This is a genomic window from Bradyrhizobium huanghuaihaiense (assembly GCF_007830635.1).
Classification (GTDB): Bacteria; Pseudomonadota; Alphaproteobacteria; order Rhizobiales; family Xanthobacteraceae; genus Bradyrhizobium; species Bradyrhizobium huanghuaihaiense.
In genome coordinates this window covers 54,399-234,895 of sequence record NZ_VLLA01000012.1, presented here as the reverse complement: position 1 = coordinate 234,895, position 180,497 = coordinate 54,399, and the positions used below count along the sequence as shown (strand labels likewise).

The window sequence follows — 180,497 nt, the reverse complement described above, 5'->3', positions numbered from 1 at the left end:
CGTCGATCCAGTCCCAATCGACCTTGCCGGCGAGCAGAACCAGCTCGTGCTTCATATTGATGATCTGGTCGAGCCGAGCCCGGAACAGATCGTTCGATCCCGTCGTCTTGTGCTTCTTCGGCCGCATCGTTCCCTCCGATGCAGACAAGGAATCATGCTTCCCGCTTCGAGGGAATCCACGAAAACCAAATCGCAAGGTTCTGACGCCCAAAGCATCAAAACCTTGCAATCTGGAAATGCCCCTTAGCCCAAATCGAGATTCCCGATCAGTGGCTTAGTCCTTCTTCACGGACGACTCCGTCATTGCGAGCGCAGCGAAGCAATCCAGACTGTCTCCGCGGAGGCAGTCTGGATTGCTTCGTCGCAAGTGCTCCTCGCAATGACGGCGTGGATGCATTCCGCCCTCTCCCCCGCATCCGCCTTCGCTGAAGCTTCGGCGGACAAGAGCGGGGAGAGGCGAAGGAATAGGCCCTACAGCGTCTTCAGATACTCGATCAGGTCGTAGCGCTCCTGCTCTTTGAGCACGCGGCCGATGGTGCCGTCCTTGCCGGGGCCCGGCGTGCCGTCGAACGAGTGGCCGGCATTGCTGTTGCCGTACATGTCGGTGCCGTCAGACGCGCGCGTCGAGAAGCGCGACTGCCCGGTCTTGCAGCTCTCGCCGTCGGCGACCGCGAAGCCGACCTGCTTCGGATCGTAGTCGCGGCCGCCACCCATGCAGAACGATTTGGGACGCTCGGCTGCAGGGCTCAGCATCCAGTACAGCGAAGGCACCGATCCGTTGTGCAGGTAAGGTGCGGTGGCCCAGACGCCGTTGAGCGGGCGCGCGCGATACCAGGGCCCCGGCTCCTTCTTGTCGGGCGGCTGCGGACCGGGATTCGGGCAGTTCTTGCGCTTGCCCCACCAGGCCTGCTGGACCTTCGGGTCGATCTTGGCATCGTCCATCGCCTTGCGGGCGACGATGTCGACGAGCACCATCAGGCCGATCGAGTAGGGCATGTCGGTCGACGAAATATCCGGCAGATTGCAGTTCCACCAGGCATTGAGATTCTGCGTGGGATCGAGCTTGAGATAGCCCGGCACCTGAACCGTCCGCGTCGCCAGCACGCTGGCCTGAGCGAGGTCGGTCCCCATGCCCTTGGCGCTTTTCTGGACCTCGTTCAGGAATTTGTCGTCGCCGATGGTTTCCCAGCGTGACGAGGACCAGATGCTCTGGCTCGGAAATTCGGTGTCGAACACGGGATCGTTGACCGGACCGAGATGGCATTCGGTGCAGATCTCCGCATAGAGCTTGCGGCCGCGCTTGACGCGGTCGCCATCGATCTTCCAGGCATCATCGCCGAAGATGTCCGACGGCCATCTCGGCGATGTCAGCCCGGAGAGCTGCTTTTTCGGATAGGGCGCCGATCCCTTCAGCAGATCCTCGATCCAGTTCAGATTCTTGATGTCCATCGACGAGCGGAACAGCGTGTCCTTGGGAGAGTTGTCGGACAAATTGAGCAGCGCGGTCACGCCCAGCGCTTCGCCGGCATTGCGGATCAGCGGCTGTTCGATGGACGCGTCGTATTGCGCGTATTTGAGCCAGGGCACGGTCCAGATCGGCGGGAAGCTGACCGGCGCGTCCTTGGCATGCAGATTCTTCTCGAAGCCGCTGAGGCCGCTGAGCGCCATGTCCTGGGAGAAGACCTGGTTGCCGATGCGGTTGAGCGCGTCGAGGCGGCCATAGCCTTCCTCGGTGTCCTGCTGCGGCTCGTCCCGCTTGGTCTTCTCGTTATACCGCGTCTTGCCCTCGATGGTCTTCGCGTAGGTCTTCTCCCAGTCGACCAGGAAGGTGCCGATCGCGCTCAGCTTCTGCTTCAGCGCATCGCGGTCCGCATCGCTGGCGGAGGGGCCGAGCACGCGATCGGCGAAGCGCGTGAAGCGGCCCGGCACATAGAGCGTGTAGGCGATCGACAGGCCGGTCGTGACCTCGAGCTTTCTGAGGTCGGTCATCGCCGGGCCGCCATCGAAGCGGATGTCGATGCCCTTGTAGTGGATCTGGCCGGTGTGGCAGGCGGCGCAGGTCAGGCCGATCCGGTCCTCGCCGACCTTGCCGGTCGCGGGATCGGGTACGCCGGTCATGCGTGCAAAGCCGACGGGCAGGCCGCCGACGTTCTCAGCCTGGGCACCCCAGTTGACCGGCGGATCCCAGAGCCGCGCCGGCACCGGCTTCGTCTTGTCGTAGACGTTGGCATAGCCGAACCGGCGCAGCGTGGCGTCGTCGGTGTTGATCGTCTGCGGGCTCGGGATGAAGCCGAAGCGCTGCAGATGGTCGCTGTCATGCAGCATCCCGGGCTTTGCGAAGAAATGAAGCCGCGGCTGCTCGAGCGCCATGAACCAGCTATAGGGCACCGGGAAGGTCGCGGTGCCCTGGCTGGTGTGATGAAACCAGTGCCGGTCCTCCAGCGCCCAGTTCTGCTCGAGCCAGTACGCGGCTCGCGGTTCGACCTGCGTAGGCAATGGCGGGGCCACGAGGTCCCCGAGGATGCCGGGCAGCATCGGCTGGAATTGATCGGGAAAGCGCAGCGCCACGACGCCAAAGACGAGGAGCGCGGCGACCAGTCCGCCGGCCGCGCGCAGTATCAGCGAGGGCGGGGTGACCGGCTGGCTGACGACCCGCTGGGTGATCCTGTCAGGGAATTTGCGCTCGTTGAACAACGTCCTCACCTCGGCCACGCTGAGATAGCGGTCATCACCCTGACCCTTGCCCATGATCTTGAGCAGGATCGGCCATTCGAACTTCATCAGGATGGGGTAGTACCAGCGCGCCTGCTTGCCGGCGCGCTTGAGGTTGTCCTTCATGAAGATCTGGATTTGCGAGGCGTTGAGCCCGGTCTCGGCGCCGCCGTCGGGATCGGTATAGGTGCCGCCGAAACTGGCAAGCCGGGCGATCTCGTCCTCGTTGACGCGACCGTCGACGCCAAGGATGCGCGAGCCGGCGCCGAGCTTGTCGAGCGGGCCACCGCGCAAGCCATTGAGCTGCGCGCCCCAGAAGATGCTCTGCAGGATGTGACAGGCGCCGTTGGCGATCAGCGCGACGCCGCGGACCTGGATGCGGGCCGAGGTCTTCTTCAGCCCAGCCTCGCCGCTTGCATTCGCGATGGTCTGCGACAGCGTCCGGAGCGGGACGGTCCCGCCGTCGACGAAGCCTTCGCCGACGAGGCCGCGCAGGAATGGACAGGGATTGTTCGGCGAGACCTGGATCGAGGGGTCGAAGGGCGGCTTCGAAGAGCGGTCATGCATGGCCCAAAATCCTGAAAACAGCGAATCGCAAAAAAGACGCGCCGATCAAGCGCGGAAAGTCCTAACAAACCGACAGCAGACTATACTACCTGAGCGTGTGACGAAACGTGGCTGAATTCACTGTCCTGTCAATAAGGGCAGGCGCGAGATCGCCGAGGGGGTGTGCGAAAGGGGGCGTGGCGGGACCGCGGCCGGCCCGTCAGGACTCGGCGGCGCGTTTGACGTCGCTCTGGATCAGGGTCAGCTTGCCGAGCGGCACGCCGGCCTTCAGCAGTCCCTCGCGGTAATGGGCGAGATTCTCGGGCCGCTTCCAGTGGAAATTGCGCAGGTGACGGTCGACATTCAGGGTCGGGTAGTTCGTCATGAGCACTTTGGTGGCCTCGTCGGCCTCGTCGGTCCGGCCGAGTTGCGCCAGCGCTGCGGCGCGGATCGCCAGCGCCTGCATGTGGTTCGGGTTGATGTAGAGTTGCTCGCGGGCCCACGACAGGGTCGCGTCATATTGTCTTAGGAGATAATGGCTGAAGGCGTTCAGCGCGGCCCATTGGTAGCGCGGGTCGCTGTTGTCGCGCTGCGCCGCCATCGAGAACAGCTCGATCGCCTCGCGATGCTCGCCGATGACGAAATGGCAGATGCCGAGCACGCCGCGTGCGCCGTTGTCATAGGGGTTGAGCGCGACCGCGCGCTTGGCGGCGTCCATCGCGGCCTCGTAATGTCCCTCCATCGCATGGGCCCAGGACAGGATCGAGAACGCGAAGGAGGAGCGCGGGTCGAGCCGGACGCTGGTCTCGGCGAGGTTCATCGCCTCGGCCCACATCTCCCGCGTGCCCTTGACCCAGCCGAACTGGATGCTCTGGATCTGGATCGTGGCAAGATAAGCATGCGCGATCGACAGTTTGGGATCGAGCCCAATGGCCTCCCGGAACAGGTCGACGGCGGCGGCCAGATCTTCCTTGGTCTGCCGGTAGTAATGGGACAGTCCCTTGAGGAAGCGGTCCCAGGCGGTCACGTCGGTCGAGAGCCGCGCCGGCGCCGAGGCTTCCGCCCGAACGATCTCGGTGGCGATGGCGGCGGACAGATTGGTGGTGATCTCGTCCTGCATCGCGAACAAATCGCCGATGTCGCGGTCATAGCGGCCGGTCCAGAGCTGCTCGCCGGTCTCCGGCGCGATCAGCTCGGCGGTGACGCGGATCTTGGCGCCGGCGCGCCGCACCGAGCCCTGGATCAGATAGGTGGCGTCGATCTCGCGCGCGATCAGGCGCGTGCTCAAATTCTTGCCCTTGAAGGCGAAGGTCGAGTTGCGGCTCAGCACGCGATAGAAGGATTGCAGCGAGAGCGCGTGGATCAGATCCTCGGTGAGGCCGTCGGAGAAATATTCGTCCTGGGCGTCGCTGAGATTGGCAAAGGGCAGCACGCCGACGATCGCCGTGCGGTACTGCTGTGAGAGCGCGGATGCTTCCCGCAGCTCGGGCGCGAGCGCCGGCGCGCCCTCGGGCATCCAGGTAAAGACCCCGACCGCATCCTTGATGTTCTTGAAGCGGTGGTTGCCGGCATCGGTCAGCGGCACGGTGAGATGCTTGCACGCCTCCCGGTAGGCCTTGGCCGAGATGGCGAAGCCGCCGGGGCTCGCCACGGATTCGAGGCGGACGGCGATGTTGACATCGTCACCGAAGACTTCGTCCTCATCGGCGATGACGTCGCCCATGTGGATGCCGAGCCGGAATTGCATGGCGCGCTCGGCCGGGAGATGGTGGTTGCGCTCTGCCATCACCGTCTGCATCGCGATCGCCGCCTCGGTGGCGCCGACGATGGAGGCGAACTCCAGCAGGAAGCCGTCGCCGGTGTTCTTCACGACGCGGCCGCCGTGATTGAGGATGATGGGGTGAATCGCGGCGCGATGGGCCTTGAAGGCGGCATGGGTGCCGGCTTCGTCGCTGCCCATCATGCGCGAATAGCCGGCGACATCGGCGCAGACAATGGCGGCCAGACGTCTTTCCATATCCCGGGAGCTCCAAGGGATCGACGACCGGCCACGGCGTGGCAGTCGCCTCGAATCCTGCATTTCAAGAACCCTGCCTTTATAAAGCAGATGGGGCCGAGTGAAAGTATCAACCGCATTGCAAATTCGAAGTAAATCCCACGCAATCCCGGCGGTGGACGGGGCGGAGCGAACCGACTAAGCCCGGCTTTCAGGGCCGCGAGGCGGGTTGGGCGGGGGATTTGAGATGCTGGGCATTCACGAAATCTGGCTGTTCATCCTGTCGGGCATACTGCTCAACATCACGCCGGGGCCCGATAGCGTCTATGTGATCGGCCGCAGCATGCAGATGGGCTGGCGGGGCGGCGCGGCCGCGGCATTTGGCATCAGTTGCGGCTGCTTTTTCCATGTCGCGGGCGCGGCGATCGGCCTTTCGGCTCTGCTGATGGCCTCCTCGACGGCGTTCTCGATCCTGAAGCTGGTTGGCGCGGCCTATCTGGTCGTGACCGGCATTCAGATGCTGTGGTCCCGGCCGGCGCTGGCGTCGGCCATCGACGAGCCGGAGCGGAGCTCGCTGCGGCGGGTGTTCCTGCAAGGCGTCTTCACCAATGCGCTCAATCCCAAGGTTGCGCTGTTCTTCCTGGCCTTCCTGCCGCAATTCGTCGCAGCCGACGCGCCCCACAAGCCGCTCGCTTTCCTGACGCTCGGCCTGATCTTCATCTTTACGGGGACGTTGTGGTGCCTGGTGCTTGCCGCGTTCGCGGCCAAGGCCGCCAACCGGCTGCGGCAATCCGAGGGCGCGATCGCCTGGATCAACCGCGCGCTCGGCGGCCTGTTCGTGTATCTCGGCATCCGCGTCGCGATGCTGGAGAGCCGGTAACTCGTTCGAACGAATGATGACTGCGTAGGGTGGGTTAGCCTTGCGGCTGCGCGAAGCGCAGTCGCCAGGCGTAACCCACCATGCTTCCGCGATCGCTGAGCGACGTGGTGGGTTACGCCTCGCGGTTTGCGCGTCGCGCAATCCGCAAGGCTAACCCACCCTACGATCTGCGTTTACGCGAATTCCTTCAGCAGCGCGCTGCCCGCCAGATAAAGTCCGAGCAGGATCATCGCGATCAAAAACCAGCGGCGGAACGCTGCCGCCGGCATCCGCGCCCGCACGGACTGGCCGATGAACATGCCCGCAAAGGCCATGGCAAGGCCCACGGCGCCGGGCACGGCATTGGCCGGCGTCATCAATCCGCCGGCGGTGAGGTTGAAGGCGAGCGCCAGCGTCGCGGTGGTGAAGAACACGCCGAGCGCCTGCACCAGCTCGTCCTTCTCCATGCCGATCGCCTGCATGAACGGCATCGACGGGATCACCTGCACGCCGGTCGAGGCCGAGATCACGCCGGTGATGACACCGACCACGCCGCCGACCCATTTCTCGTTCTTGGGCGCAACGCGGAAATGGAACTTGTTCAGCCCGATCACGGCGTAGATGACGAGCAGGACGCCGAGCACGATGGTGCCGTAGCGCGCATGGGGGCCGGTCAGCGCGCCGGCATTGAGCCAGCAGCCGATCACGGTGCCGATCATCAGTGGCCACAGCCGCTTGAGGATGTCGCGCAAATAGGGGCCGACAAAAGTCTGCCAGATGTTGGTGACGATGGCCGGCACGATCACGATGGCGATGGCGCGGCTCGGGGCCATGCTCACCGCGAGCAGGCCCATGGACACGGTCGGCAGGCCGAGCCCGATCACGCCCTTGACGAATCCGGCGGCCAGGAACACGGCGGCGATGACAATGAGAAGCGGGTCGATCATGCCGGCACATTGACCGATGCCGCGCCCGGGCACAATCTGAAGGTTACGGAGACAGCCTTCGTGAGCTACGAAGGCTGGAGCACGAGCCGGACCCGCAGGGCCGCGTCAGCGCAAAGTGTGGAGCGGTTTTCCGAGAGATCGTGCTCTGTCAACAAGGTTGGAGAGGCCCGCCATGCGTTTCAATCTCGTCGATCTCCAGCTCTTCATTGCGGTCGCCGACCAGCGCAGCATCACGCGCGGTGCGGAGCGGTCGCATTTGGCGCTGGCCTCGGCCAGCGCGCGCATCAAGGGGCTCGAGGATGCGCTCGGCGTCGCGCTGCTCAAGCGTGGCCGCCGCGGCGTCGAGTTGACCGCGGCCGGCGAGAGCCTGCTCGACCATGCCCGGCTCGTGATCCACCAGATCGACGCCATGCGCGGCGATCTCGCCGGCTTTGCCAGCGGCGTGCGCGCCAGCGTGCATTTCCTCGTCAACACCTCCGGCCTGTCGGAGCACCTGCCGAAGGCGCTGGCCGGATTCCTGCACGAGCACCGCGATGTCGCCGTCGACATCGAGGAGCGCGAGAGCACCGACATCGCCGCCGCGATCACCGCGGGGGCCGCCGATCTCGGCTTCGCCGCCGAGCACGCGCTGCCCGACCATATCGAGCGGTTCGTGTTCAGCGAGGATCACCTGACATTGGTGACCTCGCGGCGCGGCCCGTTCGCCGGCCGCCGCCAGATCGATTTTCAGGAGACGGGCGCTTGCGACTTCGTCGGGCTCACCAGCGCCACTGCGCTCCAGATGCACATTTCGAAGCACGCCGCCCGGCTCGGCATGCGCCCGCATTACCGCGCGCGCCTGCGCGACTTCGACGCGATCTGCCAGATGGTCGCCGCCGATGTCGGCATCGCGCTGGTGCCGATATCCGCCGCGCGCCGCTGCGCCAAGCTGATGCCGCTCGCCATGGTCCGCCTGCGCGATGCCTGGGCCAATCGCCGCCTCGTGATCTGCGCGCGCAGCTTTAAGACGCTGCCGAGGCCGGCGAAGATGCTGGTGGAGCATCTGCGGGCAGAGGCGGTGTGAGCTCTGCGCTTACCCTCCCCTGGAGGGGGAGGGTCGGCACGCGATCGAGCAAAGCGAGATTGCGTGACGGGGTGGGGTGACAGTCTATCCATTGAAGCGGTGTCCGAGTGGAGAGATCACCCCACCCCGCTCCGCATTCCGCTTCGCTGCATGCGAAGCGACCCTCCCCCTCCAGGGGAGGGTAAGAGAGACCTACTTCGCGGTCTCGACGCCGGCGTCCTTGATCACCTTCGCCCACTTCTTCGTCTCATCGGCGATGAAGGCGCGAAAATGCTCCGGCTCGTCGCCGACCAGCGTCGCGCCTTGCTGGCTAAGCTTCTCCTTCACCGCCGGATCCGCCATCGCCTTGGTCGCCAGGGCATGCAGCGCCCTGACGATCTCCTTCGGCGTGCCCTTCGGTGCCACCATGCCGTACCAGTTCTCGATGCGCAGATCAGCAAAGCCCGCTTCCGCCATGGTCGGCACCTCGGGCGCGGTCGGGGCGCGCTCGGCTGAGCCCATCGCGATCGGCCGCAGCGCGCCCGCCTTGACCTGCGGCAGCAGCACCGGGAGATCGAGGAAGGTCATCTGCACCTGCTGACCGAGCAGATCGTTCACCGCAGGCGCGGCGCCGCGATAGGGCACGTGCACGATGTCGATCTTGGCCGTCAGCTTGAACAATTCGCCGGCGAGATGCGGCAGGCTGCCGGGGCCGGAGGAGGCGAAGTTGAGCTTTCCGGGCTGCGCTTTCGCCAGCGCGATCAGCTCGCCGATGTCCTTGGCGGGCACATTGGTGGCGACCACCAGCATTTCCGGCACGGTCGCAACCAGCGTCACCGGCGTGAGGTCGGTTTGGGTGTCGTAGGCGACCCGTTCCATGCTCGGGCTGATCGCGAGCGCGCCGGCCGAGGAGATCGCGATGGTGTAGCCATCGGGCGCGGCCTTTGAGACCGCATCGGTGCCGAGCACGCCGCCCTGGCCGCCGCGATTGTCGATCAGCACCGGCTGGCCTGACAGCTCGGACATGCGCTGGCCGATCACGCGGGCGATGATGTCGTTGGGGCCGCCGGCCGGGAACGGAACGATCAGCTTGATCGGTTTGGCGGGAAAATTCTGCGCCGCCACCGCTGACGGCAGCAACAGGAATAGTCCCAAAAACAATTCAACGAGCAGCCTGCGTGAGATGATCATGCAAGCCTCCCGCTCGCGTTTGTTATTGGTTGAGCAGCTTCAGTGCTTCTTCGTGAACCCTGGCGTCGCCCGCGGCGACGATGCGGCCGCCGCCCTGGGCCGGCTTGCCTTCCCAGGTGGTGACGACGCCGCCGGCGCCGGTCACGATCGGGATCAAGGCTGCGATGTCGTAAGGCTTCAGCTCGGTCTCGACCACGAGATCGACATGGCCGGCCGCCAGCATGCAATAGGAGTAGCAATCGCCGCCATAGCGCGACAGCCGCGCGCCCTGCTCGATGCGGCCGAAGGTGGCGCGGTCGCGCTCGTTCATCAGCAGCGGCGAAGTGGTGTAGGTCGTCGCCTCCGACAGCGAGGCGCAGCGGCGGACCTGGAGCCGGCGCTCGCCGGAGGGGCCCTTGTAATTGGCCGAACCGTTGTCGCCGGAAAAACGCTCGCCGATGAAGGGCTGGTGCATCATGCCGTACACCGGCGTGCCCTTGTGCAGCAGCGCGATCAGCGTGCCCCAGATCGGAAAGCCGCCGATGAAGGATTTGGTGCCGTCGATGGGGTCGAGCACCCAGACATAGTCGGCGTCCTCGCGCTCATTGCCGAATTCCTCGCCAACGATGCCGTGCTGGGGGAAGCTCGCCTTGATCAGCCGCCGCATCACCGCTTCAGCGGCGCGGTCGGCCTCCGTCACGGGGTCGAAATCCTTGGTCTTGCTCTTGTCGTCGATCGACAGCGAGGTGCGGAAGAACGGCAGGATGGTTTCGCCGGAGGCGGTGGCGAGCCGTCCGATGAAGGCGGAGAAGTCGATCACCGTCACGGTGAGTTCCTCAAAACGAAAGTCAGTGTGAAGCTCGCTCCTGCCTAGCTCAATTCGCCTCCCGCGTGCAGCGCTGTCTTGATTTGCACCCTGGTATTTTGAATGCCGAAGGCCGCTGCCTCATTCGAGTCATCTGCTGGCCAAATATCGATCACAGAGTTGAAAACTTAGTTCCGACCATGCCTTGTTCGTATGCAAATGACTATCAACCCATTGAAATTCCTTAAAGAAACTGAATCCAGGTTTCTCTTAAAGCAATTGAGCCATGTGCGTAGTGCATGGGAAACCGCTCAAAAGCCCTTGCACTTTGTGCGCCGCGGCCGCATATTGTTGCGGTGCGGTAGCGCTCTGCGTTACCGCTGCCCTCCTTGGGCGTTTCCTCCCTAGACTTGGGCCGCTTCTTCATTAGAAGCGGCCCTTTTTTCTTTGGGCCTCTGCTTTCATTTCAAAGCGCGCAGCAAGGCGAAGCGCAAATGCGTTCGCGCCCGATGCGCGCGCCGGGCGCGCGCGAAGAAAAAGCTGTCGTCTATTCCGCCGCGGCCTGGAACGGGCCGAGATCTCCGAACGGGATCGTGGTGGCCAGCACGTCGGCGAGCACCGCGAAGTCGGAGGCGACTTGCGCAAAGCGCGGGCTGCGCTCGCGCCGTCGCTCGTCCATGTAGATGGCGCGGTTGAGCTCGAGCTGGACCGCGTGCAGGCCGCTCGCGGGATTGCCGTAATGCTCGGTGATGAAGCCGCCGGCATAGGGCTTGTTGCGGCCGATCGAATAGCCGAGCCCCGTCATGGTCTCCTCGACCCGGTCAGGGAGCAGCGGCGTGCAGCTGGTGCCGTAGCGGTCGCCGATCACGACGTCCGGCCGGCGCGGCTCGTCCCTGCTGACGCCGACCGACGGCATCGAATGGCAGTCGACCAGCACCACGGTGCCGAACATCTGGTGCACCTTGTTGATCAGCCGGCGCAGCGCGCGATGATAGGGCTTGTACAGCGTCTCGATCCGCCCCAGCGCGTCGTCGACCAGGATGCGGTCGCGATAGATCTCCTGGCCGTCGCCGACCACGCGCGGAATTGTGCCGAGGCCGCCGGCGACCCGCATCGAGCGGGTATTGGCAAAGCTCGGCAGGCGCCCGCTGAACATGCGGGGGTCGAGCTCATAGGGCTCGCGGTTCACGTCGACATAGGAGCGGGGAAAGTTGACCCGCACGGTCGGGAAGCCGCGCGCGCTCAGGTGACCGATCAGCTCGTCCATGAACGAGTCTTCCGAGCGCCGCAGCGTCGGCAGGTCGATCCGCGACGCCGCCAGGAATTCGTCCGGATAGGTCGAGCCGGAATGGGGCGAGTTGAAGATGACAGGCGCGCGCCATTCGGCGGGCTCGAAGATCTCGAACGCTGGCGACATCTCGCCGTCAAACCGGGTCATCTTCTCAGGCTTCGTCCCTTACTCAGGCTTCGCCCCCTTGGCGCCGCACGATCCGGCATGGCCCCGGATCGAATGATTCGGCCGGTCGAGCGGCTCTTATGTGTCGTCATTGTCCGGAATCGCAACCATTCTGCCAAGCGAAAAGATGTGATGGACGCTGGAACATGTCTTAACCGTGCGGGCATCGGGGTGGGACTGGCTCATCCGGCTCGATTGATTCGGAGCCCGTTCGGGTCCACAAAGAGCCGGCAGCGCAGCCGGCCCATGGTAAAGATTTTCACCCCAAATTTACCCTCTGTCGGGCTAAGTGACCTCTGCTGATATCCTCTGGGGATTCGACGTTTCCTGCCATGCCAAAGATCCTGCTCGCCGAAGACGACAACGACATGCGCCGTTTCCTGGTCAAGGCGCTGGAAAACGCCGGTTTTCAGGTCTCGTCCCATGACAACGGCATGGCCGCCTATCAGCGGCTGCGGGAAGAGCCGTTCGAGATGCTACTGACCGACATCGTGATGCCGGAAATGGACGGCATCGAGCTCGCCCGCCGGGCCTCGGAACTCGACCCCGACATCAAGATCATGTTCATCACCGGCTTTGCCGCGGTCGCCCTGAACTCGGATTCGGACGCCCCCAAGAACGCCAAGGTGCTGTCCAAGCCCGTGCATCTGCGCGAATTGGTCAGCGAAGTGAACAAGATGCTGGCGGCCTAAATCGGCCCCGTTCCGTCCTTGCGCCGGGTCCCCTGAGCCGTTATAGGGACCCCACCCGACGTAAGTGGACTATTAGGGCACGTAGCTCAGCGGGAGAGCACTACCTTGACATGGTAGGGGTCACAGGTTCGATCCCTGTCGTGCCCACCATCCTTCGCTCGCGATAGCAGAGAGAAGGATGCCACGCCGAAGCCCAAAGGGCGCAGGCGGGCTTGTAGCCGCGAGCTTCGGCTAGGCAAGCCCAATCCCCTCTACTTCAGCGCGTAGCCCGGATGGAGCGAAGCGCAATCCGGGGTCTATCCCCTCGAAAACTGTCCCGGATTACGCTGCGCTCCATCCGGGCTACAAGACGGCTAGCAATCCCCTCTACTTCAGTTCCGTATTCGCGACCGGCATGATCGAGGCGACGTGCCAGCCGGTCGCGTCCCGAACATAGGTCTGGCTGATCAGAAACGTATTCTGCTGCGGCGGCTTGCCCGGAAGCGCGCGCGTGAAAACGATGGGGACGAGGATCTGCATGACCTCGTTGGAGAGCACGGCGACGTGGAATTTCGACATGTCGGGCTCGAGGTGCCAGGTGCCCTCGTAATAGGTCTTGAAGCGCGCGGCGACGTCATCGCGGCCGCGCGTCTCGATGCCTCTGGCGAACAGCAGCGTGCCGGGCGAATTCAGGAGCATGGCCTTCACCGCGTCCGCGTCATGTGCATTCTGCGCCACGATGAATCTTTCGAAGATGGTCCGCGCCTCGGCGTCGTTTGCGGCAGCGCGCGCGCCTCCGGCCGACCAGAACGTTGCGGCGAGAAGCAGCGCCGCGGTCGTCGCCGCAACATGACGGCGTCGTGAAAATCGTGGTGGCCTGATGGTGCTTGGAGACGTTTCGGGCCGGGTCATGTTCACCTCTGGTCGTTTGCAGGCATCATTTGAATGCTGATCGTCATACCATTGATGGCGGCGCCCGCATTTTCAGGATTGCACGATCGGCGGTAGCCCCGAGATCACGGAAGGGTTAGTCGAGCCTTTCGGATGTTGTGGCACGCACGAGGCGAGCTCTCGCCAGCAACACGAAGTTGAGTTATCGTCCGGTGCATCCGCGACCGCGGACGGGTTCGGCCCCGACGTCAGGCTCACGCACACGCAGACCATCATGCAGGGCGCGTCTTATTGCGACTTCCGTTATCGGCGCGACGAAGGTGGATCACAGTGAGGGGAACGATGCGGACCAGCTGTCTTGCCGTGGCGGCGCTGGCGTTGATGGCGTCACGCGCCGACGCCGCGATCATCGACTGGCAGGCCGAGCTCCAGCGCTGCCGCGAGCTGCGCCAGAACGTGGCACCGCTGCTGCAGGCCGGCGAGGGGATATCCGCCGTCGGCCGTTCCAACAGATCCGTCCGCCGCTGCATCTGGATCCAGCGCATGGCAGTGCGGAAGAAGATCCCGGGCGCGGAGGTGTGGTAGCGCTCCGTCATTGCGAGCGCAGCGAAGCAATCCAGAATCTTTCCGCGGGTCAAAGTCTGGATTGCTTCGCTGCGCTCGCAATGACGACGTGGAGGCAGCGCGCGCCAGTCTATAACCGTCACCCTGAGGTGGCCGCTTCTTCAGCGGCCCTCGAAGGGCGACGGCCCCGCTGTATCCGGGCCGTTCATCCTTCGAGGCTCCCGGCGCGATGCATTTGCATCGCGCCACTCGCACCTCAGGATGACGGAGTGGAGAGTTTGCTCGCGAGCAGCAGGCCTTTCAACCCGGTCGGATAGAGGCTCGGCCCGCCATCCACGTCGAGATCGGAGAGATCGAACCAGCGCGCGACGATCTCCTCTCCGTTATCCTCGCGGAAGTCGATGCGGTCCTGGCCGTTGAAGGCGCCCTCCGGAAACGCGACCTCGGCGATGAACATCACCTCGTGCCCGGTCGATCCCTCGTGCACAAAAATGTTCTCCAGCATCAAGGGCTCACCCGTGATGATGACGTCGATGCCGAGCTCTTCGTTGAATTCCCGCACCAGAGCGGCCCGCCAGCTCTCGCCGAACTCGATCGCGCCGCCGAGCGGACGCACGCCCTTGATCCGCCCCGCATCGTCGCGAACCTCGGCCGCCAGCAGCCGTCCGTTCCGCCAGTGCAGGCCGATCGCGACGACGCGGATGTGGGGATGAGGGCGCCAGGTGGTCATGGGGATCGTTATCGCGCGCGCCGCCGCTGTGCAATGCGCGCGGGCGAGGTCTTGTGCGACTGGATCGGCACCGCCTTTGGCATGCAAAGGCCGCGCAGCCTTGATCCGTGACTCGCCGCCTGCCATTGTCCGCTCATCCGCCTCGGCGATGCGCCCGGCGCGATCGAGGTTGCGGCGTTCGGCGCGATGTGTCGCTTTGCCGGACGTGAAAGGAAGACAGGTTGGCGAGATGAGCAGTGTGAACAAGCCCGGCGGCAACTACCTGCCGGTGATCATCCACGGTGGAATTGCGTATGTCAGCGGTCAGCTGCCGCGTCGCGGCGAAGACCTGCTGTATGCAGGCAAGGTCGGCGCGGGTGTCGACATCGCGGCCGCCCAGGAGGCGGCGGCGCTCTGCGCCGATCTCTGTATTGCAGCCATCAACCACGCAACGGGCGGCGAGGACAGGATCGTCCAGGTTCTGCAGGTCGTGGGATACGTCGCTTCGGCGCCTGGATTTACCCAGCAGTCGCAGGTCATGAACGGTGCCTCCGACCGGCTGATCGAACGCCTCGGCGATCGCGGCCGTCACACGCGTACGTCCGTCGGCGTCGCCGAGTTGCCGCGGGGAGCGCCGGTCGAGCTGAACATGATCGCCGCCGTTCGGGCGTAGGAAGCGGCCCTATGTCACGAGATATCTGGCCACCGCCGCTTCGTCCCACGCGATCCCGTTGCCCGGCTCCTCGCTCGGCAGCGCAAAGCCGTCCTTGATCGTCAGCCGGCTCGCCAGCACCGCGTCGGCCCAGTCGACATATTCCAGCCAGTGCGCGGTCGGCGTCACACAGAGCAGATGCGCGCTGACTTCCGAGAACAGGTGCGTCGACATCTCGATGCCGGCGGCGTGCGCGAGCGCAGCGGCACGGAGCCAGCCGGTGACGCCGCCGATGCGCTGGACGTCGGGCATGACGTAGTCGCAGGCCTCCGCCGACAGCGCGGACTGCATCGCAAACGCGCCGTCAAAGTTCTCGCCGATCTGGACCGGCGTGCGCAGCGCATCCGCGATGCGGGCGTTCCCGGCGTAGTCGTCGTGGCGGATCGGCTCCTCGATCCAGCTCAGGCCCTCGTCGTCGAGCATCTCGCCGCGGCGGATCGCTTCGGTGACCGTGAGCGCCTGGTTGTAGTCGCACATCAGCGTCACCTCGTCGCCGACGGCCTTGCGCACCGCGCGGACGACGGCGAGGTCCTCCCGCGCATCGCTCCGTCCGACACGGATCTTTGCGGCGTGAAAACCATCGGCCAGCAGCTTATGCGCCTCCTCCACCGCGGCGCCCGCCGGCATGATGCCGAGGCCCTTCGAATTGTAGGCCTTGACCGGCTTCGGTGCGCCGCCGAGCAGGCGCGCCAGCGGCAGGCCGCGTGTGCGCGCCAGCGCATCCCAGGCCGCCATGTCGATGCCGGATTGCGCCAGCCGCTGCAGGCCGGCGAGGCCCAGCAGGGTGAAGCGCTGGGTCAGCTTGCGCTCGATCTCGAACGGCAGCAGCTCGTCGCCGGCGACGAGCTCCGACATCTCCGTGACCATCGCGGTCAGCGGCTTCAATGCCGACGGCGTGATCGAGAACAGATAGGCGTGCCCCACCGCGCCCTGGTCGGTCTCGCAGTCGATCAGCACCAGCGGTGCTTTTGCGACGGCTCCGGTCGAGGTCTGGAGCGGCAGGTTCATCGGCACGATCACGGGGCGCGCGACAAAGCGCTTGATACGGATGGTCTCAGTCATGGAATCTCCCGGCGGAGTGAATGCAGGTTCATGCCGATCTTAAACGGTTGTGATGAAACGAACAGCCGCCTGCCGCGACCACCATGAAATGGGGTTGCGCCGGCCTGCTTTTATTGGCTCTGTGCCGCCGCATTCCTTGCCGCAAATCCCTCGACTTTGCGACAAAATCGCACACGACGGAGCCACAGAGTGAAACAAGAGATCTCCGAAGAACAGCGCAAGAGCGGCATCCTCATCGGCGCCGTGATCGCCTTCCTGCTGCTTGCCCTGCCGCTCGCGGTGTGGCTGGACCTGACCGAGCTCTCCAAGACCGCGCTGCGCCGGCAGGCCGCCGATCTCAATTCGGTGATCACCAGCGTGCGCAGCTATTACGCGACCAATGTGGTCGGGCGGGTGCTCGCCAATCCCAACGGCACCACCAGGGTCGTTCACAACTACGAATCCGTCCCCGGCGCGATCCCGATCCCGGCGACGCTGTCGCTCGAGCTCGGCCGGGTGATCGGCGCGCAGCAGGAGAACATCACCTACCGCTTCGTCTCGGACTTCCCGTTCCAGAACCGTGCCCCGCACCAGCTCGACAAGTTCGAGAAGGACGCGCTCGATGCGCTGCGCAGGGATCCCGAGCAGAAGATCGTGGAGACCGAGACCTCGCTGTTCTCAGACAAGGTCCGCCTGATCGCGCCTGTTACCATGGGGCCGGCCTGCGTCAGCTGCCACAACAGCCATCCCGAGAGCCCGAAGAAGGACTGGAAGGTCGGCGACGTCAGAGGCATCCAGGAGGTGATCATCGCCCAGCCGATTGCCGCCAACATCTTCTCGTTCAAGTTCCTGCTGGCCTATTTCCTGATCGCGGCCGGCAGCGGCCTGTCGTTCCTGTCGCTGCAGCGCCGCCAGGCGCGCCGCATCAAGACCATGAACAAGGAGCTCGAATCCGCCAACGACTTCCTGGCTTCGCTGTCGATGAAGATCTCGCGCTACATCCCGCCGCAGGTCTACAAGAGCATCTTCTCGGGCCAGAAGGACGTCACCATCCACACCGAGCGCAAGAAGCTCACCATCTTCTTCTCCGACATCCAGAATTTCACTGCGACCGCGGAGCGGCTCCAGCCGGAGCAGCTGACGCAGCTGCTCAACGAATATTTCACCGAGATGTCGGCGATCGCGCTCGAATATGGCGGCACCATCGACAAGTTCATCGGCGATGCCATGTTGATCTTCTTCGGCGACCCCGAGACCAGGGGCGACCGCGCGGACGCAGAGGCCTGTCTGCAGATGGCCTGGCGCATGCAGCAGCGCCTTGCCGAGCTCAACGCGAAATGGCGGGCGTCCGGCATCGAGCAGCCGTTCCGCTCGCGCATGGGCATCAATTCCGGCTATTGCAATGTCGGCAATTTCGGCAGCAGCGACCGCATGGACTACACCATCATCGGTGCCGAAGCGAACCTCGCCGCGCGCCTGCAATCCATCGCCGAGCCCGGCGGCATCGTGCTGAGCTACGAGACCTTCGCCCTCGTCAGCGACATCGTCCGCGCCCACGCGCTGCCGGCGATCACGATGAAGGGCATCAGCCGCGAGGTCATTCCCTATTCGGTCGACGCGCTGAACGACGCCGCGGCGGAAAAGAGCGGCATCATCACCGAGCGCGCGCCCGGTCTCGAGCTCTATCTCGACCCGGCCATGGTGAAATCAGGCGACGCCGCCCGCGTGCGCTCACTGCTGGAGAACGCGCTGGCCTCGCTCAAGCCGGCGTGAGGGTGCTTTCTTACCCTCCCCTGGAGGGGGAGGGTCGGCTCACATGAAGCGTAGCGCAATGTGAGACGGGGTGGGGTGACGGTCTCTCCGCATCGAATGCTGCCCGTGGGGAGAGATCACCCCACCCCGCTCGCGTTGCGCGCGATCGACCCTCCCCCTCCAGGGGAGGGTAAGAGTCCAACTCTCACCGCGCCGCGCCTTCCGTGAACGCCGTCTCGATCACGTCACCAAAAGGCTGCCACGAACGGCCGTCGAACTGCACCAGCCGCATCTGCCTGATCGGCAGATAGCGTTCCGGCGAGGTGTTCATCCTGATGTTGGGCAAGGCGACCGAAGGCTGATAGTCCCTGAGCGAGGCCGCCTGGCGCATGATGTTGTCGCGCGAAAAATCGTCGCCGCATTGCTTCAGCACCTGCGTCAGCGCCTCGGCCGCGGCGTAGCCGTAGATCGCCGCGCTGCTGTTGGTGCTTTCGACCTGATGATACCTGTCCATGAACGTGAACCATTCCTTCATGGCGGGATCGTCTTTCCAGGCGGGATCGCTCGGATCCTTCAGGAACGCCGCCGAGATCACGCCGGCAGAATTCTCCAGGCCCGCCGGCGCCATCGCATTGGCGATCGTGGCCGAGGCATCGTTCACGATGAAGACCGGCCGCCATTTCAGCGACGCCGCCAGCTTGATCACCTTGGACGCGGTCGAGGGCACGCCGAGAAAGACGAAGATGTCGGCGCCGGCGCGCTTGAGGATCGAGACGTGTCCTTCGAGATGCTCGTCGTTGATGTCGAAGGCGATGTCGACGAGGACGTGGCGGTTAAGGTCACCCAGGCCTTCCTGGATGCCCTTGTAGAGCTGGCGCCCGAACTGGTCATTCTGCCAGAGCACGACGATCTTCTTCCTGGGATAATAGGCCTGGATGTAGTTGGCGTAGATGCGCCCCTCCGATCGGAACGACGGCTGCCAGCCCATGGTCCAGGGAAACGCCCTGGCCTGGCTCAGCTCCTCGTCGCCGGAGGCGACGAACAGCTGCGGGATCTTCTTCTCGTTCAGGTACCAGCGCGTGGCGAGATTGCCGGGCGTGCCGAACGAGCCGAACATCACATGCACGTCGTCCTTCTCGACCAGATTGCGCGTCAGCTCCAGCGCGCTTGCCGGATCGGAATTGTCGTCGCGCGTGATGAAGCGAATCCTGCGGCCGTTGATGCCGCCACGCGCATTGATCATGTCGAAATAGGCGGCTTCCGCCTGGCCGATCGCGCCGAACTCCGACAGCGGTCCCGAATACGGCATGAGATTGCCGATGCGGATTTCCTTGTCGCTTGGCAGTTGCTCCGAGTGCTGCTGCTGCTGCGACATCGCGCCGAGCGACGCGGCGGCAATCATGGACACGAACAGCATCCTGCCGATGACGCGCATGTTCGAACCCTTGTCGTTGGCCCCCAACGAGGTCGGCTCACTCCGCACCAAGGCCGCTTGATCTAGGTCAAGCGTTTGTCATTCCTGTGGCCTGTTGGGCGAACGAAACGGCAGGCATGTTGACCGGGCCGCCTGTATCTAACCCGTCATCCTGAGGTGCGAGTGGCGCGATGCAAAGCATCGCGCCGGGAGCCTCGAAGGATGAACGGCCACCGCGGCAACCGCGCGGACGGAGCCGGGCCGTCGTCCTTCGAGGGCCGCTGAAGGAGCGGCCACCTCAGGATGACGGTGATGGACTGTATCGCGTTTGGGATTTGTAGCCCTTGCCCGCCTACGGCAGCCCCCGCGCCTCGAGCTGATGCACAAGCAGCAGCGTCGGTTCAGCGAGGCTGTCGCCGGAGCCGTCGAGGCCGAACGCGGCGGCGATGCCGTCGCGGCTGCGCAGCAGTGCGCTGCGCGGGCAGTGGCCGGCGCCGCAGAGTGTCTTCTTCAGCGTCTCGCCCTGCGCCACGAGGCCGGCGGAATCGTCGGCGGCCCAGGCCAGCACGATGGGGACGTCGACATTGAGGATGCCGGGAAAGACCGATCGCTTGTCATATTGGGTCGCGTCCGTGCCGAGATAGGCCTTCTCGCTGTCGCTGGCCTCCTTGCCGACGCGGTAGATGCCCGAGACCAGCACGACGCCGGCGACGTCGGCGCGGTCGGTCTGCAACTCCGGATGCGCCAGCAGGGTGGCGACGTGAAAGGCGCCGGCGCCATAGCCGACCGCGACGATCTCGCGGGGATCGCCGTTGAAGAGGTCGATATTGCCGTGGATCCAGGACAACGCCGCTGCCACGTCGGTCGCCCCCATCGGCCAGGTCGCCGCCGGCGCCAGGCGATAGTTGACGCGGACCCCGATCATGTCGTTGCGCGCGGCAAAGCACATGGCCTGGTCCTGGATTTCGCGGGCCAGGTCCGGCGCGGCGCGGTCGCCGGTGAAGCTGTCGCCGGTCACGAACAGCAGCACCGGCCGCGGCGTATCCGCCTTGGTCGCGCTGGCGGCGACATCGAGCACCTGGGCCTCGCTGTCGCCGTAGCGCAGGCCGCGCGAGAAGGTGACCTGCTCGCACAGCCGCGCGGTGCCGCCGGCGGTCGTGTCGGAATCGGTGAGGCCTGCCGGGACAAGATCTGACGGCGCCGTCAGCCGAGCCGGCAGCGGGCCATGCGCGGAGGCGGCAGTCACGGTCAAAAGCAGCAAAAATGCGAGGTAATTCTTCATCATAGTGCCGGCCTTGCGCGCCTGTTATTGGCTCGCTCCCTGGGCCTGTCTTCTCAATTCGCCTTATTAGTTGGCTGGTGTTGAGGCGATTTCACGGCACTTGCGGCTCGTGCGTCTTGCCTTGCATCAATTCCCCGGCTGGAAGGTGCAATCCGCGCCGCTGCCGTCCTTGCGCCTGATCGCGTTGGGATCGATCGTGCAGCTCAGCTTGGACAGGCTTTCGAAGTTCGATCCCGCCGCGCCGTCGGGCGGCACGCCCGCCAGCGCTTCGGTGGCGAAGATCTCGTTGGCGGTGGAGCCGTTCACGGTCTTCACCTTCTTGCCGAAGGTCACTTCGCAATTGCGAATGGTGATGTCGACATTGCCGGTGCGGCAGACGATCCGGTCCGCGGTCACCACGATGGCCTTCTTGTAGGGAATGTCGGCATTGGCGGCGAACAGCATCGCCACCGCCTTCCTCTCGGCGCCGGTCAGGTCCGGGGACAGCGGCGCGATCACCCCCGCGAGCGCCAGCGCGGTCGCGCCCGAGACCTTTGCGGGCGTGGCTGCGGCGGCGCCGGCAAGGGGGAATGCGCCGGCAACGAGGGCGCAGGCGAGGATCGCTGGACCGGATCTCATCCCTCTCTCCCGGAACTTCAGGCGGCCTTCTTCCGCTTGACGGTCTTCTTTGCGGTCTTCTTGACGGCTTTCTTGCCCTTCTTCGCCGCCTTCTTGGCCGCAAGGTAGGCCTCGACCTTCTTGGAGGAATGTCCGGCGGCGGCCACGGCGGCCTTCAGCCTGGCCGGGGTGATTTTGAATTTCTTCGACCAGTAGCGGACCTCATAGGCCTCGCCGAGCGCGATCCGGCTCTTGTCGGACGCGCGGTGCTTCTGGAGCTTGATGTAGTCCTCGACCTTCTTGGCGGAGCGGCCGACCTTCTTGACTGCGTATTTCAGCTTGGCCGGGGTCACCTTGAACTTCTTCGACCAGTAGGCCACTTCGTATTTCTCGGTGAGTGCGATCAGGGCGCGATCGGCGCCGCCCCGCTTTGCCTTGTTGTCGGCCATGCTTCCCTCCTGCCGTGGATGGCATCCAGTCTAGCATGCAACCGGATTTGGAAGGCAAGACGCGAGCCTCGCGCCGGTTGCGCGAAGCGGCGGTTTTGCACCGGTGTGTCAAACCGTTGCGTCGCGCGACCCCGCCTCAAGCGGGAAAGCGGTTTCTACTGTGCATGGGGTTGTTTTCGCAGTTTTTGTTTTGGGCGGCCTGCTTACCGCCGCTTCATCGTCCGGAAGGTGATGGAGTAGCGCTGTGCCTCGACCGGGGGAATGCTGTGCTCCCATTGCGAGCGCGCCTCGCCATCCATCAGATAAAGCGAGCGCGGCAGGGCTTCGAGCGTGTGACGTTCCCACTTCTCGCCGCTGCGGCGGCGGAAGCGGAATTTGCAAGGAGCGCCCAGCGATAGGCCGAGCACCTTGTCGAAATGCGGCTTGTCGCGATGCCAGCCGATGCCGACTCCGACGTCATATTCGGTGCACAGCACCTGCTGCACGCTGCCCTCGGTGAGCCCCGCCCATGCCTCGACCTGCCGTGCAATGGGCCGCACCCACACGGGGATCGGCTCGGCCTCGGTGAGCCGCTGCAGCGCGTAGTCATAGCGGTAGCCGAAGGAGGCCACCCGGCGATTGCCCTCGAACGCGCCGAACTGGAAGCGCTGAAGCGGTAATGCTGCGATGCGGCCGATCAGCTCCTGCTCGATGGCGCCATCGATAAAATTGTCCGTATAGCGAAGGCCGACCGGGCCTTCCTGCGGGTCGGCGAACAAACCTAGCTGCGTCATGCCTCGCATTTCCGTGATGGAACCTAATGGCGGCTGGTGCGACTTATCTAATGACGCGGGAAGAAACGTGCGAGGCTGTCATGGCAGAGAAGCATACCGCCGATCCGGCAGAGATCATGCGGGCCACCGGTCATCCTGAGTTGGAATACGCCGCCGGCTGGACCATCGCTGGTCTCGTCACCATCGGCACCATCGTCGCCGCCTGGGTGTTCGCGATCTAGGCCACCGGAAACTGGAGTTCGAAGGCCGCGCCCTCGTCAGTGGGCTTGAGCCTGATCGAGCCGCCATGGCTCGCCATCACCGCACGCGCGATCGCCAGCCCCATTCCGGTCCCGCCCTGGTCGCGCCGGGTGGTGAAGAACGCATCGAAGATCCTGTCGCGGTTGGGTGCCGAAATCGGCTCGCCGTCATTGCTGACCGTCACAAGCAGGGTCGTCCGCGCGTCGACCGCCTCCAGCCTGATTGTCCCGGCCTTGTGCCGCACCGCGTTGTCAGTGAGGTGTGACAGCACGATCAGCGCCTTCTCCGAGGACATGCCGATCGCCCGGTCGAGGCTGCCGCTGGCTTCGATCGCGCTTGCCGGAAACCTGTTCCTGAGGTCGGCGATCACGGGCGCAAGCTCGGTGCGCTCGTTCTGCGGCAGGCTCTCGGCGCGGGCGAGCTCCCGCAGCCGCTGCGCCATCGCTTCGAGTCGCTGCGTGTCGGACAGGATGTTGGCGATGAACGTGGTCTGCTCGGCCGGTGTCAGGCTGCCGGCCTTGCCCTGAACCGAATCCTGCAACAGCTCGGCTGCGCCCTTGATCGAGGTCAGCGGCGATTTCAGCTCGTGGGTGAGGTGGGCCGAGAACGTCGCGATGTAGTCGGAGCGCCGTGCCAGCTGCTCGGCCATGCCGAGGAAGCTGTGCGAGAGCTGCGCGAACTCCCGCGTGCCGTAGTGCCGGAGCGGCCTGAACGCCTCGCGGTCGCCGCGGCCGATTCTGGCGGCGCGGTCGATCAGCTCGCGCATCGGCAGCGTGATGGTGCGCGAGAACACGAGGCCGATCGCGATCGTGCCGAGGATCACGGCCAGCCCCGCCAGCACGAACTTAGCCCGCTCCTGATAGAGATGATCGAAAATGTTGCTCGGCGTCCGCGTGGTGTAGATCACGCCGGCGACGCGGTTGTTGACGATGACGGGCATCGCCGAGAACACGTGCACGCCGAGGCCGCGGCTGAAGGAATAGATCGGCGGCGGCGGCTTGTCCGGCACGCGGTTGCGCAAGGTGGCCCGGTACTGCCCGTGCAGTGCGTCCGCGACCTCCTCGATATGGGCAAGCGACTGCCCGACCTCCTGCCGCCCGGCGATCACCACGCCCTGCGGATCGAGAATGCGAAAGCCGGCCAGCGTCACCTTCTGGGTCTCGCGAATGATCGGCGTCAGTTTGGCGCCGATCTCGACGTAGGCTGCTTGCGCCGGCCGGGGCGCGGGCAGCGCATCCGGCCGCCGCCGCAGCAGGTCGTTGGCGGTGAGGTCGAGCGCGGGCCGGATCGGGGTGACCTGGTCGCCGGGATCGGGCAGCACGTTCGGCGGCACTTCGGGGCCGAGTGCGAGGCCGCTGCCGAGCCTTGCCGTGACCTCCTGCGCATAGATCGTCGCCAGCACGCGGCTCTGCGCAATCAGCTCGGCCTGGGTCTGGCGGATCAGCTGGTTGTCGTAGAGACGGAAGAAGAACAGGCCGACCAGCGGCAGCACGCCGACGGTCGTCAGCACCGCGAAGATCACCAGCCCCAGCGACGGGCGCCATTTGTCAGGCGCCGCGCTCATGCCTCTTTCTCGCAGCGGCCGAGCTTGAAGCCGACGCCGTGGATGGTCTCGATGACGTTGTCGCAGGCGAGCGCCGCGAGCTTGGCGCGGATGTTGCGGATGTGGCTGTCGATGGTGCGGTCGGAGACCTGGATGTTGAGCTGGTAGGCCGCCCGCATCAGCTGCTCGCGGTTGAACACCGAGGTCGGCCGGGTCAGGAAGGCGCGCAGGATGCCGAACTCGATCGCGGTGAGCTTCAGCGGCGTGCCGGCGAAGGTCGCCACGTGCTGCTCGGGATCGATCAGCAGGCCGCCTTGCACCAGCGCAGCCGGACTTGTTTTGGCCTCGCCATTGCGCGGGCTGAGGCGACGCAGGATGACGTTGACCCGCGCCACCAGCTCGCGCGGGCTGAACGGCTTGGTCACGTAATCGTCGCCGCCGATCTCGAGGCCGAGGATGCGGTCGATCTCCTCGTCGCGCGCCGACAGGAACAGGATCGGCACGTCCGAGCCTTTGCGGATCTCGCGGCAGACGTCGAGGCCGTCGAACTCGGGCATCCCGATGTCGAGCACGATGAGATCGGGCCTGTCGGCGGCAAAGCGGCTCAGCGCCTCCTTGCCGTCGCGCGCCTCGATCACGTCCATGCCGGCCTTCTTCAGGGCGACGCGGATGACCTCGCGGATGTGGCCCTCGTCGTCGACGATGAGAATGCGATTCGCCAAGAAACTCTCCGCTCACCCTGCCGGCTGACTGCCGGGCTGGCTTTTGGCCTGAGCATCGAGGCGACGCTGCAGCCGCCAGCTGCGAAAACCCCAGGCCCGCCAGGCCAGATCCTGCCGCTGACTTTCTACAAGCCGATCTCGACGTCCCGCAAGGCAGTAATCGCCGCCGCGAAGCGCGATGACCCTGTCGATCGCAGGCAGCGCCTGCGGGCCCAATGTGAGGAGATAGTCGGCGTCGATCTTCACGCCCTTGCCCCCTGTTTCACTGCTGTGCTTCAGATTGTAGTCGGCAATGAACGCATCGAAGTTCAGCAGCGAAACACTGTACAGCACGATCGTTAACGCGATCAGATTGGCGCAGACGAGCCACCGGTTGGTGCGGTTGAGCGCGATGCGCGCGACGATGAGGATCAGTCCCAGCGCCACCAGTCCCATCCAGATGAAGGCCGCGATCCGCCAATAGGTCAGCATGTAAATGCCGACATAGAGATCGAGCCGAAGGATGGAGGAGGCGACCAGCAGCACGTTCTGCCCGACCCAGAGATAGACCAGCGGGCGGATCACATTCGACTTCTCGGCCGGGCCACCGGGGCTCATCGCGACCAGCACGAAGGCCGCGGCGAGCAGGGCGGTCACGATCAGCGGATAGGCGCCGCGGTGGGCGTAGGCCGCATAAGTCATGTTGTCGGGCAGGGCCACATGGCCCCAGAGATAGATGCCGTCGAGCACGGACTGCGCCGCGAACAGCAGGTTGAACAGGATCAGCGAGCGCAGGATGGAGGAGGGACCCAGAAACTCCGGCGAGACGAAGGGCGCAAGCGGCTCCGGCTCCGTGACATCGGTTTGGGCGGCTGCGGCAATCTTCCTGCGCCGCCAGCGCACGTGGATGAACGGCCAGACCAGCGCCAGCATCAGGACCCAGAACAACACGCGCGGGACGCTGACATAGTCGAGGATGATTTTTGGATTGAGCAGCGAGACCCATTGCTCGATCACGGGATTGGCGGCAGCGAACAGCGCGACGAACACGGTGCCCAGCACCACCGGCATCAGCCACAGCGCGATGCCGCGGGTGAACGCCGACATGTTGAAGACCTGGAGCGCGTCGGGGAAGACTCTGAAGGGGCCGAACAGGACGAAGTTTCGCAGCGCGCGGGCGCGGTCGGCAAGGCCGGTCGTTTCAGGATTGGTTGCCAGCAGCAGGGCGATGACCAGCGCTGCAATGAGGATCAGGAACGAAAGCGTGTTGAGCTCTTCGATGGCAGGCACGAGACCGAGGACGATGACGGCGGCGCCGATTGCCGCGCGGCGGATGTCCAGGGATGCGTGGTTGGCGAGCAGCGAGGCGCAGACGATCGCGACTGCAAAGATCACCAGCGACAGCCCGGCCCGCTGGCCATAGAACAGCCAGTCGGCGAGCGCGGCGAGCACCAGCGCCATCGCGAGCTTGACTGATATTGTCGAAGGCCTGATCGGCTGGATGTCCGTCGTCGGCGTCGTAGCCAGGCTCGTCATGCGCAAATGACCTTTCGTGAATATCGATATCGTGCAGTCTGCACTGCGCTTGCGCAGAAGCCGGGGCCTTCGTCTGCACGGTTTCAGGAGTCTTTTGCAGTTTTCGTGCAGGTGCGCTTTTGCCTCTCGCGCAGCGCAGATCGCCTTGATAGGTGCGAAGCATTCATCACCATCGCATGTGGTGCATCATGCAATTCCTTCGCCGTATCGGTCTCATCCTGCTCTGGCTCGCCGCGCCCGTCGTTGCATTCGCGGCCGCGAACAAGAACGATCCCTATCTGGTCCCGCTGCGTGGCGGCGGAAACATCGCGCTTGTCGCCGCAAGCATCATGATCGTCATCGTCCTGCTGCGCAGAGGGCGATGGCGCAGCATCGCGGGCAAGCTGCTCGTCATACTCTGGTGCCTGCCGCCGCTGCTGATGTCCGCCGCGCATCTGAAGTTCGAGCTGCGCAAGCACGATGTCCTTGCCGTCAGCGCCGCCGAGGCGCGCCAGCTCGGGCCGCACTTCATGGTCGGCTATTCCTCCTTTCCCGACGTCGCGCGTTTGGCCGAGCAAGGTCTGATTGGCGGCGTCTATGTCACCCGGCACAACATCCGCGGCCGGACCATCGAGGCGCTGCGGGCCGAGATCGCGGCGCTTCAGGACAAGCGGCGCGCAGCCGGCCTGCCGCCGCTGGTCGTGGCGGCAGACCAGGAGGGCGGCATCGTCGGGCATCTCGCGCCGCCGCTGACAAAGCTGCCGGCGCTGGCGACGCTCACCGGGCTTGCTCCCGACGAGCAGCAGGCCAAGGCCGAAGAGTTCGGCCGCATCCACGGCCGCGAGCTCGCGGGCCTCGGCGTCAACCTCAATCTTGCACCGGTGCTCGACCTCAAGCCGCTGCAGCGGCGCAACCGTCTCGATTTCCACACCCTGATCGGCCAGCGCGCGATCGCGACCGATCCCGTCGTCGTCAGCACGATCGCGAGCGCTTATGTCCGCGGACTGGAAGGGTCAGGCGTCGGCGCCACGCTCAAGCATTTTCCCGGCATCGGCCGCGTGCGCACCGACACGCATCATTTCAGCGCCAGTCTCAACACGCCGGTGAAGGAGCTGGAGGCGACCGACTGGCTGCCGTTCCGCGAAGTGCTGTCGCATTCGCGTAGCGCGCTGATGGTAGGCCATGTCACGCTCACGGCCGTCGATTCCGATCGCGCCGCCTCGCATTCCAAGCGCGTCGTCGATGGGATCATTCGCGGCAAATGGGGCTACCAGGGCATGGTGATGACCGACGATCTCGTGATGGGCGCGATCTACCAGAACGACGTCTGCAAGGCCGTGGTCGAGGCGATCAATGCCGGCGTCGATCTGCTGCTGGTCGCGTATGATGGCGCGCAGTTCTACCGGGTCTTTGCCTGCGCCCTGGAGGGATCGCGGCAGGGCAGGCTCGATGCGGCGATGCTGCATGCGAGCGCGGCGCGGCTGGAGCGCGGCTTTCCGAACGCGCAGGCGCGAGCAACTCCAGGCGTAATCAGCATTGCACGTCAGAACTAGCCTTTGGCGAACTGGCGGTAGTCCGGTTCGCGATGGAACCAGAATTCGTAGCCGCTGACGCCCTTCTGCATGGCGACGTCGTGGATCGGCTGGTTGAGCGGAATGACGGGAACGTCGCGCATGCAGAGCGCGATGAAATCCTTCACGCATCTGTCGTATTCCGCGGCATCCGTGGTGAAGCGCGCCTTGTCGATCAGCGCGTCCATCTGCTTGTTCTGGTAGGAGGAGATGTTGAAGATCGAGTTGTTGCCGTGGAAATTCCAGTAGAAGTAATATTCGGGATAATCCAGCCAGCCGCTGAAGCGGTTGAGCGCGAGCGGCAGCTCCTTCTTGTTCAGCGTCGTGCGCCAGTTCGCGCCGGGGATCTTTTCGATTCCCGCCTTGATGCCGATCTTGGCGAGGCTCTCCTGGATCAGGATCGCGGTCGGCTCGCCGACGGTGGCCGTGCCCGTGTCCAGCGACAGCGTCGTCTCCAGGCCGGATTCGAAGCCTGCCTCCTTCATCAGCGCTTTGGCCTTGTCGAGATCGGTGACATAGGGAAACGGCTGCGGCCAGACCGGCTTTGAGACGTCAGCCGCGCCGCCGTACATGGGAACGGCGCGGCCGAAAAAGGCGCTGGTCTGGATCTGCTCATAAGGCATCGCCCAGGCGATGGCCTGACGCAGCTTGGCATTATCGAACGGCGGCTTTGCCGTGTTGAGCGCGACGTACCAGAGCGCATTCGGGATCGGCACGCCCGAGACCTTGACCTTGCCCTCTTTGATAATCTGCTCGAAGTCGCGGGGCGCAAAGCCGCTCGAGATGTCAGCATCGCCCCGCTCCAGCATGGCGCGGCGGGTGCCGGCGGAGGGAACGTCGCGCGCGATCACGCGCTTGACCTTCGGCAGCGGCCCGCTCTTCCAGTCGTCGAAGCGCGCCAGCACGGTCTCGCTGCCCGGCTTCCAGCTCTCGATCTTGTAGGCGCCACCGCCGGCTTCGTTGTTCCTGAGCCAAGCCAACGCCCATGGATCTTCTGCCGTCGCGTTCTTCTTCGCCAGCTCGGAATTGATGATGAAGGGCACGACCACGGCGACGTTGAACAGCAGCATCTTGTCCTTGCGGACATAGTCGATGCGGAAGGTGTGGTCGTCGACCATCACGAACTGCTCGGGCTTCTCCAGCGACCCCGCCGACATCTGGAAGGTCGGGAAGCCGCCAACCTTCACGGCGCGGTCGAACGACCATTTGACGTCTTTGGCGGTAACGGGCGTGCCGTCGTGGAATTTGGCGTCCTTGCGAAGCCTAAAGGTGCAGGACATGCCGTCGGCCGCGACCTCCCAGCTCTCGGCAAGTTCAGGCGCGAGCTTCTCGCGGTCGTACGACGTCGTCCCATCGGGCAGCGTCTTCGAGGCATAGGTCAGCAGACGGTCGTAGCAATTCCAGGACAGGCCGTTCACGGTCTGGTTGGAGCCGACGCCCTGCATGTCCAGCGAGTTCGGCCCGAGCTCCTGCACCACCAGCAACGTCTCGGCTCGGCCCTGCGCCCATGCGAGACGTGGAGCAAATGCTGCCATACCGGCGGCGCCGACGCCGCCAAGCACCACGTCGCGCCGGGTCATATGGTGGGGTGCATCGCTCATCGTGGCCTCCGTCAGAGAATGATCCGACATCGAGAGGCAAGGCGTGTGCCATCGGCGCGCTTCAAGGTGTCACATGCCTTGCGCCCGAACGCGCTACGGCGTCACCGCGCCGCGTGCGACCGCGCGCGGGGCGGTCAGCTCCTTCCAGGTGGAATTCGCCACATGCACCGGCGAGAAGGCCGGGCGTTCGATATAGCGGCCGTCGCCGGCTTCGGCGCGCAGATCACCTTCCTTCCAGACGACGCGGCCGCGCGACAGCGTCGCGGCCGGCCCGCCGGTGCAGGCAAAGCCTTCGAACACGTTGTAATCGATCTTGCTCATCTGTCGCTTGGCGCTGATGGTCTTGCTCGCCGTGGGATCCCACACCACGATATCGGCATCCGAGCCGACGGCGACCGCGCCCTTGCGCGGATAGATGTTGAGAATGCGGGCGATGTTCGCCGAGGTCACCGCGACAAACTCTTCCTTGGTCAGCCGTCCGGTGGCGACGCCCGCGGTCCACAATAGCGCGAGACGATCTTCGAGGCCGCCGGTGCCGTTCGGGATTTTTCTGAAATCGCTGAGCCCGAACCGCTTCTGCTCGGTGGTGAAGGCACAATGGTCGGTCGCGACCACCTGGAGCGAACCGGCTTGCAGGCCGGCCCAGAGGCTGTCCTGATGCTGCTTGTCGCGGAACGGCGGCGACATCACGCGCTGCGCGGAATGATCCCAGTCCTTGTTCTGGTATTCACTCTCATCCAGCAGCAGATGCTGGATCAGCGGCTCGCCATAGACGCGCTTGCCGGCGGCCCGCGCGCGGGCGATCGCCTCATGCGCCTCGCGGCAGCTGGTGTGCACGATATAGACCGGTGTGCCCGTCATATCCGCGATCATGATGGCGCGGTTGGTGGCTTCGCCCTCGACCTCCGGCGGCCGTGAATAGGCGTGGCCCTCCGGGCCGGTGACGCCGCGCGCGATCAGCGCCTCCTGCATCAGGGCGACGACGTCGCCGTTCTCCGCATGGACGACGGGCATCGCGCCGAGATGAGCGCAGCGCGCGAACGAGTTGTAGAGCTCGTCGTCGTTCACCATCAGCGCGCCCTTGTAGGCCATGAAATGCTTGAAGGTGTTGATGCCGTAGGTTTTGACCACGGTCTCCATCTCGTCATAGATCTGCTTCGACCACGACGTGACCGCCATGTGGAAGCCGTAGTCGCTGGCCGCTTTCTCGGATTTGTGCCGCCACTCCTGATAGGCTGCCAGCATGGACTGGCCGGGATCGGGCAGGCAGAAATCCACCACCATCGTAGTGCCGCCGGTGAGCGCAGCCTTGGTTCCCGATTCGAAATCGTCGGCGGTCACGGTGCCCATGAACGGCATTTCGAGATGGGTGTGCGGATCGATCCCGCCCGGGATGACGTAGGCGCCGCCGGCATCGACGATCTCGGTACCTGCCGGCGCCTCGATCGATGCGCCCATCGCGACGATGGTCTCGCCGTCGATCAGCACGTCCGCGCGGCGCGAATGATCGTGATTGACGACGGTGCCGCCGCGGATGAGGAGGGGCATGAGGAACTCCGGGGAGAGGTGAGGGACGGCCCGGAGGCTAAGCGCGCTACTGGCGATGCGACAGGCGAAATTTTAGTCAGAAGCCGCCGATCCTTTTTACTTCGCGCGCGCGACCAGCCCGTCGATCATCGCGCGGACGAGGCCTGCGATCTCCTTGCGTAGCGCCGGTAGCGGCACCGCGACCAGCCTTTGCTCCAGTCCCAGCGCCACCATGCCGTGCACGGCCGAGAACAGGCTGCGCGCGGTGATGCCGAGCTCCTCCCGGCCGCGCTCGGGAAGCAGCAGCGCCAGCGGATGATAGATGTGGCGGAACAACTGCAGCTGGTCGTTGACGGACCAGTCGGGGAGGATCTTGTCGGCCGCCATGCGGTGCTCGAACAATGCGCGCCAGAGCTCGAGGTTTTCGGCGGCGAAATCGCAATAGGCAATGGCGATCCGGACCAGGGTCTCCTGGGGCGAGGGATTACCGGTGCTTTCCGCCGCGCTGAGCGCCTCATCGAGGCGATGCAGCGTGCGCGAGCCGACGCGTAGAACCAGCTCGTCCACATCAGCGACGAGATTGTAGACCGCGCCGTTGGCGCAGCCGATCTCGCGGGCCAGATCGCGGGTTTTCAGGCCCGACAAACCCCGCTCAGCGATCATCTGCTCGGCCGCCCGGATCAGGTCGACCCGCAATTTCTCTCGACGTTCCAGGGCCTTAGTCATTCTTAACCAAATTCTTGAGCGCCGCTCAAATATTTATTGAACGTTGTTCAGATTTCCTGCTACAAAGCATTTGTGAGCAACGCTCATAAACAGGGAGCAGACCATGTTCAAGACCGTCGTGACACTTTTCCGCGGCAGCGTGGCCGCCGCGGGCGAGGAGCTGGAGGACCGTACGGCCCTGCTGATCCTCGACCAGCAGATGCGCGATGCCGCCGCCGCCCTCGAACGCAGCAAGCGGACGCTGGCGCTGGCGATTGCGCAGGACCAGCAGGAGGGCCGCAAGCTCGAGGCGACCTGCGCCCGTATCGCCGATCTCGAGACCCGCGCGGTGGCCGCGCTCGATGGCGGCCGCGAGGATCTCGCCAAGGAAGCGGCCGAAGCCATCGCAGGCCTCGAAGCCGATCGTGATGCGGCGATGACAGCACGCGCGCTGTTCGCGACCGAGATCATCAGGCTGAAGCGGCACGTGACCAACGCGCAAGCCCGCATCACCGAGCTCGATCGCGGCCGACGCCTCGCCCGTGCCTCGGAAGCGGTGCGCTCGCTCCGCCGCAGCGGCATCGAGGCGGCGCGTCCTTACGAATCCACGCTGCCGGAAGCCGAGAGCACCTTGAGGCGTCTGCGCGAGCGGCAGATGGAAGCCCAGGCTGCCGACGACGCACTGGTCGAGCTCGATGCGGCCACGGGTCCCCTCGCTACTGCCGAGCGACTTGCCGAGCAGGGTTTTGGCCCCCGGCTCAAGACGACCGCGGACGACGTGCTGGCGCGGTTGAAGTCCAAGCGCACACAGACGGCCTGAACTCAGATTTCATCATCATTTAAACCAATAGGAGATCATCATGAACCAGAACGGCCAGCCCCATAGCAGCGCCTGGGTCACCTTCACCTACGTGTCCTTCGCAGCCTCCGCCTTCCTCGTCGCCATCGGCGTCTTCTTCCTGCCGATCGACCTCTGGATGAAGGGCTATCTCGCCATGGGCATCGTGATGCTGATCCAGACCTGCATCACGCTGACCAAGACCGTGCGCGACAATCACGAGAGCAGCCGGCTGGTGAACCGCATCGAGGATGCCAAGGCCGAGCGGCTGCTGATGGAGGTTTCCAAGGCGGCTTGAGGCGAGAGCACGCCGCGGCCTGCAGTCTGACGCGGTGGGTGCCGGAGCATCCACCGCGTGCCTGATCCGCATATCGCGCCTGCGAAATGCAACCGAGCCATGACGGATCGCGCGGGCGCGCGGCCTTGCGCAGCGGCGCCGGCCGACGCACTCTGTCCGGGCGGCGCGAAGAACGCCGCCAATAAAGACTGTGCGAGGAAACCTCCGAGGAAACCTATATGGCGGCGACGCGGATCGACTGCGACATCCATCCGGCTGTTGGTGGCACGCGCACGACGCTGCTTCCCTATCTCAGTGATCACTGGAAAGAGCAGGTGGTGAGCCGCGCCATCGACGGGCTCGATCTCACCTCCTATCCGCCGAGCATGCCGCTTTCGGGCCGCGCCGACTGGCGGCCGGCCAATGGCGCCAAGCCAGGCTCGGATCTCGCCATGGTGCAGAAGGGCGCGTTCGACCAGCTGGGGGCGAGCCACGCCATCCTCAACGTGCTCTATGGCGCGCAGGCCGTGTTCGACGCCTATATGGCAGCCGACTTCTGCAAGGCCATCAACGACTGGATCGCCGCCGAGTGGCTGTCGCGCGACGAACGCCTGCGCGCCTCCATCGTGGTGCCGATGCAGGCGCCGGATCTCGCGATCGACGAGATCGAGCGCCGCGCCGGCGACAACCGCTTCGTCTCCATCCTGGTGCTGGCGCAGGGCGAGACGCTGCTGGGACGGCGGCATTTCTGGCCGGTCTACCGGCTCGCGGAGAAGTACAAGCTGCCGCTCGCGATCCATGCCGGCACGCAATATCGGCAGGCGCCGAGCTCGGCCGGCTGGCCGTCGCATCGCTACGAATATTACTTCGTCGAGGCCCAGGCGTTTCAGGCGCAGATCCTCAGCCTGATCTACGAGGGCGTGTTCGGCAAATTTCCCGACCTGAAGGTCGTGCTGATGGAGTCGGGCGTCAGCTGGCTGCCCTCCTTCATGTGGCGCGCCAACAAGACCTGGCGCGGCGTCCGCGTCGAGGTGCCCTGGGTCGAGCGCGAGCCCGCATCGATCATTCGCGACAATTTCCGCGTCACCATGCAGCCGTTCGATGCGCCTGATAATGCCAGGAGCGTCGAGGAGATCATCGACCAGATCGGCTCGGAAAAAATGTTCCTGTTCGCGTCCGACTATCCGCACTGGCAGTTCGACGGCGACGATCCGATCCCGCCGAACCTGCCGAAGAGCCTGATCGCGAAGATGTGCGTCGACAATCCGCTGAAGACGTTTCCGCGGCTGTCCCTCGCTAACTAATTCCGGAGGTTTCGCATGAGTGAGGTCATCGACCGTCCGCTGCGCGACGACGAGAAGCCTGCCGCATCAAAGCTGCGCATCGTCGATTGCGACGTGCATCCGAGCCTGCACTCGGTCGACGACCTCAACGAGTTCCTGCCGAAACGCTGGCAGCAGCATTTGAAGGAATATGGCAGCCATCTGCGCACGCCCTATCTCTTCACCACGCCCTATCCGCGCTCCTCGCCGCTGATCGCGCGGCGCGATGCCTGGCCGCCGACCGGCGGGCCGCCCGGCTCCGATCTCGCCTTTATGCAGAAGCAGCATCTCGATCCGCTCGACGTCGAGTTCGGCATCCTGCAGGTGCTCGATCTCTTCATCTTCTCGCAGCAGAATCTGGAGTTCGGCGCCGCGATCCAGCGCGCCATCAACGACTGGCAGCTCGCATTCTGGTCGCACCGCGATTCGCGCCTGAAGGCGTCGATCCTGGTCGGGCAGGACGGGGTGGATCTCGCCATTGCCGAGATCGAGCGCTGCGCGAAAGTCGGCGAGTACATCCAGATCAACGTCTCGCCGCGCGCCAACGAGCCGCTCGGCCGCCGCCGTTACTGGCCGATCTACGAGCGCGCCCAGGAATTGGGCCTGCCGCTCGGCATCCATGTCGGCGGCTATGGCGGACATGCGCCGACCGGCGGCGGCTGGCCGTCCTATTATGTCGAGGAGCATCAGTCCAACGCGCATACCATCGCGGCGCAGCTGGCGAGTCTCGTGATCGAGGGTGTGCCGGAACGTTTCCCAAAGCTGAAGATCGTCTTCATCGAAGGCGGTTTCGGCTGGATTCCGTCGGCGGTGTGGCGCATGGACCAGCACTTTGAACGTTTCCGTAGCGAAGTGCCGCATTTGAAGCGCAAGCCATCGGAATATGTGCGTGAAACCTTCTGGTTCACGACGCAGCCGATCGACGAGCCGGACGAGGCGCGGCATCTGCGCGCGCTGATCGAATGGGTCGGCATCGACCGTCTGTTGTTCTCGTCGGACTATCCGCACTGGGACTTCGATGATCCGCGCTTCGCCTTCAAGACGCCGCTCACGGAGGTCGAGCGGAAGAAGATCTTCAGCACCAATGCGCGTGCGGTCTACAAGTTCTGAGACCCGCATGGCCCGTCACATCGTCGCGACCACTTCGGAGATCCCGCCCGGCGGCAACAAGGTCGTCGAGATCGCCGGCCGCGACATCGTCGTGTTCCACGTCAATGGCGAGTTCTTCGCGCTGCTGAACCGCTGCCCGCACGAGGGCGCGCCGCTGGAGAAGGCCGCCTGCGTGGCGCGGCTGACCTCGCCCGAGCCCGGCGTCTATGAACGATCACGCGTCGGCGAGATGCTGCGCTGTCCCTGGCACGGCTGGGAGTTCGACATGCGCAACGGCCAGTCCTGGTTCGATCCGAAACGCGTCAAGATCCGGTCATATCCGGTCGCGGTGGAGCGCGGCGAGGAATTGCAGAAGGGCCCCTATGTTGCCGAGACGTTTCCGGTGCATGTCGAAGACAGCTACGTGATTGTCGAGGTGTGACACACCCCCGTCATTCCGGGGCGCGCGAAGCGCGAGCTATGGTGCGCGGTTGCGCACCTGAGGTCTGGTCCTGCGGACCATCCCGGAATGACGGATCTCGCATTGTGATTTCAAAGCAGGTGCGATATGGCTCTCGCGCTTTCAGAGGCGGAGATGAGCTTTGTCGAAACAATCCCTGCGTGAGGAGGCCGAGCGCCTGATCCGCGAATCGATGGAAAAGAAGACCATCGTCGTCAAGCAGGGCTCGACCCGCATCGAGGCGGTCTGCGGCAAGTGCGGCGCGCCGAACCGGGTACAGGCGGAAAAAGGCCAGACCCGCGTCAAGTTCGCCTGCAAGAATTGCGGGCACAAGCAAGAGACGCTCTAACTCCTCATCCTGAGGAGCCCGCCGAAAGCGGGCGTCTCGAAGGATCGAGGCCCGAGACGGGCCTGCATGGTTCGAGACGCGCGCAAGGGCGCGCTCCTCACCATGAGGGTCAAATAGTCAGTCGCCCGTCACAAACCTCTTGAACGCATCCGCATAGTCCGGGTGCCAGCGCGACAGCGGCGGGCGGTTCTCGACGATGTCGCCGGCGGCCCAGAGCATGCGCTTTTCGTCCAGCGCGCGCGGCACGTCATTATCGGGACACAGGATGTAGAAGTCGCCGGCCTCCAGCCGTGCCAGCATGAAATCCACGGTCTGCTCCGGCGTCCAGGCGCCGGCCGGCTTTTCGGTGCGGCCCTTCGCGGTCAGGCCGGTGAAGACGAAGCCGGGAATCAGCAAATGCGCGGTGATGTGGCAATCGCTGGTATTGCGCAGCTCGTGCTGGAGCGCTTCCGTGAAGGCCTTCACGCCGGCCTTCGACACATTGTAGGCGGGATCGCCCGGCGGGGTCGTGATGCCCTGCTTGGAGCCGGTGTTGATGATGAGACCGGCCCTGCCGCGCGCGATCATGTTGGGTGCGAAGATGCGGGAGCCGTTGATGATGCCCCACATGTTGACGCCGATGATGCGCTGCCAATGGTCCGGCTCGCCGAACAGCGTGCTGCCGGGCTGGATCCCGGCATTGTTCATGAGGACGTCGGTGCCGCCGTAATGCGCGCCCACGGCGCGTTCCAGTTCCATCAGGCTTTCGGCACGGCTGACATCGACCGCGAACGTCATCACATGTGTGGCAGACGTGACGGATGACAGTTTTGTTGCGGCCTCCGCCAGCCGCGCCTCGTCGACATCAGCGACGCACACCTTCATGCCGGCCCGCGCGAAGGCCATGGCGGCGGCAAATCCGATGCCGGACGCGCCGCCGGTGATGACGGCAACATTGTCTTTGACGATGGCAGGATGTGGCATGGCTCGTCTCCGCGGGAAGGGGCTCGCTCGAGCTATAACATGGCGCTGGCGCGACCCTGCACAAGTCGGCATGGGAGGTCTTCGTTTCACGCCGCCTTTACGCCCCTCCGGCACCGCTGTATTCTTCCCGACCTAACGGTCCCACCGAGATCGAACCAATCAATGACCTGACAGGGAGTGCAGCCATGGCTGTGTCGCAGGCTATTCCGATCACGCGCCACCCGTTCGCCAACGGGTCCTACAAGCAGATGCTGATCGACGGAAAGTGGGTCGACGCCGCCTCCGGCAAGCGCTTCGAGACCCGCAATCCCGCAACCGGCGAGCTGCTGGCAACGGTCGCCGAGGGCGACAAGGAAGACATCGACCGCGCGGTCGCCGCCGCCCGCCGCGCCTTCGAAGGCCCGTGGAGCAAGGTCAAACCGTTCGAGCGGCAGAACCTGCTGCTCAGGCTCGCCGACCTCGTCGAGAAGAACTTTGACGAATTGTCGCAGCTCGACACGCTCGATATGGGTGCGCCGCTCAGCCGCACCCGCGCCTATCGCCTGCGCGCCATCGGCATGCTGCGCTACTATGCCGGTCAGACCACCGCGATCCACGGCGAGACCATCGAGAACTCGCTGCCGGGCGAAATCTTCTCCTATACGCTGAAGGAGCCGATTGGCGTCGTCGGCGCCATCATTCCGTGGAACGGCCCGCTCTCCGCGACGATCTGGAAGATTGGGCCTGCGATCGCGACCGGCTGCACCGTGGTGCTCAAGCCCGCGGAGGAAGCGCCGTTGACCTCGCTGCGCATCGCCGAGCTTGCGATGGAGGCCGGCATTCCGCCCGGCGTCGTCAACGTCGTGCCCGGCTATGGCGAGACCGCGGGCGCCGCGCTTGCTTCACACCACGACGTCGACAAGGTCGCCTTCACCGGCTCGCATGTCACGGGCCAGTCGATCATTCGTGCCTCGGCCGGCAACCTCAAGCGCGTCTCGCTCGAGCTCGGCGGCAAGTCGCCGGACATCGTATTTGCCGATGCCGATCTCGACGCCGCCGTGCCGGGCGCGGCGATGGCGGTTTTCGCCAATTCGGGGCAGATCTGCAGCGCCGGCACGCGGCTGTTCGTCGAGCAGGCGATCTACGAGGAATTCGTCGGCCGCGTTGCCGAGTTCGGCAAGAAGCTGCAGGTCGGCAACGGCCTCGATCCCAACGTGCAGATCGGCCCGCTGGTCTCCGAGCAGCAGCTCGATCGCGTCACCGGTTATCTCGACATCGGCCAGAAGGAAGGTGCACGCGCGCTCGCCGGCGGCGGCCGCGTCACCGAAGGCGCGCTGTCGAAGGGCTTCTTCGTCTCGCCGACGGTGTTCGCGGGCGTCCAGGACAACATGCGCATCGCACAGGAGGAGATCTTCGGTCCCGTGATCTCCGCGATCGCGTTCAAGGACATGGACGAGCTGGTCAAGCGCGCCAACAACACCACCTTCGGCCTCGGTTCCGGCCTGTGGACGCGCGACGTCACCAAGGCTCATGCGGTGGCGAAAAGGCTGCGCGCCGGCTCGGTGTGGGTGAACTGCTACCAGGCGATGGACCCTGCCGTGCCGTTCGGCGGCTACAAGATGAGCGGCTATGGCCGCGAGTCCGGCAAGCAGCACGTCGAGGAATATCTCAACGTGAAGGCCGTCTGGATCAAGACGGCGTAACATCTATTCCTTCCCGCATTCCGCGAGAGGGAATATCTATTTTTGCAGGGGCGGCGCCTTTTCGCGGGGCCGCCCCTCACTATAAGATCCGCATCCTTCCATAGAAAGTCGGTGTCAGCATGAAATTCGAGGCGTTGTTCAAGCCGTTGCAGGTCGGTCCGTACAAGCTCGCGCATCGCGTCGCGATGGCGCCGTTGACGCGCATGCGCGCCGAGCGCGAGAGCTTTTCGCCGCGGCCGCTCAACGCCGAATATTACGGCCAGCGCGCGACGAAGGGTGGCCTGCTGATCGCCGAAGCTTCGCCGGTGCTCTCGCACGGCCGCGGCAACCCGGCGACGCCGGGCATCTATACGGAGGCGCAGATCGCCGGCTGGCGCAAGGTGACGGATGCCGTGCACGCCAAGGGCGGCATCATCTTCCTCCAGCTCTGGCATGTCGGCCGCGTCTCGCATTCCTCCTTTCATGGCGGTGAGCTGCCGGTCTCGGCCTCGGCGATTGCCATCAAGGCCGAGGGCATGAAGGCCATGACCGCCGACGGCAAGATCGCCGATTACGAGACGCCGCGCGCGCTGGAGACGGAGCAGGTCGAGGGCATCGTCGAGGCTTTCAGGCAGGGCGCGAAGAACGCGCTGGCTGCCGGCTTCGACGGCGTCGAGATCCACGGCGCCAATGGCTATCTGCTCGAGCAATTCCTGCAATCGCGCAGCAACCGGCGCACGGATCAATATGGCGGATCGATCGAGAACCGTGCGCGGCTGCTGCTCGAGGTCACGCAGGCCGCGATCGACGTCTGGGGCGCGAACCGCGTCGCCGTGCGGCTGTCTCCGCATGGCATCGCCAATGATTCCGGCGAGCCCGATCCGATGCCGCTCTACACGCACGTGGTGAAGGCGCTCGACAAGCTGGGTCTCGCCTATCTGCATGTCATCGAGCCGCGCTCCAGCGGCGCCGGCCGCGCCGACGTCCACTGGGAGAACGTGCCTTCCGCCATGGTGCTGTTCCGCCCGCTCTACAGCGGCGTGCTGATGACCGCCGGCGGCTTCACCGGCGAGAGCGCGAACGCGGCGATCGTCGACGGCCATGCCGACATCATCGCCTTCGGCCGCATCTTCATCTCCAATCCGGACCTGCCGCGGCGCCTGGAGCATGATTATCCGATCACGCCGTACAACCGCGCCACGTTCTACGGCGGCGAGGAGAAGGGGTATACGGATTATCCGGTGTATGACGAGCTGACGCCGGCGTAGCCGTTCTTCGTAGCCCGGATGGAGCGTAGCGAAATCCGGGTTCGCACCCCGCCGATAGACTTCCCCGGATTGCGCTTCGCTCATCCGGGCTACGGGACTATCGTTCAGGCTCCGACCGCCACCACAAATTCCGTCATTGCGAGCGCAGCGAAGCAATCCAGAATCTTTCCGCGGAGGCAGCCTGGACTGCTTCGCTGCGCTCGCAATGACGATGGAGAAAGCTACCATGGCCAAAGCCGCCGCCGCCGCAGGCATCGCCACCGGCCAATGCCTCTGCGGCAAGGTCGCCTTCGAGATCGACGTCCCCGCGCGCTGGGCCTGGCATGATCACTCCGCCGGTAGCCGGCGTGCCCACGGCGCGGCCTACGCGACCTATGTCGGAAGCTGGAAGAAGCGCTTTCGCATCACCTCCGGCAAGACTGCGCTGACCCGTTACGAGGACAAGGCCACCAAGACCGCCCGCAGCTTCTGCTCGCATTGCGGCACACCGATCGCCTATGAGCGCCCGCGCGGGCCGCACATGGTCAACATCCCCCGCGCCCTGTTTAGGGAGCGTACCGGCCGCCAGCCGCTCTATCACATCGCGATCGAGGAGCTGCAGGAATGGGCCTATACCGGCGAGCCCCTGGTGCCGCTGAAGGGTTTTCCCGGCGTGGTGTGGCAGCGCTCGAAAAAGAAGAAGCGCGCGGGCGGTGAGGACCCGTTCGAACTGGGGCGGGAGGAGATGTAGCCCTTGCTGTTCGCTCCGCTCTCGTGTCCCGGACGCGCAGCAGCGTGAAACGCTGCTGCGCAGAGCCGGGACCCATGCAGCAGCGAGCCCGGCGCGAATCTAGGTCCCGGCTCTGCGCCGCAACGTTGCACGTTGCGTCGCGTCCGGGACACGAGAGCGCGGTTTGCCTCTCCCGCGCAACGCAGCCATGACCGCGCTTTCTTGCGCGGCTCCCGCGATTTCGGCCATCATGCCTCCGTCCTTGCGGCAACGTCCGCTCCTGGAGGAAACATGAAGAACAAGATCACCGGCCGCTCCGCCTTTCTCGCGCTGCTCAAGGACGAGGGCATCACGCACCTGTTCGGCAATCCCGGCACCACCGAGCTGCCGATCATGCATGCGCTGAAGGACCATCCCGATCTCACCTATGTGATGGCGATGCAGGAGAGCCTGGTGGTCGCGATCGCCGACGGCTACAGCCGCGCCTCGGGAAAGCTGGTTGCCTGCAACGTCCATGTCGCGCCCGGGCTCGGGAACGCCATGGGCTCGCTCTACAACGCCCAGTTCACGGGCACGCCGATGATCCTGACCGCGGGGCAGCAGGAGCAGGGCCACGGTCTGATGGAGCCGGTGCTGTATGGTCCGCTGGTGCGCATGGCCGAGCCGCTGGTGAAATGGGCGGTCGAGGTGACGCGGCTGGAGGATCTGCCGCGCATCGTGCGCCGCGCCGCCAAGGTCGCGATGACGCCGCCGACCGGACCGGTGTTCATCTCGCTGCCCGGCGACATCCTGAACAGTGAAGCGGGGATCGACCTCGGCCGCTCCACGCGCATCGACACCCGCGTAAAGCCGTCGGATGAGGCGCTGAAGGCCTTTGCCGCACGGCTGCTGAAGGCCGAGCGCCCGGTGATCGTCACCATGGACGAGGTGGTCAAGAGCGATGCGCTCAAGGAGGCTGCTGAACTGGCCGAGCTGCTCGGCGCGGCCGCCTACCAATCCTCGACGCCCTATGGCGCGCACTTCCTCTCGGAGAGTCCGAGCTTCGTCGGCACGCTCGCGCGCGTGCAGAAGGCGGCGCGCGATACGCTCGCGCCTTACGATCTCCTGATTGCACTGGGTGGCGATCCCTTGCGGATGTCTGTTTATAGCGAGGTCGACGCGCTGCCTGATGGGCTCGGCATCGTGCAGATCGGCCTCGCTGATTGGGAGATCGCCAAAAACTACGGCGCCGAGATCGCGCTGAAGGCGGATCTGAAGGAGACGCTGCGCGCGCTAATCCCGGTGCTGAAGGAGATGGGCGGTGCAACGCTGGCGAGCCGCGCGAAAGACCGCCTCGCCGAGCTCGCGCCGAAGAACTGGAGCGCGCGCCGCGCCGCTTTGGTCGAGCAGATCGGCAAGAGTGCGGGCCGCAACCCGATCGATCCGGACTATCTGGTGCTGCAAATGGTCGAAGCCATGCCCGACCATGCCATCCTCGTCGATGAAGGACTCACCTCCAGCCGTCAGGTCACGGCCCTGCGCCCGCATCGCGACCGCTACGGCTATCACGGCCTTGCTTCCGGCGGCATCGGCTGGGGCCTGCCGGCCTCCGTCGGCGTCAGCATCGCCAATCCGGATCGTCCCGTCGTGTGCTTCTCCGGCGACGGCAGCGCGATGTATTCGATCCAGTCGCTGTGGACGGCGGCGCATCACAAGCTGCCGCTCAACGTCGTCATCGCCAACAATGGCGGCTACCGCATCATCAAGCAGCGCCTGCTCGCCTTCCATGGCGACGACAATTACGTCGGCATGGATTTTGTGAATCCGCCCGTCGATTTCACCGGCCTCGCCAAGGCGCTGGGCTGCGAGGCGATCAAGGTCAGCGATGTCAGCGAGCTGAAGGCGACGCTGGCGTCGGCGTTCAGCCGGCCGGGGACGAAGCTGATCGAGGTGATGGTGGACGGGAAGGTGTAGGCAGCTGTTTCCACCGTCATTGCGAGCGCAGCGAAGCAATCCAGACTGCCGCCGCGGAAGGACTCTGGATTGCTTCGCTTCGCTCGCAATGACGTTGCGGCAGCGTCCTCCCACTCATCTCCGTCACCCTGAGGTGCCGGAGCGAAGCGGAGGCCTCGAAGGGCGACGGCCCGGCTGCATCGGGGCCGCTCATCCTTCGAGGCGCGAAGGGCGCGCACCTCGGGATGACGGAACTTACAGCGTAGGGCGTTAGCCTGCCTTCTTCCCCACCCGATACCCCGCCGCCGGATGCGGCGCATCCAGCCTCGCACGGCCGCCGCCGAACAGCTTCTCCCGCAGTGTGCCCTTGGCGTACTCGCTCTTGTACCGCCCGCGCCGCGTCAGTTCCGGCACCAGCATGTCGGCGATGTCCTCGAAATCGCCGGGCGAGATCGCGAAGGCGACGTTCAGGCCGTCGACGTCGGTCTTCTCGAGCCAGTCCTCGATCTTGTCCGCGACCATCTCCGGCGTGCCGACCACGACCGGACCGGCGCCGCCGATGCCGACATGCTCGATGACGTCGCGCACGGTCCAGATCCGATCGGGGTCGGCGCGGGTGACATTGTCCATCGCGCTGCGGCCGGCATCGTTCTGGACGTGGCGCACCTGCTGGTCGAGATCGTAGCCGGAGAAATCGACGCCGGTCCAACCCGACATCAGCGCCAGCGCCCCTTCGGGGCTGATATGGCGGCGATAGTCGGCGTATTTCTCCTTCGCCTCGGCTTCCGTCCGCCCCAAGATGATCGTCATCATCGAGAACATCAGGATTTCGGCCGGGTTGCGGCCGAGCGCGGCAGCCTCCTGGCGGATCGCGGAGACGCGCGGCGCGATCACCTTGGCCGACGGCCCCGACATGAACACGCATTCGGCGTGACGCGCGGCGAACTGCCGGCCGCGCGGCGAGGTGCCGGCCTGGTACAGCACAGGCGTGCGCTGCGGCGACGGCTCGCTGAGGTGAATGGTGTTGTTGATGCGGTAGTTCGCGCCCTCATGATTGACGCGATGAACTTTTGCGGGATCGGTGAAGATGCCGCGCGCCCGGTCGCGCAGCACGGCGTCGTCTTCCCAGCTGCCTTCCCAGAGCTTGTACACGACGTCCATATATTCGTCGGCAATGTCGTAGCGGTCGTCGTGTCCGGTCTGCTTGTCCTTGCCGGCGCCGCGCGCGGCGCTGTCGAGATAGCCGGTGACGACGTTCCAGCCGATCCGTCCCTCGGTGAGGTGATCCAGCGTCGACATCCGCCGCGCGAACGGGTAGGGCGGCTCGAACGACAGATTGCTGGTGACGCCGAAGCCCAGATTCTTCGTCACGGCCGCCATCGCCGACAGCAGCAGCAGCGGCTCGTTCGACGGCGTCTGCGCTGCATTGCGCAAGGCTGCGTCAGGGCTGTTGCCATAGACGTCATAGACCCCGAGCACGTCGGCCAGGAACAGCCCGTCGAAGCGGCCGCGTTCCAGCGTTTTGGCAAGATCGATCCAATAGGGCAGGCGATTATATTCGGCGGTGCGGTCGCGCGGATGGGTCCACAGGCCCGGTGACTGGTGTGCGACGCAATTCATCGCAAAAGCGTTGAGCCTGATCTCTTTGGCCATGCTGGTCCCTCGGCGCCCTGTACTGAGCGCTCTTCGAATGATAGATGTGCGCCCCAACTTGGCGAAGTTCTTGCATATAACTTGCGCTTGGCAAGGCCAAAATCAGCAGCGCTGCTGCCCTTGGCAAGCCAATCTCAAGAGAGCAAGAACGAAATCGCAAGAGAACTACAAGCGAACTACAAGAACTATCGAAATCCCCGCCACTTTCGAAGGCCTGCCCGTGTCGGGTAAGGTTCTTCGCCTCAAAGCCTCGAAAAAGTCATGACCAGAGCCGACGCCATCGCCCGCGCCCGCGACGATTTCAAATCCGGTGCGTTCCTCGCTGAACTCGACCGCCGCGTCGCCTACAAGACCGAGAGCCAGAATCCGTCGCGTGGCCCAGAGCTGCGCGCCTATCTGGAACAGGAGATGCAGCCGGCTTTCGCCGCGCTCGACTTCACCAGCCGCATCGTCGAATCCCCGAGCGGCAAGGCGCCGTTCCTGTTCGCCGAGCATCACGAGAGCGCCTCGCTGCCGACAGTGCTGGTCTATGGCCATGGCGACGTCGTCGACGGCATGGAAGGCGAGTGGCGCGAGGGCCGCGATCCCTGGCGCACGACGGTTTCGGGCACGCGGCTCTATGGCCGCGGCACCGCCGACAACAAGGGCCAGCACAGCATCAACATGGCGGCGCTGCGCGCGGTGCGCGATGCCCGCGGCGGCAAGCTCGGTTTCAACGCCAAGTTCATCGTCGAGATGGGCGAGGAGATCGGCTCGCCCGATCTCGGCAAGGTTTGCGACCTCAATCGCGACGCGCTCAAGGCCGATCTGTTCATGGCCTCCGACGGCCCGCGCTTGTCCGCCGACCGTCCGACGCTGTTCCTCGGCTGCCGTGGCGGCATCCGCATCCATCTCGACGTGAACTTGCGTGATGGCGGTCATCATTCTGGCAATTGGGGCGGCGTGCTCGCCAACCCCGCGACCATCCTCGTCAACGCGATCTCGACGCTGGTCGACGGCCACGGCCGCCTCCAGCTCGAGGCCCTGAAGCCGCCGCGGCTCACCAACCAGATCCGCAGTTATCTTGCGGACGTCGAGGTGGTGCCGACCGCCGACGAGCCGGCGCTCGCGGAGAACTGGGGCGAGGAGGGGTTGTCGGCGGCCGAGCGGCTCTATGCCTGGAACACGCTGGAAGTGCTGGCGATGTCCTCGGGCAATATCGAGAAGCCGGCCAATGCCATTCCCGGCCACGCCAATGCCGTGCTGCAACTGCGTTTCGTGGTCGGCACCAAGATCGACGGTCTGATCGACGCCATCCGCGCACATCTGGTCGCAAAGGGCTTTCCGATGGTCGAGGTGCGGGCGGCGCAAAGCTTTGCTGCATCGCGCACCGATTTCGACAGCCCCTGGATCAAATGGGCGGCGGATTCGGTGCAGGAGACCACCGGCAAGGCGCCGGCGGTTTTGCCGAATTTCGGCGGCTCGCTGCCCAACGACGTCTTTTCCGAGATCCTGGGCCTGCCGACGATCTGGGTCCCGCACTCCTATCCCGGCTGCTCCCAGCATGCGCCCAATGAGCACATCCTGCTGCCATTGACTGAAGAGGCCTTGACGGTGATGGCCGGGCTGTTCTGGGATCTCGGGGAATTGCCAAAGCCACTCGCCTGAGCCGTTAACCTGAGCCGTCATTCCAGCCGAAAGTCACATTCTAATCCGGCCCGATTTGTGCTTGCATCCGGCCGCATCATCCTGAAAGGGGAAGAAAAAAGTGAAACATTTCCGTCACATCGGGCTCGTGCTCGCCGCGACCTTCGCCGTCAGCCAGGCCGGGGCCCAGGAGCTGACCGGCACGCTGAAGAACATCAAGGACACCGGCGCCATCACGCTGGGCTTCCGCGACTCCTCGATCCCGTTCTCCTATCTGGACGACAACCAGAAGCCGGTCGGGTTCGCGATGGACATCTGCTACAAGATCGTCGACGCCGTGAAGAAGGAGCTCAAGCTCGACAAGCTCGAGGTCAAGCTCAACCCGGTGACGTCCGCGACGCGTATCCCGCTGATGGCCAACGGCACCATCGACCTCGAATGCGGCTCGACCACCAACAATGCCGAGCGCCAGAAGCAGGTCGCCTTCACCAACACCCACTTCCTGACCGCCAGCCGCTACGTCTTCAAGAAGTCGAGCGGCCTGAAGTCGATCGATGACCTCAAGGGCAAGACGGTGGTCTCGACCGCCGGCACCACCAACATCAAGCAGCTCACCGAAGCCAACGTCGCCAAGGGCCTCGGCGCCAACATCATCCCGGCCAAGGACCACGCTGAAGCCTTCCTGATGGTCGAGACCGACCGCGCGGTCGCCTTCGTCATGGACGACATCCTGCTCGCCAGCCTCGTCGCCGGCTCGAAGTCGCCGGATGACTATGCGATCTCCAAGGACGCGTTCTCCAAGCCCGAGCCCTACGGCATCATGCTGCGCAAGGACGACGCGCCGTTCAAGAAGGTGGTCGATGCGGCAACCGCTGCGGTCTATACCTCCGGCGAGGGCGAGAAGATCTACGCCAAGTGGTTCACGACCAAGATCCCGCCGAAGGGGCTGAACCTGAACACGCCGATCTCTTCCGAACTGAAGAATGAGTTCGCCAAGCCGACGGACTCGCCGAACCCGGACGATTACAAGTAAGATGCTGTTTCCCTCTCCCCGCAAGCGGGGAGAGGGAAGAAATTCCAGCCACTCTGGAGGGGGTGGCCGGACATTTGCATAGGCGCCCGGACAACCATGATGGGCGCGTTCGCGCGGGGGACACGTGAACTACCACTGGAACTGGGGAATTTTCTTCGAGCCGAACCCGATGGGGACCGGCACCTATCTCGACATGCTGCTGTCGGGGCTGGTGCTGACCATCAAGACGGCGCTGCTCGCCTGGATCATCGCGCTGATCTTCGGCTCGATCGTCGGCGTCATGCGCACGCTGCCGTCGCGGGGCGCCTACTGGTTCGGCTTCTGCTGGGTCGAGTTCTTCCGCAACATGCCGCTGCTGGTGCAGCTCTTCCTGTGGTTCTTCGTGCTGCCGGAATTGCTGCCGAGGGCTGCCGGCCTGTGGCTGAAGCAATTGCCGAACGCGCCGTTCTGGACGGCGGCGATCGGCGTCGGCTTCTTCATGTCCGCGCGCGTTGCCGTGCAGTTGCAGGCGGGCATCGGTTCGCTGCCGCGAGGACAGAAGATGGCCGCGACCGCGCTCGGGCTCACCACCGTGCAGGGCTACCGTTACGTGCTGCTGCCGATGGCGTTCCGCATCATCCTGCCGCCGTTGACCTCCGAGTTCCTCAACACCATCAAGAACACGGCGGTCGCCATCACCATCGGCCTGATCGAGCTGACCGGACAGGCGCGCTCGATGCAGGAATTCTCGTTCCAGGTATTCGAGGCCTTCACGGCCGCGACCATCCTCTATCTCCTCGTCAACGCCGTCGTCGTGACCGCGATGCGCTTCCTCGAGCGCTACGTCGCGATCCCCGGCTACATCACGGGGAAATAGCGCCATGCTCGGGAGTTTCGATTTCGACGTCATCCGCCGGTCGCTGCCCTACCTGTTCTACGAGGGCATGACCTTCACGCTGACGCTGACCGCGCTCGCCGCGCTCGGCGGCCTGATCTTCGGCACGGCGATCGCCCTGATGCGGCTGTCCGGCTACAAGACCCTCGGGCGCATCGCCGGCCTCTATGTCGACTTCATGCGCTCGCTGCCGCTGGTGCTGGTGATCTTCTGGTTCTACTTCCTGGTGCCCTATATCGGGCAGTGGGTGACCGGCGCCTCGCGCCCGATCAGCGTCGGCGCGTTCGCGTCGTCGCTCATCACCTTCATCATGTTCGAGGCGGCGTATTTCTCCGAGATCATGCGCGCCGGCATCCAGTCGATCTCGCGCGGCCAGCCGGCCGCGGCGAGCGCGCTGGGCCTGAGCTACGCCCAGACCATGCGCTACGTCGTGCTGCCGCAGGCGTTCCGCAACATGCTCCCCGTGCTGCTGACCCAGACCATCGTGTTGTTCCAGGACACCTCGCTGGTCTACGTGCTGTCGATCCCAGACTTCCTGGGCGCGGCCAGCAAGGTCGCGCAGCGCGACGGGCGCCTCGTCGAAATGTATCTGTTCGCTGCCGTCGTCTACTTCACCATTTCCTGTATCGCGTCCTTCGGCGTTCGCCGCCTGCAGTCGCGCATCGCCATCATTCGATAGAGCGCATCGGTCATGATCGAAATCAGCCACGTCAATAAATGGTACAGCCCGACCTTCCAGGTGCTGACCGACTGTACCACCAGCGTCACCAAGGGCGAGGTCGTCGTGGTCTGCGGCCCCTCGGGCTCGGGCAAGTCGACGCTGATCAAGTGCGTCAACGCGCTGGAGCCGTTCCAGAGCGGCGACATCTCGGTCGACGGCACCAAGGTCAACGATCCCAAGACCAATCTGCCGAAGCTGCGCTCGCGCGTCGGCATGGTGTTCCAGCACTTCGAATTGTTCCCGCACCTCAAGATCATCGACAATCTCTGCCTCGCGCAGGAGAAGGTGCTTGGCCGCGGCCACGACAAGTCGGTCACCAAGGGCATGCAGCTCTTGGAGCGCGTCGGCCTGAAGGAGCAGGCGCAGAAATTCCCCGCGCAGCTCTCCGGCGGTCAGCAGCAGCGCGTTGCGATTGCGCGTGCGCTCGCGATGGATCCGATCGTCATGCTGTTCGACGAGCCGACCTCGGCGCTCGACCCTGAAATGGTCAGCGAGGTGCTGGACGTCATGGTCGACCTCGCCCGCGAAGGCATGACCATGATGGTCGTCACGCACGAGATGGGCTTCGCCCGCAAGGTCGCCAACCGCGTGATCTTCATGGACCGCGGCGAGATCGTCGAGGACGCCCCGAAGGATGATTTCTTCGGCAAGCCCCGCAGCGACCGCGCGCAGAAGTTCTTGTCGAAGATTCTGTCGCATTAACCGGTCGTCATCCCGGGGCGCGCGTAGCGCGAGCCCGGGATCCATACTCCCGATGGTGGTTATGGATTCCGGGCTCATTCGCTTTGCGAATGCCCCGGAATGACGAAACGAGGGGTGATCGACGCCCCCAACTGGCGTATAAGCGCGCCGATCCCCCTTCCCCTCCCAGGAGACCTGCCTTGGACCCGCTCGCCTATGTCAACGGCTCATTCGTCCCGCTCTCGGAAGCCAAGATCTCGGTTCTCGACCGCGGCTTCCTGTTCGCCGACGGCATCTACGAGGTCTCGGCCGTGCTGGACGGCAAGCTGGTCGACAATGCCTCGCATCTGGCGCGGCTGGAGCGGTCGGTCGGCGAGATCAGCTTGAGGCTGCCCGAGACGGTCGAGCGCATCACCGAGCTGCAGAAGGAGCTGATCGCGCGCAACAAGGTCACGAGCGGCCTCGTCTACCTCCAGGTCACGCGCGGCGCCGACAAGGGCCGCGACTTCCCCTTCCCGAAGGGTGACGTCAAGTCGAGCCTGGTGATGTTCACCTCGGAGAAGGACATCATCAACGCGCCCGTGGCAAAGACCGGCATCAACGTGATCACGGTGCCCGACATCCGCTGGGAGCGCCGCGACATCAAGAGCGTCGCGCTGCTGGCGCAGGTGCTGGCGAAGCAGGCTGCCGCGGAAGCCGGTGCGGGCGAGGCCTGGATGCTGCAGGACGGCTACGTCACCGAGGGCGGCTCGTCCACGGCGTTCATCCTGACCAGGGACGACGTCATTGTCACCCGCCAGAACTCCAACGCCATCCTGCCGGGCTGCACCCGCAAGGCCGTGATCGCGCTTGCCGAGGAGCGCCAGCTCCGCGTCGAGGAGCGTTCCTTCACCGTCGCCGAGGCGCTCGCCGCCAAGGAGGCGTTCATCACTAGCGCGTCCTCCTTCGTGCAGCCGGTGATCGCAGTCGACGGCAAGAAGATTGGCGATGGCAAGCCCGGCCCGATGGCGACGCGGCTGCGTGAGATCTATGTGGAGTTCGCCAAGGCGACGGCGGTTTAAGCGGCGTACGCAGCTGCCGTAGGGTGGGCAAAGGCGCACTTGCGCCGTGCCCACCATCTTTCCATGAATTAGAGAAGAGGTGGGCACGCTTCGCTTTGCCCACCCTACAAGACCGTCGTTGTGGTTAGCTCACGCCACCGACGCCTTCACCTTCACCGGATGCACGGCGCGGAACGCGATCGCGATCCTGTTCCAGGCATTGATCGCCCCGATCAGCATGGTCAGGTTCACCGTGTCCGCGTCGGAGAACTGCGCGCGAACCTGTTCGTAGACGTCATCAGGCGCGTGCGTCTCTGAGATCAGCGTCACGGCTTCGGTCCAGGCCAGCGCGGCGCGCTCGCGGTCGGAATAAAGCGGGGACTCGCGCCAGGCATTGAGCAGGTAGATGCGCTGCTCGGTCTCGCCGCGCTTGCGGGCGTCCTCGGTGTGCATGTTGATGCAGAAGGCGCAGCCGTTGATTTGCGAGGCCCGGATCTTGACCAGCTCGATCAGCGATTTCTCCAGACCCGTCGACTGGATCTGCTCTTCCAGCGCCAACAGTGCTTTGATCGTATCGGGCGCGGCCTGGTAGTAGTTCATGCGGGGCTTCATGGTCGTTCTCCTTCTCCTTGGTTGGGTCAGTGGGCTCCGCCGGCCGAGACCTGGCCGGGCTTCTTCAGAAAGAATACGGCGATGAGGGCGACGATCAGCGCCATGCCGAGCAGATAGAAGGTGTCGCTGAAGGCGAAGATATAGGCCTGCTTCTGCACGATATGGCCGATCGCAACATAGGCGCGGTGCGAGGCATCCGCACGGTCGAGGATGCCGTGATTGATGAAATATTGCGTCAGCTGTTCCAGCCGCGTGCGGGTGGCCTGCTCGAACACCGAGACCGACTGCATCAGCACGTTGGAGTGATATTGCTCTCGCTTGGTCAGCACTGTCTGGAGCAGCGCGATGCCGACGGCGCCGCCGAGATTGCGCATCATGTTGAACAGGCCGGAGGCGGAACCTGCATTCTCGGCTTCGATGCCGGCGGTTGCCACGGCCGACAACGGTGCCATCACCAGCGCCTGGCCGAAGGCGCGAACGACGTTGGGCCACAACAGCTGGTCGGCGGCGTAGTCGTTGGTCATATAGATGTTCATGAAGTTCGAGGCCGCGAACAGCACGAAGCCGATGCCGATGATGATCCGCGCGTCGAACTTCTGCATCAAGCGCGGCACCAGCGGGATCAGCAGGAGCTGCGGCAGCCCGGTCCAGGCCAGCACCATGCCGATCTGCTCGGCATTGTAGCCCTGAATCCGCGCCAGATATTGCGGCATGATGAACACCGAGCCGTACAGCGCGATGCCCAGCAGGAAGTTTGCCAGCATGCCGAAGCCGAAATTGCGGCGGGCGAGCAGGCGCAGGTTGAGCAGCGGCTTCTTCACGGTGAGCTCGATGACCAGGAAGGCGGCCAGCGCCACGGCTGCGATCACCGACAGCTTGACGATGAAAGGCGAGCCGAACCAGTCGTCCTTGTTGCCTTCTTCCAGCACGGTCTGCAGTGCGGAGAGGCCGATCGCCATGGTGATGATGCCGGCCCAGTCGCCCTCGCGCAGCAGCGCGAGCTTCATCGGCCTGGCCTCGAGCGCGTACCAGAGCATGCCGACCATGACCGCGCCGGGCACGAGGTTGACGTAGAAGATGTACTGCCAGCCGAAATTCTCGGTGAGATAGCCGCCGATGGTGGGTCCGATCGCGGGCGCGAACGTCGCCGACAGCGCGAACAGTGCGAGACCGACCGGCTGCTTGCCGCGCGGCAGCAGCGTGATGATCAGCGTGAAGGCCATCGGGATCAGCACGCCGCCGGTAAAACCCTGCACCGCGCGCAGCACGATCATCTGCGGCAGGTCCTGCGCCAGCGCGCAGGCGGCCGACAGAAGCAGGAACAGGACCGCATTGGTGAGCAGATAGGTGCGGATCGAGAACACCTGCGCCAGCCAGCCCGACAGCGGGATCACCACGATCTCGGCGATCAGATAGGAGGTCGAGATCCAGCCGCCGTCGTCGATGCCGGCGCCGATCGCGCCCTGGATGTCGGCGAGCGAGGCGTTGACGATCTGGATGTTCAGTACGGCCATGAAGGCGCCGAGCGTGGCGCCGATCACCGCGATCCAGGTTTTTGCAGAAACCGCCGGCGTCGTTGGCGCAACAGGGGCGGATTTGGTGGCGGCGGACGCAGCGTTGACGGTCGGTTGGAGCGTGCTCATGGAAGCCTCGTCTCGGGTACGGAGACAGGATGCGTCAGACGGGTGGTTTCGATAATCGAGGAAGTTCTGGAAGGATCATCCGGCAGGATTTGACAATCCCTCCGGCGCCTTCCTGCCTTCAGCTGCCGTTCGGCCGCGTCGCGTTGTCGGCGAGGCGCTTGGCCGTCTCGCGTTCGGCCAGCACCGTCGCCTTCGTGTCGACGGTCGGTACCGCCGACATGCCGGGCCGCAGCAGGCCGGTGAGGCTGTGGTCGTCGAGCACGATCTTTACAGGTACGCGCTGCACGATCTTGGTGAAGTTGCCGGTGGCGTTGTCGGGCGGCAGCAGCGCGAATTCGAGCCCGCTGGCCGGCGAAAGACTATCAACGTGGCCGTGCAGCGTTCGATTACGAAAACTGTCGACGTGCAGCTCGACCGGCTGGCCTGGCCGCACATGCGTCAGCTGCGTCTCCTTGAAGTTCGCGACGACATAAACCGCATCGAGCGGCACCACCGCCATCAATTGCGTGCCGGCCTGCACATATTGGCCGACGCGCAAGCTGCGGGCGCCGACGGTGCCGTCCACCGGCGCGGTGATCTCGGTATAGGACAGGTTCAACACCGCCTGCTGCGCGACCGCGCGGGCGCGTTCGAGCTGGGCGGTGGCCTGGGCGCGCTGGGTGGTGAGCACGTCGACCTTGCGCTGCGCGGCCACGAGGCCGGACTTCGCGTGCTGCAATTGCGCGTTGCTGGCGCGCAGCGCCGCGTCGGTCTGCTGTGCGCGCTGGATCGTGCCGGAGCCCGACTTCATGAGGTCGTCGTAGCGGACGCGCTCTTCTTGCGCGAATTTCAGATTGGCGTCCGCAGCCGCGACGTCGGCGGTGCTCTGTTCGATGACCGGCTGCTGCAGCTCGAGCTGAGCATCGATGTTGCGCACGGAGGCTTCGCCAGCGGCGACGTCGGCTCGGGCCTGGTCGAGCGCCGCCTTGAAGTCGCGGTCGTCGATCTTTGCGAGGAGCTGGCCAGCCTTGACCTTCTCGTTGTCGCCGACCAGCACCTTGGCGATGTAGCCGGAGACTTTTGGCGCGATGATCGTGGAGTCCGCCTTCACATAGGCGTCGTCCGTGGTCTCGAGATAGCGGCCGTAGGTCCAGTAATCGTGTCCGTAGTAGACCATGGTTGCCGTGCCTGCGAGGAGGGCGAGCACCAAGGCCGCGCGCCGGACCATGCTCCGGGCCGGGACAGCCGGCGGCGCCTTGGCGTAATCGCGAGTGATTTCAGTTGCTTGCTGGAAGGTCTCGGTGCGGGGCATCTCGGACATTGCGATCTCCTGTCGGCTCGCTGAGACTATCGGTCTTGCCGGCTCCGCTGATAATTGGGTAAATTCTGGAAGGATTATCCATTAGAGGTGGATAATCGGAGCCGTCGCCTTGGTTCGCATGTCTACCGGGCCAGGGCCGCGACTGCCCCAGAGCGATTGCCGCCTCTGTCGCGCGATTGCTGCTGATGCGTGCGTCCTCTTGCAGGCGAAGCTGCAGGGGGACGAGCTATGTATGCGAACGGATGATCCGGGGCGAATTTCCCGCGATTGTCGATCAGAAGCGGATAATCACGCGGCCATGGATCGATTGACCAGCCTCGAAGTGTTCAGCCGGGTGGTCGAGACCGGCGGCTTCTCCGCAGCAGCCCGCAAGCTCAACATGTCGACCACCATGGTGAGCAATCACGTCCAGGCACTGGAAGACCGGCTCGGGGTGAGGCTGCTTCACCGCACCACGCGCAAGGTCAACCTCACCGAGATCGGCAAGGCCTATTACGACCGCTGCGTCCAGATCCTCGCCGACATCGAACAGGCCGACGACATCGCGGGCGAATTGCAGTCGGTGCCCCGCGGCACGCTGCGCATTCACGTCGCCACCCATATGGTGCCGTTCGTGACGCCGGTGGTCGCAAAGCTCCTGTCGGCCTATCCGGAGCTCAAGATCGATCTGCGCATGGGCGAGGCCGATGTCGATCTCATCGAGGAAGGCTATGACGTTGCCCTGCGCATGACCCCGCCGCCGGATTCGAGCCTGATCGTGCGGAGCCTCGCCACCTGGCGTCACGTGCTGTGCTGTTCCCACGATTACATCGAGAAGCACGGCCGGGTGCAGAAGCTCGACGAGCTCGCCACGCATAATTGCGGTCGTCACCTGAACTATCCGTTTGGCGATGAATGGCGTTTCCTCGATCGCAAGGGTACGCCGGCGTCGGTGCGCGTCTCCGGCAGCTTCGTCACCAACAGCGGAGAAGCGCTGCGGAAGGTCGCGCTGGGGGGCGCTGCCGTCTGCCTGATGGCGGGGTTTCTCATTCAGGATGACCTCGAGGCCGGCCGTCTCGTGCGCCTGTTGCCGGAATATCGGACGGTCGAGCTGTCCATGAACGCGGTCTATCCGCACCGCCACCATCTGTCGGCGAAGGTCAGAACCTTCATCGACCTGCTCGTGCATCACAGCGCCGAGCAGCAGAAGCTGATCAACCCGTATTCGTGAAGTCGTTATGCCGCAGGTGTACGGCCGCCGGAAAGTTATGAGTTGACATCGCCGGGGTATCTGGAAAAATACAACCTAAGATATAGAAATTTGAGGCCGCTGCGGTGCGGCTCAATCCTGTTTGTTCGACGCGACGTTTCATTCGAGCCCGCTTTCCGGTCCTTCCGCTTCCAGTCACATCGAAAGACGGTGCGCCGGCAGCGCTCGATTGCCACAGAGCTCCGCAAGGCATTGGCGGCGACCATTGCGGTGCAAGCTGGATGACCTGACGATATCCGACCGCCGCTGATCCGAAGGAGGCGCCGATGACCATCGCGAGAACGGGGTGGATTGCAGCTTTGCTCCTCGGCCTCGTAGCGGCCGGCATCGCGGAGCCTGGTCGCGGCGCTGCCGACGACGCATGGCCGGTCAAGAACAAGCTGCTCGGCAAGGACGGAGACAAGTCCGAGGATGTCAGTGGCATCGCCTGCACCAAGCCGGACGGCTTCCCCCGTTCGTGCCTGGTCATCGACGACAACATCCAGGATGCCCAATTCGTCCAACTGACCGACGGCAAGCTCATTGCCGGCAGTTCGGTCAATCTGATCAAGAACACATTCAAGGACAAGGCGCTCGAGCTTGATGGGGAAGGCGTGGCCTTCTCCAACGGCTTCTATTACGTCATCGGCTCGCATGGGCATCCGCGGGACAAGGATCACAAGCTGAATCCCACGACAGATGCCGCCAAGATTCAGGCGAAGATTGCCGCAAGCAGCCAGATCGTCCGGTTCCGCACGACCGGCGAAGACGGCAATGCCTCGGACGTTCAGCCTACGCCGAGACTGAGGGACATCATTGCGAGCGAGCCTGCTCTTCTCCCCTTCATGGATCTGCGGCTGGAGACCAACGGCCTGACGATCGAAGGCGTGGCGATCAAGGACGATCGGACGCTGCTCGCGGGATTCCGGGGCCCCGTGCTGAACGGCAACTGCGCCCTCGTTCTGTCGGTCGAGGTGGCTACCCTGTTTGGCAACGGAAAAAGTTCGGACCATCGCCTGCACCGGCTTTCGCTCGGCGACGGGCGTGGCGTGCGCGATCTCGCGCCATTTGGCGAGCGTATTCTCGTCCTGGCAGGTCCGGTTGCGGACGGGCCCGGGGCCTATGCCGTTTTCGCGTGGGACGGCGCATCTGACTCGGTCGAGCTGTTGAAGGAATTGCCGTTTGACCCGAAGCGAAAGCCTGAGGGGCTCCTGCCGCTGGACAAGACGTCAACCGGACTGCGCGTCCTGATCGTGTTCGACGGCGACAAGGAAGGTGCGCCCACGCCGATCGAAATACCGGGATCGGGGCCGCGATCGTCATCCTGTCCCGCCGGCTAGGCGTTCGAAAGCCCACGCCTCACGGTTCCCGACCATGCTTCAGCAGGTCGGCGGCGGCAGCCGACCGAATACGCCGTCGAGCGCCATGCCGATCGCGAGCAGGCGGCGATCGCTTCCGGCCGGGCCGTCGAGCTCAAGTCCGATCGGCAATTTGCTGCTGGCGCCGAGCGCGATCGGGATCTGGATGCCGGGAATGCCCGCGTTGCTGCCGGGATCGGTGTTCTCAATGAACAGCCCGAAATTCTCGAGGGTGCTGGACTCCGGATTGGAGGGAATCGCAACGCGCGGCGTGGTCGGGAAGGCGATGGCGTCGAGCCGGTTGTCGGCAAAAGTCTTGCCGTACAGCGCCTGAAGCGCCGGCCGTGCGGTCTTGATCGCGGCGTCGTAGATCGGCCTGGCGTCAACCAGCGAGCCATCGGGAGCGGGCAGTTTGCGTGGGATCACGAGGCCATCATAGGTGCCCTTGACGTCGGCGCTGGCGATTGCCTCCGCCACTGCCTCGATGCTGAGGCCGGTGCCGGTGTGTGCGAGATAGGCGACCAGATCGTCATAGGCCTCGTACAGCGCGACGGGAAAGCTGACCTGTCCGTTGAGCTCTGCCAGTTTCGGTATCTCGATCTCGACGACCGTGACGCCCTGCACCTTCACTTTCGCGACGGCCGCCTGAAAGGCGGCGTCGGTGTCGGCATCGAGATTGGCCAGCATCGTCTTGGTGATGCCGATGCGGACCTGCGTCAGATCAGCCGGCGCAATCGCGTCGCCGCCCGCGATGACGCGATCGAGCAGCGCGACGTCGGCCATGGTTGCGGCCATCGGGCCTGCGGTATCGCGGGTGTGCGAGATCGGCGCGATGCCAGCTTGCGGATAACGGCCGACGGTCGGGCGCAGCGAGGCACATCCGTTCAGGGCAGCGGGCACCCGCACCGATCCGCCAGTGTCGGTGCCGAGCCCGCCCGCCACGATCCGCGCGCCGATCGCCGCGCCCGTACCCGACGAGGAGCCGCCGGCGATCAGGGCGCGATCATAGGCGTTGCGCACACCGAACTCGGTGCCGGTCTTGAACGCGGTGTTGTAGCCGGAGATGCCGAAGGCGAGCTCGTGCATGCTGGTCTTGCCGATGATGATCGCGCCCGCGGCGCGCAGCTTTGCCACGACAGGCGCATCAGCCTTCGGAATGTAATTCACGAGCGCGGGGGTGCCGGCACTGCAGGGCAGCCCGGCGACCTCGATATTGTCCTTGATCACGATGGGCACGCCGCCGAGCGGTTTTGCCTTATCACCCGTCGCGTCGAACGCCGCGGCGGCTTCCAAGGCACCTGCTTCGTCCAGCGTGACGAAGGCATTGAGCTCGGCGTTGGCCTTGGCGCGGGCCAGGGCCTCCCGGGTGAGCGCGGTGCTCGTGATTGTCCCGGCGCCGAGGGCGGCCGCGGCCTCGGTCAGTGTCAACTGGTCGAAATCCATGATGCGTCACCCGATTGCAGGGGGCCAGCAGGGCGCCCCTCGGGTTCAGAGGCTGAAGCCTCGCCGGTGCCGCGTCAACCGGTGGCGTGCATCCTCGCCGGCGAGGATGTGTCGAGTTCAACGAACCGCCGTTCGATCTCGGCCTTCACCTTCACGATCGCGGCGTCCTTCACCGGTCCGTAGCCGCGGATATCCATCGGGCCTTTGGCGATCGCGACGAGATCGGACAGATGCGTCGCGTCGAGCTTGCCGAGCATGCGTTCGATCAGGCCTTCATACCAGGCGATCAGCTCCCGCTCGGCGCGCCGTTCCGCGGTGTAGCCGAACGGATCGAACGGCGTCCCGCGCAACCCCTTCAAATGCGAAAGCACCGCGAGCGGCGTCTGGATCCACTGGCCGAAGGCACGCTTGCGCGGGCGGCCGCGGGCGTCGCGTTGGGAGGACAGGAACGGAGGGGCGAGGTGATACTGGATGCTAAAACCGTCCTCGAACTCGCGCTTCAGCTCGTCGAGGAATCCGCTTTGCATGTGCAGCCGCGCCACCTCGTACTCGTCCTTGTAGGCCATCAGCTTGAACAGCGCGCGGGCGACCGCCTCGGTCAGCGCCTCGCCGTTCGGGCCGGTTTCGGCATTGCGGACTCTTGCGACGATCGCTTGGTAGCGCGCCGCATAGGCCTCGTTCTGATAGGCCGTGAGGAATTCGGCGCGCCGGGCAATGAGCTGGTCGAGTGTCTCGGCTTTGGGTGCATCGCCTGCCCCCGGCAGAAAGGCCGGATCGGCCGCGGCGATCCGGCCCCAGGCAAAGGCCTGCTTGTTGTGGTCGACCGCGACGCCGTTCAGCTCGATCGCGCGCAGCAGCGCCGGCAGCGAGACGGGGATAAGGCCGTGCTGCCAGGCAAAGCCCAGCATGATGATGTTGGCGTAGACGGCATCGCCGAGCAGCCGTTCGGCCAAAGCGTTGGCGTTGATCGTGTCGAGATTGCCGTCGCCGACGACCTGCCGGATTGCGCGCAGGCGGGCAGGGGAGGCGAGATCGGCGTCGCGGAAGCGGACGACGTCGCCGGTCGGCATCTCCGCGGTGTTGACGGCGACGCGCGTGCCGCGGCGGTAGGTGCCGGATGCCTTTGGCGAGGAGCTGACGACGAGGTCGCAGCCGATCAGCGCGTCGGCCGCGCCCTGGTCGATGCGGACCTGATGCAGCGCTTCCGGTGAGGCGGCGAGGCGGATATAGCTCAGCACCGGGCCGAACTTCTGCGCGAAGCCGGTGAAGTCCAGCACCGAGACGCCGAAGCGTTGGAGATGCGCGGCCATGCCGATCAGCGCGCCGACCGTGATCACGCCGGTGCCGCCGACGCCGGTCACCAGCAGATCGTAGGGCCGGTCAAGCCTGGCGGGCGCGGGCAAAGCAAGCGTGGCGGCGCGGCCGGCCGCGTCGATCTGGCTCGCGCTCTTCTTCCGCCGCGTCGCGCCTTCGACGGTCACAAAACTCGGGCAGAAACCGTTGAGGCAGGAAAAATCCTTGTTGCAGGCCGACAGGTTGATCTGCCGCTTGCGGCCGAATGGCGTCTCCTTCGGCTCGACGCTGAGGCAGTTGGATTCGACCGAGCAGTCGCCGCAGCCTTCGCAGACGAGGTCGTTGATGTAGGCGAAGCGTTTTGGATCGGCCATCTGCCCGCGCTTGCGACGCCGCCGCTTCTCGGTGGCGCAGGTCTGCTGGTAGATCAGCACGGACACGCCGGCGACGTCACGCAGCTCGCGCTGCACGGCGTCCATCTCCTCGCGGGGGTGAATGGTCACGCCGCTGGGCAGGTCCGCCGGGTTGAAATGCCCGGGATCGTCCGACACCAGCGCGATGCGCTCAACGCCTTCGGCGCGGACGCTGTGCGCGATGGCATGCACGCTGACCGGACCGTCGACCGGCTGGCCGCCGGTCATCGCCACCGCGTCGTTGAACAGGATCTTGTAGGTGATGTTGGCCTTGGCGGCGATCGCCTGCCGGATCGCCATCGAGCCCGAATGATAATAGGTGCCTTCGCCGAGATTCTGGAACACGTGCTTGTGGCCGGTGAAGCGTGACGAGGCCGCCCAGTTCACGCCCTCGCCGCCCATCTGGATCAGCGACGAGGTCTCGCGGTCCATCCAGCTCGCCATGAAGTGGCAGCCGATGCCAGCCAACGCCTTCGATCCCTCGGGCACCTTCGTCGACGTGTTGTGCGGGCATCCCGAGCAGAAATAGGGCGTGCGCGTTGCGCCGCTGACGTTGATCGTGCGCGCGGCCTCCGGCATCAAGGCGGCTGCGCGGGCGGCGAGATTGAGGCCCGGAAACATCGGGTCGAGCCGCCGTGCCAGCACGCTCGCGAGCGCGCGCGGCGACAATTCGCCGATCCAGGAGATCAGCCTTGCGCCGGTTTCGTCGTGCTTGCCGACCATGCGCTCGGGCTTGCTGCCGGGATAGTCGTAAAAATATTCCTTGAACTGGCTCTCGATGATGCCGCGCTTTTCCTCGACCACGAGGATCTCGCGCTTGCCCTTCACGAAATCCATGGCGTCATGCAACGCCAGCGGCCAGACCATGCCGACCTTGTAGACGTCGATGCCGATGCTGCGGCAGGCGGCTTCATCGAGGCCCATCAGCCGCAGCGCTTCCATCAGGTCGAGATGCGCCTTGCCTGTCGTGACGATGCCGTAGGTGGCGCCAGGGATGTCATAGATGTGACGATCGATCGGATTGGCTTTTGCAAAGGCATAGACCGCGTGCTTCTTTGCCTCCAGCCGCTCCTCGATCTGCGGGCCCGGCAGGTCGGGCCAGCGATAATGCAGGCCGCCCGGCGGCGGCGTGAAGTCCGGCGTGCGGAAGAGGCGCGGCGGGCGCAGCGCGACGGATGCGCCGGATTCCACGATCTCCGAGATCGCCTTGAAGCCGACCCACATGCCGGAGAAGCGGCTCAGCGCGTAGCCATATTCGCCGAACGCCAGATATTCGCCGACATCGGCCGGGTGCAGCGTCGGCATGAACCAGCTCATGAAGGCGACATCGGACTGGTGCGGCATCGACGACGACACGCAACCATGGTCGTCGCCGGCGACCACCAGCACGCCGCCGTGCGGCGAGGAGCCGTAGGCGTTGCCGTGCTTGAGCGCGTCGCCGGAGCGATCGACGCCGGGGCCCTTGCCGTACCAGAGCCCGAACACGCCATCGACCTCGCGGTCTGCTTGCGTTTCGACCTGCTGCGAGCCGAGCACGGCAGTTGCCGCGAGATCCTCGTTCACGGCCGGGAGGAATTCGATGCGGTCTCGCTTGAGCCGTTCCTGGATGCGCCACAGTTCGAGATCGACGCCGCCGAGCGGCGAGCCGCGATAGCCGGAGATGAAGCCCGCGGTGTTGAGGCCGTTCGCCCGGTCTCGCCTCGCCTGATCGAGCGCGATGCGGACGATGGCCTGCGTGCCCGTGAGGAAGACGCGGCCCTCCTCGCGATCGTAGCGGTCGGAGAGATCGTAACTGTCGAGTGACGGAATGGCGTCCATGGCGGACCTCGCGGCAACCCCCTGATGATGGAAGGTTATGCCTGGACAGCTGGTAGGTCTTTCCTATTTATCCCGCATGGATCACAAATTCGGTAGAATTTTGCGTGGTGTCATCAAATTTGGTAGATGTTCCCGACTTGAGAGGTCGCCATGATCGAAGAACAGGACATACGAATACTCGCCCATCTGCAGAGGGACGGGCGCGCCACCAACCAGCAGCTCGCCGACGAGGTCGGCATGTCCACCTCGGCCTGCTGGCGCCGGGTGCGGGCGCTGGAGGAGAGCGGCGTCATCCAGGGCTATGCGGCGCTGGTCGCGCGCGAGCAGGCGGGCTTTGCGATGTCGGCCATCCTCCACGTCTCGCTGGAGCGGCACGATGCGAAATTCGTGGACGAGTTCGTGGCCAGGGTCACGACGCGCCGCGAGGTGCTGGAATGTTTCGCGACCACGGGCGATGCCGACTACCATCTGCGCGTCGTCGTGCAGGACATGGCGGCCTATAACCGCTTCCTCGACGAGTTCATGTTCCGCATTCCCGGCATCCGCTACGTCCGCAGCAACGTGGTGCTGAAGGAGATCAAGACGAGTGTGGCGCTGCCGTTTTGATACTCGGGAGGTGCCGTAGGGTGGGCAAAGGCGCGCCTGCGCCGTGCCCACCATCTCGCTCCGTCGTCGCGATAGAACTTGTGAATACGATGACGCTTCCCCGTCATTGCGAGCGCAGCGAAGCAATCCAGAGTCTTTCCGCAGAGGCAGTCTGGATTGCTTCGCTGCGCTCGCAATGACGTTGTGGGTGCACCTCATTCATACGGGGCGCATGTGATGGTGGGCACGCTTCGCTTTGCCCACCCTACGGCACCGCTCCGTCGTCGTCCCGGCGAAGGCCGGGACCCATAACCACAGAGAGCTGTTTGGCGAAGCTTGGTCGTTCGGGACTAGCACCAACTGCAATCGATAGATCACGCGGTATGGGTCCCGGCCTTCGCCGGGACGACACCGTGAGTGCGACGTGCGCTACCGCTGCTCCCGCACAAACCTGTTCCGCAACGTCCCCACGCCCGTGATGTCGATCTCCACGACGTCGCCATGCGTGATGTCGGGCGAGGCACCGTCGGTGCCCATCCAGATCACGTCGCCGGGCCATAGCGTGAAATACTTGGTCAGCTCGACCAGGAACGGCACCACGCCGAAGATCATGTCGTTGGTGTAGAAGCGGTTGGTCTCCTTGCCGTTGACCCGGACGATCGTCTGCATCTTCGCAAGGTTGGCATCGGTCTCGATCCACGGGCCCATCGGCTTGAAGGTGTCGGCGTTCTTCGAGCGCCACAGGCTGCGGTCCGCCTTCTGCCAGCTGCGCTCGCTGACGTCGTTGCCGATGGTGTAGCCGAACACGCAGTCCATCGCGTTCTCTTTGGTGAGGTGCTTCACCTTCTTCCCGATGACGACGACGAGCTCGCCTTCATAATGGATCTTGTCCGTCGCCAATGACGGGATCACGACCTCCTCGTCATGCGCGATCAGCGCGTTCTGCGCGCGATAGCCGATCTCGGGACGGTCGGGCACGGCCGGCACCTCGCCGCGCTTGTCGGCGGCTTCCTTCAGGTGTTTGAGGTAACTCAGGCCGACGCAATAGAAGGTGCGCGGGATCAGCGGCAGCTCGATCTTGACCTCGCCAAGCGGATGCGTGCGCGAGCTGCGCTGCCATTCGCCGAATGGATCGCCGTCAACGGCGATCACCTTGTCGCCCTCGACGATTCCCCAGGAGGTCTTGCCCGCGGCGGTGAATTTCAGCCAGCGCATGGTGTGTCCCTTTTTGTTATTCCGCGGCATCGCGCGGCTGCACCTTCCAGGCGCCGGCGGCCGGCCGCTCGAGCCCGAGATTTTCCCGCAGCGTCTTGCCGCGATAGTCCTTCTGGAACAGTCCGCGCCGCTGCAGCTCCGGCACGACATGCTGTACGAAATCGGCGTAGGAGCCTGGCACATAGGTCGCGGCGATGACAAAGCCGTCACAGCCGCGCTCGACGAACATCTCTTCCAGTCTGTCCGCGATCTCCTTGGGGCCGCCGACCATGGCGTCATGCACCTGGCCACGGCCGGAGAAGGTGACGAAGTCGCGCGCGCTCGGATTGCTCTTGCCCGAATTCTTCAGCACGCCGTCGCGAATGCCCAGGATGCCCTGCATGCTCTTCAATTCTTCCGTCGTAAGCGGCTCGTCGAGATCCTTCGACGCAAAATCGTAATTGAGGGCTTCGGCGAGCAGCGACAGTGCGTCGATCTCAAGCGGCAGCTTGTTGATCAGCGCCATCTTGTCCTCGGCTTCGGCCTTGGTCGCGGCGCAGACCGGCGTCGTCAAGTTGCAGAGAAACATCTGGTCGGGATCGCGGCCGGCCTTCGCGGCCTCGTTGCGTACGGCCCCATAGCCTTCCTTGGCGGCGGCGAGGTTGCGCGCGGCGGTGAAGATCACCTCGCCCCAGCGGCCGGCAAAGCGCTGGCCACGGCCGGAGGCGCCGGCCTGGATGATCACGGGATGGCCTTGTTGCGAGCGCGGCACGGTGAACGGCCCGCGGGACTTGAAGGACGCTCCCTTGTGATCGAGCCGCTTCACCTTGCTCGGATCGGCAAAGCGGCCGCTTGTCTTGTCCATGATGATCGCGCCGTCCTCCCACGTATCCCAATGGCCGAGCACGACCTCCATGAACTCGTCGGCCTTGTCGTAGCGGGAATCATGTTCGGGATGGGAATCGCGCCCCATGTTGAGCGCCTCGCCGTCGTTCAGCGACGTCACGACGTTCCAGCCCGCGCGCCCGCCCGACATCAGGTCAAGCGTCGCGAAGCGGCGGGCGACGTCGAACGGCTCGTAATAGGTGGTCGAGCAGGTCGCGCCCAGCCCGAGCTGCTCGGTGACCATGCCCATCGTCGTCAGCACGATCAGCGGATCCATCTTCACGCAGCGGATGCCGTATTCGACGGTGTGGGCGTGGTCGTTGCCGTAGCGGTCCGGCATCGCCAGGCGATCGTCGAAGAAGGCCATGTGGAATTTGCCGGCTTCGAGGATCCTGGCGATCGCCTGATAGTAATCCGCGGACATGGAGTCGTTGCGCGAGTCCGGATGCCGCCACGAGCTCGGCAAGTTCGTGCAGTTCTGCGCCTGGAGGAAGCCGACCAGTACCATCTGCCGATTCATGCTGCTGTTCTCCGAATTGCGTCAGGCAAGGCCAAGGACCGTGTCGAGCCGGTACTCGCGCGCCAGCGTGCGCAGCTTGTCCCAGGTCGCGTCCTCGACCTCGATGCCGTCGCGCAGGCGCTGCTGCTCGCGCAGGCCCTCGATCTCGCCGGGATAGTAGACGCCCTTGCTGCCCTCGGAGGGCGGCGTCGATTTCAGGTACTGCGCGAACTCGGCGACCTCGCGCTTGAATTCCTTCAGCGGCCGGAAGGCGGCGACATTGAACACGGCCATGAAGCAGCCGTCATTGTGCCGCCCCGTCGGCTCGACGCCGAAGCCGAGGCCGGTGAGCAGGCCGCACAGCACCTCGACCATGGCGGCGAGGCCGCTGCCCTTGTAACCCTCGGTGCCGCCGAGCGGCAGCAGCGCGCCGCCCTTGCGATATTGCGTGGGATCGGTGGTGTGCCGTCCCTCGGCATCGATGATCCATCCGGTCGGGATCTCCTCGCCGCGCGCGACCGCGAGCTGGATCTTGCCGGCCGCAACCGCCGAGGTCGCCATGTCCAGATAGAACGGCGCCTCGAGGTCGGACGGCACCGCGATCGAGATCGGGTTGGTGCCGAGCCGCGCTTCCTTGCCGCCGAACGGGGCCACGTGCTTCGGCGAGCGGCCGGAGTCCGCCGTCGCAATCCCGATCATGCCTTCGCGCATCGCCATCAAGGGATAGGCGGCGAGGCGGCCGACATGGCTTTGCCGGAACACGGTGCAGGCGGCGACGTTCGCCGTCTTCGCCTTCTCGATGGTCAGCGCCATCGCCTTGGCGTTGACGTGGAAGCCGAAGCCCCAACGGCCGTCGATCACGGTCGTGGTCGGCGATTCCTGGACGATGGTCCACTTGGCGCCGGGAACGATGTGCCCTGCCTTGATGCGGTCGATATAGGTGGGAATGGCGATCACGCCGTGGGAATCGTGGCCGGCGAGGTTGGCGTTGACGCAGCCGGTCGCGACGGCGTCGGCCTCTTCCTCGGAAGCCCCGGCCGCCTGGAGCAGCGCGGCGCTGATGCGCGTGAGGCGGTCGGCCCTGACGAGCGGCATGGCGTTTCCCCGACGTGGTGCCCTTATCGGGCTTGTTGGGGGCCATCGTCTCAAAGCGCCAGAGCGATATCAATCTCCCGTAAACCAATACAGGGCTGCAAATTCGTAAACGGAACACGCCTTTGGTCGAAGATTTGCCCCGCACGGCGGTATTTTCGAGAGTTTAGCGCCGCTCGTTCGCAGCTCGTTCACTTTGATAGATGGTTTGCGCGGCGGAATAACGACCACTTAGGCGATCGCCGCTCATAAAGGCACCGGGAGAAATAGGCAGAAATGCCCGGGAGCTGAGATCGTGCCGACGACCCTCGCGCGCACCTTTGCGGCGCTGAGCGCCATCAATGAAGCGATCCTCTATGCGAGATCGCCGGACGAGCTGTACCAGAAGGTCTGCGACGCCGGCTTTTCGAGCGGGGACTTTTTGGCCGTGGCCGTGTTCCTGGTGGGCCCCGACGGCCGGCGGCTGCGCTTTGCGGCCGGCTGCGGCGACGATATCCCGCGGCTGAGCTCGCTCGTGATCACGACCGACGCCGGCACGCCGGAAGGATCGGGCGTCGGCGGCGAGGCATTTCGCGATCAGAAGCTGTGCATCAGCAACGACTATCTGAACGACCCGCGCTCGCTGGCGTGGCGTAAGGGTGCCACCAAGGCGCATATCGGTGCGGCGGCGGCGTTGCCGCTGCTCTGCAACGGCAAAAGCGTCGGCGTGCTGTACGTGACGCGACGCGAGGCCAACTCGCTGAACGAGCAGATGGTGTCGCTGTTCGAGCGCATGTCGGCGAACATTTCCTACGCGCTGGACAATTTCGCGCGCGAGACCGCGCAGCAGATCAGCGAACGGGCGACACGGCGGCTCAACCGCATGTTCGGTGCCATCAGCGCCACCAACGAAGCGATCCTGCGGGCCAAGACCGAGCTGGAGCTGTACCAGCTCGTCTGTGACGCCTCCGTGCACAGCGGCAAATCGCTGGCGACCATCGTGCTGCTCCGCGAGCCGGATTCGCACTGGATGAAGCCTGTCGCGGCCACCGGGCAGAACCTCGAGCTCGTCACCCAGTCGCGCTATTCGGTCGACCCGGACAATCCCTATGGCAAGGGCATCTCCGGCGAGGTGTTCCGGACGCAGAAAGCCGTCGTCGAGGACGATCTCGCCAGCCGCACGAAGGGCTCGCCGTGGGAGCAGGCCAACGTCAACACCGGCGTCGCCGCCTGCGTGGTCGCGCCGCTGATCAAGCGTGGCGAAAGCGTCGGCGTGCTGCTGTTCTTCATCAGCCGCTCCTGGGCCAAGGACGAAGAGATCGTCGCGCTGCTGCTGCGCATGGCGGAGAACGTCTCGTTCGCGATCGAGAATTTCGGCCGCGAGGCCGAGAAGGCCAGGATCGCAGCCGAAGAAGAGCGCCTGGCGCGCATGTATGCGGCGCTCAGTGCCACCAACGAGGCGATCCTGCGCGCACGGTCGCGGTCCGAGCTGTTCGACCTCGTCTGCGAGGCGACGGCCAAAGGCGCCAAGTTCACTTCCGCCAGCATCGCGCTGGTCGACCGGCGCGCCGAGCTGCTGCGCGTGGTCGCCAGCTACGGACCGAATGCCGACCAGGTTCGCAACTTCAAGTTCTCGACCTCGGAGCAGGTGGCGGAAGGACGCGGGCTGACCGGCACCGCGTTCCGCACGCGCCAGCCTGCCGTCAGCAACGACGTGCTCGCCGACGACCGCATCGCGCCCTGGCAGGCCAGCGCCCGCCGCAACGGCATCGCGTCCTCCGCGGCGCTGCCGCTGTTCAACGGCGACCGGGTCGAGGGCGTCTTCCTGTTCAACTCGCCGGAGTGCGGCGCCTTCACGCACGAACTCGTCGAGCTGCTGCGCAGGCTCCAGGCCAACGTCTCTTTCGCGCTGGAGAATTTCGACCGTGCCGAGGCGAAGGCCAAGGCCGAGATGCAGCGCAATCGTCTCAGGGGCATGCTTGAGGCGCTGAGCGCGACCAACGAGGCGATCATGCGGGTGAAGACCCGCGCCGAATTGTTCGAGGTGGTCTGCGAGGCGGCGGTGCTCGGTGGCACCTTCTCCTCCGCGACCATCGCCATGGTGGATGCGACGGGGCACTATCTCGACATTGCCATGACCAAGGGTGAGAGCTGCGGCCTGATCAAGGAATGGCGCTTCTCGACTTCGGCCGATGACCCGGAGGGTCGCGGGCTCACCGGCACCTCCTTCCGTACGCGCGCGCCTTGCATCGCCAATGAGATCCTAACCGACATCCGCACCGCGCACTGGCACCAGATCGCGCGCATGCAAGGGACGAAATCAGGCGCCTGCTTCCCGTTGCTCAGCAACGGCGGCGAGGCTGTCGGCGTGTTGCTGTTCCTCTCGCCCGATGAGGGCGCGTTTACGCAGGATCTCATTCAACTGCTGGGGCGGCTTGCCGAGAACGTCTCGTTCGCGCTCGACAATTTCGACCGGGCCGAGGAAAAGGCCCGCACCGAGGCGCAGAAGGAACGTCTGAGGCGCATGTTCGCGGCGCTGAGCGCTACCAACGAGGCGATCATGCGGGCCAAGTCGCGGGCCGAGCTGTTCGACCTCGTCTGCCTCGCCGCGTCGAACGGCGCGAAATTCACCTCGACGACGATCGCGCTGGCGGTGGAAGGCAGCGATCAGCTCGAGATCGTGGCGGCGGCCGGACCGTCCGCGGACACCACCCGCAACATCCGTCTCTCCATCGACCCCGAACGCCCTGAGGGGCGCGGCATGAGCGGCACGGCGTTCCGCACGCGCCAGCCCTGCATCAGCAACGACTACCTCAACGACGATCGCGTCCGTGTCTTCCACGCCATCGTGCGCGGCGACGGCGCGCGGTCGGGCGCGGCGTTCCCGCTGATCGCGCACGACCGTGCCGTTGGCGTCATGATCTACATGTCGACCGAGCCGAATACCTTCACGGAAGAGTTCGTCGAGCTGCTGCAGCGCCTGGCCGACAACGTCTCCTTCGCGATGGAGAATTTCGATCGGGCCGACGAGAAGAACCAGGCGGACGAGCGGATCGAGTATCTCGCCTCGCACGACAGCCTGACCGACTTGCCGAACCGCGAGACCTTCAACGGGCTGCTGCGCGCGGCGATCGACACCGCGCAGCGCCATGATCACCGATTTGCGGTGCTGTTCATCGATCTCGACCGCTTCAAGGTCATCAACGACTCGCTAGGCCACGAAGCGGGCGACCTGCTGCTGCTCGAAGTGGCGAACCGCTTGCGCGGCGCGCTGCGGGCCAGCGACGTGGTGGCGCGGCTCGGCGGCGACGAGTTCGTGGTCATCCTCGACCAGTGCGGCGAGATCGACGACGTCCAGCGCATCGCGACCGGGCTGCTCACGGCGCTCTCCGAGCCCATGGAGCTCGCCGGTCACGAGTGCCATACCACGGCCTCGATCGGCATCGCGATGTACCCGGCCAACGGCTCCGACGCGCAGACGCTGACCAAGAACGCCGACATGGCGATGTATCTCGCCAAGGAAGACGGCAAGAACGGCTACCGCTTCTTCTCCAAGGAAGTGAAGACCCAGTCCATCGAGCGGCTGTCGCTGGAGAGCGCGCTGCGCCGCGCGCTGGAGCGAGAGCAGTTCTCGCTGAACTATCAGCCCAAGGTGGACATGGCGACCGGCCAGATCACCGGCGTGGAGGCGCTGCTGCGCTGGACCCATCCCGATCTCGGCAGCGTCTCGCCCGCACAGTTCATTCCGCTCGCGGAGGAAACCGGGCTGATCGTGCCGATCGGTCGCTGGGTGCTGAACGAGGCGTGCGCGCAGGCGATGGCCTGGCAGCGCCGCGGCCTGCTGCCGCTGTCGATGGCTGTGAATCTGTCGCCGCGGCAGTTCGCCGACGAGCATCTGTTGCAGGACGTCGACGAGGCGTTGGCGGCCTCCGGCATGTCGCCGGTGCTGCTCCAGCTCGAGGTCACCGAGAGCATGATGATGCGCAATGTCGGACGTGCGCTCAAGGTGCTCGACGCGATCCAGAGTCGCGGCATCCGCCTTGCGATCGACGATTTCGGCACCGGCTATTCGTCGATGTCGCTGATGAAGCACTTCCCGATCGACACCATCAAGATCGACCGCTCCTTCGTGCGTGACCTGCCGCAGGATTCGGAGGATCAGGCGATCGCGCAGGCGATCATCAGCATGGGCAAGGCGCTCGGCATGACGGTCGTCGCCGAAGGCGTCGAGAACGCCGAGCAGGAGGCGTTTCTGCGCAGCCACGGCTGCGACGAGATGCAGGGCTTCCTGATTGCGAAGCCGCTGCCGGCGAAACAGATGGCCGAATTGTTGCGGCCGATGGTGCTGCCGGTCGCACCGCCGCTTCAGCCCGAACCGGATCCGGTTGCCACCGCGGCTGCGGCGCTACGGCTGAAACGCGCTGTCGTCTGACGGCTGCGGGTGCAGCTCGCGGACGTCGTGATCGGCGCCCTCGGCGATGCTCGGAAAATCCTGGGGTCCCGTCAGCGACGTCTGCTCGACGAACAGCGCCAGAATTGTGCGCGCGCCGTCGGCGAAGCTCGTGCCCTCGCTCAGGCCGAGCTCGGCGCACCATGCGCTGCTCATCGGCTCCTGATCGTCGACCACCGCCATGGCGGGTCCCCACCACCAGGCAGGCGCGGGCGAGCGCTCGTCCTCGGGCACGACATGCCAGCGGACGAACTCATCCATCACGCGCTCGAACTCCAGGCGTGCAGCCTGATGCATTGGATCGATACTCCTTCGAATCCGCGCCTGATGACAGGCCGTCACGCAGATTCGATTGTGGTCCTGACACCAGGAAAAATCGGCTCGCGCAACCGGCGGGAGCCATGCATCCCGACCTCATCGTCGGTGATGCCCAAGAATGCGGCCGTCGGCGATACGCCAACGGCGGCAGCGAGCCTCCATTTTAGCCGTTTGGAGGCTCGGCAGGCAAGGTGCGGATGTTACGGTTGCTTAACGTGCCCTGAGCGGATGGGCCTTCTGGTGCCACGCCCAGGCGGTGCGGATCACCGTCGGCAGGTCGGAGTGATGCGGCACGAAGTTCAGGACTTTTCGCGCGGCAGAGGGATCGGCGACCAGGTAAGTGGGGTCGCCGGCGCGGCGCGGCTTGACCGTGTGCGGCACCTCGCGCCCGGTCTCCTGCCTGATGGCGTCGAGGATCTGGCGCACCGAGAAGCCCGCGCCGGTGCCGAGGTTGAAGCTGCCGCCGGCATGTCCCGTTTCCAGCAGCTTCAGCGCGGCGACATGCGCGGCGGCGAGGTCCGTGACATGAATGTAGTCGCGGATCGCGGTGCCGTCGGGCGTGTTGTAATCGTCGCCGAACACGGCGAAGTCGACATGGCCCTGCAGTGCCATCATGGCGCGCGGAATGAGATGGGTCTCGTTGTCGCGCAGCTCGCCGATGCCGCCGGCGGGATCGGCCCCGCTGGCATTGAAATAACGCAGGCAGAATGCACCGAAGCCATAGGCTGCGCGATAATCGGCGAGCATGCGCTCGATCATCCATTTCGATGCGCCGTAGGGGTTGATCGGCGCGCAGGGGAAGTCTTCCGGCAGCTCTTTGGAATCGGCATTGCCGTAGACGGCGCCGGTCGAGGAGAACACGATGCGATGGCAGCCGGCGTTGCGCATCGCCTGCAACAGCGACAACGTGCCCTGCACGTTGTTGATGTAATATTTCTGCGGATCGGTCATGGATTCGCCGACGAGGCTGGCGGCCGCGAAATGCATCACGGCGGTGACCTTGTGCTCGGCGAAAGCGCGCGCCAGCGCCGCGCCGTCGAGCAGATCGCCGGTCACGAGGGGACCGGCGACGAAGCTGCGGTGACCTGTCGAGAGATTGTCATAAACGACGGGCTGATAGCCGGCGGCGGTCAGTGCGCGGCAGGCATGCGAGCCAATATAGCCTGCGCCTCCTGTGACGAGGACAGTCGGTCGATCGGTCATGTCGTATGCTACTCTTCTCTCAGCGATTGAAGGGCCGTTTGCGGCTGAAGAGAAGATAGAGCGCGCGGGGGTTGGTGGTCAAATAGCGCCAGAACAGGCGGCGTGGCTCGAGCCATGTGCGCCAGGCCCATTCGAGTCCGAATCTCTGCATCCATTGCGGCGCGCGGGACCGGCTGCCCGACAAAAAGTTGAATAAGCCGCCGGAGGTCTTGATAACGCCAACATTGGTGAGCAGCGGCGTGAATTCCTCGACGAATGCCTGCTCGTTGGGCACGCCGAACGCGACCCAGAGATAATCGGGCGCGAGCGCGTTGATCTCCTCGACTTTCGCGCGCAGCGCTTCGCCGCGCAGATAGCCGTGGCTGTGCCCGACGATCTTCAGGTTCGGATACAGATTGCGGACGTTGGCGACCGCCGCGGCGTTCTCGGCCTCGCTGGCGCCGAACATGTAGAAGGTGCGGCCGACCGCTTCGGCCTTGCGCGCGACGACGTGGAACAGGTCCGTGGTCGCGACGCGCTCGGGCAGCGGAAACCAGGATTGCAGTTTCGAGGCCGCCACCAGCGGCTGGCCGTCGGCATTGATCAAATCGGCCGCGCGGAACAGGCGCTCGGTCTGCGGCTCGGTCGAGCAGCGCGCCAGCACCTCGCCATTGGCCGAGGTCAGGTACAGCGGACGGCCGATGCGATGTTGCGGATCGGTGGCCTCGATCATGAAATCGGCGGTGGCTTCCAGGTCGAGCGCAGCCATGCGGAGGCCGCCGACGGTGATCCGCGGCACGTCGGCGGTTGCGGCCCGCCCGTCCAGATTGACGCGGCGCTCAAGCATATTGTCTGCCTCGCTGGCGCGCTTGGGTTGCGGGAGTGAGCTCGTCGAGCACAACGCCGACGAGCTTGCGCTCGGCGCGGCCGAGCGTGCTCAGGATCTCTTCCAGGCCGTCGTTGATGTCCAGGCTGGTCGGCAGCACCGCCACCAGCGCATCGACCTCGTCGAGCAGCTTGCGGCTGCCGGCGCCGAGCGGCGTCACGGGACCGTCGAGCACCACGAGGTCGTAGCCGCCGGCGGAGCGCGCCTGTGCGATCGCCTTGCGGATGGCTTCAGCTGCCTTGCCGGCATCGCCTTCGGCGGCCGGTAGCACCGAGATGCCGTTGACCGTCTTGATCTCGCGCGCGGCCCTGCTGCCGTTCGAGAGCCAGCCGAGCCTGCTCGGCTCGCTCTTGCCGTTACGGTTGACCTTGTTCGAGAGCGAATGCGCCAGATGGTCGGCATCGATCATCAGCACGCGGGCGCCGTCGCGCGCGGCTGCGAACGCGAAATTCAGCGCGGTCACGCTGCGTCCGGTGGTCTCGCCGGGACCGAGCAATGCGACGACCGGCATCGCCTTGCCGCCCGCGCGCCGGGCCACCGCCGCGCGCATGTCGCGCCAGGCATTGAGCAGGCTCGTCAGCGGGAAGCCGGGACGCAGCGTCGGCCAGCCCAGCCGCGTCAGGTCGACGCCGCCGCCGGTGGCGAGAATGGCGCCGAGCGTGTGGATGACGTCGGCCTCCTGGAGGCGCGCAATCAGCGGCTTTTCGATCAGAGGTCTTTCGACCATTGAAGGTTGCAGCGGTGGCGCAGCAACGTCCGGCGGAGCCTGCGCGACCTCCGGTGCTCGCGAAACCTGCGGCTGCGCAATCTCGCTGGCCCGCGGCGGCTCCGGAGCGCGCGGAGCTTGCGGCGCCGGTGTGCGCTCACGGCGAGCGGGTGCAGGCGCTGGCGCGCCGGCGAACAGCAGCTCGGCCGCGGCGAACCAGCCCGATGCGGCGATGGCGCCGAAGATGAAGCCGATCATGGCGAACAGGCTCATCGCCGGCGGGAACGAACGCCGCTGCGGCACGGTGGCTTCACCGATGACGCGGGCGGCCGACGTGTTCAGGCTCTCCTGCTCCTCGGTCTCGCGCGAGCGCTTGAGGAAGGATTGATAGACGTCGCGGCTGGCATCGGCCTCGCGCTCGAGCTCGCGCAAACGCACGGCGGCTTGGCTGAGCTGCACGCTCTGCCGCTTCTGCGCTTCCAGCGCCCGGTTCAGCGACGCCTCAAAATCGCGGGCGCGCGTCAGATCATTCTTGGCCGACTGGGCGAAGCGATCGATCTCCTCGCTGATGGTGCGCTTGAGATCCTCGACCTGCTTCTCGGTCTGGCGCAGCGCCGGATGGCGCGGGCCGAGTTCGCCGGCCTGCTCCGCATATTTCTTGCGGGCCTCGGCATATTGCGCGCGCAGGTTCGCGATGGTCGGCGATTGCAGCGCTTCGGGAATTGCGCCGGCATCGGCCGCCGTGCGCCGGCTCGCCTCGATCTGGTCGAGCCGCGCCTGCGCATCCATCGTCGCGGCGCGCGCGGCGGAAAGCCGCTGGTTGCTGGCGGAGAGCTGCTGGTCGCTGATCAATGCGTCCTGGGTGCCGACGAAATTGTTCTGCGCCTTGTAGGTCGCAAGCGCGGTCTCGGCATTGCGCAGCCGCTCGCGCAGCTCCTTCAGGCGGCTGGAGAGGTCGCTGGTGGCGCGGCGTGCCGCCGAGGCCTGCGAGTTTCGGGACTCCGTGAGGTAGACGTTGGTCAGCGTGTTGGCGAGCATCGCCGCCTTCGCCGGATCGGTCGACCAGACCTCGATGTCGACGATGAAGCTCTTCTCGGTCTTGCGGATGGTGATGTGCCGGTTCAGCGCGTCGAGCGCCGCGAGCTGCACTTCCTTCGTCTCCGTCGCGGAGGGCGCGCGGGGCTGCAGGCCGATCAGGCCGAGCAGCGACGACATCAGGCTCTTGCCGTCGCCGCCGCCGAATTCGGGATCCTTGTCGAGACCCGCCTGCTGGATCACCTGGAGCAGCACGCTGTTGGAGGTGATCAGGCGCGCCTGGCTCTCCACCACCATGGACATGCCGGAGACGTCCTGCGCGCGGGGCGTGAGCTCGCGATCGACGAGCTGGAGTTCGCGCGGGTCGACATAGAGCTGGGCGGTGGCGGTGTAGCGGGGCGTCAGGCTCTTGCCGACCGTGACCGCGAGCGTCGCGCCGAGCAGGGCGGCGGCCGCAATTGCGATCTTGCGCCGCCAAAGCAGGTTGACCAGCTCCAGCGCGCTGAAGCCGGCCTCAGGCCTCTGCTGCGGGGCCTCTGGTCTCGCCCGATCTATCGGCTGGTCATAGTCCAGCATCGTCCCCAGCTTTCATTCCAACGGCCGCGGGCTGAGGGGTTACTCTTCGCTTTACGCCACGCACCGGGGATATAGGTGCCCAATCAACGCAACAGGGAAAATTAACCATACTCATTGAGGGACTATTCACCGAAATGGCAAACAAAGCGTTTAAGCGCATGCCGCCGTTTGTCGCGTCGTTGCGACGCCGAAGTCCCTCAGAGATTAACGGTTCGTTACCGCGCGCAACGAGGCTGCGAGACTGCGCGTTGCCTGCGATGCACTGCGCGCGCATCGGTCAGCTTTTCCGCAGGATGACGTGATAATCGCCGCGGCGGACGTCGGTGCCGCGCGGGAGCACGGCGTTCAGCACGGCGGCGCCGGCATCGACGAGCGCCGCGAACGGCGGCTTGCGCCGGCGCATCTCGGGATAGCGCGGACTCTCGACCTCACGGCGATAGATCATCTCGAGGCCGTTGGCGGCCGCGAACGCTTCGAGCCGCGGCAGCGTCACCAGTGGATGGAAGAAGGTCGGGAACGGCGGCTCGCCGGGCAGGCCGGCATCCTTGATGCCGCGGATGTGCCGGTAGAACCAGACGTGGAACCAGTGCGGCGAATATTTGGTGACGACGCCGGACAGCGAGCGCGGATTGGGCGCGCCGATCAGGATCATCCCGCCGCGCTTGAGCGCATCACGGAAGTTCAGCAGTGCTGCGTCGACATGGGGCAGATGCTCGATCACGTTGTAACAGATCACGAGGTCGAAGGTTTCGCTCCCGAAGCTGTAGGTCTGCACGTCGCCGAGGATGGCCTCATCCGCGTAGGTGTTGTTGCGAACCTGGTCCTCGTCGATGTCGACGACGGTGACCTTGCTGCGGCTCAGCAATTCCGGCGGCAGAACGCTGCACGAGCCGCCGCCGGCTTCATAGATGGCGAGACGGCCCTGTGGCAGCTCGCGACGTAGCAAATCATGAACAGCAAGAAGGCTGTCGCGGGCTTCGCCGGGGACCAGATCATGCAGCGCCTGGACGTGTGGGGTGGCGGGGGCGTCGATCGCCGTGGCTGTCGCGAAATCGATCGTGGTTGGCTTGTTCATATTTTCTGACCGCGCTTGTTCTATTCAAATTTACAGGAAAAAACTCGCATGCCCGAAGAGCAAATCCGATGCCGCGCCGCCTCACCGGTCGTGGTGCTTACGGACGGGTTAATGTGCATGGGCGTTAACTACGGCATTGTCCGCATCGCGCCGCCCGCGCATGATGGACTGCGAATTGCAGTACCACGTGCGTATGGATTTGCCGGGGAAGCAGGTGAAAACGGTTAAGTGCATGGCGTCGGGTCTGCACTGTCGGACGATCCGCGGCGTGATGCCACCTCGCGCCTCGCGCCGGCTGTCCACTTCGAGACGCAACTGTCCCGCGACGCTGTACCGTCGCGGGACGATAGCCCTGGCGCATGCGACCGGCGCAGGGCTTTTTCAACATATCTCGGGCATTTAGACCGCCATGACATTGATCCCGACAGACCTGTCTGCCAGCCGGATATCGGATGCCGTGCGCGATCCCAATCGGGAGATCGTCGCGAGCTCCCGCGTCATCGACCTGTCGGTCGGCATCGTCGTCTGCATTCCCTGCTTCCGCCGCCCGCAGCATCTGCGGCTGACGCTGGACTCGCTCGCAAGCCAGCGCACCCCGCGTTCCTTTGCCGTCGTCATGGTCGAGAACGACGCGGCGAAGCGCGAGAGCGCGCCGGTCGCCGCGGAGTATCTCGCCGACGGCAGGCTCCAGGGCATCTGCCTCGTCGAGCGGCGGCAGGGCAATTGCCAGGCGATCAACGCCGCGTTCGAGACGGCGCAGGCGCTGTTTCCCGCCGCGACCCGCTTCCTGATGATCGACGACGACGAGATCGCATCACCCGACTGGCTCGAGCTGATGGTCCGCACCGCGGAGGCGACCGGCGCCGAAATCGTCGGCGGCCCGGTGCTGCCGGTCTTCGACGACGACAGCAAGCCGTGGCTCGCGCGTCATCCCGCCTTTTGCCCGGCCTATGATTACAGCGGCGCGGTGCCGCTGATCTATGGCTGCGGCAATTGCCTGATCACCCGCGCGGCGTTCGAGCGGTTCGACAAGCCCGCGTTCGATCTGCGCTTCAACTTTCTCGGCGGCGGCGACTGCGATTTCTTCGTGCGGTGCCGCGACGCCGGCATGCTGTTTCATTGGACGGCTGAGGCGGTCATCACCGAGACCGTGCCGCAGAGCCGCACCAGCTTCGGTTGGATTGCCAAGCGGGGCTTGCGCATCGGCGCGATCAATTATCGCGTGCAGTACAAGGCCGCGCAGAGCGTGGCGGCGCGAGTGCGGGTGTTCGCGCAGATGCTCGGCCGCCTGCCGCTGTCGCTGCTGCGTGCGGCGCGTCTGCTGGCGACCTCGAAGACGGTCGTCGCCATGCATCCCGCGCTGGTCGCGTTCGGCTCCATGCTGGCGGCATTCGGCATCGAGCCGAAGCCCTATGAAGCCTCGAAGATCCTATCCTGACGCCGCAGAGAAGGGTTAGATGCCGAAGCGGGCGAGAGCTGTCCTGGCCGCGGCGCGCGGCAGCGCCTTGAGCGAGCGCCGGCCAACCATCGTGAGATAGCCAAGGGCGTCGCGATATCTGCCGAAGCGGACCGCTTGCATCGCCGAATAGGTGACGAGATGAATCTCCGCGGCGAGGCGCAGCCCGGCGGCCGCGCCCGCGGGCAGTCTCGCCAGGATCAGGCCGTCGTCGAAGACCCGCGCGATCGCGGGAAAGAAATCCTTCGGCGTCCGTACCGCCGCGTTCATGGTGTTGGCGGTGTGCAGGCGGTAGTCGAGCAGCAGCTTCGGTGCGAACTCGAACTCGCCGATCGCGGCAAGGCGGCACCAGCAATGCCAGTCCTCGCAATATCTGAGCGAGGTATCGAAGCCGCCGATGGCGCGGAAGGCCTCGGCACGGGCGAGCGCGATGCCGCCATTGACGATGAAATTGCCGCTGGCGAGCCGTGCCAGCACGTCGCCCGAGGGCTTGCGGCGCCCTTTCAACAGGCCCCGCCGACCGATCTGCCGTCCTTCGCTGTCAATGGTGTTGTAGTCGCCGTAGACGAGAACCGCGCGTGGAGCATCGCGCGCCGTCGCGAGCAGTGCCGCCACCGCGCCGGGGCGCAGGCGGTCGTCGGCGTCGAGGAACAGCAGCCACTCGCCGCCCGCATGCCGCGCGCCGAGATTGCGTGCGGCCGACACGCCGGCGGAGTCGTTGCTCATCAGGTGCAGCCGCGGGTCACGGATGGCGCGAACGATCGCGACGGTCTGGTCGGTCGAGCCGTCGTCGACGACGATCACTTCGCCCACCTCGCCCTGCGACAGCGCGCTGGCGAGGGTTTCGCCGATATAGGCGGCGACGTTCTTGGCGGGAATGACGACGGACACCGCAATGGTCGAGCCGACCTGCAGCGGCGGACGCGCCGGCGTCGCCACGCGAGATGAGGCCGGCAGTTCGAGAATGTCTTCGGCGGTGATCAAGCGGCGGCTCGTTCTTAATGATCCGTTAACCGGGGCGATCTGGGCGCTGGCAGGACCCGCGATCGAAAAACTCGTGCCGGATGATACTCGCATTGCCGGCAAATCATTGCGGGCGAGATCTGCGCGTCGCCGGTTTCGTCAAGTAACGTTAAGTCGACGGCATTGAGCTTGCGGAAATATGGAGGAGTGCGCCAGCGCCGCTCGGCCGCACTGGTTGACGGACGGTTAACGGGGATGAGGTAGGACGTGAGGCTTCCGCCGGCTTCATCATCTGCCTTGAGCCATGGATCGCAGCGCCGCTGACACCACCGACGTCGAGACCCCATCGCTCGGCCACATCCTGCGCGAGAGCCTTGCCGGGCTGAACGCCATGCGGGCGGCGCGCTGTCTCGTCGCGATTGCGGCCCTGCTTCTCATCCTGGTGACGCTCGATCCGTTTCCCGACCTGCGCAGCGAGGACGCGGCCACCGTCGTCGGCGGACGTATGGCGCTGACCTACGTCGCCTGGGGTCTTCTGGCTGCGGTCGCGGTACTGCTCGTCGCGGTCACGGATGCACCCGCGTTGAAGAGCCTGGTGACACCGCTGCATGTGTGTCTGGTCGGCTGGCTGTTGATCAACATCGTCTTCTCCGAGAGTCGCGGCGTCTCGATCCAGCGTTTCGTGCTCGCGGCCAGCGTGACCTCGCTCGCCGTTCTGCTGCCGCTCCTGCCGCCGACGCAGCGCAGCTTCAATTTGTGCCTCGGCGCCGCCGCACTCGCGCTGCTCGCGCTGTGCTATCTCGGCGTTGTCCTCGCCCCGCAATATTCGATCCACACCGCGCTCGACGTCACCGAGCCGCAGCTCGCCGGCGACTGGCGCGGCAGCTTCGGCCACAAGAACGTGGCTTCGCCGGTGATGACCGTGCTGGTCTATGTCGGCATTTACCTGTCCGCCGTCGGATCGTTCGTGATGGGGCCGGCGATCGCCGTGCTCGCCGGCATCTTCCTGATCTTCACCGGCGGCAAGACCTCCTCGGTGCTGTGCCTTGCGATCTACGCGCTGGCCTCGCTTGTCTATGTCACGCGCAGCCTGTGGCTGAAGCGGCTCATCTGCTTCGTGCCGCTGATCGCGATGAACCTGCTGACGGTGGGCAGCGTGCTGAGCCCGGCGCTCGGGGCGATGACGCGGCTGCTTCCGCTCGATCCCACCTTCACCGGCCGTTCCGCCATCTGGGAGTTCGCGCTCGCGGCCGTCGCCGAAAAGCCGCTCATCGGTCACGGCTATGCGGCTTTCTGGGACGACGTCTCCGCGCGGCAGACCGCCCAGGGCGCCGAATGGGCGACGTCAGCCGCGCACAGCCACAACTCCTATCTCGATCTCGCGGTCACCATCGGCCTTCCGGGCTTGCTGCTGGTGATCCTTGTCTTCGTGCTCGCGCCGCTCCGCAATTTCCAGTCCGCCCAGGCTCACAACCGAAGCAGCGCACTGGCAAAGCTGTTCCTGACCGTCTGGCTGTTCGGCCTCTACTACGGCGCCACCGAGACCTTCCTGCTCGAACGGCAGAATCCGATCTGGTTCATGTTCGCCCTCGCGGTGGCGGGCCTGCACTTCCTCGCAAGGTTCCAGTGCGTTGACCAGACGGAACCCCAACGCTGACAGCTTGTCGCACTCGCGGCGCCGTGGTTGCACCGGCTTAACGATAAGCCGCGACGTCGCTTGTGGTGTGCGACAAAACATAATCTATCTCGAAACATTCAGTAATCGTATGTACCGGGGATGACGTTTCTCAGCGTCGAGCAGCCAGATGGTCTTGTGTCCAGCACGCCGGGAATCGCGGTCGACTTCCTGCGTGACTGGCGGCAGGCTGCCGCACGCCTGAGTGCCGGCCATCGCACCGCTTTCCAGCATGGTTACTGGCTCGGCGCCTGGTACGAGGCGTTTGACGACGTTGCGCCGCTGATCGCCGTGATCTCCGATGTCGCGACCGGCAAGGACATCACGGTCGTGCCGATGATCAGCCATGTCAGGCGCGGCATCCGCATCGTCGAATTCGCCGATCTCGGCGTCTGCGACAACAACGCCCCGATCCTGCCGCTCGATGCCGCGCTGGATCCGGCGGCGATGGATGCGATCGGCAAGGCGCTGGTCGAGGCGTTGCGCGCCTTGCCCGACCGCTTCGACCTGTTGCGCCTGAAGAAGATGCCGGCGCAGGTCGGCGGCAGGCCCAACCCGCTGGTGTCGCTCGGCCGTGCCGGATCCTGCTCGGTCAACGGCAACCTCGTCCTGATCGGCGACGATTATGAAGCTTATCAGGCCTCGATCAGGCGCATGCAGATGCCGCGGTGCTGGCGCGTCTTCAGCCGCCTTGGCAATGCAAGGTTCGAGATCGCGACGGATGCCGAGCGCGCGCGCCAGTTTCTCGATGTGATGGACGCCCAGCAAGAGGAGCGGATGAGACAGCTTGGCTCGCCGTTCGTCCTGAACGACGATGTTCACGCCCGATTCTATCGCGAGGTGGCGCGCCAGGGTGTCGCTGAAGGTTATGCCGTCATCTCGGCTCTGGTCTGTGACAAGGGTATCGCGGCGACGACGTTCGGCGTCCGCTACGGTGCGACCTACCTCCTGCTGCGCATCAGTCACACCGGCAGAACCTGGGCAAACTTTTCTCCCGGACTGCTCGCGACCGAACGCACCATGGAGGCGCTGCATGCACAAGGCGTGCGCCGCTTCGATCTCAGCATCGGCAATCAGGACTACAAGCGCCGGCTGGGCGCCGTGCAGGTGCCGCTGACAGATGCCACCGTCGCGCTGTCCTGGCGCGGTGCGCCTTTCGCCTGGCGCGACCACGCCGCGCAGGGCCTGCGCCGTCACCCCAGGCTCGCCGCCTTGGCTGCGCGGGCGATGGGCAAGGTGGCGCGCTGACGGGCGCCCTCTGTTTCGCCGTCATCTCGGAAGGCCTGCGCGAAAGGCGTCGAGCAATGCGCGTCCCTGCGGCCAGTCGCCGAGCCCGCTCGTGGCATTGATGTGGCCGAGTGCGCCCGGCACGATCAGGCCGGACTGCCAGTCCTGCGCCCGCCGCCGTGTCACCTCGATCGCTCCATAGGGATCATTCGTGCTCGCGATGATCAGCGCGGGAAAGCGCAGCGGGCGTTCCGGCACCGGCTTGAACGCCATGGCCTCCGCGGGAAAATTGCCGCCATCCGGATCGGGCACAGCGACCAGAACAGCGCCGGCAATCGCGGACGGGAAGCGCGCGGCCCAGTGCGCCACCAGCAGGCAGGCGAGGCTGTGGGCGACCAGGACGGGCGGCTTGGCGCAGCGCGCGACCGCGCGCTCCAGGGCTTGCTCCCAGTCGTCGAGGTCCGGCTGGTCCCAGCTCGCGGGCCGGAATCGCGTGAAGCGCGCATCAGTGCGCTCCCACAGCGTCTGCCAATGGGTGTCTCCGGAGCCGCCGAGGCCGGGCAATGTGATGATGTCGTGCATGAACGTTCCGTGATATCTGAGATGACGTCGCAGAGTGACCGACCGCGGTCCTGCATCACATGGCAAGTCATCGGCGGAATCGACCATCTGCCGATGATCTCAAGGCGGAAGGGAGAATTTTGTTGGATCGCTTCGGAAGCATCGACGCCAAGGATTTGAAGATCCTCGAGGCGCTGCAAACCAATGCGCGCGTGCCACTGTCCGAGCTGGGCCGCTCCGTCGGATTGTCCCAGCCGGCGATCTCCGAACGCGTCAAGCGGCTCGAGGAAGCCGGCATCATCGAAGGCTACGGCGCCCGCATCAACCCGCGGGCGCTCGGGCTCGGCCTGATGGCGCTGGTGCGCCTGCGCACCTCGCACGAGCACATCAAGACCTGCCTCAAACGGTTCAGCGAAATTCCTCACATCATCGAAGTCCATCGCGTGACCGGCGACGACTGCTTCGTGCTCAAGGTGCTCGTTCCTGCCCCGGAGGACCTCGAGACCATCGTGGATCGCATCGCCGGCTTCGGCACTGTCACGACCTCGCTGGTGCTGCGGAGCGAGCCCGCGCGGCCGATCGGCAAGGATCTCGTCAGGAAGAAAACCGAACGCAGTTGAGGCGCGGCTTGCGTGATCGGCACGTCACCGCGCCGTCACAAAGCCCTCGAAACTTCCGGTTGTCGCACCCGTTGTGTTATCGTCGCCCTCGTTTTCCGGAGGCGACATGGAAGATCGTTCGGCAAAATATCGCGCATTCTATGCGCAGTTGATCTGCTCCGCGGCGAAGTCTGCGGATCCCCGACTTGAGGAGGCCTTTCGGACCGTCAGGCGCGAGCCTTTCGTCGGGCCCGGGCCGTGGTCGATCTGTCTCGGCGGTCATCCCTATGTGGTCACGCCTGACGATGATCCCGCCTTCCTCTATCAGAACGCGCTGCTCGCGCTGGATCCGGCGCGCGGCCTCAACATAGGCATGCCCGGTGCACACGCATATTGGCTCACCGGCTGCGCCGTCAGGGAGGGCGAGACTGTGATCCAGATCGGCGCGGGCAGCGGCTATTACACCGCGATCCTCGCGCATCTCGCCGGCCCGCGTGGCCGCGTTCATGCCTATGAGATCGACGAGCGTCTGGCGGGACTTGCGCGCGACAATCTGAAGGATGTCGCTCATGTCGACGTGCGCGACCGTTCGGGCATCGGATCCAATCTGCCGGCTGCGGACGTGATCTATGTCTGCGCGGGCGCGGCGCAGCCGGCGGCGGAATGGCTCGAGGCGCTGCGGCCCGGCGGACGGCTGGTGTTTCCGCTCGCGCCCGAAAGCACGCTCGGCGGCATGTTGATGATCACCCGCCCGGACGGCGGCGCGATCTGGCCGGCGAAATTTCTCAGCCGTGCCCAGTTCATCGGCTGTGCGGGATTGCAGGATGCGGATGCCGCCCGGCGACTGGCCGAAGCGTTTGCGAGAGGATGGGAGGGTGTGCAGTCGCTGCGGAGAGAGGGCGCTCCCGACGAGACATGCTGGTTTGCCGGTGAGGGCTGGTGGCTGTCGACCGCGCCGGCGCCCATGCCAGTGGTGTCAGTTCAGCCTCATGCCGACATCACGCAGGCCTAGCGGAATTGCCGCCTCACGATCCCGTGCACCCGGCGCAGTGAAAGCGGCCGCGCGAGGCGCGAAACAGGCTGCGGCAGTACCAGCGCCGCGCCAGCGCCTGCGCTGGCTTGCGGATCATCTGCGCGATCAACAAGAGTTCGAAAGCCATTGGTCTCGCTTTGGGTGAAATATCCTGCTCATGCATATGGGGCGGCATTCCCGAAGGAGAATGCCGCCCCATTCGTATCAGCCATGCCGCATCAGCCATGCAGCTTTTTGGCCGTCTCCGCGATCTGCCGGCCCTGATAGCGCGCGCCGGCGAGCTCGTTGGCGCTGGGCTGGCGGCTGCCGTCGCCGCCGGTGATCGTGGTGGCGCCATAGGGCGCACCGCCCGTGACCTCGTCGAGCTTCATCTGGCCGGCAAAGCCGTAGTTCATGCCGACCACGACCATGCCGAAATGCAGCAGGTTGGTGATGATCGAGAACAGCGTCGTCTCCTGGCCGCCATGCTGGGTCGCGCTGGCAGTGAAGGCGCCGCCGACCTTGCCGTGCAGCGCGCCCTTGGCCCAGAGTCCGCCGGCCTGGTCCAAGAAGTTCGCCATCTGCGAGGCCATCCGGCCGAAGCGGGTGCCGGTGCCGACGATGATTGCATCGTAATTGGCGAGATCCTCGATCTTGGCCACCGGTGCGGCCTGGTCGAGCTTGTAATAGGAGGCTTTGGCGACCTCGGCCGGCACCAGCTCCGGCACGCGCTTGATGTCGACGGTGACGCCGGCCTCGCGCGCGCCTTCGGCGACGGCATTGGCCATCGCCTCGATGTGGCCATAGGCGGAATAATAGAGGACGAGAACTTTGGTCACGGTGGTCTCCGTTGGGATTGGTGGGATGATTGGTCGTTTGGATCGTTAGGCGGCGTCGACGAGCACGAGCTCGGAGTCTTCGAGCGCCGTGATCTTCAGCCTGGCCTCGTCGCGGATCGCCGCGCCGTCGCGGGCGTTGACGCGCACGCCGTTGATCTCGACGGCACCCGCCGCAGGCACGAGGTAGAGATGCCGCGACGTCTGCGGCTCGTACTCCGCGCTCTCGCCCGCCTTCAGCGTGGTGGCGAGCACCCGCGCATCGGCGCGGATCGGCAGCGCGTCCGTGTCATTCTCGAAGCCGCTCGCGATGGTGACGAGCTTGCCGGAGCGATCCGCCTTGGGGAAAGGCTTCGAGCCCCAGGTCGGCTGTCCGCCGCGTTGCGTCGGCTCGATCCAGATCTGGAATATGCGCGTCTGGGTCGGTTCGAGATTGTATTCGGAGTGACGGATGCCGCTGCCGGCGCTCATCACCTGCACGTCGCCCGCTTCAGTGCGCCCCTCGTTGCCGAGGCTGTCCTGGTGGGTGATCGCGCCCTCGCGCACATAGGTGATGATTTCCATGTTGGCGTGAGGATGGGCGGGAAAGCCGGTGTTCGGTGCGATCTCGTCGTCGTTCCACACCCGCAAGGCGCCATGTCCCATGTTGTTCGGGTCATAATGGCTTGCGAAGGAGAAATGGTGCTTGGCCTTGAGCCAGCCGTGGTCGGCGCCGCCGAGCTTTGCGAAAGGTCTGAGTTCGATCATGGAAGTGGGTCCTGATTGGAGGGGAGGGGTTTGGCGTTACGCGCCAAACCCGCCGTCGACATTGAGCACCGTGCCGGTGACGAAGGAGGCTTCCGGGCTTGCGAGGAAGACCACGCCGGCGGCGACTTCCTCGGGCCGGCCGAAGCGCTGCAGCGCGTGCTGCTTGCGCTGGGCTTCCGCGAAGTCGCGGTCGTCGTCCGGATTCATGTCGGTGTTGATCGAGCCGGGCTGCACCACGTTGACGGTGATGCCGCGCGGACCCAAGTCGCGCGCCGCGCCCTTGGTGTAGCCGACGACGGCCGCCTTGGTGGCGACGTAGTCGGCAAGGCCCGGGAACGAGGCGCGGTCGGCGAGCATCGAGCCGACGGTGACGATGCGGCCGCCTTCACCCATCAGCTGCGAGGCGGCGCGGATCGCCGCGATCACGCCATGCACGTTGACCTGGTCCTGGCGCGCCAGCGCGTCCGTATCTGCATTGGCATCGTTGACAGCGCCGCCGGCGGCGACGCCGGCATTGTTGACGAGGATGTCGAGACGGCCGAATTCCTTGGCGACGTCGTTGACGAGCTGCGTCACGTCCTTCGCCGAGGCCTGGTCCGCCTTGAAGGCACGCGCCCTGACGCCCTTGGCCTTCAGTTCAGTGACGACGGCTTCCGCCTTGTCGGGCGAGGCGACATAGCTGATGGCGACATCCGCGCCTTGATCGGCGAGTGCGCGGGCGGAGGCCGCGCCGATGCCGCGCGAGCCGCCGGTGACGAGGGCAACCTTGCCTGAGAGCTTCTTGGTCATTGGATTTCTCCATTCCGTGGGTTTGCGATTGACCCTTGGATAAGCCTCCGCCTGTGGTATAGAAATAGAAACTGTCGAAACGCATTGTTTCCTGAAATTCTCCGATTGGACCGAGGCCATGGCAAAACTCCCCGATTTCGAGGCGCTCGCGATTTTCGCAAAAGTCGTGGAATTACGGTCCTTTGCGGGGGCCGCGAGCGAGCTCGCGATGTCCAAGGCGACGGTCTCGAAGGCCGTGACCCGGCTGGAGGAGCGGCTCGGCGCCCGCCTGTTCAACCGCACCTCGCGCCGGCTCGCGCTGACCGATGCCGGCCACAAGCTCGCCGACCGCGCGACGCGTCTGCTCGCCGACGGCGAGGCGGCCGAGAACGAGGCGCTGGCGCAATCGGTGGCGCCGCGCGGCCTGGTGCGGCTCGCGGTGCCCATGACGTTCGGCATCAAGGCGGTGGCGCCGCTGCTGCCGGAGTTCTTCGAGGCCTATCCGGAAGTCTCGGTCGATCTTCACTTAAGCGATGCGACGGTGGATTTGATCGGCGAGGGCTTTGACATGGCGGTGCGGATCGCACGGCTGCCGGACTCCTCGCTGATCGCGCGCCGGCTCTTCACCATGCCGCGCTTCACCGTGGCCGCGCCGTCCTATCTGAGGCGTCACGGCCGCCCGACGCATCCGATGCATCTGGCCGAGCACAGATGCTTCAGCTACGCCTACATGTCGACGCCGAACATCTGGCACTACACCAATTCGGCCGGCGAGCAGGCGAGCGTACGTCCGGGCGGCCCGCTTCGCGTCAACAATGGCGAAGCCGTGATGCCGTCATTGATCGCAGGCCTCGGCATCGCCGAGCTTCCCGAATTCATCGTCGGCGAAGCGATCTCCTCCGGCGCCGTCGAAGTGATCCTGAAGGACTGGAAGCAGGCCGAAGGCGCCGTGCATCTGGTGACCCCGCCCGGCGGCCCGCGTCCCGCACGCGTCGAAGCCCTCGGCGATTTCCTCGCGGCGAAGCTCCCGGGCACCTGCAAGCGGCGGCCGCGCGGGAAGGTGAAGGGAGCGTAGCGCGAGCGTTCCCGACGATCTCGTCATTGCGAGCGCAGCGAAGCAATCCAGAATCCCACCGCGGAGACACTCTGGATTGCTTCGCTGCGCTCGCAATGACGGAGTGTGACTACGACACCTTCGCGCCGTTGATCGCAACGATGCGCAGGTTCGGCTTCAGCGTCCCTTCCAATCGCGTCTTCAATTCGTGAACCCGCGGATCGGTCGAGTGGGCTGCGCACACCGCGTATTGATGGACGGATTTCGCCAGGGCCCGCCGAGCTTCCGGCGTTCGCGTCACATCCGGCTCCGAAAGCCGCAAGACGATCGCGGCGAGATTGACCAGCATCTCGTCCAGAGCGACGTCGATAGTCCCAAGATTGTGCATCACTCCCTCCCGGGAAGGGCAACCCGCAGGTCCGCCGATGCGTTCCGCACCCGGCCGGACATGGTTAACGCTTCGTAAACGGCTTGTTCTTGCCGGCCGCCACGCTAGGCTGGCCGGAGAAACAAAGAAAATCTGGGGGAGGCACCACCATGGATCGACGCGATCTCCTGCGCGCGGCTGCGGCATTGCCGTTGCTGCGGGCTGCCTGGCCGGATCCGGCCTTCGCGCAAGCCTATCCGGCGCGCAACATCACCATGATCGTGCCGTTTCCGGCCGGCGGCCAGGCCGATCTCGCGGCGCGCCCGGTCGCGATGGCGCTGGAACGGGTCCTCGGCAAGCCCGTCATCGTCGACAACCGCGCCGGCGGCGGTGGTGGATCGGTCGGCAATGCCGCCGCGGCGCGCGCCGAGCCCGACGGCTACACGCTGCTGATGACGCTGTCCTCGCTCGCGGTGCTGCCCGAGGCAGACCGGCTGTTCGACCGTCCCGCTGCCTACGAGGTCTCGCAATTCATGCCGATCGCGCGCGTGCTGGCCGACCCCACGCTGCTCGCGGTGCCCGCGTCGGCGCCCTGGAAGACCGCGCAGGACTTCGTCGAGGATGCGAAGAAGCGTCCCGGCCAGATCACCTATGGCTCGTCGGGGCCCTACGGCACGCTGCATGTGGCGATGGAAATGTTTGCGAACAGCGCCGGCATCAAGCTCATGCACGTGCCGTTCCGCGGCGCGGGTCCTGCGCTCACGGCGTTGCTCAGCGGCACCGTGCAGGCGATCGCGGCGGCACCGGGGACGCTGAAGCCGCAGGTCGACGACGGCAAGCTGCGCGTGCTCGGCAATTGCGGCGCGCAGCGCATCGCGAGCTTTCCCGACGTGCCGACCTTCCAGGAGCTCGGTTACAAGGACGTCGAGATGTACATCTGGGCCGGGCTGTTCGCGCAGAGCTCTCTTCCCGCGCCGATCGCCAGCCGCCTGCGTGAGGCGATGGCGCAGGTGATGACGAGCCCTGACGTGCTCAAGGCCTTCGAGACATCAGGCAGTCTCGTCGCCTATCAGGACGCGCCGGCCTTCTCGCAATTCGTGGCGGCTGACAGCGCGCGGCTGATCGCGGCGGTGAAGAAGATCGGCAAGGTGGAGTAGGGGGCCTAGAATTCGCTGCGGACCAGTCCCCGCAATGTGTGCCGGTCGTATCCCGATGCGAACGCGCCTTCCCAGGAGGCCTTGAACGACGTCGCGGTCGTGAGGTCCCAGCGGAGCTCGGCCCCGGTGAGCGCCACCGTGCGTGCGCGCTCAACGCCGGTGATCGCGAACGGAATGCCGGGGGCGCCTTCGAGGGCTGCCGTCGTGGTCGCGGCGCTGCCCGTGAACTCATGGCGCACGGCAATTGTCGCGCCAAGCTGCGCGGCATGGCCGTTCGGCATCGTCACGCGGTGATTGGCGCGCAGGCCCAGCGTGCCATAGCCGACGTCGAAGCTGCCGGCCCGCACCAGCTGATTGACGCCGGGCGCACCGGTTTCGGACAGGCTGCCCTGCCGGGTCGCGTACCAGTCGGCCTTGGCGAACGGCTCGGCTATAAAGCCCCATCCGGCCGCGAACGGACGCGCGATGCCGAGCGAGACGGCGAAAGTGTTCGCCCGCGAGGAGGCGGTCGCAGTTTCTCCGAGGAACGAGATCGTGCGCGAGGAATCGAGTGCCGCGAAGGAATAGCTGATGGCGGATGCGACATTGAATCCGCCGGCTTCGCCGCGCGCGTAGACGCCGGCATGCCCGGCATTGGCCTCGATGCGGTCGGCGCGGCCGGCCATGCGCAACTGGCCGGTCGATGCGCCGACTGCAAGGCCCGCGGTGAAGCCCGGCATGTGCCAGAGATCGGCGCCGAGCGCCGCACCGCCGACGGCCGTGCTCGTCCCGAACGCAATGTTGCTGGCGGCGACCTTGTCCCAATTGCCGTAGCCGCCGAACCAGACACTCTGCAGCGGCGCAGCGCGGCGACGGCTCAGCGCCTTCCCGATCGGGTCCGCCGGCTCCTCCGCATAGGACGAGGCCGACATGCGTACGGCTTCGCCGCGCGACTGCGTGCCGGCGTTCCACATGAAGTTTTGGAACATGTCGGCCTGATCGGCGCTGAAGCGGCGTCCGTCGGCATGGACTTGCCCGGTGAGATCGTCGAGGCCGGCCTTGATACCCGGCGTACTGAGTGCGGCCAGCGTGTTGATCGCGGTGCCAAGGGCTGCCGATGCGCCGCCAGCCTGCGCCTGGTCCAGCGCGCCGGCGACTGCGGCCTGGTTCGGCGTCAGGCCCGACAGCGTGCCGAAGCCGCCGATCTGCTGCAGGATGAAATAGACGTTGTTGGCATCGTAGCTGAGCTGCCCGGAGACCAGCGGGCTGCCCGAGGTCGTGAGCGTCGCGAATGTGCCGCTGACGCCGCCGGTCGCGGTGAGGATCGTATATTGGGTGTTGGCGAGGAAGCCCGCGCCGAGCGGCACGATCTGCACCGTGCCGCCATTGAGCGTGACCGTGCCCGTTGCCGCGATCTTGTCCGACTGGCCGCCGGCGTTGATCTCGACCTGGAAGGTCGAGCCGGCGTTGAAGGTGACGTTGCCGCTGACGTTGAGCGTCCCGATCGAATTGCCGGGAGCGATCGTGCCGCCATTGTTGACGACGATGCCGCCGACCGTGCCGGTGCCGCCGAGATAACCGCCGTTGACGGTGACCACCGACGGCAACGTGCCGTTCACGATCAGGCCGCCGGCATCGACAGTCGTCGCGCCGTTGAACGCCGTGGTGCCGGTCAGCGTCCAGACGGAGGTACCGGTTTTCGCGAGCAACTCGAACTCGTCATACTGCAGGGCGGTGCCGAGGGATCCGAGGTCGAACGTGGCGTTTCCGGCGCCGCCAAAACCCAGCGTGTCGACACCGGTCCCGCCGCGCACGTTTCCGACGATCGTCGAGCCGGGCACGAGCGTGAGCACGTCATCACCGCCCATCAGATCGATGCCGCCGGAGATGGTCCCGGAGTTAATGACGGTATCGACACCGAAGAGCCGAGGATTCCCAGACTGAAGCTGGCGGAGATCGGCCGGCATTGATGAGAGTGTTGCCGCCGGCAAGCCATTCCACGCCAGTGTGGCCGCCGGTGATCGACCCGCCCTGATAGACAGTGACGACGTTCCCGGCTGAGGTTCCGATGAGGCGGAGCCCGATCGTTCCTCCACCGGTGCCGGCTGCCGACCCGCGAATGTTGACGACGTTGCCGTTCGAGTTGTCGATGACGATCGCCGCCTCGGCGAGACCCGTAGCCTCGGCAAGTGCGCCGGCTGCGATCGTCACGGTGTTGCTGTTCGAGCCGTTGGAGAGGAGCACGGCGCTGCTATCATTGGAGACCGTGGCCTGGTTGTTGACGGTCACATTCGAATTCGATGTGCCGTCGAAGACGACCGCGGGAATGCCTGCGCCGGGCATGAGCGACGTCGCCGTGCCATCGCCGACATTCACGGTGACGTTGCTGCCGCCGGTGGCGTTGATGTGATCGGTGTTGCCGAGACCGGTACAGGTGGCAACGTCGCCCGAGTTCAGCGCGCCGATCGTGCCGGTGCCGGTCACCGTGCAGGCTGCGAGCGCCGGCTCGGGGATCAGGACCGGCAATACGGCGAGCACCAGCGGCGCGAGTGCCGTCGTGACGAGCAGCCTGTTGCGCAGGACGGTGGCCGTCACGACGTCTTGCGCGCGGGTCTGTATTCCAATCGGCACCGACAACAATTCCCTCGTGGCAGTCTCTGAACTGCTAGCGGGGACGCCGCGCCGTTTCTTGGAGCCGTGCGAAACGCATGATGGCTAATGGCGCAAGGACGCCGGTTTGCGCCGGCCTGTTGCGGCGACGCCACGCATGGCTGGGCTGGCAGCGCGAGGCGTTGACGTACCAAATGGACAAAGGCGCAAAGCAAGATGGCCTGACGCGCAACCTTGTCTGAGGCGCGTTGCGCGCATCCGCCAAGGCGATATTGGTATTCCGCTACACCAGACCGGAGACGCGCGCCGATGGCGGCCGATGACCAATCGATCCACGGCCCGCCGCGCCTCGGCTATACCGGCGACCCGCGTGGGCCGGCCTATGAGATGTGGCGGGAGGAATTTTGCCGTCGCGTGATGGCAGCTGATCTTGCGCCCTTGTCCGAGGGCTCTTTTCACTGCGACGTCAAAGCATTGATGTTGCCGCAGGCAACCATATCCTTCTGCAACGGCACGCCGATCAGATTCATGACGCTCAACGCCAGCGATAATCTGGCGTTGCTGATTGCGCCGGATTCGCCGTTGCACGCGGTCATGGGCCGTCGCGCGCTCGAAGTCGCGCCGCTGGGCATCAGTCTCATCGACGCCTCCATCAAAGGCGCATTCGTCTCGCAGCTCGAGGAGGGCGGCAACAAGGCGGCTTTGTTCGACCGCAAGACGCTGCTGTCTTATTGCCCCGATGCCGAAGACAGCGTTGCGCGGCCACTCGATCATAACCCGGCGCTCACTGCGCTGCTGCATCGATATTACGACTTCGCGGTTCAACACGCCGAGGGACTAGATGCGCTGGCGCAGCACGCCGTTTCGCAACACCTGATGGATCTGATGGTGCTGGTGCTCGGGGGCAGGCGCGACGCCACCGAATTGGCGAAAGAGCGCGGCCTCCCCGCGGCTCGGCTGGAAGCCATCAAGGCCGACATTCTGGCGCGGCTCGGCGACGGCAGCCTCGCGCTCGCCGACCTCGCGCGGCGCCATCGCGCCAGCCCTCGCACCATTCAATTGCTGTTCGAGCGCAGCGGCGTCACGTTCTCGGAGTTCATGCTGGAACAGCGGCTGCTGCGGGCGGCACGGCTACTGCGCGATCCGATGCACCGGGCGGCCAAGATCAGCGACCTAGCCTATCTCTCCGGCTTCAACGACGTCTCGTATTTTCACCGAGCCTTTCGCCGGCGCTTTGGCATGACGCCTTCCGATGCGAAGGTACGGCAGATGGAAACGGACGGCCGCAGTTAACGAAGGGACGTCGCCGTCGCCCTCGACGCAGGCGCAAAATCACCGGAAAGATCGAGTTCCTGCTTTCACGTTTAGTTGTTGGCCCAGAACCCGCCTCCGCCTCATTGATTGATGAGAATTCGAAGGAATCGAGAAGGATCTGGACATGCGAGCAGAGCGGATTGCGCTGGGTGTGGCGCTCACGATCGGCGGCATCTTCGCCCAGAGCGCAGCATTCGCCCAGGAATATCGCGGAACCATGGAACAGCAGATGGCCTGCACACCAGATGTGTGGCGCCTGTGCAGCGACCAGATTCCGGACAGGAACCGCATCGTGGCTTGCTTGCAGCAGAACACACCGCAGTTGTCGAGCGCCTGCCGTGCGGTTTTCCAGTCCAACAATCAGGTGCAGCCGGTGCCGCGCGGTCGCGCCGTGCCGCCACCGCGCTATAATTCTGCGCCACCGCCGCCCGCCGCTGCGCCGACATTCCCGCGGACTTATGACGATGACGACTAGCGCATGATCCGGACCCGGAGGGCCGCGTTAGCGCAAAGTGGCAGCTGTTTTCCGAAAGATCATGCTCAAACAACAACCTAAAGCGCGATGATGATTCGTCCCAATCTCAACGCGCTTTAGCGCGCCATTCTGAACGGTGTCGAAGTTACGGTATCGTGCGACGTTGGCTGTGCTTCTGACGACGCCGCGATGGCGCCGTTGGTCGAGTGAAACCGCGCGGCGGCCTGAAACCAATCCTGTTGATTCCGAGTGTTGCGAACAGGCCAGGCCTCGCGAGCGAGGCGCGTGGTTCGCATTGATCGTCGTCGCCGTGAAATAACACCGAGGGGCACCGCTTCGTTCAGCGCTCCCCCTTGCTGTCCGACTGAGGTCGATGTCGGAGCGCTGTCCGCAAGACAACTCCGAAGAGCAGTGCTGCGACTGGCCAATGGAACCAGATCTTGTGCATGCCGGTGAAAACATTGATCAGAAGCAGAAAGGCCGACACTGTGAGGGCCGCTGCAACCGGGCGGGGCAGCCTTGCCAGCCCATCCGAGACGACATGCATCCACGAGGATGGCTCGTGCCTGTCGCCAATCCGCAGGGGACCGGCTTCCTCGCGGCGAGTGGGGCTTTCGTCGACCGCGAAGCTCCGTCCCTGATCGGTCCGGCCGCTCATGGTCACCCGATAGCTGGTCATGGGCGCAACGTTCTTCATTGGTCGCTGACCGAGACAGTCGAAGCCAACGGATAATTTGTTGTGCACCTGATCGTAGACGGAGCTCGAGATCACGACGCCGCCGGGGTCGGCGAGTTCTTGCAGTCGTGACGCGATATTGACCCCATCGCCATAGATGTCGGAACCGTCCACCATCACGTCTCCGAGGTTGATGCCGATGCGAAACCGCATCGGGGGTGTGTGAGGTGGATCCGAATCCTGGTTGGAAATTTCCTGCTGAATCTCGACCGCACATTGCACGGCCTCGACGACGCTGGCGAACTCGGCGATGACGGCATCGCCCCAGGTATTCACGATGCGGCCGTCATGACGTTCCACCAATCCCGCAATGGCAGTGCGGTAGCGGCGGAGCGTCTCCAGCGTTCCCGTCTCGTCTGCTTCCATGAGGCGAGAATAGCCGTGCACGTCAGCGCAGAGGACGGTGGTCAGTCGTCGTTTCACCTTGTCGTCGGTCATGGCCCCTATGGTAGCCTCCCTGACCGGCAAATGCATCAGGCAGTCGAGGCTATAGCGGGCGTCAAATGCGCTCGATCTGCGCGCCGCGGTCGATGACTACGCGCCGTAGCCGCCCGACGGCCTGTGCTCGCAGACATCGACCCATTCAGCCGCGGTCAGTTCCACCATCCGCTCTGGCGTGATGCGAACCGCGCTGTGGGTCGAGCCCGCAGCCGGCACCACCACGTCGAACGCCTTCAGCGACACGTCGCAATAGACCGGCAGCGGCGCCCTCAGTCCGAACGGACAGACGCCGCCGACCTCGTGGCCGGTGATCTCGGCGACCTCCTCCAGTCCCAGCATCTTCGGCTTGCCGCCGAACTGCGCCTTCACTTTCTTGTTGTCCATGCGCGAGGTGCCCGCGGCGACGATCAGGATCACGCGCTCGCCGATCCGCAAGGACAGCGTCTTGGCGATCCGTCCCGGCTCGACGCCATAGGCCTCGGCCGCCAGCGTCACGGTGGCGGAGCTGATTGGGGATTCGATGACGGAGATGTCGGGGGCATTCTCGGCGAAGAAGGCGCGAACGGATTGAAGGCTCATTCAATTCTCACGGGCGGGCGACGATGGTGGGCAGCTCCGAGAGCGAACGGACGCGATGATCCGGCGCAAAGCCGAGTTCGTCCATCTGGGTCCGGAGCGCCTTGAACATGGTCAGCGGTGCCACGAGTTCGTTCTCGACGCAAGCCAGCGCCATCGCCTCGGGCGTCACCCGCTCGATCCAGGCCACGTTCAGACCGAAGGATTTTGCGCCCGCGACGTCCCACGGATTGGACGACACGAACAGCACCTCGTCCGGCGCGGTGCCGAGCACCTCGCCGATCAGCTGATAGGCCGCCGGGCTCGGCTTGAAGATCTTCTTCGCATCGACGCTGATGGTGGCATCGAGCAGCCGGTCGAGCCCGGAGTTGCGCACCAGCGCGTTCAGCATGTCCGGACTGCCGTTGGAGAGGATGGCGAGTTGTCGCGGCCTCAAGGCTGCAAGCGCGCTCGTTGCATCCGGATAGAGATCGAGATGCAGATACTTTTCGATCACGCGCTCGAATGCCTCGCTGTCATAGGCGAGCCCGAGCACGCGCAGCGTATAGGCGAGCGCCTCGCGCGTGACCGCGTCAAAATCCTGGTAGCGCTGCATCAGCGAGCGCAGCCAGGTGTATTCGAGCTGCTTGATGCGCCAGACCTGCGTGATGATCTCGCCATAGCCCGGAAACGCATCCTCGGTGACGTCAGCAACAGACTGGATGTCGTAGAGCGTTCCGTAGGCGTCGAAGACGACGGCTTTGATGCTCATTGATCCGCTCCCTTGTGTCGCAAGCGCACGGACTATGCCGACGCAGTCGGCTTACCGTGTTTCGTATTCCAGGTGTCCCGCTCGGCGAAGACCCGGCTGACCTCCGCCATGTGCTCGGTGCCCCACGCGCAGAGCGGCACCAGCGCCTGGGCCAGGCTGAGGCCCAGCGTGGTGAGGCTGTAGTCCACGCGCGGCGGCACCTCCTTGTAGTCGGTCCGCTTCACGAGACCATCGGCCTCGAGCTCCCTAAGCTGCTGGATCAGCACTTTGTCGCTGACATCGCGCACGGATCGCCGGAGCTCGCCGTAGCGGGTCGGCCCGCCCTGCGCGAGGAAGTACAGGATCAGCGGCTTCCACTTGCCGGCGACGACCCGCAAGGTCGCATCTAAGCCGCACGTGAAGCCGGGCAAATTCGGCGTGCAGTTCTGGACAGCGGGTGAAGGCGGCGCCGGAGGAGAGGTCGGGTCTGACATTTTTTGGGCACTTACCAAAAGGTGCATACTTGTCGATAGGTGGGTAGGCCGCCAGCTCAGTGCAACCTCAATGAAGGAGCACATCATGAGCAGACTACAAGGCAAGACGGCGGTGGTGACGGGCGGCGGAACCGGCATCGGACTTGGAGCGGCGAAACGGTTCGTCGACGAAGGCGCGTTCGTCTACCTCTTCGGGCGGCGGCAGGAGCCGCTCGATGCCGCCGTTGCGCAGCTGGGGCCCTCGGCGCGCGCCGTCAGGGGCTCGGTGACCGATCTGTCCGACCTCGACAGACTGTACGCGGCGGTGAAAGCCGAGCGGGGCGGGCTCGATATTCTGTTTGCCAACGCCGGGACCGGATCGTTTGCGCCGCTCGGCGAGATCACGGTCGAGCACTACGATCAGACTTTCGACGTCAATGTGAAGGGGCTCGTGTTCACCGTGCAAAAGGCCCTGCCGATGATGACGAAGGGGGCGTCGATCATTCTCACCGGTTCGAGCACGGGGGTGATGGGGACGCCGCAGTTCAGCATTTACAGCGCGACCAAGGCTGCGATCCGCAATCTGGCCCGCAGCTGGGCGCAGGACCTGCGCGGCACCGGCATTCGCGTCAATGTGCTGTCGCCCGGGCCGACCAAGACGGAGCTGGCGCTGGAGGTCGTCGGCGAGGAAGCGTTCGATGCGCTGGGAAGCGCCACGCCCATCGGGCGTGTGGGCGACCCCTCCGAGACGGGTGCGGTGGCCGCGTTCCTGGCGTCCGCGGACAGCAGCTTCATGACTGGGGGCGAGGTCTTCGTCGATGGAGGCCTGGCGCAAGTCTGACGTCTTCGCCGGAACGTGAGGGCTTCGATCAACGGGATCGAAGCCCTCTGTGCGCAGCGGTCATGGGACCCCGACTAGATCCCCAGCAACTTGCGCGCGTTCGCTTTCAACACCTTCGGCCGGATCTCGTCGCGGATGTCGATCTTGGCGAAGTCCGACAGCCAGCGGTCCGGCGTGATCACCGGCCAGTCCGAGCCGAACAGCATCTTGTCCTGCAGGATCGAGTTGATGTAGCGCACCAGGATCGGCGGGAAGTACTTTGGCGACCAGCCCGAGAGGTCGATGTAGACGTTCGGCTTGTGGGTCGCGACCGACAGCGCCTCTTCCTGCCAGGGGAAGGAGGGATGGGCGAGGATGATCTTGAGGTCGGGGAAATCGGCCGCGACGTCGTCCATGTACATCGGGTTGGAATATTTCAGCCGCATGCCCATGCCGCCGGGCATGCCCGAGCCGACGCCGGTCTGGCCGGTGTGGAACAGCGCGATCGCGCCGCCATTGTTGATCTCTTCGTAGAGCGGATAGGCCATGCGGTCGTTGGCGTAGAAGCCCTGCATGGTCGGATGGAATTTGAAGCCGCGCACGCCGTATTCCTCGATCAGCTTGCGCGCCTCGCGCGCGCCGAGCTTGCCCTTGTGCGGATCGATCGAGACGAACGGGATGAGGACGTCGAGATGATCGGAGGCGGCCTCGATCATCTCGTAATTGTTGTAGCGGCGGAAGCCGGTCTCGCGCTCGGCATCAACAGGGAAGATCACCGCGGCGATGTTCTTGGAGCGATAATAGGCCGCGGTCTCCGGCACCGTCGGCGGATGCTTGTTCGGCGACTTGAAGTACTCCGCCATCTGCGCCTGGAAGTCGTCGTAGCCGTCATCGGGATGGCAGCCGCAGGGCTCCTCGGCATGGGTGTGGATATCGATGGCGACGACATCGTCGATATTGGGCAGCTTCAGCTTCGGCATTGGTTTCCTCCCGACGGGTTGTCAAATTGATTATATGATATAACGAATTTGGCAAGGCGTTGCTGGAAGCAAAACCGCAGCCCGCAAAAGTCGTTGCTGTGCCTGGCCTCTGGTGAGTTAAATCGGGCCGATCCGGCCGCTTCTACTGTGCATGGGGTTGTTTTCGCGAAATTGCCGGTTCGGAACCGGGCAGTTAACATTGACATGACCTCCCGCCATGCCTTAAGAACCGCCCCGTCCCGGGCGGTCGGTCCGCCAGCGGGAAAGATCTCATTTTGCCACATTCGCGCGTGCCGAAACGGTAGTGCCGAACACGGCCTTTCGAACGTTCAGGATTCTGCCATGAAGGTCCGTAACTCGCTGAAATCGCTGCGCGGTCGCCATCGCGCCAACCGCCTGGTCCGCCGCAAGGGCCGGGTCTATGTGATCAACAAGGTGCAGCGCCGCTTCAAGGCTCGCCAGGGCTGAGCTGAGCGGCTGATTGCCCTCGCGGTCGCCTTCGCGCGCCCCGCAAGACCACGGTCTCACACGAGTTTGACGCCGCCTTTGCTTTGCAAGGGCGGCTTTGCGCGTTTAGACTTTCACCATGGCAGTGAGATTCCCTTTCGTGCGCACGCTGTGCCTGGCTCTCGTCCTGGGCGCCACTGGCCTCGCTCCGGCGCTGGCGCAGCAGATTGAGCCGCCGAGCCCGCCCGGCAAGCAGAAGAAGCTGCCGGAGGCGCCGTCCAAGCTGCCGAAGGTCGACCGCAGCAAGAATCTCGATTTCCTGTTCGGCGCGCTGAAGGCGGCGCCCGACGAGGCCAGCGCCAAGCATGTCGAGGCGCGGATCTGGGCGATCTGGCTGCAGACCCCGAGCGACACCGCGGCGCTTCTGATGTCCCGGGCCAAGACCGCGGTCGACGCGCAGAAGATCGAGATCGCGATCAAGCTGCTGGATTCGGTGATCAAGCTCAGGCCCGACTACATCGAGGCGTGGAACCGCCGCGCCACGCTCTATTACATGCAGAACGATTACGGCCGCTCGCTCGCCGACATCCGTGAGGTGCTTATCCGCGAGCCCCGCCATTTCGGCGCGCTCGCAGGCCTCGGGATGATCATGCAGGAGGTCGGCGACGAGAAGCGTGCGCTCGAGGCCTATCGCAAGGCGCTGGCCGTCAATCCGCACCTCGAGAAGATCCCCGACCAGGTCAAGGCGCTGACCGAGAAGGTCGAAGGCCGCGACATCTAGCCTCGAACTCGATCAGTTCTTGAGGGAATGCGGCGCCTGCCGATTAACCACGATCGCAAGCGCGGCGTTTTGAGGGCTATTGCAGCCGCCGCCACAGGCTTACCTGCAGCGCAGGAGCACAGCCATGAAGCGCTTGATCTTTGCGGGTAGCTTGCTGCTCGCGTCGGGAACGATGAGTTTTGCCGACGGACTGTTCTGGGTGGTCGGCAACCGCGCCACCGGCAAATGCGACATCGTGACCAGCAATCCGGTCATCATCGGCGATATCTGGTTCGGCGACGGTCCCTACAAGTCCAGGGCCGATGCCAAGCTTGCCCGCTCTACGATTCGCGCCTGTCCCGCACCCGCCGCCGACGACGAAAAGGCCGAGGACAGTACCAACCAGGACTAATGCAGGACGCTGCCGCCGCGCTCGGCGAGGCCGCGATCTGCGGCCGCGGCGTAGGCCTTGGCAAGCTCCGCCTCGAGATGCTCGTTGATCAGCAGCAGTGCCCGCACGGCACCGCGCAGGTCGCCGTTGCAGCTTGCGACGATTTCATCGATTGCAGTGTCATTCGATCTGAAGCTCATCGAAAATCCTCCGGTTCAAACCAGGACAAATCCTGCCGGCCTTTCCCGCATCCCTGAAGGCTGCAAGGAGGATCGGCGCCCACCCGCGCCTAAATGGCGGAACCGACCGTGGCGATTATATGGAAGCCGCGATGACGGTCGCATGAAGCTGGTCCGAAGCTTGCGTGTCGCAGGGCAACATCATTGATTCCACTTGCTTTTTCTGTTTGGCAATTGTGGACATATCCACAGCCCCCTTAATTTCTGTGGAAGTGCCGAAGGGCCCGGGGCGAAACTGCCACGTGCCACGCTCGTAATTGTGAAGTGCCCTGGATCGCCCGGATTCTCTCCATGATCGTGATGTCAGTCGTGACGGCGCTGGTTCTGCTGGTGCTGGTTACGCAGGCGGGTGTCCTCGCCGTGCAGCGCGCCTTTCCGCCGCAGGGCCGCATGATCGAGGTCGATGGCGCCGTGCTTCACGTCGTCGACATCGGCCCGCGCGAGGCTGCCTTGCCGATCGTGATGCTGCACGGCGCGAGCTCCAACCTCGAAGCGATGCGGCGTCCGCTCGGTGACCGCCTCGCCCAGAACCATCGCGTGATCCTGATCGACCGTCCCGGCCACGGCTGGAGCACGCGCGCGCGGCGGCAGGATTCGACGCCGGAGGTCCAGGCGCGGATGATCGACGAGGCGCTTCAAAAGCTCGGGATCGAGCGCGCGATCTTCGTCGTGCATTCCTGGAGCGGCGCGCTCGGCGCGCGGATCGCGCTCGATCATCCGGCCCGCGTCGCTGGCCTCGTGATGCTGGCCCCCGTCACCCATCCCTGGCGCGGCGGCGTCGGCCGCTACAACGAGCTCATCGCAACGCCCGTCGTCGGCCCGCTGCTCGCCTACACCATCACGCTGCCGCTCGGCTATTTCGTCGCCGAGTCCGGCGCGCGCAACGTGTTCTTGCCGCAAGTTATGCCGGATGGTTTCGTGCAGGACTCCGCGACGCCGCTTTTGCTGCGCCCGCGCGAGTTCATCGCCAATGCCTATGATCTGGTGACGCTGAAAGAGTCGGTGGCCGCGCAGGTCGCGCGCTACGGCGAGATCAAGGCGCCGGTCACGATCATCGCGGGCGAGCCCGACAAGACGGTGAAAACCAGCATCCACGCGCGGCCGTTTGCAGCATTGGTGCCGAATGCGAAGCTGATCGTGCTGCCCGAGCTCGGCCACATGGTGCAGAACGCCGTGCCGGATCTGGTGAAGACGGAGATCGAGACGATGATCGGAAGCATCGTCCCGGCGCAGGCGGCCGCCGACTAAAGCGTTTTCGAGCGGCGGCCGCCGTTCGCGCGCTTACTGCTTGATCTTCCCGTCCTTGTCGTACTGCGAGATGAAGGTCCAGAGATTGTTGATCTCGGTCTCGTTCTTGATGCCGGCGAACGCCATCTTGGTGCCGGGGATCTTGGCCTTGGGGTCCTTGATGTATTCCTTGAAGGTCGCCTCGTCCCAGGTGATGCCGGAATTCTTGTTCGCATCCGAATAGCTGTAGTCCGGCGCAGTTCCCGACTTGCGGCCGTTGAGGCCGTTCAGCTCGGGGCCGACCTTGTTCTTGGCGCCTTCGCCGATCGCGTGGCACGCCAGGCACTTGTTGAACGACGTCTTGCCTGCGGCTGCGTCCTGCGCCATCGCGTTGGACGATATGGCGGTGGACGCTGCGGCGGTCATGGCGAGGGCAACCAGCGCGCCGAAAGTCAGTTTTGTCATAAGGGTGCTCTTCGTCTCTTCCCGGGTCAGATGGAGGGTCGTGGTTTTGGCAGGTCCGATGCAGGTGGACAAGCCGCGAAACTTTGACAGGTTTCCTGATAGCCGACTTGCCCCAGAGAGAACTTGCGCTGCAACAAAGCAATGCGACCTTCGGAGGACCCTACCCAAAGACGGCAAGACATGATTGATTTGCCGGGACAATTTCCTCCGTCGGACGAAGGCTTCGTAATATGGCCATCATGATGCCCGCGAGCGACCAGAAAGTGCTGGCGCGTCGCAGCGAGATCGTCGCCGCCTTGCGCGCGATCGTGCCTGGCGAAGGCGTGATCGACAGCGCCGCCGAGATGCGGGCCTATGAATCCGACGGGCTGACTGCCTATCGGCAGCCGCCGATGGTCGTGGTGCTGCCCGATACGACCGAGCAGGTCTCGCTCGTCCTGAAATATTGTGCCGCGCATGGCATCAAGGTGGTGCCGCGCGGCTCGGGCACGTCGCTGTCCGGCGGCGCGCTGCCGCTGGAAGACGGCGTGCTGCTGGGACTCGGCAAGTTCAAGCGCATCCGCGAGATCGATTTCGACAACCGCGTCGTCGTCACCGAGCCCGGCGTCACCAACCTCGCGATCAGCCAGGCGGTCGCGCATGCCGGCTTCTATTACGCGCCCGATCCGTCCTCCCAGATCGCCTGCTCGATCGGCGGCAATGTCGCGGAGAATTCCGGCGGCGTGCATTGCCTGAAATACGGCATGACCACCAACAACGTGCTCGGTTGCGAGATTGTCCTGATGAGCGGCGAGATCCTGCGCATCGGCGGCAAGGGGTGCGAGAACGCCGGCTATGATTTGATGGGCGTCATCACCGGCTCGGAGGGACTGCTCGGCGTCATCACCGAGATCACGGTGCGCATCCTGCAAAAGCCGGAGACGGCGCGCGCGCTGATGGTTGGATTCGCGCAGGTCGAGGCGGCCGGCGAATGCGTGGCGCGCATCATCGGCGCCGGCATCATTCCCGGCGGGATGGAGATGATGGACAAGCCGGCGATCCACGCCGCGGAAGCCTTCGTTCATGCCGGCTATCCGCTCGATGTCGAGGCGCTGCTGATCATCGAGCTCGACGGGCCCAAGATCGAGGTCGACGAGCTGATCACGCGGGTCGAGAGCATCGCAAGAGGCTGCGGCTCGGTGACGCTGCAGATCTCCAATTCGGAAGCCGAGCGCAACCTGTTCTGGGCCGGCCGCAAGGCCGCGTTCCCGGCCGTCGGCCGCATCTCGCCCGACTATCTCTGCATGGACGGCACGATCCCGCGCGGCGCGCTGCCGAAGGCGCTGGCGCGCATCCGCGAGCTCTCGGAAAAATACCAGCTCGGCTGCGCCAACGTGTTCCACGCCGGCGACGGCAATCTGCACCCGCTGATCCTCTACGATGCCAACAAGCCCGGCGAGATCGAGCGCGCCGAAGCGTTCGGCGCCGACATCCTGCGCGCTTGCGTCGAGTTCGGCGGCGTGCTCACCGGCGAGCACGGCGTCGGCATCGAGAAGCGCGATCTCATGGGCGACATGTTCACCGAGATCGATCTCAACCAGCAGCAGCGCCTGAAATGCGCCTTCGATGCCCAGGGCCTGCTCAATCCCGGAAAAGTGTTTCCCACCCTGCACCGCTGCGCCGAGCTCGGCCGCATGCATGTCCATGCCGGCAAGCTGGCGTTCCCGGATTTGCCGCGGTTCTGACGGCCGCGGTGATGGTGCCCCCTCTCTCCTTGCGGGAGAGGGTGGCTCGCCGCGCAGCGGCGAGACGGGTGAGGGGTATCTCTCCGCACATGAAACTCGCAGAATTTATTCGCTGAGAGAGACCCCTCATCCGGCGCCAGAGCCGAAGCTGCGCTTCGGCGTTCTTAAGAACGGCGGCCGAAGGCCGCCTATGCCACCTTCTCCCACAAGGGGAGAAGGAAGAAGAGCCCTCACAGCAGCCCGTATTGCGCCCGCTCGCGCTTTGCCAGCAATGGCAGTGCTTGGCCGGCGATCCAGGTCTTGAAATGCGCGCTCTCCTGGTGCGCCTTGAAAGCGGCTTCGTCGCGGAACAGCTCGTAGAACAGGAACTGGGCCGGATTGTCCTTAGCCCGCGAGATCAGGAACAGCTTGACGCCGTCCTCGCGTTGCGCCTCCGGCAGGAAGCGGTCGAGGATCCCTGCGACCTTGTCGGCCTCGCCCGGCTTGGCCTCCCATTGCGCGACGACGAGCAGGCCGCCGCCGTCGACGGCGTCGCTGAGAGATTTCTGCGTGGCATAGTGGTTCATGACGAGTGCCTCCATCGGTTGGTCGCGACTGCGATCGGCGCAGATTTGTAGCGACGGCCCGCCGGCTTTGGTTCGCCGATGATCGAAGTGTCGATGTCGTGAATGCATCGATGATGATCGAAGCGTCGATGTGGGCGTTGCGCCGCATCCAATCGCGCCGGCGAGGGCCGCTGACGTCACGCCGCATTTGATTTTGGCGGCGAATTTCGCTACCGCCTTTTCCCGTGGATACGCTCAGGGTCAGAGACGCCAAAGACGTCGAAGAGGTGGTGCGCGCGGCGATTGCCAATGAGCAGCCGCTCGAGATCATCGGCCATGGCTCCAAGCGCAGCATCGGCCATGCCATGGCGACCAACGCCGTGCTCGACATCTCAGCACTCAATGCCGTCACCTCCTACGAGCCCAACGAGCTGATCGTGACGCTCCAGGCCGGCGCGCCGCTTGCCGACGTGCTGTCGCTGATCGATGCCAAGAACCAGCAATTCGCCTTCGAGCCGATGAACACCGCACCGCTGCTCGGCACGCCGGCGCTGGGCACCATCGGCGGCATGATCGCGGCCGGGCTCGCCGGGCCGCGGCGGATCCGGGCGGGCGGGGCGCGCGATCACCTGCTCGGCGCCCATGCCGTCTCCGGTTTCGGCGACAGCTTCAAGACCGGCGGCAAGGTGGTGAAGAACGTCACCGGCTACGACCTCTGCAAGCTGCTCGCGGGGTCCTGGGGCACGCTGTCGGTGATGACCGAGGTCACGCTGAAGGTGATGCCGAAGCCGGAGGCCGAGCGGACGCTGCTGTTGCGCGGGCTCGATGATGCCGTCGCCAACAAGGCGATGACCGCGGCGCTGGGCTCACCCTTTGACGTCTCCGGTGCCGCGCACCTGCCGAAATCGGCGCTCCGGGCCAAGACCGACGGGGTTGGCGACGTTGCAGGCCAGGGCGAGGCGCTGACCGTACTGCGGCTCGAGGGCATCACCGCCTCCGCCGCCCACCGCGCCGGCTCGCTGCGCGAATTGCTGGCGCCGTTCGGAACCGCGACCCTGGTGGAGGATGCCGCATCGTCCGCACTGTGGGCGACGCTGCGCGACGTACTGCCGTTTGCGGCAAGTGGCGCGCTGGGAGCCTGGCCGGTCTGGCGCATCGTCTGCCCGCCGGCATCGGGTGCCGCGCTCGGGACGCAATTGGCGCGCGAAACCGGCGGCGACGTGATCTATGATTGGGGCGGCGGCTTGATCTGGGCCGCATTGCCGCCGAAGGGCGACGCGCATGCTCCGGTCGTGCGTGCGTGCGCGAATGCGGCTGGTGGTCACGCCACGCTGATCCGGGCGGCAGAGGCTGTCAGGCGCGACGTCGACGTGTTCCATCCGCAAGCGCCCGGCATCGCCGCCCTGAGCGAGCGGGTGCGCGCCAGTTTCGATCCGAAGACCATCCTCAACCGGGGACGCCTGAGCCGGGGCGCTGCGGCATGAAGACCGAATTCTCACTCGCTCAGCTCGCCGACCCCGATATCGCGGAAGCCGACAAGATCCTGCGCGCCTGCGTCCATTGCGGCTTCTGCACTGCAACCTGTCCGACCTACGTGCTGCTCGGCGACGAGCTCGATAGCCCGCGTGGCCGCATCTATCTGATCAAGGAGATGCTGGAGAAGGACCAGACCCCGACGGCCGAGGTGGTCAAGCATGTCGACCGCTGCCTGTCGTGCCTCGCCTGCATGACGACCTGCCCCTCGGGTGTGAACTACATGCACCTCGTCGACCAGGCCCGGGTCAGGATCGAGCAGCGCTATCAGCGGCCGCTGGCCGAGCGGCTGCTGCGCCAGGTGCTGGCCTTCGTCCTGCCGGACCCGCAGCGTTTTCGCTTCAGCATGGTGCTGGCGCGGCTGGCCCGTCCGCTCGCCGTGTTCCTGCCGACGCCGCGGCCGTCGGCCACGCCCGGCCTGATCCAGCGTATCAAGGCGATGCTGGCGCTGGCCCCACACCGGCTGCCGTCACCGGGGCCGCTCCCTGGCAGCGTGTTCGCAGCTCTCGGCAAGAAGCGCGGCCGGGTCGCGCTGCTCCAGGGCTGCGCCCAGCAGGTGCTGGCGCCGCGCATCAACCAGGCCGCCATCAGCCTGCTCACCCGCCACGGCATCGAGGTCGTCCTGGTCAGGGACGAGCAGTGCTGCGGCGCGCTGACCCATCACCTCGGCAACGACCACGATGCATTGGCTCGGGCGCGTGCCAACGTCGCGGCATGGACCGCGGAGGCGGCCGGCGAGGGGCTCGATGCCATCCTGGTGACGACCTCCGGCTGCGGCACGGTCATCAAGGACTATGGCTATCTGCTGCGCGAGGACGCTGCGCTTGCCGCCGATGCGGCGAAGGTGTCCGCTCTCGCCAAGGACATCACAGAATACGTCGCCGGCCTCGGATTGGAATCGACTGCACGGCAAGACAACATCGTCGTCGCCTATCACTCCGCATGTTCGTTGCAGCACGGACAGAAAATCACGGGGCTTCCGAAAGAATTGCTTTCCAAGAATGGATTCGTGGTGAAAGATGTACCCGAGAGCCATTTGTGTTGCGGCTCGGCGGGGACCTACAACATTCTCCAGCCCGAGCTTGCGGGTCGGTTGCGCGATCGCAAGGTCGCCAACATCGCAAGCGTCAAGCCGGACATGATTGCCGCGGGCAATATCGGCTGCATGGTGCAGATTGCCAGTGGCACGTCAGTTCCGGTCGTACACACGATTGAGCTTCTCGATTGGGCTACGGGCGGGTCGCGGCCGGCACTGAACGCGCAAGTTTGAGCTTTCAGAGCCTGAACTTTCCTCCCGAGGTGACGACTGAAGACGCCCGATCGACCATTGTTCGGCGGCAACAGGAGGACCACGATGGCGAAAGCGAAGAAGAAGAAAAGCAAGAAGGCCAAAAAGGCCAAGAAGGCTGTAGCGGCGAAGAAGTCCGCGAAGAAGGCGACGAAGAAGAAGGCAGCCAAGAAGTCCGCGAAGAAATCTGCCAGGAAATCTGCAAAGAAGGCCGCCCCGAAGAAGGCTGCCAAGAAGACAGCAAAGAAGGCGGCGGCCAAGACGGCTGCACCGAAGGCCGCCAAGAAGACTGCAAAGAAAGCGGCACCGAAGAAGGCGAAGGCAGCTCCCGCGCCGAAGCCGTCAGCGCCGGCGGCAGCTCCGGCGCCCGAGCCCGTCGCCGAGACGAGCTGGGCGATGCCTTCGTCTTCTGCGGAACCGACGCCGGCCGAGGGACAGGGCTAGGCCGAAAGCCGGGTTCAATCCCCCGGCCCTGATCGACACCGGAAAGGCCGCAGCGGCGACGCTGCGGCCTTTTTGCATCGCCCTGTGAAAGGCGGGTGCTGCCGATTCTTTGGGGAAGGTTGATTCGTTGCGTCGGCACCACGGAGCCAAAGGCATCCGTACTTGCACGGCCCCCTTATGCACTCTGGAGTGCAAATGATGTGGTCGAGAAGTCACACAGACGGACAACCTTTCGTGGAAACGCTAAAACGCCTAAAAAGTCGGCAGATGCCCGCGCTTTTTGCTTCACCGTTCGCATCCCTCGCTCCAGATTGTCGCAGTAACGCAATTTTGCAGACAGGTCGCACGACCCGGGGGGCTTCCGGGGGCCGACCGGTGAGTAAGAACGGGTAGATGGGGATCGAAATGAAAAAAGTGGCTTTGTTGGCAACGGCGCTGGCAATGGTGACGACGGGTTCGGCTTTCGCGGCAGACATGGCGGTGAAGGCCAAGAAGGCCCCGCCGGTGGTGGCTTTCGATCCGTGGGATATCGCCTTCGGCGGCGCGATCATGAGCGACTACATCTTCCGCGGTATCACCCAATCGAACCACAAGCCGTCGGTCGCGGCCTATTTCGAGCCTCGCTACAACGTCACCAAGGACCTCCAGCTCTATGTCGGCGTCGCCGGTGAGAGCATTTCCTTCCCGAACCGCGCTGCAGCCGAGATCGACGTCTACGGCGGTATCCGCCCGACCTTCGGTGCGTTCGCCTTCGACATCGGCGTGTGGGGCTATTTGTATCCGGGCGGCACCTGCTACTTCGGCGGCACCGGCATCGACAACGCCGGCGTCTTCCAGGGCGCCGACTGCGCCGAGAAGGCCTTGCTCAACACCAACGTGATCAAGAAGGACCTGAGCTTCTTCGAAGTCTACGGCAAGTTCACCTACACCGTGAACGACAACTGGTCGTTCGGCGTGAACGAATATTACACCCCGAGCTATCTGAACTCGGGCGCCTGGGGCAACTACACCTCGATCGTCGGCAAGTATATCGCGCCCAGCACGGTGTTCGGCTCGAGCGGCGTCGGCATGTATGTGTCGGGTGAGTTCGGCCGTCAGTGGCTCGGCACCTCCGACAGCTTCTACGGCGTGCCGGCCTTCCCGAACGGCATCAAATATGCCGACTACAACACCTGGAACATCGGCATCGGCTTCACCTACAAGGTCATGACGCTGGATCTGCGCTACTCCGACACCGACCTGTCGAAGGGCGATTGTAACGCCTTCACCAGCGATTTCTCGGCCCGCGGCAACATCACGGCGTCGAGCGGCACCTTCGTGACCCCGATCAATCCGACGGGCGTCGGCTCCAACTGGTGCGGCGCGGCCGGCATCGCCAAGCTGTCGTTCGACCTGACGGCGATGACCAACCTGAAGTAAGTTTCTTCCCGGGACTACTCACGAGGGCGGCAGGGCAACCTGCCGCCCTTTTGCTTTGGGGGAGGCGGGTCGGCCACAAGGCCGAGACCCAGAGCCAGACTACAAAGGCGTGTCTGCGGTCTGAACTGCGAGCGGCTGAAGCAGCGCCGACGCCTCACACCCCGTCATTGCGAGCCACCGGGCCCGCGCGAAGCGCGGCCCGATGACAGGCTCCGCGAAGCAATCCAGGCTGTCTCCGCGGAGAGATTCTGGATTGCTTCGCTACGCTCGCAATGACGAACGGCCGCTGTCGCCTCAGCGCGCCGCAGTCGGCTCCTTCTCGGCCGGCGCGCCGGCGCTGCCGAGGACGTGGATCTCGCCGTCCTGCACCATCGCCACCTTGCGGGTGTGGAAGACATCGAGCGTCGAACGGTGGCCGATCGAGACGATGGTGGCCTGCGGCAGCTTCTCCGCCAGCAACCGGTACAGCCGCGCCTCGGACGGCTCGTCCAGCGACGCCGTGGCCTCGTCCAGGAAGAGATAGTCGGGTGCATGCAGCAGGGCGCGGGCGAGCCCGAGGCGCTGCTGCTCGCCGAGCGACAGCATCCGGTTCCAGTGGCCGTCCTCGTCGAGGCGTCCGGCGAGGTTGGGCAGCCCGACCGCAATCAGCGTGTCCTTCACACGAGCGGGCTCGAACGTGTCGGGCTTTGCCGGATAGACCACGGCGTCGCGCAGCTTGCCGACGGGGAAATAGGGACGCTGCGGCAGCATCATCAGCCTGGCCTTTTCGGGCACGAGGATGGCACCGGTGCCGAACGGCCAGATGCCCGCGATGGCCCGGAACAGCGTCGACTTGCCGGAGCCGGACGGTCCGGTCACCAGCACGCGTTCCGAAGGCTGGATGGCAAAGGCATCGGCGGCAACCAGCGGCGTACCGTTGGGCAGGTTCACGCACAGCTGCTCGAGGGCGATGATGCGGCGGCCGCCCGCGGCCTTGAGGGCGATCGCAGGCTCATGCGCCGGCAGGTTTGTGGAGGAGGCGACCGACATCTCGAAGCCGTCGAGGCGTGCGACGATCGCGCGCCATTCCGCCAGCGACCGGTAAGCCGTGACGAAGAACGACAACGCGCCTTGTACGCTGGAGAAGGCGGATGCGGTCTGCATCATGTCGCCGAGCTGGATCTTCTTGGCGAAGAAGGCGGGTGCCACCAGCACATAGGGAAAGAGCACGGCGGCCTGCTGATAGCTCGCCGTGAACGCGGTGAGCCGCTTGGTCCGGCTCATGATGGCGTACCAGTTGCCGATCACGAAGCCGAAGCGATCCAGCAGCCGGCTGCGTTCGGCGCCTTCGCCCCTCAGCAGCGCGATCTGCTCGGAGTTCTCGCGGACACGGACGAGGTTGAAGCGGAAGTCGGCCTCATAGCGCTGCTGCTCGAAATTGAGGTTGACCAGCGGGCTGCCGATCCAGTGCGTCAGCGCGGTGCCGAAGATCGCGTAGATCAGCGCGCCCCAGCACAGATAGCCCGGGATCATGAGATCGGTGCCGAACAGGTGCAGCGGTGCGGCGTTGGAGAGGCCCCAGAGGATGATCACGAAGGAGAACAGCGTCACGATCGAGGAGAGCAGGCCGAGCCCAATCGTCAAGGTCTGCTCGACGAAGTTCTTGACGTCCTCGGTGATGCGCTGGTCGGGGTTGTCGGCCGCATCGCCCTTGAGCTGCATGCGGTAATGCGTGGCGTTCTCGAGCCATTCGCCGAGATAGTGCCGGGTCAGCCATTGCCGCCAGCGGATCTGCAGCCACTGGTTCAGGTACAGCTTGTAGACCGCAAGCGCGATATAGGTGGAGGCGAGGGCAACGAAGATCCAGATCTGCGTGACGAAGGCGTCCCAGTCGCTCGCCTGCAGAGCGCTGTAGAACCTGTTCTGCCACTGGTTCACCAGGACGTCGATCGCCACCAGCGCCAGCTCCATGGCAATGACGGCGCCGAGCAGGCCGCGGCCGGCCCATTTGTCCTCGGATCGGAAATAGGGCATGGCGATTCGCCAGACGATCGCGAGCGTGGCGCGGATGTTGTTCACAGAGCTCTGTCTCCTCGAGGGGATGTGCACAAATGCCCTGAGCCAAAGACTTGAGGCAATGGCGAAAACGGGCGCGCTTAGACTAAAGTCGCAAGATCTGCAATTTGCGTTGGATTGTCGCAGCCTGCAACCCTAGCATGGGCCCGACGGCGCGGGGCGGGGCGCTCTGGGATTTCGCGAGCTTGTGAGCGGAGGGGAACCGCCGCATCCGCGAGGAATTCGCGTCCGGCTCGGGGGTTATCGCTTCCAGCGAAAAGGCAGGCTCGGCTCTCCACGCGGGCCGTCTGCCGCAAACAAGCGTGGGGAGGAAGACCATGTGGAATCAAATCTATGATCCGCTGAACAGCCCGGTGCTGTCGACGATTGCGGCGGCGGTGCCCGTCGTCACGCTGCTGGTCCTGATCGCGAGCGGCCGCGTCCAGGCGCATATCGCGGCCGTCATCGCCGTGATCGTGACCAACCTGATCACGATCTTCGTCTTCACCATGCCGGCGAACATGTCGATCCGCGCTTCGGTGCTGGGCATCGTGACCGGCTTCTTCCCGATCGGCTGGATCGTCCTCAACGTCATCTTCCTCTATCAGGTGACGGTCTCGACCGGGCGCTTCGAATTGCTCAAGCGTGCGGTCGGCGGCGTCACCGAGGACCGGCGGCTGCAACTGCTGCTGATCGCGTTCTCGTTCGGCGCGTTCTTCGAGGGCGCCTCGGGCTTCGGCACGCCGGTCGCGATCACCGGCGCCGTGCTGATCGGCCTCGGCTTCTCGCCGCTCGCGGCATCAGGCCTGTCCCTGATCGCCAACACCGCGCCGGTCGCCTATGGCGCGCTGGGCACGCCGATCCAGGGCCTCGCCTCGGTCACCGGGCTCGATCCCTACGTTCTCGGCGCGATGGTCGGCCGGCAATTGCCGTTCTTCTCGCTGATCGTGCCGTTCTGGGTGGTGTGGGCGTTCGCGGGCTGGAAGGGCATGAAGGACGTCTGGCCGGCGATCCTCGTCACGGGCGTGTCGTTCGCGATCCCGCAATTCGTGATCTCGAACTTCATCAATCCGTGGATCGTCGACATCGGTGCGTCGCTGATCTCGATGGGCGCGCTGATCCTGTTCCTGAAGGTCTGGCAGCCGAGGCAGCTCTGGCTGTCGCCGGCGCTGCGCGGCAATGATGAATCGGCCGCGACTATGGCGGCGGCAAAACCGCTGGATAAGACGCCGCTGACGCAGAGCGAGATGTGGAGCGCGCTGCTGCCGTGGATCATCGTCTGCATCGTGATGCTGATCTGGGGCAACGGTGCCTTCAAGGCCTGGGCGAACTCGATCTTCGTCTGGAACTATCCGGTGCCCGAGCTGCACCAGATGATCAACAAGATGCCGCCGGTGGCGCCGGCGCCGACCAAGGAAGCCGCGGTGTTCGGCTTCACCTATCTGTCGTTCACCGGCACCGGCATGCTGATCGCGGCGATCATCTCGGGCTTCCTGATGGGCGTCGGTCCCGGACGGCTGCTGACCGAGTACGGCCGCACCATCCGCCTGTGCGCGATCTCGCTGATCACGATCTCGGCGATGCTCGCGATCGGCACGCTGACGCGGCTGTCCGGCGTCGACGCCACGCTCGGTCTCGCCTTCGCCGCAACCGGCGTGCTCTATCCCTTCTTCGGCACGCTGCTCGGCTGGCTCGGTGTGGCGCTGACCGGATCGGATACGTCGTCGAACATTCTGTTCGGCAACCTCCAGAAGATCACGTCCCAGCAGCTAGGTCTGTCGCCGGTGCTGATGGCGGCGGCGAACTCCTCCGGCGGCGTGATGGGCAAGATGATCGATGCGCAGTCGATCGTGGTCGCCTCGACCGCCACCAACTGGTACGGCCACGAGGGCACCATCCTGCGCTTCGTGTTCTGGCACTCGATCGTGCTGGCCTGTCTCGTCGGTGTGCTCGTGACGTTGCAGGCCTATGTCTGGCCGTTCACGGCAATGGTCCTGAAGTAGCAGTCGGCGTCTCGCCTCGACGCAAATCCCCGCGAGGTTCGCCCTCGCGGGGATTTTTGCATCGTGCGCAGGCGAACCTTCTCAATGGCGCTGCCGTCTTATAGAAGGTGCCGCAAATCAGGTCAGTCGAGAGGTTTCATGGTTTCGCTGAAGCAGATGGTGTGTGCTGTGGTTGCAATGCTGGCGATGTCCACGCTCGCGCGTGCCGAGGACGGTTTTCCGTTCGGCACCGAGATGACGCTGGAGGCGCTGCCGCAGGCGGGCTCGAAGCGGATTCCGAACATCGAGATCGGCGACAATGGCGAGGTCGTGCTCGAGCTCTGGTGCAAGGGCGGCAAGGGCCAGTTCTCGGTCGCCGGCAACACCGTGATCTTCGTCCCCGGCCAGATCCAGGACCGCTCCTGCCCGCAGGCCAAGGCCCAGGCCGACGATGAGCTGGTCGCAGCGCTCGGCAGCGTCGAGACCTGGAAGCGCCAGGGCGAGGTGCTGACCCTGATCGGCCCCAGGCCGCTGCGCTTTCGCGTGAACGGGAATTAGGTCTCTCGTGTCCCGGACGCGCTGCAGCGTGCAACGCTGCTGCGCAGAGCCGGGACCCAGACTCTATCCGTGACTTCGCTTGCCGCCTCTGGGCCCCGGCTCAGCGGCGCATCACTGACGTGCTGCGCTGCGTCCGGGGCACGAGAGCCTACTTCCACACCGACTTGTCCGCGTCCCAGCGCTGGCCCTTCAGCTCCTTGACGAGCGCCTCGAGCGAGCCGTTGTCATCGGGCAGATCGCCTTCCTCGTCGGCCGAGGCGTCGTCCGAGAGGTTGAGCTTGGCGCCGCTGCTCTCGTCGCTGGTCGTGGTCGCGGGGCTGCCGATCCAGAGCATCAGCTTGTCGGTGGTGCCGGGCTTGTCGGGCGAGACGAGCCCTGCGACCTCGATCGTGTCGGTGAGCTCGAGCGCCGGGTGATCCTGGTTCGGCCGCTTGAACACCAGCTTGAGCTTGCCGGTCGCAGGGTTGAAGCTTTGCGACACCGGCTTTGCCGCGAGCGTCCTGCCCAGCACGCCTGCAACTGTGGTTGCGAGCTTGTCGCGGTTGATCTTGTCGCCGTCGCGCCAGTCGGCGGCGGGAAAACGGATGGTGCGGTCCATCTCGGTCATCCCCGCGGTCCAGCCTGCCGCGGTGACGCCCGGCATCGTCTTGAATTTTGCCAGCAGCGCGGCTGCGCGCTCCGGGTCGACCGACATGTTGATGGTCTGCTCGCCGGCGCGCAGCGCGTCGCAGCCGACATTGAGGCTCGCCAGCGTCACCTCGACCGCCTGGCCCTTCAGGCTCTTCAGGAACTCGGTCGCCGCATCCAGCTTGACCTTCACCGCGATCGCCTCCGGCGAGACGTCGGTGAAATCCTTCGGCTGCGACGTGATGCCGTCATCGGAGGTCTGGTTGTCCTGAAACTCCTTCTCGCTGAGATCGGAATTGTCGGGCGAGGTGACCTCGGTCACGGCCTGGCCAATGCTGATCTGGCCGCGGAATTCGAAGGTGTCGCCGCTCTGCTTGCGCAGCAGCTTGACGCTGACGGGCGACTTCTCACTGATGCTCTGCGTCGTGCCGGTCAGGTTCTGGCCGGCGACCTGGAGATTGACGACGAAGCGGTCCTTGCGCTCGGAATTCTTCGCGACGGGGTAACAGACGTCGAGCACCGCTGCGGTGACCGTCTTGCCCTGGCGCGTCTCCTTCAGGATCACGTCGGCGTTGCCGTCCATCAGCCCGTCGATCGAGGTGAAATAGCGCGTCTCGGTTCCGCCCGGCGCCGCGGCCTTGGGCGACAATTTCATCTGGGCGGAGGCGACTTCGGGCGAGACGGCGAGCAGAGCCGCCAATAGGGCAGTCGAACAGACCAAGAGCGCGCGCATCGACGAAATCCTCGGGCAACGGGCATGATCCGGAAAAGTGTGACGCGGTTTTCCGAGCGGATCATGCCCAAACAATCAGAATCGGCGCCACCGTAGTGGGTTTTGGCCGCCGGTTGAATCGGAAAGCGGCGGGGCAGGGTCGGCAAAAAAGAAGGCCGCCCGGAGGCGGCCTTCGTTGGTGCTGTAAGATGAGGACGGGCTCAGAAGCCGCCCATGCCGCCGCCGGCGGGCATGGCGGGCGGAGCTTCCTTCTTCGGCAGCTCGGCGACCATGGCTTCGGTGGTCACCAGCAGGCCGGCCACGGAGGAGGCGTCCTGCAGCGCGGTGCGCACCACCTTGGCGGGGTCGATGATGCCCTTCTCGACCATGTCGACATAGTCCTCGTTCTGGGCGTCGAAGCCGAAGGTCTCGGACTTGTTCTCCAGGATCTTGCCGACCACGATCGAGCCTTCCACGCCGGCGTTCTCGGAGATCTGGCGGATCGGGGCTTCCAGCGCCTTCAGCACGATGTTGATGCCGGCCTGGACGTCGTCATTGGCGTTGGACAGACGGCCCACCGCCTTCTTGGCACGCAGCAGCGCGACGCCGCCGCCGGGGACGATGCCTTCCTGCACCGCGGCGCGGGTGGCGTTGAGCGCGTCCTCGACGCGGTCCTTCTTCTCCTTGACCTCGATCTCGGTGGCGCCGCCGACGCGGATCACCGCGACGCCGCCGGCGAGCTTGGCAAGGCGCTCCTGCAGCTTCTCGCGGTCGTAGTCCGAGGTGGTCTCCTCGATCTGCGCCTTGATCTGGCCGACGCGGGCCTCGATGTCGGGCTTCTTGCCGGCGCCGTTCACGATCGTGGTGTTCTCCTTGTCGATCACCACCTTCTTGGCGCGGCCGAGCATCTTCACCGTGACGTTCTCGAGCTTGATGCCGAGCTCCTCGGAGATCAGCTGGCCGCCGGTGAGGATCGCGATGTCCTCGAGCATGGCCTTGCGGCGGTCACCGAAGCCCGGCGCCTTCACGGCGGCAACCTTGAGGCCGCCGCGCAGGCGGTTGACGACCAGGGTGGCCAGCGCCTCGCCCTCGACGTCCTCGGCGATGATGACGAGCGGCTTGCCCGACTGCACCACGGCTTCGAGCACCGGCAGCATGGCCTGCAGGCCCGACAGCTTCTTCTCGTGCAGGAGGATGTAGGCGTCCTCGAGCTCGGCGGTCATCTTCTCGGCGTTGGTGACGAAGTAGGGGCTGAGATAGCCGCGATCGAACTTCATGCCCTCGACGATGTCGACCTCGGTGTCGAGCGACTTGTTCTCCTCGACGGTGATGACGCCCTCGTTGCCGACCTTCTGCATCGCCTGGGCGATCATCTTGCCGATGGCGGCATCGCCGTTGGCCGAGATGGTGCCGACCTGGGCGACCTCGGAGGAGGCGGCGACGGGCTTGGCGCGCTTCTCGATGTCCTTGATGACCGCGGCCACCGCGGTGTCGATGCCGCGCTTGAGGTCCATCGGGTTCATGCCGGCGGCAACCGCCTTGGCGCCTTCGCGCACGATGGCCTGGGCCAGCACGGTCGCGGTGGTGGTGCCGTCGCCGGCGAGGTCGTTGGTCTTGGAGGCGACCTCACGCACCATCTGGGCGCCCATGTTCTCGAACTTGTCCTCGAGCTCGATCTCCTTGGCGACGGTGACGCCGTCCTTGGTGATGCGGGGCGCGCCGAAGCTCTTCTCGATGACGACGTTGCGGCCCTTCGGGCCGAGCGTCACCTTGACGGCGTTGGCGAGAATGTCGACGCCGCGCAGCATGCGGTCGCGCGCCTCTCCGGAAAACTTGACGTCTTTGGCAGCCATGGTCTGCAATCCCTTGTGTTTCGTGTTGTGTCTTGTTTCGTGCTGTGCGGCGGAATGATGGATGCCCGGGTCATCTAGCGCGAAGACGCGCTTCGCGCTTTTGCCCGGGCATGACAGTCGCGCATTCAGCGGCTGTTCAGGCGGATGGCCTTAGGCCAGAACGCCCATGATGTCCGACTCCTTCATGATCAGGAGCTCTTCGTTGTCGATCTTGACCTCGGTGCCCGACCACTTGCCGAACAGCACGCGGTCGCCGACCTTGAGGTCGATCGGGATCAGCTTGCCGGTCTCGTCGCGGCCGCCGGGGCCGATGCCGACAACCTCGCCCTGGGACGGCTTTTCCTTGGCGGTGTCCGGAATGATAATGCCGCCCTTGGACTTTTCCTCGGCGTCGATACGTTTGACCACGACACGGTCATGCAGCGGACGAAATTTGGATTTAGCCATGACGTTTCCCTTTGGAGGCTCGCTTCGGAAGTAGTGGAAGTGGGTGGGGCGGCGCTTCCGTTCCCCCTCGTCCCGAGGATCGAACGGCGCGCTTAGCAATCGGGCTTTCCGAGTGCTAATAGTGCGCCCGGGAATATGGCTTGGCCGCGATCCTGTCAAGCAAAGGTGGTTAAGCGATTGGTGAGGCGGATATAGGATGGTGGCATTGGAAATTTGTTCGGGGCGCCGGCGTGTCAAACGACGTCATTGCTCCGGCGGCGGTTTTGCGCTTGGCTGCGGGAGGGGTGCGGCCATGGTCTTGTTCGGGGGAATGCCATGATCAGTTCAGCTCACGCGCGCACGGTCGCCAACCTGGCGGCTGCCTCTTGCCTGGCGCTGCTGCTCGGCGCCTGCGGCGGCGGCATGAGCCTGCCGTCGTTCTCTTCGTCGTCGCCGCCGCCCGAGGCGGAGCCTGGCACCGGTCCGGAAATGCCGGCGACCATCCGCGCCGACGAGATCGTCGGCCGCTGGGGCCTCGCCTCGTTCCAGAACCCGGCCGACCGCGCCCGCACCGAGGCCGCGGCTCGGTCCCAGTGCAAGAATCCTTACGTGATCACCGCCGGCTCCTCCGGCGGCGTGATCATGCATCTGGCCGACCAGGCGACGCCGCAGGAGCTGCGCCTGAAGGGCTCGCCCAGCGGCAAGAACTATATCGGCCCGGCCGGTCCCACCCCCGGCGATCAGGACCGTGAGATCGTCTCCTTCGACGGCCGCGTCCTGATCACCCGCTTCATCGACAAGGACGCCGCCACCCGCTACGGCAACATGGTCTACGTCCGCTGCGCGCCGAGGGCGTGATCGGGGTTCCGGCCTAACCACTCGTCATTGCGAGCGTAGCGAAGCAATCCAGAGTCTTTCCAGGCTGACGGTCTGGATTGCTTCGCTTCGCTCGCAATGACGGCAAACAAAAACGCCGGCCCCAGGGCCGGCGTTTTGCTTTTCCCTATGTCGCGTCCGCTCAGTCGAACAGCGCGTCGATGTCGTCCTGGGAGGCGTGGCCGACGTCGCCGGCGAGCTTGGGGCCGTTGAGGAGCTTCTCGTCCTCGCTGCGCTGGTCGACCGGCGCCGGCACATGGGCCTTGATCGCGTCGACGCCGCCCCAGATCTCCATCATCGCATTGATGTGCTGCTCGATGAACTTCATCGTGGTCATGACCTTGCTGATGCGCTGGCCGGTCAGGTCCTGGAAGTTGCAGGCTTCGAAAATCGAGATGACGCGTTCCTGGATGTCGTCGGCGAGCCGCTTCTGCTGATCGGCCGAGTCCACCTTGGACATCGCGCTGGCGGCCTGGTCGATCGACTCGGCCGCTTCGAGGATCTGCTGGGTCGCCTGCTCGGTGCCGCCGACCACCGCGCCGAGCTCGCCATTGACCTTGGCCATCTCGCCGCCGTCGAAGCTCTTGCCATGCAGGGTCGCGATCTCGCGCTTGGTGCGGTCGATGGCGTCGTGGATGAGGTCGAGCTCGACCTTCAGCTTCTCGCACTGCTCGATCTGCGCCCGGTAGGTATCGAGCATGGTGCGCGCTTCGGACAGCTCATGCGCCGTCGACGCGTCGATCGCCGCCATCGCGGCGCTGCCGGTCAGCGGGGCAGCCGTGATGCCCTTCGCCATCTGGGCGCGGATCGCGCGCAGCTCGGCCATGATCTCGCTGTGCATCGGCCCTGCCTCTTCAGTTACATCTAGAATGGGCATCTCGCCACCGGCGATATCCTCGACACGAAAACGCTTGCGGTGAACAGCCATCAGGACACTCCCCCCACCTCACTCACGCGTCTTTGTAGGCAGAAGCGATTTAACACGAAGTTCACAGCCGGAACTGTCGTTGCGGCCGCGCGCGACGGCGCGCAAAGAAGCGATTAACCATGCTCGCGCGGCGTTCATCGAAAATAAACGCTGATCGCCAAATTGCAGGCCCGCCCGCGACGTGGTGAATCGAAACGGCTGATACGTTTACCAAACAAAACGGCTTTTGCTTTTTATTGACCACGTCGCGGGCGCGGATCAGCCACCAGACCTGCACGACGCATGTGATCTAGACGAAACAGTACAGAGTACGTCGATGTTCAAGAAAATGTCTGTCGCGCTGCTCGGCAGCGCTTGCTCCTTCATTGCCGGCACCAGCGGCGCCGGCGCCTTCGACAACACGGTGCCGAACGATCCGCCCGCGGTGCTCTATCAGCCGCGCGTGCCGCCGGCGCCGGTGCGCGTCGCCTCCAATGCGAACATGGGCGGCGGCTTCATCGAGTTCCTGTTCGGCGACGGTCCGGGCCGCGGTCCGGCCTATGCGCCCGAGCGGCCGGTGTATCAGCAGCAGCCGGGCTATTACGACCAGCGCCGCCTGCCGCCGATGGGCGAGCCGCAGATGCAGGGTGCGTCTCTGCAGCAGGAGGCGATCGACCCTCGGCAGCGCCCGTTCGATCCGAAATTCGAGAAACAGCTTGTTGACTATAGCGGCAATGAAAGCGCCGGCACGATCGTGGTCGATACACCGAACAAGTTCCTCTATCTCGTCGAGGGCAACGGCCGCGCGATGCGCTACGGCATCGGCGTCGGGCGTCCCGGCTTCACCTGGTCCGGCGTGAAGTCGATCACGGCCAAGCGCGAATGGCCGGACTGGACCCCGCCCGCGGAAATGCTCGCGCGCCGGCCCGACCTGCCCAGGCACATGGAAGGCGGCCCGGAAAATCCGCTCGGCGCCCGCGCGATGTATCTCGGCTCCACGCTCTACCGCATCCACGGCTCCAACGAGCCCTGGACCATCGGCACCAACGTCTCCTCCGGCTGCATCCGCATGCGCAACGAAGACGTCATCGACCTCTACGGCCGCGTCAATGTCGGCACCAAGGTCGTGGTGATGTGATGCTCTCTTTACCCTCTCCCCTTGCGGGAGAAGGGAAGATGCCTGCGCAAGAGTTGGAAAATGAAAACGGCCGCCTTTCGGGCGGCCGTTCTTGTTTGTCACGCTATCGAGCAGTTATGCGTAATCGCTGCCGCCGTCGTCGTCGCCGCCGAAATCGCTGTCGTCGGCCATGTCCACGTTGTCGTCGTGATCGTCGTCGTAGTTCTGGTCGTTGTTGTCGCGATCGTTCGACGCTTGGTCAGCGAAGCCCTGGCGGGAGGCGTCGCCGCGGTCGCGGTTCGATCCGATGTCGTTGAGGCCGGCATCGCGCGCGAGCGAGCCGCCGGACTGGTCACTGCCGCCCCAAGGGCTTCCACCAGCGCTGCGGTCGCCGAGTGCGTTGCTGTCGCCGAAAGCCTGCTGGTGCGAGCCGCCCATCATGCCGCGGATGCTCGAAAGCAGCAGCGAGCCGCCGACGACGCCGGCCGCGGCTGCCGCCGCCGTGCCGAGGAACGAACCGCCGCCACCGCCGACCGGCGGGGCGCCGTAGCCCGGAGCTTGGCCCTGACCCGGGCCTTGGCCGTAAGCCTGTCCATAGGGAGGCGGAGCGCCATAGCCCGGCTGGGACTGCTGCATCGCCTGGCCGCTGTTCCAGACCGGGCGCTGCTCACGCGGCGGCACGTTCGGAACCGAGCCGCGCGACGGGCCACCGCCAAACAGCGTGTCGCGCATGGTGTCCAGGAATCCGCCGGACTGCTGCTGCTGCTCGGGCGCTTGGGCCGCTTCCAGCTCCTGGATGCGGTTATGGGCGCGCCTCAGCGCTTCGTCCTGCAACAACGTGGTCTGCACCAGGGCGTAGACCGCGCCGGGGGCTTTGCGCAGCCCGTCGGAGATCGCGGCGGTCGCGTCGGGATCGCGCGGTGCATTTTCCAGCTTTGAAAGCCGGTCGAAAAGGTCGTCGACGAGCTGGCGTTCCTGCGGCGTCATGATCTGTCTCCTTCGCGCAAAACCAAGCGCGCAGGAGATGTAGGGTTCCAATGTGGCCCCAACAGTGCCGGCCGTATTAAATTTCGGTATGCGACAAGCTGCCCCTTAGCTGCCTTTGGCCCGCTTTTCGCCGGTTTCATGCCAGTGTGACGTTGCTGTCCGCCAGCAGGCGGGCGAAGGCATCGCCCTTGAGATAGGCGTGCTCACGCTCGCGGACGTCGGTCATCGGATCGAGGCTGGTGAGGACGTCGTCGACGAAGCCGGGGTGGCACATCACGAGGCCGCCGTCCGGCAGGCCTTCCAGGAACTGCCGCATCAGCTCGCCGAAATCGGCCGCGCGCGTGAAGTCGTAGGCGCCGGCGAAGCCGGGATTGAAGCCGAGGCCGGCGCCGCCGGCGCGGCGGCGGAATTGCGCGCTGAGGATGTCGAGCACCATGGCCTTGGGCGAGGCCAGCCGCTGCGCCAGCGGCAGGTTGCGGCCGCCCTGGCGCACCCAGGCCTGTGGCGCAAGCTCGGCGACCGCATCGACAAAGCCGTCGCGCACCTGCGGATAGAGCTGCACGTGCTGATGGCCGTCGACGAAATCAGGCGTGCGGCCGAAGGCGTCCACGAAGGCCGCGAGCTGCGCCTTCACCTCATTGCGAAAGAATTCGCGGTCGAGCCGCCGCGCAAGGCCGGCGCGCAGCAGCTTTGGAAACGGCATGAACATGTCGCCATCGAGCGGGCGGAAATGCATGGTGAGCGGCCGGAACGGCGCCGACAGCGTGACATGCAATCCGATCGCGCAGCGCGGGCTTGTTTTTGCCGAAGCCTGCAGCGCCTCGGCCTCGCTGCGTTCGATCGCAGCTCCGACCATCATCACCGAAGTGGCGTTGAGGCGGCCGCGTTCGATCAGGTCGCGGATGGCGCGGTTGACCCCCGGGCTGATGCCGTAATCGTCGGCGCAGAGCCAGATTCGCCGCGGGCTCGCGGCGCTGCTCATTCGGCCGCCGTCCTGCTCGAGGCGTCCTGGCTTGAAGCGTCCTGACTTGAAGCGCCCTGGCTTGAAGCGTCCCGGGCCTTGTCGGCCTCGAAATGCTTCTCGCTGTGCTCGGCGACGAAGTAGATCGGGCGCGCCTTCAGCTCGGAGAGGATCTTGCCGATATATTCGCCGACGATGCCGATCATGATGAGCTGCACGCCGCCGATCGTCATCAGGCCGACCACGAGCGAGGGATAGCCGGGCACCTGCTTGCCGGTGGTCCAGACCTCCCAGAGGATCGACAGGCCGAACAGGAAGGCGCCGCCCGCGAGCACCACGCCGAGCAGGCTGGCGAAACGCAACGGCGCCACCGAGAACGAGGTCAGGCCCTCGATGGACAGACCGAGCAATCGTGCGGCGTTGAAGGTGGTGACGCCATGGGCGCGCGGCGCCGGCTCGTAGTCGACGCGGATCTGGCGGAAGCCGATCCAGCTGGCGAGGCCCTTGAAGAAGCGATTGCGCTCCGGCAACTGCTTGAGCGCTGCGACGGCGCGCGGCGACAGCAGGCGGAAATCGCCGGCGTCCTCGGGGATCTTCTGGCGCGCGCCCCAATTGATCAGCGCGTAGAAGCCGTGCACGGCGAGGCGGCGCAGGAAGGTCTCGTTGTCGCGATGCGCCTTGGCGGTATAGACGACGTCGTAGCCGTCATCGATCCAGTGCCGCACCAGCTGCTCGACCAGGGCCGGCGGATGCTGGCCGTCGCCGTCCATGAACATCACGGCGCCGAGCCGGGCATGGTCGAGGCCGGCCATCAGCGCCGCCTCCTTGCCGAAATTGCGCGACAGCGACACCACCTGGACGCTGATCGCGTCAGCCGGCAGCGAACGGGCGATCGACAGCGTCGCGTCCGCGCTGCCGTCGTCGACATAGACGACCTCGCAAGCGAGGCGATAGCGCTCCCGCAAGGTCCTCGCGAGCTCGCAGATGCGCTGGTGCAGGGCGGCAAGGCCCGCCGCCTCGTTGTAGACGGGGACGACAATCGACAGTCCCTTCGCGGCGGAGTTGGCCGCGGTGGTCGTCAGGGCGGAAACGTCAGAGCCCAGCGTCATCGATCAAGGTTCCAGAGGGCGTTCAAGTCTTCTTGCAAGGTCATCTCAACAGCATATGGTAGCTGCCGTTTGCTGTCGCTACGCTGAACGGACCTGAGGCTCACCGCCGCAGGAACGCCTCGAGCTTGGCGAACAGCGGGTTCTCCCGGTCGAACACGTAGTCGAGCGAGACCACCGAGACGGTCTCGGCGCCATGCTCGCGCAGGAAGCTCGCCAGCGCATAGAGCTGCCCTGGAGGGCAGTGCAGCGTCAGCATGCCCGACGAGGTCGGCCCGCCGAACGGGGCCTCGACGCCGAACCGGCTGTGGGCTTCGCCGAGCAGGGCGGCGTCGCACTGCCGGAAGCGGGTGCGGACCTCGCGGTACTTGTTGGCGCGCGCCCTTGCTGCGATGTGATCGAGGATGACGCGCGCGGTCTCGCGCGCCTGCGGCGACCAGTCGGCCTCCCTGGAGGCGACCAGATTGGCCTGGCTGCGCAGGATCACGCCGTCGTCGAGCACGCGGAGGCCGTTGGCGGCGAGCGTCGCGCCCGTGGTGGTGATGTCGACGATCAGCTCGGCGCTGCCGGCCGCCGGCGCGCCTTCGGTCGCGCCTGCGCTCTCGACGATGCGGTAATCGGTGATGCCGTGGCTCTGGAAGAACGCCCGGGTGAGGTTGACGAACTTGGTCGCCACCCGCATCCGCATGTGATGCTGCTCGCGGAAGCCGGTGGTGACGTCGTCGAGATCGGCCATGGTGCGGACGTCGATCCAGGCCTGCGGCACCGCGACGACGACGTCGGCATAGCCGAAGCCGAGCCCCTCGATCAGCGAGACGCGGTTGTCGGCGTCGGCGATGTTCTCGTGCACCAGATCCTCGCCGGTGACGCCGAGATGGGCGAAGCCGCGCGACAGCTGCGATGCGATCTCGCTCGCCGAGAGATAGGCGACCTCGACATTGTCCAGCCCTGCGATGGTGCCGCGATAGTCGCGCGCGCCGCCGGCCTTCGACAGCTTGAGGCCGGCGCGGGCGAAGAAGGCTTCAGTGTTTTCCTGCAGGCGGCCCTTGGAGGGAACGGCCAGGACGAATGGCGCGCTCATGACTTAAGCTCCCACCTTGCGGCCGATCCGGTTCAGCGCGTCCACCCAGACCGAGAAGCCGACGGCGGGGATCGGCTCGCTAGATCCGAGCTGGGTCATCAGCCCGTCATAGCGGCCGCCGGCAACCAGCGGCTCGGCGCCGTTGCCGCTGTGATGCAGCTCGAATTCAAAGCCTGTGTAATAGTCGAGCCCGCGTCCGAACGCGGTCGAAAAGCGTGTCTGCTTCACGTCGATGCCCCGCGCGGCCATGAAGCCGACCCGGCTCTCGAACTGGTCGATCGCAGCATTGAGATCGAGCTTCGCGTCAGTGGTGAGCGCGCGCAGCGCGGCGACGGCGTCGTCGGGATTGCCCGCGATCGACAGGAAGCGCTTGAGCACGGCGATGGCTTCGCGCGGCAGTGCGCCGCCCTTCAGCGTCGATTGCTCGAGGAAGCGGTCGGCGATCTCGGCCGTGGTGCGGCCGCCGACATTGGTCGTGCCGGCGATCGACATCAGATCGGTGACGAAGGCGAGCGCCGCCTTGCGGTCGGAGCCGGCAAGCGCCGCCAGCACGCCCTCATATTCGCTGCGTGTCGCGGTGGCCGCGGCCGCCAGCCGCTCCAGATCCTGCTCCAGGCTGATCTTGCGGTTGAAATCCTTGACCAGGCGGCGGCGCCAGACCGGATAGAGGTTGAGCGCGTCGAGCAATGCGTTGAACAGCGCCACGTCGCCGGTGCGGATCTCGACGTCGCGGACGCCGAAGGCTGCCGTCGCCTCCAGCGCCAGCGCCAGCATCTCGGCGTCAGCTGCGGCGCGATCCTGGCGGCCGAACGATTCGATGCCGGCCTGCAGGAATTCACTGGCTTGGCCGCTGCGGTAGCGGAACACCGGTCCGAGATAGCTGAACCCGGCCGGCTGGCCGGCCCGGCCAGAAGCGAGGTAATCCCGCGCCACCGGAATGGTCAGGTCCGGGCGCAGGCAGAGCTCCTCGCCGGAGAGGTCGCTCGTCAGGTACAGGCTCTTGCGGATGTCCTCGCCGGAGAGGTCCAGGAACGGTTCGGCCGGCTGCAGAATGGCGGGCTCGGCCCTGACATAGCCGGCCTGCGCGAACGACAAGAGCAGCGTATCCGCCCAGGCGGCGGAGCCGGCAGCATTTGAGGTGGCAGTCGCGGTCATCTCAGGGGTCCATCGTCCCCGGTGGAACCGGGGCAGAGCAGGGGAGGCGAATTGGCGCAGCCCTTAGCATGGCCCGGCAGCGGTTTCGACCTCCAAAGGATCAATCGCTTAACGGGCGGGCAATGCCGGATCGGTTGGCTTCGGATCAGGCGGTCTTGCCGCCCCAGTCGCCCAGCACCGCCTGCACCAGCGCCAGCGCGGCGACGGCGGCCGTGTCGGCCCGCATGATGCGGGGGCCGAGCGCCAGCCGCAGGATGCTGGGCTGCCGCAGCAGCAGCGCCCGCTCTTCCTCGGCAAAACCGCCTTCGGGGCCGATCAGCACGTCGATACCCTGTCCGGCCTCGCGCGCGTCTTGCAGGCTCTGAATGGGGTTTTGGATGTCCGCCGCCTCATCGCAAAAGATGAGGAGCCGGTCGGCAGGGCGCTGGCTGAGGTACCGCTCCAGCGGCACCGGCTCGCTCACGGTCGCGATGCTGAGGATCCCGCATTGCTCCGCCGCCTCGACCACATTGGCGCGCATCCGCTCGGTGTTGACCCGGGAGGCCTGGGTATACCTGGTCAGGACCGGTTGCAGGCTGGCGGCGCCCATCTCGATGGCCTTCTGGACCATGTAGTCGAGCCGGGCATGCTTGAGCGGGGCGAAGACATAAGTGAGGTCGGCCAGTCGGTCCTGGGGCCGCGTCTGCTGGAGGATCACGAGGCCGTCCGGCCGCTTGCGGCCTTCGATCGCGGCCTGCCACTCGCCGTCGCGGCCGTTGAAGGCCAGGACCTCGGCCCCGGCCGCCAGCCGCAGCACATTGCCGAGATAATTGCTCTGGTCGCGGTCGAGCGGGACCCTGGCGTCCTGGGCGAGGGGGGCGTCGATGAACAGGCGGGGAGCGCGAAAATCGTGGGATGGCATCGTTCAAAGGTCCAATTTGGGGCCGTTCTTAACCGAAACCAGTAGTTTTGGGGGTAAATATCGTCGAATCGGTGCGTCCCCGCGCCGCGCTCTTGCCCTATTCGACGGGTTGTTAAGCGCCGGCGGGAATCGTAAAAACGCGAGCACGCTGGTTGCGCTTCAATTGGGAAGACGCCGAACCCCGTAAGCTCCTGCCGGAGAGACTGCCTTGATGATCCGTCATCTGATGGTTCCGATCACTGCCGCCATGGTCACCATGGGTGCCGCGGGCGCCTATGCGCAAAGCGCCTTCCCTGCGCCGCTGCCGAACCAGGCCGCGAGCAGTTCGGCGTTTCCGCCCGTGAACGGCTCGGCCCCGACTGCCTCCGTCGGCACGGCGCCGCAATCCTCGTTTCCGGTGAACGGCGCTGCGCCGGTCGGCGGCGCTGGTGCTTTCAGTGCGGCCCCGCCGACGCAAGCCCCGGGTGAGGACTGCATGAAGGCCTTCGTTCCCCTGCGCGAGGAGGCGGAGAAGCGCGGCAAGGCGATCAAGGCCGCGAGCGACCGTCATGCGCCGCCGGACGAGGCCTGCAAGCTGATCCGCAATTTCAGCCAGGCTGAAATGAAGATGATCAAGTACATCGAGACCAACGCCGCCAAATGCGGAATCCCGCCGAACGTCGGCGCGCAGATGAAGGACGGCCACAAGAACACCGAGGCCATGCAGACCAAGGTCTGCAACGTTGCGCAGCAGATGCAGAACCAGCCGCGCGGTCCGGCCGGCCCATCGCTGAGCGAGGTGCTGGGCTCGGGCTCGGCGCCCGAGGCCAATGCCGGCAAGAAGGGCGGCAGCACCTTCGATACGCTCAACGGCAACGTCCTGACCCGATGAGCGACACATCCGCCCGCGTTGCCGACTCCACCGGCAACTGGGTCGATACGCTCGCGCCGCCTTGGGCGCGGCCTTACTTGCGCGTGTCCCGCTTCGATCGTCCGATCGGCTCCTGGCTTCTCTTGATGCCATGCTGGTGGTCGGCGGCGCTCGCCGCCGGCATCGCACACGATATCAGCCGCCTGCCGCTCACCATCGTGCTGTTCTTCATCGGCGCCTTCGTGATGCGTGGCGCGGGCTGCACCTGGAACGACATCACCGACCGCGACCTCGATGCCAGCGTCGAGCGCACGCGCTCGCGGCCGCTGCCCGCGGGGCAGATCACCGTGAAACAGGCGCTGGCCTTCATGATCGCGCAGGGCGTGATCGGTCTCGTCGTGCTGCTCCAGTTCAACCGCTTTGCCGTCGCGACCGGTATCGCCTCGCTCACGGTCGTCGCCATCTATCCTTTCATGAAGCGCATCACCTGGTGGCCGCAGGTCTTCCTCGGGCTTGCCTTCTCTTGGGGCGCGCTGATGGGCTTTGCCGTCACCTTCGGACGCATCGACCTCACTGCGCTGGTGCTCTATGCCGGGTCGATCGCCTGGGTGATCGGCTATGACACGATCTATGCGCATCAGGATGCCGAGGACGACGCGCTGATCGGCGTCAAGTCCACTGCGCGTCTGTTCGGCGCGCATACGCATCAGGCCCTGATCCTGTTCTACGGGCTCGCGGTGGTGCTGATCGGCGTCGCGCTGGCCTCGAGCGATGTGCGCTGGCCGGCGTGGCTGGGCCTTGCGGCTTTTGCCGCGCATCTGGTCTGGCAGATCGTGCGCTTGAGGATCGACGATCCCGAACTGTGCCTGCGCCTGTTCAAGTCGAACAAGCACGCGGGGGCGCTGCTGTTTGCGGGATTGCTCGCGGACGCCGTGATGCGGGCGGCGTGACTCGTAGGGTGGGCAAAGGCGCCCTTGCGCCGTGCCCACGATCTTTCTCAGATTTCGACGGAAGAGGTGGGCACGCTTTCGCTTTGCCCACCCTACGGCACCTTCAATTCCGCGCGATGATCTCGCGCTCGCCCTGATGAACCGGCAGCTCGCGCGCGATGCCGGTGCGGCGGCGCATCAGGAATTTCGGACGGCGGGCGCGGATTGCGTTGGCGCGGCGGCGGCGGGCTGCGGGCTTGCGCGCGCCTTCGTCGAGCTGCGGCAGCGCGAAGATCTCGCTCCAGATCGCCCAGGCCTCGGTAAGCTCATTGGCTTCGGCGCCGACCAGCAGCGGAACGGATAGCGAGGGGTCGCGATGGACGAGGACGAGCGCCTGCGCCTCGTCATTGCCGCGCAGCGCGACGCCGGTGAAATCGCTGACGCGGACGTTGATTGCCATCTGCATGCCGCGAACGGCACGGCGCAGCACGACACGCTCGCGATGAAGCTCGATTTGCCTCGTGTATCCGTCGGCGCGCGGATCATGCGCGTCGAAGCGGACCGGAAGGGAAAGGGGGTCGAGCCGCAAGCTGCGGCTCGACCCGGCGGGAGCGACCCCGCATGTTGATGTTTGACGCCTCACGGCTTTCGTTCTCCCCGCCGGGATTATGTTCCCGGTCGATGCGAGGACCTTAGCGCGGCCGTTTCCGAAACCGCTTAAAAAGGCTGGTTAACCCAGCGTCACCACGGCTCATGATTGACAAGACCTTGGCGCGCATGATTGACGAGACGTTGCGCCGGAAAAGCGAATCTGAGCTTTTTGGGAGGCGAAAATGCTTGAAGTCCGCACCATTTGGGCACATCTGGTGGGTTCGGTCGTTCCGAGCCCGAACCCCGCCCCAACAGGATTTCGTTTGTGAACCCTTCACCAAGCTCGACGCTTTCGCCCCAGGATTCTTCCAAGGCCAATCGCGACCTGTTCGATCAGTCCGCGCTGTCCGATCTCGCACAGCGGCTGGTGGAGGCGGCCAAACGCGCAGGCGCCGATGCGGCCGATGCGGTCGCGGTGCGCGGCGTCTCGCAGGGCGTCGAGGTGCGCGACGGCCGTGTCGAGGAATCCGAGCGGTCCGAGGGCGACGATGTCGGCCTGCGCGTGCTGGTCGGCCAGCGCCAGGCGGTGGTCTCGACCAACGACGTCAGCGGCGATGCCGTGACCAAGCTCGCCGAACGCGCGGTGGCGATGGCGAAGGTTGCGCCCGACGACAAATATGTCGGCCTCGCCGATCCCGCGCTGCTCGCGCGCGATTTCCCCGATCTCGATCTGCTCGATCCCGATGTGCCCGCAACCAGCGAGCTCGAGCGCCGTGCGCTCGCCGCTGAAGCTGCCGCACTCGCGGTGAAGGGAGTCACAAAATCCGGCGGCGCCTCGGCCTCCGCCGGCATGGGCGGCATGGTGCTCGTCACCTCGACCGGCTTCCACGGCTCCTATCTGCGCTCCAGCCAGGGCATCTCGGCCACGGCGATTGCCGGCGAAGGCACCGGCATGGAGCGCGACTACGATTTCACCTCCGCGCCGCACGGCGCCGATCTGCTGTCGCCGGAAACCGTCGGCCGCTCCGCCGGCGAGCGCACCGTGGCGCGCTACAATCCGCGCAAGGTCGAGACCTGCAAGGTGCCCGTCGTGTTCGACCCGCGCGTCGCGGGCTCGCTGGTCGGCCACGTCGTCGGCGCCATCAACGGCGCCTCGATCGCGCGCAAGACCAGCTTCCTCAAGGACAAGCTCGGCCAGCAGCTGTTCGCCAAGAACATCCGCATCATCGATGATCCCCTGCGCAAGCGCGGCCTGCGCTCGCAGACTTTCGATGCCGAAGGCGTCGCGGTGAAGAAGACCGCCCTCGTCGACGAAGGCGTGCTGACGACCTGGCTGCTCGATTGCGCCACCGCGCGCGAGCTTGGCCTTGCCACCACCGGCCACGCCCATCGCGGCGTCTCGTCCTCGCCCTCGCCGGGGCCGTACAATCTGCACCTCGAACCCGGCACGCCGAGCCCGGCCGAATTGATCGCCGATATCAAGCAGGGCTTTTACGTCACCGACCTGATCGGCTCCGGCGTCAACGGCGTCACCGGCGATTACAGCCGCGGCGCCTCCGGCTTCTGGATCGAGAACGGCGAGATCACCTATCCCGTCAGCGAGGTCACGATCGCCGGCCATCTGTTCGAGATCTTCAAGTCGATGCAGCCGGCGAACAATCTCGAATTCCGCTACGGCATCAATGCGCCGACGGTGCGCATCGAGGGTTTGACGCTTGGCGGACGCTGACGCGAATTCGCTCGACGAAGCCATCCTGACCCGCGATGCGGCGCTGCTGAAAGACACGGTGCGCGAGGCAGGCGCGCTCGCGCAGTCGATGTTCCGCACCGAGCTGAAGAAGTGGATCAAGGGCGTGTCCTCGCCGGTGTCGGAAGCCGACATCGCGGTCAATGATTTGCTCGAGGCGCGGCTGCGCGCCGCCACGCCGGACTACGGCTGGCTCTCCGAGGAGAGCGCCGACGATGCCACGCGGCTGTCGCGGCGGCTGACATGGGTGGTCGATCCCATCGACGGCACGCGCAACTACCTCAACGGCCATGACGAATGGTGCGTCAGCGTCGCGCTGGTCGAGGGCGCCACGCCCGTGCTCGCCGCGGTGTTCGCACCGGCCAGCGACGAGTTCTTCTTCGCGGTCCGAGGGCAAGGCACGACGCTCAACGGCACCGCCGTGCGGGCTACTGCCGGATCCGAGCTCGACTTCTCGCGCGTCGCCGGGCCAAAACCCCTGGTCGAGCGCCTGAAGCCGTCACTCGGTGACATCAAGCTGCACCCGCGAATCGGCTCGCTCGCGCTCCGGCTCTGCCGGGTCGCCCATGGCGCGCTGGATGCGGCTTTTGCGGGCGGCAACAGCCATGATTGGGACCTTGCGGCGGCCGATTTGATCGTGCAGGAAGCGGATGGTAGGATGAGCGACCTCTCCGGAGATCCCATCCTCTATAACCGCCGGGAAGTGGCGCACGGGGTGCTGGTGGCAGCGGGACGCGATCGTCATGCGAGCATTGTCGCGCATTTTCGAAACCGTCCCTTGCCCTGAAGCGCTTTCGCGTGCCTGTCGACCACTGCTTTGCCGGGCAGCCCGTTAGAAAGAGAACCCATGCCAGATAGTGCCCCGCAACAACTGCTTCACCTCGTCATCGGCGGAGAGCTCGTCGATCTCGAGCACAACACCTTCAAGAACCTGGACGACGTCGAGATCGTCGGCCTCTATCCGAACTACGCGACGGCGCACGCTGCCTGGCGGGCCAAGGCCCAGAGCACGGTCGACAATGCGCAGATGCGCTATTTCATCGTCCATCTCCACCGCCTGCTCGACCCGAATCAAGAACCGGCGCGTTGAAAAAACTGCTTCGCAATACGCTGCGAAGCAGCTTCGTTCAGCGTGCCGTCGGGGTCCTGGCGGCCGAATATCTGCGCTTTGTCTGGCGGACCAACAAGTTCACGTTCGATCCGCCCGACGTCTATGACATCGTCGAGCCGCAGATCCCGGCGATCTTCGCCTTCTGGCACGGCCAGCACTTCCTCACCCCCTTCATCAAGAACAAGGACTGGTACAAGGCCAGGGTCCTGATCTCCCGGCATCGCGACGGCGAATTCAATGCCATCGCCGCCGAGCGGCTCGGTATCGGCACCATCCGTGGTTCCGGGGATCATGGCGGGGCCTTTCATCGCAAGGGCGGGGTCGGCGCCTTCAAGGAAATGGTGCGGACGCTCCAGGACGGTTGTAATGTCGCGCTGACCGCCGATGTCCCCAAGCGCTCCCGCGTGGCCGGGCTCGGCATCATCATGCTGGCACGGGAATCGGGACGGCCGATCATGCCTTTCGCGATGGCGACCAGCCGCTTCATCCGGCTCAAGAACTGGGACCGCACCACCATCAATTTGCCATTCGGGCGGGGCGCATTGGTCGGCATCAAGGAAATCCACGTTCCCGCAGATGCCGACGCCGCGATGATGGAAGCGCTGCGGCTGGAGTTGGAGGAGACGCTGAACGAGGCGACCCGGCGCGCCTATGCGCAGCTCGGCCGCCCGGGACCGGAAGATGCCTAAATCGCTGCCCATTGCGCTGCCCATCACGCTGCGGATGTATCGGCGCCTGGCCTCGGGCCTCGTGCCGCTCGCGCCTGCACTGATCAAGCGGCGCTTGAAGCAGGGCAAGGAGGACCCCGCGCGGGTCGGCGAGCGGCGCGGCCTGTCCCGCGACGTCCGGCCGCACGGCCCGCTGGTCTGGATCCACGGCGCCAGCGTCGGCGAGGTGCTGGCTGCGGCTGCCCTGATCGAGCGCCTGCGCGATCTCAATCTGCGCATCCTGCTCACCTCGGGCACGGTCACCTCGGCGGCGGTCGTCGCAAAGCGCTTTCCGCCCGACGTCATCCATCAATACGTGCCGTATGATTCCCCGCGCTATGTCGCGCGCTTCCTCGACCACTGGAAGCCGTCGCTGGCGTTGTTCATCGAATCCGATCTGTGGCCGAATTTGATCCTGGCGGGCGCCGCACGCCGGGTGCCGATGGTGCTGATCAACGGGCGGATGTCGCCGCGCTCCTTCCCGCGCTGGCGCCGCATGCACGGCACCATCTCGGCGCTGCTGTCGCGGTTCGATATTTGCCTGGCGCAGTCCAGGACCGATGCGGAGCGCTTCTCCGCGCTCGGCGGCCGCGACGTCGTCACCACGGGCAATCTCAAGCTCGACGTGCCGGCACCGCCGGCCGATCCCGCAAAACTCGAACGGCTGATGGCGATGACGCGCGGGCGGCCGATCATCGTCGCCGCCTCGACCCATCCGGGCGAGGACGAGATGCTGATCGCGGCGCATCGCAGCCTCGTCGGCTTCTTCCCGCAGCTTCTAACCGTGATCGTGCCGCGGCATCCCGATCGCGGCTCCTCGATTGCAGGCCTCGTCACGGCGTCGGGCCTCAAGCCCGCCTTGCGCTCGCGCGAGGAGCTGCCGACGGCCGCGACCGACGTCTACGTCGCCGACACCATGGGCGAGCTCGGCCTGTTCTATCGCCTCTCGCCGATCGTGTTCATGGGTGGATCGCTGATCCGCCACGGCGGGCAGAACCCGATCGAGGCGATCAAGTTGGGGGCGGCGATCGTCCACGGGCCGCACGTCTTCAACTTCACCGACGTCTACGAGGCGCTCGATGCGAGCGGCGGCGCGCGCCAGGCCGATACGCCGGAAGCGCTGGTCAAGCAGCTCGGCCAGCTGCTGGCCGATCCGACGTTGCGCGACAAGATGCAGCAGGCAGGTGCCGGCGTCGTCGAGCAGCTCGGCGGCGCGCTCAACCGCACCATGACCGCGCTCGAGCCTTATTTGCTGCAATTGCGGATCGAGATGGGGGCCGCCAATGCGTGAGCCGGCCTTCTGGTACCGGCCACGTTCCCTTCAATCGCACGCGCTTTGGCCGCTCGGTGCGCTCTACGGCGCGATCACCGAACGGCGCATGCTGCGCGAGGGCTTCGACGCCGGCATCCCCGTGATCTGCGTCGGCAACTACCATGTCGGCGGCGCCGGCAAGACGCCGACCGTGCTGGCGCTGACCAAGCTGTTGCGCGAGCTCGGCGAGAGCCCGGTGGTGCTGAGCCGCGGCTATGGCGGGCGCCTGACGGGCCCTGTCATGGTCGACCGCGAGCGCCACACCGCGACTGACGTCGGCGACGAGCCCTTGATGATGGCGCGCGACGTTCCTGTTGCCGTCGCACGCGACCGCCTCGATGGTGTGGCGCTGGCGAAGTCGCGAGGTGCCACCGTGATCCTGATGGACGACGGTTTCCAGAACCCGAGCCTTTTGAAGGATGCCTCGCTGATCGTGATCGACAGCGAGCGCGGCCTCGGCAACGGCGCGGTGTTTCCCGCCGGCCCCCTGCGTGCGCCGCTGCAGGCACAGCTCGCGCGCACCGACGCGCTGGTGCTGATCGGGGATGGCCGTGCCGCCAACGATGTCGCGGCCGAGCTCGCCAAGCGCAACAAGCCCGAGCTGCGCGCGCGGTTGAAGCCGGATGCGGTTTCGCTCGCACAGCTCCTCGGCAAGCGGGTTTTCGCCTTCGCCGGTATCGGCGATCCCGCGCGCTTCTTTCGCACATTGCGGGCGAGTGGGATTGATGTCGCGCGCGCGCGCCGCTTCGACGATCATCATATGTTCTCGCGCGAGGAGCTCGTCGCACTCGCGGAGGAAGCACAGCGCGAGCAGTTGACGCTGGTGACGACGGAAAAGGATCTTGCGCGCCTGCATGGCAGCGAAGGCGTGCCTGCCGGCATCGTGCCGTTCGCCGTCCAGCTCGAATTCGACGATCCAGGGAAGCTGCGTCAGTTGATCAGCGACCATCTCTACAAGGCGCGCGAGCGACGGTTCTCCAGACGCTGATCTCGTAGGGTGGGAAAAGCGAAGCGTGCCCACCATCAGAACCCGTAGCGTCGGTTGGCCCCGGACTACGCGAAGCGCAGTCCCATGCTCACCACGCCCCGACGAGCATCATTCCGACGATGGTCAGGCACGAGACGCAGGTCACCATGACGGTATAGCATTCGGGTGTGTTCATCGCGGCCTCGCAAAACTGTTGCCAATTGCTTGGTCACTGCCACGCGGGAGAGATTGCCGGTCTTGGCCGCTTCAATGCGGCGCGCTGCGGCCGGTCTTGCGGTGTGCCGCCGTCCTCTCATCGTCACTCTGATCCGAGAGAAGATAGTCCGCTTCGAGTGCTTCAAAGCGTTCAGCTGCGATCAGAAGCTGCTTGCGCATTTCGGCGAGGCGGGCGCGGCAATATTCGCGATAGAGCAAGTCCAGTATGATGGGCATGATCACCCCCATCGATTGACTTTGAATTTACAGATATTCCACCGCGAGGTGATCGTAGCCCGTCAGGTGGCTCTTCGATATGAGCCCGTTCACAGACTGCGCCAATTCCAAAGCTCGACGGCCGTTTGGTTGACCTGATTGTCTGTGCGATAAAAAGTACAGGGCCAATTACCTAGCATGGAGATTAGCAGCGTTCTGTTTCAGCAAGACTTCGTCAAACAACTTAAGGACGCCGGACGGAGACGAAAAATCCAACCACAAAGCGAAATGACTTACCTCGGAGTGCAAGCACGACTCGATGCAACGCGGATCGCCACGATGAGGATCATGTCGCGGTGTGCAGGTCGGTAGGTCCCGTAGGGTGGGTTAGCCTTGCGACCGCGCGAAGCGCGGTTGCCAGGCGTAACCCACCAACTTCGTCCCGCATCCGCTGATGCATGGTGGGTTACGCCAGCGGACTGCGCTTCGCGCAGCCGCGAGCTAACCCACCCTACGGCAGTTCGCCATTCAGCCGGCATTCATCGCAAAGCTCCTATCGATCTCGGACGATCAGGAGAAGTCGATGAAACTGCCGTCCGCCGCCATCGCCGCCAGTCTTGTGTGTCTGATTGTTGCGCCTGTGTTTGCACAGACGACGACGCCGTCTGCCGCTCCGACCACCGTGCCGGTTCCTGCGGCCAAGCGCGTCACCTGTCTTGCTTCGACGCAAAACCTGAAGGGACAGGACAAGCGCGACCAGATGCAGCTGTGCATGGCGCAGGCGCGGGTCGATTGCCTGAAGCAGGCGATCGATCAGAAGGTCGTCGGTGAACCCAGGAAGAGTTTCATCAAGACGTGCGTAGGCGGAGATGGTCCAGAGCCGCAATAGCAGAACGATGCCACAAGCGCGGTATCGTAGGGTGGGCAAAGCGAAGCGTGCCCACGTTGGTTGTCGCGGTCTTGGCGAGACGGTGGGCACGGCGCTTTGCGCCTTTGCCCACCCTACGGGATCACGCTTTCAGCGCGCCGGGAAAATGCCGCTGCAATACCGCGGCGGGCGTGGCGTAGGCCTCCTGCAGATCGACGCTCCAGTACTTCAATTCGTCGAGCGGGATCCGCGTGTCGGTGATGGCGCAGCGCACGAAGGTCCCCGGCGAGATCACGCGGAAATCGCCGTCGAGATATTGCACCTGCGCTTCGCCATGGCCGGAAGAGCCGAACTTGTTCAGCACGGTCGAAAGTCTCCGTGGAAGGCCCGTAAGGGCACGATGTGTTGGACGGGATGTAGCATAGATAGGGTGGCTTGTCCGCCCGTTAAACCCACCGGTTTGTGATGTTTTGCCGCCGTTTCCGCGTGGTAGTGCTCCGGACGAAGGATCGCAGCATGATCCGGACCCGGAGGGCCGCGATAGCGCAAAGTGCGGAGCGGTTTTCCGAAAAGATCATGCTCAAAAAAAGGGCCGCTCGCGGCCGGCACCTGATACGGCAGAGTCCGATGCGCCTTCGACTGATCGCCCTGTTCCTGATGCTCCTGATACCGGCCGCACACGCGGCGCCGGCACCCGTGCCGCATCAGGTCGAGATTCCGCTCGCCTCGGGAATCCTGCATGCGCAGCTCTACAAGCCCGAGGGTGACGGGCCGTTTCCGACCGTGATCGCGCTGCATGGCTGCGGCGGCCTCGGCGGCCATTCCGATCCCGTGCTGCCGCGCTATCGCGACTGGGCCGAGCGCCTGCTCAGGGACGGTAATGCCGTGCTGCTGCCGGACAGCTACGGCTCGCGCGAGCTCGGGCCGCAGTGCCGCGTCAAGGAGAGCCACGTCAAGGCGCGGCGCGAGCGTGTCGCCGACATCGCGGCCTCGCGCGCCTGGCTGATGAAGCAGGCCTGGGTCGCGCGAGACCGCATCAGCCTGATGGGCTGGGCCAACGGCGCCAGCGCGCTGCTCTGGGCCGTGCGCCCGCAGAGCACGTCGCGCGATCAGGGACCGGATTTCCGCGCCGCGATCGCGTTCTATCCGGATTGCCGGATCTCGGCGGGTTTGGGTTGGAGCGCGCGAGTGCCGACGCTGCTGCTGATCGGCGGCAATGACGACGTGTCGTCGCCGCCGGCCTGCCGCCAGATGGTGGACGGCGCGCATGGCCGCAGCGCGCTCGCGCGCATCGTGGTCTATCCCGGCGCCTATCACGATTTCGACCGCGCCAACACGCCGCTGCACGCGGCCAGCGGCAGCAGCGACGCCGCCGCGCCCGAGCACGGCCATCTCGGCACGGATGCCGAGGCGCGCGCGGAGTCGCAGAAGGAAGTCGCGCAATGGCTGGCGCGGTGATGAAGGTTTCGTAGCCCGGATGGAGCGAAGCGCAATCCGGGACGGTCGCAGTGCGTGGCACGCCCCCGGATTACGCTGCGCTCCATCCGGGCTACGGACTTGTCCCGCCGAAGCTCGGTAGAGCGAAGGCGGAAGCGGGGCCGCCCGGGGAACAACATCACGCGGACAGCCCCGCATCGACCACCGCCCTGCACGGAAAATGGCCGACCGTGAATCTACGGATCGCGCATGGCCGCGGTTTCAGTACGTGGCCGCGCCATCATTCGACCACGATGTCGATTAAACGCATCTCACATGCGCAACCGCATCACGCTCTTCGCCTCCGCCCTGATCGTCTTCACCGTCGCGATCTTCCTGTACGAAGCCCACGCCGGCGCCCCACAGCTCGCGCCGGAACATTGCGGCTTCTGGACCACGATCGACGCGGGATTGTCCTGCCGCTGAAGCTTACCCTGCTAGTCCCGTCACCCTGAGGTGCTCGCCTCTTCGGCGAGCCTCGAAGGGCGACGGCCCCGCTGCATCCCGGCCGTACATCCTTCGAGGCTCACCTTGCGATGCGCTTGCATCGCAAGCCTCGCACCTCAGGATGACGGAGCTCGGCGGGTTACGCGCTGCTTCCACATCGTCATTGCGAGCGCAGCGAAGCAATCCAGAATCTTTCCGCGGATGGATTCTGGATTGCTTCGTCGCAAGGGCTCCTCGCAATGACGGGGATAGAGCGCCGCCCTCCCGCCTCAGAACAAGCTGCCCTGATCCACCGGCTTGGCCACGCGCTTCGGCGCGGGCTTTGTCTCCTGCGTGGCCGGCTTCGCTTGCGCCGGCGCGCGCTTTGCCGCGGGCGTCGGCCGATCCGCATCCGCGGTCGCACCGACACGGCCGTCGGCGAATTCGATCTCGACGCGTGCGCCGGGGCCGATCGCGTCCGCCGCATGCACGGGATGGCCGGCTTCATCGCGCACCAGCGCAAAGCCGCGCGCGAGCACGCTGCGGTAGGACAGGGCAGAGAGCAGCTTGCCGCTGTTCTCGACGCGGGCCTCGAGCCGCTGCAGCAGCGTGACGAGCGCGCGGCCGGCGCGCTCGGCGAGGCGATGCGTGCGCTCGCGCTGGCGGGCAATTGCGTTGCGCTGCGCCTGCGCATTCGAAAGCTTTGAGGCGCGCAGACGCACCTCCAGCCCGGCAAAGCGGTCGCGCCGCTGCCGCAGCAGCGATCGCGCGGACAGGCCGAGCCGCTCGCCGCACACGGTGAGGCGGTGATCGGCCTGCGAGATCTGGCCGTGCAGCACGCGCAGCGTCAGTTTTGAACTTGCGGCTGTGAACCTGCGGAAATGCGCATGCGTGTTGGCCTTGAGGCAGCGGGGCAGGGAGGCTCCGGCCGAATCCAGCCGCTGCCGCGGGATCGCGAGCAGATCGCCGGCCGCCGGCAGCGCGCGCGCGGCGGCGCGCAGTTCGCTGCGGCGGCTCTCCTGGGCGCGCTGCCAATAGGCGCGGGTGCGGCGGCCGAGATCGGCGACCTCGACGAACAATTCGCTGCGCACCGGCACCGCCATCTCGGCGGCAGCCGTCGGCGTCGGCGCGCGCTTGTCGGCGACGAAGTCGATCAGCGTGATGTCGGTCTCGTGCCCGACCGCCGAGATCAGCGGGATCATGCTCTCGGCGGCTGCCCGCACCACGATCTCCTCGTTGAACGACCAGAGATCCTCCAGCGAGCCGCCGCCGCGCGCGACGATCAGCACGTCGGGGCGCGGAATCTTGCCGCCCTCGGGCAGCGCATTGAAGCCGCGGATCGCGGCCGCGACCTGTTCGGCCGAGCCTTCGCCCTGCACCTTGACCGGCCACACCAGCACGCGGCGGGGAAAGCGGTCCTCGAGCCGGTGCAGGATGTCGCGGATGACGGCGCCGGTCGGCGAGGTCACGACGCCGATCACCTCCGGCAGCCAGGGCAGGAGCTGCTTGCGCGCCTCGTCGAACAGCCCTTCGGCCGCGAGCTTCTTCTTGCGCTCCTCCATCAGCGCCATCAGCGCGCCGATGCCGGCCGGCTCCAGCGCCTCGATCACGATCTGGTACTTTGAGGAGCCCGGATAGGTCGTCAGCTTGCCGGTGGCGATGACCTCGAGCCCCTCCTGGGGCTTGAAGCGCATGCGGCCGTGGACGCCCTTCCAGATGACCGCCTCGATCTTGGCGCTCTCGTCCTTGAGCGCGAAATAGCAATGGCCGGAGGAATGGGCGCCGCGGAAGCCTGAGATCTCACCGCGGACCCGGACATGGCCATAGGTGTCCTCCACAGTCCGCTTCAGGGACTGCGAGAGCTCGGAGACGGTGAATTCGAACGCGTTGTTCAGTTGTTCCGCAGGCGGCATCGGCAAACGATTCGGCATTTTGGGGTCAGACCCGACGTTAAGGATTTTCGCCGCGCGGCGCCAATCCGGGGATTGATTGAAAGAGTGCTCTGTATTATAGAGTTCTCTATTGATGGTGAGTTCGGTTGGGGGTTGGTCATGGCGATGCAGTTGCTGCGAGGCGCTCTGGGCTTGCTGAAATGGGGGCTGTGCGCGGTCGGCGCCGTGGCGCTGCTGCTGACGGCCCTGATCGCGACGCCGCTGCAGCGGCCCGCCGAGATGCGCTCCGTCTCGGACTCCGCCAAGGGCATCGACTGGTCCACGCTGCCGCCACTCGAACGCTTCCAGGCCCGCGACGGCACCTGGCTCGGCTTCCGCCACTACGCGCCGAAGGGCACGGCCTCGGATCGCGGTGCCATCTTCATCCATGGCTCCTCGGCTTCCTCCGCTACGGTCAACCACGCGCTGACGGCGGCACTGGCCGCGCGCGGCGTCGAGACCTGGGCCCTCGACATGCGCGGTCACGGCGCCTCGGGCACCCGCGGAGACATCGGCTATGTCGGCCAGCTCGAGGACGATCTCGTCGACTTCGTCGCGCATGTCCGCAAGAGCGCGCCCGATTTGCCGCTGACCCTGATCGGTCATTCAGCCGGCGCCGGTTTCTCGCTACGCGTGGCCGCGACGCCGATCATGCAGGACCTGTTCGTTCGCACCGTGCTGATCGCGCCCTATCTCGGCTACGATGCGCCGACCAACAGACCGAATTCCGGCGGCTGGGCCAATCCCGACATTCCGCGCTTCCTCGGCCTCGCCGCGCTGCGCAAGCTCGGCATCGACTGCTGCTCGCAGCTGCCGGTGCTGGCGGTCGCCGTGCCGCCGAATTCGGAACGCATTCTGGTGCCGACCTATTCCGACCGCCTGATGCGCAATTTTGCCACGCGGGGCTATCGCATTGATCTTCCGGCGACGACACGTCCGATGACGATCTTCGGCGCCGCCGAGGACGAGATGATGATCTCGGACAAATATGCCGAGGCGGTGCAGGCGGTGAAGCCATCGGTGGACGTGAAGGTGATCGAGGGCGTCAACCACATGGGCATGGTCACCAATCCGAAGGCTGTTTCCGCGATCGCCGAAGACGTGGCAGCGCGCGGGAGCGGGCAGTCATGATCGACAGCAAGCAGGCTACCAACGCGCTGGCGGACATCGACGATACCGTCCGCCGCGTGCGGCAATCGCTGATCTACCAGCTCTCCAGTCTGATCATGTTGATGTGCGGCGCTCTGGTTTTCGCCGGGAACGTCCTGAGCTGGCTCTGGCCGCGCTATGGCCTCTATATCTGGATCGGCGTCTACGTCTTCGCGACTCTGGGGCTGTTCGCCCTCAGTGCCTACAATTACGCGCAATCCCGCATCCGTACCTTCGATCACCGCTATCTGTTGACGTTCCTGTTGATCATTGCGTTCGGCATCTTCTGCTGCGTGTTCGGCCAATTCACGCCGCGCCAGCAGACGACGTTCTGGCCGGTCTACATCATGCTGTTCTACATGTTGGCGGGCGTGTGGTTCGGCACGGCCTTCATCGTGATCGGCGCCGCGATCATCGCGCTCACGCTGATCGGATATATCTACATCCCCGGAATGCCGTTCCTGCTGTGGATGGCTGTCGTCAACGGCGGCGGACTGTTCGTCGGCGGCCTCTGGATGCGGCGGAGCTAGACTTGGCAGAGCTCGACGACATCATCCACCAGCCGCTGCGCCTGAAGATCATGGCGGCGCTGAACGCCCTGCCTGCGGAGGTCGGGCTCGAATTCGCCCGCCTGAAGAAGCTCACCGGCGCCACCGACGGCAATCTCGGCGCGCATATCGAGACTTTGGCCAAAGCCGGCTACGTCTCGGTCGAGAAAGCCTTCGTCGGCAAGAAGCCGCAGACCACGGTCACCGCCACCGCCGCCGGCCGCGGCGCCTTCGCGCGGCATGTGGCGACGTTGCAGGAGATCATAGCGGGGAAGCAGATTTAGCTTCCCTTTATTCCTGGGCATTCCTCTGTCCGCCGTCATTCCGGGGCGCGCCCTCTTGGGCGCGAGCCCGGAATCCATACTCACGATGGTGGTTATGGATTCCGGGCTCGCGGCTTCGCCGCGCCCCGGAATGACGGGGAGTTTGAGGTAAGCCCCCTTGAGCCCCACCCCGATTCGTGCGACCTCCGGCCCCAGCAAAACCCCTTATATCGAGCCCTCGATGCACATTCTCCTGCTCGGTTCCGGCGGCCGCGAACATGCCTTGGCGTGGAAGATCGCAGCCTCCCCCCTGGTCACGAAATTCTGGTGCGCGCCCGGCAATGCCGGCATCGCGCGGGAGGCGGAGTGCGTGGCGCTCGACATCGCCGACCATGCCGCCGTGATCGACTTCTGCAAGAAAAACGCGGTGGAGCTCGTGGTGGTCGGCCCGGAGACGCCGCTGGCGGCCGGCATCGTCGATGATCTCACAGCTAGCGGCATCAAGGCGTTCGGGCCGAGCAAGGTCCCCGCCCAGCTCGAAAGCTCCAAGGGGTTCACCAAGGCCCTGTGCACCGAATTCGGCATTCCGACGGGCGCCTACAAGCGCTTCACCAACGCCAAGGATGCGCGCGACTACGTCAACAGCCAGGGCGCGCCGATCGTGGTGAAGGCCGACGGCCTTGCCGCCGGCAAGGGCGTCGTCGTCGCCAAGACGGTGCGTGAGGCGGAGGACGCCATCGCCATGATGTTCGAGGGCGCCTTTGGCGAGGCCGGCGCTGAAGTCGTGATCGAGGAGTTTCTGCCGGGCCGCGAGATCAGCTTCTTCGCGCTGTGCGACGGCGAGACCGCGATCCCGCTGGCGTCCGCGCAGGACCACAAGCGCGTGTTCGACCACGACGTCGGCCCGAACACCGGCGGCATGGGTGCCTATTCGCCGACCCCGCTGGTCACGCCCGCGATCCACGACGCGATCATGGCGAAGATCATCCTGCCAACGGTTGCCGGCATGAAGCAGCGCGGCACGCCGTTCCGCGGCATCCTCTACGCCGGGATCATGCTGACGACGCAGGGACCAAAGCTGTTCGAGTTCAACGTCCGCTTCGGCGATCCCGAGTGCCAGGTGCTGATGCTGCGCATGATGTCGGACATCGTGCCGGCGTTCATCGCCGCCTGCGACGGGGAGTTGAAGCATTTCGACCTGCGCTGGCATCCGGAATCCGCGCTCACCGTGGTGATGGCGGCCAAGGGCTATCCCGGCGACTACCAGAAGGGCACGCGCATCGAGGGGCTCGATGACGCCGCCAAGGTCGACACCGTCGAGATCTTCCACGCCGGAACGGTCGAGAAGGACGGCGCGATCCTCGCCAACGGCGGCCGCGTGCTCAATGTCTGCGCGCTGGGCAAGACCGTGACCGAGGCGCAGGCGCGCGCCTACCAGGCCGTCGACCGCATCAACTGGCCGGAAGGCTTCTGCCGCCGCGACATCGGCTGGCAGGCGGTGGAGGCGGAGAAGGCCAAAACTTAACTCGTCACAACAACTAGCTCGTCATTCCGGACGGCGCGCGCAACGCGCCGATCCGGAATCTCGAGGGTCTAGGCGCCTTCGCGCCGCCACATCGACATTCCAGAAATACGTAATCGGCTGTTGGGGTTAGCCATCCCGGCCGATGACGCCGTGCTACTGTGCATGGGGTTGTTTTCGACATTTTTTGTCGGGGGGCCCCGGCAACGACCAGACAAGGATGCAGAAAGATGTCCGATCTCGCCGACCTCTATCCCGGCTTCGCCTCCGAGTGGATCAACACCTCCTTCGGCCGCATCTTCGCCCGCGTCGGCGGCGAGGGGCCGCCGCTGCTGCTGCTGCACGGCTTCTCCGAGACGCATGTGATGTGGCACCGCGTGGCGCCGCAGCTTGCCGACAAGTTCACGCTGATCATCGCCGACCTGCCGGGCTATGGCTGGTCCGACATGCCCGCGAGCGATGCGCTGCACATGCCCTACAGCAAGCGCGCGATGGCCAAGGCCATGATCGAGGCGATGGAGCAGCTCGGTCACGTGCATTTCGCGCTCGCCGGCCACGACCGTGGCGGCCGTGTGTCGTATCGGTTGGCGCTCGACCATCCAGGGCGGCTGTCAAAGCTCGCCGTGCTCGATATCCTGCCGACCTATAATTACTGGGAGCGGATGAACCGCGCCTATGCGCTGAAGATCTATCACTGGACCTTCCTGGCCCAGCCCGCGCCGCTGCCGGAGACGTTGATCTCTGGCAATGGCGAGTTCTTCCTGCGCTTCAAGATGGCGAGCCAGACCAAATCGAAGACGCTCGATGCGATCGACAAGCGCGCGCTCGAGCACTACATCGCCCCGTTCCGCGATCCCGCGCGCGTGCACGCGATGTGCGAGGATTACCGCGCCGGCGCCTATTTCGACTACGACCTCGACAAGGCCGATTTCGAGGCCGGCAAGAAGATCACGGTGCCGATGCTGGCGCTGTGGGGTAACGCCGGCGTGGCCCAGGCCGCAGCGACCCCGCTCGACACGTGGAAGCAATGGGCGACGAACGTGGACGGCATGCCGGTGGATTCAGGCCACTTCCTCACCGAGGAGAACCCCGATGTGACCGCGAAGGCGCTGCGGGAGTTTTTCTTGGCTTGACGATCTTGTAGCCCGGATGGAGCGAAGCGAAATCCGGGATTCTCTCCTCGCCGCGATACTGTCCCGGATTGCGCTTCGCTCCATCCGGGCTACGCGACTCCGGCCTACCGCCGCTCCCGAAAAAACGCCTTGAGCAGCCGCGCCGCCTCGCTCTCGCCGACGCCGGAATAGACGTCCGGCGCGTGGTGGCAGGTCGGCGAGGCAAAGAAGCGCACGCCTGACTCGACCGCGCCGCCCTTGGGGTCGGCCGCGCCGTAATAGAGTCGGCGGACCCTTGCAAAGGAGATCGCGCCCGCACACATGGTGCAGGGCTCCAGCGTCACGTACAGGTCGCAGTCGACCAGGCGCTCGCTGCCGATCTTTTTCGCCGCTTCGCGCAGCGCCACGATCTCGGCATGGGCGGTGGGGTCATGGTCGGTCAGCGTCCGGTTCGCCGCGGTGGCGATGACCTCGGAATTGCGGACCACCACGCATCCGATCGGAACTTCGCCCGCTTTTCCGGCATTTTCGGCCGTCAGAAGCGCCAAATCCATGAAAGAGGGGGCTTTCAAGCCTCGTATCATCGCCAGAAACCTGCTAGTAGCTCCGCCTTCAGCAAGAGTGAATACCGGTTTTGCCTGAGCATGCGGCTCGGAACGAGCGCGCATAATGCCCTCGCGCCACCCCTGAGTGAGATTATTCATGCCTCGCGACAGCGACAAAGACAACGATTCCCGCGGCCGGCGAGGCCCCCCCAAGGGACCGTCCAAGGGCGGCCGGAGCGGCAAGCCGCGTGGCCCCGAGAAGAAATTCGCCAAGCGCGGCTTCGAGGGCAAGGGCGACCGCGACAGCCGGCCGCGTGGCGACCGTGACAGCCGTCCCTTCCGCCGCCGCGAGGAGGGCGATGCCCCGCGCCGCGATTTTTCCGACCGCCCGCGCTTCAAGCGCGACGGCGAGGAGCGCGGCGAGCGCAGCTTCAAACCGCGCGGAGATCGTCCGTTCTCCGATCGCGGCGCGCGTGATGGCGAGAAGCGGTCGTTCAAGCCGCGTGGTGATCGTCCGTCCTATGGGCGCGACGACCGTCCGCCGCGCAGGGATCGCGATGATTCCCGCCCCGCCGGCCGGACCGGAGACAAGAAGTTCGGCGACAAGCGGCCCTATGCGCCGCGTGGCGACCGGCCGGAGCGCAAGTTCGACGGCGAGCGGAAGTTTTCGCGCGGCGGCGACCGCGGGCCGCGCGAGGATCGTGGCGAGCGCAGCTTCAAGCCGCGTGGAGACCGCCCGAATTTCGATCGCGGTGATCGCGCGCCTCGCGGCGAGCGTCCCGAACGCAAATTCGAGGACCGGAAATTTTCGCGTGGGGGAGGGGATCGTGGGCCGCGCAAGGACTTTGGCGGCCGCGATCGCGGCGACGAAAAGCCGTGGCGTCAGCGCGAGGATCGCCGCGAGGGCGGCCGCGGCGAAGACCGTCCGCGCTTCTCGCGTTCGCGCGACGATCGCGCATCCGGCGATCGTCCGTTCCGCGATCGGCCGAAATTCGATCGGCCGCGTGACCGTGACAGCGAACGCGGTGACCGTCCGAAATTCGATCGCCCGCGCGAGCGGCCGGAAGGTCGCATGGACTGGCAGGAGCATCCACGCAGCGAGGGCCGCTTTCGCGATCGTCCGCGCCGCGACAATGAGGACGACAGCAGGATCTTCGAGAAGCGCCCCGCCTTCGGCGGCCGCGGCGCCTATCGCGAGCGCGATCGTGATTTCGAGGGCCGCCCGCGCCGCGACGAAGCGCCGAAGCCGAAGAAGGCCGGCGAGCGCATCGCCAAGGCGCTGGCGCGTGCGGGGCTCGCCTCGCGCCGCGACGCCGAGGAAATGGTCACGCAGGGCCGCGTCACCGTCAACGGCCGCGTCATCAACTCGCCGGCGCTCGACATCACGCCGAACGACGTCGTCCTGGTCGACGGCAAGCCGTTGCCGCCGCGCGAGCGCACGCGGCTGTTCCTCTATCACAAGCCGCGCGGGCTGATGACGACGCATGACGACCCCGAGGGGCGTCCGACCGTGTTCGACAATCTGCCCGAAGGACTGCCGCGCTTGATCAGCGTCGGGCGGCTCGACTTCAACACCGAGGGCCTGTTGCTGCTCACCAATGACGGCGGCCTCGCGCGCACGCTCGAGCTTCCCGACACCGGCTGGCTGCGCCGCTACCGCGTCCGCGCCCATGGCGACGTCACCCACGCGCAGCTCGACGAGCTCAAGAGCGGCATCGAGGTCGAGGGCGTCAAATACGGTCCGATCGAGGCGACGCTCGAGCGCGACCAGGGCGCCAATGTCTGGCTGGTGTTCGCGATCCGCGAAGGCAAGAACCGCGAGGTGCGCAACGTCTGCGCCCATCTCGGGCTCGAGGTGAACCGGCTGATCCGTGTCTCCTACGGCCCGTTCCAGCTCGGCGAGATCCCCGAAGGCCAGGTCGACGAGATCAAGTCGCGCGTGCTGCGCGAGCAGCTCGGCGACAAGGTGATCGAGAAATCGGGCGCCGAGTTCGACGTGCCGTCGAAGTCCGCCGGGCGCGGTGATGATGCGCCGAAGACGCCGATGAAGCGCGCCGTCATCAACGACCGCAAGGGCCGCCGCGTGCTGGTGCAGCGCACCGGCAGCGAGGAGGCGCGCGAGCGCAACGAGATGGAGGCGAACGGCTACGGCCCGCCGCGCCGTCCCAAGCGCGGCTATCACGGCAAGCGCGACTTGACGCCGCGGGAGGACTAGCCTTGCGCGTCGTCGGCGGCAGGTTGAAGGGGCGCAATCTCGCCTCACCGTCCTCGCGCGACATTCGCCCCACGGCGGACCGGTTGCGCGAGTCCGTGTTCAACATCCTCGTGCACGCCTATGACGATCCGATTCAAGATGCGCGCGTGCTCGATCTCTTCGCCGGCACCGGCGCGCTCGGCATCGAGGCCTCCTCGCGCGGCGCGAAGTTCACGCTGTTCGTCGACAATGGCGCGGAAGCGCGGGCGCTGCTGCGCAACAACGTCGAGTCCCTCGGCCTCGGCGGCGTCACCAAAGTCTATCGCCGCGATGCGACTGATCTGGGTCCCGCGCATCCCGTCGAGCCGTTCTCGCTGGTGTTCCTCGATCCACCCTATGGCAAGGGCTTTGCGGAGAAGGCGCTCGCCTCCTTGCGCGATGGCGGCTGGCTGACGCCGGGCGCGCTGCTGGTGGTCGAAGAAGCCAAGGCCGCGCAGTTCGTGACGCCGGAAGGGTTCGAGGAGTTGGAGCGGCGCGCGTATGACGATACGGAGTTTGTGTTTTTGAGGAAGCCGTAGCTGCGCTGCCGTAGGGTGGGCAAAGGCGCAACGCGCCGTGCCCACGAACTTTCCATGCTTGCGATAGGTGGTGGGCACGCTTCGCTTTGCCCACCCTACGGCACCTTTACCTCCGCCCGAACAGCTTCTCCACATCGCTCAGCTTCAGCTCGACATAGGTCGGGCGGCCGTGATTGCACTGGCCGGAGTTCGGGGTGTCCTCCATCTCGCGGAGCAGGGCGTTCATCTCTTCCGGCCGCAGCCGGCGGCCGGCGCGCACCGAGCCGTGGCAGGCCATGGTGGCGGCGACGTGCATCAAGCGGCGTTCGAGAGGAAGAGCTTCGTCCCACTCGGCCATGTGCTCGGAGAGATCGCGCAGCAGACCGCCGGCATTGGTCTTGCCGAGCAGCGACGGTGTCTCGCGCACCGCGACCGCACCGGGACCAAAGGATTCGATGGCAAGTCCAAATGAAGCAAGCTCTTCGCTGCGCTCCAGCAGGCGCTCCACCGTGGCTTCGTCCATCTCGACGATCTCGGGGATCAAAAGGATCTGCCGCTGCACGCCGTTGGCAGCCAATGAGGCCTTCAGCCGCTCATAGACGATGCGCTCATGCGCTGCGTGCTGGTCGACGATGATCAGGCCGTCGCGCGTCTGCGACACGATGTAGGTCTCGTGGATCTGCGTGCGCGCCGCGCCGAGTGGGCGGTCAACCAAGTCAGCCAAGGGCTGCGTCTCGATCCGCACATCCGCGCTGGGCGCGCCGACGTCGAAGGCGGTTTGCGCGCGCTCGGCGAAAGCCGGTGCGGCTGCGCCGTCGAATGAAGGCATCGGCGCGGCGGGAGCGGATGGTGAGGCGCGCCAGTCCCAGCTCGCCGGGCGCGGCGGCGTGAACGCGGGACGGAACGAGGACAGAGCGCTCTCGCCGCTGTTGGCCGCGGTGCGGCGGCCCTCGCGTGCGAGACCTTCCTTTAGTCCGTGCACGATCAGTGCGCGCACGAGGCCGGCGTTGCGGAAACGCACCTCGGTTTTGGCGGGATGCACGTTGGCGTCGACCTCGCGCGGATCGAGCGTGACGAACAGCGCCAGCACCGGATGGCGGTCGCGCGGCAGATAGTCGGAATAGGCCGCGCGCACGGCCCCCAGGATCAGCTTGTCGCGCACCGGGCGGCCGTTCACGAAGAGATATTGCCCGAGCGCGTTGGCCTTGGTCAGCGCGGGCGCCGCGGCATAGCCGGCGACGACGACGCCCTCGCGCTCGGCATGGACCTCGATGGCGTGGCTGCGGAATTCAGCCCCTAAGATATCGCCGAGCCGCGTCAGGCGGCCGGCAGCGCCGGGCAGGGCGGCAGCCCAGGTCACCGGCGCGCGCTCCTCCCCCGCGAGCGTGAAGGCGACGTCCGGCCGCGCCATGGCGAGGCGCCGCACCACCTCGCGGATCGCTTCCGCCTCGGTGCGGTCGGTCTTCAGGAATTTCAGCCGCGCCGGCGTCGCATAGAAGAGGTCATTGACCTCGACGCGGGTGCCATGCGCCAGCGCCGCCGGCATGATCTCGGACTTCTCGCCGCCCTCGACGCTGAGCGCCCAGGCATGCGGTTCGCTGGCATGGCGCGTCGTGATCGACAGCCGCGCCACCGAGCCGATCGAGGGCAGCGCCTCGCCGCGGAACCCGAGCGTGCGGATCTGGAGCAAATCCTCGTCGTCGAGCTTGGAGGTGGCGTGGCGCTCGACGGCGAGCGACAGGTCCTTCGCGGTCATGCCGCTGCCGTCGTCGGTGATGCCGATCCGCCGTCGTCCCCCACCATCGGTGAAGACGTCGATCCGGCTCGCGCCGGCATCGATGGCGTTCTCGACCAGCTCCTTGACCACGCTCGCGGGCCGCTCGACCACCTCGCCGGCGGCGATGCGGTTGACGACCTGTTCTGGAAGCTGGCGGACGGGCATGAGGCTCGAATCTGGATTCGCTGACAGCGCTATTCTAGGCCGTGTTGCGTCAAAAGCATGTGTTGGGCAACAGGAACGTCGCGGGCTGGGGAGGAGCGGTGTCTATCACATTGAAGACATTGGCCGTTCGAGAAAATCGCACAACCCGGATGACGCGGCTTCCGGTAACCGTTCTGATTGTGGGGTGCCGGGCAGACGTGTAGCATCGTGAAAAAATGGCAACAGGACGGGAGGACGCCATGTGCCATCTCTTCGCGCACCAGCCCCAACGCGACTACGAATCCCAGACCCGCTCTTTGCGGATCGGCGGGCATTGCACCTCGATCCGGCTGGAGATGGCATTCTGGGACACGCTGGAGGAGATCGCGGCCAAGGAGAGCATGAGCCTCGGCAAGTTCCTGACCACCCTCTACAACGAGGTGCTCGACCATCACGGCGAGGTCAACAATTTCGCCTCGCTGCTGCGCTGCTCGTGTTTGATCTATCGCTCCCGAAGCATGGTGCCGGTGCAGGAATTCAAGGCCACGGTGACGCCCATTCTCGACGCGGCCGAGTAGCTGTCCCAACAAAGGTGCGTAGCCCGGATGGAGCGCAGCGCAATCCGGGGATTTGTGCCACAAGCGGCGGCGGTCCCGGATTACGCTGCGCTCCATCCGGGCTACGAGACTCCAACCGCCGTCATTGCGAGGAGCGCTTGCGACGAAGCAATCCAGACTATCTCTGCGGAGAGATTCTGGATTGCGTCGCTCCGCTCGCAATGACGGGGAGCGAGCGGTCTGCCTATCGGGCTTTAGATCTCCTTCTTCTGCATCGCTCCCGCAATGTGATCCGCCTGCCGGATCGCCAGCGCGACGATGGTCAGCGTCGGATTGCAGGCCGCGCCGCTGGTGAACTGGCTGCCGTCGGAGACGAACAGGTTCTTGACGTCGTGGCTCTGTCCGAACTTGTTGACCACGCCATCCCTGGGCTTCTCGCTCATCCGGTTGGTGCCGAGATTGTGCGTGCTCGGATAAGGCGGCGTCGGATAGGTCACGGTGGCGCCGACGGCGTCGTAGACGGCCGCGCCCTGCTTGTAGGCATGCGCGCGCATCGCGACGTCGTTGGGATGATCGTCGAAATGCACGCTCGCGACCGGCTGGCCGAACTTGTCCTTCACGACGGGGTCGAGCGTGATGCGGTTGGTCTCCTGCGGCATGTCCTCGCCGACCAGCCACATGCCGGCCATCCTGGGATAGCCATCGAGCGCTGACGTGAACGAACGGCCCCAGGCGCCGGGATTGAGGAACGCCGCCATGAACGGCAGGCCGATCGACAGCGTCTCCATCTCGTAGCCGCCGACGAAGCCACGCTTCGGGTTGTTGACGGCTTCATCGCGGATGATGCCGGCCATGGTGGTGCCGCGATACATGTGCACCGACTTCTCGAACACGGCATAGACGCTGCCGGTCATGTGGCGCATGTAGTTGCGGCCGACCTGGCCCGATGAATTGGCGAGGCCGTCGGGGAACATGGTCGAGGCGCTGTTGAGCAGCAGCCGCGGGCTCTCGATCGAATTGCCGGCGACCGCAACGATGCGCGCCTTCTGGCGCTGCATGGCGCCTGTTACGTCGGCGTAGACGACGCCGGTCACCTTGCCGCTGGAATCATGCTCGATCTTGACCGCCATGCTGCTCGGCCGCACTTCGAGATTGCCGGTCGCCTCGCCCTTGGGAATCTCGGTATAGAGCGTCGACCATTTCGCGCCCGACTTGCAGCCCTGGAAGCAGAAGCCGATCTGCTGGCACGCGCCGCGCCCGTCGCGCGGCTGGCTGTTGATGGCCATGTTGCCGGTGTGCACGGTCTTGTAGCCGAGCTTCTTTGCGCCGGCCTCCAGCACCTTGAAGTTATTGTTGCCGGGAAGTCCGGGAATGCCGTTGGTGCGGGTCACGCCCATCTTGTTCTCGGCCTTGGCGTACCATGGCTCCATCTCCGCCAGCGTCACCGGCCAGTCCAGCAGATTGGCGCCGGGAATGTTGCCATAGGTGCTCTTCACCCGGAACTCATGCTCGTCGAAGCGCAGCGACGCTCCCGCCCAATGGGTCGTGGAGCCGCCGACCGCCTTGACGATCCAGGCGGGAAGGCCCGAAAAATCCTTGGCGACGCGCCACGTCCCCGACGTGGTGCGCGCGTCGGTCCAGGCGAGCTGGGAAAAGCTCTCCCACTCGTCGTTGACGAAGTCCTGGTTCTCGATGCGGGGACCAGCTTCGAGGATCACCACCTTGACGCCCTTCTGCGCGAGCTCGTTGCCCAGCGTGCCGCCGCCGGCGCCGGAGCCGACGATCACCACAACGCTGGAGTCGTTCAGATCGAATTTTGCCATATGCGTTCTCCTGAACCGTTGGGTGAGCTTAAGCCTTCGGCAGCCAGTCGATGTCGGCGAAGCCGCGGTTAATGTAGCCGCCATGCTCGGCGGAGGAGCCCTCGTAGCCGAACCGCGGCCAGACCTCTTTCTGGTTGTAGAGCGAGACGACGAGGTCGCCGCGCACCTTCTGGAAGAAATCGCTTCCCTCGATCTCCTTCAGCAGCACCACGCGGTCGGCTTCCCAGGGCACCTCGGCATAGCCGACCTTGTGGCGATCGCGCGCGTTCTGATCGAGCCGGCTGATACCGTCGCTGATCAGCGCTTTGACGGCGGGATCCTTCGCCGCCTTACCGTCCCACGGCTTGATCGCGGTGATGTAATAGCTGTCGCCGAGGACATCGTGCGGATAGATGTCGCGCGCGACCTTCAGCAGCGTCTTCATCGTCGCGGGCGAGAGCGCGCTCGCATCATCGGCCCAGGCGCCTTCGACGCTGACGGCGACGCTGGTCGCGACTGTGACGACCGGCACGGCGGTCGCCGCGCCCTTGAGAAAGACGCGGCGGCTGTGCTTGCTTCGACGATCGACTTCTCTCATGGCATTCCTCCGGATTTTTGTGATTTGGTTCTTGTGATGTGATCAGCCGAAGCGTCCGCCCCGCTGGATCACCTCGATCTTGTAGCCATCGGGATCGCTGACGAAGAAGAAGCGCGCCAGCGTTCGCCCGTCATGCTTGAAATCGCGCAACGGCCCCGGCGCGAGCTGCTCGCGCTCGAAGCGGGCATGTTCGGCATCGAGATCCTCGACCACCACGGCGAGATGGCCGTAACCGTCGCCGAGCGCATACGGCTCCTTGCGATCGAAATTCACCGTCAGCTCGACCTCGAAAGGTGAGGAGGGGTGACGCAGATAGATCAAGGCAAAGTCGGAAAACTTCAGATGGTCGGCGACCTCCAGGCCGAAAGCGCGCCTGTAGAAGTCGAGCGAGCGCGCCTCGTCGAACACGCGGATCATGGAATGGACCGGCTTTGCCATTCAGTTCTGCTCCCTCAGAAAGGCGATGATGGCGGCGCGCGTCTCCGGCTTGGCTTGCCGGTAGGCCATGATCACGCCAGGAATGACGGCTTGCGGATTGGCCAGCCACGCATCGAGCCGGGTCTCGTCCCAGGCAAAGTCCGCTTTCGACATCGCCTCCGAGTATTTGAAGCCTTCGGCCTTGCCGGCGGGCCGGCCTACGACCTTGACCAGGGGCGGGCCTTGCCGCATCGGCTCCGACAGGCTCAAGGTGTGACACACCGCGCATTGCTGCTTGAATAATGTGGCACCGTCCGGCGGCTTTGCGGCCGGCAACGGCATCTGCGCATCGGCAACCCGCGCCACCAGCACCATCGCGGTGCACAATCCCAACACGACCACGCGCATCGCCAAGAATCCGCCATCGACATCAACGTGCGCAAACACTAGGCGCGGCCAAACATGCGGTGGTAGTAGCGGGCTGTTTCGCTGCGCACGGAGATGCTTGTGGCGTGTGGTGTTCCGCGCCGCCTTATATGCGGAGCACAATTCCGCGAAAGCGCCGCGAAAACCCTAAACGATCACCACACGACGCGGATTGCATCAGCATCGCGCCGTTCGAACTCTCTACGCGATGAACCGGTCCGGTGCAGGCGAACGGCGCAGAAGGCAGCCGAACCGTTCATCGCAAAAATCCAGGAGATAATGGATGAAGTTGGTGAAGACCTCTGCAATCGCATGCGCTCTCGCGGCCCTCATTGCGACGCCCGTTCTCGCGCAAGGGACGTCGTCCGGCGCCAGGCCTGGCGGCACCGTGCAAAGCAAGCCCATGCAGGGCGGCACGATGGGCAGCGGCGATGAGGAGATGGATGCTCAGCCGGGCGCAGCGGGCGAGAAGACCGGCATGAAGTCGAGCAAAGGAACGAAGGGCGCGGTCGGCACCACGGGCAGCGCTGCGCACAAGGGAACGGCCGACGATGCCGCGACGGGCAGCCCGGCTACCGGCAAGCGTTACTGACACCGGGTCACGGAACGGCAAAACTCCGGTCGCTTGCGGCCGGAGTTTTTTCCGCTGGGTTTGCTAGTCGTCGAAGCGGCTGCCGCGTCCGGCCTTGACGTCGCTGCGGCGCTTCTTGCCTTCGAGCCTGCGCTGCTTGGAGGCGTAGGTCGGCCGTGTGGCGCGCCGCGGCGTCGGCCGCACCATGGCCTCCTTGAGGATTTCCACGAGGCGGTCGATGGCGTCCTGGCGGTTGCGCTCCTGAGTCCGGAAGCGCTGGGCGTGGATCACGATGACGCCGTCCTTGGTCATACGCTGGCCGGCGATGCGGGCGAGCCGGATCGCTGCATCCTCGGGCAAGGTCAGCTTGCGCGTGTCGAAGCGCAGCTGCGCCGAGGTCGCGACCTTGTTGACGTTCTGCCCGCCCGGGCCGGAGGCGCGGACGAAGCCGATCTCGATGTCGTCCTCGTCGATGACGAGATCGCGGGATATCCGCAGCATGATGGCACCATTCGTGATGTCCGGACATATCGCGGACGTCCAGGTTCGGCAATGGCGCTCATGGAAAACGCAAATGGCCGGGGCGAGCCCGGCCATTTCAGAAGGCGTATGGAGAAGCGGTCAGTCCGACTGCTAGGTGGACTTGCTAATTTGACTTGGGCGCCGTGGCCGCCGGCTGCGCGGCGGCCTGTGGGGCGCGGCCGACGACGACCGTCAGCAGGCCCTGGCCCCAGAGCCGCTTGGCGGCCGCCTTGGCATCATCCAGGGTCACCGCATCGACGATGGCATTGCGCCTTTCGATATAGTCGATCGGCAGCTTGTCCTGCTGGTACTGCAGCAGCGCCTGCGCCAGCTTGGAGGAGGTGTCGAGCGCCAGCATCTGCGAGCCCTTGAGGTAGGACTTGGCCTCGTCGAGCTCCTTCTGCGTCGGCCCCTCCTCGGCGATCCGGCGCACCTCCTTCTCGATGGCGTCGATGGTGTCGCCGGCGCGGTCGGCGCGGGTGCCGGTATTGCCGATGAAGACCGCCGAATGTTCCATCCAGAGCAGGGATTCGAACACCGAATAGGCGAGGCCTCGCTTCTCGCGGACCTCGCGATAGAGCCGCGAGGACAAGCCGCCGCCGCCGAGGATGTGGTTGACGACATAGGCCGCCATGAAGTTGGGGTCGCTGCGCTTCACGCCGGGGCCGCCGAAGGTGATCACGGTCTGCGGCACGTCCAGCGGCACGAAGGCGCGCTGCGGCGGCTTGGCCGCGTCGACGTCGGGTACCGGCACGAGATTGGCCTTGGCGGGCAGGCTGCCGAACGTGTGGTCGAGCAGCTTGCCGAGGGTCGCCGGATCGACGTCGCCGACGACAGCGACTTTCAGCCCGTCCTTGGCGAGCACGCGGCCGACATAGTCCTTGAGGTCGGCGACCGTGATCGTCGGCACGCTCTCCAGCGTGCCGTTGCTCTGCCGGCTGTACGGATGATCGCCGAAGGCGGCCTCCAGGAACTTGCGGCTCGCCAGCGATGACGGGTTGGTGGTCTCGCGGCGCAGGCCGGAGAGAACCTGCGAGCGGATGCGCTCGACATCGGCGGTGTCGAAATGCGGCGAGGTCAGCGCCATCCTGAGCAGGTCGAAGGCCTCGTCCCTGTTGTCGCGCAGCATGCGCAGGCTGCCGCGGAAGCTGTCGCGGCTGGCGCTGAAGGAGAGCTCGATGGCGCGGCGGTCGAGCCGCTCGTGGAAGGTCTTGGAGTCGAGATCGCCGGAGCCTTCGTCGAGCAGGTCGCCGACCAGATTGGCGACGCCCGACTTGTCCTTGGGATCCTGGGCCGAGCCGCCGGCAAAGGAATATTCCATGGCGATCAGCGGCACGGTGGCGTCCTGCACGAACCAGGCCTCGATGCCGCCGGGCGAGACCAGGCGCTGGATCTTTGCCGCCGCCTGCGACGGCGAGACCGTGGCAAGCGCGAGCGCAGCGCCGGTAGCGAGGGACAGTGCGAAGTGTCGTGCGCGAAGAAAGGGATAGGTCACGAACGCTTCTCCTCGCGCTTGGCGGCTGCGGTGTCCTTGATCAGGTAGCCCGTCACCGAGCGCTTCTTCTCGAGCCATTTCTGCGCAACGGCGCGCACCTGCTCGGCGGTGACCGCGCGAATGCGGTCGGGCCAGCTCCTGATGTCCTCGATCGACAGGCCCGTGGTCAGCGCGCCGCCATACCAGCGCGCCAGCACGGCCTGGTTGTCCTGGGCGTAGATCGCCTCGGCAATGAGCTGGGTCTTCACGCGCTCCAGATCCTCGGCGCGGATCGGGTTTTGCGCGATGTCGGCGATGACGCCGTCGACCACCTGCTCGACCTCTGCGAAGCTGACGCCGGGTTTCGGCGCGGCGGAGATCGCGAACTGGGTCGGGTCGAGCGAGATGCTCGAATAGCTGGCGCTGGCGGAGACCGCGAGCGGCTTGTCGACGACGAGCGCGCGGTAGAGATAGGAGTTGCTGCCGCTGCCCATCAGCTGCGCTAGCACGTCGAGGGCCGCGCTCTCTCCGGCTGCGGCCGTGGTTGCGGAAGGCGCCAGATAGTAGCGGCGCAGGCTCGGCTGCTCCACGCGCGGGTCGGCCAGCGTGACGGTGCGCGGGGCGGCCGGCTCCGGCTCCTGCGGGCGGACGCGGCGCGCCGGGATCGCGGGCTGGGCCGGGATGGAGCCGAAATTGCGCTCGACCAGCGGACGGATGTCGGCGGCCTCGACGTCGCCGGCGATGACCAGGATCGCGTTATTCGGCGCGTAGAAGCGGCGGTAGAAGGCCAGCGCGTCCTCGCGATCGAGCTTCTCGATCTCCTGATGCCAGCCGATCACCGGCCGGCCATAGGGATGGTTGAGATAGAGCGCGGCCATGATCTGCTCGTTGAGCCGCGCCTCGGGATTGTTGGCGACGCGCATGTTGTACTCTTCGAGCACCACGTCGCGCTCGGGCAGCACGTTCTCGTCCTTGAGGATCAGGCCGGTCATGCGATCGGCCTCGAACTCCATCATGGTCGGCAGCTGCTCTTTCGGCACGCGCTGGTAGTAGTTGGTGTAGTCGACCGAGGTCGAGGCGTTCTCGTTGCCGCCGACGCGGAGCACGGTCTGGGAGAACTCGCCGACCGGATGCTTCGAGGTGCCCTTGAACATCAGGTGCTCGAGGAAATGTGCGAGCCCGGATTTGCCCGGCGTCTCGTCGGCCGAGCCGACCTTGTACCAGATCATCTCCGTGACCACGGGCGTGCGGTGATCGGGGATCACGACGACCTGCAGGCCGTTGGGAAGCGTGAAGCTGGCGGGTGGCGCCGATGTCACCGTGGTCTGGGCAACGGCGGCGCCGGCCGACAGGACACTGGTCGAAAGCAGCGCGGCAAGGAGGCAGGCAGCCGATCGGTTAGCGGACATCATGATCCTTATGACAGGCCGAGCCCGGATGTCCGGCTCGGAAGGCACGGCATGGTATACCGTGCGGCTGAGGCTTCGCGTCACGAAGCAGAGAACTCAACGCTTAGGCAAGTTACTGATAAGCAATTTATAGACCGCGTTCGGCGGGCAGCAGCCGCCGGCGCCGGTCTGGCGTCTGCCCGGATGGTGCGACGGACGAGGAACGTTATTGTTCCTTGTCCTTGCCCGACATGATGTCGAAATAGGTCCGCTTCGTATTGTCCTTGCCGGCACCATAGGCGTAGTTCGGCGACGGCGTCTGGTAGCCCGGCGGCGGCTCGACCAGCGACTGACGCGGCGGTTCGCTGGTGAATTTCTTCTCTTCGGGAGTGCCGCCGACGCCCTTCATCATGTTCCACAGACCGCCGGAGTAACCGAGCTGGGCGGGGCTGAGCGAGGGGTTGCCGTTGGTGCCCGGCTGGATCGGATCGTTGCTGGTGCGCTCCGGGGCCGTGACCTGCCCGGCCTTCATCTCGGCGGGCGTCAGCGGCTGGGCGGCCTGCCAGTTCTCCGTCGCCTTGACGGCCTTCTTCCGCTGGGCGATCGCTTCCTTGCGGCGCTTCTCGTCGGGGTCCTTCGGCCAGTTCGGCGCGTTCTTGGCTTCGGTCCCGGCGGGCGGCGGCAGGTCGAGCTTGGGCGGCACCACCAGCGGGGAGCGCTCGCGGTACTCGATACCCTTCTTCTCCATGCTCTTGGCGCCGATGCCGGACATCAGATTGTCGATGAGCTTCTCTTCGAAGGTCATGTCGTCTTCATCGTCGCCGTCGTCACCGGCGCGGGCCGCGCCTGCCGACATGACGAGACCGATGCCGAGCGCCACGGCGGATAATTTCAATGCCTGCCAGAACCCCGCCCGGGGATCTCGAACCATCGAACCGGTGGTCTTCGAGCTGCGCATCACTGTACCTGTTCCAAATTGTGGCAGTTTGCCGCTCGCAAGCGGCTTAAACCCTCGCAAAAGCAAGGTTCCACCTGCCGGTCGTATCGGCCGGGATCAGGGCGCTTTTGCGGCGGGTACCCCCAGGAAGGAATCATACAATAGCGCCGCCACCCCAGCAACGATGGCCACGTCCGCGAGGTTAAACACGTACCAATTATAGGTGTTTCCGCCGATATCGATGTGAAACAGGGCGAAATCGACCACTGCGCCATAGGCCAGGCGGTCGATGCCGTTGCCGATCGCGCCCCCGATGATCAGGCCGAGCGCGATCGTGGCCAGCAGGGTGTGGGAGCGGGCCATCCAGATCGCCAGCGCGACCACCGCAATGACCTTGACCGCCATCAGCGCGATCTGCGCCGCCTGGCCATCGTTCTGGAGCCAGCCGAAGCTGATGCCGATGTTCCAGGCCAGAACCAGGTCGAAGAACGGCGTCACCTTCACCACGCCGCGACGGGCGAGGTCGAATCCGTTCAGCAGCCAGAGTTTTGAGGCCTGGTCGAGGATGACCGTCGCGATGGCCGCGAGGATGCCGGCGCGGAGGGGGGTCATGCCGGGACGCCCGCCACAAACACCGCCGTCGTCCCGGCGGAGGCCGGGACCTCCGCGCGAGCGCTATGCGCTCGTCGCGATACTCCGTGGCGGATGTTGTTGGAATGACTCGGAGTCATCAGCCTTCGCGACAATCAACTGCGGTGGTTATGGGTCCCGGCTTTCGCCGGGACGACGCAAGCTAGATTTGTACCCCCAGCGCCTTCCATTCGCGCAGCGCCTTCGCATCGCGCGGGGTGACGTCGGGATATTCGGGGTCTTCGCCGACCGTCGGCGAGATCTTCCAGGAGCGGGCGCATTTGGTGCCGACCGCCTTCTCCACCACGACGGCAACGCCGGGCACGGCATCGAGACGGAACGCCGAAGCCGGCGCCTCGCCCTCACGCACCTCGTAGTTCGAGGTGATGCAGACCTCCGCCAGATCGGTGTCGAACAGCGTCATCAGCATGTTCCGGTCGGCGACATAGATCACCGGCGAAGCCTCGAGCGAGGAGCCGATGTTCTTGGCGGCGCGTTCGAGCTCGAGCGCGCCGGTGACGACGCGGCGGACGTCGCGAATGATCTCCCACTTCGCGGCGAGCTTGTCGTCGAGGAAGGCGTCCATGGCATCGGGGAATACCGTGAGATGGACCGACGGTTCGGCCTGCGGCCTGTACATCCGCCAGGCCTCCTCGGCGGTGAAGCTCAAAATCGGAGCGAGCCACTTCAGGACGGAATCGCACAACAGATCGATCGTCGTCAGCGCCGCCCTGCGCGCCGGCGAGGACGGCGGATCGCAATACAGCGTGTCCTTGCGGATGTCGAAGTAGAAGGCCGACAGCTCGCTGTTCAGGAACGCGGAGAGCGTGGCGACGACGGTCTTGTAGTCGAAGGCCGTGTAAGCCGTGCGAATGACGGCGGCCCGCTTGGCAAGCTCGTGCAGCATCAGCCGTTCGAGCTCCGGCATCTCGGCATGAGCGACCTTCTCGCTCGGCTTGAAGTGATGCAACGTGCCGAGCATCCAGCGGACCGTGTTGCGCAGCTTGCGATAGGTCTCGATGGTGTTCTTCAGGATCTCCGGGCCGATGCGCTGGTCGTCGGCATAGTCGGTGGCACAGACCCACAGACGCAGGATGTCAGCGCCCGAATCCTTGATCACCTTCTGCGGCTCGACGGTGTTGCCGATCGACTTCGACATCTTGCGGCCGTTCTCGTCGAGCGTGAAGCCGTGGGTGAGCACGATGTCGTAGGGCGCGCGGCCGCGGGTGCCCGCGCTTTCCAGCAGCGAGGAGTGAAACCAGCCGCGGTGCTGGTCGCTGCCTTCGAGATACATCACGGTGTCGTTGCCGCCGTCGACCTTGCGGACGATGTTGCCGAGCTGCGGGAAGTTCTGGCGATCCTCGAGCACGAAGGCGTGCGTGGAGCCGGAATCGAACCAGACGTCGCAGATGTCGTCGACCTTCTTCCAGTCCTCGTTCGCGCGCGATCCCAGGAAGCGCTCGCGGGCGCCGTCCATGTACCAGGCGTCCGCGCCTTCCTCCATGAAGGCCTCGGTGATGCGCTGGTTGACGATCTCGTCCTGCAGGATCTCGGCCGAGCCGTCCGACTTCTCGCGCACGAACACGGCGATCGGCACGCCCCAGGCGCGCTGGCGCGAGATCACCCAGTCCGGACGGTTGGCGATCATGCCGTTGATGCGGTTCTCGCCCGACGGCGGCACCCATTGCGTGACCGAGATCGCATGCAGCGCGCGGGCGCGCAGCGTGTCGCCCTTCTTCGCGTGGCCGTCCTCGCTGATGTCCTTGTCCATCGCGATGAACCATTGCGGCGTGTTGCGGAAGATCACCGGCTTCTTCGAGCGCCACGAATGCGGATATTGGTGCTTGAGGCGGCCGCGCGCGAGCAGCTTGCCGCCCTCGATCAGCGCCTGGATCACGGCCTCGTTAGCATCGCCCTTCTCGCCCTTGTCGTTGAGCACGCGTTTGCCGGTGAAGCCGGGGGCCTGTGCGGTGTAGGCGCCGTTCTCGTCGACGGTGTAGGGGATCGCGGTCGGGATGCCGCGCGCGTCGAGCTCGCGGGTGTTGGCCGTCCAGACGTCGAAGTCCTCGCGGCCGTGGCTCGGCGCGGTGTGCACGAAGCCGGTACCGGTGTCGTCGGTGACATGCTCGCCGGCGAGCAGCGGCACGACGAACTCGTAGCCGCCGCCGAACCCGCGCAGGGGATGGGCGCATTCGACGGCATCCAGTGTGTCGCCGGGAATGTCGCGCACCTTCTCGTAAGCCGTGACGCGCGCCTGCTTGAACACGTCTGCCGCGAGCGCGTCGGCCAGGATCAGGAGATCGCCCGTCTTCGCCCAATTGTCCGCGGGCGCATCCGTCACCTTGAAGAGGCCGTAGGCGATCTTCGGCGAGAACGAGATGGCGCGGTTGCCCGGCAGCGTCCACGGCGTGGTGGTCCAGATCACGACGCTCGCGGAGGCCAGCACGCCATGGGCCGGTGAGGTCACCGGGAATTTCACCCAGACCATGTCCGAGGTGTAGTCCTCATACTCGACCTCCGCCTCGGCAAGCGCAGTCTTCTCGACCACGCTCCACATCACCGGCTTGGAGCCGCGATAGAGCGTGCCGTTGGCCGCGAACTTCATCAGCTCGCGCGCGATCTGCGCCTCGGCGGGATAGCTCATCGTCTGGTAGGGATGATCCCAGTCGCCGATGATGCCGAGCCGCTTGAACTCCTCGCGCTGCACGTTGATCCAGTGCGTCGCATACGCGCGACACTCCTTCCGGAATGCCACCATCGCGGTGGAGTCGCGGAAGTCGGGCTTCTGCTTGCCCTTCTTGCGGTAGTTCTCCTCCTCGATCTTCCACTCGATCGGCAGGCCGTGGCAGTCCCAGCCCGGCACGTAATTGGAGTCGAAACCGAGCATCTGCTGGCTCTTGGTCACGACATCCTTGAGGATCTTGTTCAGCGCGTGCCCGATATGGATGTTGCCGTTGGCGTAGGGCGGCCCGTCATGCAGCACGAATTTGGCGCGGCCCTCGGCCTCCTTGCGCAGCTTGTCGTAGAGGCCGATGTCGTTCCAGTATTTCAGGATCTCGGGCTCGCGCTGCGGCAGGCCGGCGCGCATCGGGAATTCGGTCTGCGGCAGGAACAGGGTTTTGGAATAGTCGTTGGCTTCGGTCTTTTGGGACTTTTGCGGCTTTTCGGACATGAGGCTGACTGGCTCGGAAGGGCGCGGGAACGGATGGCGACATGGAATCGCGGGGGTGAAACGACGAAATCCCGGTCTTGCGCCGAGCCAAAAGCTCAGGCGGAAGCCGGGCCGCTAATCCCTATGATGCGCCGCGCAAACATGGGCTCTCCATAGCAGGGGGGCGGAGGAAGCGCAAAGGTCCGGCAGGCCCGTTTCGGCCTCAGTCGATCGTGCCGAGCCGCGGAAACGCGTCCGGGGCGGCGGCCAGGATCGTGCGGGCGCGGGCAGAATCGTCGTCCATCTGGCGGATCAGGGCCTCCAGACTGTCGAATTTCAGCTCCTCGCGGATGAAGCCGACGAACGCGCAGTCCAGTGTCTGCCCATAGAGGTCGCCTTTGAAGTCGAACAGGAAGATTTCGAGCAGCGGCGCGCCATTATCAAAGGTCGGGCGGCGGCCGAAGCTGGCCACGCCGTCGAGACGCTCAGGCCCGCGGCCGACCCGGACCGCGTAGATGCCGTGCTTGAGACCGCAATTGGCGTCCAGGCGGATGTTGGCGGTGGGGTAACCGAGGTCGCGGCCGCGCTTCTCGCCATGGATCACCTCGCCGGTGACGAACCAGGGCGCGCCCAGCATGGTGGTGGCCTCGTCGAGCTGGCCTTCGGCGAGCGCGATCCGGATGGCGCTGGAGGAGACCGGCCGTTCGTCGATATCGACATGCGGCTGCACGTCGACCTCGATGCCGAGCCGGGGTGCCTCGTTCACAAGCAGGCCCGGCGAGCCGACCCGTCCCTTGCCGAAATGGAAGTCGTAGCCGACCGCGATGCCGCTGACGCCAAGGCGCCGGATCAGGTCATGGTGAATGAAGTCTTGCGCGCTGGTGCCGGCCCTTGCCTTGTCGAAGGTCATGACCACCGCGCCGGCAAGCCCGGTGCCGGCCAGAAGCCGCAGCTTGGCCCGCTCGTCCGTCAGGCGGAATTGCGGGGTATTGGGGCTGAAAAACCGCCGCGGATGCGGCTCGAAGGTCAATGCCAGCGCAGGGCGGCCATGCGTCCGGCCCATTTCCAGGGCCGCCGCGATGACGGCCCGGTGGCCGAGATGAACCCCGTCGAAATTGCCCATGGCGACCACGGCGCCGCGGGGAATAGCGGAATCCGGCGTGGTGTCGCGAATAACGGTAAATTGCGGGGCCATCAGGGGAATTCTCGAGCCGGCGGGACCGGCCGGGACCGTGGCGCGACCCGCCGGATGAAGTCAAGCGTGGGAGGAGGGCCCGGTTGAGCAGGATTACAATTCTTCGGGGGCGCCCCCAGTTAACGGGCTGTTTAACGCCTTGGTGCTAGTCCTTGGAACGTGGAACTGGACGGGCCTCCCGCCTGGCAGGTCCGATCGTAATATTCCTGGGTATGCGTTGGGGGAGTCGAGATGGCGGTTGATTTGTCGATGTCGGTTCTGGTGGTTGATGACTACAGCACCATGATCCGAATCATCAGGAATCTGCTGAAGCAGCTTGGCTTCGAGAATATCGATGATGCCAGCGACGGTTCGGCGGCGCTGAACAAGATGCGCGGCAAGAAGTACGGGCTCGTGATCTCCGACTGGAACATGGAGCCGATGACGGGCTACGACCTGCTGCGCGAGGTGCGCGCGGATCCGAACCTCGCCACCACGCCCTTCATCATGATCACGGCGGAATCGAAGACCGAGAACGTGATCGCGGCCAAGAAGGCCGGCGTGAACAATTACATCGTCAAGCCGTTCAACGCGGCGACGCTGAAGACCAAGATCGAGGCGGTCTTCCCGGACATGGCGAGCGCGTAAGCGCGCCAGAGTTTTCGGCTGAATTTGGAAAGCTCGGGCGCTCGTCCCGGGCTTTCTGCGTTGGGAGTGTCATTCCGGGGCGCCCGAAGGGCGAACTATGGTGCGCAATTGCGCACCTGAGAACCTCGAGATTCCGGGTTCAGTGCTGCGCACTGCCCTGGAATGACGGTGCCAAAAGATCACCACTTCAATTCGCGCATCAAGGCCTTCGGCGGGTGGCCGAACAATTCCATCACCGAGGCCGGGTCGAGCTGGTCGAGGCCTTCGAACTCCTCGGCATGGATGCCGCGGGTGACGAACAGGCAGTCGATGCCGAATTCGCGCGCGCCGGTCAGGTCAGTGCGGACGGAATCGCCGATCGCCAGTACCTTCTTGCGGTCGATCATGTGGCCCTGGCGCTCGCCGGCTAGCCGCATGGCGCGCTCGTAGATCGGGCGGTGCGGTTTGCCGTAGAAGATCACTTCGCCGCCGAGCTCGCGGTACAGCTCGGCGATCGCACCGGCGCAATAGATCAGCCGGTCGCCGCGCTCCACCACGATGTCGGGGTTGGCGCAGACCAGCGTCAGCTTGCGCTCGCGCGCCTTCAGCATCATGCCGCGATAGTCTTCGGCGGTCTCGGTCTCGTCGTCATAGAGGCCGGTGCAGACGATGTAGTCGGCTTCTTCCAGCGGAGCGGTCGTCGCATCGAGGCCGCGATAGATCGAATTGTCGCGCTCGGGGCCGAGCCAGAACATCTTGCGGCCGGGATGCTCGGCGACATAGAGCCGGGTCAGGTCGCCCGACGACACGATCGCGTCATAGGTCTCGTCGGCGACACCGAGCTTGCGCAATTGGCGCTGCACGGAGTCGGCGGGGCGCGGCGCGTTGGTGATCAGGATCACGGTACCGCCGCGGCTGCGATAGGTGTGCAGCGCCTCGCACGCCTCGGGGAAGGATTCGAGGCCGTTGTGCACGACCCCCCAGATGTCGCTGAGCACGACATCGACCCCGCCCACGAGCTCGCGCAGGCTTTCGGCGAAATGCAGCGTGGTCATGATGCGTGCGGCCGATCAGATGCGGCGCGCGAGCGCCGCGTTGCCGGTGATACGCTGGGGCGGAGGCGCCGAAGACGTCGCGCCTGAGCTTTGTGTGCCGGAGCCATTGGGTCCCTGAGTGTCCTGCGCCTGGTTCGGCGAGGCCCCGCCGGTAGCAGATGCCCCCTCCGGCCGCAATGGCCGGGGCGGCGCGAACAGGAACCCCTGGCCGAACCGCACGTCATAATCGAGCAAATCGACCACGGCGCGCTCGCCCTCGATCCGCTCGGCGATCAGGTCGATGCCGAAGCGGCCGAGCAGGTCCGAGAGGTCGGACGGGTGGATGTCGGAGGTCGAGGCCTGCCTGGGGTCGAGCAGCAACGTGGCCGGCACCTTGATGAAGCGCACGCCGCGGTCGGCGAGCTCGCGCGGCTCGATCCGGAGATCCGTGACATGGTCGATCGAGAAGCGGAAACCGCGCTGGGCGAGCGCGGCGAGGTTCTCGGTTTCGGCCGGACCGAGATTGCGGAAGGTCGACTGCTTGAATTCCAGCACCAGTGACGGTGCCAGCGCCCGGTTGGCCTCGAGGAAGTCGAGGCATTGCGCGAAGGTGGTGGAATTGCCGAGCGTGGAGGCCGCGACGTTGCAGAACACGCCGACATCCTTGTTGCGCACCATCAGGCGCCGCAGCACCTGCACACAGCGCAGCATCACCATGTTGTCGATGCGCCCGATCAGCCCCGAGGCCTCTGCGATGCTGATGAAGTCCTCGGCGGCGATCAGCTGGTCGCGCTCGTCGCGCACCCGCGTCACGGCCTCGTAGAACCGCACCTTGCGCTGCGGCAGCGTCACCATCGGCTGGAGGAAGATGTCGATGCGGTTCTCGTCGATCGCGTTGCGCAGCGTCGCCAGCAATTGGGTCTGGTTACGTCCGTTGGCGGCCGGGACGGCATTGGCGGTGTGGGTCTGAACCGCCGCTGCCGGCCGCGGCTGCACCGCGGGAGGTGCGGGGAAAGGTGGCAGCGGCGCGGCGGCCTGTCGCTCCTCGAACGGCGCGATCAGGTCGATCGGCGCTTCCTGCTCCGGTCCTGCCACTGCCGCTGCCGCAGGTCCAGGCGCGGCGCCGGCCAGCAGGTCCTCATGCGCCGATACGGTGGAAGCGAGCTGCCTGACCAGGCCGCCGAGCTCATTGATCTCGCCGACCACCGACTGGATGCGGTCGGAATTGGTCGAGTTGGACGAGGCGATGCGCCCCTCCATCGCCGCCAGCCGGCGGCCGAACTCCGCGACTTGGCGGGCGAGGTCGGCCGTGCCGCGCGACAGATCAGCGATCTGGCCGCCGACGTCGCTGCGGTCGCGCAGCCGCATCGAGACCGCGTTGTAGAGGATCAGGAAGGTCAGCGCGGTCAGCGCCACGATCGCGGATTCGGTTCCGCTGATGCCGGCGGCCGCGTAGAGCACCAGCCCGAGCGAAGCCGCGACCAGAACCATGCAGATGGCGATGAAGATCGTCGAAATGCGAATCATGCCGCGCGTTACGCCTCAAGAGCTGACAGCCTCACCGGGAAAACACGGGCCAGTATGCGAACCCGTCACGCCTCATGCTCCCCCAAGCCGCACGAGCTTAACATCATTGTTGATTCGAGGGGATAGCGGCCTGTTCGGGCTTCAAGTGAGGCCAGCCCGGCGAAAGCCTTCGAGGTAGCGCTCGCGGTCGGCGGCAAGTTTGATCGGCATGAACTCGGCGATCCAGGCGAGCGAGACGTTCGGCTGGGCGCGGCGCAGTTCCCTCAAGGCCGCCGCGGCGACCTCGCGATGCCCGGCCATGCCGGCGGCCGCGGTCAGGACCCGGTGTGCGCCGACGAAGTCGCTGCGCTGGCGCAAGGCCTCCTGCGCGAGGCGGATGGCCTCCTCGTCGTCGCCGCCGAGGAAACGCGCATAGGCGGCGATGCCGAAATAGACCGGGGCATAGGGATCGCGCGGGCTGAGGCGGATCGCCCGGCGCGCCGCCTCGTCCGCCTCCTGCCAGCGGCCGCAATAGCCGAGCGCCAGGCCATGATAGCCCTGCGCCAGCGCGAAGTTCGGATTGAGCCGGAGCGCGGTCTCGAACTCGGCCAGCGAGTCCTCGAACCGTCGCGCGAACAGATGGACGTGGCCGAGCGCGTTGTGGGCCCAGGCGTCCTCGTCGTCGGCGCGGATCGCGGCACGCGCCGCGCGCTCGGCGGCGGGTATCGCGATGGCCATGTCCATCCAGCCCATATGCGCGGTGAACATGTAGCTGGTGCCGAGCAGGCCGAGCGCCTTGCCGTAGGTGGGGTCGAGCGCGATGGCCTTTTCGAGCAGGGCCTGGGCCACCACGTGATCCTGCCGCGTCACGCGCCAGTAGTGCGAGAGCGCGCGCATGACGAGGTCCCAGGCATCCATGCTGTCGGGCGGCTTGCGCTGGGCGCGAAAATTCTCCGCGGCATAGAGCTGCGGCTCGATCGCGGCGACGATCGCCTCGGTGATCTCGTCCTGGACGGCGAAGACGTCGGCGAGCTCGCGGTCGTAGCGTTCGGCCCAGAGATGGCTGCCGGTGGCGACGTCGTTGAGTTGCGCCGTGATGCGGACGCGCTCGTCATCCTTGCGGACGCTGCCCTCGACGACGTAGCGCACGCCGAGCTCTTCGGCGACCTGCCGCAAATGAACCGTGCGGCCCTTGTAGATGAAGGAGGAGTTGCGCGCGATGACGAAGAACCAGCGTAGCTTCGACAGCGCGGTGATGATGTCCTCGCTGATGCCGTCGGAGAAATAATCCTGCCCGGCCTCGCCGCTCATGTTGGTGAAGGGCAGCACCGCGATCGCGGGGCGATCGGGCAGCGGCAGACCCGTCGGCGGCGCGGGCGGTTCGTCTGTCCCGGCTGGTCTGGCGGCGCCGGCCAGCTCGGTCACCGCGCCGACGAACCGCACGCCCTTGCGCGCGACGGTGCGGATCAGCCGCTGCTCCTCGCCATTGTCGCCGACCGCGCGGCGCGCTGCGTTGATCCGGCTCGTCAGTGTCGATTCCGAGACGACGCGGCCGTTCCAGATCGCATCGAGCAGGTTGTCCCGCGTCACCACGCGTTCGCGGTTGCGGACGAGGTAGGTCAGCAGGTCGAACACTTGCGGTTCGAGCGCGACGAGCGTGTCCGCGTGCCGCAATTCGCGGCGCTCGGGGTCGAGCAGGAAATCCTCGAACTGAAACGTCACAATTCCCCCTCGGCTCCCGTTCGGAAATCAAGGCGCTCTCAGCGTAAAATAACGCCGCTCTCAAGGCCAGCGAACCGCATGCGCCCTATCGTCCCGGCGTTTACAACCGCAGGAGATTGCCATGTCGACATCCGCCGTGCTCAAGCCAGCCGCAACCCAGCCCGATCTTGCCGCCGTCAAGCAGCGCCAGCACGGCGCCTGGTCGTCGGGCGACTATGCCGTCGTCGGCACCACCTTGCAGATCGTCGGCGAACAGCTCTGTGAGGCACTCGACATACGTGCCGGCAGCAAGGTGCTGGACGTCGCCGCCGGCAACGGCAATGCGACGCTGGCCGCGGCGCGGCGCTGGTGATTACGTGCCGGCGCTGCTCAAGCGCGGGCGCGAGCGGGCGGCGGCCGAACATCTCATGATCGAATTCCGCGAGGCGGATGCCGAAGCGCTGCCGTTTGCCGACGCCAGCTACGACGTCGTGCTCTCGACCTTCGGCGTGATGTTCACGCCGGACCAGGACAAGGCGGCCTCCGAGCTCGCGCGGGTCTGCAAATCCGGCGGCAAGATCGGCCTCGCCAACTGGACGCCGCAGGGTTTCATCGGCCAGCTGTTCAAGACCATCGGCAAACATCTGCCGCCGCCGGCCGGCGTGAAGTCGCCGGCCCTGTGGGGCACACAGGCGCGGCTTGAGGAGATGTTTGGCAGTCAGGCCTCGGAGATCGCCGCCGAGCCGCGCATGTTCGTGTTCCGCTATCGCTCGCCGGAGCACTGGCTCGAAATCTTCAAGACCTTCTACGGACCCACGCTGAAGGCGTTTGCCGCGCTCGACGAGACCGGTCAGGCGGCGCTGAAGCGCGATCTGCTGGCGCTGCTCGGAGAGTTCAATCATGCCGACGACGGTACGATCGTCGTGCACAGCGAATATCTGGAAGCCGTGATCACCCGGCGCTGATACGTTCGGGATGCGGTCGGGCCGGCTGCCGGCCTGACCGCTACCGGTCAAAATGGCGCGGCGGCGCCGACCGTGTCGGCCGAGACGGCTTCGCGGGTGCCGAGCGGCTTGGGGCGACCGGTCGTCGTGTCGCGCAGCGTCTGCCGCTCGATCTCCGAGTTCAGCTCGGCGCCGAACATGATGACAATGGCCGACATCCACATCCACATCATCAGGCCGATCGCAGCTCCAAGCGAGCCGTAGGTCGCATTGTAGTTGGCGAATTCCGAGAGATACCAGGACAGCAGCGCCGAGCCGGCGATCCAGAGGATGGCGGCCGTCACCGCGCCGACGCTCAGCCACTGCCAGCGCGGCGCATCGCGGCTGGGCGCAAAGCGGTAGAGGATGGCGAGCGCGGCGAGCAGGATGACGAACAGCAGCGGCCATCGCGCCAGCGCCACGATCAGCTTGCTTTCGGGCGCCATGCCGAGATGGTTGAGCGCAAGCGGGAAGGCGACGACGGCACCCACCATCAGCAGCAGCGCCACGATGCCGCCGACGGTGAAGGCCAGCGACACCATGTTGAGCTTGAGGAAGCTCCGCTTCTCGCGCTCCTCATAGGCGACATTGAGGGCATCGATGATGGCCTTGACCCCCGCGTTGGCGCTCCAGATCGCAAGCACGAGGCCCACCAGGAAGGTGACCCCGAGCGTGGTATTGCCGTGCGACACCACGCGCGCGACCTGGTCCTCGACGATCTGGAAGGAACCCTCTGGCAGCATGGTCGCTAGCGTCTGCAGATTGGAGCTGATCGTCGAGGGATCGGCGAACAGACCGTAAGAGGAGACCAGCGCGGTGACGGCGGGGAAGATCGCGAGCAGTCCGAAGAACACGACGCCGCCGGCGGTCGCGAGCAGCCGATCATCATCGATGCGCTGATAGGTGCGCCAGAAGATATCCTTCCAGCCGGCCCAGGGGATCGCGAACGGACTTTTCGAGCGCCGGCCGCGGCCGGGTTGCGCGGCCGCGGCCGCCGGATTCGTTTCTGGTGAGTTCGCCTCGCTGTTGCGGTGGTCCGGCGGAGGTCCCGGGCGGACCAGGCCGGAATCCTGGAAGTAGCGCTCCGCCGTGAGCACGAAGACGGCCGTGGCCGCAACCAGCAGCCAGCTGTCGATTGGCTCGGAGCGCCGCATCAACATGTCAGGTCTCCAACCGGTGTCCGTGGCGCCGCCGGCGCGCTGCCGTGACGCCGAGCAGCCCGACCGCTGCGAGCATCAGGCCAAGCTGCACGGGCCGGTTGGTGCGAACTGGCCGGCTCTTGTTGCCATGGCCGCGTTCACCCGGCGCGAGCGGCGCCAAGGGAATCGTCGTGGCGACCTCCTTCACCGCCTGCTTGACCGTTCCGCGCGGGATCCGCGGTGTTGCGACCGCCACGCGCAGACGGCTCGCAAGCGGCACGATCGGCTTGGGCTTGCGCCTCATCTGCGCCATCGCCACCCCGGCGCAAACCGCAGCCAGCACCAGCAGCACTGCGCCGACGGCGCCAAAGCCCCAGAATTGCCCGTAGTGGATGGCGATCCAGCGGTACAGGGCGATCAGTCCGACGAAGAAGGCTGCGACAACGAACAGGCCCGCAACGGCGAACAGCCCGCCGGCCACCGCGTAAGACGTCACCTTGCCGGTGGCCTGGCTGGTCTGGTCACGCAGATAGGATTGAGCAGCGCGTTTGACGTGGTTGAGCTTGAGCGCCACGCCGGCGCGCAGCAATTCGCCCGATGGCGCGAGCATGCGGACATCCTCCGAGAGCGAGACAATGCATCGGGGGATGAACGTGGCCGAATTTGACTTGTTCCGTCGAAGCCGGCGGCCCTGACGGATCAGCCGAGATCGGCGGCCGAAATCCAGAACACTTCGCCCTCGGAGTCTTCGGTGTCCAGCCACAGCAGCGGCAGTTCCGGAAAGGCCTCGTCGACCAACTCGCGGCCACGGCCGATCTCGCAGATCAGTCCGCCGCCGGGCGCCAGATGATCGGGCGCATCGCGCAGGATCTTCCGCACCACGTCGAGACCATCGGCACCGCCGTCGAAGGCGAGCTTTGGCTCCGCCCGGCACTCCGGCGGCAATGCCGCCATGCCTTCGGCATCGACGTAAGGCGGGTTGGTAATGATCAGGTCATATCGTGCATCGCCGAGCGGGGCGAACAGGTCGCCGCGATAGAGCGTGATCCGGTCATCGAGCCCGTAGTCCCCGACATTGCGCGCGGCGACCTCGATTGCGCCCTTGGAGATGTCGACGGCATCGACCTCAGCGTTCGGGAAGTGATGCGCGGCGAGGATCGCAAGACATCCCGATCCCGTGCAGAGATCGAGCACGCGCGCGACGGCGGTGGGGTCGTCGATCAGCGAGCCGGGTCCGCCCTCGTCGCCGAAATGCGAATCCAGGAGCTCGCCGATGAAGGAGCGTGGAACGATGACGCGCTCGTCGACATAGAAGGGCAGGCCGCGCATGTAGATCTTGTTGACGAGATAGGCGGCCGGTTTGCGCGTCGTGACGCGCTGATGGATGAGATCGAGGAGGGTCTTGCCTTCCGCGACGGTGACGCGCGCGTGGGCAAAGCCCTCGAACTGGTCGGGAGTGAGATGCAGCGCCTCAGAGATCAGGAACACGGCTTCCGCGACCGGGTCGGTCGTGCCGTGGGCAAAGGCGAGCTTCGCCTCGACAAAGCGGCTCACCGCGTAGCGGGCGAAGTCGAGCAGCGTGAGAAGCTCGCCGGGCCCCACCTTCGCAAGCTTCGGCGCGGCGCGGCCGCGCGCGGTCTTTTTCGCAATTTTTGCCATCAGGATTTGGTCCAGCGTGCGGCGGCCTCGTCGTCACGGGCGTGAGCCTCGACCCAGCCGGTGCCGGTGGCGCTCTCTTCCTTCTTCCAGAACGGGGCGCTGGTCTTGAGGTAATCCATCAGGAACTCGGCCGCCTGGAATGCGGCCTGGCGATGCTGCGAGGCGGTCAGCACCAGGACGATGTTCTGGCCCGGCATGAATCGCCCGACGCGGTGGATCACCGTGACGCCGTTGAGCGGCCAGCGCGAGATGGCCTCGTCGGCATGGCGCCTGATCTCCTCCTCGGCCATGCCCGGATAATGCTCGAGCGTGAGCGCGGCGACCTGGGCGCTGTCGTCGTCGGCGCGGCAGATGCCTGAGAAGCTCACCACCGCGCCGATGTCGGTGCGGCTCTTGGTCAGGACTGCGATCTCGCGGGCGATGTCGAAATCGTCTTCCTGGATGCGGATGGTGACGGGGCTGCTCATGAGCCTAGCCGCCGGTCATCGGCGGGAAGAACGCGATCTCGCGTGCGCCCGCGATCGCGGCGTCCGACTTGACGTGGGCATGGTCGATTGCGGTGCGGATCACCTTCGGCTTCTCGAACGCGTACGCATAAGCATCGCTCCGGCCGGACAGCCAGGCGATCAGCTCCTCCACGGTACGCACGGTCGCCGGCGGCTCGATGGTCTCCTCGGCCTTGCCGACGCGCTCGCGCACCCAGGCGAAATACTTCACCTTCATCCCTCGTCCTCCTTGATGAGGTGATGGATGCCGGCGCGGAAATAGTCATAGCCGGTGTAGATGGTCAGGATCGCCGAGGCCCACAGCAGCGCAAGGCCAATCATCGTGACGACGGGCACCACTTCGTCGCCGGCAGGTCCCGCGAGCAGGAAGCCGATCGCGACCAGCTGGACCGTGGTCTTCCACTTCGCAAGCTTGGTCACGGGCACGCTGACGCGGAGCGCGGCGAGGTATTCGCGCAGGCCCGAGACCAGGATCTCGCGGCAAAGGATCACGATGGCGGCCCATAGCGACCAGCCATGGATGATGCCGTCGGCGGCCAGCATCAGCAGGCAGGACGCGACCAGCAGCTTGTCGGCGATCGGGTCGAGCATCCGGCCGAATGCCGATTGCTGATTCCAGATCCGCGCGTAATAGCCGTCGAGGTAGTCGGTGACCGCAGCCGCAATGAAGATGGCGACCGCGACCCAGCGCAGCCACAGCGGCTGATCCAGAATCGACTGCGCATAGATGCATCCGACCACGACCGGGATCGCGGCGATCCGGCCATAGGTCAGGATGTTGGGGAGGGACATCGCGCGGCTGGTTGTCCCTCGTGTCGTGGCGATGTTCATCCGTCCTACCAATACCGCTCAAGGCTGAAGGTCAACCGTCCCGCTCACAAATGCGACGCCGGATGCGACGACCTTATGACCATGGCTCCCCTTGGCTCCCCTTTAGTTCACCCCGGCTGGGGATGGAAATACTCGAAAATCCTGCGGGCGCTTTCGGCGCTCACCCCCGGAACCTTGCCGAGATCGGCGATCGAGGCCCGTTCGATCTCCTTCAGGGTTCCGAAATGGTGCAGCAAGGCACGTTTGCGTGACGGGCCGATGCCCGGAATCTCCTGCAAACCGGCCTCGCGGATGTCCTTCTTGCGCAGCTTGCGGTGCGAGCCGATGACGAAGCGGTGGGCCTCGTCGCGCAGGCGCTGGATGAAATAGAGCACGGGATCGCGCGGCTCCAGCTTGATCGCCTCGCGCTCCGGCATGAACAGGGTTTCGCGCCCGGCATCGCGGTCCGGCCCCTTGGCGACCGACATCAGGGACACCTGGGTCAGGCCGAGAGCGGCAAAGATCTCGCGCACCGCGTTGAGCTGGCCGCGGCCGCCGTCGATGATCACGAGGTCGGGCCATTGCGGAAAGTCGTCGTCCTTGACCTTGGCGCCCTCCTCGGGCGGATTGATCAGGCGCTTGAAGCGCCGCTCCAGCACCTCGCGCATCATGGCGAAGTCGTCGCCCGGCGTGATCCCTTCCGACTTGATGTTGAACTTGCGGTACTGGTTCTTCACAAAGCCGTCGGGGCCGGCGACGATCATGGCGCCGACCGCGTTGGTGCCCTGGATGTGGCTGTTGTCGTAGACCTCGATGCGCTTGGGCGCATGCGGCAGGCTGAGCGTCGCGGCCATGGCGTCGAGCAGGCGGCTCTGGGTCGCGGTGTCCGCGAGCTTGCGGCCGAGCGCCTCGCGCGCATTGGTCAGCGCGTGGGTGACGAGCTCCTTCTTCTCGCCGCGCTTGGGCGCGGTGACCTCGACCTTGTGGCCGGCCTTGATCGCGAGCGCGTTGGCGAGCAGCTCGCTCTCCTCGATCTCGTGCGAGAGCAGGATGACCTTCGGCGGCGGCTTGTCGTCGTAGAACTGGGCGAGGAACGAGCCGAGCACTTCCTCCGGCGTGAAAGTCTTCTCCGCGCGCGGGAAATAGGCGCGATTGCCCCAGTTCTGGCCGGTGCGGAAGAAGAACACCTCGACGCAGAAGAAACCGCCTTCCTGGTGGACCGCGAACACGTCGGCTTCCTCGACCGTGCGCGGATTGATGCCCTGCTGGGACTGGATCGCCGACAGCGCGGCGAGGCGGTCGCGATAAAGCGCGGCGCGCTCGAACTCGAGCTCGCCTGAGGCCTTCTCCATCTCGCCGGCGAGCTCCTGCTTCACCGCGTGGCTCTTGCCGGAGAGGAAGTCGCTCGCCTCGCGCACCAGCGTTGAATAGCCGCCGAAATCGATCTCGCGGGTGCAGGGACCGGCGCAGCGGCGGATCTGGTAGAGCAGGCAGGGCCGGGTCCGGCTCTCGAAGAACGAATCGGTGCAGGAGCGGATCAGGAACGCGCGCTGCAACGCCGTGATGGTGCGGTTGACCGCGCCGGCGGAGGCGAACGGACCGAAATAGCGCCCGGGCCGCGTCTGCGCGCCGCGATGTTTCAGGATCTGCGGCGCCCAATGGTCGCCGGTGATCAGGATATAGGGAAACGACTTGTCGTCGCGCAGCTGCACGTTGAAGCGCGGCCGCAGCTGTTTGATGAGATTGGCTTCCAGCAGCAGCGCTTCGGTCTCGGTGTTGGTCGAGACGATCTCCACCGTCACGGTGGCTGCGATCATGCGCAGGATGCGCGCCGGCTGCGGCGCGCTCTGACGCGCGTAATTGGACAGGCGCTTTTTGACGTTCTTGGCCTTGCCGACATAGAGCACGTCGGCATTGGCATTGAGCATGCGGTAGACGCCGGGCGAGGTCGGGGCCAGGCGGACCGCGCGCTCGATCGCCTCGTGGCCGGTCGCCAGCGGCTCTTCGCCGACCGCGCCGCTCTCTTCGAGGATATCGGGCAGCAGCGCATCGTCCTCGTCGTCGCCGCCTGTGGTGGCGGGATCGACGTCAGGCGCCGCCGGTCCCCCGGGCGGAGCGTCGTTCGCAGCGGTGTGCGGCGATTTACGCGCGCGGTCGTCCGGATTGTCGGTGGAATCGTGAACCATGAAGCGAATTTAGGCGCTGGGCGCGCCGATTTGAAGTTCCGGCCATGCCGCACACACAGGATGGCGGCGCAGTTCCCCGGTAACGCTTGCTTAAGCCTGTTAACAGCGCGGTAACCCGGCTTAACAGCCCTTTAACTTAAAACTCTCGATAAATCCTACGCGAAAGGGTCTTGGTTCCGTAACCATGGGGTTTTGCCTCGCGCGCGCGGAGCCAAGCATCGCACCGGTTGCGGCAGTTGCGTTGGAGTTAAGTGATGAAGAGGCTCGTTGTGGGCGCAGCCGCGTTGGTTGCAGCCGGCTGGACGGGTTCGGCAGGCGCCGCCGACATGAATTATGGAGGGCGCGCACCCTATACCGTGAACCAGCCGCTCAATGCCTATAGCTGGGCCGGTCCCTATCTCGGCGGCAACATCGGCTACGAATGGGGCTCGGTCGACAACAACCCCGCAAAGCCGTCCGGCTTCGTCGGCGGCGTCCAGGCCGGCTACAATTTCCAGAACGGCCCGTGGGTGTTCGGCGTCGAGGGTGACATCCAGGCGGCCGGCGCCGACGACACCTTCGCGCCGTGGAAGTTCTCCAATCCGTGGTTCGGCACGCTGCGCGGCCGCGCCGGCTATGCCTTCAGCAACGTGCTGTTCTACGGCACCGCGGGCCTTGCCTTCGGCGAGCTGCGCGCGCAGACCTTCGGCTGGACGGAGTCGCACACCACCGCCGGCTGGACCATCGGTGCCGGTGCGGAAGTCGGCCTCGCGCCGAACTGGAGTGCCAAGCTCGAATATCTCTACATCGATCTGTCGACGAGCCAGTTCGCAATCACCGGCGTGTCGAACGGCTACAGCGCCAGCGTTGTGCGCGCAGGCGTGAACTATCGCTTCTGATAGCTGAAGAAGAAAATACCGGACCACAGCCTCCCGGCCGTTCGCGGCCGGGATTTTTTTGCGTCCGGTGCTTTCGCGTCAGGCGTTTCGCGGGCAGGCCCGCTAGGACAGGATCACCAGGTTGACGGCCTTGGGTCCCTTCCCCTTCTTGTCCGGTTCGACTTCGAAAGTAATACGCTGTCCTTCGGCAAGGTCTTTCAGTCCCGCACGCTCTACAGCCGTAATATGTACGAAGACATCGCGACCGCCGTCATCAGGCTTGATGAAGCCGTAGCCGCGCTCTCCGTTGAAGAACTTAACTGTTCCCGTCATGGCCATCGGGAAACTCCCCCTCATTGCTCCTCCGTCGCGACGCAGACGCACGTCACGACATGACCGGGCCTTACGAAGCCCGGGAGAGCTGGCCATCCTTGGTCGGACCTCATCGGCCCGGCGGGATCTTTCTTAGGCCTTCACTCCGCCGCAACCATTCGCGGAAGCGGAACGTAAAGCCAGTCACGGAAACAGCATAATACGGTTCTTTGCGGATTGACTACCGCTACTGCATATTTTTCCCAAGAATGCCGGAGGGTTACCTCTTCGGTATCTCTAATCGGAATCTGGCAGCGCCGCCCTGGCCGAGCGGCATCTCCAGCTCGGGCAGAATGGTTTTGAGCTCGCCATGCAGCGTGTAGGGCGGATTGACGATCAAAAGCCCGGTGGAGGTGAGGGGCCCGCCATCGGCTTGCGGTGCGGCGCTGAATTCGAGACGCAGGCATTTGCCCGGTGGTTTTGCTGCGGCTGCGAGCCGCGCCACTGATTGCGCCAGCGTGTCGGTGGCGCGGCGGTTCTTGGCCGGATACCAGATTACATAGATACCGGTCGGCCATTTCGCGAAGGCTGCCGAGAAGGCTTCGCCCAGCCGTTCGAACTCGTCCTTGGCCTCGAACGGCGGATCGATCAGCACGAGACCGCGCCGTTCTTTCGGCGGCACGAAGGCCGGCAGCGCCACCCAGCCGTCGAGATCCACCACGCGAGCCTGCTCGTCGCGGCGCAGCACGTCGATCAGCGCCTTGCGCGCCTTCGGCTCGAGCTCGCAGGCGACGAGGCGGTCCTGCGGCCGCAGCAGACCGCGCGCGATCAGCGGCGAGCCAGGATAGGCCTTGAGCTCGCCCTTCGGATTGAAGGCGCGGACGATGTCGAGATAGGGTTTTGTCAGTGCGATGGTCTCGTTCGACAGGCGCGCCTGCATCAGCCGCGCGATGCCGGTCAGCCACTCGCCGCCGCGGCGCGCCTCGTCGCTTTCGAGATCGTAGAGGCCGGCACCGGCGTGGGTGTCGATGACACGGAACGCCCCCGGCTTCTCCTGCAGATAGGTGATGATGCGCGCAAGCACGATGTGCTTGATGACATCGGCGAAGTTGCCGGCGTGGAAGGCGTGGCGGTAGTTCATGAGCTAGGACTACGTTGTCTGGCGCGATCCCATCCCCTTGTCATTGCGAGCGCAGCGAAGCAATCCAGAATCTTTCCGCGGAGGCAGTCTGGATTGCTTCGTCGCAAGGGCTCCTCGCAATGACGGTGGCTACCCACCCCTGATCGGCGGCATCGTCACCTGGTCGCGGCGGCAGGCGCGGCGGTCGATCTCCTCGCAGGCGCGGAATTGCAGGTCCTTGCTGAGGCAGATGCGGACCTCGGACAATCGCGTCCGGTTGCAGGTGACCGAGACGGCGGCACTGCTGAGGCCTGGATTGGCCTTGATGAAGGCCTCCTCGACGTCACCGGGGGCCACGGTCTTGGCCTGCGACAGATCGAGATACTCGGCCGGGATCTTGATCGCGGCGCGCGCTTTGCGGATCGTCTCGAAATAGCTGCGGTCGGCGAGACCCGAGCAGGTGCCGTGCTTGTCCCACTCGTTGAAGATCAGGCCCGGCGCCGGCATCAGGTCGAGCATGGAGGAAACGATGCTGCGGCTCAGCCGCGGCGCCGGCCGCTGGCAATATTCCGGAAAGCCGTTCTCATATTGCGGCCACAGCCCGTGCACCACGAAGGCGTAGGGCCGGCCGCTGCACTGAAGCTGGGAGCGGCCGCCACGCTCGGCCGCTTCCTCGCAGAACGAGGGCGACCATGACAGCGACAGCACATAGAAATCGAATTCGCCCGGCGCGTTCTGCCGCTTGTCCTGGGCTTTCGCGCCGTCGGCGAGCGACGCCAGCCCGGCGGCAAGGGCGAGTGAGATCACAAGACGGGAGAACGAACGCAATCTGGAATGAAACATGGCGACGCCCCTCAACTAGACTGTGCAATCGAGCCTAGCAGGCGATGAGAACATTTCAAGAACAAATTTCGGGCGCCGGTGGTTCGGCCGCTTGATCGGACCGAATCAGAGCTTTCGAATCACTGCCTGGCGGCGCGGCAGGCCGGGTTGTAGGCCCAGTTGCGGTCGAGCCCGACCACGCACCATTCGACGCCGTTGCCGTAGCCGGCAAAGCCGCCATCCTCGATGATCGAGAAATGCACCTTGCGCACCTTGCCGTCGGTGAGCATGGCCTCGCCGGTGCAATAGCGGCGCGGGATGTTGTCGGACTGCCAGGGCCGGAACGCGACCTCGCGAACCGCCGAGAAGCCCGTGATCTTCAACGAGGAATTCCAGAACGAGCTTTCCTTCTCCCAGAACTGGGTGGCGATCGTCGGCAGCGCCTTGTCGCAATCGGTGACGGCGCCGTCATAGCGCGGCCCGCTCAGCCAGAAGTTCAGCTCCAGCGGATTGGCGGCCCGGGCCTCGCTGAGCGACAGCGCCCCGAACATGAGGCCGAGCACGGCGGCGAAGCGGAGCGATTTGAAGGAGGGGGCGCGCATGGGCAATCCGGACAGCTGGGTCTTCGAAGCTCGGACGGTGCCGCGAAGGCCGGAAGAGGTCAAGTGCAGCGCGGCAACACTTCGCCAGGAGTTGACCAGAACGTCGCGGCCGGCCGGCCTCGGTTCTTTTCACTTTGGCCCCGGCACCGTAAACTGGCGCCAACCAATTGGAGTGACGGGAATGCGAATCATTGCGGCCGCGGGCCTTCTTGCCTTGGGTATGATGGCGAGCCAGTCGGCGCGCGCCGATATCCTTCCGGTGCCTCCGTTCAAGGGCAACGACACCGGCGGCATCATCGCCTTTTCGATGGCAAACCAGGTCGATGCGCGGCAGGTCGCGGTCGATCATTGCGCGCGCTACGGCAAGGTCGTCAAATTCCTCGGCGTGCAGGCCTATGAGGGCGGTTACATCTCGTTCTCCTGCCGCTGGGTGCCCTATGGCGCCGCCGATCGGCCGATCCGCACGCTCTACTGAGGCGTCGTCGTAACGTCGCAGTCTCTTAGCCGGGAGCTTCCCACATGACGCGCAAACTCGCTTTGCTCGGCTCGGCCCTTTGCGTTGTGGTGTCGGCAGGCAGTGCATCTGCCGACGATCTGCCCGTGCGCAAGGCCGGCCTCTGGGAAATGAAGCTGGTCACGAGCGGCTCGCCCGTGCCCGAGATGACCATGCAGCACTGCACCGACGAGACCGTCGACAAGGAGATGAGCAACAACGTCTCGCCGATGGCCAAGCAGGTCTGCGCCAAGCAGGAGATCAAGAAGACTGCGAGCGGCTATGTCAGCGATTCCGAGTGCAGCGTCGCCGGCGTCAGCACGACCTCGCATGCCGAGATTACAGGCGACTTCAACTCGGCCTACACAGTGAAGTCTTCCTCGCATGCGCAAGGCGGCGTCGCCGGCGCTGCGGGGCGCGATACCACCATGACGCTGCAAGCGAAGTGGTTAGGTGCCTGCAAGCCGGACCAGAAGCCCGGCGACATCGTCATGCCCGGCGGCTTCAAGATGAATGTGCGCGACATGGACAAGCTGAAGGCGCTGCTGCCGAAGTAGGGTGAGATGGTCGTGAGACCGTAGCCCGGATGCAGCGAAGCGAAATCCGGGGTTCGCGCGTCACGAGAAGCCGGTCCCGGATTACGCTACGCTCCATCCGGGCTACGTCATCAGCTACACCGGAATCCTCACGCTCGCCCTCAATCCGCCCATCGGGCTGTCGCCCAGCGTGATGTCGCCGCCATGGGAGCGGGCGATGTCGCGGGCAATCGCAAGGCCAAGGCCGGTGCCACCTTCGTCCTGGTTGCGGGCATTGTCCAGCCGCAGGAACGGCTTGAACACTTCTTCGCGCAGATGGGCGGGAATGCCGGGGCCGTCGTCGTCGACCGTCACGGTCAAATAACGGTGATCGCGCTGGCCGGTGATGGCGATGCTCTTGCCGTAGCGCGCCGCGTTGGTGACGAGGTTGGCGAGGCAGCGCTTGAACGAGGCCGGCTTCACCGTCACCACGGGCAGGCCGTTGAACGCCACGGTCGCGGTGTGGCCGTGGCGCTCGGCATCGCTGCGCAGCTCCTCGAGCGCCTGCGCCATGTCGGTCGGCTGCGACTGCTCGCCGGAATCGCCGCGGGCAAAGGCGAGGTAATCCTCCAGCATCATTGACATCTCGTCGACGTCCTTGCGCATGCCTTCGAGCTCGGGGCTGTCGCCGATCAGCGCCAGCTCGAGCTTGAAGCGGGTCAGGATGGTGCGCAGATCGTGGCTGACGCCGGCGAGCATCGCGGTGCGCTGCTCCATCGTGCGCTCGATGCGCGACTTCATCTCGAGGAAGGCCACCGCCGCGCGCCGTACCTCGCGCGCGCCGCGCGGGCGGAAGTTCGGCGCCTCGCGGCCCTTGCCGAAACTCTCCGCGGCATCGGCAAGCCGCAGGATCGGCTTGATCTGGTTGCGCAGGAACAGCACCGCGACGATCAACAGGATCGAGGACGTACCGACCATCCAGAACAGGAAGATCTCCGAGTTCGAGGCATAGGCGGCGCTGCGCTGCGCGAACACGCGCATCACGGCATCGTCGAGCTGGATGCGGATCTCGACGAGATTGGAGCGGCCGACCGTGTCGATCCAGAACGAGCGGCCGATCTGGCGGCCGAGCTGCACCGACAGCGTCTGGTCGAGCAGCGAGAAGAACGGCTTCGGTCCCGGCGGCGGCATGTCACCGGCGGGCAGGAAATCGACCACCAACTGCAACCGCTGCCCAATGCTCTTGAGCTGCGCGCGGTCCTTGTCCTGCGGATAGCTCTTGTAGACGTCGATCAGCGCGGCGATGTCCTGCACCACCGCGGCCGACAGCCGTCGTGTCACCGTGTTCCAGTGCCGCTCCATGAACACGAAGGCGACCACGGTCTGCAGGATCACCATAGGCACGATCATGATGAGCAGCGCGCGGGCATAGAGGCCGGTCGGCATCCAGCCCTTGAACGCGTTGCCCATCCAGCCATTGGCGGCGGAGACGCGGCCGGCGGCGCTCTTCAGAAGCGTCAGGCCGGTATCGATCGTGCTCATCTAGCGCGCTTCACTTGATCTATGGTGAGGCCACCAGCCGGTAGCCGATGCCGCGCACTGCCTGCAGGAACAGCGGATTGGCCGGGTCGGTCTCGATCTT

At 65.3% G+C, this 180,497-nt stretch carries 173 protein-coding genes, 1 tRNA gene and 1 pseudogene (1 of these 175 only partly in view); 78 read left to right on the top strand and 97 right to left on the bottom strand.

Annotated elements, in window-relative coordinates:
• Positions 1–471 precede the first annotated feature (471 nt).
• Both IQ16_RS24400 and IQ16_RS24395 read right to left on the bottom strand, forming a co-directional pair.
• Positions 472–3,279 (bottom strand): di-heme-cytochrome C peroxidase, encoded by a 2,808-nt coding sequence (locus IQ16_RS24400; protein ID WP_018648527.1) that lies wholly within the window; start codon positions 3,277–3,279, stop codon positions 472–474.
• 199 nt (positions 3,280–3,478) lie between these two features.
• Positions 3,479–5,275, bottom strand: a complete 1,797-nt coding sequence (locus IQ16_RS24395; protein WP_026312912.1) for an adenylate/guanylate cyclase domain-containing protein — start codon at positions 5,273–5,275, stop codon at positions 3,479–3,481.
• Positions 5,276–5,501: 226 nt separating this feature from the next.
• On the opposite strand from IQ16_RS24395, the gene IQ16_RS24390 reads away from it, so the two are divergent.
• Positions 5,502–6,134, top strand: a complete 633-nt coding sequence (locus IQ16_RS24390; protein WP_018648525.1) for a LysE family translocator — start codon at positions 5,502–5,504, stop codon at positions 6,132–6,134.
• Between the two features lie 173 nt (positions 6,135–6,307).
• On the opposite strand, the gene IQ16_RS24385 is transcribed toward IQ16_RS24390, so the two are convergent.
• On the bottom strand, positions 6,308–7,060 hold the full coding sequence (locus IQ16_RS24385; protein WP_018648524.1) for a sulfite exporter TauE/SafE family protein: 753 nt from the start codon (positions 7,058–7,060) through the stop codon (positions 6,308–6,310).
• A gap of 172 nt (positions 7,061–7,232) precedes the next feature.
• Here IQ16_RS24385 and IQ16_RS24380 point away from each other — a divergent pair, with 172 nt between their 5' ends.
• Positions 7,233–8,123 carry a LysR substrate-binding domain-containing protein gene (locus tag IQ16_RS24380; protein ID WP_018648523.1) on the top strand — a complete coding sequence of 297 codons (891 nt, stop codon included), beginning with the start codon at positions 7,233–7,235 and terminating at the stop codon, positions 8,121–8,123.
• 192 nt (positions 8,124–8,315) lie between these two features.
• Here IQ16_RS24380 and IQ16_RS24375 read toward each other — a convergent pair whose 3' ends face one another.
• From IQ16_RS24375 to IQ16_RS24365, 3 genes are all read right to left on the bottom strand, one after another.
• Positions 8,316–9,293 (bottom strand): Bug family tripartite tricarboxylate transporter substrate binding protein, encoded by a 978-nt coding sequence (locus IQ16_RS24375; RefSeq protein WP_018648522.1) that lies wholly within the window; start codon positions 9,291–9,293, stop codon positions 8,316–8,318.
• 22 nt (positions 9,294–9,315) lie between these two features.
• Positions 9,316–10,098 (bottom strand): histidinol-phosphatase, encoded by a 783-nt coding sequence (gene hisN / locus IQ16_RS24370; protein ID WP_018648521.1) that lies wholly within the window; start codon positions 10,096–10,098, stop codon positions 9,316–9,318.
• Positions 10,099–10,624: 526 nt separating this feature from the next.
• Positions 10,625–11,515 carry an N-formylglutamate amidohydrolase gene (locus IQ16_RS24365; protein WP_018648520.1) on the bottom strand — a complete coding sequence of 297 codons (891 nt, stop codon included), beginning with the start codon at positions 11,513–11,515 and terminating at the stop codon, positions 10,625–10,627.
• A 350-nt stretch (positions 11,516–11,865) separates the two neighbouring features.
• Here IQ16_RS24365 and cpdR point away from each other — a divergent pair, with 350 nt between their 5' ends.
• On the top strand, positions 11,866–12,225 hold the full coding sequence (cpdR, locus tag IQ16_RS24355; protein WP_007597092.1) for a cell cycle two-component system response regulator CpdR: 360 nt from the start codon (positions 11,866–11,868) through the stop codon (positions 12,223–12,225).
• A gap of 75 nt (positions 12,226–12,300) precedes the next feature.
• Positions 12,301–12,375 (top strand) — tRNA-Val (locus IQ16_RS24350).
• 216 nt (positions 12,376–12,591) lie between these two features.
• Here IQ16_RS24350 and IQ16_RS24345 read toward each other — a convergent pair.
• Positions 12,592–13,116 carry a Cif family virulence factor gene (locus IQ16_RS24345; RefSeq protein ID WP_018648519.1) on the bottom strand — a complete coding sequence of 175 codons (525 nt, stop codon included), beginning with the start codon at positions 13,114–13,116 and terminating at the stop codon, positions 12,592–12,594.
• A gap of 85 nt (positions 13,117–13,201) precedes the next feature.
• Here IQ16_RS24345 and IQ16_RS46640 point away from each other — a divergent pair, with 85 nt between their 5' ends.
• Positions 13,202–13,429: an L-2-amino-thiazoline-4-carboxylic acid hydrolase gene (locus tag IQ16_RS46640; protein WP_321175598.1), complete on the top strand. Its 228-nt coding sequence runs from the start codon at positions 13,202–13,204 to the stop codon at positions 13,427–13,429.
• Positions 13,430–13,437: 8 nt separating this feature from the next.
• The gene (locus tag IQ16_RS24335) at positions 13,438–13,680 is read left to right on the top strand and encodes a hypothetical protein (protein WP_018648518.1); all 243 of its coding nucleotides are present in this window, start codon (positions 13,438–13,440) and stop codon (positions 13,678–13,680) included.
• A 235-nt stretch (positions 13,681–13,915) separates the two neighbouring features.
• Here IQ16_RS24335 and IQ16_RS24330 read toward each other — a convergent pair whose 3' ends face one another.
• A complete protein-coding gene (locus IQ16_RS24330) occupies positions 13,916–14,389 on the bottom strand; it encodes an NUDIX hydrolase (protein WP_035668494.1) in 474 nt (157 codons plus the stop codon).
• A gap of 229 nt (positions 14,390–14,618) precedes the next feature.
• Between IQ16_RS24330 and IQ16_RS24325 the strand changes: the two genes are divergently transcribed.
• The gene (locus IQ16_RS24325; protein ID WP_018648516.1) at positions 14,619–15,041 is read left to right on the top strand and encodes a RidA family protein; all 423 of its coding nucleotides are present in this window, start codon (positions 14,619–14,621) and stop codon (positions 15,039–15,041) included.
• 9 nt (positions 15,042–15,050) lie between these two features.
• Here IQ16_RS24325 and IQ16_RS24320 read toward each other — a convergent pair whose 3' ends face one another.
• The gene (locus tag IQ16_RS24320) at positions 15,051–16,142 is read right to left on the bottom strand and encodes an enolase C-terminal domain-like protein (RefSeq protein ID WP_018648515.1); all 1,092 of its coding nucleotides are present in this window, start codon (positions 16,140–16,142) and stop codon (positions 15,051–15,053) included.
• A 189-nt stretch (positions 16,143–16,331) separates the two neighbouring features.
• On the opposite strand from IQ16_RS24320, the gene IQ16_RS24315 reads away from it, so the two are divergent.
• The gene (locus tag IQ16_RS24315) at positions 16,332–17,894 is read left to right on the top strand and encodes an adenylate/guanylate cyclase domain-containing protein (RefSeq protein WP_018648514.1); all 1,563 of its coding nucleotides are present in this window, start codon (positions 16,332–16,334) and stop codon (positions 17,892–17,894) included.
• 184 nt (positions 17,895–18,078) lie between these two features.
• Here the strand turns inward: IQ16_RS24315 and IQ16_RS24310 are convergent, their stop codons facing one another.
• The 5 genes from IQ16_RS24310 to IQ16_RS24290 all read right to left on the bottom strand — a co-directional run bounded on the left by IQ16_RS24310 (position 18,079) and on the right by IQ16_RS24290 (position 22,388).
• Positions 18,079–19,308: an ABC transporter substrate-binding protein gene (locus IQ16_RS24310; RefSeq protein ID WP_026312911.1), complete on the bottom strand. Its 1,230-nt coding sequence runs from the start codon at positions 19,306–19,308 to the stop codon at positions 18,079–18,081.
• Positions 19,309–19,639: 331 nt separating this feature from the next.
• Positions 19,640–20,569 (bottom strand): carboxylesterase family protein, encoded by a 930-nt coding sequence (locus tag IQ16_RS24305; protein ID WP_020608165.1) that lies wholly within the window; start codon positions 20,567–20,569, stop codon positions 19,640–19,642.
• Positions 20,570–20,695: 126 nt separating this feature from the next.
• Entirely contained in the window at positions 20,696–21,187 is a 492-nt protein-coding gene (locus tag IQ16_RS24300) for a hypothetical protein (RefSeq protein WP_018648511.1), read from the bottom strand.
• A gap of 17 nt (positions 21,188–21,204) precedes the next feature.
• Entirely contained in the window at positions 21,205–21,615 is a 411-nt protein-coding gene (locus IQ16_RS24295; RefSeq protein WP_018648510.1) for a DUF3606 domain-containing protein, read from the bottom strand.
• Positions 21,616–21,818: 203 nt separating this feature from the next.
• Entirely contained in the window at positions 21,819–22,388 is a 570-nt protein-coding gene (locus tag IQ16_RS24290) for an alpha-ketoglutarate-dependent dioxygenase AlkB (RefSeq protein WP_018648509.1), read from the bottom strand.
• An 80-nt stretch (positions 22,389–22,468) separates the two neighbouring features.
• Between IQ16_RS24290 and IQ16_RS45805 the strand changes: the two genes are divergently transcribed.
• Entirely contained in the window at positions 22,469–22,609 is a 141-nt protein-coding gene (locus IQ16_RS45805; protein ID WP_007597071.1) for a hypothetical protein, read from the top strand.
• Here the strand turns inward: IQ16_RS45805 and IQ16_RS24285 are convergent.
• From IQ16_RS24285 to IQ16_RS24275, 3 genes are read right to left on the bottom strand one after another with little or no spacing between them, the layout of a single operon-like run.
• Positions 22,606–24,192 carry an ATP-binding protein gene (locus tag IQ16_RS24285; protein ID WP_018648508.1) on the bottom strand — a complete coding sequence of 529 codons (1,587 nt, stop codon included), beginning with the start codon at positions 24,190–24,192 and terminating at the stop codon, positions 22,606–22,608. The two genes, IQ16_RS45805 and IQ16_RS24285, sit on opposite strands and share 4 nt — an antisense overlap.
• Positions 24,189–24,893 (bottom strand): response regulator transcription factor, encoded by a 705-nt coding sequence (locus IQ16_RS24280; protein ID WP_018648507.1) that lies wholly within the window; start codon positions 24,891–24,893, stop codon positions 24,189–24,191. The genes IQ16_RS24285 and IQ16_RS24280 overlap by 4 nt, the downstream gene beginning before the upstream one ends.
• A gap of 12 nt (positions 24,894–24,905) precedes the next feature.
• Entirely contained in the window at positions 24,906–26,408 is a 1,503-nt protein-coding gene (locus tag IQ16_RS24275) for a DUF4153 domain-containing protein (RefSeq protein WP_018648506.1), read from the bottom strand.
• Between the two features lie 188 nt (positions 26,409–26,596).
• Here IQ16_RS24275 and IQ16_RS24270 point away from each other — a divergent pair, with 188 nt between their 5' ends.
• Positions 26,597–27,940 carry a glycoside hydrolase family 3 N-terminal domain-containing protein gene (locus IQ16_RS24270; protein ID WP_026312909.1) on the top strand — a complete coding sequence of 448 codons (1,344 nt, stop codon included), beginning with the start codon at positions 26,597–26,599 and terminating at the stop codon, positions 27,938–27,940.
• On the opposite strand, the gene IQ16_RS24265 is transcribed toward IQ16_RS24270, so the two are convergent.
• The 3 genes from IQ16_RS24265 to IQ16_RS24255 all read right to left on the bottom strand — a co-directional run bounded on the left by IQ16_RS24265 (position 27,937) and on the right by IQ16_RS24255 (position 31,812).
• Positions 27,937–29,559, bottom strand: coding sequence for an ABC transporter substrate-binding protein (locus IQ16_RS24265; protein WP_026312908.1), 1,623 nt, complete (start codon positions 29,557–29,559; stop codon positions 27,937–27,939). The two genes, IQ16_RS24270 and IQ16_RS24265, sit on opposite strands and share 4 nt — an antisense overlap.
• A gap of 93 nt (positions 29,560–29,652) precedes the next feature.
• On the bottom strand, positions 29,653–31,107 hold the full coding sequence (gene hydA, locus IQ16_RS24260; protein WP_018648503.1) for a dihydropyrimidinase: 1,455 nt from the start codon (positions 31,105–31,107) through the stop codon (positions 29,653–29,655).
• 96 nt (positions 31,108–31,203) lie between these two features.
• Positions 31,204–31,812, bottom strand: coding sequence for a TetR/AcrR family transcriptional regulator (locus IQ16_RS24255; RefSeq protein WP_018648502.1), 609 nt, complete (start codon positions 31,810–31,812; stop codon positions 31,204–31,206).
• Between the two features lie 103 nt (positions 31,813–31,915).
• Here IQ16_RS24255 and IQ16_RS24250 point away from each other — a divergent pair, with 103 nt between their 5' ends.
• The 6 genes from IQ16_RS24250 to IQ16_RS24225 all read left to right on the top strand — a co-directional run bounded on the left by IQ16_RS24250 (position 31,916) and on the right by IQ16_RS24225 (position 36,126).
• On the top strand, positions 31,916–32,611 hold the full coding sequence (locus IQ16_RS24250; RefSeq protein WP_018648501.1) for a PspA/IM30 family protein: 696 nt from the start codon (positions 31,916–31,918) through the stop codon (positions 32,609–32,611).
• Between the two features lie 40 nt (positions 32,612–32,651).
• Positions 32,652–32,927: a YiaA/YiaB family inner membrane protein gene (locus IQ16_RS24245; RefSeq protein WP_018648500.1), complete on the top strand. Its 276-nt coding sequence runs from the start codon at positions 32,652–32,654 to the stop codon at positions 32,925–32,927.
• Between the two features lie 218 nt (positions 32,928–33,145).
• On the top strand, positions 33,146–34,210 hold the full coding sequence (locus tag IQ16_RS24240; RefSeq protein WP_018648499.1) for an amidohydrolase family protein: 1,065 nt from the start codon (positions 33,146–33,148) through the stop codon (positions 34,208–34,210).
• 15 nt (positions 34,211–34,225) lie between these two features.
• On the top strand, positions 34,226–35,338 hold the full coding sequence (locus IQ16_RS24235) for an amidohydrolase family protein (RefSeq protein ID WP_018648498.1): 1,113 nt from the start codon (positions 34,226–34,228) through the stop codon (positions 35,336–35,338).
• A gap of 7 nt (positions 35,339–35,345) precedes the next feature.
• Positions 35,346–35,759: a Rieske (2Fe-2S) protein gene (locus IQ16_RS24230; protein WP_026312907.1), complete on the top strand. Its 414-nt coding sequence runs from the start codon at positions 35,346–35,348 to the stop codon at positions 35,757–35,759.
• A gap of 160 nt (positions 35,760–35,919) precedes the next feature.
• Positions 35,920–36,126, top strand: a complete 207-nt coding sequence (locus IQ16_RS24225; RefSeq protein WP_018648496.1) for a hypothetical protein — start codon at positions 35,920–35,922, stop codon at positions 36,124–36,126.
• 117 nt (positions 36,127–36,243) lie between these two features.
• Here the strand turns inward: IQ16_RS24225 and IQ16_RS24220 are convergent, their stop codons facing one another.
• Complete coding sequence (locus tag IQ16_RS24220; RefSeq protein ID WP_018648495.1) at positions 36,244–37,089, bottom strand: SDR family NAD(P)-dependent oxidoreductase; 846 nt, start codon at positions 37,087–37,089, stop codon at positions 36,244–36,246.
• A 185-nt stretch (positions 37,090–37,274) separates the two neighbouring features.
• Here IQ16_RS24220 and IQ16_RS24215 point away from each other — a divergent pair, with 185 nt between their 5' ends.
• From IQ16_RS24215 to IQ16_RS24200, 4 genes are all read left to right on the top strand, one after another.
• The gene (locus IQ16_RS24215; protein WP_018648494.1) at positions 37,275–38,771 is read left to right on the top strand and encodes an aldehyde dehydrogenase family protein; all 1,497 of its coding nucleotides are present in this window, start codon (positions 37,275–37,277) and stop codon (positions 38,769–38,771) included.
• Between the two features lie 119 nt (positions 38,772–38,890).
• Positions 38,891–40,018, top strand: coding sequence for an alkene reductase (locus IQ16_RS24210; RefSeq protein WP_018648493.1), 1,128 nt, complete (start codon positions 38,891–38,893; stop codon positions 40,016–40,018).
• 226 nt (positions 40,019–40,244) lie between these two features.
• On the top strand, positions 40,245–40,748 hold the full coding sequence (locus IQ16_RS24205; protein ID WP_018648492.1) for a GFA family protein: 504 nt from the start codon (positions 40,245–40,247) through the stop codon (positions 40,746–40,748).
• Between the two features lie 270 nt (positions 40,749–41,018).
• A complete protein-coding gene (locus IQ16_RS24200) occupies positions 41,019–42,680 on the top strand; it encodes a thiamine pyrophosphate-binding protein (protein WP_018648491.1) in 1,662 nt (553 codons plus the stop codon).
• Between the two features lie 249 nt (positions 42,681–42,929).
• On the opposite strand, the gene IQ16_RS24195 is transcribed toward IQ16_RS24200, so the two are convergent.
• Positions 42,930–44,312, bottom strand: a complete 1,383-nt coding sequence (locus IQ16_RS24195; protein ID WP_026312906.1) for an LLM class flavin-dependent oxidoreductase — start codon at positions 44,310–44,312, stop codon at positions 42,930–42,932.
• A 261-nt stretch (positions 44,313–44,573) separates the two neighbouring features.
• On the opposite strand from IQ16_RS24195, the gene IQ16_RS24190 reads away from it, so the two are divergent.
• The 6 genes from IQ16_RS24190 to IQ16_RS24165 all read left to right on the top strand — a co-directional run bounded on the left by IQ16_RS24190 (position 44,574) and on the right by IQ16_RS24165 (position 50,308).
• Positions 44,574–45,959 (top strand): M20 family metallopeptidase, encoded by a 1,386-nt coding sequence (locus IQ16_RS24190; protein ID WP_018648489.1) that lies wholly within the window; start codon positions 44,574–44,576, stop codon positions 45,957–45,959.
• 100 nt (positions 45,960–46,059) lie between these two features.
• On the top strand, positions 46,060–46,971 hold the full coding sequence (locus tag IQ16_RS24185; RefSeq protein ID WP_018648488.1) for an amino acid ABC transporter substrate-binding protein: 912 nt from the start codon (positions 46,060–46,062) through the stop codon (positions 46,969–46,971).
• 124 nt (positions 46,972–47,095) lie between these two features.
• Positions 47,096–47,827, top strand: coding sequence for an amino acid ABC transporter permease (locus IQ16_RS24180; RefSeq protein ID WP_018648487.1), 732 nt, complete (start codon positions 47,096–47,098; stop codon positions 47,825–47,827).
• 4 nt (positions 47,828–47,831) lie between these two features.
• Entirely contained in the window at positions 47,832–48,524 is a 693-nt protein-coding gene (locus IQ16_RS24175; RefSeq protein WP_018648486.1) for an amino acid ABC transporter permease, read from the top strand.
• A gap of 12 nt (positions 48,525–48,536) precedes the next feature.
• Complete coding sequence (locus IQ16_RS24170) at positions 48,537–49,268, top strand: amino acid ABC transporter ATP-binding protein (RefSeq protein ID WP_018648485.1); 732 nt, start codon at positions 48,537–48,539, stop codon at positions 49,266–49,268.
• Between the two features lie 179 nt (positions 49,269–49,447).
• Positions 49,448–50,308: a D-amino-acid transaminase gene (locus IQ16_RS24165; protein WP_018648484.1), complete on the top strand. Its 861-nt coding sequence runs from the start codon at positions 49,448–49,450 to the stop codon at positions 50,306–50,308.
• A gap of 129 nt (positions 50,309–50,437) precedes the next feature.
• Here IQ16_RS24165 and IQ16_RS24160 read toward each other — a convergent pair whose 3' ends face one another.
• From IQ16_RS24160 to IQ16_RS24150, 3 genes are all read right to left on the bottom strand, one after another.
• Complete coding sequence (locus IQ16_RS24160; protein WP_018648483.1) at positions 50,438–50,899, bottom strand: carboxymuconolactone decarboxylase family protein; 462 nt, start codon at positions 50,897–50,899, stop codon at positions 50,438–50,440.
• 26 nt (positions 50,900–50,925) lie between these two features.
• Positions 50,926–52,542, bottom strand: a complete 1,617-nt coding sequence (locus IQ16_RS24155) for an MDR family MFS transporter (protein ID WP_018648482.1) — start codon at positions 52,540–52,542, stop codon at positions 50,926–50,928.
• A 118-nt stretch (positions 52,543–52,660) separates the two neighbouring features.
• Complete coding sequence (locus tag IQ16_RS24150; protein ID WP_018648481.1) at positions 52,661–53,842, bottom strand: HlyD family secretion protein; 1,182 nt, start codon at positions 53,840–53,842, stop codon at positions 52,661–52,663.
• Between the two features lie 298 nt (positions 53,843–54,140).
• On the opposite strand from IQ16_RS24150, the gene IQ16_RS24145 reads away from it, so the two are divergent.
• A complete protein-coding gene (locus IQ16_RS24145) occupies positions 54,141–55,052 on the top strand; it encodes a LysR family transcriptional regulator (RefSeq protein WP_018648480.1) in 912 nt (303 codons plus the stop codon).
• 305 nt (positions 55,053–55,357) lie between these two features.
• The gene (locus tag IQ16_RS24140; RefSeq protein WP_080648181.1) at positions 55,358–56,410 is read left to right on the top strand and encodes a DUF3616 domain-containing protein; all 1,053 of its coding nucleotides are present in this window, start codon (positions 55,358–55,360) and stop codon (positions 56,408–56,410) included.
• Between the two features lie 39 nt (positions 56,411–56,449).
• On the opposite strand, the gene iaaH is transcribed toward IQ16_RS24140, so the two are convergent.
• The gene (gene iaaH / locus IQ16_RS24135) at positions 56,450–57,871 is read right to left on the bottom strand and encodes an indoleacetamide hydrolase (RefSeq protein ID WP_018648478.1); all 1,422 of its coding nucleotides are present in this window, start codon (positions 57,869–57,871) and stop codon (positions 56,450–56,452) included.
• Positions 57,872–57,945: 74 nt separating this feature from the next.
• A complete protein-coding gene (locus IQ16_RS24130; RefSeq protein ID WP_018648477.1) occupies positions 57,946–61,395 on the bottom strand; it encodes an indolepyruvate ferredoxin oxidoreductase family protein in 3,450 nt (1,149 codons plus the stop codon).
• A 150-nt stretch (positions 61,396–61,545) separates the two neighbouring features.
• On the opposite strand from IQ16_RS24130, the gene IQ16_RS24125 reads away from it, so the two are divergent.
• The gene (locus tag IQ16_RS24125; RefSeq protein WP_018648476.1) at positions 61,546–62,001 is read left to right on the top strand and encodes an Lrp/AsnC family transcriptional regulator; all 456 of its coding nucleotides are present in this window, start codon (positions 61,546–61,548) and stop codon (positions 61,999–62,001) included.
• Positions 62,002–62,409: 408 nt separating this feature from the next.
• On the opposite strand, the gene IQ16_RS24115 is transcribed toward IQ16_RS24125, so the two are convergent.
• From IQ16_RS24115 to IQ16_RS24105, 3 genes are read right to left on the bottom strand one after another with little or no spacing between them, the layout of a single operon-like run.
• A complete protein-coding gene (locus tag IQ16_RS24115; protein ID WP_018648475.1) occupies positions 62,410–63,195 on the bottom strand; it encodes a fumarylacetoacetate hydrolase family protein in 786 nt (261 codons plus the stop codon).
• A 16-nt stretch (positions 63,196–63,211) separates the two neighbouring features.
• Entirely contained in the window at positions 63,212–64,579 is a 1,368-nt protein-coding gene (locus IQ16_RS24110; RefSeq protein WP_018648474.1) for an LLM class flavin-dependent oxidoreductase, read from the bottom strand.
• Between the two features lie 21 nt (positions 64,580–64,600).
• Positions 64,601–65,653, bottom strand: a complete 1,053-nt coding sequence (locus IQ16_RS24105) for an Ldh family oxidoreductase (RefSeq protein WP_018648473.1) — start codon at positions 65,651–65,653, stop codon at positions 64,601–64,603.
• Between the two features lie 292 nt (positions 65,654–65,945).
• Here IQ16_RS24105 and IQ16_RS24100 point away from each other — a divergent pair, with 292 nt between their 5' ends.
• Positions 65,946–70,061, top strand: coding sequence for a bifunctional diguanylate cyclase/phosphodiesterase (locus IQ16_RS24100; RefSeq protein WP_018648472.1), 4,116 nt, complete (start codon positions 65,946–65,948; stop codon positions 70,059–70,061).
• Here IQ16_RS24100 and IQ16_RS24095 read toward each other — a convergent pair.
• The 5 genes from IQ16_RS24095 to IQ16_RS24075 all read right to left on the bottom strand — a co-directional run bounded on the left by IQ16_RS24095 (position 70,035) and on the right by IQ16_RS24075 (position 75,857).
• Positions 70,035–70,376 carry a hypothetical protein gene (locus IQ16_RS24095; RefSeq protein ID WP_018648471.1) on the bottom strand — a complete coding sequence of 114 codons (342 nt, stop codon included), beginning with the start codon at positions 70,374–70,376 and terminating at the stop codon, positions 70,035–70,037. The two genes, IQ16_RS24100 and IQ16_RS24095, sit on opposite strands and share 27 nt — an antisense overlap.
• Before the next feature lie 231 nt (positions 70,377–70,607).
• On the bottom strand, positions 70,608–71,600 hold the full coding sequence (galE, locus tag IQ16_RS24090) for a UDP-glucose 4-epimerase GalE (protein WP_018648470.1): 993 nt from the start codon (positions 71,598–71,600) through the stop codon (positions 70,608–70,610).
• 19 nt (positions 71,601–71,619) lie between these two features.
• Positions 71,620–72,426 carry a WecB/TagA/CpsF family glycosyltransferase gene (locus IQ16_RS24085; protein ID WP_018648469.1) on the bottom strand — a complete coding sequence of 269 codons (807 nt, stop codon included), beginning with the start codon at positions 72,424–72,426 and terminating at the stop codon, positions 71,620–71,622.
• Positions 72,419–74,782, bottom strand: a complete 2,364-nt coding sequence (locus IQ16_RS24080; RefSeq protein ID WP_018648468.1) for an exopolysaccharide transport family protein — start codon at positions 74,780–74,782, stop codon at positions 72,419–72,421. The genes IQ16_RS24085 and IQ16_RS24080 overlap by 8 nt, the downstream gene beginning before the upstream one ends.
• A gap of 277 nt (positions 74,783–75,059) precedes the next feature.
• Complete coding sequence (locus IQ16_RS24075) at positions 75,060–75,857, bottom strand: class I SAM-dependent methyltransferase (protein WP_018648467.1); 798 nt, start codon at positions 75,855–75,857, stop codon at positions 75,060–75,062.
• Between the two features lie 409 nt (positions 75,858–76,266).
• Between IQ16_RS24075 and IQ16_RS24070 the strand changes: the two genes are divergently transcribed.
• Entirely contained in the window at positions 76,267–77,295 is a 1,029-nt protein-coding gene (locus IQ16_RS24070) for a glycosyltransferase family 2 protein (RefSeq protein WP_018648465.1), read from the top strand.
• A gap of 15 nt (positions 77,296–77,310) precedes the next feature.
• On the opposite strand, the gene IQ16_RS24065 is transcribed toward IQ16_RS24070, so the two are convergent.
• Positions 77,311–78,297, bottom strand: a complete 987-nt coding sequence (locus tag IQ16_RS24065; protein ID WP_018648464.1) for a glycosyltransferase — start codon at positions 78,295–78,297, stop codon at positions 77,311–77,313.
• A 283-nt stretch (positions 78,298–78,580) separates the two neighbouring features.
• Between IQ16_RS24065 and IQ16_RS24060 the strand changes: the two genes are divergently transcribed.
• Both IQ16_RS24060 and IQ16_RS45800 read left to right on the top strand, forming a co-directional pair.
• Complete coding sequence (locus tag IQ16_RS24060; protein ID WP_018648463.1) at positions 78,581–79,933, top strand: O-antigen ligase family protein; 1,353 nt, start codon at positions 78,581–78,583, stop codon at positions 79,931–79,933.
• 120 nt (positions 79,934–80,053) lie between these two features.
• Complete coding sequence (locus tag IQ16_RS45800) at positions 80,054–81,199, top strand: GNAT family N-acetyltransferase (RefSeq protein ID WP_018648462.1); 1,146 nt, start codon at positions 80,054–80,056, stop codon at positions 81,197–81,199.
• Positions 81,200–81,220: 21 nt separating this feature from the next.
• Here IQ16_RS45800 and IQ16_RS24050 read toward each other — a convergent pair whose 3' ends face one another.
• Positions 81,221–81,760 (bottom strand): RBBP9/YdeN family alpha/beta hydrolase, encoded by a 540-nt coding sequence (locus tag IQ16_RS24050; RefSeq protein ID WP_018648461.1) that lies wholly within the window; start codon positions 81,758–81,760, stop codon positions 81,221–81,223.
• Positions 81,761–81,882: 122 nt separating this feature from the next.
• Between IQ16_RS24050 and IQ16_RS24045 the strand changes: the two genes are divergently transcribed.
• Both IQ16_RS24045 and IQ16_RS24040 read left to right on the top strand, forming a co-directional pair.
• Entirely contained in the window at positions 81,883–82,359 is a 477-nt protein-coding gene (locus tag IQ16_RS24045; protein ID WP_018648460.1) for an Lrp/AsnC family transcriptional regulator, read from the top strand.
• A 106-nt stretch (positions 82,360–82,465) separates the two neighbouring features.
• A complete protein-coding gene (locus IQ16_RS24040) occupies positions 82,466–83,350 on the top strand; it encodes a protein-L-isoaspartate O-methyltransferase family protein (RefSeq protein WP_018648459.1) in 885 nt (294 codons plus the stop codon).
• A 13-nt stretch (positions 83,351–83,363) separates the two neighbouring features.
• Here IQ16_RS24040 and IQ16_RS47335 read toward each other — a convergent pair whose 3' ends face one another.
• The 4 genes from IQ16_RS47335 to IQ16_RS24025 all read right to left on the bottom strand — a co-directional run bounded on the left by IQ16_RS47335 (position 83,364) and on the right by IQ16_RS24025 (position 85,722).
• Entirely contained in the window at positions 83,364–83,498 is a 135-nt protein-coding gene (locus IQ16_RS47335; RefSeq protein ID WP_018648458.1) for a hypothetical protein, read from the bottom strand.
• Between the two features lie 91 nt (positions 83,499–83,589).
• Entirely contained in the window at positions 83,590–84,189 is a 600-nt protein-coding gene (wrbA, locus tag IQ16_RS24035) for an NAD(P)H:quinone oxidoreductase (protein WP_018648457.1), read from the bottom strand.
• Positions 84,190–84,234: 45 nt separating this feature from the next.
• Positions 84,235–84,933, bottom strand: a complete 699-nt coding sequence (locus IQ16_RS24030) for a pirin family protein (protein WP_018648456.1) — start codon at positions 84,931–84,933, stop codon at positions 84,235–84,237.
• Between the two features lie 36 nt (positions 84,934–84,969).
• Positions 84,970–85,722 carry an SDR family NAD(P)-dependent oxidoreductase gene (locus tag IQ16_RS24025; RefSeq protein WP_018648455.1) on the bottom strand — a complete coding sequence of 251 codons (753 nt, stop codon included), beginning with the start codon at positions 85,720–85,722 and terminating at the stop codon, positions 84,970–84,972.
• 118 nt (positions 85,723–85,840) lie between these two features.
• On the opposite strand from IQ16_RS24025, the gene IQ16_RS24020 reads away from it, so the two are divergent.
• A complete protein-coding gene (locus IQ16_RS24020; protein WP_018648454.1) occupies positions 85,841–86,776 on the top strand; it encodes a LysR family transcriptional regulator in 936 nt (311 codons plus the stop codon).
• A gap of 109 nt (positions 86,777–86,885) precedes the next feature.
• On the opposite strand, the gene IQ16_RS24015 is transcribed toward IQ16_RS24020, so the two are convergent.
• Positions 86,886–87,143: a hypothetical protein gene (locus tag IQ16_RS24015; RefSeq protein ID WP_018648453.1), complete on the bottom strand. Its 258-nt coding sequence runs from the start codon at positions 87,141–87,143 to the stop codon at positions 86,886–86,888.
• A 149-nt stretch (positions 87,144–87,292) separates the two neighbouring features.
• Here IQ16_RS24015 and IQ16_RS24010 point away from each other — a divergent pair, with 149 nt between their 5' ends.
• Entirely contained in the window at positions 87,293–88,279 is a 987-nt protein-coding gene (locus IQ16_RS24010; protein ID WP_018648452.1) for a tripartite tricarboxylate transporter substrate binding protein, read from the top strand.
• 5 nt (positions 88,280–88,284) lie between these two features.
• Here the strand turns inward: IQ16_RS24010 and IQ16_RS24005 are convergent, their stop codons facing one another.
• Positions 88,285–90,126, bottom strand: a complete 1,842-nt coding sequence (locus IQ16_RS24005) for an autotransporter family protein (protein ID WP_018648451.1) — start codon at positions 90,124–90,126, stop codon at positions 88,285–88,287.
• A 31-nt stretch (positions 90,127–90,157) separates the two neighbouring features.
• Positions 90,158–90,895: a hypothetical protein gene (locus IQ16_RS24000; protein WP_026312905.1), complete on the bottom strand. Its 738-nt coding sequence runs from the start codon at positions 90,893–90,895 to the stop codon at positions 90,158–90,160.
• Positions 90,896–91,177: 282 nt separating this feature from the next.
• Here IQ16_RS24000 and IQ16_RS23995 point away from each other — a divergent pair, with 282 nt between their 5' ends.
• Both IQ16_RS23995 and IQ16_RS23990 read left to right on the top strand, forming a co-directional pair.
• A complete protein-coding gene (locus IQ16_RS23995; protein ID WP_018648450.1) occupies positions 91,178–92,161 on the top strand; it encodes a helix-turn-helix transcriptional regulator in 984 nt (327 codons plus the stop codon).
• Between the two features lie 145 nt (positions 92,162–92,306).
• Complete coding sequence (locus IQ16_RS23990; protein WP_018648449.1) at positions 92,307–92,657, top strand: hypothetical protein; 351 nt, start codon at positions 92,307–92,309, stop codon at positions 92,655–92,657.
• 340 nt (positions 92,658–92,997) lie between these two features.
• On the opposite strand, the gene IQ16_RS23985 is transcribed toward IQ16_RS23990, so the two are convergent.
• From IQ16_RS23985 to IQ16_RS23970, 4 genes are all read right to left on the bottom strand, one after another.
• The gene (locus IQ16_RS23985) at positions 92,998–93,831 is read right to left on the bottom strand and encodes an adenylate/guanylate cyclase domain-containing protein (protein WP_026312904.1); all 834 of its coding nucleotides are present in this window, start codon (positions 93,829–93,831) and stop codon (positions 92,998–93,000) included.
• Between the two features lie 96 nt (positions 93,832–93,927).
• Positions 93,928–94,413: a YbaK/EbsC family protein gene (locus IQ16_RS23980; protein WP_018648447.1), complete on the bottom strand. Its 486-nt coding sequence runs from the start codon at positions 94,411–94,413 to the stop codon at positions 93,928–93,930.
• Positions 94,414–94,420: 7 nt separating this feature from the next.
• Positions 94,421–95,161 carry a haloacid dehalogenase type II gene (locus IQ16_RS23975; protein WP_018648446.1) on the bottom strand — a complete coding sequence of 247 codons (741 nt, stop codon included), beginning with the start codon at positions 95,159–95,161 and terminating at the stop codon, positions 94,421–94,423.
• 32 nt (positions 95,162–95,193) lie between these two features.
• On the bottom strand, positions 95,194–95,634 hold the full coding sequence (locus tag IQ16_RS23970) for a winged helix-turn-helix transcriptional regulator (RefSeq protein WP_026312903.1): 441 nt from the start codon (positions 95,632–95,634) through the stop codon (positions 95,194–95,196).
• An 85-nt stretch (positions 95,635–95,719) separates the two neighbouring features.
• On the opposite strand from IQ16_RS23970, the gene IQ16_RS23965 reads away from it, so the two are divergent.
• Positions 95,720–96,454 (top strand): SDR family NAD(P)-dependent oxidoreductase, encoded by a 735-nt coding sequence (locus tag IQ16_RS23965; RefSeq protein ID WP_026312902.1) that lies wholly within the window; start codon positions 95,720–95,722, stop codon positions 96,452–96,454.
• A 74-nt stretch (positions 96,455–96,528) separates the two neighbouring features.
• Here the strand turns inward: IQ16_RS23965 and IQ16_RS23960 are convergent, their stop codons facing one another.
• Positions 96,529–97,413, bottom strand: coding sequence for a 4-hydroxyphenyl-beta-ketoacyl-CoA hydrolase (locus tag IQ16_RS23960; protein ID WP_018648443.1), 885 nt, complete (start codon positions 97,411–97,413; stop codon positions 96,529–96,531).
• A 342-nt stretch (positions 97,414–97,755) separates the two neighbouring features.
• On the opposite strand from IQ16_RS23960, the gene ykgO reads away from it, so the two are divergent.
• The 3 genes from ykgO (at position 97,756) to IQ16_RS23945 (ending at position 99,032) form a co-directional block, all read left to right on the top strand.
• Positions 97,756–97,881, top strand: coding sequence for a type B 50S ribosomal protein L36 (gene ykgO, locus IQ16_RS23955; RefSeq protein ID WP_006611362.1), 126 nt, complete (start codon positions 97,756–97,758; stop codon positions 97,879–97,881).
• A 118-nt stretch (positions 97,882–97,999) separates the two neighbouring features.
• Positions 98,000–98,641: a tetratricopeptide repeat protein gene (locus tag IQ16_RS23950; RefSeq protein WP_018648442.1), complete on the top strand. Its 642-nt coding sequence runs from the start codon at positions 98,000–98,002 to the stop codon at positions 98,639–98,641.
• 124 nt (positions 98,642–98,765) lie between these two features.
• Positions 98,766–99,032, top strand: coding sequence for a hypothetical protein (locus IQ16_RS23945; RefSeq protein WP_026312901.1), 267 nt, complete (start codon positions 98,766–98,768; stop codon positions 99,030–99,032).
• Here IQ16_RS23945 and IQ16_RS23940 read toward each other — a convergent pair.
• Complete coding sequence (locus tag IQ16_RS23940) at positions 99,029–99,211, bottom strand: hypothetical protein (protein WP_018648440.1); 183 nt, start codon at positions 99,209–99,211, stop codon at positions 99,029–99,031. The two genes, IQ16_RS23945 and IQ16_RS23940, sit on opposite strands and share 4 nt — an antisense overlap.
• A 330-nt stretch (positions 99,212–99,541) precedes the next feature.
• Between IQ16_RS23940 and IQ16_RS23935 the strand changes: the two genes are divergently transcribed.
• A complete protein-coding gene (locus IQ16_RS23935; RefSeq protein WP_018648439.1) occupies positions 99,542–100,498 on the top strand; it encodes an alpha/beta fold hydrolase in 957 nt (318 codons plus the stop codon).
• A gap of 33 nt (positions 100,499–100,531) precedes the next feature.
• Here the strand turns inward: IQ16_RS23935 and cycA are convergent, their stop codons facing one another.
• Positions 100,532–100,942, bottom strand: a complete 411-nt coding sequence (cycA, locus tag IQ16_RS23930) for a cytochrome c-550 CycA (RefSeq protein WP_018648438.1) — start codon at positions 100,940–100,942, stop codon at positions 100,532–100,534.
• A gap of 230 nt (positions 100,943–101,172) precedes the next feature.
• Between cycA and IQ16_RS23925 the strand changes: the two genes are divergently transcribed.
• Positions 101,173–102,666 (top strand): FAD-linked oxidase C-terminal domain-containing protein, encoded by a 1,494-nt coding sequence (locus tag IQ16_RS23925; protein ID WP_018648437.1) that lies wholly within the window; start codon positions 101,173–101,175, stop codon positions 102,664–102,666.
• Between the two features lie 230 nt (positions 102,667–102,896).
• Here the strand turns inward: IQ16_RS23925 and IQ16_RS23920 are convergent, their stop codons facing one another.
• Positions 102,897–103,232: a putative quinol monooxygenase gene (locus IQ16_RS23920; protein WP_026312900.1), complete on the bottom strand. Its 336-nt coding sequence runs from the start codon at positions 103,230–103,232 to the stop codon at positions 102,897–102,899.
• Positions 103,233–103,456: 224 nt separating this feature from the next.
• On the opposite strand from IQ16_RS23920, the gene IQ16_RS23915 reads away from it, so the two are divergent.
• The 4 genes from IQ16_RS23915 (at position 103,457) to IQ16_RS23900 (ending at position 107,895) form a co-directional block, all read left to right on the top strand.
• Positions 103,457–104,695 carry an FAD-binding protein gene (locus IQ16_RS23915; RefSeq protein WP_018648435.1) on the top strand — a complete coding sequence of 413 codons (1,239 nt, stop codon included), beginning with the start codon at positions 103,457–103,459 and terminating at the stop codon, positions 104,693–104,695.
• Positions 104,692–106,014 carry a glycolate oxidase subunit GlcF gene (glcF, locus tag IQ16_RS23910; protein WP_018648434.1) on the top strand — a complete coding sequence of 441 codons (1,323 nt, stop codon included), beginning with the start codon at positions 104,692–104,694 and terminating at the stop codon, positions 106,012–106,014. Before IQ16_RS23915 ends, glcF begins: the two co-directional genes overlap by 4 nt.
• An 84-nt stretch (positions 106,015–106,098) precedes the next feature.
• The gene (locus IQ16_RS23905; RefSeq protein ID WP_018648433.1) at positions 106,099–106,476 is read left to right on the top strand and encodes a hypothetical protein; all 378 of its coding nucleotides are present in this window, start codon (positions 106,099–106,101) and stop codon (positions 106,474–106,476) included.
• 405 nt (positions 106,477–106,881) lie between these two features.
• Positions 106,882–107,895 (top strand): TorF family putative porin, encoded by a 1,014-nt coding sequence (locus tag IQ16_RS23900; protein WP_026312899.1) that lies wholly within the window; start codon positions 106,882–106,884, stop codon positions 107,893–107,895.
• Between the two features lie 294 nt (positions 107,896–108,189).
• Here the strand turns inward: IQ16_RS23900 and IQ16_RS23895 are convergent, their stop codons facing one another.
• The gene (locus IQ16_RS23895; RefSeq protein WP_018648431.1) at positions 108,190–109,953 is read right to left on the bottom strand and encodes an ABC transporter ATP-binding protein/permease; all 1,764 of its coding nucleotides are present in this window, start codon (positions 109,951–109,953) and stop codon (positions 108,190–108,192) included.
• A 314-nt stretch (positions 109,954–110,267) separates the two neighbouring features.
• Between IQ16_RS23895 and IQ16_RS23890 the strand changes: the two genes are divergently transcribed.
• Both IQ16_RS23890 and IQ16_RS23885 read left to right on the top strand, forming a co-directional pair.
• A complete protein-coding gene (locus IQ16_RS23890; RefSeq protein ID WP_018648429.1) occupies positions 110,268–111,932 on the top strand; it encodes an L-lactate permease in 1,665 nt (554 codons plus the stop codon).
• A 138-nt stretch (positions 111,933–112,070) separates the two neighbouring features.
• Positions 112,071–112,469 (top strand): META domain-containing protein, encoded by a 399-nt coding sequence (locus IQ16_RS23885; protein ID WP_018648428.1) that lies wholly within the window; start codon positions 112,071–112,073, stop codon positions 112,467–112,469.
• A 148-nt stretch (positions 112,470–112,617) separates the two neighbouring features.
• Here IQ16_RS23885 and IQ16_RS23880 read toward each other — a convergent pair whose 3' ends face one another.
• The 3 genes from IQ16_RS23880 to IQ16_RS23870 all read right to left on the bottom strand — a co-directional run bounded on the left by IQ16_RS23880 (position 112,618) and on the right by IQ16_RS23870 (position 116,108).
• Positions 112,618–113,829 carry a hypothetical protein gene (locus tag IQ16_RS23880; RefSeq protein ID WP_018648427.1) on the bottom strand — a complete coding sequence of 404 codons (1,212 nt, stop codon included), beginning with the start codon at positions 113,827–113,829 and terminating at the stop codon, positions 112,618–112,620.
• Positions 113,830–114,029: 200 nt separating this feature from the next.
• Complete coding sequence (gene groL, locus IQ16_RS23875) at positions 114,030–115,661, bottom strand: chaperonin GroEL (RefSeq protein WP_018648426.1); 1,632 nt, start codon at positions 115,659–115,661, stop codon at positions 114,030–114,032.
• 150 nt (positions 115,662–115,811) lie between these two features.
• Positions 115,812–116,108 (bottom strand): co-chaperone GroES, encoded by a 297-nt coding sequence (locus IQ16_RS23870; protein WP_018648425.1) that lies wholly within the window; start codon positions 116,106–116,108, stop codon positions 115,812–115,814.
• A 315-nt stretch (positions 116,109–116,423) separates the two neighbouring features.
• Here IQ16_RS23870 and IQ16_RS23865 point away from each other — a divergent pair, with 315 nt between their 5' ends.
• Positions 116,424–116,945, top strand: coding sequence for a hypothetical protein (locus IQ16_RS23865; RefSeq protein ID WP_026312898.1), 522 nt, complete (start codon positions 116,424–116,426; stop codon positions 116,943–116,945).
• A gap of 160 nt (positions 116,946–117,105) precedes the next feature.
• Here IQ16_RS23865 and IQ16_RS23855 read toward each other — a convergent pair whose 3' ends face one another.
• Entirely contained in the window at positions 117,106–117,891 is a 786-nt protein-coding gene (locus IQ16_RS23855) for a protein phosphatase CheZ (RefSeq protein ID WP_018648423.1), read from the bottom strand.
• Positions 117,892–117,952: 61 nt separating this feature from the next.
• Entirely contained in the window at positions 117,953–118,168 is a 216-nt protein-coding gene (locus tag IQ16_RS23850; RefSeq protein WP_145831784.1) for a hypothetical protein, read from the bottom strand.
• 39 nt (positions 118,169–118,207) lie between these two features.
• Here IQ16_RS23850 and IQ16_RS23845 point away from each other — a divergent pair, with 39 nt between their 5' ends.
• The gene (locus tag IQ16_RS23845) at positions 118,208–119,008 is read left to right on the top strand and encodes a L,D-transpeptidase (protein ID WP_018648422.1); all 801 of its coding nucleotides are present in this window, start codon (positions 118,208–118,210) and stop codon (positions 119,006–119,008) included.
• Positions 119,009–119,122: 114 nt separating this feature from the next.
• On the opposite strand, the gene IQ16_RS23840 is transcribed toward IQ16_RS23845, so the two are convergent.
• The 6 genes from IQ16_RS23840 to IQ16_RS23815 form a co-directional block, all read right to left on the bottom strand.
• The gene (locus IQ16_RS23840) at positions 119,123–119,974 is read right to left on the bottom strand and encodes a DUF2076 domain-containing protein (RefSeq protein WP_018648421.1); all 852 of its coding nucleotides are present in this window, start codon (positions 119,972–119,974) and stop codon (positions 119,123–119,125) included.
• A gap of 136 nt (positions 119,975–120,110) precedes the next feature.
• The gene (locus tag IQ16_RS23835) at positions 120,111–120,956 is read right to left on the bottom strand and encodes a ChbG/HpnK family deacetylase (RefSeq protein WP_018648420.1); all 846 of its coding nucleotides are present in this window, start codon (positions 120,954–120,956) and stop codon (positions 120,111–120,113) included.
• Positions 120,953–122,044, bottom strand: a complete 1,092-nt coding sequence (locus tag IQ16_RS23830; protein ID WP_018648419.1) for a glycosyltransferase family 2 protein — start codon at positions 122,042–122,044, stop codon at positions 120,953–120,955. Before IQ16_RS23830 ends, IQ16_RS23835 begins: the two co-directional genes overlap by 4 nt.
• Positions 122,045–122,144: 100 nt before the next feature.
• Complete coding sequence (hisG, locus tag IQ16_RS23825; RefSeq protein ID WP_018648418.1) at positions 122,145–123,122, bottom strand: ATP phosphoribosyltransferase; 978 nt, start codon at positions 123,120–123,122, stop codon at positions 122,145–122,147.
• 3 nt (positions 123,123–123,125) lie between these two features.
• On the bottom strand, positions 123,126–124,277 hold the full coding sequence (locus IQ16_RS23820; RefSeq protein ID WP_018648417.1) for an ATP phosphoribosyltransferase regulatory subunit: 1,152 nt from the start codon (positions 124,275–124,277) through the stop codon (positions 123,126–123,128).
• Between the two features lie 145 nt (positions 124,278–124,422).
• Complete coding sequence (locus tag IQ16_RS23815; RefSeq protein WP_018648416.1) at positions 124,423–125,178, bottom strand: 16S rRNA (uracil(1498)-N(3))-methyltransferase; 756 nt, start codon at positions 125,176–125,178, stop codon at positions 124,423–124,425.
• Positions 125,179–125,389: 211 nt separating this feature from the next.
• Here IQ16_RS23815 and IQ16_RS23810 point away from each other — a divergent pair, with 211 nt between their 5' ends.
• Together IQ16_RS23810 and ubiA are read left to right on the top strand one after the other, a co-directional pair.
• Positions 125,390–126,049 (top strand): hypothetical protein, encoded by a 660-nt coding sequence (locus tag IQ16_RS23810; protein ID WP_018648415.1) that lies wholly within the window; start codon positions 125,390–125,392, stop codon positions 126,047–126,049.
• Positions 126,046–126,978, top strand: coding sequence for a 4-hydroxybenzoate octaprenyltransferase (gene ubiA, locus IQ16_RS23805; RefSeq protein ID WP_018648414.1), 933 nt, complete (start codon positions 126,046–126,048; stop codon positions 126,976–126,978). Before IQ16_RS23810 ends, ubiA begins: the two co-directional genes overlap by 4 nt.
• Before the next feature lie 103 nt (positions 126,979–127,081).
• Here the strand turns inward: ubiA and IQ16_RS23800 are convergent, their stop codons facing one another.
• Positions 127,082–127,600, bottom strand: a complete 519-nt coding sequence (locus IQ16_RS23800) for a DUF6101 family protein (RefSeq protein ID WP_018648413.1) — start codon at positions 127,598–127,600, stop codon at positions 127,082–127,084.
• Between the two features lie 273 nt (positions 127,601–127,873).
• Here IQ16_RS23800 and IQ16_RS23795 point away from each other — a divergent pair, with 273 nt between their 5' ends.
• Genes IQ16_RS23795 through lpxK form a run of 6 tightly spaced genes read left to right on the top strand, consistent with a single transcriptional unit; the run spans position 127,874 to position 133,413 of the window.
• Positions 127,874–129,277 carry a TldD/PmbA family protein gene (locus tag IQ16_RS23795; protein ID WP_018648412.1) on the top strand — a complete coding sequence of 468 codons (1,404 nt, stop codon included), beginning with the start codon at positions 127,874–127,876 and terminating at the stop codon, positions 129,275–129,277.
• Entirely contained in the window at positions 129,264–130,082 is an 819-nt protein-coding gene (locus tag IQ16_RS23790) for a 3'(2'),5'-bisphosphate nucleotidase CysQ (RefSeq protein ID WP_018648411.1), read from the top strand. Before IQ16_RS23795 ends, IQ16_RS23790 begins: the two co-directional genes overlap by 14 nt.
• Positions 130,083–130,142: 60 nt before the next feature.
• Positions 130,143–130,385 (top strand): DUF4170 domain-containing protein, encoded by a 243-nt coding sequence (locus tag IQ16_RS23785; RefSeq protein WP_018648410.1) that lies wholly within the window; start codon positions 130,143–130,145, stop codon positions 130,383–130,385.
• Positions 130,382–131,095 carry a lysophospholipid acyltransferase family protein gene (locus IQ16_RS23780; RefSeq protein WP_018648409.1) on the top strand — a complete coding sequence of 238 codons (714 nt, stop codon included), beginning with the start codon at positions 130,382–130,384 and terminating at the stop codon, positions 131,093–131,095. The genes IQ16_RS23785 and IQ16_RS23780 overlap by 4 nt, the downstream gene beginning before the upstream one ends.
• Positions 131,058–132,404, top strand: coding sequence for a 3-deoxy-D-manno-octulosonic acid transferase (locus IQ16_RS23775; protein WP_018648408.1), 1,347 nt, complete (start codon positions 131,058–131,060; stop codon positions 132,402–132,404). The genes IQ16_RS23780 and IQ16_RS23775 overlap by 38 nt, the downstream gene beginning before the upstream one ends.
• Positions 132,397–133,413, top strand: a complete 1,017-nt coding sequence (lpxK, locus tag IQ16_RS23770; protein ID WP_018648407.1) for a tetraacyldisaccharide 4'-kinase — start codon at positions 132,397–132,399, stop codon at positions 133,411–133,413. The genes IQ16_RS23775 and lpxK overlap by 8 nt, the downstream gene beginning before the upstream one ends.
• Positions 133,414–133,659: 246 nt before the next feature.
• Here lpxK and IQ16_RS45240 read toward each other — a convergent pair whose 3' ends face one another.
• The gene (locus IQ16_RS45240) at positions 133,660–133,857 is read right to left on the bottom strand and encodes a hypothetical protein (protein WP_018648406.1); all 198 of its coding nucleotides are present in this window, start codon (positions 133,855–133,857) and stop codon (positions 133,660–133,662) included.
• A 550-nt stretch (positions 133,858–134,407) separates the two neighbouring features.
• Between IQ16_RS45240 and IQ16_RS23760 the strand changes: the two genes are divergently transcribed.
• Positions 134,408–134,713, top strand: a complete 306-nt coding sequence (locus IQ16_RS23760; RefSeq protein WP_018648405.1) for a hypothetical protein — start codon at positions 134,408–134,410, stop codon at positions 134,711–134,713.
• 121 nt (positions 134,714–134,834) lie between these two features.
• Here IQ16_RS23760 and IQ16_RS23755 read toward each other — a convergent pair whose 3' ends face one another.
• The gene (locus IQ16_RS23755; RefSeq protein ID WP_018648404.1) at positions 134,835–135,056 is read right to left on the bottom strand and encodes a DUF2093 domain-containing protein; all 222 of its coding nucleotides are present in this window, start codon (positions 135,054–135,056) and stop codon (positions 134,835–134,837) included.
• 263 nt (positions 135,057–135,319) lie between these two features.
• Between IQ16_RS23755 and IQ16_RS23750 the strand changes: the two genes are divergently transcribed.
• Both IQ16_RS23750 and IQ16_RS23745 read left to right on the top strand, forming a co-directional pair.
• Positions 135,320–136,150 carry a dienelactone hydrolase family protein gene (locus IQ16_RS23750; RefSeq protein WP_018648403.1) on the top strand — a complete coding sequence of 277 codons (831 nt, stop codon included), beginning with the start codon at positions 135,320–135,322 and terminating at the stop codon, positions 136,148–136,150.
• Between the two features lie 294 nt (positions 136,151–136,444).
• Complete coding sequence (locus tag IQ16_RS23745; RefSeq protein ID WP_018648402.1) at positions 136,445–136,594, top strand: hypothetical protein; 150 nt, start codon at positions 136,445–136,447, stop codon at positions 136,592–136,594.
• Positions 136,595–136,884: 290 nt separating this feature from the next.
• Here the strand turns inward: IQ16_RS23745 and xseA are convergent, their stop codons facing one another.
• Positions 136,885–138,507, bottom strand: a complete 1,623-nt coding sequence (xseA, locus tag IQ16_RS23735) for an exodeoxyribonuclease VII large subunit (protein ID WP_018648401.1) — start codon at positions 138,505–138,507, stop codon at positions 136,885–136,887.
• Positions 138,508–138,645: 138 nt separating this feature from the next.
• Here xseA and IQ16_RS23730 point away from each other — a divergent pair, with 138 nt between their 5' ends.
• The 5 genes from IQ16_RS23730 to IQ16_RS23710 all read left to right on the top strand — a co-directional run bounded on the left by IQ16_RS23730 (position 138,646) and on the right by IQ16_RS23710 (position 143,140).
• On the top strand, positions 138,646–139,656 hold the full coding sequence (locus IQ16_RS23730) for an alpha/beta hydrolase (protein ID WP_167526344.1): 1,011 nt from the start codon (positions 138,646–138,648) through the stop codon (positions 139,654–139,656).
• Positions 139,653–140,204, top strand: a complete 552-nt coding sequence (locus IQ16_RS23725; RefSeq protein ID WP_018648399.1) for a hypothetical protein — start codon at positions 139,653–139,655, stop codon at positions 140,202–140,204. The genes IQ16_RS23730 and IQ16_RS23725 overlap by 4 nt, the downstream gene beginning before the upstream one ends.
• Before the next feature lie 2 nt (positions 140,205–140,206).
• Entirely contained in the window at positions 140,207–140,506 is a 300-nt protein-coding gene (locus tag IQ16_RS23720) for a winged helix-turn-helix domain-containing protein (protein ID WP_018648398.1), read from the top strand.
• 220 nt (positions 140,507–140,726) lie between these two features.
• A complete protein-coding gene (purD, locus tag IQ16_RS23715) occupies positions 140,727–142,010 on the top strand; it encodes a phosphoribosylamine--glycine ligase (protein WP_018648397.1) in 1,284 nt (427 codons plus the stop codon).
• Between the two features lie 227 nt (positions 142,011–142,237).
• Positions 142,238–143,140 (top strand): alpha/beta fold hydrolase, encoded by a 903-nt coding sequence (locus tag IQ16_RS23710; protein WP_018648396.1) that lies wholly within the window; start codon positions 142,238–142,240, stop codon positions 143,138–143,140.
• A 104-nt stretch (positions 143,141–143,244) separates the two neighbouring features.
• Here the strand turns inward: IQ16_RS23710 and IQ16_RS23705 are convergent, their stop codons facing one another.
• Positions 143,245–143,703, bottom strand: a complete 459-nt coding sequence (locus tag IQ16_RS23705) for a nucleoside deaminase (RefSeq protein WP_018648395.1) — start codon at positions 143,701–143,703, stop codon at positions 143,245–143,247.
• A 118-nt stretch (positions 143,704–143,821) separates the two neighbouring features.
• Between IQ16_RS23705 and IQ16_RS23700 the strand changes: the two genes are divergently transcribed.
• Together IQ16_RS23700 and rsmD are read left to right on the top strand one after the other, a co-directional pair.
• Positions 143,822–145,879: a pseudouridine synthase gene (locus IQ16_RS23700; protein ID WP_167526343.1), complete on the top strand. Its 2,058-nt coding sequence runs from the start codon at positions 143,822–143,824 to the stop codon at positions 145,877–145,879.
• Between the two features lie 2 nt (positions 145,880–145,881).
• Complete coding sequence (gene rsmD, locus IQ16_RS23695; protein WP_018648393.1) at positions 145,882–146,436, top strand: 16S rRNA (guanine(966)-N(2))-methyltransferase RsmD; 555 nt, start codon at positions 145,882–145,884, stop codon at positions 146,434–146,436.
• A gap of 106 nt (positions 146,437–146,542) precedes the next feature.
• Here the strand turns inward: rsmD and mutL are convergent, their stop codons facing one another.
• Entirely contained in the window at positions 146,543–148,357 is a 1,815-nt protein-coding gene (gene mutL / locus IQ16_RS23690; protein WP_018648392.1) for a DNA mismatch repair endonuclease MutL, read from the bottom strand.
• 239 nt (positions 148,358–148,596) lie between these two features.
• On the opposite strand from mutL, the gene IQ16_RS23685 reads away from it, so the two are divergent.
• Positions 148,597–148,914, top strand: coding sequence for a ribbon-helix-helix domain-containing protein (locus tag IQ16_RS23685; protein WP_018648391.1), 318 nt, complete (start codon positions 148,597–148,599; stop codon positions 148,912–148,914).
• Between the two features lie 233 nt (positions 148,915–149,147).
• Here the strand turns inward: IQ16_RS23685 and IQ16_RS23680 are convergent, their stop codons facing one another.
• From IQ16_RS23680 to IQ16_RS23665, 4 genes are read right to left on the bottom strand one after another with little or no spacing between them, the layout of a single operon-like run.
• The gene (locus tag IQ16_RS23680) at positions 149,148–150,716 is read right to left on the bottom strand and encodes a GMC family oxidoreductase (RefSeq protein WP_018648390.1); all 1,569 of its coding nucleotides are present in this window, start codon (positions 150,714–150,716) and stop codon (positions 149,148–149,150) included.
• Between the two features lie 28 nt (positions 150,717–150,744).
• A complete protein-coding gene (locus tag IQ16_RS23675) occupies positions 150,745–151,293 on the bottom strand; it encodes a hypothetical protein (RefSeq protein WP_018648389.1) in 549 nt (182 codons plus the stop codon).
• Between the two features lie 42 nt (positions 151,294–151,335).
• Positions 151,336–151,731 carry a VOC family protein gene (locus IQ16_RS23670; protein ID WP_018648388.1) on the bottom strand — a complete coding sequence of 132 codons (396 nt, stop codon included), beginning with the start codon at positions 151,729–151,731 and terminating at the stop codon, positions 151,336–151,338.
• Positions 151,732–152,118, bottom strand: a complete 387-nt coding sequence (locus IQ16_RS23665; RefSeq protein WP_018648387.1) for a c-type cytochrome — start codon at positions 152,116–152,118, stop codon at positions 151,732–151,734.
• A 301-nt stretch (positions 152,119–152,419) separates the two neighbouring features.
• Here IQ16_RS23665 and IQ16_RS23660 point away from each other — a divergent pair, with 301 nt between their 5' ends.
• Positions 152,420–152,728: a hypothetical protein gene (locus IQ16_RS23660; RefSeq protein ID WP_018648386.1), complete on the top strand. Its 309-nt coding sequence runs from the start codon at positions 152,420–152,422 to the stop codon at positions 152,726–152,728.
• Between the two features lie 63 nt (positions 152,729–152,791).
• Here the strand turns inward: IQ16_RS23660 and arfB are convergent, their stop codons facing one another.
• The 7 genes from arfB to IQ16_RS23625 form a co-directional block, all read right to left on the bottom strand.
• A complete protein-coding gene (gene arfB, locus IQ16_RS23655; protein WP_018648385.1) occupies positions 152,792–153,208 on the bottom strand; it encodes an alternative ribosome rescue aminoacyl-tRNA hydrolase ArfB in 417 nt (138 codons plus the stop codon).
• Between the two features lie 145 nt (positions 153,209–153,353).
• Positions 153,354–154,724 (bottom strand): M16 family metallopeptidase, encoded by a 1,371-nt coding sequence (locus tag IQ16_RS23650; RefSeq protein ID WP_026312895.1) that lies wholly within the window; start codon positions 154,722–154,724, stop codon positions 153,354–153,356.
• Positions 154,721–156,112, bottom strand: a complete 1,392-nt coding sequence (locus IQ16_RS23645) for a M16 family metallopeptidase (protein WP_026312894.1) — start codon at positions 156,110–156,112, stop codon at positions 154,721–154,723. The genes IQ16_RS23650 and IQ16_RS23645 overlap by 4 nt, the downstream gene beginning before the upstream one ends.
• Positions 156,113–156,317: 205 nt before the next feature.
• Positions 156,318–157,049, bottom strand: a complete 732-nt coding sequence (locus tag IQ16_RS23640; protein ID WP_026312893.1) for a hypothetical protein — start codon at positions 157,047–157,049, stop codon at positions 156,318–156,320.
• A gap of 96 nt (positions 157,050–157,145) precedes the next feature.
• Positions 157,146–157,640 carry a signal peptidase II gene (gene lspA / locus IQ16_RS23635; RefSeq protein ID WP_018648381.1) on the bottom strand — a complete coding sequence of 165 codons (495 nt, stop codon included), beginning with the start codon at positions 157,638–157,640 and terminating at the stop codon, positions 157,146–157,148.
• Positions 157,641–157,821: 181 nt separating this feature from the next.
• Positions 157,822–160,830: an isoleucine--tRNA ligase gene (gene ileS, locus IQ16_RS23630; RefSeq protein WP_018648380.1), complete on the bottom strand. Its 3,009-nt coding sequence runs from the start codon at positions 160,828–160,830 to the stop codon at positions 157,822–157,824.
• Between the two features lie 202 nt (positions 160,831–161,032).
• The gene (locus IQ16_RS23625) at positions 161,033–162,004 is read right to left on the bottom strand and encodes a bifunctional riboflavin kinase/FAD synthetase (protein WP_018648379.1); all 972 of its coding nucleotides are present in this window, start codon (positions 162,002–162,004) and stop codon (positions 161,033–161,035) included.
• 231 nt (positions 162,005–162,235) lie between these two features.
• Between IQ16_RS23625 and IQ16_RS23620 the strand changes: the two genes are divergently transcribed.
• Entirely contained in the window at positions 162,236–162,631 is a 396-nt protein-coding gene (locus IQ16_RS23620; RefSeq protein ID WP_007596883.1) for a response regulator, read from the top strand.
• Positions 162,632–162,810: 179 nt separating this feature from the next.
• On the opposite strand, the gene IQ16_RS23615 is transcribed toward IQ16_RS23620, so the two are convergent.
• The 3 genes from IQ16_RS23615 to IQ16_RS23605 all read right to left on the bottom strand — a co-directional run bounded on the left by IQ16_RS23615 (position 162,811) and on the right by IQ16_RS23605 (position 166,872).
• Positions 162,811–163,665 carry a TIGR01459 family HAD-type hydrolase gene (locus IQ16_RS23615; RefSeq protein ID WP_018648378.1) on the bottom strand — a complete coding sequence of 285 codons (855 nt, stop codon included), beginning with the start codon at positions 163,663–163,665 and terminating at the stop codon, positions 162,811–162,813.
• Between the two features lie 15 nt (positions 163,666–163,680).
• The gene (locus tag IQ16_RS23610; RefSeq protein ID WP_018648377.1) at positions 163,681–165,171 is read right to left on the bottom strand and encodes an EAL domain-containing protein; all 1,491 of its coding nucleotides are present in this window, start codon (positions 165,169–165,171) and stop codon (positions 163,681–163,683) included.
• Between the two features lie 141 nt (positions 165,172–165,312).
• Positions 165,313–166,872 carry a winged helix-turn-helix domain-containing tetratricopeptide repeat protein gene (locus IQ16_RS23605; RefSeq protein ID WP_018648376.1) on the bottom strand — a complete coding sequence of 520 codons (1,560 nt, stop codon included), beginning with the start codon at positions 166,870–166,872 and terminating at the stop codon, positions 165,313–165,315.
• A 121-nt stretch (positions 166,873–166,993) separates the two neighbouring features.
• On the opposite strand from IQ16_RS23605, the pseudogene IQ16_RS23600 reads away from it, so the two are divergent.
• Positions 166,994–167,816: pseudogene (locus IQ16_RS23600) on the top strand (class I SAM-dependent methyltransferase).
• A gap of 47 nt (positions 167,817–167,863) precedes the next feature.
• Here IQ16_RS23600 and IQ16_RS23595 read toward each other — a convergent pair.
• The 7 genes from IQ16_RS23595 to uvrC all read right to left on the bottom strand — a co-directional run bounded on the left by IQ16_RS23595 (position 167,864) and on the right by uvrC (position 174,134).
• Positions 167,864–168,994: a YihY/virulence factor BrkB family protein gene (locus IQ16_RS23595; RefSeq protein ID WP_018648374.1), complete on the bottom strand. Its 1,131-nt coding sequence runs from the start codon at positions 168,992–168,994 to the stop codon at positions 167,864–167,866.
• A gap of 1 nt (position 168,995) precedes the next feature.
• Positions 168,996–169,583, bottom strand: a complete 588-nt coding sequence (locus tag IQ16_RS23590) for a phage holin family protein (RefSeq protein WP_018648373.1) — start codon at positions 169,581–169,583, stop codon at positions 168,996–168,998.
• 89 nt (positions 169,584–169,672) lie between these two features.
• Positions 169,673–170,632 (bottom strand): 50S ribosomal protein L3 N(5)-glutamine methyltransferase, encoded by a 960-nt coding sequence (gene prmB / locus IQ16_RS23585; RefSeq protein WP_018648372.1) that lies wholly within the window; start codon positions 170,630–170,632, stop codon positions 169,673–169,675.
• Positions 170,632–171,099: a molybdenum cofactor biosynthesis protein MoaE gene (locus IQ16_RS23580; RefSeq protein ID WP_018648371.1), complete on the bottom strand. Its 468-nt coding sequence runs from the start codon at positions 171,097–171,099 to the stop codon at positions 170,632–170,634. Before IQ16_RS23580 ends, prmB begins: the two co-directional genes overlap by 1 nt.
• A 4-nt stretch (positions 171,100–171,103) precedes the next feature.
• Positions 171,104–171,355: a molybdopterin converting factor subunit 1 gene (gene moaD, locus IQ16_RS23575; protein ID WP_018648370.1), complete on the bottom strand. Its 252-nt coding sequence runs from the start codon at positions 171,353–171,355 to the stop codon at positions 171,104–171,106.
• A complete protein-coding gene (gene pgsA / locus IQ16_RS23570) occupies positions 171,352–171,969 on the bottom strand; it encodes a CDP-diacylglycerol--glycerol-3-phosphate 3-phosphatidyltransferase (protein ID WP_018648369.1) in 618 nt (205 codons plus the stop codon). The genes moaD and pgsA overlap by 4 nt, the downstream gene beginning before the upstream one ends.
• Before the next feature lie 107 nt (positions 171,970–172,076).
• Entirely contained in the window at positions 172,077–174,134 is a 2,058-nt protein-coding gene (uvrC, locus tag IQ16_RS23565) for an excinuclease ABC subunit UvrC (protein ID WP_018648368.1), read from the bottom strand.
• 254 nt (positions 174,135–174,388) lie between these two features.
• Between uvrC and IQ16_RS23560 the strand changes: the two genes are divergently transcribed.
• A complete protein-coding gene (locus IQ16_RS23560; RefSeq protein ID WP_020608162.1) occupies positions 174,389–175,012 on the top strand; it encodes an outer membrane protein in 624 nt (207 codons plus the stop codon).
• A 102-nt stretch (positions 175,013–175,114) separates the two neighbouring features.
• Here the strand turns inward: IQ16_RS23560 and IQ16_RS23555 are convergent, their stop codons facing one another.
• The 4 genes from IQ16_RS23555 to IQ16_RS23540 all read right to left on the bottom strand — a co-directional run bounded on the left by IQ16_RS23555 (position 175,115) and on the right by IQ16_RS23540 (position 177,847).
• Positions 175,115–175,330 (bottom strand): cold-shock protein, encoded by a 216-nt coding sequence (locus IQ16_RS23555; RefSeq protein WP_008544396.1) that lies wholly within the window; start codon positions 175,328–175,330, stop codon positions 175,115–175,117.
• 253 nt (positions 175,331–175,583) lie between these two features.
• Entirely contained in the window at positions 175,584–176,444 is an 861-nt protein-coding gene (locus tag IQ16_RS23550) for a 23S rRNA (adenine(2030)-N(6))-methyltransferase RlmJ (RefSeq protein WP_018648366.1), read from the bottom strand.
• A 129-nt stretch (positions 176,445–176,573) separates the two neighbouring features.
• Positions 176,574–177,266, bottom strand: coding sequence for a ribonuclease T2 family protein (locus IQ16_RS23545; protein WP_018648365.1), 693 nt, complete (start codon positions 177,264–177,266; stop codon positions 176,574–176,576).
• 119 nt (positions 177,267–177,385) lie between these two features.
• Positions 177,386–177,847: a hypothetical protein gene (locus IQ16_RS23540; RefSeq protein WP_026312892.1), complete on the bottom strand. Its 462-nt coding sequence runs from the start codon at positions 177,845–177,847 to the stop codon at positions 177,386–177,388.
• Positions 177,848–178,028: 181 nt separating this feature from the next.
• Here IQ16_RS23540 and IQ16_RS23535 point away from each other — a divergent pair, with 181 nt between their 5' ends.
• Both IQ16_RS23535 and IQ16_RS23530 read left to right on the top strand, forming a co-directional pair.
• Entirely contained in the window at positions 178,029–178,322 is a 294-nt protein-coding gene (locus IQ16_RS23535; protein WP_018648363.1) for a hypothetical protein, read from the top strand.
• A gap of 44 nt (positions 178,323–178,366) precedes the next feature.
• Positions 178,367–178,897: a DUF3617 domain-containing protein gene (locus IQ16_RS23530; protein ID WP_018648362.1), complete on the top strand. Its 531-nt coding sequence runs from the start codon at positions 178,367–178,369 to the stop codon at positions 178,895–178,897.
• Between the two features lie 114 nt (positions 178,898–179,011).
• Here the strand turns inward: IQ16_RS23530 and IQ16_RS23525 are convergent, their stop codons facing one another.
• On the bottom strand, positions 179,012–180,397 hold the full coding sequence (locus IQ16_RS23525; RefSeq protein ID WP_018648361.1) for an ATP-binding protein: 1,386 nt from the start codon (positions 180,395–180,397) through the stop codon (positions 179,012–179,014).
• 19 nt (positions 180,398–180,416) lie between these two features.
• Positions 180,417–180,497, bottom strand: the 3' portion of a protein-coding gene (locus IQ16_RS23520; protein WP_018648360.1) for a response regulator. Its footprint extends 651 nt past the window's final position; only the last 81 of its 732 coding nucleotides appear in the window; the start codon falls outside the window, past its right edge; it ends in the stop codon at positions 180,417–180,419.

Bases quoted from the DNA above. Each gene is read 5' to 3' on its own strand.
- IQ16_RS24400 (WP_018648527.1), bottom strand. From the start codon at position 3,279: ATGCATGACCGCTCTTCGAAGCCGCCCTTCGACCCCTCGATCCAGGTC.
- IQ16_RS24395 (WP_026312912.1), bottom strand. From the start codon at position 5,275: ATGGAAAGACGTCTGGCCGCCATTGTCTGCGCCGATGTCGCCGGCTAT.
- IQ16_RS24390 (WP_018648525.1), top strand. From the start codon at position 5,502: ATGCTGGGCATTCACGAAATCTGGCTGTTCATCCTGTCGGGCATACTG.
- IQ16_RS24385 (WP_018648524.1), bottom strand. From the start codon at position 7,060: ATGATCGACCCGCTTCTCATTGTCATCGCCGCCGTGTTCCTGGCCGCC.
- IQ16_RS24380 (WP_018648523.1), top strand. From the start codon at position 7,233: ATGCGTTTCAATCTCGTCGATCTCCAGCTCTTCATTGCGGTCGCCGAC.
- IQ16_RS24375 (WP_018648522.1), bottom strand. From the start codon at position 9,293: ATGATCATCTCACGCAGGCTGCTCGTTGAATTGTTTTTGGGACTATTC.
- IQ16_RS24365 (WP_018648520.1), bottom strand. From the start codon at position 11,515: ATGACCCGGTTTGACGGCGAGATGTCGCCAGCGTTCGAGATCTTCGAG.
- cpdR (WP_007597092.1), top strand. From the start codon at position 11,866: ATGCCAAAGATCCTGCTCGCCGAAGACGACAACGACATGCGCCGTTTC.
- IQ16_RS24345 (WP_018648519.1), bottom strand. From the start codon at position 13,116: ATGACCCGGCCCGAAACGTCTCCAAGCACCATCAGGCCACCACGATTT.
- IQ16_RS24335 (WP_018648518.1), top strand. From the start codon at position 13,438: ATGCGGACCAGCTGTCTTGCCGTGGCGGCGCTGGCGTTGATGGCGTCA.
- IQ16_RS24330 (WP_035668494.1), bottom strand. From the start codon at position 14,389: ATGACCACCTGGCGCCCTCATCCCCACATCCGCGTCGTCGCGATCGGC.
- IQ16_RS24325 (WP_018648516.1), top strand. From the start codon at position 14,619: ATGAGCAGTGTGAACAAGCCCGGCGGCAACTACCTGCCGGTGATCATC.
- IQ16_RS24320 (WP_018648515.1), bottom strand. From the start codon at position 16,142: ATGACTGAGACCATCCGTATCAAGCGCTTTGTCGCGCGCCCCGTGATC.
- IQ16_RS24310 (WP_026312911.1), bottom strand. From the start codon at position 19,308: ATGCGCGTCATCGGCAGGATGCTGTTCGTGTCCATGATTGCCGCCGCG.
- IQ16_RS24305 (WP_020608165.1), bottom strand. From the start codon at position 20,569: ATGAAGAATTACCTCGCATTTTTGCTGCTTTTGACCGTGACTGCCGCC.
- IQ16_RS24300 (WP_018648511.1), bottom strand. From the start codon at position 21,187: ATGAGATCCGGTCCAGCGATCCTCGCCTGCGCCCTCGTTGCCGGCGCA.
- IQ16_RS24295 (WP_018648510.1), bottom strand. From the start codon at position 21,615: ATGGCCGACAACAAGGCAAAGCGGGGCGGCGCCGATCGCGCCCTGATC.
- IQ16_RS24290 (WP_018648509.1), bottom strand. From the start codon at position 22,388: ATGACGCAGCTAGGTTTGTTCGCCGACCCGCAGGAAGGCCCGGTCGGC.
- IQ16_RS45805 (WP_007597071.1), top strand. From the start codon at position 22,469: ATGGCAGAGAAGCATACCGCCGATCCGGCAGAGATCATGCGGGCCACC.
- IQ16_RS24285 (WP_018648508.1), bottom strand. From the start codon at position 24,192: ATGAGCGCGGCGCCTGACAAATGGCGCCCGTCGCTGGGGCTGGTGATC.
- IQ16_RS24275 (WP_018648506.1), bottom strand. From the start codon at position 26,408: ATGACGAGCCTGGCTACGACGCCGACGACGGACATCCAGCCGATCAGG.
- IQ16_RS24270 (WP_026312909.1), top strand. From the start codon at position 26,597: ATGCAATTCCTTCGCCGTATCGGTCTCATCCTGCTCTGGCTCGCCGCG.
- IQ16_RS24265 (WP_026312908.1), bottom strand. From the start codon at position 29,559: ATGAGCGATGCACCCCACCATATGACCCGGCGCGACGTGGTGCTTGGC.
- hydA (WP_018648503.1), bottom strand. From the start codon at position 31,107: ATGCCCCTCCTCATCCGCGGCGGCACCGTCGTCAATCACGATCATTCG.
- IQ16_RS24255 (WP_018648502.1), bottom strand. From the start codon at position 31,812: ATGACTAAGGCCCTGGAACGTCGAGAGAAATTGCGGGTCGACCTGATC.
- IQ16_RS24250 (WP_018648501.1), top strand. From the start codon at position 31,916: ATGTTCAAGACCGTCGTGACACTTTTCCGCGGCAGCGTGGCCGCCGCG.
- IQ16_RS24245 (WP_018648500.1), top strand. From the start codon at position 32,652: ATGAACCAGAACGGCCAGCCCCATAGCAGCGCCTGGGTCACCTTCACC.
- IQ16_RS24240 (WP_018648499.1), top strand. From the start codon at position 33,146: ATGGCGGCGACGCGGATCGACTGCGACATCCATCCGGCTGTTGGTGGC.
- IQ16_RS24235 (WP_018648498.1), top strand. From the start codon at position 34,226: ATGAGTGAGGTCATCGACCGTCCGCTGCGCGACGACGAGAAGCCTGCC.
- IQ16_RS24230 (WP_026312907.1), top strand. From the start codon at position 35,346: ATGGCCCGTCACATCGTCGCGACCACTTCGGAGATCCCGCCCGGCGGC.
- IQ16_RS24220 (WP_018648495.1), bottom strand. From the start codon at position 37,089: ATGCCACATCCTGCCATCGTCAAAGACAATGTTGCCGTCATCACCGGC.
- IQ16_RS24215 (WP_018648494.1), top strand. From the start codon at position 37,275: ATGGCTGTGTCGCAGGCTATTCCGATCACGCGCCACCCGTTCGCCAAC.
- IQ16_RS24210 (WP_018648493.1), top strand. From the start codon at position 38,891: ATGAAATTCGAGGCGTTGTTCAAGCCGTTGCAGGTCGGTCCGTACAAG.
- IQ16_RS24205 (WP_018648492.1), top strand. From the start codon at position 40,245: ATGGCCAAAGCCGCCGCCGCCGCAGGCATCGCCACCGGCCAATGCCTC.
- IQ16_RS24200 (WP_018648491.1), top strand. From the start codon at position 41,019: ATGAAGAACAAGATCACCGGCCGCTCCGCCTTTCTCGCGCTGCTCAAG.
- IQ16_RS24195 (WP_026312906.1), bottom strand. From the start codon at position 44,312: ATGGCCAAAGAGATCAGGCTCAACGCTTTTGCGATGAATTGCGTCGCA.
- IQ16_RS24190 (WP_018648489.1), top strand. From the start codon at position 44,574: ATGACCAGAGCCGACGCCATCGCCCGCGCCCGCGACGATTTCAAATCC.
- IQ16_RS24175 (WP_018648486.1), top strand. From the start codon at position 47,832: ATGCTCGGGAGTTTCGATTTCGACGTCATCCGCCGGTCGCTGCCCTAC.
- IQ16_RS24170 (WP_018648485.1), top strand. From the start codon at position 48,537: ATGATCGAAATCAGCCACGTCAATAAATGGTACAGCCCGACCTTCCAG.
- IQ16_RS24160 (WP_018648483.1), bottom strand. From the start codon at position 50,899: ATGAAGCCCCGCATGAACTACTACCAGGCCGCGCCCGATACGATCAAA.
- IQ16_RS24155 (WP_018648482.1), bottom strand. From the start codon at position 52,542: ATGAGCACGCTCCAACCGACCGTCAACGCTGCGTCCGCCGCCACCAAA.
- IQ16_RS24150 (WP_018648481.1), bottom strand. From the start codon at position 53,842: ATGTCCGAGATGCCCCGCACCGAGACCTTCCAGCAAGCAACTGAAATC.
- IQ16_RS24145 (WP_018648480.1), top strand. From the start codon at position 54,141: ATGGATCGATTGACCAGCCTCGAAGTGTTCAGCCGGGTGGTCGAGACC.
- IQ16_RS24140 (WP_080648181.1), top strand. From the start codon at position 55,358: ATGACCATCGCGAGAACGGGGTGGATTGCAGCTTTGCTCCTCGGCCTC.
- iaaH (WP_018648478.1), bottom strand. From the start codon at position 57,871: ATGGATTTCGACCAGTTGACACTGACCGAGGCCGCGGCCGCCCTCGGC.
- IQ16_RS24130 (WP_018648477.1), bottom strand. From the start codon at position 61,395: ATGGACGCCATTCCGTCACTCGACAGTTACGATCTCTCCGACCGCTAC.
- IQ16_RS24125 (WP_018648476.1), top strand. From the start codon at position 61,546: ATGATCGAAGAACAGGACATACGAATACTCGCCCATCTGCAGAGGGAC.
- IQ16_RS24115 (WP_018648475.1), bottom strand. From the start codon at position 63,195: ATGCGCTGGCTGAAATTCACCGCCGCGGGCAAGACCTCCTGGGGAATC.
- IQ16_RS24110 (WP_018648474.1), bottom strand. From the start codon at position 64,579: ATGAATCGGCAGATGGTACTGGTCGGCTTCCTCCAGGCGCAGAACTGC.
- IQ16_RS24105 (WP_018648473.1), bottom strand. From the start codon at position 65,653: ATGCCGCTCGTCAGGGCCGACCGCCTCACGCGCATCAGCGCCGCGCTG.
- IQ16_RS24095 (WP_018648471.1), bottom strand. From the start codon at position 70,376: ATGCATCAGGCTGCACGCCTGGAGTTCGAGCGCGTGATGGATGAGTTC.
- galE (WP_018648470.1), bottom strand. From the start codon at position 71,600: ATGACCGATCGACCGACTGTCCTCGTCACAGGAGGCGCAGGCTATATT.
- IQ16_RS24085 (WP_018648469.1), bottom strand. From the start codon at position 72,426: ATGCTTGAGCGCCGCGTCAATCTGGACGGGCGGGCCGCAACCGCCGAC.
- IQ16_RS24080 (WP_018648468.1), bottom strand. From the start codon at position 74,782: ATGCTGGACTATGACCAGCCGATAGATCGGGCGAGACCAGAGGCCCCG.
- IQ16_RS24075 (WP_018648467.1), bottom strand. From the start codon at position 75,857: ATGAACAAGCCAACCACGATCGATTTCGCGACAGCCACGGCGATCGAC.
- IQ16_RS24070 (WP_018648465.1), top strand. From the start codon at position 76,267: ATGACATTGATCCCGACAGACCTGTCTGCCAGCCGGATATCGGATGCC.
- IQ16_RS24060 (WP_018648463.1), top strand. From the start codon at position 78,581: ATGGATCGCAGCGCCGCTGACACCACCGACGTCGAGACCCCATCGCTC.
- IQ16_RS45800 (WP_018648462.1), top strand. From the start codon at position 80,054: ATGACGTTTCTCAGCGTCGAGCAGCCAGATGGTCTTGTGTCCAGCACG.
- IQ16_RS24050 (WP_018648461.1), bottom strand. From the start codon at position 81,760: ATGCACGACATCATCACATTGCCCGGCCTCGGCGGCTCCGGAGACACC.
- IQ16_RS24040 (WP_018648459.1), top strand. From the start codon at position 82,466: ATGGAAGATCGTTCGGCAAAATATCGCGCATTCTATGCGCAGTTGATC.
- IQ16_RS47335 (WP_018648458.1), bottom strand. From the start codon at position 83,498: ATGGCTTTCGAACTCTTGTTGATCGCGCAGATGATCCGCAAGCCAGCG.
- IQ16_RS24030 (WP_018648456.1), bottom strand. From the start codon at position 84,933: ATGATCGAACTCAGACCTTTCGCAAAGCTCGGCGGCGCCGACCACGGC.
- IQ16_RS24025 (WP_018648455.1), bottom strand. From the start codon at position 85,722: ATGACCAAGAAGCTCTCAGGCAAGGTTGCCCTCGTCACCGGCGGCTCG.
- IQ16_RS24020 (WP_018648454.1), top strand. From the start codon at position 85,841: ATGGCAAAACTCCCCGATTTCGAGGCGCTCGCGATTTTCGCAAAAGTC.
- IQ16_RS24015 (WP_018648453.1), bottom strand. From the start codon at position 87,143: ATGCACAATCTTGGGACTATCGACGTCGCTCTGGACGAGATGCTGGTC.
- IQ16_RS24010 (WP_018648452.1), top strand. From the start codon at position 87,293: ATGGATCGACGCGATCTCCTGCGCGCGGCTGCGGCATTGCCGTTGCTG.
- IQ16_RS24005 (WP_018648451.1), bottom strand. From the start codon at position 90,126: ATGGGCGGTGATGACGTGCTCACGCTCGTGCCCGGCTCGACGATCGTC.
- IQ16_RS23995 (WP_018648450.1), top strand. From the start codon at position 91,178: ATGGCGGCCGATGACCAATCGATCCACGGCCCGCCGCGCCTCGGCTAT.
- IQ16_RS23990 (WP_018648449.1), top strand. From the start codon at position 92,307: ATGCGAGCAGAGCGGATTGCGCTGGGTGTGGCGCTCACGATCGGCGGC.
- IQ16_RS23985 (WP_026312904.1), bottom strand. From the start codon at position 93,831: ATGACCGACGACAAGGTGAAACGACGACTGACCACCGTCCTCTGCGCT.
- IQ16_RS23980 (WP_018648447.1), bottom strand. From the start codon at position 94,413: ATGAGCCTTCAATCCGTTCGCGCCTTCTTCGCCGAGAATGCCCCCGAC.
- IQ16_RS23975 (WP_018648446.1), bottom strand. From the start codon at position 95,161: ATGAGCATCAAAGCCGTCGTCTTCGACGCCTACGGAACGCTCTACGAC.
- IQ16_RS23970 (WP_026312903.1), bottom strand. From the start codon at position 95,634: ATGTCAGACCCGACCTCTCCTCCGGCGCCGCCTTCACCCGCTGTCCAG.
- IQ16_RS23965 (WP_026312902.1), top strand. From the start codon at position 95,720: ATGAGCAGACTACAAGGCAAGACGGCGGTGGTGACGGGCGGCGGAACC.
- IQ16_RS23960 (WP_018648443.1), bottom strand. From the start codon at position 97,413: ATGCCGAAGCTGAAGCTGCCCAATATCGACGATGTCGTCGCCATCGAT.
- ykgO (WP_006611362.1), top strand. From the start codon at position 97,756: ATGAAGGTCCGTAACTCGCTGAAATCGCTGCGCGGTCGCCATCGCGCC.
- IQ16_RS23950 (WP_018648442.1), top strand. From the start codon at position 98,000: ATGGCAGTGAGATTCCCTTTCGTGCGCACGCTGTGCCTGGCTCTCGTC.
- IQ16_RS23945 (WP_026312901.1), top strand. From the start codon at position 98,766: ATGAAGCGCTTGATCTTTGCGGGTAGCTTGCTGCTCGCGTCGGGAACG.
- IQ16_RS23940 (WP_018648440.1), bottom strand. From the start codon at position 99,211: ATGAGCTTCAGATCGAATGACACTGCAATCGATGAAATCGTCGCAAGC.
- IQ16_RS23935 (WP_018648439.1), top strand. From the start codon at position 99,542: ATGATCGTGATGTCAGTCGTGACGGCGCTGGTTCTGCTGGTGCTGGTT.
- cycA (WP_018648438.1), bottom strand. From the start codon at position 100,942: ATGACAAAACTGACTTTCGGCGCGCTGGTTGCCCTCGCCATGACCGCC.
- IQ16_RS23925 (WP_018648437.1), top strand. From the start codon at position 101,173: ATGGCCATCATGATGCCCGCGAGCGACCAGAAAGTGCTGGCGCGTCGC.
- IQ16_RS23920 (WP_026312900.1), bottom strand. From the start codon at position 103,232: ATGAACCACTATGCCACGCAGAAATCTCTCAGCGACGCCGTCGACGGC.
- glcF (WP_018648434.1), top strand. From the start codon at position 104,692: ATGAAGACCGAATTCTCACTCGCTCAGCTCGCCGACCCCGATATCGCG.
- IQ16_RS23905 (WP_018648433.1), top strand. From the start codon at position 106,099: ATGGCGAAAGCGAAGAAGAAGAAAAGCAAGAAGGCCAAAAAGGCCAAG.
- IQ16_RS23900 (WP_026312899.1), top strand. From the start codon at position 106,882: ATGAAAAAAGTGGCTTTGTTGGCAACGGCGCTGGCAATGGTGACGACG.
- IQ16_RS23890 (WP_018648429.1), top strand. From the start codon at position 110,268: ATGTGGAATCAAATCTATGATCCGCTGAACAGCCCGGTGCTGTCGACG.
- IQ16_RS23885 (WP_018648428.1), top strand. From the start codon at position 112,071: ATGGTTTCGCTGAAGCAGATGGTGTGTGCTGTGGTTGCAATGCTGGCG.
- IQ16_RS23880 (WP_018648427.1), bottom strand. From the start codon at position 113,829: ATGCGCGCGCTCTTGGTCTGTTCGACTGCCCTATTGGCGGCTCTGCTC.
- groL (WP_018648426.1), bottom strand. From the start codon at position 115,661: ATGGCTGCCAAAGACGTCAAGTTTTCCGGAGAGGCGCGCGACCGCATG.
- IQ16_RS23870 (WP_018648425.1), bottom strand. From the start codon at position 116,108: ATGGCTAAATCCAAATTTCGTCCGCTGCATGACCGTGTCGTGGTCAAA.
- IQ16_RS23865 (WP_026312898.1), top strand. From the start codon at position 116,424: ATGATCAGTTCAGCTCACGCGCGCACGGTCGCCAACCTGGCGGCTGCC.
- IQ16_RS23855 (WP_018648423.1), bottom strand. From the start codon at position 117,891: ATGGCTGTTCACCGCAAGCGTTTTCGTGTCGAGGATATCGCCGGTGGC.
- IQ16_RS23845 (WP_018648422.1), top strand. From the start codon at position 118,208: ATGTTCAAGAAAATGTCTGTCGCGCTGCTCGGCAGCGCTTGCTCCTTC.
- IQ16_RS23840 (WP_018648421.1), bottom strand. From the start codon at position 119,974: ATGACGCCGCAGGAACGCCAGCTCGTCGACGACCTTTTCGACCGGCTT.
- IQ16_RS23835 (WP_018648420.1), bottom strand. From the start codon at position 120,956: ATGAGCAGCGCCGCGAGCCCGCGGCGAATCTGGCTCTGCGCCGACGAT.
- IQ16_RS23830 (WP_018648419.1), bottom strand. From the start codon at position 122,044: ATGACGCTGGGCTCTGACGTTTCCGCCCTGACGACCACCGCGGCCAAC.
- hisG (WP_018648418.1), bottom strand. From the start codon at position 123,122: ATGAGCGCGCCATTCGTCCTGGCCGTTCCCTCCAAGGGCCGCCTGCAG.
- IQ16_RS23820 (WP_018648417.1), bottom strand. From the start codon at position 124,277: ATGACCGCGACTGCCACCTCAAATGCTGCCGGCTCCGCCGCCTGGGCG.
- IQ16_RS23815 (WP_018648416.1), bottom strand. From the start codon at position 125,178: ATGCCATCCCACGATTTTCGCGCTCCCCGCCTGTTCATCGACGCCCCC.
- IQ16_RS23810 (WP_018648415.1), top strand. From the start codon at position 125,390: ATGATCCGTCATCTGATGGTTCCGATCACTGCCGCCATGGTCACCATG.
- ubiA (WP_018648414.1), top strand. From the start codon at position 126,046: ATGAGCGACACATCCGCCCGCGTTGCCGACTCCACCGGCAACTGGGTC.
- IQ16_RS23785 (WP_018648410.1), top strand. From the start codon at position 130,143: ATGCCAGATAGTGCCCCGCAACAACTGCTTCACCTCGTCATCGGCGGA.
- IQ16_RS23775 (WP_018648408.1), top strand. From the start codon at position 131,058: ATGCGCAGCTCGGCCGCCCGGGACCGGAAGATGCCTAAATCGCTGCCC.
- lpxK (WP_018648407.1), top strand. From the start codon at position 132,397: ATGCGTGAGCCGGCCTTCTGGTACCGGCCACGTTCCCTTCAATCGCAC.
- IQ16_RS45240 (WP_018648406.1), bottom strand. From the start codon at position 133,857: ATGGGGGTGATCATGCCCATCATACTGGACTTGCTCTATCGCGAATAT.
- IQ16_RS23760 (WP_018648405.1), top strand. From the start codon at position 134,408: ATGAAACTGCCGTCCGCCGCCATCGCCGCCAGTCTTGTGTGTCTGATT.
- IQ16_RS23750 (WP_018648403.1), top strand. From the start codon at position 135,320: ATGCGCCTTCGACTGATCGCCCTGTTCCTGATGCTCCTGATACCGGCC.
- IQ16_RS23745 (WP_018648402.1), top strand. From the start codon at position 136,445: ATGCGCAACCGCATCACGCTCTTCGCCTCCGCCCTGATCGTCTTCACC.
- xseA (WP_018648401.1), bottom strand. From the start codon at position 138,507: ATGCCGCCTGCGGAACAACTGAACAACGCGTTCGAATTCACCGTCTCC.
- IQ16_RS23730 (WP_167526344.1), top strand. From the start codon at position 138,646: ATGGCGATGCAGTTGCTGCGAGGCGCTCTGGGCTTGCTGAAATGGGGG.
- IQ16_RS23725 (WP_018648399.1), top strand. From the start codon at position 139,653: ATGATCGACAGCAAGCAGGCTACCAACGCGCTGGCGGACATCGACGAT.
- purD (WP_018648397.1), top strand. From the start codon at position 140,727: ATGCACATTCTCCTGCTCGGTTCCGGCGGCCGCGAACATGCCTTGGCG.
- IQ16_RS23710 (WP_018648396.1), top strand. From the start codon at position 142,238: ATGTCCGATCTCGCCGACCTCTATCCCGGCTTCGCCTCCGAGTGGATC.
- IQ16_RS23705 (WP_018648395.1), bottom strand. From the start codon at position 143,703: ATGATACGAGGCTTGAAAGCCCCCTCTTTCATGGATTTGGCGCTTCTG.
- IQ16_RS23700 (WP_167526343.1), top strand. From the start codon at position 143,822: ATGCCTCGCGACAGCGACAAAGACAACGATTCCCGCGGCCGGCGAGGC.
- mutL (WP_018648392.1), bottom strand. From the start codon at position 148,357: ATGCCCGTCCGCCAGCTTCCAGAACAGGTCGTCAACCGCATCGCCGCC.
- IQ16_RS23685 (WP_018648391.1), top strand. From the start codon at position 148,597: ATGTGCCATCTCTTCGCGCACCAGCCCCAACGCGACTACGAATCCCAG.
- IQ16_RS23680 (WP_018648390.1), bottom strand. From the start codon at position 150,716: ATGGCAAAATTCGATCTGAACGACTCCAGCGTTGTGGTGATCGTCGGC.
- IQ16_RS23675 (WP_018648389.1), bottom strand. From the start codon at position 151,293: ATGAGAGAAGTCGATCGTCGAAGCAAGCACAGCCGCCGCGTCTTTCTC.
- IQ16_RS23670 (WP_018648388.1), bottom strand. From the start codon at position 151,731: ATGGCAAAGCCGGTCCATTCCATGATCCGCGTGTTCGACGAGGCGCGC.
- IQ16_RS23665 (WP_018648387.1), bottom strand. From the start codon at position 152,118: ATGCGCGTGGTCGTGTTGGGATTGTGCACCGCGATGGTGCTGGTGGCG.
- IQ16_RS23660 (WP_018648386.1), top strand. From the start codon at position 152,420: ATGAAGTTGGTGAAGACCTCTGCAATCGCATGCGCTCTCGCGGCCCTC.
- arfB (WP_018648385.1), bottom strand. From the start codon at position 153,208: ATGCTGCGGATATCCCGCGATCTCGTCATCGACGAGGACGACATCGAG.
- IQ16_RS23645 (WP_026312894.1), bottom strand. From the start codon at position 156,112: ATGTCCGCTAACCGATCGGCTGCCTGCCTCCTTGCCGCGCTGCTTTCG.
- IQ16_RS23640 (WP_026312893.1), bottom strand. From the start codon at position 157,049: ATGCGCAGCTCGAAGACCACCGGTTCGATGGTTCGAGATCCCCGGGCG.
- lspA (WP_018648381.1), bottom strand. From the start codon at position 157,640: ATGACCCCCCTCCGCGCCGGCATCCTCGCGGCCATCGCGACGGTCATC.
- ileS (WP_018648380.1), bottom strand. From the start codon at position 160,830: ATGTCCGAAAAGCCGCAAAAGTCCCAAAAGACCGAAGCCAACGACTAT.
- IQ16_RS23625 (WP_018648379.1), bottom strand. From the start codon at position 162,004: ATGGCCCCGCAATTTACCGTTATTCGCGACACCACGCCGGATTCCGCT.
- IQ16_RS23620 (WP_007596883.1), top strand. From the start codon at position 162,236: ATGGCGGTTGATTTGTCGATGTCGGTTCTGGTGGTTGATGACTACAGC.
- IQ16_RS23615 (WP_018648378.1), bottom strand. From the start codon at position 163,665: ATGACCACGCTGCATTTCGCCGAAAGCCTGCGCGAGCTCGTGGGCGGG.
- IQ16_RS23610 (WP_018648377.1), bottom strand. From the start codon at position 165,171: ATGATTCGCATTTCGACGATCTTCATCGCCATCTGCATGGTTCTGGTC.
- IQ16_RS23595 (WP_018648374.1), bottom strand. From the start codon at position 168,994: ATGTTGATGCGGCGCTCCGAGCCAATCGACAGCTGGCTGCTGGTTGCG.
- IQ16_RS23590 (WP_018648373.1), bottom strand. From the start codon at position 169,583: ATGCTCGCGCCATCGGGCGAATTGCTGCGCGCCGGCGTGGCGCTCAAG.
- prmB (WP_018648372.1), bottom strand. From the start codon at position 170,632: ATGGCAAAAATTGCGAAAAAGACCGCGCGCGGCCGCGCCGCGCCGAAG.
- IQ16_RS23580 (WP_018648371.1), bottom strand. From the start codon at position 171,099: ATGAGCAGCCCCGTCACCATCCGCATCCAGGAAGACGATTTCGACATC.
- moaD (WP_018648370.1), bottom strand. From the start codon at position 171,355: ATGAAGGTGAAGTATTTCGCCTGGGTGCGCGAGCGCGTCGGCAAGGCC.
- pgsA (WP_018648369.1), bottom strand. From the start codon at position 171,969: ATGAACATCGCCACGACACGAGGGACAACCAGCCGCGCGATGTCCCTC.
- uvrC (WP_018648368.1), bottom strand. From the start codon at position 174,134: ATGGTTCACGATTCCACCGACAATCCGGACGACCGCGCGCGTAAATCG.
- IQ16_RS23560 (WP_020608162.1), top strand. From the start codon at position 174,389: ATGAAGAGGCTCGTTGTGGGCGCAGCCGCGTTGGTTGCAGCCGGCTGG.
- IQ16_RS23555 (WP_008544396.1), bottom strand. From the start codon at position 175,330: ATGGCCATGACGGGAACAGTTAAGTTCTTCAACGGAGAGCGCGGCTAC.
- IQ16_RS23550 (WP_018648366.1), bottom strand. From the start codon at position 176,444: ATGAACTACCGCCACGCCTTCCACGCCGGCAACTTCGCCGATGTCATC.
- IQ16_RS23545 (WP_018648365.1), bottom strand. From the start codon at position 177,266: ATGTTTCATTCCAGATTGCGTTCGTTCTCCCGTCTTGTGATCTCACTC.
- IQ16_RS23540 (WP_026312892.1), bottom strand. From the start codon at position 177,847: ATGCGCGCCCCCTCCTTCAAATCGCTCCGCTTCGCCGCCGTGCTCGGC.
- IQ16_RS23535 (WP_018648363.1), top strand. From the start codon at position 178,029: ATGCGAATCATTGCGGCCGCGGGCCTTCTTGCCTTGGGTATGATGGCG.
- IQ16_RS23530 (WP_018648362.1), top strand. From the start codon at position 178,367: ATGACGCGCAAACTCGCTTTGCTCGGCTCGGCCCTTTGCGTTGTGGTG.
- IQ16_RS23525 (WP_018648361.1), bottom strand. From the start codon at position 180,397: ATGAGCACGATCGATACCGGCCTGACGCTTCTGAAGAGCGCCGCCGGC.